This window comes from Cupriavidus sp. 05L411, from assembly GCF_056398045.1.
On record NZ_JBFTOQ010000007.1, the window covers coordinates 112609 to 323349 of the forward strand.

The 210741-nt window shown below is 65.8% G+C and carries 222 protein-coding genes and 1 tRNA gene (1 of these 223 only partly in view); 131 read left to right on the forward strand and 92 right to left on the reverse strand.

Annotation, left to right across the window (positions count from 1 at the left end):
- Positions 1–829 carry the 5' portion of an acyl-CoA dehydrogenase family protein gene (locus AC1DQR_RS10205; RefSeq protein WP_253932722.1) on the reverse strand. It extends 434 nt beyond the left edge of the window, so 829 of the gene's 1263 nt are visible here — the first part of the coding sequence; its start codon is at positions 827–829; the stop codon falls past the left edge of the window.
- A 192-nt stretch (positions 830–1021) separates the two neighbouring features.
- On the opposite strand from AC1DQR_RS10205, the gene AC1DQR_RS10210 reads away from it, so the two are divergent.
- Positions 1022–1957, forward strand: coding sequence for a LysR family transcriptional regulator (locus AC1DQR_RS10210; protein WP_174422885.1), 936 nt, complete (start codon positions 1022–1024; stop codon positions 1955–1957).
- 25 nt (positions 1958–1982) lie between these two features.
- Here AC1DQR_RS10210 and AC1DQR_RS10215 read toward each other — a convergent pair whose 3' ends face one another.
- The 8 genes from AC1DQR_RS10215 to AC1DQR_RS10250 all read right to left on the reverse strand — a co-directional run bounded on the left by AC1DQR_RS10215 (position 1983) and on the right by AC1DQR_RS10250 (position 11821).
- Positions 1983–3464, reverse strand: a complete 1482-nt coding sequence (locus AC1DQR_RS10215) for a hypothetical protein (protein ID WP_477132948.1) — start codon at positions 3462–3464, stop codon at positions 1983–1985.
- Complete coding sequence (locus AC1DQR_RS10220; RefSeq protein WP_477132949.1) at positions 3461–4081, reverse strand: RNA polymerase sigma factor; 621 nt, start codon at positions 4079–4081, stop codon at positions 3461–3463. The genes AC1DQR_RS10215 and AC1DQR_RS10220 overlap by 4 nt, the downstream gene beginning before the upstream one ends.
- Positions 4082–4179: 98 nt before the next feature.
- The gene (locus AC1DQR_RS10225; RefSeq protein WP_477132950.1) at positions 4180–5991 is read right to left on the reverse strand and encodes a vWA domain-containing protein; all 1812 of its coding nucleotides are present in this window, start codon (positions 5989–5991) and stop codon (positions 4180–4182) included.
- 128 nt (positions 5992–6119) lie between these two features.
- Entirely contained in the window at positions 6120–7127 is a 1008-nt protein-coding gene (locus AC1DQR_RS10230; protein ID WP_416048030.1) for a Bug family tripartite tricarboxylate transporter substrate binding protein, read from the reverse strand.
- Between the two features lie 273 nt (positions 7128–7400).
- Positions 7401–8477, reverse strand: a complete 1077-nt coding sequence (locus AC1DQR_RS10235) for a phosphotransferase (RefSeq protein WP_253932718.1) — start codon at positions 8475–8477, stop codon at positions 7401–7403.
- A 108-nt stretch (positions 8478–8585) separates the two neighbouring features.
- Positions 8586–9320, reverse strand: a complete 735-nt coding sequence (locus AC1DQR_RS10240; RefSeq protein WP_416048032.1) for a histidine phosphatase family protein — start codon at positions 9318–9320, stop codon at positions 8586–8588.
- A 105-nt stretch (positions 9321–9425) separates the two neighbouring features.
- Complete coding sequence (locus tag AC1DQR_RS10245; RefSeq protein WP_174422879.1) at positions 9426–10205, reverse strand: oxepin-CoA hydrolase, alternative type; 780 nt, start codon at positions 10203–10205, stop codon at positions 9426–9428.
- A gap of 92 nt (positions 10206–10297) precedes the next feature.
- Entirely contained in the window at positions 10298–11821 is a 1524-nt protein-coding gene (locus AC1DQR_RS10250; protein WP_416048033.1) for a 3-hydroxyacyl-CoA dehydrogenase, read from the reverse strand.
- A 231-nt stretch (positions 11822–12052) separates the two neighbouring features.
- On the opposite strand from AC1DQR_RS10250, the gene AC1DQR_RS10255 reads away from it, so the two are divergent.
- The gene (locus tag AC1DQR_RS10255; protein WP_416048034.1) at positions 12053–12694 is read left to right on the forward strand and encodes a glutathione S-transferase; all 642 of its coding nucleotides are present in this window, start codon (positions 12053–12055) and stop codon (positions 12692–12694) included.
- A gap of 76 nt (positions 12695–12770) precedes the next feature.
- Here AC1DQR_RS10255 and AC1DQR_RS10260 read toward each other — a convergent pair whose 3' ends face one another.
- Together AC1DQR_RS10260 and AC1DQR_RS10265 are read right to left on the reverse strand one after the other, a co-directional pair.
- Positions 12771–13958, reverse strand: coding sequence for a pyridoxal phosphate-dependent aminotransferase (locus tag AC1DQR_RS10260; RefSeq protein WP_416048035.1), 1188 nt, complete (start codon positions 13956–13958; stop codon positions 12771–12773).
- A gap of 54 nt (positions 13959–14012) precedes the next feature.
- On the reverse strand, positions 14013–14567 hold the full coding sequence (locus tag AC1DQR_RS10265; protein ID WP_416048036.1) for a putative toxin-antitoxin system toxin component, PIN family: 555 nt from the start codon (positions 14565–14567) through the stop codon (positions 14013–14015).
- Positions 14568–14606: 39 nt separating this feature from the next.
- Here AC1DQR_RS10265 and yaaA point away from each other — a divergent pair, with 39 nt between their 5' ends.
- Positions 14607–15392, forward strand: coding sequence for a peroxide stress protein YaaA (yaaA, locus tag AC1DQR_RS10270; RefSeq protein WP_416048037.1), 786 nt, complete (start codon positions 14607–14609; stop codon positions 15390–15392).
- A 72-nt stretch (positions 15393–15464) separates the two neighbouring features.
- The gene (locus tag AC1DQR_RS10275; RefSeq protein WP_416048038.1) at positions 15465–16607 is read left to right on the forward strand and encodes a M14 family metallopeptidase; all 1143 of its coding nucleotides are present in this window, start codon (positions 15465–15467) and stop codon (positions 16605–16607) included.
- Positions 16608–16690: 83 nt separating this feature from the next.
- On the opposite strand, the gene AC1DQR_RS10280 is transcribed toward AC1DQR_RS10275, so the two are convergent.
- The 3 genes from AC1DQR_RS10280 to AC1DQR_RS10290 all read right to left on the reverse strand — a co-directional run bounded on the left by AC1DQR_RS10280 (position 16691) and on the right by AC1DQR_RS10290 (position 19708).
- A complete protein-coding gene (locus tag AC1DQR_RS10280; RefSeq protein ID WP_416048039.1) occupies positions 16691–17524 on the reverse strand; it encodes a BspC domain-containing protein in 834 nt (277 codons plus the stop codon).
- 312 nt (positions 17525–17836) lie between these two features.
- Positions 17837–18709, reverse strand: coding sequence for an N-formylglutamate amidohydrolase (locus AC1DQR_RS10285; protein ID WP_477132951.1), 873 nt, complete (start codon positions 18707–18709; stop codon positions 17837–17839).
- Positions 18710–18721: 12 nt separating this feature from the next.
- Positions 18722–19708 (reverse strand): tripartite tricarboxylate transporter substrate binding protein BugE, encoded by a 987-nt coding sequence (locus tag AC1DQR_RS10290; protein WP_150983798.1) that lies wholly within the window; start codon positions 19706–19708, stop codon positions 18722–18724.
- Between the two features lie 197 nt (positions 19709–19905).
- Between AC1DQR_RS10290 and gcvA the strand changes: the two genes are divergently transcribed.
- The 7 genes from gcvA (at position 19906) to AC1DQR_RS10325 (ending at position 25577) form a co-directional block, all read left to right on the forward strand.
- Positions 19906–20808, forward strand: coding sequence for a transcriptional regulator GcvA (gcvA, locus tag AC1DQR_RS10295; protein ID WP_441633559.1), 903 nt, complete (start codon positions 19906–19908; stop codon positions 20806–20808).
- A 152-nt stretch (positions 20809–20960) separates the two neighbouring features.
- Positions 20961–21266 (forward strand): YXWGXW repeat-containing protein, encoded by a 306-nt coding sequence (locus tag AC1DQR_RS10300; protein ID WP_416048042.1) that lies wholly within the window; start codon positions 20961–20963, stop codon positions 21264–21266.
- Positions 21267–21505: 239 nt separating this feature from the next.
- Entirely contained in the window at positions 21506–22066 is a 561-nt protein-coding gene (locus tag AC1DQR_RS10305) for an RNA polymerase sigma factor (protein ID WP_477132952.1), read from the forward strand.
- Positions 22063–22461, forward strand: coding sequence for a hypothetical protein (locus tag AC1DQR_RS10310; RefSeq protein ID WP_477132953.1), 399 nt, complete (start codon positions 22063–22065; stop codon positions 22459–22461). Before AC1DQR_RS10305 ends, AC1DQR_RS10310 begins: the two co-directional genes overlap by 4 nt.
- The gene (locus AC1DQR_RS10315; protein ID WP_174422869.1) at positions 22458–22943 is read left to right on the forward strand and encodes a periplasmic heavy metal sensor; all 486 of its coding nucleotides are present in this window, start codon (positions 22458–22460) and stop codon (positions 22941–22943) included. The genes AC1DQR_RS10310 and AC1DQR_RS10315 overlap by 4 nt, the downstream gene beginning before the upstream one ends.
- 82 nt (positions 22944–23025) lie before the next feature.
- Complete coding sequence (locus AC1DQR_RS10320; protein WP_477132954.1) at positions 23026–24411, forward strand: DUF1800 domain-containing protein; 1386 nt, start codon at positions 23026–23028, stop codon at positions 24409–24411.
- Between the two features lie 5 nt (positions 24412–24416).
- On the forward strand, positions 24417–25577 hold the full coding sequence (locus tag AC1DQR_RS10325) for a DUF1501 domain-containing protein (RefSeq protein ID WP_477132955.1): 1161 nt from the start codon (positions 24417–24419) through the stop codon (positions 25575–25577).
- Between the two features lie 32 nt (positions 25578–25609).
- Here AC1DQR_RS10325 and AC1DQR_RS10330 read toward each other — a convergent pair whose 3' ends face one another.
- From AC1DQR_RS10330 to AC1DQR_RS10340, 3 genes are read right to left on the reverse strand one after another with little or no spacing between them, the layout of a single operon-like run.
- The gene (locus AC1DQR_RS10330; RefSeq protein WP_006156773.1) at positions 25610–26785 is read right to left on the reverse strand and encodes a vWA domain-containing protein; all 1176 of its coding nucleotides are present in this window, start codon (positions 26783–26785) and stop codon (positions 25610–25612) included.
- 52 nt (positions 26786–26837) lie between these two features.
- The gene (locus AC1DQR_RS10335; RefSeq protein WP_416048047.1) at positions 26838–27452 is read right to left on the reverse strand and encodes a GNAT family N-acetyltransferase; all 615 of its coding nucleotides are present in this window, start codon (positions 27450–27452) and stop codon (positions 26838–26840) included.
- A 10-nt stretch (positions 27453–27462) separates the two neighbouring features.
- Positions 27463–28341, reverse strand: a complete 879-nt coding sequence (locus AC1DQR_RS10340; protein ID WP_043344836.1) for an AAA family ATPase — start codon at positions 28339–28341, stop codon at positions 27463–27465.
- Between the two features lie 410 nt (positions 28342–28751).
- Here AC1DQR_RS10340 and AC1DQR_RS10345 point away from each other — a divergent pair, with 410 nt between their 5' ends.
- Both AC1DQR_RS10345 and AC1DQR_RS10350 read left to right on the forward strand, forming a co-directional pair.
- Complete coding sequence (locus tag AC1DQR_RS10345) at positions 28752–29099, forward strand: c-type cytochrome (RefSeq protein WP_043344837.1); 348 nt, start codon at positions 28752–28754, stop codon at positions 29097–29099.
- 12 nt (positions 29100–29111) lie between these two features.
- Positions 29112–29510 carry a c-type cytochrome gene (locus tag AC1DQR_RS10350; protein WP_150983806.1) on the forward strand — a complete coding sequence of 133 codons (399 nt, stop codon included), beginning with the start codon at positions 29112–29114 and terminating at the stop codon, positions 29508–29510.
- Positions 29511–29629: 119 nt separating this feature from the next.
- On the opposite strand, the gene aroG is transcribed toward AC1DQR_RS10350, so the two are convergent.
- Both aroG and AC1DQR_RS10360 read right to left on the reverse strand, forming a co-directional pair.
- Entirely contained in the window at positions 29630–30709 is a 1080-nt protein-coding gene (gene aroG / locus AC1DQR_RS10355; RefSeq protein WP_416048049.1) for a 3-deoxy-7-phosphoheptulonate synthase AroG, read from the reverse strand.
- Positions 30710–31035: 326 nt separating this feature from the next.
- A complete protein-coding gene (locus AC1DQR_RS10360; RefSeq protein ID WP_416048050.1) occupies positions 31036–31335 on the reverse strand; it encodes a helix-turn-helix domain-containing protein in 300 nt (99 codons plus the stop codon).
- A gap of 210 nt (positions 31336–31545) precedes the next feature.
- On the opposite strand from AC1DQR_RS10360, the gene AC1DQR_RS10365 reads away from it, so the two are divergent.
- Positions 31546–32601: a class I SAM-dependent methyltransferase gene (locus AC1DQR_RS10365; protein ID WP_477132956.1), complete on the forward strand. Its 1056-nt coding sequence runs from the start codon at positions 31546–31548 to the stop codon at positions 32599–32601.
- 45 nt (positions 32602–32646) lie between these two features.
- On the opposite strand, the gene tldD is transcribed toward AC1DQR_RS10365, so the two are convergent.
- The 3 genes from tldD to AC1DQR_RS10380 all read right to left on the reverse strand — a co-directional run bounded on the left by tldD (position 32647) and on the right by AC1DQR_RS10380 (position 39472).
- Complete coding sequence (tldD, locus tag AC1DQR_RS10370) at positions 32647–34107, reverse strand: metalloprotease TldD (RefSeq protein WP_043344843.1); 1461 nt, start codon at positions 34105–34107, stop codon at positions 32647–32649.
- 112 nt (positions 34108–34219) lie between these two features.
- Positions 34220–35077, reverse strand: a complete 858-nt coding sequence (locus tag AC1DQR_RS10375; protein ID WP_416048052.1) for a carbon-nitrogen hydrolase family protein — start codon at positions 35075–35077, stop codon at positions 34220–34222.
- 66 nt (positions 35078–35143) lie between these two features.
- Positions 35144–39472: a YhdP family protein gene (locus tag AC1DQR_RS10380; protein ID WP_477132957.1), complete on the reverse strand. Its 4329-nt coding sequence runs from the start codon at positions 39470–39472 to the stop codon at positions 35144–35146.
- Between the two features lie 228 nt (positions 39473–39700).
- On the opposite strand from AC1DQR_RS10380, the gene glnE reads away from it, so the two are divergent.
- Complete coding sequence (gene glnE / locus AC1DQR_RS10385) at positions 39701–42541, forward strand: bifunctional [glutamate--ammonia ligase]-adenylyl-L-tyrosine phosphorylase/[glutamate--ammonia-ligase] adenylyltransferase (RefSeq protein ID WP_477133046.1); 2841 nt, start codon at positions 39701–39703, stop codon at positions 42539–42541.
- Positions 42538–43173, forward strand: a complete 636-nt coding sequence (gene rrtA, locus AC1DQR_RS10390; protein WP_416048054.1) for a rhombosortase — start codon at positions 42538–42540, stop codon at positions 43171–43173. The genes glnE and rrtA overlap by 4 nt, the downstream gene beginning before the upstream one ends.
- A 73-nt stretch (positions 43174–43246) precedes the next feature.
- Here rrtA and AC1DQR_RS10395 read toward each other — a convergent pair whose 3' ends face one another.
- The 4 genes from AC1DQR_RS10395 to AC1DQR_RS10410 all read right to left on the reverse strand — a co-directional run bounded on the left by AC1DQR_RS10395 (position 43247) and on the right by AC1DQR_RS10410 (position 48238).
- On the reverse strand, positions 43247–44917 hold the full coding sequence (locus AC1DQR_RS10395; RefSeq protein ID WP_416048055.1) for a S8 family peptidase: 1671 nt from the start codon (positions 44915–44917) through the stop codon (positions 43247–43249).
- Between the two features lie 129 nt (positions 44918–45046).
- Complete coding sequence (locus tag AC1DQR_RS10400) at positions 45047–45484, reverse strand: hypothetical protein (RefSeq protein WP_174422857.1); 438 nt, start codon at positions 45482–45484, stop codon at positions 45047–45049.
- A gap of 39 nt (positions 45485–45523) precedes the next feature.
- Positions 45524–47248, reverse strand: coding sequence for a DNA repair protein RecN (gene recN, locus AC1DQR_RS10405; RefSeq protein WP_416048056.1), 1725 nt, complete (start codon positions 47246–47248; stop codon positions 45524–45526).
- 72 nt (positions 47249–47320) lie between these two features.
- Positions 47321–48238: an NAD kinase gene (locus AC1DQR_RS10410; protein ID WP_174422855.1), complete on the reverse strand. Its 918-nt coding sequence runs from the start codon at positions 48236–48238 to the stop codon at positions 47321–47323.
- Positions 48239–48352: 114 nt separating this feature from the next.
- Here AC1DQR_RS10410 and hrcA point away from each other — a divergent pair, with 114 nt between their 5' ends.
- The 3 genes from hrcA to AC1DQR_RS10425 all read left to right on the forward strand — a co-directional run bounded on the left by hrcA (position 48353) and on the right by AC1DQR_RS10425 (position 51047).
- The gene (gene hrcA, locus AC1DQR_RS10415; protein ID WP_043344856.1) at positions 48353–49390 is read left to right on the forward strand and encodes a heat-inducible transcriptional repressor HrcA; all 1038 of its coding nucleotides are present in this window, start codon (positions 48353–48355) and stop codon (positions 49388–49390) included.
- A gap of 112 nt (positions 49391–49502) precedes the next feature.
- Positions 49503–50618 (forward strand): ferrochelatase, encoded by a 1116-nt coding sequence (gene hemH, locus AC1DQR_RS10420; RefSeq protein ID WP_416048057.1) that lies wholly within the window; start codon positions 49503–49505, stop codon positions 50616–50618.
- A 33-nt stretch (positions 50619–50651) separates the two neighbouring features.
- Positions 50652–51047, forward strand: a complete 396-nt coding sequence (locus tag AC1DQR_RS10425) for an RNA-binding S4 domain-containing protein (protein WP_416048058.1) — start codon at positions 50652–50654, stop codon at positions 51045–51047.
- Positions 51048–51088: 41 nt separating this feature from the next.
- Here AC1DQR_RS10425 and AC1DQR_RS10430 read toward each other — a convergent pair whose 3' ends face one another.
- Positions 51089–51244 (reverse strand): hypothetical protein, encoded by a 156-nt coding sequence (locus AC1DQR_RS10430; protein WP_416048059.1) that lies wholly within the window; start codon positions 51242–51244, stop codon positions 51089–51091.
- 274 nt (positions 51245–51518) lie between these two features.
- On the opposite strand from AC1DQR_RS10430, the gene grpE reads away from it, so the two are divergent.
- Together grpE and AC1DQR_RS10440 are read left to right on the forward strand one after the other, a co-directional pair.
- Positions 51519–52076 (forward strand): nucleotide exchange factor GrpE, encoded by a 558-nt coding sequence (gene grpE / locus AC1DQR_RS10435; RefSeq protein ID WP_477132958.1) that lies wholly within the window; start codon positions 51519–51521, stop codon positions 52074–52076.
- An 89-nt stretch (positions 52077–52165) separates the two neighbouring features.
- Positions 52166–52606, forward strand: coding sequence for a thioredoxin family protein (locus AC1DQR_RS10440; RefSeq protein ID WP_477132959.1), 441 nt, complete (start codon positions 52166–52168; stop codon positions 52604–52606).
- Positions 52607–52627: 21 nt separating this feature from the next.
- Here the strand turns inward: AC1DQR_RS10440 and AC1DQR_RS10445 are convergent, their stop codons facing one another.
- On the reverse strand, positions 52628–53917 hold the full coding sequence (locus AC1DQR_RS10445) for a phospholipase A (protein ID WP_477132960.1): 1290 nt from the start codon (positions 53915–53917) through the stop codon (positions 52628–52630).
- Between the two features lie 145 nt (positions 53918–54062).
- Positions 54063–54494, reverse strand: coding sequence for a DUF1841 family protein (locus tag AC1DQR_RS10450; RefSeq protein WP_416050456.1), 432 nt, complete (start codon positions 54492–54494; stop codon positions 54063–54065).
- A 143-nt stretch (positions 54495–54637) separates the two neighbouring features.
- Between AC1DQR_RS10450 and AC1DQR_RS10455 the strand changes: the two genes are divergently transcribed.
- Together AC1DQR_RS10455 and AC1DQR_RS10460 are read left to right on the forward strand one after the other, a co-directional pair.
- Positions 54638–55582, forward strand: a complete 945-nt coding sequence (locus tag AC1DQR_RS10455) for a DMT family transporter (protein ID WP_477132961.1) — start codon at positions 54638–54640, stop codon at positions 55580–55582.
- Between the two features lie 84 nt (positions 55583–55666).
- Positions 55667–56254, forward strand: a complete 588-nt coding sequence (locus AC1DQR_RS10460) for a malonic semialdehyde reductase (protein WP_043344864.1) — start codon at positions 55667–55669, stop codon at positions 56252–56254.
- Positions 56255–56328: 74 nt separating this feature from the next.
- Here AC1DQR_RS10460 and nth read toward each other — a convergent pair whose 3' ends face one another.
- Both nth and rsxB read right to left on the reverse strand, forming a co-directional pair.
- Positions 56329–56973, reverse strand: a complete 645-nt coding sequence (nth, locus tag AC1DQR_RS10465) for an endonuclease III (RefSeq protein ID WP_267606086.1) — start codon at positions 56971–56973, stop codon at positions 56329–56331.
- Complete coding sequence (rsxB, locus tag AC1DQR_RS10470; protein ID WP_416048063.1) at positions 56973–57794, reverse strand: electron transport complex subunit RsxB; 822 nt, start codon at positions 57792–57794, stop codon at positions 56973–56975. The genes nth and rsxB overlap by 1 nt, the downstream gene beginning before the upstream one ends.
- A gap of 189 nt (positions 57795–57983) precedes the next feature.
- On the opposite strand from rsxB, the gene AC1DQR_RS10475 reads away from it, so the two are divergent.
- Positions 57984–58619, forward strand: coding sequence for a TetR/AcrR family transcriptional regulator (locus AC1DQR_RS10475; RefSeq protein WP_043344870.1), 636 nt, complete (start codon positions 57984–57986; stop codon positions 58617–58619).
- Positions 58620–58701: 82 nt separating this feature from the next.
- Here AC1DQR_RS10475 and AC1DQR_RS10480 read toward each other — a convergent pair whose 3' ends face one another.
- Together AC1DQR_RS10480 and AC1DQR_RS10485 are read right to left on the reverse strand one after the other, a co-directional pair.
- The gene (locus AC1DQR_RS10480; protein WP_416048064.1) at positions 58702–59943 is read right to left on the reverse strand and encodes a polyhydroxyalkanoate depolymerase; all 1242 of its coding nucleotides are present in this window, start codon (positions 59941–59943) and stop codon (positions 58702–58704) included.
- Positions 59944–60217: 274 nt separating this feature from the next.
- Positions 60218–61414: an amino acid aminotransferase gene (locus AC1DQR_RS10485; protein WP_416048065.1), complete on the reverse strand. Its 1197-nt coding sequence runs from the start codon at positions 61412–61414 to the stop codon at positions 60218–60220.
- 157 nt (positions 61415–61571) lie between these two features.
- On the opposite strand from AC1DQR_RS10485, the gene uvrB reads away from it, so the two are divergent.
- Together uvrB and AC1DQR_RS10495 are read left to right on the forward strand one after the other, a co-directional pair.
- Positions 61572–63674, forward strand: a complete 2103-nt coding sequence (gene uvrB, locus AC1DQR_RS10490) for an excinuclease ABC subunit UvrB (RefSeq protein WP_477132962.1) — start codon at positions 61572–61574, stop codon at positions 63672–63674.
- Between the two features lie 100 nt (positions 63675–63774).
- Positions 63775–64074 carry a putative quinol monooxygenase gene (locus AC1DQR_RS10495; RefSeq protein ID WP_150983831.1) on the forward strand — a complete coding sequence of 100 codons (300 nt, stop codon included), beginning with the start codon at positions 63775–63777 and terminating at the stop codon, positions 64072–64074.
- Positions 64075–64087: 13 nt separating this feature from the next.
- Here AC1DQR_RS10495 and AC1DQR_RS10500 read toward each other — a convergent pair whose 3' ends face one another.
- A complete protein-coding gene (locus AC1DQR_RS10500; protein WP_416048067.1) occupies positions 64088–64423 on the reverse strand; it encodes a hypothetical protein in 336 nt (111 codons plus the stop codon).
- 214 nt (positions 64424–64637) lie between these two features.
- Between AC1DQR_RS10500 and AC1DQR_RS10505 the strand changes: the two genes are divergently transcribed.
- The 11 genes from AC1DQR_RS10505 (at position 64638) to iscX (ending at position 73529) form a co-directional block, all read left to right on the forward strand.
- Positions 64638–65129 carry a low molecular weight protein-tyrosine-phosphatase gene (locus AC1DQR_RS10505; RefSeq protein ID WP_416048068.1) on the forward strand — a complete coding sequence of 164 codons (492 nt, stop codon included), beginning with the start codon at positions 64638–64640 and terminating at the stop codon, positions 65127–65129.
- A 48-nt stretch (positions 65130–65177) separates the two neighbouring features.
- Complete coding sequence (locus AC1DQR_RS10510; protein ID WP_477132963.1) at positions 65178–67268, forward strand: site-specific recombinase; 2091 nt, start codon at positions 65178–65180, stop codon at positions 67266–67268.
- A gap of 80 nt (positions 67269–67348) precedes the next feature.
- Positions 67349–67903, forward strand: coding sequence for a Fe-S cluster assembly transcriptional regulator IscR (gene iscR, locus AC1DQR_RS10515; protein ID WP_174422841.1), 555 nt, complete (start codon positions 67349–67351; stop codon positions 67901–67903).
- 62 nt (positions 67904–67965) lie between these two features.
- Positions 67966–69189: an IscS subfamily cysteine desulfurase gene (locus tag AC1DQR_RS10520; RefSeq protein ID WP_318230773.1), complete on the forward strand. Its 1224-nt coding sequence runs from the start codon at positions 67966–67968 to the stop codon at positions 69187–69189.
- A 62-nt stretch (positions 69190–69251) separates the two neighbouring features.
- Positions 69252–69653, forward strand: a complete 402-nt coding sequence (gene iscU / locus AC1DQR_RS10525) for a Fe-S cluster assembly scaffold IscU (protein ID WP_006160178.1) — start codon at positions 69252–69254, stop codon at positions 69651–69653.
- Positions 69654–69684: 31 nt separating this feature from the next.
- Positions 69685–70005 carry an iron-sulfur cluster assembly protein IscA gene (gene iscA, locus AC1DQR_RS10530; RefSeq protein WP_017229301.1) on the forward strand — a complete coding sequence of 107 codons (321 nt, stop codon included), beginning with the start codon at positions 69685–69687 and terminating at the stop codon, positions 70003–70005.
- 28 nt (positions 70006–70033) lie between these two features.
- Positions 70034–70267 carry a DUF3565 domain-containing protein gene (locus tag AC1DQR_RS10535; RefSeq protein WP_416048070.1) on the forward strand — a complete coding sequence of 78 codons (234 nt, stop codon included), beginning with the start codon at positions 70034–70036 and terminating at the stop codon, positions 70265–70267.
- A gap of 112 nt (positions 70268–70379) precedes the next feature.
- Positions 70380–70898 carry a Fe-S protein assembly co-chaperone HscB gene (hscB, locus tag AC1DQR_RS10540; protein WP_416048071.1) on the forward strand — a complete coding sequence of 173 codons (519 nt, stop codon included), beginning with the start codon at positions 70380–70382 and terminating at the stop codon, positions 70896–70898.
- A 126-nt stretch (positions 70899–71024) separates the two neighbouring features.
- Positions 71025–72887, forward strand: a complete 1863-nt coding sequence (hscA, locus tag AC1DQR_RS10545; RefSeq protein WP_416048072.1) for a Fe-S protein assembly chaperone HscA — start codon at positions 71025–71027, stop codon at positions 72885–72887.
- A gap of 42 nt (positions 72888–72929) precedes the next feature.
- A complete protein-coding gene (gene fdx, locus AC1DQR_RS10550) occupies positions 72930–73268 on the forward strand; it encodes an ISC system 2Fe-2S type ferredoxin (protein WP_150983839.1) in 339 nt (112 codons plus the stop codon).
- A gap of 66 nt (positions 73269–73334) precedes the next feature.
- Positions 73335–73529 (forward strand): Fe-S cluster assembly protein IscX, encoded by a 195-nt coding sequence (iscX, locus tag AC1DQR_RS10555; RefSeq protein ID WP_006160183.1) that lies wholly within the window; start codon positions 73335–73337, stop codon positions 73527–73529.
- Between the two features lie 60 nt (positions 73530–73589).
- Here the strand turns inward: iscX and AC1DQR_RS10560 are convergent, their stop codons facing one another.
- The 4 genes from AC1DQR_RS10560 to prfB form a co-directional block, all read right to left on the reverse strand.
- A complete protein-coding gene (locus AC1DQR_RS10560) occupies positions 73590–74375 on the reverse strand; it encodes a glycine zipper 2TM domain-containing protein (protein ID WP_416048073.1) in 786 nt (261 codons plus the stop codon).
- A 272-nt stretch (positions 74376–74647) separates the two neighbouring features.
- The gene (gene lysS, locus AC1DQR_RS10565; RefSeq protein ID WP_416048074.1) at positions 74648–76186 is read right to left on the reverse strand and encodes a lysine--tRNA ligase; all 1539 of its coding nucleotides are present in this window, start codon (positions 76184–76186) and stop codon (positions 74648–74650) included.
- 40 nt (positions 76187–76226) lie between these two features.
- Entirely contained in the window at positions 76227–76997 is a 771-nt protein-coding gene (locus AC1DQR_RS10570) for an SDR family oxidoreductase (RefSeq protein WP_416048075.1), read from the reverse strand.
- A 98-nt stretch (positions 76998–77095) separates the two neighbouring features.
- Positions 77096–78200 (reverse strand): peptide chain release factor 2 gene (gene prfB, locus AC1DQR_RS10575; protein WP_144409746.1). Its coding sequence is split into 2 segments (ribosomal slippage): positions 77096–78118 and positions 78120–78200, totalling 1104 coding nucleotides; the frame shifts between segments, so codons are not numbered across the junction.
- A gap of 211 nt (positions 78201–78411) precedes the next feature.
- On the opposite strand from prfB, the gene AC1DQR_RS10580 reads away from it, so the two are divergent.
- Entirely contained in the window at positions 78412–79134 is a 723-nt protein-coding gene (locus tag AC1DQR_RS10580; protein WP_477132964.1) for a peptidoglycan DD-metalloendopeptidase family protein, read from the forward strand.
- 21 nt (positions 79135–79155) lie between these two features.
- Here AC1DQR_RS10580 and recJ read toward each other — a convergent pair whose 3' ends face one another.
- A complete protein-coding gene (gene recJ / locus AC1DQR_RS10585; protein ID WP_477132965.1) occupies positions 79156–80853 on the reverse strand; it encodes a single-stranded-DNA-specific exonuclease RecJ in 1698 nt (565 codons plus the stop codon).
- Between the two features lie 27 nt (positions 80854–80880).
- Positions 80881–82005 (reverse strand): hypothetical protein, encoded by a 1125-nt coding sequence (locus AC1DQR_RS10590; RefSeq protein ID WP_416048078.1) that lies wholly within the window; start codon positions 82003–82005, stop codon positions 80881–80883.
- A gap of 160 nt (positions 82006–82165) precedes the next feature.
- On the opposite strand from AC1DQR_RS10590, the gene AC1DQR_RS10595 reads away from it, so the two are divergent.
- The 5 genes from AC1DQR_RS10595 (at position 82166) to AC1DQR_RS10615 (ending at position 88582) form a co-directional block, all read left to right on the forward strand.
- Positions 82166–83416, forward strand: coding sequence for a lipoprotein-releasing ABC transporter permease subunit (locus tag AC1DQR_RS10595; RefSeq protein WP_477132966.1), 1251 nt, complete (start codon positions 82166–82168; stop codon positions 83414–83416).
- On the forward strand, positions 83409–84158 hold the full coding sequence (lolD, locus tag AC1DQR_RS10600) for a lipoprotein-releasing ABC transporter ATP-binding protein LolD (RefSeq protein WP_416048080.1): 750 nt from the start codon (positions 83409–83411) through the stop codon (positions 84156–84158). Before AC1DQR_RS10595 ends, lolD begins: the two co-directional genes overlap by 8 nt.
- Before the next feature lie 28 nt (positions 84159–84186).
- A complete protein-coding gene (locus AC1DQR_RS10605) occupies positions 84187–85077 on the forward strand; it encodes a TatD family hydrolase (protein WP_477132967.1) in 891 nt (296 codons plus the stop codon).
- Positions 85078–85150: 73 nt separating this feature from the next.
- Positions 85151–87511, forward strand: coding sequence for a DNA internalization-related competence protein ComEC/Rec2 (locus tag AC1DQR_RS10610; protein WP_477132968.1), 2361 nt, complete (start codon positions 85151–85153; stop codon positions 87509–87511).
- A gap of 27 nt (positions 87512–87538) precedes the next feature.
- Positions 87539–88582: a site-specific integrase gene (locus tag AC1DQR_RS10615; protein WP_477132969.1), complete on the forward strand. Its 1044-nt coding sequence runs from the start codon at positions 87539–87541 to the stop codon at positions 88580–88582.
- On the opposite strand, the gene AC1DQR_RS10620 is transcribed toward AC1DQR_RS10615, so the two are convergent.
- The 7 genes from AC1DQR_RS10620 to AC1DQR_RS10650 all read right to left on the reverse strand — a co-directional run bounded on the left by AC1DQR_RS10620 (position 88579) and on the right by AC1DQR_RS10650 (position 90877).
- A complete protein-coding gene (locus AC1DQR_RS10620; protein WP_253930896.1) occupies positions 88579–88899 on the reverse strand; it encodes a hypothetical protein in 321 nt (106 codons plus the stop codon). The two genes, AC1DQR_RS10615 and AC1DQR_RS10620, sit on opposite strands and share 4 nt — an antisense overlap.
- Positions 88899–89357 (reverse strand): hypothetical protein, encoded by a 459-nt coding sequence (locus tag AC1DQR_RS10625; protein ID WP_477132970.1) that lies wholly within the window; start codon positions 89355–89357, stop codon positions 88899–88901. Before AC1DQR_RS10625 ends, AC1DQR_RS10620 begins: the two co-directional genes overlap by 1 nt.
- Entirely contained in the window at positions 89329–89589 is a 261-nt protein-coding gene (locus AC1DQR_RS10630) for a hypothetical protein (protein WP_477132971.1), read from the reverse strand. The genes AC1DQR_RS10625 and AC1DQR_RS10630 overlap by 29 nt, the downstream gene beginning before the upstream one ends.
- 1 nt (position 89590) lies before the next feature.
- The gene (locus AC1DQR_RS10635) at positions 89591–89713 is read right to left on the reverse strand and encodes a hypothetical protein (RefSeq protein ID WP_477132972.1); all 123 of its coding nucleotides are present in this window, start codon (positions 89711–89713) and stop codon (positions 89591–89593) included.
- Positions 89714–89923: 210 nt separating this feature from the next.
- On the reverse strand, positions 89924–90175 hold the full coding sequence (locus AC1DQR_RS10640) for a hypothetical protein (protein ID WP_477132973.1): 252 nt from the start codon (positions 90173–90175) through the stop codon (positions 89924–89926).
- Complete coding sequence (locus AC1DQR_RS10645) at positions 90172–90609, reverse strand: hypothetical protein (RefSeq protein ID WP_477132974.1); 438 nt, start codon at positions 90607–90609, stop codon at positions 90172–90174. Before AC1DQR_RS10645 ends, AC1DQR_RS10640 begins: the two co-directional genes overlap by 4 nt.
- A gap of 112 nt (positions 90610–90721) precedes the next feature.
- Positions 90722–90877, reverse strand: coding sequence for an Arc family DNA-binding protein (locus tag AC1DQR_RS10650; protein WP_477132975.1), 156 nt, complete (start codon positions 90875–90877; stop codon positions 90722–90724).
- Positions 90878–90990: 113 nt separating this feature from the next.
- Here AC1DQR_RS10650 and AC1DQR_RS10655 point away from each other — a divergent pair, with 113 nt between their 5' ends.
- On the forward strand, positions 90991–91461 hold the full coding sequence (locus tag AC1DQR_RS10655; protein ID WP_477132976.1) for a hypothetical protein: 471 nt from the start codon (positions 90991–90993) through the stop codon (positions 91459–91461).
- A 61-nt stretch (positions 91462–91522) separates the two neighbouring features.
- Here the strand turns inward: AC1DQR_RS10655 and AC1DQR_RS10660 are convergent, their stop codons facing one another.
- Both AC1DQR_RS10660 and AC1DQR_RS10665 read right to left on the reverse strand, forming a co-directional pair.
- Positions 91523–92380, reverse strand: coding sequence for a BRO family protein (locus tag AC1DQR_RS10660; protein WP_477132977.1), 858 nt, complete (start codon positions 92378–92380; stop codon positions 91523–91525).
- Between the two features lie 54 nt (positions 92381–92434).
- A complete protein-coding gene (locus AC1DQR_RS10665; protein WP_477132978.1) occupies positions 92435–93184 on the reverse strand; it encodes a S24/S26 family peptidase in 750 nt (249 codons plus the stop codon).
- 381 nt (positions 93185–93565) lie between these two features.
- Between AC1DQR_RS10665 and AC1DQR_RS10670 the strand changes: the two genes are divergently transcribed.
- The 7 genes from AC1DQR_RS10670 to AC1DQR_RS10700 all read left to right on the forward strand — a co-directional run bounded on the left by AC1DQR_RS10670 (position 93566) and on the right by AC1DQR_RS10700 (position 97970).
- A complete protein-coding gene (locus AC1DQR_RS10670) occupies positions 93566–93808 on the forward strand; it encodes a hypothetical protein (protein ID WP_477132979.1) in 243 nt (80 codons plus the stop codon).
- Positions 93805–93999, forward strand: a complete 195-nt coding sequence (locus AC1DQR_RS10675; RefSeq protein WP_477132980.1) for a hypothetical protein — start codon at positions 93805–93807, stop codon at positions 93997–93999. Before AC1DQR_RS10670 ends, AC1DQR_RS10675 begins: the two co-directional genes overlap by 4 nt.
- 202 nt (positions 94000–94201) lie before the next feature.
- Positions 94202–94522, forward strand: a complete 321-nt coding sequence (locus AC1DQR_RS10680) for a hypothetical protein (protein WP_477132981.1) — start codon at positions 94202–94204, stop codon at positions 94520–94522.
- A 55-nt stretch (positions 94523–94577) separates the two neighbouring features.
- Entirely contained in the window at positions 94578–95537 is a 960-nt protein-coding gene (locus AC1DQR_RS10685) for a replication protein (RefSeq protein WP_477132982.1), read from the forward strand.
- Positions 95534–96904: a replicative DNA helicase gene (gene dnaB / locus AC1DQR_RS10690; RefSeq protein ID WP_477132983.1), complete on the forward strand. Its 1371-nt coding sequence runs from the start codon at positions 95534–95536 to the stop codon at positions 96902–96904. The genes AC1DQR_RS10685 and dnaB overlap by 4 nt, the downstream gene beginning before the upstream one ends.
- 45 nt (positions 96905–96949) lie before the next feature.
- The gene (locus AC1DQR_RS10695; RefSeq protein WP_477132984.1) at positions 96950–97558 is read left to right on the forward strand and encodes a hypothetical protein; all 609 of its coding nucleotides are present in this window, start codon (positions 96950–96952) and stop codon (positions 97556–97558) included.
- Positions 97545–97970 (forward strand): hypothetical protein, encoded by a 426-nt coding sequence (locus AC1DQR_RS10700; protein ID WP_477132985.1) that lies wholly within the window; start codon positions 97545–97547, stop codon positions 97968–97970. Before AC1DQR_RS10695 ends, AC1DQR_RS10700 begins: the two co-directional genes overlap by 14 nt.
- Positions 97971–98375: 405 nt before the next feature.
- On the opposite strand, the gene AC1DQR_RS10705 is transcribed toward AC1DQR_RS10700, so the two are convergent.
- Positions 98376–98531 (reverse strand): hypothetical protein, encoded by a 156-nt coding sequence (locus AC1DQR_RS10705; RefSeq protein WP_477132986.1) that lies wholly within the window; start codon positions 98529–98531, stop codon positions 98376–98378.
- 149 nt (positions 98532–98680) lie between these two features.
- Between AC1DQR_RS10705 and AC1DQR_RS10710 the strand changes: the two genes are divergently transcribed.
- Complete coding sequence (locus AC1DQR_RS10710) at positions 98681–98923, forward strand: hypothetical protein (RefSeq protein ID WP_477132987.1); 243 nt, start codon at positions 98681–98683, stop codon at positions 98921–98923.
- Positions 98924–99408: 485 nt separating this feature from the next.
- Here AC1DQR_RS10710 and AC1DQR_RS10715 read toward each other — a convergent pair whose 3' ends face one another.
- Entirely contained in the window at positions 99409–99729 is a 321-nt protein-coding gene (locus AC1DQR_RS10715; RefSeq protein WP_477132988.1) for a hypothetical protein, read from the reverse strand.
- A gap of 233 nt (positions 99730–99962) precedes the next feature.
- Between AC1DQR_RS10715 and AC1DQR_RS10720 the strand changes: the two genes are divergently transcribed.
- From AC1DQR_RS10720 to AC1DQR_RS10860, 29 genes are all read left to right on the forward strand, one after another.
- Positions 99963–100214, forward strand: coding sequence for a hypothetical protein (locus AC1DQR_RS10720; protein WP_477132989.1), 252 nt, complete (start codon positions 99963–99965; stop codon positions 100212–100214).
- 65 nt (positions 100215–100279) lie between these two features.
- On the forward strand, positions 100280–100537 hold the full coding sequence (locus AC1DQR_RS10725; RefSeq protein ID WP_477132990.1) for an HNH endonuclease: 258 nt from the start codon (positions 100280–100282) through the stop codon (positions 100535–100537).
- A gap of 10 nt (positions 100538–100547) precedes the next feature.
- Positions 100548–100784 carry a hypothetical protein gene (locus AC1DQR_RS10730; RefSeq protein ID WP_477132991.1) on the forward strand — a complete coding sequence of 79 codons (237 nt, stop codon included), beginning with the start codon at positions 100548–100550 and terminating at the stop codon, positions 100782–100784.
- Positions 100785–100970: 186 nt separating this feature from the next.
- On the forward strand, positions 100971–101300 hold the full coding sequence (locus AC1DQR_RS10735) for a hypothetical protein (RefSeq protein ID WP_174423210.1): 330 nt from the start codon (positions 100971–100973) through the stop codon (positions 101298–101300).
- A gap of 2 nt (positions 101301–101302) precedes the next feature.
- Positions 101303–102958 (forward strand): terminase large subunit, encoded by a 1656-nt coding sequence (locus tag AC1DQR_RS10740; RefSeq protein WP_477132992.1) that lies wholly within the window; start codon positions 101303–101305, stop codon positions 102956–102958.
- Positions 102955–103188 (forward strand): hypothetical protein, encoded by a 234-nt coding sequence (locus AC1DQR_RS10745; protein WP_477132993.1) that lies wholly within the window; start codon positions 102955–102957, stop codon positions 103186–103188. The genes AC1DQR_RS10740 and AC1DQR_RS10745 overlap by 4 nt, the downstream gene beginning before the upstream one ends.
- Positions 103188–104408, forward strand: coding sequence for a phage portal protein (locus AC1DQR_RS10750; protein WP_477132994.1), 1221 nt, complete (start codon positions 103188–103190; stop codon positions 104406–104408). Before AC1DQR_RS10745 ends, AC1DQR_RS10750 begins: the two co-directional genes overlap by 1 nt.
- A complete protein-coding gene (locus AC1DQR_RS10755) occupies positions 104386–105081 on the forward strand; it encodes an HK97 family phage prohead protease (RefSeq protein WP_309405185.1) in 696 nt (231 codons plus the stop codon). The genes AC1DQR_RS10750 and AC1DQR_RS10755 overlap by 23 nt, the downstream gene beginning before the upstream one ends.
- Positions 105082–105094: 13 nt before the next feature.
- The gene (locus tag AC1DQR_RS10760) at positions 105095–106483 is read left to right on the forward strand and encodes a phage major capsid protein (RefSeq protein ID WP_477132995.1); all 1389 of its coding nucleotides are present in this window, start codon (positions 105095–105097) and stop codon (positions 106481–106483) included.
- A 58-nt stretch (positions 106484–106541) separates the two neighbouring features.
- On the forward strand, positions 106542–106952 hold the full coding sequence (locus AC1DQR_RS10765) for a hypothetical protein (RefSeq protein WP_477132996.1): 411 nt from the start codon (positions 106542–106544) through the stop codon (positions 106950–106952).
- Positions 106953–106955: 3 nt separating this feature from the next.
- Positions 106956–107510: a head-tail connector protein gene (locus AC1DQR_RS10770; RefSeq protein ID WP_477132997.1), complete on the forward strand. Its 555-nt coding sequence runs from the start codon at positions 106956–106958 to the stop codon at positions 107508–107510.
- Between the two features lie 2 nt (positions 107511–107512).
- The gene (locus AC1DQR_RS10775; RefSeq protein WP_477132998.1) at positions 107513–107839 is read left to right on the forward strand and encodes a phage head closure protein; all 327 of its coding nucleotides are present in this window, start codon (positions 107513–107515) and stop codon (positions 107837–107839) included.
- Positions 107832–108338, forward strand: coding sequence for an HK97 gp10 family phage protein (locus tag AC1DQR_RS10780; RefSeq protein WP_477132999.1), 507 nt, complete (start codon positions 107832–107834; stop codon positions 108336–108338). Before AC1DQR_RS10775 ends, AC1DQR_RS10780 begins: the two co-directional genes overlap by 8 nt.
- Positions 108335–108682 carry a DUF3168 domain-containing protein gene (locus AC1DQR_RS10785; RefSeq protein ID WP_477133000.1) on the forward strand — a complete coding sequence of 116 codons (348 nt, stop codon included), beginning with the start codon at positions 108335–108337 and terminating at the stop codon, positions 108680–108682. The genes AC1DQR_RS10780 and AC1DQR_RS10785 overlap by 4 nt, the downstream gene beginning before the upstream one ends.
- A gap of 12 nt (positions 108683–108694) precedes the next feature.
- Positions 108695–109333 (forward strand): phage tail tube protein, encoded by a 639-nt coding sequence (locus tag AC1DQR_RS10790; protein ID WP_477133001.1) that lies wholly within the window; start codon positions 108695–108697, stop codon positions 109331–109333.
- Positions 109330–109755, forward strand: a complete 426-nt coding sequence (locus tag AC1DQR_RS10795) for a hypothetical protein (protein ID WP_477133002.1) — start codon at positions 109330–109332, stop codon at positions 109753–109755. The genes AC1DQR_RS10790 and AC1DQR_RS10795 overlap by 4 nt, the downstream gene beginning before the upstream one ends.
- Complete coding sequence (locus AC1DQR_RS10800; RefSeq protein WP_477133047.1) at positions 109752–110030, forward strand: phage tail assembly protein T; 279 nt, start codon at positions 109752–109754, stop codon at positions 110028–110030. The genes AC1DQR_RS10795 and AC1DQR_RS10800 overlap by 4 nt, the downstream gene beginning before the upstream one ends.
- 28 nt (positions 110031–110058) lie before the next feature.
- Positions 110059–110556: a hypothetical protein gene (locus AC1DQR_RS10805; RefSeq protein ID WP_477133003.1), complete on the forward strand. Its 498-nt coding sequence runs from the start codon at positions 110059–110061 to the stop codon at positions 110554–110556.
- Positions 110557–110611: 55 nt separating this feature from the next.
- Positions 110612–113473: a phage tail tape measure protein gene (locus tag AC1DQR_RS10810; protein ID WP_477133004.1), complete on the forward strand. Its 2862-nt coding sequence runs from the start codon at positions 110612–110614 to the stop codon at positions 113471–113473.
- A gap of 2 nt (positions 113474–113475) precedes the next feature.
- Positions 113476–114132 (forward strand): hypothetical protein, encoded by a 657-nt coding sequence (locus AC1DQR_RS10815; RefSeq protein WP_477133005.1) that lies wholly within the window; start codon positions 113476–113478, stop codon positions 114130–114132.
- Complete coding sequence (locus tag AC1DQR_RS10820) at positions 114129–114680, forward strand: hypothetical protein (protein ID WP_477133006.1); 552 nt, start codon at positions 114129–114131, stop codon at positions 114678–114680. Before AC1DQR_RS10815 ends, AC1DQR_RS10820 begins: the two co-directional genes overlap by 4 nt.
- Complete coding sequence (locus AC1DQR_RS10825; protein WP_477133007.1) at positions 114680–115081, forward strand: DUF6950 family protein; 402 nt, start codon at positions 114680–114682, stop codon at positions 115079–115081. The genes AC1DQR_RS10820 and AC1DQR_RS10825 overlap by 1 nt, the downstream gene beginning before the upstream one ends.
- Before the next feature lie 8 nt (positions 115082–115089).
- On the forward strand, positions 115090–118245 hold the full coding sequence (locus tag AC1DQR_RS10830; protein WP_477133008.1) for a phage tail protein: 3156 nt from the start codon (positions 115090–115092) through the stop codon (positions 118243–118245).
- A gap of 33 nt (positions 118246–118278) precedes the next feature.
- The gene (locus AC1DQR_RS10835) at positions 118279–118995 is read left to right on the forward strand and encodes a tail fiber protein (protein WP_477133009.1); all 717 of its coding nucleotides are present in this window, start codon (positions 118279–118281) and stop codon (positions 118993–118995) included.
- Between the two features lie 7 nt (positions 118996–119002).
- Positions 119003–119605 (forward strand): tail fiber assembly protein, encoded by a 603-nt coding sequence (locus AC1DQR_RS10840; RefSeq protein WP_477133010.1) that lies wholly within the window; start codon positions 119003–119005, stop codon positions 119603–119605.
- A gap of 60 nt (positions 119606–119665) precedes the next feature.
- On the forward strand, positions 119666–119932 hold the full coding sequence (locus tag AC1DQR_RS10845) for a spike base protein, RCAP_Rcc01079 family (RefSeq protein WP_174423191.1): 267 nt from the start codon (positions 119666–119668) through the stop codon (positions 119930–119932).
- A complete protein-coding gene (locus AC1DQR_RS10850; protein ID WP_477133011.1) occupies positions 119929–120141 on the forward strand; it encodes a hypothetical protein in 213 nt (70 codons plus the stop codon). Before AC1DQR_RS10845 ends, AC1DQR_RS10850 begins: the two co-directional genes overlap by 4 nt.
- A gap of 8 nt (positions 120142–120149) precedes the next feature.
- A complete protein-coding gene (locus AC1DQR_RS10855) occupies positions 120150–121304 on the forward strand; it encodes a phage head spike fiber domain-containing protein (RefSeq protein WP_477133012.1) in 1155 nt (384 codons plus the stop codon).
- Between the two features lie 7 nt (positions 121305–121311).
- Positions 121312–121635: a hypothetical protein gene (locus AC1DQR_RS10860; RefSeq protein WP_477133013.1), complete on the forward strand. Its 324-nt coding sequence runs from the start codon at positions 121312–121314 to the stop codon at positions 121633–121635.
- On the opposite strand, the gene AC1DQR_RS10865 is transcribed toward AC1DQR_RS10860, so the two are convergent.
- On the reverse strand, positions 121595–122218 hold the full coding sequence (locus tag AC1DQR_RS10865) for a hypothetical protein (RefSeq protein WP_477133014.1): 624 nt from the start codon (positions 122216–122218) through the stop codon (positions 121595–121597). The two genes, AC1DQR_RS10860 and AC1DQR_RS10865, sit on opposite strands and share 41 nt — an antisense overlap.
- 128 nt (positions 122219–122346) lie before the next feature.
- Here AC1DQR_RS10865 and AC1DQR_RS10870 point away from each other — a divergent pair, with 128 nt between their 5' ends.
- The 3 genes from AC1DQR_RS10870 (at position 122347) to AC1DQR_RS10880 (ending at position 123764) form a co-directional block, all read left to right on the forward strand.
- Positions 122347–122931: a glycoside hydrolase family 19 protein gene (locus AC1DQR_RS10870; RefSeq protein ID WP_477133015.1), complete on the forward strand. Its 585-nt coding sequence runs from the start codon at positions 122347–122349 to the stop codon at positions 122929–122931.
- Between the two features lie 159 nt (positions 122932–123090).
- A complete protein-coding gene (locus AC1DQR_RS10875; protein ID WP_447435892.1) occupies positions 123091–123372 on the forward strand; it encodes a phage holin family protein in 282 nt (93 codons plus the stop codon).
- Entirely contained in the window at positions 123372–123764 is a 393-nt protein-coding gene (locus tag AC1DQR_RS10880; RefSeq protein ID WP_477133016.1) for a hypothetical protein, read from the forward strand. Before AC1DQR_RS10875 ends, AC1DQR_RS10880 begins: the two co-directional genes overlap by 1 nt.
- 445 nt (positions 123765–124209) lie before the next feature.
- On the opposite strand, the gene AC1DQR_RS10885 is transcribed toward AC1DQR_RS10880, so the two are convergent.
- From AC1DQR_RS10885 to AC1DQR_RS10900, 4 genes are all read right to left on the reverse strand, one after another.
- Entirely contained in the window at positions 124210–125484 is a 1275-nt protein-coding gene (locus tag AC1DQR_RS10885; RefSeq protein WP_477133017.1) for a hypothetical protein, read from the reverse strand.
- A 63-nt stretch (positions 125485–125547) separates the two neighbouring features.
- The gene (locus tag AC1DQR_RS10890; protein WP_477133018.1) at positions 125548–125763 is read right to left on the reverse strand and encodes a hypothetical protein; all 216 of its coding nucleotides are present in this window, start codon (positions 125761–125763) and stop codon (positions 125548–125550) included.
- 210 nt (positions 125764–125973) lie between these two features.
- Positions 125974–126651 carry a hypothetical protein gene (locus AC1DQR_RS10895; protein ID WP_477133019.1) on the reverse strand — a complete coding sequence of 226 codons (678 nt, stop codon included), beginning with the start codon at positions 126649–126651 and terminating at the stop codon, positions 125974–125976.
- 518 nt (positions 126652–127169) lie between these two features.
- Positions 127170–127415, reverse strand: a complete 246-nt coding sequence (locus AC1DQR_RS10900) for a hypothetical protein (protein WP_477133020.1) — start codon at positions 127413–127415, stop codon at positions 127170–127172.
- A gap of 162 nt (positions 127416–127577) precedes the next feature.
- On the opposite strand from AC1DQR_RS10900, the gene AC1DQR_RS10905 reads away from it, so the two are divergent.
- Complete coding sequence (locus tag AC1DQR_RS10905) at positions 127578–127862, forward strand: ComEC/Rec2 family competence protein (protein WP_477133021.1); 285 nt, start codon at positions 127578–127580, stop codon at positions 127860–127862.
- Here AC1DQR_RS10905 and AC1DQR_RS10910 read toward each other — a convergent pair.
- Positions 127774–128712 carry a MurR/RpiR family transcriptional regulator gene (locus AC1DQR_RS10910; RefSeq protein ID WP_416048083.1) on the reverse strand — a complete coding sequence of 313 codons (939 nt, stop codon included), beginning with the start codon at positions 128710–128712 and terminating at the stop codon, positions 127774–127776. The two genes, AC1DQR_RS10905 and AC1DQR_RS10910, sit on opposite strands and share 89 nt — an antisense overlap.
- 325 nt (positions 128713–129037) lie before the next feature.
- Between AC1DQR_RS10910 and edd the strand changes: the two genes are divergently transcribed.
- The 12 genes from edd to ftsB all read left to right on the forward strand — a co-directional run bounded on the left by edd (position 129038) and on the right by ftsB (position 141972).
- Positions 129038–130924, forward strand: a complete 1887-nt coding sequence (gene edd, locus AC1DQR_RS10915) for a phosphogluconate dehydratase (protein ID WP_477133022.1) — start codon at positions 129038–129040, stop codon at positions 130922–130924.
- Between the two features lie 188 nt (positions 130925–131112).
- Complete coding sequence (locus tag AC1DQR_RS10920; protein WP_416050457.1) at positions 131113–131622, forward strand: gluconokinase; 510 nt, start codon at positions 131113–131115, stop codon at positions 131620–131622.
- 263 nt (positions 131623–131885) lie between these two features.
- Positions 131886–133358 carry a circularly permuted type 2 ATP-grasp protein gene (locus AC1DQR_RS10925; RefSeq protein WP_043344922.1) on the forward strand — a complete coding sequence of 491 codons (1473 nt, stop codon included), beginning with the start codon at positions 131886–131888 and terminating at the stop codon, positions 133356–133358.
- Between the two features lie 95 nt (positions 133359–133453).
- Positions 133454–134407, forward strand: a complete 954-nt coding sequence (locus AC1DQR_RS10930; protein WP_477133023.1) for an alpha-E domain-containing protein — start codon at positions 133454–133456, stop codon at positions 134405–134407.
- Between the two features lie 40 nt (positions 134408–134447).
- Positions 134448–135272 (forward strand): transglutaminase family protein, encoded by an 825-nt coding sequence (locus AC1DQR_RS10935; RefSeq protein ID WP_477133024.1) that lies wholly within the window; start codon positions 134448–134450, stop codon positions 135270–135272.
- 142 nt (positions 135273–135414) lie between these two features.
- Positions 135415–136236 (forward strand): proteasome-type protease, encoded by an 822-nt coding sequence (locus tag AC1DQR_RS10940; protein WP_193692133.1) that lies wholly within the window; start codon positions 135415–135417, stop codon positions 136234–136236.
- A gap of 21 nt (positions 136237–136257) precedes the next feature.
- On the forward strand, positions 136258–137079 hold the full coding sequence (locus tag AC1DQR_RS10945; RefSeq protein ID WP_416048086.1) for an alpha/beta fold hydrolase: 822 nt from the start codon (positions 136258–136260) through the stop codon (positions 137077–137079).
- A gap of 149 nt (positions 137080–137228) precedes the next feature.
- Positions 137229–138881, forward strand: a complete 1653-nt coding sequence (locus AC1DQR_RS10950) for a CTP synthase (RefSeq protein ID WP_043344927.1) — start codon at positions 137229–137231, stop codon at positions 138879–138881.
- A 29-nt stretch (positions 138882–138910) separates the two neighbouring features.
- On the forward strand, positions 138911–139783 hold the full coding sequence (gene kdsA / locus AC1DQR_RS10955) for a 3-deoxy-8-phosphooctulonate synthase (RefSeq protein WP_150983856.1): 873 nt from the start codon (positions 138911–138913) through the stop codon (positions 139781–139783).
- Between the two features lie 90 nt (positions 139784–139873).
- A complete protein-coding gene (locus AC1DQR_RS10960) occupies positions 139874–140164 on the forward strand; it encodes a DUF1330 domain-containing protein (RefSeq protein WP_006160203.1) in 291 nt (96 codons plus the stop codon).
- A 97-nt stretch (positions 140165–140261) separates the two neighbouring features.
- Complete coding sequence (gene eno / locus AC1DQR_RS10965; protein ID WP_150983858.1) at positions 140262–141551, forward strand: phosphopyruvate hydratase; 1290 nt, start codon at positions 140262–140264, stop codon at positions 141549–141551.
- Positions 141552–141633: 82 nt separating this feature from the next.
- Complete coding sequence (gene ftsB / locus AC1DQR_RS10970; protein ID WP_174422818.1) at positions 141634–141972, forward strand: cell division protein FtsB; 339 nt, start codon at positions 141634–141636, stop codon at positions 141970–141972.
- A 134-nt stretch (positions 141973–142106) separates the two neighbouring features.
- Here the strand turns inward: ftsB and AC1DQR_RS10975 are convergent, their stop codons facing one another.
- From AC1DQR_RS10975 to AC1DQR_RS10985, 3 genes are all read right to left on the reverse strand, one after another.
- Positions 142107–142508 (reverse strand): hypothetical protein, encoded by a 402-nt coding sequence (locus AC1DQR_RS10975; protein WP_477133025.1) that lies wholly within the window; start codon positions 142506–142508, stop codon positions 142107–142109.
- 126 nt (positions 142509–142634) lie between these two features.
- Positions 142635–143663: an Hsp33 family molecular chaperone HslO gene (gene hslO, locus AC1DQR_RS10980; protein ID WP_477133026.1), complete on the reverse strand. Its 1029-nt coding sequence runs from the start codon at positions 143661–143663 to the stop codon at positions 142635–142637.
- 47 nt (positions 143664–143710) lie between these two features.
- On the reverse strand, positions 143711–144235 hold the full coding sequence (locus AC1DQR_RS10985) for a gamma carbonic anhydrase family protein (RefSeq protein WP_416048089.1): 525 nt from the start codon (positions 144233–144235) through the stop codon (positions 143711–143713).
- 131 nt (positions 144236–144366) lie between these two features.
- On the opposite strand from AC1DQR_RS10985, the gene AC1DQR_RS10990 reads away from it, so the two are divergent.
- Positions 144367–145293: a ferritin-like domain-containing protein gene (locus AC1DQR_RS10990; RefSeq protein WP_477133027.1), complete on the forward strand. Its 927-nt coding sequence runs from the start codon at positions 144367–144369 to the stop codon at positions 145291–145293.
- Here AC1DQR_RS10990 and AC1DQR_RS10995 read toward each other — a convergent pair.
- A complete protein-coding gene (locus AC1DQR_RS10995) occupies positions 145266–145751 on the reverse strand; it encodes a hypothetical protein (protein ID WP_477133028.1) in 486 nt (161 codons plus the stop codon). The two genes, AC1DQR_RS10990 and AC1DQR_RS10995, sit on opposite strands and share 28 nt — an antisense overlap.
- Positions 145752–146177: 426 nt before the next feature.
- Entirely contained in the window at positions 146178–147911 is a 1734-nt protein-coding gene (locus AC1DQR_RS11000) for an acetate--CoA ligase (RefSeq protein ID WP_416048092.1), read from the reverse strand.
- Between the two features lie 150 nt (positions 147912–148061).
- On the opposite strand from AC1DQR_RS11000, the gene AC1DQR_RS11005 reads away from it, so the two are divergent.
- A complete protein-coding gene (locus AC1DQR_RS11005; RefSeq protein ID WP_416048093.1) occupies positions 148062–148955 on the forward strand; it encodes an alpha/beta fold hydrolase in 894 nt (297 codons plus the stop codon).
- 27 nt (positions 148956–148982) lie between these two features.
- On the opposite strand, the gene AC1DQR_RS11010 is transcribed toward AC1DQR_RS11005, so the two are convergent.
- On the reverse strand, positions 148983–150095 hold the full coding sequence (locus AC1DQR_RS11010) for an NAD(P)/FAD-dependent oxidoreductase (protein ID WP_416048094.1): 1113 nt from the start codon (positions 150093–150095) through the stop codon (positions 148983–148985).
- Between the two features lie 214 nt (positions 150096–150309).
- Here AC1DQR_RS11010 and AC1DQR_RS11015 point away from each other — a divergent pair, with 214 nt between their 5' ends.
- The 8 genes from AC1DQR_RS11015 to AC1DQR_RS11050 all read left to right on the forward strand — a co-directional run bounded on the left by AC1DQR_RS11015 (position 150310) and on the right by AC1DQR_RS11050 (position 157675).
- On the forward strand, positions 150310–151155 hold the full coding sequence (locus AC1DQR_RS11015; RefSeq protein ID WP_416048095.1) for a 3',5'-nucleoside bisphosphate phosphatase: 846 nt from the start codon (positions 150310–150312) through the stop codon (positions 151153–151155).
- 141 nt (positions 151156–151296) lie between these two features.
- Positions 151297–151920: an L-threonylcarbamoyladenylate synthase gene (locus tag AC1DQR_RS11020; RefSeq protein ID WP_416048096.1), complete on the forward strand. Its 624-nt coding sequence runs from the start codon at positions 151297–151299 to the stop codon at positions 151918–151920.
- 48 nt (positions 151921–151968) lie between these two features.
- Positions 151969–152634: a site-2 protease family protein gene (locus AC1DQR_RS11025; RefSeq protein WP_174422809.1), complete on the forward strand. Its 666-nt coding sequence runs from the start codon at positions 151969–151971 to the stop codon at positions 152632–152634.
- 88 nt (positions 152635–152722) lie between these two features.
- Positions 152723–153925, forward strand: a complete 1203-nt coding sequence (locus tag AC1DQR_RS11030; RefSeq protein WP_416048097.1) for a tryptophan--tRNA ligase — start codon at positions 152723–152725, stop codon at positions 153923–153925.
- Positions 153922–154518, forward strand: coding sequence for a class I SAM-dependent methyltransferase (locus AC1DQR_RS11035; RefSeq protein WP_416048098.1), 597 nt, complete (start codon positions 153922–153924; stop codon positions 154516–154518). The genes AC1DQR_RS11030 and AC1DQR_RS11035 overlap by 4 nt, the downstream gene beginning before the upstream one ends.
- A 150-nt stretch (positions 154519–154668) precedes the next feature.
- Positions 154669–155553, forward strand: coding sequence for a 4-hydroxy-tetrahydrodipicolinate synthase (dapA, locus tag AC1DQR_RS11040; RefSeq protein WP_416048099.1), 885 nt, complete (start codon positions 154669–154671; stop codon positions 155551–155553).
- Between the two features lie 45 nt (positions 155554–155598).
- Positions 155599–156807 (forward strand): outer membrane protein assembly factor BamC, encoded by a 1209-nt coding sequence (bamC, locus tag AC1DQR_RS11045; protein ID WP_477133029.1) that lies wholly within the window; start codon positions 155599–155601, stop codon positions 156805–156807.
- Positions 156808–156886: 79 nt separating this feature from the next.
- Positions 156887–157675: an MBL fold metallo-hydrolase gene (locus AC1DQR_RS11050; protein ID WP_416048101.1), complete on the forward strand. Its 789-nt coding sequence runs from the start codon at positions 156887–156889 to the stop codon at positions 157673–157675.
- A gap of 98 nt (positions 157676–157773) precedes the next feature.
- Here AC1DQR_RS11050 and AC1DQR_RS11055 read toward each other — a convergent pair whose 3' ends face one another.
- Together AC1DQR_RS11055 and AC1DQR_RS11060 are read right to left on the reverse strand one after the other, a co-directional pair.
- The gene (locus AC1DQR_RS11055; protein WP_416048102.1) at positions 157774–158016 is read right to left on the reverse strand and encodes a hypothetical protein; all 243 of its coding nucleotides are present in this window, start codon (positions 158014–158016) and stop codon (positions 157774–157776) included.
- A gap of 199 nt (positions 158017–158215) precedes the next feature.
- Positions 158216–159424 carry a JmjC domain-containing protein gene (locus AC1DQR_RS11060; RefSeq protein WP_416048103.1) on the reverse strand — a complete coding sequence of 403 codons (1209 nt, stop codon included), beginning with the start codon at positions 159422–159424 and terminating at the stop codon, positions 158216–158218.
- Between the two features lie 11 nt (positions 159425–159435).
- On the opposite strand from AC1DQR_RS11060, the gene AC1DQR_RS11065 reads away from it, so the two are divergent.
- Positions 159436–159969 (forward strand): FKBP-type peptidyl-prolyl cis-trans isomerase, encoded by a 534-nt coding sequence (locus AC1DQR_RS11065; protein WP_043344946.1) that lies wholly within the window; start codon positions 159436–159438, stop codon positions 159967–159969.
- A 95-nt stretch (positions 159970–160064) separates the two neighbouring features.
- On the opposite strand, the gene AC1DQR_RS11070 is transcribed toward AC1DQR_RS11065, so the two are convergent.
- Positions 160065–161111 (reverse strand): hypothetical protein, encoded by a 1047-nt coding sequence (locus tag AC1DQR_RS11070; protein WP_416048104.1) that lies wholly within the window; start codon positions 161109–161111, stop codon positions 160065–160067.
- A complete protein-coding gene (gene mutS / locus AC1DQR_RS11075; RefSeq protein WP_477133048.1) occupies positions 161108–163735 on the reverse strand; it encodes a DNA mismatch repair protein MutS in 2628 nt (875 codons plus the stop codon). The genes AC1DQR_RS11070 and mutS overlap by 4 nt, the downstream gene beginning before the upstream one ends.
- A 507-nt stretch (positions 163736–164242) precedes the next feature.
- Here mutS and AC1DQR_RS11080 point away from each other — a divergent pair.
- Entirely contained in the window at positions 164243–164668 is a 426-nt protein-coding gene (locus AC1DQR_RS11080) for a universal stress protein (RefSeq protein ID WP_150983876.1), read from the forward strand.
- A 9-nt stretch (positions 164669–164677) separates the two neighbouring features.
- On the opposite strand, the gene AC1DQR_RS11085 is transcribed toward AC1DQR_RS11080, so the two are convergent.
- On the reverse strand, positions 164678–166645 hold the full coding sequence (locus tag AC1DQR_RS11085) for an APC family permease (RefSeq protein WP_477133030.1): 1968 nt from the start codon (positions 166643–166645) through the stop codon (positions 164678–164680).
- Between AC1DQR_RS11085 and AC1DQR_RS11090 the strand changes: the two genes are divergently transcribed.
- Complete coding sequence (locus AC1DQR_RS11090) at positions 166644–166769, forward strand: hypothetical protein (RefSeq protein ID WP_416048106.1); 126 nt, start codon at positions 166644–166646, stop codon at positions 166767–166769. The two genes, AC1DQR_RS11085 and AC1DQR_RS11090, sit on opposite strands and share 2 nt — an antisense overlap.
- Positions 166770–166811: 42 nt before the next feature.
- On the opposite strand, the gene pdxR is transcribed toward AC1DQR_RS11090, so the two are convergent.
- The gene (gene pdxR, locus AC1DQR_RS11095; RefSeq protein WP_416048107.1) at positions 166812–168287 is read right to left on the reverse strand and encodes a MocR-like pyridoxine biosynthesis transcription factor PdxR; all 1476 of its coding nucleotides are present in this window, start codon (positions 168285–168287) and stop codon (positions 166812–166814) included.
- Between the two features lie 155 nt (positions 168288–168442).
- Between pdxR and AC1DQR_RS11100 the strand changes: the two genes are divergently transcribed.
- On the forward strand, positions 168443–169159 hold the full coding sequence (locus AC1DQR_RS11100) for a pyridoxamine 5'-phosphate oxidase family protein (RefSeq protein ID WP_416048108.1): 717 nt from the start codon (positions 168443–168445) through the stop codon (positions 169157–169159).
- A gap of 14 nt (positions 169160–169173) precedes the next feature.
- Complete coding sequence (locus AC1DQR_RS11105) at positions 169174–169338, forward strand: hypothetical protein (RefSeq protein ID WP_416048109.1); 165 nt, start codon at positions 169174–169176, stop codon at positions 169336–169338.
- Positions 169339–169377: 39 nt separating this feature from the next.
- On the opposite strand, the gene AC1DQR_RS11110 is transcribed toward AC1DQR_RS11105, so the two are convergent.
- Positions 169378–170199, reverse strand: a complete 822-nt coding sequence (locus AC1DQR_RS11110; protein ID WP_416048110.1) for an inositol monophosphatase family protein — start codon at positions 170197–170199, stop codon at positions 169378–169380.
- A gap of 308 nt (positions 170200–170507) precedes the next feature.
- On the opposite strand from AC1DQR_RS11110, the gene AC1DQR_RS11115 reads away from it, so the two are divergent.
- The 3 genes from AC1DQR_RS11115 (at position 170508) to cysE (ending at position 172874) form a co-directional block, all read left to right on the forward strand.
- Complete coding sequence (locus tag AC1DQR_RS11115; protein WP_477133049.1) at positions 170508–171338, forward strand: RNA methyltransferase; 831 nt, start codon at positions 170508–170510, stop codon at positions 171336–171338.
- A gap of 4 nt (positions 171339–171342) precedes the next feature.
- Positions 171343–171918: a PrpF domain-containing protein gene (locus tag AC1DQR_RS11120; RefSeq protein ID WP_477133031.1), complete on the forward strand. Its 576-nt coding sequence runs from the start codon at positions 171343–171345 to the stop codon at positions 171916–171918.
- 212 nt (positions 171919–172130) lie between these two features.
- Positions 172131–172874 carry a serine O-acetyltransferase gene (gene cysE, locus AC1DQR_RS11125; RefSeq protein ID WP_006163142.1) on the forward strand — a complete coding sequence of 248 codons (744 nt, stop codon included), beginning with the start codon at positions 172131–172133 and terminating at the stop codon, positions 172872–172874.
- 55 nt (positions 172875–172929) lie between these two features.
- Here cysE and AC1DQR_RS11130 read toward each other — a convergent pair whose 3' ends face one another.
- The 4 genes from AC1DQR_RS11130 to AC1DQR_RS11145 form a co-directional block, all read right to left on the reverse strand.
- Complete coding sequence (locus tag AC1DQR_RS11130; protein ID WP_416048112.1) at positions 172930–173718, reverse strand: UDP-2,3-diacylglucosamine diphosphatase; 789 nt, start codon at positions 173716–173718, stop codon at positions 172930–172932.
- 83 nt (positions 173719–173801) lie between these two features.
- Positions 173802–174302 (reverse strand): peptidylprolyl isomerase, encoded by a 501-nt coding sequence (locus tag AC1DQR_RS11135; protein ID WP_006163144.1) that lies wholly within the window; start codon positions 174300–174302, stop codon positions 173802–173804.
- A gap of 32 nt (positions 174303–174334) precedes the next feature.
- Positions 174335–174919 (reverse strand): peptidylprolyl isomerase, encoded by a 585-nt coding sequence (locus AC1DQR_RS11140; RefSeq protein WP_006163145.1) that lies wholly within the window; start codon positions 174917–174919, stop codon positions 174335–174337.
- Positions 174920–174989: 70 nt separating this feature from the next.
- Positions 174990–175688 (reverse strand): tetratricopeptide repeat protein, encoded by a 699-nt coding sequence (locus AC1DQR_RS11145; RefSeq protein WP_416048113.1) that lies wholly within the window; start codon positions 175686–175688, stop codon positions 174990–174992.
- A gap of 254 nt (positions 175689–175942) precedes the next feature.
- Here AC1DQR_RS11145 and cysS point away from each other — a divergent pair, with 254 nt between their 5' ends.
- The 7 genes from cysS (at position 175943) to AC1DQR_RS11180 (ending at position 183988) form a co-directional block, all read left to right on the forward strand.
- Positions 175943–177331, forward strand: coding sequence for a cysteine--tRNA ligase (gene cysS, locus AC1DQR_RS11150; protein WP_043344964.1), 1389 nt, complete (start codon positions 175943–175945; stop codon positions 177329–177331).
- Positions 177316–178254 carry a DNA-3-methyladenine glycosylase 2 family protein gene (locus AC1DQR_RS11155; RefSeq protein WP_416048114.1) on the forward strand — a complete coding sequence of 313 codons (939 nt, stop codon included), beginning with the start codon at positions 177316–177318 and terminating at the stop codon, positions 178252–178254. Before cysS ends, AC1DQR_RS11155 begins: the two co-directional genes overlap by 16 nt.
- A gap of 114 nt (positions 178255–178368) precedes the next feature.
- On the forward strand, positions 178369–179340 hold the full coding sequence (locus AC1DQR_RS11160) for an acetyl-CoA carboxylase carboxyltransferase subunit alpha (RefSeq protein ID WP_416048115.1): 972 nt from the start codon (positions 178369–178371) through the stop codon (positions 179338–179340).
- Positions 179306–180772 carry a tRNA lysidine(34) synthetase TilS gene (gene tilS / locus AC1DQR_RS11165; RefSeq protein WP_416048116.1) on the forward strand — a complete coding sequence of 489 codons (1467 nt, stop codon included), beginning with the start codon at positions 179306–179308 and terminating at the stop codon, positions 180770–180772. The genes AC1DQR_RS11160 and tilS overlap by 35 nt, the downstream gene beginning before the upstream one ends.
- A 141-nt stretch (positions 180773–180913) precedes the next feature.
- Positions 180914–182164, forward strand: coding sequence for an aspartate kinase (locus tag AC1DQR_RS11170; RefSeq protein WP_174422792.1), 1251 nt, complete (start codon positions 180914–180916; stop codon positions 182162–182164).
- Between the two features lie 150 nt (positions 182165–182314).
- Positions 182315–182408, forward strand: a tRNA-Ser gene (locus AC1DQR_RS11175).
- 125 nt (positions 182409–182533) lie between these two features.
- Positions 182534–183988 carry a DUF6538 domain-containing protein gene (locus tag AC1DQR_RS11180; RefSeq protein WP_477133032.1) on the forward strand — a complete coding sequence of 485 codons (1455 nt, stop codon included), beginning with the start codon at positions 182534–182536 and terminating at the stop codon, positions 183986–183988.
- A 49-nt stretch (positions 183989–184037) separates the two neighbouring features.
- Here the strand turns inward: AC1DQR_RS11180 and AC1DQR_RS11185 are convergent, their stop codons facing one another.
- A complete protein-coding gene (locus AC1DQR_RS11185; protein ID WP_477133033.1) occupies positions 184038–184202 on the reverse strand; it encodes a hypothetical protein in 165 nt (54 codons plus the stop codon).
- 511 nt (positions 184203–184713) lie between these two features.
- Here AC1DQR_RS11185 and AC1DQR_RS11190 point away from each other — a divergent pair.
- The 3 genes from AC1DQR_RS11190 to AC1DQR_RS11200 all read left to right on the forward strand — a co-directional run bounded on the left by AC1DQR_RS11190 (position 184714) and on the right by AC1DQR_RS11200 (position 186806).
- Positions 184714–185301, forward strand: a complete 588-nt coding sequence (locus AC1DQR_RS11190) for a recombinase family protein (protein WP_477133034.1) — start codon at positions 184714–184716, stop codon at positions 185299–185301.
- Positions 185302–185718: 417 nt separating this feature from the next.
- Positions 185719–186051, forward strand: coding sequence for a hypothetical protein (locus AC1DQR_RS11195; RefSeq protein WP_477133035.1), 333 nt, complete (start codon positions 185719–185721; stop codon positions 186049–186051).
- An 86-nt stretch (positions 186052–186137) separates the two neighbouring features.
- Complete coding sequence (locus AC1DQR_RS11200) at positions 186138–186806, forward strand: hypothetical protein (RefSeq protein ID WP_477133036.1); 669 nt, start codon at positions 186138–186140, stop codon at positions 186804–186806.
- Positions 186807–187008: 202 nt separating this feature from the next.
- On the opposite strand, the gene AC1DQR_RS11205 is transcribed toward AC1DQR_RS11200, so the two are convergent.
- The 13 genes from AC1DQR_RS11205 to AC1DQR_RS11265 all read right to left on the reverse strand — a co-directional run bounded on the left by AC1DQR_RS11205 (position 187009) and on the right by AC1DQR_RS11265 (position 202261).
- On the reverse strand, positions 187009–188073 hold the full coding sequence (locus AC1DQR_RS11205; protein WP_477133037.1) for a tyrosine-type recombinase/integrase: 1065 nt from the start codon (positions 188071–188073) through the stop codon (positions 187009–187011).
- Between the two features lie 498 nt (positions 188074–188571).
- A complete protein-coding gene (locus AC1DQR_RS11210; RefSeq protein WP_477133050.1) occupies positions 188572–189735 on the reverse strand; it encodes an FAD binding domain-containing protein in 1164 nt (387 codons plus the stop codon).
- A 58-nt stretch (positions 189736–189793) separates the two neighbouring features.
- A complete protein-coding gene (locus tag AC1DQR_RS11215) occupies positions 189794–192058 on the reverse strand; it encodes a xanthine dehydrogenase family protein molybdopterin-binding subunit (RefSeq protein ID WP_477133038.1) in 2265 nt (754 codons plus the stop codon).
- Complete coding sequence (locus AC1DQR_RS11220; RefSeq protein WP_477133039.1) at positions 192055–192564, reverse strand: (2Fe-2S)-binding protein; 510 nt, start codon at positions 192562–192564, stop codon at positions 192055–192057. The genes AC1DQR_RS11215 and AC1DQR_RS11220 overlap by 4 nt, the downstream gene beginning before the upstream one ends.
- On the reverse strand, positions 192561–193841 hold the full coding sequence (locus tag AC1DQR_RS11225; protein WP_477133040.1) for a c-type cytochrome: 1281 nt from the start codon (positions 193839–193841) through the stop codon (positions 192561–192563). Before AC1DQR_RS11225 ends, AC1DQR_RS11220 begins: the two co-directional genes overlap by 4 nt.
- 272 nt (positions 193842–194113) lie before the next feature.
- Entirely contained in the window at positions 194114–195226 is a 1113-nt protein-coding gene (locus AC1DQR_RS11230) for an alkene reductase (protein WP_477133041.1), read from the reverse strand.
- Between the two features lie 184 nt (positions 195227–195410).
- The gene (locus AC1DQR_RS11235) at positions 195411–196334 is read right to left on the reverse strand and encodes a LysR family transcriptional regulator (RefSeq protein WP_416048121.1); all 924 of its coding nucleotides are present in this window, start codon (positions 196332–196334) and stop codon (positions 195411–195413) included.
- 45 nt (positions 196335–196379) lie between these two features.
- A complete protein-coding gene (locus tag AC1DQR_RS11240; protein WP_174422906.1) occupies positions 196380–196976 on the reverse strand; it encodes a TetR/AcrR family transcriptional regulator in 597 nt (198 codons plus the stop codon).
- Between the two features lie 208 nt (positions 196977–197184).
- Positions 197185–198825, reverse strand: coding sequence for a cation acetate symporter (locus tag AC1DQR_RS11245; protein WP_416048123.1), 1641 nt, complete (start codon positions 198823–198825; stop codon positions 197185–197187).
- Positions 198822–199184, reverse strand: coding sequence for a DUF485 domain-containing protein (locus tag AC1DQR_RS11250; protein WP_416048124.1), 363 nt, complete (start codon positions 199182–199184; stop codon positions 198822–198824). The genes AC1DQR_RS11245 and AC1DQR_RS11250 overlap by 4 nt, the downstream gene beginning before the upstream one ends.
- A gap of 51 nt (positions 199185–199235) precedes the next feature.
- The gene (locus tag AC1DQR_RS11255; RefSeq protein WP_416048125.1) at positions 199236–200459 is read right to left on the reverse strand and encodes an FAD binding domain-containing protein; all 1224 of its coding nucleotides are present in this window, start codon (positions 200457–200459) and stop codon (positions 199236–199238) included.
- A gap of 2 nt (positions 200460–200461) precedes the next feature.
- Positions 200462–200950 (reverse strand): VOC family protein, encoded by a 489-nt coding sequence (locus AC1DQR_RS11260; RefSeq protein ID WP_416048126.1) that lies wholly within the window; start codon positions 200948–200950, stop codon positions 200462–200464.
- Between the two features lie 153 nt (positions 200951–201103).
- Positions 201104–202261: an FAD binding domain-containing protein gene (locus tag AC1DQR_RS11265; protein WP_477133042.1), complete on the reverse strand. Its 1158-nt coding sequence runs from the start codon at positions 202259–202261 to the stop codon at positions 201104–201106.
- Positions 202262–202487: 226 nt separating this feature from the next.
- Here AC1DQR_RS11265 and AC1DQR_RS11270 point away from each other — a divergent pair, with 226 nt between their 5' ends.
- The 5 genes from AC1DQR_RS11270 to AC1DQR_RS11290 all read left to right on the forward strand — a co-directional run bounded on the left by AC1DQR_RS11270 (position 202488) and on the right by AC1DQR_RS11290 (position 206053).
- The gene (locus AC1DQR_RS11270) at positions 202488–203138 is read left to right on the forward strand and encodes a DsbA family oxidoreductase (protein ID WP_416048128.1); all 651 of its coding nucleotides are present in this window, start codon (positions 202488–202490) and stop codon (positions 203136–203138) included.
- A gap of 59 nt (positions 203139–203197) precedes the next feature.
- Positions 203198–203839: a DsbA family protein gene (locus AC1DQR_RS11275; RefSeq protein WP_477133043.1), complete on the forward strand. Its 642-nt coding sequence runs from the start codon at positions 203198–203200 to the stop codon at positions 203837–203839.
- 189 nt (positions 203840–204028) lie between these two features.
- Positions 204029–204571: a gamma carbonic anhydrase family protein gene (locus tag AC1DQR_RS11280; RefSeq protein WP_416048130.1), complete on the forward strand. Its 543-nt coding sequence runs from the start codon at positions 204029–204031 to the stop codon at positions 204569–204571.
- A 151-nt stretch (positions 204572–204722) separates the two neighbouring features.
- Positions 204723–205226 carry a hypothetical protein gene (locus AC1DQR_RS11285; protein WP_416048131.1) on the forward strand — a complete coding sequence of 168 codons (504 nt, stop codon included), beginning with the start codon at positions 204723–204725 and terminating at the stop codon, positions 205224–205226.
- Between the two features lie 11 nt (positions 205227–205237).
- The gene (locus tag AC1DQR_RS11290; protein WP_416048132.1) at positions 205238–206053 is read left to right on the forward strand and encodes a DUF2145 domain-containing protein; all 816 of its coding nucleotides are present in this window, start codon (positions 205238–205240) and stop codon (positions 206051–206053) included.
- A 21-nt stretch (positions 206054–206074) separates the two neighbouring features.
- Here AC1DQR_RS11290 and AC1DQR_RS11295 read toward each other — a convergent pair whose 3' ends face one another.
- From AC1DQR_RS11295 to wrbA, 3 genes are all read right to left on the reverse strand, one after another.
- A complete protein-coding gene (locus AC1DQR_RS11295) occupies positions 206075–207496 on the reverse strand; it encodes an FAD-binding oxidoreductase (RefSeq protein WP_477133044.1) in 1422 nt (473 codons plus the stop codon).
- A gap of 86 nt (positions 207497–207582) precedes the next feature.
- A complete protein-coding gene (locus tag AC1DQR_RS11300) occupies positions 207583–208032 on the reverse strand; it encodes a DUF2069 domain-containing protein (RefSeq protein WP_416048134.1) in 450 nt (149 codons plus the stop codon).
- Positions 208029–208634 (reverse strand): NAD(P)H:quinone oxidoreductase, encoded by a 606-nt coding sequence (gene wrbA / locus AC1DQR_RS11305; RefSeq protein ID WP_174422774.1) that lies wholly within the window; start codon positions 208632–208634, stop codon positions 208029–208031. The genes AC1DQR_RS11300 and wrbA overlap by 4 nt, the downstream gene beginning before the upstream one ends.
- Before the next feature lie 158 nt (positions 208635–208792).
- Between wrbA and AC1DQR_RS11310 the strand changes: the two genes are divergently transcribed.
- Positions 208793–210157 carry a YihY family inner membrane protein gene (locus AC1DQR_RS11310; RefSeq protein WP_183035984.1) on the forward strand — a complete coding sequence of 455 codons (1365 nt, stop codon included), beginning with the start codon at positions 208793–208795 and terminating at the stop codon, positions 210155–210157.
- Positions 210158–210170: 13 nt separating this feature from the next.
- Here AC1DQR_RS11310 and AC1DQR_RS11315 read toward each other — a convergent pair whose 3' ends face one another.
- Positions 210171–210488: an Mpo1-like protein gene (locus tag AC1DQR_RS11315; protein WP_416048136.1), complete on the reverse strand. Its 318-nt coding sequence runs from the start codon at positions 210486–210488 to the stop codon at positions 210171–210173.
- Positions 210489–210741 lie beyond the last annotated feature (253 nt).

Below are 210741 nucleotides of genomic sequence, written 5' to 3' on the forward strand. Positions count from 1 at the left end.
GCTCGGCCACGCCGATGCTACGCATGCAGTGGTGGATGCGGCCCGGGCCGAGGCGGCCTTGGGCGATCTCGAAGCCGCGGCCTTCGCCCAGCAGGATGTTGGCTGCCGGCACGCGCACGTCCTTCAGCTCGATCTCCATGTGGCCGTGCGGCGCGTCGTCGTAGCCGAACACCGGCAGGAAGCGCTTGATGGTGATGCCCGCGGTATCGGCCGGCACCACGATCATCGATTGTTGTTCATGACGGCCCGCTTCCGGGTCGGTCTTGCCCATCACGATATAGACCTCGCAACGGGGGTCGCCCGCGCCCGACGACCACCACTTGGTGCCGTTGATCACGTATTCGTCGCCATCGCGGCGGATGCTGCAGCAGATATTGGTGGCGTCCGACGAAGCCACGGCCGGCTCGGTCATCAGGAAGGCTGAACGGATCTCGCCGCGCAGCAGCGGCTCAAGCCACTTGTCCTTGAGTTCTTCCGACGCGTAGCGCTCCAGCGTCTCCATGTTGCCGGTATCGGGCGCCGCGCAGTTGAAGACTTCGGCCGACCAGGGCACCCGGCCCATGATCTCGCACAGCGGTGCGTATTCCAGGTTGGACAGGCCTTCCGGGGCACGCTTGGAATGGGGCAGGAACAGGTTCCACAGGCCGGCTTCGCGTGCCAGCGGCTTGAGTTCCTCGATCACCTTGGTCGGGACCCAGGCGTTGCCGGCCTGGCGGTTGGCCTGGATCTCGGCGTAGAAGCGCTTCTCGTTCGGATAGATGTGCTTGTCGAAGAAGGCCAGCAGGCGAGCCTGCATTTCCTTGACCTTGGGGGTGTACTCGAATTGCATGTTGTCTCCTCCACCTCTGAATGAGGCCGGTATCGGTTGGGCCGCCGCGGGTTGCGGTGGGCCGTTTCCGGCACCGGCGGACGCGGTTTGCGCCGACTGGAGAGGACTGTACCGCAATCCAGGTAATTAGAAAAATGAATTTTCTGGATTTGTCAGTATCAATACCATGCATTCCATGCCAGAATGCCCGTCATGCAGCTATCCCGCATCGACCTGAATCTCTTCGTGGTGTTCGACGCTATCTATAGCGAAGGCAGCATCACGGCCGCCGCCCGCCAGCTTAACCTGACCCAGCCCGCGGTCAGCCACGCGCTGGGGCGCATGCGCCTCTTGTTTGACGACCCGCTATTCGAGCGGCGGGGGCAGGGCATGGCACCCACGCCACTGGCTCGCTCGCTGGCCGCCGAGGTGCGCACCGCCCTGCAGTCCTTTGCCCGCACCTTGCAGGACACGCCGCATTTCGATCCGGCGGCCACGGTGCGCCGCTTCACCATTGGCATGCGCGATGCGCTGGAGTCCACCCTGCTGCCGCCCCTGATGGCGCGCGTGACCGCGATGGCGCCGCAGGTGGAGATCGCGGCGATCCGCTTCGACCGGCGCGAGATGGAATCGGAACTGCTGGCTGGCACGCTCGATGCGGCCATCGATATCTTGCTGCCGGTGTCGCCGGCCATCCATCACACGCCCTTCATGGCCGACCCGATGGTGGTGCTGGCCCGCCGCGACCATCCGCTGATGAAGAAGGAGCTGACGCTGGAGCGCTACCTGGCCGCCGAGCACGTGCATGTGTCGTCCCGCCGGCGCGGGGCCGGCCTGGAAGACCAGGCGCTGCACCGCATGGGCCTGACGCGCCGGGTGCGGCTGCGCTGCCAGCATTACGCCGCGGCCTGCCGGGTGGTGAGCTGCACTGACTTGCTGGCCACGCTGCCGCTGCGCTACGCGCGCATCGCCAACGAGCCATATGCCAACCGCCTGCTCTCGCTGCCCTTCAAGGTGCCTACGCTGGAACTGCACCTTTACTGGCATGCCGGTGGCGAGAATGATGGCGCCAATCGCTGGCTGCGCGAGCAGCTGCTGGCGGTGATCAACTCGCTCGGCGGTGGTGTGGGCGAGGTGGCCCAGGACTGAGCGCGCCGAGCCTCGTCCCCAGCGCCTACCAGGATGCGCTGTCGGCCTGGCGCTCGATGCGCACGGTGGCAGGCGGCAACGTGCTGTCGGCCTGCACCGCATAGGGCAGCGGCGGCCGGTATTGCGCCGGCACCGCCTGCCATAGCCGCTCGACCCACGCCCGTACCTCGGGGCTGGCCGGCGCCGACGCCGTGACACGCAGCGCCAGCTGCGCCCCGGCGGCGGGCTCTGCCCCCGACGGGGCGGACAGCAAGCGCTCCACCGCTAGCTGAGGTTCTTCCCGCAAGCTCATCGTCAACGTTCCCGCTCTTTGCCCGCGTGCGGCAGGCGCGGGTGCGCGTGCCGCATCGGCCTGCTGCGACGGGCTGGCACGCAGTGCCAACCTGGGTGCATCGATGGTTGGCGCTGGCGCCGGTGGGGCGATGGGGGCGATCGGGGCTGGCGGCGCAATGGCCGCCATCGGCGCGATCGGCGCCATGGATGCCATGGGTGCCGGGGCACGTACCGCCGGCGCTGCTGCTGCGGCGGGAGGCGCTCCGGCAGAGAGCGAGCCTGCCATGCCTGCTGCGCTTTCCCTGGGTTCAGGTGCACGCTGTTCCGCTAGCCGGTCCGGCTCGCGCGGCGCGGCCTTGGCCTGTGCCTCGGCGGGCGGCGGGCGCAGGGGCTGCGCGTTCGGCGTGGCGGGCGGGCTGGCCGGTGCAGGCGCAGGCTGTGCGGCTTGAGTGGCTTGAGTGGCTTGAGCGGCCGGCGGAGGCACTGGCGCATCCGCTCGCGGCGATGCCGGCTGTCCCGCGGATTCCGCTTGCGGAGCCGGGGCCGGAGCCGCCGGCTGCACCGCCGCTTGTGCCACCGGCTTGGCGGGCTCCGCCTGCTTTGCCGCCTTGTTTGCCGCCGTGTCCGCCACGGGGGCCGGGGCTTGGGCGGGTAACGTGATTTCGCCGTTGCGCAGGTCAAGCTGGCGCATGACGATCTGCAGCGACAAGACGCCCACGCCGAGGGTGGCGGCGAGCGCGCCCAGCGCGGGCCACCAGCGCCGTGCGGGGCTGGCGCGGGGCGGCTTGCCAGTTGGCTCTGCGCCGGCGGCCGGTTGCGCGGGCAGCGCCTGCTCACGCAGCCACGCCTGCGCAGCCTCGCTGACAGGCGCGCCGAGCACGCTTTGCGGCACGTCGCCGCGCCGGATTTCCTCCAGCACGGCATGGCGGCGCGTGGCCTGCGCCGCTTGCATCCGAGCGGCTTGCGCCATGACCGATGCCTGCAATCCCGCCGGCGGCGTGAAATCCAGTTCGTCATCGTCGGCGGGCGCCTCGGCTTGTTCGGCGTAGGCCCGGACCTTGGCCGGCAGCGAGGCTGGCGGCAGCGGCGCTGGCGCGTTGCGCGCCGCCTGCTCCGCACGCGCCGCAGCCATCACCGAGGCCTCCAGCGAGGCGGGCGGTACAAAGGCGGGTAACTCGCGCAGCAATGCCGCGAGCCGGTCCTCGCCGGCGATGAAGCGTTCGTCCGCGCTCATGGCAGCCGCTCCTGCGACGGCGTGGCCACCAGGTTCTCGCGCAGCCGCGCAAAGGCGTAGCGCAGCCGGCTCTTGATGGTCTCGAACTTCTCGCCCAGCGTCAGGGCGATGTCCTCCACGCTCATCTCGCTGAAGAAGCGCAGCACGATCACCTCGCGCTGCGCCGCCGGCAGCGCCAGCAGCGCTTGCCGCACGCCCTGCAGGTTCTGGCGCAACTGCGCCTCGGCCTCGGGGCTGAGGTCGTCGGCAGGCACGGCGAGGTGCGTCTCGTCGAGCGTGTCGCGCTGGCGCTCGTAGGCGCCGCGCAACTGGTCCAGCCAGGTATTGCGCGCGATCTGGAACAGGAAGGTGCGCAGGGCCGCGCTGGGCTGGTAGTCCGCGCAGCGGGTCATCAGCTTGACCCAGGTCTTCTGGGTCACGTCCTCGGCCTCGCCGGTGTTGCCCTGGCAAAGCCAGGCCACGTAGTTGTACAGCGCCGCGTTGTGGCGGCGGAACAGCTCGGCCACCGGCTGCTCGATCAGGCCGTTGGCGACCAGCAGCATCAGGTCGGTATCCGGCAGCGCGGACAGCCCGGCAGAGGATGGGGAGGGCGGGGCGCCAGGTGAGGAGGCATGCATGCGCGGGAGTATATGACAGCCCCGCGCGCCGCTGCGAGGCGCTGTCCGTGCCGGGTGCCTGCGCGCGGGCAATCCGGCGGATGGCGGGCGAGGCGGCCTCAGCGTGGCGGCTCCCTGGCAGGCTCGCCGCCTTGTGCCAGCGGTGCGCGCGTCGACAGGGCCTGCGCCAGGTCGACCAGCTTGATGAATTCGCCGCGGTAGCCAAAGCGGTCGGTGCCGCGCGCGCCGAGCGCCAGGGTGCGCGCGTCGGCGTAGGTCCAGCCGTTGACATGATTGCCGCCACGCAGTACCTGGCCGAAGCCGGCTACCGCCGCGGCGAAGCGCATGGCGTCGTCGGCCTGCGCCAGCGGCCGCACCGCGCTGTCCTGCACGGCCAGGTCGATCAGCTCGCTGGCTTGCGCCTGCGGCAGCTTGTAGCGCAGCTTGATGTGGGCCAACTCGCCAGCGGTGCCCTTGCCCGGCTGGGCGGCGGGGCTGGCCGGCTGGTAGCGCAGCGGGTCGATCAGGCCGGGCTGGCCCGCCAGCGTCAGCTCATAAAGGGCTGTCACGGTGTGGCCGGCGCCGATGTCGCCAGCGTCGACCTGGTCGTTGTTGAAATCCTCGCGCTTGAGCGCGCGGTTTTCATAGCCGATCAGGCGGTATTCCTTGACCGTGGCAGGGTTGAACTCGACCTGGATCTTGACGTCGCGCGCCACCGTCGCCAGCGTAGAGCTGAACTCTTCGGCCAGCACCTTCTGGCCTTCCATCAGGTTGTCGATGTACGAGTAGGCGCCATCGCCCGCGTCGGCCAGTTGCTCCATCAACTGGTCGTTGTAGTTGCCGGTGCCAAAGCCCAGCGTGGACAGCGAAACGCCGGACTTGCGCTTCTCCGCGACCAGGGCCTTGAGCTGGCGGAAGTCGGTGATGCCCACGTTGAAGTCGCCATCGGTGGCTAGCAGCACGCGGTTGATGCCGCCCGCGATAAAGCTCTGCTGCGCAGCCTGGTAGGCCAGCGCGATGCCGCTCGCGCCGGCGGTCGAGCCGCCCGCTACCAGCGAATCGATGGCCGACGAGATGGTTGCCTTGTCGCTGCCCGACGTCGGCGGCAGCACCACGCGCGTGCCGCTGGCGTAGGTCACCAGCGTGATGCGGTCCTGCGCGCGCAGCGCGTTGGTCAGCAGCTTGAGCGAGGACTTCAGCAGCGGCAGCTTGTCGGGCGAATACATCGATCCCGACACATCGACCAGGAAGACCAGGTTGGCTGGCGGCAGGCTGTCGCGTGCCGCGTCGGCCGCCTTGATGCCGATGCGCAGCAGCACGTTGCGCGCTTGCCATGGCGCGGGCGCGGCGTCAGCGTGTACGGCAAAGGGGCGGCCGTCGCGCGGCTGCGCGTAGTCGTAGGGGAAGTAGTTGATCATTTCCTCCACGCGCACCGCGTCGGCCGGTGGCAGCCGGCCGGCATTGAGCAGGCGGCGCACATTGCTGTAGCTGCCAGTGTCGACGTCGATGCTGAAGGTGGAGACAGGCGCTTGCGCTACCTGCTGCACGCCGTTCTCGTCGATGGCGCCATAGCGCTCGCGGTCTGGCCCGGGTTGCGGCTGCGGGTAGGGCACGGGCCGTGCCATCAGGGTCATGGGCGCCGCAGGCATGGCGCGCATGGCAGGCGCGTATGCATTGGCCACGGCGCCGGCGACCGGCTCCTTGGCGGCAGACGCGGTGTCGCGGGTTTCTGCCATGGGCACGGTGGGCACGGACTGCACGGACTGCACGGGAGCGGCCGTGGCAACCGGGGGAGGTGCCGCCGGCTGCGTGGCCGGTGCCGCGTTGTCGGCGCGCGCGGGCAAATCCGGCGGGGTGGAGGCAGTGGTGGAATGACCACCGCAAGCGGCCACCGCAAAGGTAATGGCCAAGGCTCCCAAGCGCTTAAGCATGTTCTTTTCTCCTGAAGGGCCGCGCCGGCGATGCCGGCGGCAGGGCGCTGTCAGTGAAACGAGGCAGCCTGGCGCAAGGGGTTAAGCGCGATCAAAAAAAGTCAGAACTCGCCGAGACCCGGCGCGGGTCAGTCGAGCCGGATGTCGGCCTGCTTCACCACGGTTGCCCAGCGCGCACGCTCGGCGATGAAGAACTTGTTTGTCTCCGGCGGCGTCATGGTCACCACTTCCGCACCCTGGCCGGCGAGCTGCGCGCGCACGTCCGGCAAGCGGATGATGCGGATCAGTTCGCTGCTGATGCGTGCCACCAGCGCATCGGGCATGCCCGCCGGCGCCATCACGCCTTGCCAGGTGCCCGACTCGAAGCCTGGCACCCCTTGCTCGGCAATGGTCGGCACTTGCCCCACCAGCGGCATGCGGGTCTTCTTGGACACCGCGATCACCTTCAGCTTGCCGGCCTGCACCTGGGGCAGCGTCGCCAGCATGCCGTTCATCAGCACCTGGGCGGTGCCGCCCACGGTATCGGCCACCGCCTGCGCACCGCCTTTGTAAGGCACGTATTGCCACTTCGCGCCGGTAGCCTGCGCCACCGCCACGCCCGCCAGGTGCGGCGCGCTGCCGATGGCGGTCACGGCAAAGTTGAGCTGGGTGCGCTTGGACAGGTCCACCAGTTCCTTGAGGTTGCTGACCTGCACCGAAGGATGGACCACCAGCAAATGCGGCGAGTACGCCAGCATGGAAACGCCCTTCAGGTCCTTGCCCGGATCGAACGTGAGTTTGGTGTAGACCGACGGGCTGATGGCCAGCGCGCCGACATCGCACAGCAGCAACGTGTGATTGTCGGTGCCGGCCTGCGCGACCATGGCGGCGCCGATATTGCCGTTGGCGCCCGGGCGGTTATCCACCACGATGGGTTGGCCGAGGGCCTCGCCGAGCTGGCGGCTGATCAGGCGGGCAATGATGTCGGAGGAGCCGCCGGCGGGATAGGGCACAACCAGCCGGATCGGGCGGGTAGGCCAGTCGGCGGCTTTCGCCGGGGACGACAGCAGCGTGCCGGCCGCGCCGAGGCTGCCCAGCGTGGCGGTTGCGCCCAGGGTCGAGAGTTGGGTCAGGAAGGTGCGGCGGCTGCTTGGCATGGACGTTGTCTCCGGCTTTGTTTTCTTTGTAAGTGTTGTATGTTGTCGTATGTGTTGGATCATAGCCGGAAGTCCTGGGCGGGTCCAGGGCATTTTCTGGCAGGATTTCAGGGTGACGGATGGCGAACCTGGCGAGAATCGCAGTGAAGTTGTTGCCGAAAACAGGCCTACACATCATCTGATACGATAACTTGCCCCATAAAAAAACCTCTTCCCCGCGCTGGGGGAAGAGGTTTTCCGATGATCCCGGCGAAGCGCCAGATTGCCAGATTGTTATTGCTTTGCCTTCTTTGCGTACTCCCAGCCCATTTCCGCCATCGGCCGGGCACGCTTTCCTGCATCCGCGGCCTGCGCGGAGGAAGCCGTCCCGTCCACCACGCGCTTCATGATCCCCTGCAGGATGCCGGCAATCCGGAACATGCTGAACGCCAGGTAGAAATTCCAGTCGCCGGTGATCGGCCGGCCGGTGCGTTGCTCGTAGGTGCGGCGGTAAGTGGCCTCGTCAGGGATGCCAAGCCCGGCATGGTCCAGGCCGGCGATGCCGCGGAACTGTCCCGGAGCGATATGCCAGCTCATGCAGTGGTAGCCGAAGTCGGCCATCGGGTGCCCCAGCGTGGACAGTTCCCAGTCGAGCACGGCCAGCACGCGCGGCTCGGTGGGGTGGAACATGAGGTTATCCAGCCGGTAGTCGCCATGCACGATGGACGTGAGATCGGCGTCTTCCTGCGGGATATGCTCGGGCAGCCAGGCCATCAGCGAGTCCATGGCCGGGATGCTCTCGGTCTCGGACAGCTTGTACTGCTTGGTCCAGCGCTCGATCTGGCGCGAGAAGTAGTTGCCAGGCTTGCCGTAGTCGCCCAGGCCGATGGCCTTGTAGTCGACGGTGTGCAGCGCGGAGATGACGCGGTTCATCTCGTCGTAGATGGCGGCGCGTTCGGCCGGCGTCATGTCGGGCAGCGACTGGTCCCACAGCACGCGGCCGGCAACGAATTCCATGATGTAGAAGGCGCGGCCGATCACGGCTTCGTCTTCGCACAGCGCGTACATCCTGGCCACCGGCACATCGGTGCCGGCCAGCGCGGCCATCACGCGGTATTCGCGCTCGATGGCGTGGGCCGAAGGCAGCAGCTTGGACTTGGGGCCCGGCTTGGCGCGCATCACGTAGGTCTGGCTAGGTGTGATCAGCTTGAAGGTGGGGTTGGACTGGCCGCCCTTGAACTGCTCGATGGAGAGCGGGCCGGCAAAGCCGGCAACATGCTCGCGCATCCAGGCTTCCAGCGCGGCCAGGTCAAAGCGTTGCTGCTCGGCTACCTCGCGGGTGCCTTCGAAATTCGAAACGTTGGTGCTCATGCTGTCTCCGTGTTTTCGGTATGTTCCGGGTTTTCCGAGATTCGATTACGTCTGTCTTGTCCGTCTTGTCCGTCTTGTCTGTTTTATCTTTGTCTCTGTGCGGCGTGGCTAGCTGGCCGGCCCGCGCAGGTCGCGAAAGCGCAGGTATTGATGCAGCAACACTTCCATGGTGGTGTGGCGCGAACCGCTGTGCACGGGCGTGGGCGGCGAGTAATTCATCATGCGCACCACCCAGTCCAGCGGATCGTCGCCCACGTCGAGCACATTGATGCAGCCGGCGGTTTGCATCAGGCTGCCGTAGAACACGCGGCGCCCGCAGGTGATGGCGTGGGAGAGGATGGCGCGGTTAGTGCCGCCATGCAGGACCAGCAGGGCGGTGTCCCAGTTCGGGTCGTCGCGCAGGCGGCGCAGCGCGGGCAGCACGCGGTCGAGGAATTCGCCCACGCTTTCGCCATCGAGGAAGCGCTTGTCTTCGGGCACTTCGCCTTCAAAGGCACCGATAAAGGCGTCGCGCAGCTTGTCGTCGCTGATGCCTTGCAGCTTGCCACCGCGGATTTCCTGCAGCTCGGGCCAGGTTTCCATCGCGGCATCGGCCATGCCGGGCAACTCCGCCAGCACGCGCTCGGCGGTTTCCACCGTGCGCGGCAGCCCGCTGACGATGATGCGGTCGAAGCGGATGTTCTCGGCGGCAAAGGCACGGCCAGCCGCGCTGGCCTGTTCGCGCCCGGTCTCGTTGAGCGGCACCAGTTCGGGCAGCGCAGGGCGCCCGGTCTCGTCGAAGTAGGTCACCGCGCCATGGCGCATCAGGTAGACGCGGCGGCGGGGCGAGGGCGGCAATTCCATGCAAGTCTCCGGTGCTTTTGCTGCTGTGCCCGTCTGCGCGGGCATCGTTGGCGTGGCATTGCGAGGCCGGATACGCGCATTGGCGAACCCGGCGGCCAGGGCGGTTCAGCGGTAGTTCGGCTTGCGCTTTTCCAGGAAGGCGCCGATGCCTTCGCCGCCATCCTTGTGATGCAGCGCGGCCACGAAGTTGTCGCGTTCTTCCGCCAGGTGCTCGGTCAGGCTGGCGGTGGCGGCGTGGTTGATCAGGCCCTTGATGCGGCCCATGGCGTGCGGCGAGCGCGTGGCCAGCGATTCGCCCAGGCGCAGCGCTTCGGTCAGCGCCTGGCCGGGCGGCACCACGCGGTTGACCAGCCCGAAATGGGCCAGGCGCGCGGCATCCACGGGCTTGCCTTCCATGATCAGTTCGGAGGCGAGCTGCCGGGGCAGGGCGCGGGCCAGCTCGTACGAGCCGCCGCCGTCAGGCGTCAGGCCAACGTTGACGTAGGCCATCACGAACTTGGCGTCGCTGGCGGCCACCACGAAATCGCAGGCGAGCACCAGCGAGAAGCCGGCGCCCGCGGCGGGGCCTTCCACGGCGGCGATGATCGGCTTGGGGAAGGCGTGCAGCGTTTCGATCCAGTGGTTCAGGACTTCGATGCTCTCGGCTTGCACCTCGCGCGGCTTGGCGCGGTTGCCGAGCAGGCGGTTGAGGTTGCCGCCGGCGCAGAACACGCCATCGGCGCCGGTGATCACCACCGCGCGGATTTCGTCGTCGCGCGAGGCCAGCTCAAGCGCTTCCTGCGAGGCCGCGTAGATGTCCGGATGCAGCGCGTTGCGTGCCTCGGGGTTCGAGATGGTCAGCACCAGGGTGGTGTCGACGCGTTCGGATAACAGCTGTGCGGTCATGGCGGCCTGTGCGGATGCGCGAATGCAATGATGCAACGCGGTGTCGGATACGAAACGACCGCAGGCCAAAAACAAGCCTGCGGTCGCGGTTCTTACTGCTCTTCGGCCAGCAGCGACAGGCCGAGGCCGGCGCGGCGCCACAGCCACGGGCTGGGGCGGTAGCGCATGTCGCCGGTCAGGCGTTCCAGGTTGCGCAGCACGGTCAGCACCAGGTGCGGGCCGATCACGTCGCCCAGCGCTAGCGGGCCCTTGGGGTAGCCCAGGCCGAGGTTGACGGCGAGGTCGATGTCCACCGGCGTGGCAATGCGTTGTTGCGCGATGTCGCTGGCGATGTTCACGATGCAGCTGATGATGCGCTGGGCCACGAAGCCGGCCGAGTCGCGGATCACGGTCACAGGCACGCCGTCGCTGCCAAACACGCCGTGCGCGGCCTCGCGCATGGCGGCGGACGTGGCCGGCGTGGTCATCAGCGTGCGGCGCTTGGTGGCTTCGAACGGCAGCAGCGTGTCGATGGCAACCACGCGGGTGGGGTCCAGGCCCTCATGCAGGGCGCAGGTGGTGGCGTCCAGCCCGAGTGGCGTGACCACGATCAGGGCGTCGTCCGAGGGCCGGTTGCCGGCTTCGGGCGTGATGCCCAGCGAGAGCAGCAGCTTGACGGCCATGCCGTGGCCGCGTTCGTCGTTAAGGCTGACCCAGACGCTGGCCGGGCGCGCGGTGGGCACGGCGGCGGTGGCGGGCAGCTGCTTCTGGCCGTCGACATAGCGGTAGAAGCCGGCGCCGGCCTTGCGGCCGATCAGGCCGCCCACCGAGCGGATCGCCGTGATGGGCGACGGCCGGTAGCGCGGTTCCTGGTAGAACTGGTTGTAGATGGATTCCATCACCGGGTGCGACACGTCCAGCCCGGTCAGGTCCATCAGCTCGAAGGGGCCCATGCGAAAGCCAGCCTGCTCGCGCATGATGGCGTCGATGTCGGCGAACCCGGCCACGCCTTCCTGCGCCACCTTCAGGCCTTCGATGTTCATGCCGCGCCCGGCATGGTTGACGATAAAGCCGGGCATGTCCTTGCAGCGCACCGGGGTATGGCCCAGGCGGCGCGACAGCGCCATCAGCGCGTCACCCACGGCGGGGTCGCCGGACAGGCCGTCGATCACCTCGACCACCTTCATCAGCGGCACCGGATTGAAGAAGTGGTAGCCGGCGATGCGGCCAGGTTGCTTGGCGCCCACCGCGATCGCGGTGATCGACAGCGACGACGTGTTGGAGGCAATCACGGCATCCGCACGCAGGATGGCTTCGAGCTTGGCCACCAGGTCACGCTTGACTTCGAGCTTCTCGACGATGGCCTCGAGCACCATGTCGCAGCCGGCCAGGTCTTCCAGCGCATTGCAGGGCAGTACGCGGGCCAGCGCGGCGGCGCCGTCCTCGGCGCTCATCTTGCCTTTTTCGGCCAGCTTGGCGAACGTATCCTGCAGGTATTGCCGGGCGGCGGCCACGGCTTGCGGGTTGGTGTCGTACAGGCTGACGGTCAGCCCGGCCTGCGCGGCGATCTGGGCAATGCCCCTGCCCATGGCACCGGTGCCGACGATGCCCAGCGAGTCAATGGTGAAAGTGCTCATAGTGCGTCCAGAAAAGTGTGGTTAAATTAGCACGATCGTACGTTTTTTGCATCATCCGCGACAGTGGGGCGATGCAGACGGCGTGCGCTGATCGGCCAACGCGGACCGCCAGAGTCTGTCATGGCACACAATGCCTGTTTGCCTGTGTGTGGGCAGGTTACCTTAGCCCCTGATTTCATCGCGATCCACCCGGTGGGTTGCCAATCACGCCATAACGAGGAGAGAGACGACATGCTGAAACTCTGTGGTTTTGCCGCCAGCAACTACTACAACAAGGTCAAGCTGGCCTTGCTGGAAAAGAACCTGCCGTTCGAGGAGGAGCTGGCCTGGATCGGCAAGACCGATCTCGAAGCCTCGCCCCTGGGCAAGGTGCCCTACATGATCACCGATCACGGCCCGCTATGCGAGTCCGAAGTACTGGACGCCTACATCGAGGCGACCTACCCGCAAACGCCGCTGCTGCCCGCCAGCCCCTACGAGGCGGCCAAGGTGCGTGAACTGGTGACCTTCCTGGAGCTGTACCTGGAGCTGACCGCGCGCGAGCTTTACGCTGAAGCGTTTTTCGGCGGCAAGGTCAGCGACGGCGTCAAGGAGCGCCAGAAAAAGCTGCTGGAGCGCTATATCCCCGCCTTCGCCAAGCTGGCGAAGTTCTCGCCCTACCTGGCGGGCGACACCTTTACGCTGGCGGACTGCGCCGCGGTGGTGCACTTTCCGCTGATCTCGTCTTGCACCAAGATCATCTACGGTACGGACATGCTGGCCGACCTGCCGGTCAAGGAGTACCTCAAGCGCATGTCGGAGCGCCCGACGGTGCAGAAGGTGAATGAGGATCGCAAGGCGAATACCGAGCTGATGCTGAGCGGCCGGAAGTAAGCGAAGGGTTTGCACAAAGCAAAGAAAAGCGCCCGCGGCATGCCGCGGGCGCTTTTTTCGCTGGCCAAAGCGGTGCCTACAGCGCCTTCAACCGCGCCAGCGCCAGCGCCAGCGTCTCTTCCTTCTTGGCAAAGCAGAAGCGCACCACACCGGACTCGCGTGGCTGGGAGTAGAAGGCCGAGACGGGGATCGCCGCCACGCCGATCTCGCGCGTGAGCCACATCGAGAAATCCGCCTCGCTCATGTCCGAGATAGCGGAGTAGTCCACGCACTGGAAGTAGGTGCCGTCCGACGGCAGCAGCTTGAAGCGCGTGCCGGCCAGCCCGGCGCGGAAGAAGTCACGCTTGGCCTGGTAGAAGGCCGCCAAGTCCAGGTAGGGCGCCGGGTCCGCCATGTAGTCGGCCAGGCCATGCTGCACCGGGGTGTTCACCGTGAACACATTGAACTGGTGCACCTTGCGGAACTCGGCCGAGAGCGCGGCCGGCGCGGCCACATAGCCCACTTTCCAGCCAGTCACGTGGTAGGTCTTGCCGAAGCTCGACACCACGAAACTGCGGCGTGCCAGCTCGGGGTGACGCGATACCGACTGGTGCGGCTGGCCGTCGAATACCATGTGCTCGTACACCTCGTCTGACAGCAGCAGGATGTCGGTGCCGGCCAGCAGTCCGGCCAGGCGATCCATGTCGCCGGCGCGCCAGATGGTGCCGGTGGGGTTGTGCGGCGTGTTGATCAGCAGCATCCGCGTACGCGGCGTGATAGCGGCGGCGAGGCGGTCAAAGGGGATGTGGAAGTGCGGCGCGTCAAGGGCCACCGACACGACCTTGCCACCGGCCATTTCGATCGCGGGGATGTAGCTGTCATAGCAGGGTTCCAGCACGATCACTTCATCGCCCGGATGCACTGCGCACAGGATGGTGGTCAGGATGCCCTGGGTGGCACCCGCGGTGACCGTGATCTCGCTGTCCCAGTCGTAGGCGTGGCCGTACAGCTTGCCGATCTTGCTGGCGATGGCCTGGCGCAGCTTGGGCACGCCCGCCATCGGCGGGTACTGGTTCAGGCCAGCGCGCATGGCGTGCGCGACGGCATCGACGATCTTCGGGTCGCAGTCGAAATCCGGGAAGCCCTGGCCGAGGTTGACGGCATTGCGCTCGGCGGCCAGCGCCGACATCACGGTAAAGATGGTGGTGCCGACCTTGGGCAGGCGCGAAGCCGGCGGCGTGAGGGGAGCAAGGGCGCCGGGCAGGGCGGAAAGGTTCGTGGGCATGGGAAGCTGCGTCAGGCTGGGCGGTCGGGATGGGCGGAAAACGATGCTGGCATTCTAGCGGGGATCGGCCGGCGCCTGTGCCGCGGCCTCCTCGCGCGCCGTCAGCCAGTTGGCGAAGGCCTGGGGCAGCAGGATATCCACGCCGCTCTGGCGGCGCAGGCGGCCTTTGAGCTTGAGCACGGCCTTGTCCTTGGAGACCAGGCAGGCGGCGTGGGCAAAGTGCGCCAGCTCGATGAACTTCTGGTCGTCGGTATCGCGGCAGCGCGGCAGCCGGGCCGCCGCGATGTCGGCTTCTTCCGGGATGGCGATGAGGGCGGTCAGCCGGTCGACCGTGGCCATGGCGGCGGGAATATCGACACCAAAATGGGCAAATTGCGGATAAGCCAGCACTCGGCGCAACTCCTCGCGGCAATCGGCGCGGATCACCGCGGCAATGGCGCCGGTGTCCAGCGCGGCCCGGATCGGTTCGACGTGCGGATCCGCAAAGACCAGCAGGTCGACCCAGATGTTGGAGTCGAGCACGACCCGCGGTGCGAGCGGGCCGGGGACGGGGTTGGCCTGTGGGGACGGCGGGGAATTGAGGGGTACTGCGGTAGAGTCGGGGTGCATTCGTTACAATCTGGCCTTTGTATTTGCCGCGATTTTGCCATGCTCATCGTCTTGTCCCCTGCCAAGTCGCTCGACTACGAGACGCCCCCGCGTCTGAAGACCCATACGCTGCCCCGTTTTATCGACCGTTCGGCGGTGTTGATCGAGCGTCTGCGCAAGCTCGCGCCGCAGGATATCGGGGCGCTGATGGACATCTCCGACAAGCTCGCGGTGCTCAACGCCACCCGCTACGGCGACTGGTCGCCGGAATTTACCGCGGCCAACAGCAAGCAGGCCGTGCTCGCCTTCAACGGCGACGTGTACGAGGGGTTCGACGCGTCCAGCCTGTCGGACGATGACCTTGGCTTCGCGCAGAAGCATGTGCGCATCCTGTCCGGCCTGTACGGCGTGCTGCGCCCGCTCGACTGGATGCAGCCCTACCGGCTGGAGATGGGCACGCGCCTGGACAACGTGGCGGGCAAGGATCTCTATGCGTTCTGGGGCGATGACGTCACGCAGTTGCTCAACGATGACTTCAAGGCACAGAAGGCAGAAGGCAGCCCGGCCCTGGTCAACCTGGCCTCCGAGGAATACTTCAAGGTGGTGCGTCCCAAGGTGCTTGGCGCCAGGATCATCACGCCGGTGTTCGAGGACTGGAAGGGCGGCCGCTACAAGATCATTTCCTTTCACGCCAAGCGGGCGCGCGGCTTCATGGCCCGCTACGCGGTGACGCATCGCATCACCGAGCCGGCCAAGCTCAAGCGTTTCGCCGAGCATGGCTACGCCTTTGATGCCGCGGCATCCGACGACGCCCGCTGGGTCTTCCGCCGCCGCCTGGAAGACTGACGCACGCCCCCGAACCCAGTGCCAGGGATGGCCCACAGGCATCCCGGCCCGAACCCTCCGAGACGCCACATCATGAGTTCAGCCCTGCATATCTCCGCCAGCTTCGATTCGGGCGCGATTGAAGTCGAATCGATTGCGCAGGCGAGCGACATCCGCCTGCGCATCCGGGCCGACTCGCATGCAGAGTTCCGCCAGTGGTTCCATTTCCGGCTGCAGGGCGCGGGTGGCCAGGCATGCCGCCTGCAGTTCCTCAATGCCGGCGACTGCACCTACCCCGACGGCTGGCGCGGCTACCAGGCCGTGGCCTCCTATGACCGCGCGCACTGGTTCCGCGTGCCGACCAGCTTCGATGGCAGCACCATGACGGTGGCCTTCACGCCCGAGCATGACAGCGTGTGGCTGGCCTACTTCGAGCCGTACTCCGAGGACCGCCACCTGTCCCTGCTGGCCACTTGCCAGCGTTCGCCGCTGGCGCGGCTGTCACACCTGGGCAGCACGGTGGACGGCCGCGACATGACCGCGGTCACGGTCGGCACGCCCGGCGACGGCAAGAAGGCCATCTGGATGATCGCGCGCCAGCATCCCGGCGAATCCATGGCGGAATGGTTCTGCGAGGGCGTGCTGCAGCGCCTGACGGGCACTGGCATGTGGGCCGGCGACCCGGTGGCGCGCCGCCTGCTGGAGCGCGCCGTGTTCCATATCGTGCCGAACATGAACCCCGACGGCTCGGTGCGTGGCAACCTGCGCACCAATGCGGCTGGCGCCAACCTCAACCGCGAATGGATGGCCCCCAGCGAGCAGACCAGCCCGGAGGTGTATCACGTGCGCCGTGCCATCGAGGCCACCGGCTGCGACATGTTCTTCGACATCCATGGCGACGAGGGCCTGCCCTATAACTTCGTCGCGGGCAGCGAGATGCTGCCCGGCTTTACCGAGGTGCAGAAGGCTGAGCAACTGCGTTTCATCGACGCGTTCAAGCGCGCCACGCCGGACTTCCAGGACGTGCACGGCTACGCCGCCAGCAAGTACAACCAGGACGCGCTCAAACTGGCCTCGAAGTACATCGGCCATACCTTTGGCTGCCTGTCGCTGACGCTGGAGATGCCGTTCAAGGACAATGCCGACCAGCCCGATCCGGCGGTGGGCTGGAATGGCGCGCGCAGCGCCCTGCTGGGCGCTGCGATGCTGCAGGCGGTGCTGGCGCAACTGGGCTGAGGATGTGACCAGGCACCTGGCCGCCGTCTGGACGGGTCAGGTGCAGGGCGGCCCCATGCGGGGCCGAAGCGCCTGGGCAGGCCTCAGTGCGGCTTCTTGGTGGTCGACTTGCTGGTGATGGCCTTGCTGGTCTTGGCGCTGCTGCTCTTGGCCGTCGATTTGCCGCTGCTCGACTTGGACGAGGAGGTCGACTTGGTGGCCTTGCCGGAGCCGGACTTGCTTGCCTTGCTGCCCTTGTGGCCCTTGCTGCTGGTGGCCTGGCGCGTATTGCTGCCGCCGCTGCTGCGCACCGCGGGCGCTGCCGCCGGCTCGCTGATGACGGTGCCGCTGCCATCGAGCAATTCATAGGCCAGCATCATGCCGTCGGCATAGCCGCAGCGCACCTTGACCGGTTCCCACTGGGCTTCGGCGCGGCGCTTGTGGGCGGTCGCGGAAAATGTCACCACCGAGCTGACCGGCACCGCTTGCTTGCCTTGCGAGAAGCGGCCGTCCCATGGCTCGACGGTAGCCTGGCCGGCGCCGAGCGCGCCGGTGGGGATCTTCAAGGCGTCGTAGGTGGCCGAGCGGGGCACGACCCAGCTGGCGTGCGCGGCGCAATCGGCCACATCCGCGCTGGCGTTCTCGGTCTGCATCAGTTGCTCGCGCATCTGCGCACGGTACTCGGCCAGGCTCACGCGGCCTTGCGCGGGCAGGGTCACGGTCTTGGTGGGCGGTGCGGGGGTGGCGGGCGGGGTCGGCGCGGGGCGGGTGGATGCGGAGTTGGCAGCGGCTGCCGGGGTGGCGATGCCGGGGGACATCACGGCGTCGCGATCATTGAGCGGGGTATCGGCGCAGCCCACCAGGGCGATCGCACCTGCCACTGCAGCAGCGAACGCACACAGCCGGCTGCTGAGGAGGTCAGAGATTCGTCGGATCACGGGATCGTCTTGCTTTGGAGCGTAAGGGGTTGGCAAAGGTCTGCCATGATAGAGGAAACCCATGCGGCAAAGTTCCGAAATCTCCCGACTTAAGGGTTCTACCCGAAGGGAATGCATGCGGGATGTGCAGCAGAGTGCAGCACAGGGCAGTGTTTTGCCCGGCTGCACGGGCCGCCCGGGGATGGCGGCGCGAGGCGTGATGCACGAGTGAGATACGTGTGAGGCAAGAGCGGGTGCCGGTGGGCCCGCCACGCAATGCGCGGCGGGCCTCACTGTGTTCAACGCCCTCAAATGCGAAAACGCTGAACCCGCTCAGATCGTCTTGACGAAGGCCTTGAGGCCGTCCAGCAGCGCGTTGAGGTCTGCCTTCAGCTTGCCGAAGCCCGCGTTGTGCACCAGGCCGACTTCGTCCATGTACAGCTTGCGGTTGATCTCAAGCTGCAGGCTGTGGCGCTTTTGCGCCGGCTGGCCCACCACGCGCACGATTTCCACGCCCTTGTAGGGGTGGTTGCGCCAGACGTCGTAGCCCATCTCCTTGAGCACGCCTTCCACGCGGTCCGTGAAGCGCGTGTCACAGGTGGTGCCGTCGCGGTCGCCCACCACGAAGTCCGGATGCTGCAGCCCGGGATGCTCGGTGGCGTACTGCGCCGCCTGACTGGGCATCGAGTGGCAGTTGATGTGCCAGGCGCTGCCGTGCGTGGCGATGGCCTGGTCGGCCAGCTTTTGCAGTTGCGCGTAGTAGGGCAGGTAGTACTGCGTAATGCGCGCCTGCACCTCGGCCACACTCAGCTTGCGGTCGTAGATGGCCTCGCCGGTATCCAGCACGCGCCACACCAGGCCCTTGCCAAGACGGGTCTTGGAGGTTTCCTGGCGCGGGCCGGGCCAGGGCGCGTCGAGCACGGCTTCGTCGATTTCCTCGATGCCGCGGTTGGCATCGAGGTAGCTGCGCGGGAAGCCCGCGCACAGCAGCGCAATGCCGCGTGCGGGAGCGTCGGCGTACAGCTCGTCGACGAAGGTGTCTTCGGCCTGGCGCAGCAGCGGCAGGGGCAAGCCGGCCGCCGGCCGGAAATCGGCCGGGTAGCTGGTAGCGCTATGCGGCGAATCGAGAAAGAGCGGGCTGCTCTCGCCTTGCGGCAGTTGCAGGAGGTAAGGGCTGAGCCCGGTCTTTCGGTCTGCTTCCGTCATGATGTGCGTCGTTTAATCCAGGGTGATCTTGGCTGCGGCGGCGATGCGCTTGTTCTTCGCCACTTCGGACTTGATCTGCGCGGCGAATTGCGCCGGTGTGTTGCCAACCGGCACCGCGCCCAGCTTCTCCAGCTTAGCCTTAACTTCGGGCAGCGCCAGCACCTTGACGGTGGCGTCGTGCAGCTTGGCTTGCACGTCGGCGGGCAGGTTGGCCGGTGCGATCAGGCCAAACCAGGCGGCGTCGTTGACTTCAGGCAGGCCGAGTTCGGCAAACGTCGGCACGTTGGGCAGGGCCGGCACGCGCTTGGGCGAGGCCACGGCCAGGGCGCGCAGCTTGCCGCCTTCGATGAACGGCAGCGAGGACGGCAGGTTGTCGAACAGCACCTGCACCTGGTTGGCCAGTGCATCGTTGAGCGCCGGGCCCACGCCCTTGTACGGCACGTGCAGCAGCTCGGTCTTGCTGCTCATCTTGAACAGCTCGCCCATCATGTGCGAGACGCTGCCGTTGCCGGCCGAGCCGTAGGCCATCTTGTTCGGCTGTGCCTTGGCCAGCGCGATGAAGGCCTTCATGTCGTTGGCCTTCACCGCCGGGTTGATGCTCATCACGTTGGGCACCGAAGCCAGGTTGGTGATGGTGGTGAAGTCCTTGGTGGCGTCGTACGACAGGCGCGGGTACACGGCCGGGTTGATGCCGTGCGTGGAAGCGGTGGCGATGCCCAGGGTGTAGCCGTCCGGCGCGGCCTTGGCCAGGTAACCGGTACCAATGCTGCCGCCGGCGCCGCCGCGGTTGTCCACCACCACGGTCTGGCCCAGTTGCTGGCCGAGCTTGTCGGCCACGATGCGCGCCACGATGTCGGTGGTGCCACCTGCCGGGAACGGCACAACCAGCGAGATCGGCTTGGTCGGGTACGTGCCCTGGGCAGCGGCCGACAGCGACAGGCCGGCGGCGGCGGCGCCAGTGGCGGCGGCAAGGAGGCGGAGCATGTTACGGCGTTGCATGGTTCGGTTCCTGAATGGAGGGAGGAGAGAAGGAGAGCGATGAAAGCGGTGAAAGCGGTGAAAGCGGTGAAAGCGGTGAAAGCGGTGAAAGCGCGGAAAAGAAAGGCTTCCCTGATTCTGCTTGTTCGTGCAGGCACACCGCAAACGAAATAAAATCGTGCGATCATTCCGTTTGGTAGTGAAGTAAGGGGTTATCTATGCGACGCTTATGTCCGTCGCTGACTGAATTGCAAGCCTTCGAGGCCGCCGCACGCTACAACAGCTTCACCACCGCGGCGCGGGAGCTTCACGTCACCCAGGGTGCCGTGAGCAAGCAGGTGCGCAGCCTGGAGGCCTTCCTTGGCGTGGAATTGTTCGAGCGCGTGCGCCAGCGCCTGATGCTGACCGATGCCGGCCAGCGCTACCTGGACCGCATCCGCCCGAGCCTGACCGAGATCGAGGCTGCCACGGTGGAACTGATCGCCAAGCAGGGCCGCGGCGGCACCCTGCATATCGCCAGCATGCCCACGCTGGGCGCCAAGTGGCTGATTCCGCGCTTGCCGCAGTTCTTCGAGAAGCATCCCGACGTCAGCCTTGAATTCGTCCCGCACGCGCAGGGCTACGATTTTTCCCAGCCCGACCTCGATGCCGCTATCCGCTTCGGCGACGGTATGTGGCCTGGCAGCCTTGCCGACTACATGACTGGCCGCGAAGTGCTGCCCGTGTGCCGCCCGGCCCTGCTGGCCGGCGAGCCGGAAGGCATGGCGCGCGTGCCCTCGGCGCTGCTGCGTTTTCCCCTGCTGCATCACACCACCGTACCCGAAGCCTGGCCCGACTGGTTCGCCGAGCTTGGCGTGGCGACCCGCAAGGCGTGGAGCGGCGCGCGCTTCGACCAGTTCTCGCTGCTGACGCAGGCGGCGATGTCGGGGCTCGGCATCGCGCTGATCCCGCGCTGCCTGATCGAGGAGGAGCTCGCCACCGGCGTGCTGGTGGTGGCGCATCCGGCGCGGGTGCTGAGCAAGAAGGGCTACTACCTTTGCTATCCCGAGCAGAAACAGCATCTGCCGGCACTGCAAACCTTTCGCCAGTGGGTGATGGAAGGCGTCGACGTGGTGGCGTGAGCCGCGCGCCGCCGCTGTAATCAAAACTTACGCTTTTCCGCGACGGTTTTTTCCGCCCGCCTGCGTTTAAGAGACATGACAGACATGACAAGCCTGCGCGCAAACCGCGCCAGGCTGTGGATTGTGGACTGGAGCTTCTCATGCGCAGATCAATGCCCCTCTCATTTAGCCTTGCCCGCCTGGGCGTCGCCGTGACGGCGGCGTTCGCGTTGGCGCCGGCATTCGCTCAAACCATCGTGATCGCACCCACGGCGCCCCCGCCGATGCGCCAGGAGGTCCTGCCGCCCGCGCGTGGCGGCTATGTCTGGGATCCGGGCCACTGGCAATGGCGCAATGGCGCCTACGTCTGGGTGGGCGGCCATTGGCGCCCGGCCAGGGCGGGCTACCGCTGGGTGCCGGGGCACTGGGTGGCGCGTGGCCCGCAATGGCGCTGGGTCGAAGGGCATTGGGCGCCGTGAGCGGCATGGCATTCGTCAAGCGCGATGGCAGTCACCACAGCAAGGGGTAACCGATGAAAAGCCTTCTGATCGCGGCGCTTGTCGCCGTCACGTTGTCTGGCTGCGTGATCGTGCCGGCCCGGCCCGCTTACTACCACTATCGCGCGCCGGTTTTTGTTTACTGACGAGGCAAGCCGCGCCCGCCCCAGGGGGCGCGCGGCTTGTGAGAAGGACGAACCGGCAACGCGGAACCACACCCATTGAGCGACACAGATCCGGACGATGCGCTGCTGGCGCGGGTCGGCAGGCATGATGCAGCCGCGGTGCGCGAGATGGTTTCGCGCAAGCTGCCGCGCGTGCTGGCGCTGGCTACGCGCATGCTGGGCGACCGCGGCGAAGCGGAAGACGTGGCGCAGGAAGTCTTTGTGCGGTTGTGGAAGCAGGCCGCGCGCTGGCAACCCGGGCGGGCGCGCTTTGACACCTGGCTGCATCGTGTGGCGCTGAACCTTTGCTACGACCGCTTGCGCGGCGCGCGCGAGCAGGCCATGGAGCCGGTGCCCGAGCAGGCGGCGCCCGGGGCCGGGCCCGAGGAAGCGCTGGATGCGGCGGCGCAGGGCGCGCGCGTAGGCGCGGCGCTGGCGAAGCTGCCCGCGCGCCAGCGCGAGGCGCTGGTGCTGCAGTATTACCAGGAGTTGCCTAATGGCGAGGCCGCCGCGCTGATGGGCATCAGTATCGAGGCGCTGGAAAGCTTGCTCGCTCGCGCACGCCGCAACCTGCGCGATTTGCTCATGCAAGACGGCCATCATGAGGATTTGCGATGACACCCGAGAGATTTCGCGCACTGATCGAGAGCTATGGTGCCGATCCGGCACGCTGGCCCGAAGGGGAGCGCGCCGCGGGCCAGGCCATGGCCGCCGCGCCCGGGCATCTTGGCGCGCTGGCCGAAGCCGCTGCGCTCGACCGCTTGCTGGCCGCGCATCAGGTGGCCGCGCCGGAGGTGGCGTTGCAGCGCCGCATTGCGGCGAGCGCGCCCGCGCCGCGCGCGCCGTGGTGGTGGTCCGGGCTAGGGCTGGCCGGCGTCGGCCTGGCCGGCACCTTGGCAGGCGCGTTGCTGGTCTCGGCCGTGCTGGCCACGGTGCCGGCGCCGGCCGCCATCGATCTGCCCTACGCCCCGACCGGCTTTGGTGGCATGGCGCATAACGGGAGCGAGGAATGAACGAGCGTACGCCGAAGCGGCTCAAGGTAGCGCTGGCGGTCTCCGTGCTGGTCAACGTGTTCCTGCTGGGCGCGATTGGTGGTGGCGGCTATCGCTGGTACGCCGTGGAGCGCCAGGCGGCCGCGCAGCCGCGCGGCCTGCGTTTTGCCGCCGACGGACTGGAGGCCGAGCAGCGCAGGCAATTCCTGCAAGGCTTGCGGGCGGCCCGCCGTGCCGCGGCGTCGGACGTGGACGCCGCGCGCGACGGACGCCACCAGGTGGAGCAATTGCTGCGGCAGCCGCAGTTCGAGCGCGACGCGCTGGCGGCGGCATTGGCCCGCACGCGCGAGGCCGATGCCGCGGTGCGTGCCCGCCTGGAAAGCAGCGTGGTGGATTTCGCCGCCACGCTGTCGCCCGAGGAGCGGCAGACGCTGGCCGATGCACTGGTCCAGCGCGGCCCGCTGCGCACCGGCCAGGCGCGGCCCGCGAAGGCGGCGCCATGATGCGGCGATCGACCACGATGGCAATGGCGATAGCGATAGTGATAGCGACAAAGCCAACAGGCACTTCCCAGGGGAGCAACGCATGACAAACACCGCCATGACGGCCGCGGCCGTCGCGGTCAACCGGTTCGGGCTGGGCGCGCGCCCGGACGAGCCGCTGCCAGCCGATCCGCGTGGCTGGCTGCTGGGCCAGTTCGAGCACTACGAGGCCAGGCCCGCGGCCTGGAGCGTACAGCCGGACACGGCCGCGCTGGCCGGTGAGTTCGGCGCCCAGCAGCGCGAGGTGCGCCAGGCGCAGGCCGATGCGAAGACCGCGGCGCGCCAGCAATTGCAGCGCGAGACGCGCGAGGCCTATCGCGATGCCGTCGACGCGCGCGTGACCAGTGCGCTGGTGACGCAAGCGCCGTTTGTCGAGCGGCTGGTGCATTTCTGGTCCAATCACTTCGCGGTCTCGGCGGAGAAGCCGGCCGTCGCCGCGCTGGCCGGCGCGTTCGAGGCCGAGGCGATCCGCCCGCATGTGCTCGGACGCTTCGAGGACATGCTGGTCGCGGTGGAGCGCCATCCCGCCATGCAGGTCTTCCTGGACCAGGTCCGCTCGATCGGCCCCGACAGCATGGCGGCGCGGGTGGCCGCGCAGCGCGCACCCGAGCGCCAGCTCGGATTGAACGAAAACCTTGCGCGCGAAATCATGGAACTGCATACGCTGGGCGTGCGCAGCGGCTACCAGCAGGCCGACGTGACCGAGTTCGCGCGCGCGCTGACCGGCTGGAGCATCGGCGGCCTGGGTGCGCGTGACGACGGCGAGCCCGGGCGCTTCCAGTTCCGTGCGCGTGTGCATGAACCTGGCACCCGCACTATCCTCGGCCGCAGCTACCCGCAGCAGGGCGAGGCGCAGGCGCTGGCCGTGCTGCATGATCTTGCGCAGAGCGAGGCCACGGCCAATCACCTGGCCACCAAGCTGGTGCGCCACTTCGTTGCCGATGCGCCGCCGCCCGCGCTGGTGGCGCGCTTGTCGCAGGCGTACCTGCGTAGCGGTGGCGCGCTGCCCGAGATGTACCGCGCGCTGGTGCAGTCGCCCGAGGCCTGGGCCAGCGAGCCGGCAAAATTCAAGACGCCGTGGGAGTGGACCCTTTCCTCCCTGCGCGGGTTGGGATTGCGCGAGGCGGGCGCACAGCACTTCGCGCCCATGCTGACCCAGCTCGGACAGCCGGTCTGGCGGCCGGGCTCGCCAGCGGGCTACGACGACATTGCCGCAAGCTGGGCCGCGCCCGATGCGCTGGTGCGCCGGGTTGAGCTGGTGCAGCGGCTGGTGGCGCGCGTCGGCGACCGGATCGACGCGCGCGAGCTCGGCCCCAAGCTGCTTGCGGGCACGTTGTCGGCACCAACCGCTGCCGCCATCGCGCGTGCCGAAAGCGCGCAGACCGCACTGGCCTTGCTGCTGGTGTCGCCCGATTTTCAACGGAGGTGATTGCCATGTTTTCCCGCCGAGATTTCCTCCGCGCGACGGGCGGTGCCACCGCCATGCTTGCATTGCCGCGCCTCACGCTTGCCAGCGTCGATTCCGATCGCCGCTTCGTCTTCGTCATCCAGCGCGGCGCCGCCGATGGCCTGAACACGGTTATTCCCTACGCCGATCCTGGTTACGCCCGCCTGCGTGGCGCGCTGGCCATCGACGCGGCGCAAGCCACCAAGCTCGATGGCACGTTCGCGCTGCATCCCGCGCTGACGGAAACGGCACGGATGTACGCCGCCGGGCAGGCGCTGTTCGTGCAGGCAGTGGCATCGCCATATCGCGAGCGTTCGCACTTCGATGGCCAGAACGTGCTGGAGACCGGCGGCGCCGCGCCTTACCAGGTGAAAGATGGCTGGATGAACCGGCTGGTGAGCCTGCTGCCCAAGCGGCCCGAGAATGCCATCGCCTTCGCGCCCACGGTGCCGGCGGCGCTGCGCGGGCCGGTGGAGGTCGGCTCCTATGCGCCATCGGCACTGCCGTCAGCGCCTGATGACCTGCTCGCGCGCGTCGGGCAGCTCTACGAGATGGATCCGCAGTTGCATCCGCTCTGGAACGCGGCCATGCAGGCACGCGGGCTGGCAGGCGACGCCGGTGCGCGCCAGGATCCGGCCAGCCTTGGCCGTCTCGCCGCCGGCTTCCTGGCGCGCGCGGACGGGCCGCGCATTGCCATGATCGAGACCGGCGGCTGGGATACGCACAGTGCGCAAGCGCCACGCCTTGCGGCTCGCCTCAAGGCCCTGGACACCATGCTGGCAGCACTGCGCGACGGGCTGGGCCCGTCATGGGAGCGCACCACCGTGCTGGTGGCCACGGAGTTCGGGCGCACCGCCGCCGCCAACGGCACCGGCGGCACCGATCACGGCACCGGCGCGGCGGCGATGTTGCTGGGCGGCGGGGTCAAAGGCGGGCGCGTGCTGGCCGACTGGCCGGGGCTGGCGCAGGGATCGCTTTACCAGGGGCGCGACCTGGCGCCGACCACGGAACTGGATGGGTTGATCGCCGCGGCAGCGGCACAGAGCTTCGGGCTGGATAGCGAGCGCGTGGCGCGCACGCTGTTCGGGCGCGGGCGGGGGGACGGGGGCGAGCAGGGGGGAATGCTGGGCGGACTGCTGCGCGCCTGAAACACAGGGGCAGCAGTCCAGACCCGGTGGCGTTACTTGGAGAGCAGGCGCATCGCCTGCTCCAGTCCGCCGAGCGTGACCGGATACATGCGCGACTTCATGATCTGGTTGATCACCGTGACCGACTGCCGGTATTGCCACAGGCCTTCGGGTTCGGGGTTGAGCCAGACGAAGCGCGGGAACTGCTCGATCAGGCGGTTGAGCCATACCGCCCCGGCTTCGGGGTTGTTGTACTCCACCGAGCCCCCGGGCTGCAGAATCTCGTACGGGCTCATGGTGGCATCGCCGACAAAGATCACCTTGTAGTCCGGCGTGTACTTGTGGATCAGGTCCCACGTGGCGATCTTCTCCGCATGGCGGCGGCGATTGTTCTTCCAGACGTAGTCGTACACGCAGTTATGGAAGTAGTAGTACTCCAGGTGCTTGAACTCGGTCTTGGTGGCCGAGAACAATTCCTCCACGCGCTTGATGTGGTCGTCCATCGAGCCGCCGACGTCCATCAGCATCAGCACCTTGACCTTGTTGTGGCGCTCCGGGCGCAGCTTGATGTCGAGCAGGCCGGCATTGGCGGCGGTGGAGTGGATGGTGTCGTCCAGGTCCAGCTCGGTTTCCGCGCCTTCGCGCGCGAAACGGCGCAGGCGGCGCAGCGCCACCTTGATATTGCGCGTGCCGAGTTCGACCTGGTCGTCGTAGTCCTTGTAGGCGCGGGTTTCCCACACCTTGATGGCGGTGCGGTTGCCCTTGGACGGGCCGCCGATGCGGATGCCTTCCGGGTTATAGCCGCCGTGCCCGAACGGCGAGGTGCCGCCGGTGCCGATCCACTTGTTGCCGCCCTCGTGTTTTTCCTTTTGCTCGTCGAGCAGCTGCTTGAGCCGCTCCATCAGCTTGTCGAGGCCCCCCATGGCTTCGATCTTGGCCTTCTCCTCGGCCGAGAGCTCGCGCTCCAGCGTCTTTTGCAGCCAGTCCAGGGGGATGTCGGATTTCCAGTCGACCAGGCTTTCGATGCCCTTGAAGTAGGCGGCAAAGGTCTGGTCGAACTTGTCGAAGTGCTTCTCGTCCTTGACCAGCGTCATGCGCGACAAGTAGTAGAACTCGTCGATCGACGGCGTGATCACCTCGGCCTTGAGCGCTTCCAGCATGGTCAGGTATTCCTTGACCGAGACGGGCAGCTTGGCGTGGCGCAGCGAGAAGAAAAAATCGATCAGCATGGTGGGCTCGCTTAGAGTTTCCCGGAGCGGGTGCGGCGGTTTGCGTGCCGGTTCACGAGGCGCGCCCCGGCAGGTCCAGGCGGTATTGCAGGTGGCGCTTCACCGTCGGCCATTCGCTGGCGATGATGGAGAACACCACGGTATCGCGCAGCGAACCGTCGGGCATGCGCTGGTGGTTGCGCAGCACGCCGTCCTGCTTGGCGCCAAGCCGGGCGATGGCGGTGCGGCTCTGGTGGTTCATCCAGTGCGTGCGGAACTCCACGGCGATGCATGCCAGCTGCTCGAACGCGTGCGTGAGCAGCATCAGCTTGCATTCGGTGTTCACGGCGCTGCGCTGCACGCGCTGCGCATGCCAGGTATGGCCGATCTCCAGGCGCCGGTTGACGCCGTCGACATTGAAGCAACGCGTCGCGCCCACCACCGCGCCCGGCACGCCATCGCGGACTTCGCGGATCACGAACGGCATCGCGCCCTGCTGCTCGCGCATCTGCAGCGCGGTGTCGGTCCACGCGCGCACCTGGTCCGGCGCCGGCACCGAGGTGTACCAGAGCTTCCACAGCTCACCGTCGGCGACGGCGGCCTGTACCTCGGCCTCATGCTCCGGGCGCAGCGGCTCCAACAGGGCGTGCTGGCCGCGCAGGGTGACGGGTTCGATAAAGCGTGCCATGGCGCGGCGCTCAGCGGTTGGCGCGGTTCATGAAGACGAGGCGCTCGAACAGGTGCACGTCCTGCTCGTTCTTCAGCAGCGCGCCGTGCAGCGGCGGGATTGCGGCCTTCTTGTCCGGGCTCTTGAGCGCTTCGGGCGGGATGTCCTCGGCCATCAGCAGCTTGAGCCAGTCGATCAGTTCCGACGTGGAGGGCTTCTTCTTCAGGCCCGGCAGGTTGCGCATTTCATAGAAGGACTCGAGCGCGGCGGCCACCAGCTCGCGCTTGATGCCGGGATAGTGCACGTCGACGATGCGCTGCATGGTCTCCGCGTCGGGGAACTTGATGTAGTGGAAGAAGCAGCGGCGCAGGAAGGCGTCGGGCAGCTCCTTCTCGTTGTTCGAGGTGATGATCACCAGCGGGCGATGGCGCGCCTTGACGAGCTCGCGCGTCTCGTACACATAGAATTCCATGCGGTCGATTTCACGCAGCAGGTCGTTCGGGAATTCGATGTCGGCCTTGTCGATCTCGTCGATCAGCAGCACCACTTGCTGGTCGGCCTCGAAGGCCTGCCAAAGCACGCCCTTGATGATGTAGTTGCGGATGTCGTGGACGCGGTCGTCGCCGAGCTGCGAATCGCGCAGGCGCGACACCGCGTCGTATTCATACAGGCCCTGCTGCGCTTTGGTGGTGGACTTGATGTGCCACTGCAGCAGGGGCATGCCGAGCGCCGCGGCCACCTCCTCGGCCAGCATGGTCTTGCCGGTGCCGGGCTCGCCCTTGATCAGGAGCGGGCGCTGCAGGGCGCGGGCGGCATTGACGGCCAGCTTGAGGTCATCGGTGGCGACGTATTGCTGCGTGCCTTCGAAACGGTTTTGCTGGTTCTGGCTGGCGTTGGTGGTGTTGGACATGGGGCAACCTGAAGGGGTTTGTGCGTGTCGGAATTGGCCAGTATAAAAGAGCTTTTCGGTTCGCGTGTGGCTCGCCGTGCCATGCTGGACTGCCACGTGCAGCGTGCTGTACAATGCGGCGGTTTGACGCGCCCCCCACGTCCAAGACTCCACCCCCCTCGCTTTGTCCGCCTTGTCACTCCCGCGGTCCTTGCCAGGAGGCGGCGATGACAAGAGATGGTTACAGAATGAGGCGGAGACAACGCCGAGATGCACCGGCAGCGCTTACCACGGCGCGCGGGTATCCGGCCCACGCTGGCAGCACCGCATCTACCCGCGGGCAGATACGGTCCGGCCGGACGCATTCTGAAGCCATTTCCGACCGGTTGGGCAGGTCACGCAGGGTTTAACACTTCCAATCAGCTACGACAATGAAAAAGCTCCTCACGATGGTGGTGCTGGGCGCGGCCGCAACGGCTGCGCAAGCCCAGGAAGTCAAGGGCAATGTGGACGCCGCCAAAAACAAGGTCGCGATGTGTATTGGTTGCCATGGGATTCCCGGCTATCGCGCCTCCTTCCCCGAGGTGTACCAGGTGCCCCTGCTCGGCGGCCAGAACGCCAAGTACATCGAGAATGCGCTCAAGGAATACCAGAAGGGCGACCGCAAGCACCCGACCATGCGTGGCATTGCCGCGACCCTGACCGACCAGGACATCGCCGACGTGGCTGCCTACTACGCGCAGCAGTCTTCCAGCACGCAAAACAACACCCAGAAGTAAGAGGACCCACCCATGAATACGCTTAAGACGCTTTCGCTCGCGATCGGCGCACTCGTGCTGGGCGCCTCGGCCATCACCGCCTCGGCTGCCGACCTCGCGCGCGGCAAGGCGCTGGTGGAGAAGGGCAACTGCGCGGCCTGCCACGGCGCCGGCATGAATGCCCCGATCACCCCGGATTACCCGAAGCTGGCCGGCCAGCATGCCGACTACCTGTACCACGCGCTGGCTGCCTACCAGATCACCACCAACCCGCAGGTGGGCCGCTCCAATGCCATCATGGCTGGCCAGGTCAATGCCAACCCCGGCGTGACGGGCAAGGATGGCAAGCCGCGTCCCTTCACCCGGGATGAGCTGAAGGATATCGCCGCCTACATCGAATCGCTGCCGGGCGGCCTGGTCCTGAAGAAGTAAGCCAGACGGCGCCGGCCCAGGCCGCGCGCGGGTCCGGAACAAGAAAAAGCCGCTGGTCCCAGCGGCTTTTTCTTTGCCCGCGGCCCGGTGCGCAAGCGCCCCGGGCGGCGTCAGGCGGCTCAGTTGCCGGTGCCCTTGGCCAGGCGGCGTGCCTTGACGGCGCTGGCCAGGGTTTCGAGCACCTTTACCGAATCGTCCCATCCGATGCAGGCATCGGTGACCGACTGGCCGTAGGTGAGGTCTTCCACTGGCGTGCCCTGGGCGTGGTCTTGGCGGCCGCCCACCAGGTGGGATTCCACCATCACGCCGACGATGCGCTCGTCGCCCGCGGCCATCTGGCGGCCGATGTCCTCGCAGACCGGGATCTGGTTCTCGTGCTTCTTGCTGCTGTTGGCGTGGGAGGCATCGATCATCAGGCGCGCGGCCAGGCCGGCCTTGGAAATCGCTTCGCAGGCTTCCTGCACGCTGGCGGCATCGTAGTTAGGCGCCTTGCCGCCGCGCAGGATGATGTGGCAATCCTCATTGCCCGAGGTCGACACGATGGCGGAGTGCCCGCCCTTGGTCACCGACAGGAAATGGTGGGGCTGCGAGGCGGCCTTGATCGCATCGACAGCGATCTTGACGTTGCCATCGGTGCCGTTCTTGAATCCGACCGGGCACGACAGTCCGGAGGCGAGCTCCCGGTGCACCTGGCTTTCCGTGGTGCGCGCGCCGATGGCGCCCCAGCTGACCAGGTCGGCGATGTATTGCGGGCTGATCATGTCGAGGTATTCGGTACCGGTCGGCACGCCCAGCTCGCTGATGTTCAGCAGCAGTTCGCGCGCGGTGCGCAAGCCATCGTTGATCTTGAAGCTGCCGTCCATATGCGGGTCGTTGATCAACCCCTTCCAGCCCACGGTGGTGCGCGGCTTTTCGAAATACACCCGCATCACGACTTCCAGCTCCCCGGCAAAACGGTCGCGCTGGACCTTGAGCAGCTTGGCGTACTCGAGCGCGGCACGGGTGTCGTGGATGGAGCAGGGGCCGATGATCACGATCAGGCGGTCATCCATGCCGTGCAGGATCCGGTGCATGGACTGGCGCGCGCCGTAGATCACGTCGGACGCCTTTTCGGAGCAGCCGAACTCGCGGATCAGGTGCGCCGGGGGCAACAATTCCTTGAGTTCGCGAATACGCAGGTCGTCGGTGTTCTTCAGCATGATGGCTCCGGATTTTGTAGGGTCGTGTGTTTGGGGTGTCTGGGCTAGAGCTGGGTGCGGGCCGGTATAAAAAAAGCCGCCAGGTTCGCTGGCGGCTTTTTTTGAATTCTGGAGGCACTTACGATCGTCCCTCTCCATCCGCCAGCGGTGCGAGATCGCTAAAAAAGTAAAAATAAAACTTAGCGGACATGGATGGGATGCGGCTCAAATGGCGTCGATTATTTGCGGCAATGCGTCACGAGATGGCAGAAAATTGCGCAGACCCTGCCGGTTTTGCCGGCGAAGACCGTTGACCATCGGGTAACGAAGCATCTTTATAGCGCGTTTTAAGGGGCTTGGCAAGCGTCTGGCATTGGCCCAGCCACAATTTCCGTCCGTCCGATGGCGGGTCCCGGATCCAGTTCCAGCCCGCGCATCACGGCGGCGGTGCGGTTCTCCACGCCCAGCTTCACGTACACATGCTGGAGGTGTTTTTGCACCGTGCGGGCGCTGATGCCGAGCATGCCCGCGATTTCACGGTCCGTCTTGCCGTGCGCCAGCCAGCGCAGCACCTGCTGCTCGCGCGCGGTCAGCCTGGCGAGCATGGAGAGCGCCTGGCCATCCTGGCAGCGGCTGGATGTGAGCATTGCGGCGGCTTTGGGCTGCGCGCCGGTACGCAATGCTGCGTATTGGCGCCTTCCCGTGCGTGAACCAACATGAATGAGGCCAGTATAGGCGTCGCCAGCGCGCACCGCAGTGCGGCGGCGGCGCCTGCACCGGTTTGCCCGGGGGGAAGACAGGCGAACGCGGCGTGCCGGGCAGCTCAGGCACGCGGGGCTGAGGGGGAGGGAAACATCATGGCGATCGATGAGGGGAGGCTAAACGCCTTCATGGGGCAGTTCGTCCAGGATCTGGGCGCGGTGATGCATGCAGCCACCATCGTGGTCGGCGATACGCTTGGCCTGTACAAAGCCTTGGCCGAGAAACCGATGACAGTGCAGGTGCTGGCCGAGAAAACCCATACCGATGAGCGCTATCTGCTCGAGTGGCTGTCCGCGCAGGCGGCCAGCGGTTATGTCGCGTACGACCCGGCCACCGATCTGTTCAGCCTGACCGAGGAGCAGGCCTTCGCGCTGGCCCAGGAGGGCAGCCCCGCCTTTATTCCCGGCGCCTTCCAGATCGCCGTCGCGCAATTCAAGGCGATTCCCAAGATCGTTGACGCCTTTCGCAATGGGCGCGGGCTGGGCTGGCATGAACACGATCCGTCACTGTTTCACGGCACCGAGCGGTTTTTCCGTCCGGGCTATGCGGCGCACCTGACGGCGGAATGGATTCCCGTGCTGGACGGTGTGCAGGCCAAGCTGCAGGCTGGTGCTCGCGTCGCCGACGTGGGCTGCGGGCATGGCGCCTCCACCATCATCATGGCGCAGGCGTATCCGGCATCGGAGTTCTACGGCTTTGACTACCACGAGCCGTCGATCCGCTTCGCCACCGAGGCGGCAGCGCGCGCCGGCGTGCAGGACCGCGTGCATTTCGAGGTGGCAAAAGCCAAGGAGTATGGCGGCAAGGATTACGACCTGGTGGCCGTGTTCGACTGCCTGCACGATATGGGCGATCCGGTCGGCGCCGCCGCGCATGTGCGCGAGACCTTGCGCCCGGACGGCACCTGGATGATCGTCGAGCCTTTCGCCAACGACCGGCTCGAAGACAACCTGAACCCGGTCGGGCGGGTGTTTTACTCGGCCTCGACCTTCATCTGCACGCCAGCGTCGCGCTCGCAGGAGGTGGGGCTGTGCCTGGGCGCCCAGTCGGGCGAGGCACGCATGCGCTCAGTGGTGCAGCAGGGCGGGTTTTCGCGTTTTCGCCGGGCGGCACAAACGCCGTTCAACCTGATCTACGAGGCGCGGCCCTGAACGGCTAGGGACCGCGCCCGACCTGCCCAGCCTGCGGGACGGCAATCAGGCCGTGCCGCCCACCGTCATGTTCTCGATGCGCAGGGTCGGCTGGCCCACGCCTACCGGCACGCTCTGGCCTTCCTTGCCGCACACGCCCACGCCCGAGTCCAGGCGCATGTCGTTGCCGATCATGGTGACGTCCTTGAGCGATTCCGGGCCGTTGCCGACCAGCGTGGCGCCCTTGACCGGGGCGGTGATCTTGCCGTCCTCGATCAGGTAGGCCTCGCTGGCGGAGAACACGAACTTGCCGTTGGTGATGTCAACCTGACCGCCGCCGAAGTTGACCGCGTAGAGGCCGCGCTTGACGCTGGCGATGATCTCCTGCGGGTCGCGGTTGCCGTTGAGCATGTAGGTGTTGGTCATGCGCGGCATCGGCAGCGCGGCGTAGCTCTCGCGGCGCGCGTTGCCGGTTACCGGCATCTTCATCAGGCGCGCGTTGAGCGTGTCCTGGATATAGCCCTTGAGGATGCCATCCTCGATCAGCGTGGTGCACTGGGTCGGGTTGCCCTCGTCGTCGAGGTTGAGCGAGCCGCGGCGGTTGGCCAGTGTGCCGTCGTCCACCACCGTCACGCCCTTGGCCGCCACGCGCTCGCCCATGCGGCCGGCGAAGGCCGACGAGCCCTTGCGGTTGAAATCGCCTTCCAGGCCATGGCCGATGGCCTCGTGCAGCAGCACGCCGGGCCAGCCCGGGCCGAGCACGACGGTCATCGCACCGGCGGGAGCCGGACGCGCCTCGAGGTTGACGAGCGCCGAGGCCACGGCCTCGTCCACGTACTGGCGCAGCAGCTCATCGGTGAAATAGCCGTAGGCATAGCGCCCGCCGCCGCCGGAGGAGCCGATCTCGCGGCGCCCGTTCTGCTCGGCGATCACCGTGACGGAGACCCGCACCAGCGGGCGCACGTCGGCGGCGATGACGCCGTCGCTGCGCGCCACCAGCACCACATCGTATTCACCGGCCAGGCCAGCCATCACCTGCACCACGCGCGGGTCCTTGGCACGGGCCATGCGTTCCACGCGCTCGAGCAGCGCCACCTTTTCGGCGGCGTCCATCGAGTCCAGCGGGTCATTGGGCGAGTACAGGTTGCGCCCGCCCTGGGAGGCCATCTTGCTCGCCACCTTGACGCGGCCGCTGCCAGCGCGGCCGATGGTGCGGGTTGCGGCGCCGGCCTTGAGCAAGGCGTCCAGGCTGATGTCGTCGGAGTAGGCAAAGGCGGTCTTGTCGCCGGACACGGCGCGCACGCCAACGCCCTGGTCGATGCTGAAGCTGCCCGACTTGACGATGCCTTCTTCCAGGCTCCACGCTTCGTTGCGGGTGTACTGGAAGTAGAGGTCGGCGTAATCGACCTTATGCGTGAAGATGTCCGCCAGCACGCGCTGCAGGTTGGTTTCGTCCAGGCCGTAGGGCGCCAGCAGCAATTGCTGGGCGGTGGCGAGGTTGCGGATTCCGAGGTCGCCGGCGTTCATGGTTGTCCTTTATCGTCGTGCCGCGGTGGCGAAATGACGCCGCCGCGTAAAAATCTGGGATGCTGGCGATTCCGGGGAATTGGGGAATCGGCCAGGTCATTGCTTGTACATGCTACAGCACCCGATGGCGCAGCGCAGGCAGGTTCTGACGCACCTCGTCCAGGCGCGCGGGGTCGATCAGCCCGCTTACCACGCCTTCGCCTTCCGGCAGCACCGCCATCACCTCGCCCCAGGGGTCGATCAGCATCGAGTGGCCCCAGGTGCGCCGTCCGTTCTCGTGCTTCCCACCCTGTGCGGCGGCCAGCACATAGCACTGGTTTTCGATGGCGCGGGCGCGCAGCAGGATCTCCCAGTGCGCCTGGCCGGTGGTGTAGGTGAAGGCGGCCGGCATCAAAATCAAGCTGGTACCGCCGCCCGCCGCGAGCTGTCGGTAGAGTTCCGGAAAGCGCAGGTCATAGCAGACCGACATGGCGACCCGCCCACAGGGCGCCTCGAAGCTGACCGGAGTCTGGCCGGCCAGGATGGTACGCGATTCGTCGTAGCTTTCGCTGCCGCGGGTGAAGCCAAACAGGTGGATCTTGTCGTAGCGCGCCACGCGTTCGCCGCGCGGGTCGTAGACGAGCGACGTGTTGTAGACGCGGGCCTCGTCCTCGCACCACAAGGGCAGGGTGCCGCCGACCAGCCAGATCCGGTGGCGCCGCGCGGCGTCGGCCAGGAATGACTGGATCGGCCCGTCGCCGTCGCGCTCGCGGATGGCTACCTTGTCGCCTTCGCGCAGGCCCATCATGCAGAAGTACTCCGGCAGCAGCACCAGCTCGGCGCCGCCCTTGGCGGCCTGCGCGATCAGCGCGTCGGCGCGGGCCAGGTTGGCCTCGGGCGAAACCCCGCTGACGGTCTGGATGGCAGCGACGCGAAAAGGGGTCGCGCCGTGGGCCGCGCTGGGTGCTGATGCGGAGGCGTTTGCAGTCATGAAGCGGTTTCCTTGGCTTGCGGCGGCTGCGCGGCGGGGCTCGGACGGCAGGGCCAGTCGCTACGGTTATGGCGCCGGGTAGACACGATTGAACAAACCCTGCACGGGCGGCGAATCGGTCTTATTCTCCCCCACTTTGATGATCTGCGGGTTCGCCCAGCCACCGCTGATATGGAAGCGGCGGCTGAAGGCCTTGGAGAATTCGTCTGCGAACAGCAACTGCGCCGCCAGTGTGCCGATGCCGAGCGCGGGATTGATGAACGCCGCCGCCACCGAGGCGGAGGTGGCGTTGATGCGCGGCACGACCGTCACGTTCAGGTCCTGCGTTTCGCGCGGGATGTTCGCGCTGCCGGTCATCGAGGCGCGCAGTTGTCCGCCCTTGAGCGCGAAGTCCTTGGTGCTGGCCACGCCGTTCTCGATCGTGCCGGTGCCGGTGATCTCGTCGAACACCATGCCCTGGCCCGCCACGCCGCGAAAGTCGAAGGTGGCCAGCCGCATCAGGCCTTGCAGGCTGAGCACGCCCAGCAGCTTGGCCGCGCCAGGGTCCACGCTGAGGATCTGGCCATTCTCCAGCTGCAGCTTCATCCGGCCCGACAAGGTAGGGTAGTCGATCGACAGCGGCGAGCCGCGCCATCCGACCCGGCCTTCGAAGGTGCCGTGGCCATCAGCCAGCATGTGGGGCAGGCCCATGCGTTCGAGTACCTGGCCGCCGTTGCGCACGTCGAGCTTGAAGTCGAGCAGCGTGCGGCGCTCGGCGGCAGCGCCTTCGCGCACCCGGCGCGGCAAGCGCCAGCTGCCGCTGCCGGTAAATGTCGCGCCCGGTTGCTCGATGACCAGACGGTCCAGTGTCCATACGGGCTCGCCGCCGTCTTCGCTGGAGCGCGCCTTGACCTCCAGCTTGCCGAAGTCGCGGCCGTGCAGTTCGAACCGCTCGGCAACCAGGTCCAGCGCGGGCAGGTCGCTGGTGCCGCCGTCGAGCGGGTCGCCGGCGCTGGCGGCGTCGCCCGTGTCCGGAATGCTCAGATGCGACAGGCGCAGCGTGAGCGCGCCTGCGGGGGTGGCCGCATCGCTGCGCCAGCGCAGGTTCCCCGCCACCTGGCGGGACTCGATCTGCATGCCCCAGCCAGCGCTTTCGCGGGTGGCCTCGAGCACGACATCGTCAAACTCGCGGCCAAAGGCGTGCAGCGCGCGCGCGCGCGCGGAAATGCGTTCCGGCAGGTAGGCGGACACCGGTGCGGCATTGCCTGCACTGGCCTTGCCGGCTTCCGCCAGCAACGCGCGCCACGCGTCCAGGTCGAAGCGGCTGGCCGTGAGCGCCGCGGTGACGCCGCTGGCGGGCTGCGGTGCCGGCTGCTCGATGCCGATCCCGCCGGCTTGCACTTCCACTGCGTCGCCATTGCGGCGCAGCAGGTAGCGTGCATTGAGCACGTTGCCGTATTGCGCCAGCATCTCCTCGCTGCCGGCGCGGGCGGATGCCGGGCGCAGCTCAAAGCGCATTGGCACGGCCTGCGCCGCGCTCTTGGCCATGGGTGCGGGCAGGTTCACCGCCAGCCCGGCCAGCTCCGATGCGACCGTGATCTGGGGCTGGTGATCGCGCACGCCGATCACGGCGCTGTAGTTGGTGCTGCCTTCCAGTTTTTGTACCAGCCCGGCCGCCGGCGAGGCGCCAAACGCCTCGCGGATGCCCTGGGCGGTGAGGTTGCCACCGGCATTGACCCGGATCGTGCCGTCGGGCTGGCTGCCCCCGCCGGCGCGAATCTCGCCGCCCAGGAAGCGGGCGCGCAGGTCGTTGAGCTGGAAGCCGTGCTCGTTGAAAGCGACGACGCCGGTGGTGCCGGCCAGCACGGGCAATTGCGGGATCAGCACCACCTCGTTGCCGGGCAGCCGGAACTGGCCGTCGACCTTGGTCGCATGCGCCTCGGTCAGGGGCAGGTCAAGCTTGAGGCGAAGCTCGCCGTTGCCCTGGGCGCGCATATCCGTCAGCACCTGGCCGGTCCAGTCGCGCACCGGGCTGGCGGCGACAAAGCGCAGGAAGCCTGCCATCGACCCGCTGGCGCTGCCATCCAGCACCAGGCGGCCATGCTCGCCGAGGTCTGCGATGCGGCCATTGACGTCCTGCAGCGTGACGCCGGTGGCGCCTTGCACGCCGGCGCGCTGCGCGACGAACGACAGGCCGCCGCGCTCGAACAGCAAGTGGCCACTGATGTCGGTGAAGTTCGGCCAGGCCTTGCCGCCATTGCTGGCGCTGGCGACGCTGCCCGCCGGCGCGCTCACATGGGGCGCGATCTGGTAGCTGACATGCTGGATCGGCACCTCGACCCGGAAGTCCCCGGCGCCCTCGAACGGGCTGTGGAAGGGGAAGTGCTCCAGGTCGCCCTTGAGCAGGAACTTGACGTCGCTGGCTTCGCCGCCGACCAGGGCGCCAGCCAGGTACTGGCGCGTGGAGGCGGGTATGCCCATGGGCAGGTAGCGCGGCACACGGCTGACCTGGGCGCGGGTCAGCTCGCCGGTCAGGTCGGCAATGCCGCCGTGCCCGTCGCCACCGGCGTGCCATGTGCCGCGTACGCTGCCGGCGGTATCCGCATTGGCGAATTGCACGCCGTCGGTGCGCACCGCCAGCTTGCCATTGTCATTGGTCCAGCGCACTTCGCCGTTGATCTGGTCAAACGACAGGCGCGGATCCTCGAACATGCCCGGCAGCATCAGCGCGGCATTGTTGCCTTCAAAACGGGCGCTGCCCTGGCGCTCGTCGAAACTGAAGCTGCCGGAGATCCGCGAAAAGCCCGGCACGCCCAGGTGCGGCTTGCCGTTCGGGCCGACGGGCGGGTTGGCGGGCTGGCCAAGCACCGAGACGCTGCGCAGCGTGCCCTGCACGTTGAAGTGGCGCTGGCCATCGCGGCGGCTCAGCATGCCCTGGCGATCCCGGGTCCAGTTCACGTCCAGGTTGTCGACATGGCCGGAGGGCTGGAGCGCGCGCAGCTGGCGCGACAAAGCGGTGTCGAGCGGCAGCGAGGTGGCCAGCGCGCGCACGGTGTTCAGGTCGAAGGTGGGTGCTTTGAGCGTGAACTTGCGCAACGCGCCCTTGTTGTCGGTGGCCCAGCCGACCACTACCTTGCGCATGCCTTCGCGCCAGGCGCCTTCGCCGCTGGCCAGGCCGGCGGCCGCGCTGGCGGCGCCGGGGGAGGCCGCGGCTGCGGAAGCCGCCTGCGCTTGCTGCGCCGGTGGCACGGCCGGCCCTTCCGCCGGCTCGGGCTGCCACAGCAGGGTGTCGATGGTGACGATGTTGTCGCGGTCGCGCCCCGCGCGGTGCAGGACAAAGGCCTGGGCGCTGGCGAGCTTGAGCGCTTCGGGCGCGCCGGAGAGCTTCAGGTCCACGCTGCTGGCGCGCAGCCGGGCCTGGCTGCGGGTGATCTGGCCGCCGCGAAACTCGATGGTGCCGTCGGTACTGAAGGTGCCCCGCGTGACTCGGTCGAAGACCGCGAGATAGCGCTGCAGCACCGGGAGCTCCAGCCGGCCAAGGTCCCAGCTGGCCTGCCCGTACCAGTTGTGCCAGTCGCCGGTGCGGTGCAGGTACTCATGGCGGAAGTCCGCCTGCACCACCAGCGGGCGTGGCGCAAGCGTGGCCGATTGCGCTTCGAGCTTGAACGTGTGGCGCGAGCCGTGGCGCTGCACGCTGAGTTGGATATCGCCCACGTCCAGTTGTGGCAGTTTGTTCTTGTCGTCGAGCCAGCGCAGCTTGCCGTCGGTGAGCTCGACCTTGCCCTGGGCCAGCAGCCAGTCGAACAGCCGGTTGTCCTGCGGCTGGGCGCCGGTGGTATCCACGGCCATGCCGGCCACCTTGAGCTTGCCGTCGGCGGAGCGGCGGATCAGCAGGTCGGTCCGGCTGGCGGAGATCCGCTGGAACAGCACGTCCATGCTGAACAGAGACCGCCATGACAGCTTGCCGTCAAGCTCGCCCGCCGCCAGCAGCACGCGCTGCTCGGCATCGATGGCCTTGACGTCGCGGGCATGGAAAGCGGGGTGCCAGCCATCCCAGTAGGTATCCAGCTGGCCGATGCTCAAATGGGCCGCGAGCGCCACCGAGCCGCGCTGCTCGAGCCAGGTGCGGGCGGCCGAGGCCTGCGGCCAGAGCACGAAGCGGATCAGGAGCCCGGCGAGCAGCGCCAGCAGCACCAGCGCCAGTGCCAGGCGCACCAGCACGCGTCCCAGGCCGCGCCAGACGGGATGGCGCAAGCCTGCGAGCAGGGCGCGGCCGCAAGCACGCACAAACGCAAGCGCGCGCAGGTTGCCTTGCTGCGATGGGGGTGAGCCTGCACCGGCGGCCCCTTCGCGTGCCGGCGTGCCGCCGGCGGTGGCGGCGGAGGGATCGGCAGGTGGGGTGGCGCGGCTGGACATGCGCAGATTATCCGACAATACTAGGCGCTCTCCAATTCGGTGCCTGACCGGCCGTGCATAACGCGCGCGCCGGCCAAGGGCCGGCTCACGCGCTACCAAGTAACAGGAATGACTTCCACTGATCCGACGAGTTCCGCAGCCGCGCCCGAGACCGCTGCAACCGATGGCGCTGCCGGCGAACATGCGCCCGGCAACACTTCCAGCGCTGCCAGGCAGGCCGTGGCCGACATGGCCACCGGCCCGTTCGCGGTGGTGGCCGCCGTTGAACTCGTGCCGGTCGATTGCGCCGGCATGGCATTGTACTCGCCCGCCTATTCCCATTACACCCGCCGCATGGTGCAGGCCCGTCCAGAGCTGGCCGAAATCGTCGCGCTCGCGCGCGACCAGCCGCTCACGCGCGCCTGGATGGAGGCACGGCTCAAGGTCCTGCATGAGCCGTCGGCCGATGTGGACGACGCCATCAAGCGCGCGCTGCGCCGCTTGCGCGCGGAAGTGATGTGCGTGGTGATCGAGCGCGATCTGCGCGGGCAGTCGACGCTGGGCGAAGTCACCGGCGCGATGACGGATCTGGCCGAGCTCGGCATCCAGTACGGCCTGGCCATGCTGGAAGCGGACCTCGCCCCGACCTACGGCCGTCCAGTCGGGCAGAGCAGTGGGGAAGTCCAGGAGCTGGTGGTGGTCGGCATGGGCAAGCTGGGTGGCCGCGAGCTCAACGTGTCGTCCGATATCGACCTGATCTTCCTGTACGACGAAGACGGCGACACGCGTGGCGGGCAACGCAGCCTGTCCAATCACGAATACTTCATCCGCCTGGGACGGCGCCTGATCAACCTGCTAGCCGACGTGACCGGAGACGGCTACGTGTTTCGCGTCGACATGCGCCTGCGCCCCAACGGCGACGCCGGGCCACTGGCCTGCAGCTTCGGCATGCTGGAGCAATACCTGATGGTGCAGGGCCGCGAGTGGGAGCGCTACGCCTGGATCAAGGGCAGGGTGGTGTCGGCGCTGGATACCCCGCATGCGCAACGTACCGCCGCGCAACTGGCCAGCCTGACCACGCCCTTCGTCTTCCGCCGCTACCTCGACTACGGCGTGATTGCGGCGATCCGCTCGCTGCATGCGCAGATCCGCGCCGAGGCGGCCAAGCGCAGCGGCGGGCTGGCGGCGCCAGGCGGCGGCCAGCGCGTCAACCAGCGTGCCTTTAATATCAAGCTCGGCCGCGGCGGTATCCGCGAGATCGAGTTCATGGCCCAGGTCTTCCAGCTGATCCGCGGCGGCCAGGACCCGGCGCTGCGCATCCGGCCCACCCTGGAGGTGTTGACGGTGGCGGTGGAGCATGGGCTGTTGCCTGCAGGCCAGGCCGAGCAACTGGCGCACGCCTACCGCTTCCTGCGCCAGCTCGAGCACCGCCTGCAGTATCGCGACGATGCCCAGACGCACCACCTGCCAACCTCGGAAGAGGAGCAGCTGGCGGTGGCGAAGATGATGGGCTGCGCCGACTGGCCGGCCTTGCTCGAGCGGCTGGCGTCGCTGCAGGATCCGGTGGCGCAACAGTTCGAGGCCACCTTCTCGGACCCCGATGAAGCGCACGCGCCGTGCGAGGCGTTGTGGCCGGCGTTGATCCAGGAAGAACAGGATGAACCGCCGTGCGAACGCCTGGCCTCAGCCGGCTTCAGTGATTGCACCGGGCTGCTCGACCGTCTGCGCGCCATTGGCGGCTCGCTGCGTTACCGCGCGCTGTCCGAGCCCAGCCGGGTGCGCTTTGACCTGCTGGTCAACCGCGCGCTTGACCTGGCCTCGCGCCAGGAAGACGCCGACCGCACCATCGCCCGCTTTGTCGATTTCCTGGATGCCATCAGCCGCCGCGCGTCCTACCTGTCGCTGCTTTCCGAGTACCCGCAGGCGATGGCGCGCGTGGCCGACACGCTGCACGCATCAAGCTGGGCCGCCGCCTACCTGACCCGCCACCCGCAACTACTCGACGAACTGCTCGATAGCGATGCCCTGGCGGGCGCGCCCGACTGGGCCGGCTTTCGCGGCCGCCTGGCCACGCGCCTCGACGCAGCCGACGGGCAGATCGAAGCGCAGATGGACATCCTGCGCCGCGAGCACCACGCCGAGACCTTCCGCATCCTGTTGCAGGACCTGCAAGGCATGCTGACCGTCGAGCAGATCGCCGACCGGCTGTCGGACCTGGCCGATGCCATGCTCGAGGTGACCCTGCAGGCCGTCTGGCGCCAGCTGGCGACCCGCCATGCCGAGCAGCCGCGCTTTGCCGTGATCGCTTACGGCAAGCTGGGCGGCAAGGAGCTGGGCTATGCCTCCGACCTCGACATCATCTTCCTCTACGAGGACGAGCACGAGCGCGCGCCTGACGTCTATGCCGCCTACGCGCGCCGCCTGATCACCTGGCTGACCAGCCATACCGCCGCCGGCACGCTGTTCGATGTCGACACGCGCCTGCGCCCAAACGGCGAGGCCGGGCTGCTGGTGACCAGCTTCGAGGGCTTTCGCCGCTACCAGCAGCGCGAGGGCGACAACACCGCGTGGGTGTGGGAGCACCAGGCCCTTACCCGCGCGCGTTTTTGCGCGGGCGACCCCGAGATCGGCGCGCATTTCGAAAGGCTGCGCGACGAGATCCTGCGCCAGCCGCGCGACGCCGCCACGCTGCGCGGCGAGATCGTCGCCATGCGCCACAAGGTGGCCGATGGCCATCCCAACCCAAGCGGATTGTTCGACCTCAAGCATGATCGCGGCGGCATGGTCGACATCGAGTTCACGGTGCAGTACCTCGTGCTGCTGCACAGCCACGATCATCCCGCGCTCACGCGCAATGCCGGCAATATCGCGCTGCTGCGCACGGCCGGCGAAATCGGCCTGATCGATGCCACGCTGGCGCGCGAAGTGGGCGATGCCTATCGCCTGTTCCGTGCCCGTCAGCACCAGCTGCGCCTGGACGGGCAGGTTCACGCACGTGTTCCGCCGGCCTTGGTGGCGCAGCAGGCGGAACACGTGCGCACCCTCTGGCAAGCGGTGTTCGGCGAGCCGCTTGCCGCCGGCGGCAAATGAACGTGCCGGCGGCTGGCGCGGCGCGCCGGCCGGGATGGCCGGGCGTGCTGGCCGTACTGGCGCTCACGGCCGCCCTGGGTGCCGCTTTTACCTTCATGCCGTGGCTGCACGCGCACGGGCTCTATCTGCGCGATGCGGTCATGGGCCACGGCGTGGCGGGCCAGTGGTGGCGCCTGCTGACGGCAATGTGGGTTCACCTTGGCTGGCAGCACTGGCTGGCGGACCTGCTGGCCGCCGCGGGCCTGTTCCTGCTGATTGGCCGCGAGACGCGCGCCGGCGCCATGTTGGCGGTCCTGTTCGCCTGCGGCGTTGCGGTGCAACTGGCGTTGTGCCGGGTGCCGTCGGTAGGCTGGTATGGCGGATTGTCCGGCGCGTTGCACGGGTTGGCGCTGTGGGGCGGGCTGCGGCTGCTCTATGGCAGCGGCGTGTCGCGCGTGCTCGGCGTGGCGCTCTGCCTCGGCGTGCTGGTCAAGACCTGGCTTGAGCAGTCATGGCTCGCGCCCGTGGTGTTCGACCCGCAGTGGGGGTTCGGGGTCGTGCGCATCTCGCACGCGGCCGGCGCGCTGGCCGGCCTGGGGCTATGGCTGGTGCAGGAGTGGTGGCAGCGCCGCCGGGGCGAGCCACCGGCATAGGCGCGCGGACAAGGGGCGCGGCCGGCGCAGGCCGGACGGTGCGCCGTGAATTCGCCGCGAATTCAGCGCGGTTTCAGCACGACCGCGCGGGGCGCCGGCGGCGTCCGGCCCAGTTCAACAGCAAGCCAAGCGCGCCCAGCCCGAGCGCGAGCGGCCACGAAATCGCGCCGCCGCCGCCACCACCCGAGGAGGTGGTTGGCGCAGCGGGCGCCGGCTGGACCACCTGCGTGCCGGCCGCCACGGCAGCATTGGCATCGAGCAGGCCCGCGCCGCAGATGCCGGCGTTGGCGGCGGCCGTGCAATAGGTGCCGGCCGGATGGGGCCGTGCCGAACTCTTCAAGGTGGCAAGCACCTGGGCGGGCGTGAGGGCCGGGTTGGCGGCGAGCATCAGCGACACCACGCCCGATACCAGCGGCGCGGCAAAGCTGGTGCCTTGCGAGTTGATGACGTTGTAGTTGCCAAGCGAGGTGGTGCCGTCATTGGACAGGGTCCGGATGAACGACTCCGCCACCGAGCATTTGCCGCCCGACACCTTGGAGTTGCCGCAGCCGCCGCCCGGCGCGCTCAGCGCAACCTGCGGCCCCACATTGGCATAGCTGGCGTTTTCGCCGTCATTGGCATGTGCCGTTACGGCGACCACGCCGGTGCAGTCGGCGGGCGCCTCGACCGCGCCGGCGCTGTTGCCGGTGGCGGCGACGACTACCACGCCATTCGCGGCGAGGTCGGTCACGGCTTGCTGCTCGATGCTGGAGCAGGTCCCGCCGCCCAGGCTCACGTTGATCACGCGCGCCGGGGTGGGGTTCGCCGGCACATTGGGTACGGAGAGGCCGCCGGCCCAGCGCATGCCATCCACGGTGTCCGAGAGCAGCGCGCCGCAGCGGCCGGAGACGCGCACCGGCTGGATGCGGGCGTTCCAGTCCACACCGGCGATGTTTACCCCGTTATTGGTGAGTGCGCCAAGCGTGCCTGCCACGCGGGTGCCGTGCCAGCTATTGTTGGTTGCGGTCGTGGTCGGCGTGGTGGTGCCTGGGCAGGTGAAGCCCGCCGGCACGCCGTCGCCGGCGTCGGTGGCATTCGCGTCCCGTCCATCGCCGTCGTTGGCGATGGACGGATCGGTAATGAAGTCATAGCCGGGCACAATGCGACCGGCGAGATCGGGGTGTGGCAGGTAGCCGGTATCTAGCACGGCGATCACCAGGCTGCTGCTGCCGCGCGTGCGGTCCCATGCGGGCGGCAGGTTCACGCCGCCCACCACCTGGGCGGGGGTGCCGAGGTAGGGCTGGTTGAGCGCGAACTCGGGATCGTTGGGGACGGTGTCGTGCAGCCGCAGCCAGCGGTCCGGCACCACTTCCGCGATGCGCGGATCCTGGCGCAGCCGGGCGGCGGTACCTTCAGGGTCGGCGGCATCGCTGCCGGAGACGCTCAGCAGTTGCAGGCTGCCGCCCATTTGGCGCTTGACCGAGAGCGCCACGCCGGTGCTCTGGCGCACGCTCAGCATGCGCTCGGACAAGCCGCTGGCAGCAGCGCTTTCGCTCGCGCCGGTGGTCGTGCTTGTGCTGCCGTCACGCCAGCGCACGATGAAGCTGCCGGTGTAGTGCGGCGCGGGGCGCGCGGCGGGGTCGGGGGCCGCGCCGGCTGCGGCCGGCATACCCAGCCAGAGGGCGGCGCCCAGCGCCAGCAGCAGGGCGGCATGGGGCGCCACGCGCCGCGTTTCGCCAGATTGGAATTGACGCTGTTCCTGCATGTCTACGTTCTCCCGTTGAGCCCGCTTCGGACTGACCGCGGTTACAGCATTCAACCTTCAACCTTTGACCTTCAGCCTTCAACGTCCAAGCCATGCATTCCGACGACAGGAGTCGGGCCGCCTCCGGATTCAGCTCGCCGGCATGTCGCGGCCGACGGGTTGGGTGCGGTTCGGCTTGAGCACGCGGTCAGGTTCGGCCAGCTCGATGCGAGGGGTGCCGCGCAGCGTGGCAAGCGCCTGGTCGATCGTGGCATCGGCCGACGCGGAGATCGCGGTGACCAGCCACACGCCGCCTGACATGGGCCGCTTGACGACGAAGCGGATCGGCCCGGCAATCGACGCCAGCAAGCGATCGGCGTCTTCGGACACGGTGACGGGGGGCGCGGAGAACCGCACCATGATATCGCCTACGGCGCGATCGGCGCTGATGCTGTTGAGCGGTGGCGCGGACGGGCGCTGTTGCGCCTGGCAGGCGGTCAGGGCCAGCAAGGCCAGCAGGCCGCAGGCGGCGGTGATCCGCAGCGGGCGAGCCAGTGAGCGGGAGTGCGGCTGTTTGCCGAGTGACATGGGAAACTCCTGAATGGTTACGGGCCAGGGCGCAGGCTGTCAGCCTGCGCTGCGCCGCGAGCGGCGCGCCTCCCGGGCCGTGCCGGTGGTGCCGCGCAGGCCTTGCGCGAGCATCTCCTCGGCATGTTGCACTGTGGTGGGCGTCACCGTGGTCCCACCCAGCATGCGTGCGGTTTCGACCACGCGGCCGGCGGGGTCGAGGGCGCGGATGCGCGAGCGGGTGACCGAGCCCGTGCCGTCGCGCTGGCTGGTCTCCTTGCTGACCAGCAGGTGGGCGCCGGCCTGGGCGGCCACCTGCGGCAGGTGGGTCACGCACAACACCTGGCGGGCGCGGCCGAGTTCCTGCAGGCGGCGGCCCACCACCTCGGCCACCGCGCCCCCGATCCCGGTGTCGACTTCGTCGAAGATCAGGGTGGGGGTGGGCGCGGCCTCGCTGGTAATGACAGAAATCGCCAGGCTGATCCGGGCCAGCTCGCCGCCCGACGCCACTTTGGCCAAGGGGCGCGCGCTGACGCCGGCATGGCCTGCCACCAGGAATTCGACTTGTTCCAGACCGTGGCTCTGCCCTTCGTCGAGCGGGTGCAGCGCCACCGCGAAACTGCCGCCCGCCATGGACAGGCCCTGCATGGCATCCGTCACGGCGGCCGACAGGCTTTCGGCCGCCACCTTGCGGGCAGCGCCGAGGTGCTGGGCGATGGTGAGGTAGGCGGCGCGGGCCGCGGCTTCGCGCGCCATCGCCTTGTTCAGGTCCTGGGCGGACTGGAGATCGTCCAGTTGCTGGCGGCGCGCCATCAGTTCGTCTGGCAGTTGCTCGGGCGGCATGCGGTACTTGCGCGCGGTGGTGTGCAGCGCCTGCATGCGCGCCTCCACCACCTGCAAGCGTTCGGGGTCCAGGTCGATCCGGTCGACGTAGCGGTTGAGTGAGTGCGCGGCCTCCTCGACCTGGACCAGTGCCGGGTCCAGCGCCGCCAGCACGTCGCCCAGCGCGGGGTCGACGTCAGCCATCTGCCGCAGGCGCTGCACCACGCTGTTCAGCCCGGACAGCACCGAGCCATCGGCCTCGGACAACGCCTCGAGCGCAGCGCGGCTGCCTTCGATCAGTCCAGCGGCGTGCGACAGCCGGTTGTACTCGGCCTGGATGTCTTCCCATTCGCCCGGTTGCGGCGCCAGCTTCTCGAGCTCGCCGACCTGCCATTCGAGCCGCTCGCGTTCCAGCTGCATCTCGCGCGAGCGGTGCTCGACGGTTTCGCGCTGGCGCACGCACGCGCGCCACGAGCGCCAGGCTTCGGCTACCGCGCCGGCCTGCGCGGTGAGCCCGGCATGGGCATCGAGCAGCAGGCGCTGGGCGTCCGGGCGCAGCAGCAGCTGATGGGCATGCTGGCCGTGGATATCGACCAGGCGGTCGCCGATGTCGCGCAGCTGGCCCAGCGTGGCGGCGGCGCCATTGATAAAGGCCTTGCCGCGCCCGCTGGCGTCGACCGTGCGGCGCAGCAGCACCGTGCCTTCGTCGCCGGTGAGATCGTGTTCGGCCAGCCAGGCGTCGAGCCCGGCCGGGGTGGAAAAGGTGGCGCTGATGCTGGCCCGGGCGGCGCCTTCGCGGACCACGCCGGCGTCGGCGCGCTCACCCAGCACCAGCGCCAGCGCATCGATCAGGATCGACTTGCCGGCGCCGGTCTCGCCGGTGAAGACGGTGAAGCCCGGGGAGAAGTCGAGGTCGAGGGTATCGACAATGACGAAATCGCGGATGGACAGGCTGCGCAGCATCGTGGTCGACGGGTCGGGGCTGGGTGATGTCAGGGGATGGATCTGGGCCGGATCGGTGCGGGCCGGGGCGGATCAGAGCCGGTTGTCTTCGCTCGGGTACTCATGCCAGTGCAGCTTCTTGCGCAGCGTGGCGTAATAGTTGTAGCCGATCGGGTGCAGCAGGTTGACGGTCTTGGCCGAGCGCCGCACCACGATGCGGTCGCCGGGCAAGAGCGAGGTCAGCGACTGCATGTCGAAGTTCACGCTGGCGTCACGCGCCGTGGCGACCTCGATCGACACTTCGGCGTCGTGCGGCAGCACGATCGGGCGGTTGGACAGCGCATGCGGGGCAATTGGCACCAGCACCAGGCCCGACAATGTCGGGTGCAGGATCGGGCCGCCCGCCGACAGCGCATAGGCGGTCGAGCCGGTCGGCGTGGAGACGATCAGGCCATCGGAGCGCTGGTTGTACATGAAGTGGCCGTCCACCGACACCGCCAGTTCGACCATGCCTGAAATGCCGGAACGGTTGACCACGACGTCGTTGAAGGCCAGCGCGGAGAAGATCACGCCATCGTCGCGCACCACCTGGGACTCCAGCAGCATGCGGGTCTCGGACTCGTAGCGGCCCGCCAGCATGTCGGGCAGCACCGAATGCACGTCCTGCAACGGGATGTCGGTCATGAAGCCAAGGCGCCCGTGGTTCACGCCGATCAGCGGCACCGGGTAGCCTGCCAGCTGGCGCGCCAGGCCCAGCAGGGTGCCGTCGCCGCCGAGCACCACCGCCACATCGGCATGCTTGCCGATCTCGTCGGGCGCCAGCGCCGGATAGTCGGTCAGCCCGGTGGCCAGGGCCGTGTCTCGCTCGAACACCACATCCTGGCCGTTCCTGAGGATACAGGCGGCCAGCTCTTCCAGCGGGCCCTCGATGCCGGCTGTGGCGTACCTGCCGATCAGGGCGACGGTGCGAAATGGGGCGCGCGCGGCGCCGGGCTTGGGGAGCGAAGACATGCCGGGATTAGACCATACCGCCGTGACCATTGTCAGCAGGAGGGCGCTCGGCGCCGGGCCGGATCGCCGATGAGCCGCCCGAATGGTGAAAACTTGCGTAAAATCAGGAGCATCATGGATGAACGTGCGAAAACGCTTCTCAAAACCCTCATCGAGCGCTACATCGCCGAGGGGCAGCCCGTGGGCTCACGGACCTTGTCGAAGTACTCGGGGCTCGACCTGTCTCCGGCCACCATCCGCAATGTGATGTCCGACCTGGAGGAAATGGGGTTCATTGCCAGCCCGCATACCTCGGCCGGGCGTATCCCCACGCCGCGCGGCTACCGGCTGTTCGTGGACACCATGCTGACCGCCCAGCCGCTGGATGGCGCGCTCAACCTGGCCGAGCTGACCGGCAAGATCCGGGGCCAGCTGCACGGCCAGCAGCTCGGGCCGCAGCGGATGATCACGTCGGCGGCGCACACCTTGTCCAACCTGTCGCAGTTCGCCGGCGTGGTGATGACCCCCAGGCGCGCCCAGGCGTTCCGGCAGGTCGAGTTCATGCGGCTTTCGGACAAGCGCATCCTGCTGATCATCGTCACCCCCGAGGGCGACGTGCAGAACCGCATCATCCAGACCGAGCTGCCGTATTCCCCGTCGCAACTGGTCGAAGCCGCCAATTTCATCAACTCGCACTTTGCCGGCATGAGCTTCGACAATGTGCGCGACCACCTGCGCGGCGAGCTGCAGGCGCTGCGCATGGATATGTCGCAACTGATGCAGGCCGCGGTGGAGGCGGGCAGCAATGCCATGGCCGAGGGGGAGGACGACCACGTCTTCATCTCGGGCGAGCGCAAGCTGCTGGAGGTGGAAGACCTGTCCTCCAGCATGGAAAAGCTGCGCCGCCTGTTCGACGTGTTCGAGCACAAGACCGGCCTGCTCAAGCTGCTCGATGTCTCCAGCCACGCCCAGGGCGTGCAGATCTTCATCGGCGGCGAGAGCAAGCTGGTGCCGCTCGAAGACATGGCGGTCATTACCGCGCCCTACGAAGTCGACGGCCAGATCGTCGGCACGCTCGGGGTGATCGGGCCGACCCGCATGGCCTACGAGCGGGTGATCCCGATCGTTGACATCACCGCGCGCTTGTTGTCCAGCGCGCTCAGCCAGAACTAGTGTTGGCCCGGCCCGGTCTCACAAACTGCCTGTTCCCCTCATCCTGTAAGCTCGGCGAGACCTGGCGGCCGCGCGCCCTGTGCCCGCGCCGCCCCGCCACACCGGAAATTACATGACGTTCACCCCTGAACCGGCCTACCAGCATGGCCAGGCGCCGCGCACGGCCATCCTGCTGATCAACCTTGGCACGCCGGATGCGCCAACGCCGAAGGCGGTCGGCAGCTACCTCAAGCAGTTCCTGTCCGACCCGCGCGTCGTGGAGATCCCACGCGCGGCGTGGCTGCCGCTGCTGTACGGCATCATCGTGCCGCTGCGCTCGCGCGCCTCGGCGATGAAGTATGAGTCGATCTGGCTGCGGGAGGCGCATATGACGGGTTCCCCGCTGCTGGTGCACACCGAGCGCCAGGCTCACGCATTGCAACTGCTCCTGAACCAGCAAGGCCATGAGGTGACGGTGGCGTGCGCCATGCGGTACGGCAATCCTTCGATCGGCTCGGTGCTGGAAGCGCTGCGCCGCCAGGGGACCGAGCGCATCCTGCTGCTGCCGCTGTATCCGCAATACTCCGGCACTACCACGGCGACGGGCTTCGACGAGGTGTTCCGGGTACTCAAGCAGTGGCGAAACCAGCCAGAGCTGCGGCTGGTCAAGCATTTCCACGACCATCCGGCCTATATTGCCGCCTTGCACCAGCAGGTGGGGGCATATTGGGCGCAGCATGGCACGCCGGATTTCGCGCGCGGCGACAAGCTGATTCTGTCGTTTCATGGCGTGCCGCGCCGCACGCTGGAGCTCGGCGATCCCTACCATTGCGAGTGCCTCAAGACCGGGCGTCTGCTGGGCGAGGCGCTGGGCTTGCAGCCGGGGCAGTATCAGGTCACCTTTCAGTCGCGCTTTGGCAAGGCGGAATGGCTGCAGCCCTATACCGCGCCCACCCTGCAGGAGCTCGGCAAGGTCGGCACGGGCCGGGTAGACGTGTTTTGCCCGGGCTTTCCGGCTGATTGCCTGGAGACGCTGGAAGAGATCGCCATGGAAGGGCGCTCCGAGTTCCACGTGGCAGGCGGCAAGGTGTTCCACTACATTCCTTGCCTCAACGATTCGGAAAGCTGGATTGCGGGGCTGGCGGAGATCGGCTTGCAGCACTTGCAGGGCTGGCCGCTGCGGCTACCGCATCCGCATGAGCTGGAGGCCCGCCGCACGCATGCGCACACGCGTGGCGCCGCAGCTTGAGCGCGGCGCTGCCCAACGGATGGAGGTGACGAGATGAGCGTATCTTTCGAGGCCGATGCCCGCCTGCGCATCGACAAATGGCTGTGGTGCGCGCGCTTCTTCAAGACTCGCTCGCTGGCCGCCGAGGCGGTGGACCGTGGCAAGGTGCAGGTCAACGGCCAGGCGTGCAAGAATTCGCGCGAGGTCAAGCCGGGCGACACCGTCGTCCTGGAGGCGCACCAGCAACGCTGGGAAGTCGTGGTGAAAGGGATTGCGGGATTACGCGGCCCGGCCGCGGTAGCCCAGACGCTTTATGCGGAAACCGAGGCCAGCGAGGCGCGTCGGCGGCAGGATGCCGAGAACCGGCGGCTTAACGTCGAACCTGCATCGAAGCTGCAGGGGCGCCCGACCAAGCGCGATCGCCGCCAGATCGACGGCGTCAGGGGGTGAGGCGCACGGCGATTCAAGCTGTACGGACTCACCCGGCTGGGTCAGCGAACGTAGGGAACGATGTAGTGTTTGAATACCGCCTTGCCACTGCCGTATTCGGTGTCTCGCGGCGTGAAGGCGCCGGAGAGGCAGATGAAGACTGTCATCACCGATAATGCGGCGAGAAGGAAGACCGTCAGAACAGGCAGCTTATGCATGGCTAACCTTTCGAGAGTGGCCCCACTTGAGTTGCATCTTCGACCCCGTTATTTTTGTCATTTTTATACGGTTTCATCTTAGGGGGTGCGCTGCAGCAAAGCAATATGACCCCTATTTCCGTAGACCCCGCTTTGTAACCTTGTGTTTCAGTGCACTGTCGCGGTGCGCTCTTGAAAATCCGGGGGCCTGCCACCAACTGCAGGCTACATTTGCCGATTGACCACCCGGCGGCCTGCGTTAGGCAGGCCGCGCCTTTGTTTTATACGGATCGACATGGAAGAACAGAAGCAGACGCCATCCACCACGCCGCCGCTCACGCCAGCCAGCGAGGAGCTGAACACCGCCCCGGCCGACCAGGCCGATAACGCCGCCGCCGTGGACGTGGCGGCCCAGTTGGCCGCGCTTGAAGCCAAGGCCAAGGAGAACTACGACATGTTCCTGCGGGCTACCGCGGAAGGCGAGAACATTCGCCGCCGCGCCCAGGAGGACGTCGCCAAGGCTCATAAATTCGCCATCGAGACCTTTGCCGACTATCTGCTGCCCGTGATGGACAGCCTGCAGGCGGCACTGGCCGACGGGTCGGGCGATATCGCCAAGCTGCGCGAAGGGGTCGAATTGACCGCCCGCCAGCTCGTCAGCGCCTTCGAGAAGGGCAAGATCGTCGAGCTGAACCCGGTTGGCGAGAAGTTCGACCCGCACCGCCACCAGGCCATTTCGATGGTGCCGGCCCCGCAGGAGCCGAACACCGTGGTCACGGTGCTGCAGCGCGGCTACACGATCGCCGATCGCGTGCTGCGCCCGGCGCTGGTCACGGTGTCCGCACCCAAGTAAGCGCTACCTCTTTGCGGTCCGCCCGGCGGGCTGGCAAAAGCAACGCCCGGTGCCGCTGGCCCGGGCGTTTTTTATTGCCGGAGACATCTATGTGCACAAAGCCAGACAATGCCGTCACGCCCGACATCACTGTGGATCCGGCGGCGCACCTAAACCATCGCGCCTTCGAAGTGTTCGGCATGCGCGAGGTGGACGGCGCCGGCATTGATGGCGCTATCGCCGCCGCCGGCGATGCACTGGTCTGCGTGTTTTTCTGGGGCGTAGACTGCTTCAATTGCGAGATGGCCAAGAAAGCCATGCTGGCCAATCCAGACCCGGTGCGGGCGCTGGAGCTGCACTGGCTGCACGCTAACGTCTATGCGCACCCGGATATGGGCAAGCGATTCGGCCTGCACGGCATTCCGGTCTTCATGTTCTTCCACAAGGGCAAGAAGCTGGGGCGGGCCACCGGCTGGCATGGGCAGGGCCAGTTTGCCGCAGCGGTGGCCAACGCACGGCTGAAGGCTAGCGGCAAGCCGCTGGCCGGTTAGGCGTGTCCGCGTGTCCGCGCGTCAGCGTGACAGCGCGTATCCCAGCCGGAATTGCCAAGGCAGCTTGCGGTTGTAGTCCAGCAAGCTCTCGCCATAGCCGATGAAATAGCCTGCCATCAGGTAACCCGCCGTGCCGGGGATCAGCCTGGCCAGCGGATATGTCACCGATGCGTCGACGCTACCGTAATGCTTCTGCGTGCCTTTGCGCAGGGTGGTGGCGAACTCCCATGAGTCCGGCTTGCCGTAGGCCAGTTTCAGGTCCATGTAGCCGCGATAGCTGGCAATGTCCGAGTTGTCGTTCTTCTCGACGTAGTAGTACAGCTTGGGCGACACACTCCAGTGCCAGTTGCTCATGTCCCCCAGGTAAAACGTGGGTTTGACGAACACCGTATTGATGCTGCGCGACTGGGCGCCATCGCGGCCATTCGACTCATGTTCCAGGCCAGCTGCGAGCGAGAGCCGGCTGATCACGCGGTTCTGCACGCCGGTATCCGACAGGTAATAGAACAGGCTTGGGCGGTAGTTGGTGTCGCGGAACGGCCGTGAGTCGCTCGACAGATCCCACAGGGAGAACTGCGTGTAGCCGAAGTACAGGTTCTCAAGCAAGCCGTGCGAAGCCGGATTCTCGCCTTGGTAGATGCGGAACTTGAAGCTGAACTGGAACTTGGCGTTGGCCCCGCCATGCGCCCCGACCAGGAAGTACATCGGGTCGTTGAAGGTCAGCCGGCCCTGGTCGCGCAGGTCTGCCGGGACGGGCGACGCCTGGCTGGTGGCTGCTACGGGAATGACGGGCACAACCGGCGCTGCAGGGGTGCTTCCTTCGGCGCTTGTGGTGGGTGCCGGGGTCGCCGCGACCTGGGCCGATGGCGGATCGTCGGCGCGCGGGGCGCGGTTGAGCGTGACCAGCACAGGCGCGGCGTCGATGTCCACGGGATCGAGTCGGACCACGCCGCGCAGGTTGGGCGGCAACGGCGCACTGTACTCGACGGTGCGGTGCTCGCCTTTGCGCAGCTTGATCGTCGAGGGGCCCGCAGTGGCGCGCCGCATGCTGAGCCTGACAGGGGCCTGCAGATCGGCCGAAGCCGTGACGTCGATCGCCTGGGGGACCAGGAAGCTGCGGCTCGCGCCGTCAGCGCTCAGCAACAAGGTCAGGGTCAGGGGCTTGGTGCCGTCGACCACCTTCGGCGGTTGCCGCAGCGCAACGGCAGCATGGCTCGATAGCGGCCCGGCCGCCACGAGGGCGAGGGCGAGCAGGAGAGCGGGAGGCTTGGCCGTGGCGCGGCGGATCTCGGGCTTGAGCGTGCTGAGCATGGGAGGCGGCAGCGCATCCTCGTGAAGAGGTGATGCGCACGCGGCTGGATATTGTTACGCGGCACAGCCTATCACGTGCCTATCACGCCATGCGCCAGAATTTTGTGATGATTTGTACCCAGCCAACTCGGGGCTGGGATGTCACCTAGCGGGTCGCGCGGCGCTGGATCGAGGCAATGTATTGCTCGCCATCCGGCGGCAAACCGGTGCGTTGCGCCTGCCAGAGCATTTCGCCGAGGCATTCCATGACCTGATGCTGCGCTTCGTGCTGTGAGTCCAGGCGCTGCGCCAGGGATTCGTAGGCGCGGCGTATGCCGGGGGGCTGGTCAATGGAAACCTGCTCGGAAATCGACAGATGCATGGCGAGGTGCAGGAAGGGATTGGTCTGGCCGCCTTCAGGCGTGTAGTCCTGGGTGAGCGCGCCCTCCGTGTCGGTGAGCAGGCTGTGATACTCGGGATGCTCGCCGATCCAGTCGACGGCAATGACTTCGAGGGGGGTGAGGACGCTGCCTGCGCGTTGCTTCTGCCAGGCTTCACAGAAAAAACGGCGGACTTCTTCGCGGGAGGGATTGAACATGATGGCGCTATTGTAAACGAGCTCTTCCACTGCTGCAGCGCAGCGCAAACCGGCCTCCCTCACGCTGACCGAATTGGCTTGCCAGCCACTAGAATGCGGCGTTGCCCGGCGTCGCCGGGTCCATTTCCTGCCAGCACGCCGCCATGTCCGCTCCCCGTTCCTCCGCCTCCCGTGTCCGGCAGCCCCTGCGCCATGCCCGCGAGCAGCTCGCGGGCGTGTTGCTGATCGCCTTGTCGGCCAGCGCCTTTGGCGCCATGGCGATCTTCGCGCGCTTTGCTTACGACGCGGGCACCGATGTATACGGCCTGCTGGCGGTGCGTTTCGTGCTGGCCGCGGGCGCGCTGGCGCTGGCGATGCGCCTGCGCGGCGTCAGCCTGCCGGGCTGGCGCAAGGTGCTGGCGCTGGCTGCCATGGGCGGTATCGGCTATGTTGGCCAGTCCTTCTGCTTTTTCACCGCGCTCAATCATGCCCAGGCCAGCCTGGTGGCCTTGCTGCTTTACCTGTATCCGCTCTTTGTCGCCATCCTCGCCGCCGTTTTCCTCAAGGAACGGCTCGGCACCGCATCCGTGATCGCGCTCGTGCTGTGCTCGGTGGGGGCGGGGCTAACGGTGGGGGGTGGCCAGGGCTCGGCGCTGGGCATCGGGCTTGGCCTGGCCTCGGCCGCGATCTACTCGGTCTACATCATCGTGGGCGCGCGCGTGACGGCGGGCGTCAATCCTCTGGCCACTACCACCGTGGTGTGCAGTGCGGCCGCAGTGGTCTATGTCGTGGCGGGGGTGTTGCGCGCGGGCGCTGGCGTGCCGCCGCAATTCCCGCAGAGCGCCGCAGGCTGGCTGGCGCTGCTGGCGATCGCGCTGCTGTCCACGGTACTGGCGATCCTGGCCTTTTTTGCCGGCTTGCAACGGCTCGGCGCGGCGCGGGCTTCGATGTTGTCCACCCTGGAACCGGTGGTGACTGTGGTGTTGGCGGCGCTTTTGCTCGGGGAGCATGTCGGGATGACGCAGGCGCTGGGCGGCGGCTTGATCCTGGCGGGCGTGCTTTGGCTCACCAGCAAGGGTTCCGGCGCGCAGGATGTGCAACAGAATTGAACCCCTTGCTCAAATCGCTTGCGTGGCGAGGGGCGGCGTCTTAGATACAATCCGGTTCTCACTTTTTGTTCAGGAACCGACCGCATGAAACCGATCGACCAGGTTGCAATCGCCCAGCTGTTCACCGAAGCGCGTACGCACAACGTGTGGCAAGACCGCCAAGTGGACGATGCCGTGCTTCACCAGATCTATGACGCGATGAAGTTTGGCCCGACGGCTGCCAACGGTTCGCCGGCCCGCATCGTGTTCGTCAAGAGCGCGGCGGAAAAGGCTCGCCTGGTCGAGTGCGTGTCCGCAGGCAACGTCGAGAAGACCCGTTCGGCACCGGTTACCGCCATCGTCGCATTCGACAACGCCTTCCACGATCAGCTGCCCAAGCTGTTCCCGCACGCCGATGCGCGTTCGTGGTACGCCGGCCAGCCGGAAAAGATCGCCCGCGACGCGCTGATGAACAGCTCGCTGCAAGGTGGCTATTTCATCCTGGCCGCGCGCGCCCTCGGCCTGGATTGCGGCCCGATGGCCGGTTTCGATGCTGGCAAGGTGAATGCCGCCTTCTTCGCCGATGGCAAGTGGTCGGTCAATTTCCTCGTGAACCTGGGCTATGGCGAGGCCGACAAACTGTTCCCGCGCAGCCCGCGCCTGTCGTTCGACGAAGCCTGCCGCATCGTCTGAGCGCAAGCGCTGCCAGATAGGTAAAGACCCGCCTCGCGCGGGTCTTTTTTTTTGCCTGTCCGTTGCGCCTGCGCTCAGATGCGTGGCGCCTCGGTCTTCTCGCGGTATTCGCACAGCGGCTCGATCGCGCAGTGCCAGCACTCGGGCTTGCGCGCCTTGCAGACATAGCGCCCATGCAGGATCAGCCAGTGGTGCGCATCGTGCATGAATTCTTGCGGCACGGTCTTGAGCAGCTTCTGCTCCACCACTTGCACGTTCTTGCCGGGCGCCAGGCCGGTGCGGTTGGCTACCCGGAAGATGTGCGTGTCGACGGCAATGGTGGCCTCGCCGAACGCGGTATTCAGTACCACGTTGGCCGTCTTGCGGCCCACGCCCGGCAGAGCCTCCAGCGCGGCCCGGTCGCGCGGCACCTGGCCGCCGTGCTGCTCGACCAGGATGCGACAGGTTGCTATGACATGCTTGGCCTTGGTCTTGTACAGGCCGATGGTCTTGATGTACTCAATCAGCCCGTCCTCGCCCAGCGCCAGCATCTGCTCCGGGCTGTGCGCCACGGGGTAGAGCTTGCGCGTGGCCTTGTTCACGCCCACGTCAGTGGCCTGCGCGGACAGCAGCACGGCAATCAGCAGCTCGAACGGCGAGCTGTATTCCAGCTCGGTGACCGGGGTCGGGTTGACTTCGCGCAGTGTCTCGAACAAGGCGCGGCACTTGGCAGCGTTCATTAGTCCTTGGGGGCTGGGTTGGAGCCGGGCACGGCATCCGGATCGGCCTGGCCCGGTGTGGCGGTGAGGCCGGCCCTGGCGCGGCGGGCCTCGGCGGCGTCGATCTGTGCCTGCACGGCAGGGGAGACGTTCTCGGTATTGCGCGGCGGCACCGCTTGTTGCTTCAGGCGCGCCCGCTCGATGGCGGCCTGGATGATGGCCTGCTTGCGTGCCCGCGCCGCCTGTTCCTCTTCACTTTGCGGGGCTTCGGCTTGCAGCGCCTGCAGTTTGGCGGCGGCCTTGGCCGCCAAGCGCGCATCGTTCTCCTCGCGCTCGCGCACGAGCCGCGAGCGGCGGGCGAGGTAGCGCGCGTGGGCCTCGTCCGCTTGCGCCTGCGACCAGGCGGCCCAGCCGGTGCGCTGCGCGGTGACGGGAACCATGGCAATGCAGTCGACGGGGCAGGGTGCCACGCAGAGGTCGCAACCGGTGCACCAGTCCGCCAGCACGGTATGCATCTGCTTGGGCGCGCCAACGATGGCGTCGACCGGGCAAGCCTGGATGCACAGCGTGCAGCCGATGCACAGCGCTTCGTCGATCACTGCCACCGCGCGGGCCTGCTCCACGCCCCGCTCCGGGTCCAGCGGCTGCGGCGGCGTGCCGAGCAGCGCCGACAGGCGGCGGATGCCCTCTTCCCCGCCCGGCGGGCAGCGATTGCCGGCTGCTTCGCCCGTTGCCATGGCTTCGGCATAGGGACGGCAGCCGTCGAAGCCGCACTTGGTGCATTGGGTCTGCGGCAGCAGGGCTTCGAGGCGATCGGCGAGGGTCTGGGAAATGGCGGTCACGACAGCTTTTGGGGTTTGCGGGTACGGCGCGGATGCCGTTCTCTTTTTTCCTGGCCGGAACGGGCACGCGGCAGGGATTATCCCCGATTTCGCCGCAGTGCAGAAACGCGCGATGATGCGCCCTTTGCCGGGCCACTGCGCGCAAGTTGCCCTGTGCCATAATCCGCGCAACGATTCACCAGCCGTCGCATGCGAAACGAAACCAGAACCAAGCGGGACCCCGAGGGAACACGCCGCCGCATCCTTGATGCGGCCACCGAAGAATTTGCCAAGGGCGGCCTGGCAGGGGCACGCGTCGACCAGATCGCGCGCCGCGCCGAGACCAACGAGCGCATGCTGTATTACTACTATGGCAGCAAGGAAGGCCTGTTCCTGGCCGTCCTTGAAAAACAATATGCGGAGTTTCGCGCTGCCGAGGAGCAGTTGCACATCGTCGAGGAGGATCCCGTTGCGGCGGTCCGCACGCTGGCTCGCTTTGTCTGGGACTGGTACTACCGCAATCCCGAGTTCATCCGGCTGGTCAACAGCGAGAACCTGCACGAGGCGCGCCACCTGAAGAAGTCCACCCAGCTGCACCAGTTGATCAACCCGGTGGTTAACGTGCTCGCGGATATCGTCAAGCGGGGCCAGCGGCAGGGGGTGTTCCGCGACAACGTCGATGTCTCGCAGCTATATCTTACGATCTCCGCGCTTGGCTACTACGTGCTGTCCAACCGTTACACCATCAGCGCGGTGATCGGGCGCGACGTGGCGGCGCAGGATGAGCACGAGCGTTTTGCCGAGTTGCACACCGATATGCTGCTGGCTTACCTGGAGCGCCGCTAAGGCAGCTTGCAGCCCCATAAAAAAACGCCCGCAGCTTGCGGGCGTTTTTTATGGGTGCGGCGTGCAGCTTAAGCGCCGTGGCTCAACGATGCTTGAGCACGAAATCGCGCAGCTCCGGGTAAATCTCCTGGCGCCAGCGGCGGCCGGAGAAGATCCCGTAGTGGCCGCACTTGGCTGCCGTGATGTGTTGCTTGCGCGCTTTGGGAATGCCCGCGCAGAGCTCATGCGCGGCGGCGGTCTGGCCGGCGCCCGAGATGTCGTCCAACTCGCCCTCGATCGTCAGTAGCGCGGTGCCCTTGATGTCCTGCGGGCGCACCGGCTGGCCATCGATCTCCCAGGTGCCGTTGGCAAGCCGGAATTCCTGAAACACTTCGCGGATGGTGTCGAGGTAGTACTCGGCGTCCATGTCGAGCACGGCGTTGTACTCGTCGTAGAAGCGCACGTGGGCTTCCGCGTCGTCGGCATCGCCCTCGACCAGGTTCAGGTAGTAATCGTAGTGCGAGGACAGGTGGCGGTCGGGGTTCATCGCTACGAACCCGGCGTGCTGCAGGAAGCCCGGATACACCTTGCGGCCATGGCCCGGGTAGTTCGCCGGCACCGTATAGATCACATTGTTCTCGAACCACTCGAACGACTTGTTGGTCGCGAGCGAATTCACGGCCGTCGGGCTGCGCCGTGCGTCGATCGGGCCGCCCATCATGGTCATGGTCTTTGGCGTCTTCTCGCCGGCCGATGCCAGCAGGGAGATGGCCGCGAGCACCGGGACCGTAGGCTGGCACACGGAGATCACGTGCAGGTTCTCAGCGCCGATATGGCGGATGAAGTCCTGGATGTAGTGGATGTAGTCCGCCAGGCGGAAACGGCCGTTCTCGATTGGGACCATGCGGGCATCGATCCAGTCGGTCACATAGACCTTGTGGTCCTGCAGCAAGGTCTTCACGGTATCGCGCAGCAGCGTGGCATGGTGGCCCGACAGGGGGGCGCACACCAGCACCACCGGCTCATCCTTGAGCAGCTTGATGGTCTCCGGATCGTCGGCATAGCGCTTGAAGCGCACCAGCTTGCAGAAGGGCTTTTCGATGATCGTCTGTTCGACGATCGGGATGTCCCGGCCGTTGGAGCGCACCGATTTGATATCGAATTCGGGTTTTTCGTATTCCTTGCCGAGTCGGTACAGCAACTCGTAGCCGGCAGCCAGTCGCGTGGCGCCGGGCACCAGGGACATCGGGCTCAGGGGATTGGTAAAGGTCTTGGCCGTAGCCTGCGCCCATGCGGTAAGCGGGTGCAGCATCGAGCGCTGGAATTCATGCAGCTGGTAAAGCATGACGTGGTCCCTATCAGGCTGGGGGCGAAGCTGGAATTCAACGCCTGGACAATACAAATACAACAAACACAGTTGCTAATGTGTTACCGATTATGCGCGTAATCGAACGATCGTGCGATGCAGCATATACCCTAAGGTACGCTCGCATCGGAAAAAGACAATAGGACAAACACTGTACTTCTCGATGACAAATGCAAAAGAACGTGAAAAATTGTCATGAGATACTAAAAAGGCGACCGAAGTCGCCTTTTTGTGCACTTTTACGTATTTTGCGTTACAGCACGGCGGCGATGGCGTTGACCACCGCGTCAATGTTGCGGCTGTTCAGCGCGGCCACGCAGATGCGGCCGGTGCCCACGGCGTAGATGCCGTGCTCGTTGCGCAGCACGTCGACCTGGGCCGAGTTCAGGCCCGAGTACGAGAACATGCCGCGCTGGGACTTGACGAAGGAGAAGTCGCCCGGCACGCCCTTGGCGGCCAGCTTGTCCACCAGCGCATGGCGCATCAGCTTGATACGGTCGCGCATCTCGCCCAGTTCCTGCTCCCACATGGCGCGCAGCTCCGGGCTGTTCAGCACGGTGGCGACCACGGTGCCGCCGTGGGTCGGCGGGTTGGAGTAGTTGGTGCGGATGACGCGTTTGACCTGCGACATCACGCGCTGGGCTTCTTCCTTGCCCGTGGTGACGATCGACAGCGCGCCCACGCGCTCGCCGTACAGCGAGAAGCTCTTCGAGAACGAGCTCGACACGAAGAACGGCAGGCCGGATTCGGCGAACAGGCGCACGGCGGCGCCGTCCGGCTCGATGCCTTCCGCGAAGCCCTGGTAGGCCATGTCGAGGAACGGGATCAGGTTGCGTTCCTTGATCAGTTCCACGACTTGCTCCCACTGCTCGGCCGACAGGTCAACGCCGGTCGGGTTGTGGCAGCAAGCGTGCAGCACCACGATGGTGTTGGCGGCGTACGACTTGAGCGACTCCACCATGCCGGCGAAATTCAGGCCGTGGCTGGCAGCATCGTAGTAGGCGTAGTTGATCACGGGGAAACCGGCTGCCTCGAACAGGGCACGGTGGTTTTCCCAGCTCGGGTCGCTGATGGCGACCTTGGCGTCCGGGTACAGGCGCTTGAGGAAGTCGGCGCCGATCTTCAGCGCGCCGGTGCCGCCGAGTGCCTGGGCGGTCACAACACGGCCTTCGGTGATCAGCGGCGATTCCTTGCCGAACAGCAGGGTCTGCACGGCCTGGTCATAGGCGGCGATGCCTTCGATCGGCAGGTAGCCACGCGGGGTGGCGGTGGTCAGGCGGGCCTTCTCGGCTTCCTGCACGGCGCGCAGCAGAGGGATTTTCCCTTCGTCGGTGAAGTACACGCCAACACCCAGATTGACCTTGGTGGCACGGGTATCGGCATTGAAGGCTTCATTCAGGCCCAGGATCGGGTCGCGCGGGGCCATCTCGACGGCAGAAAACAAACTCATTTGGGATCTCGTGGTCAGCTATGTAACAAAACGGGAAGGCGTAGAATGCTCCGGACTGCGCTCGGGAGTGCGGGCGACCCCCATCTTGATACCTGGCCGCCAACCCCAAGATTCTAGCGTATCTGCCCGTTTTCCTGAGGTTTTCCCCTACCAGCTTATGTCGAATCTCGTTGAAGTCGCGCCCGCGCTGGATGAAGAGAAGTTCGCGACCTTTCCCGGCTCGCCGTTCCAGCTTTACCAGCCCTATCTGCCGGCGGGCGATCAGCCCGAGGCGATCCGCCAGCTGGTCGAGGGTGTGGAGGACGGCCTGTCCTACCAGACCCTGCTGGGGGTGACCGGTTCGGGCAAGACCTTCACCATGGCCAACGTGATTGCCCGCATGGGCCGTCCGGCCATCGTGTTCGCGCCCAACAAGACGCTGGCCGCGCAGCTGTATTCCGAGTTCCGTGAGTTCTTCCCGCGCAATGCCGTGGAGTACTTCGTCAGCTATTACGACTACTACCAGCCCGAAGCCTACGTGCCGCAGCGCGACCTGTTCATCGAGAAGGATTCCTCGATCAACGAGCATATCGAGCAGATGCGGCTGTCGGCCACCAAGAGCCTGCTGGAGCGGCGCGACACCATCATCGTGGCCAGCGTCTCGGCCATCTACGGTATCGGCAACCCGTCCGAGTATCACAAGATGATCCTGACACTGCGCACTGGCGACAAGATCGGCCAGCGCGACGTGATCGCGCGCCTGATCGCCATGCAGTACACCCGCAACGAGACCGATTTCCAGCGCGGCACCTTCCGCGTGCGCGGCGATACACTGGATATCTTCCCCGCCGAGCATGCCGAGCTGGCGGTGCGCGTCGACATGTTCGACGACGAGATCGATTCGCTGCAGTTCTTCGACCCGCTCACCGGGCGGGTGCGGCAGAAGATCCCGCGCTTCACGGTCTATCCGTCGAGCCACTACGTGACCCCGCGCGAGACCGTGCTGCGGGCGATCGAGGACATCAAGGTAGAGCTGCGCGAGCGCCTGGACTTCTTCTATAAGGAGAACAAGCTGGTGGAGGCGCAGCGGCTGGAGCAGCGCTCCCGCTTCGACCTGGAAATGCTCTCCGAGCTCGGGTTCTGCAAGGGCATCGAGAATTACTCACGCCACCTGTCGGGCGCCAAGCCGGGCGATCCGCCGCCAACGCTGGTCGACTACCTGCCGCAGGACGCGTTGATGTTCCTGGACGAGTCGCACGTGCTGATGGGTCAGTTCAACGGCATGTACAACGGCGACAAGGCGCGCAAGACGACCTTGGTCGACTATGGCTTCCGGCTGCCGTCCGCTCTGGACAACCGCCCCCTCAAGTTCTCGGAGTTCGAGGGCAAGATGCGGCAGGTGATGTTTGTCTCCGCCACGCCGTCCAATTACGAGAACGAGCATGCGGGCCAGGTGGTGGAGCAGGTGGTGCGGCCCACCGGCCTGGTCGATCCGATCATCCACGTGCGTCCCGCGACCACGCAGGTCGACGACTTGCTGTCAGAGATCCACCAGAAGGTCTCCGTCGGTGAGCGCGTGCTGGTGACCACGCTGACCAAGCGCATGTCCGAGCAGCTCACGGAGTTCCTGACAGAGAACGGCGTCAAGGTGCGTTACCTGCACTCGGACATCGATACGGTGGAGCGCGTGGAGATCATTCGCGACCTCCGCCTGGGTACCTTCGACGTGCTGGTCGGCATCAACCTGCTGCGCGAGGGCCTGGATATTCCGGAAGTCTCGCTGGTGGCGATTCTCGACGCTGACAAGGAAGGCTTCCTGCGCGCCGAGCGTTCGCTGATCCAGACCATCGGCCGCGCGGCCCGTAACGTCAACGGCACCGCCATCCTGTACGCGGACCGGATGACCGATTCGATGAAGCGGGCGATCGGTGAGACGGAGCGCCGCCGCGCCAAGCAGATCGCGTTCAATGAAGCCAATGGCATCGTGCCGCGCGGCGTGGTCAAGCGCATCAAGGACATCATCGACGGGGTCTACGACCCGGGCGAGGTCAAGGCCGAGCTGCTGGCCGCGGAAGAGCGCGCCAAGTACGAGGACATGAGCGAGAAGCAGGTTGCGAAGGAGATCAAGCGGCTGGAGAAGCAGATGTTCGAGCACGCCAAGAATCTCGAGTTCGAGAAGGCCGGGCAGGTGCGCGATCAGTTGGCCAAGCTCAAGCGCCAGATCTTTGGCGCCAGCGGCGATGGGGAGCACCTGCCGCCGGCTGCCGCTGCCGCGTCCTGAGGGTGTGGGCCCTGCCTCGCCCACACGCCTGCGGGATGCGGGCGCGCGGCTTGGCTACCGCCTATAGTTGGAATCCCGGACAGTGGTGAGGAGATGGTCCATGGTCAAGTTCGCTCTGTGGGTTCCGCTGCATGCGAAGCCCGGCAAGGAAAAGGAAGTCGAGGAATTCCTGCTCGCCGGCTTGCCGCTGGTGCAGGCCGAAGCCGGCACCACGGCATGGTTTGCGCTGCGGCTCGGGCCATCCATGTTCGGCATTTTCGATGCGTTTCCCGATGAGGCGGGGCGCAACGCCCATCTCTCCGGCAAGGTGGCCGAGGCCCTGATGGCCAAGGCGCCCGACCTGTTCGCCAAGCCGCCTTCTATCGAAAAGCTGGATGTGCTGGCGGCCAAGCTGCCCTGAGCCGATTTGCCTGCTAGCCCTTCGGGGGCAGCGAGCGCAAACGCTTGTTGACTTCCAGCAGGGTGCCGCACTGGTCGGCGCTGGCGGCCTCGCGCTCGCTGATGAAGTCCACGATGGCGCGCAGCGGTTCGCGCTGCGCGGCGCATGCGTTGGCCGGCGCCGGTGTCGCGGCAGGGGCTGAGGCAGGGCAGGTGGCACCGATTTCTTTCTCCAGGCTATGCCGGACCACTGTGAGCAGGCTTTCGCAGCCTGCGCCGGAGGCGGCGTCCGCGGACGGTTCGGCGGCGTCGGCCAGGTTTGCGCAAAGCAGAAGAGGTGCCAGGAGGAGTGGGCTGAGGCGGAGGTTCACCGCGCGATTATGCGGTGGGCGGCACCTTTGCGGCATTTTTTTTGCCAGGCGGCTTCAACCGGCGTGCTGGCCGCTCGCGTGAGCGCCGACCTGCGGGCAGGGCTGTAGAATCCGGCTTCGTTGTGGCAGCCGCGCCCGGTGCGCTGGCTGCAAGGCCATCGCGCGTGCCGCGTTTTGTCGTCTTGCTTTCGGCGCTGGATAGCGCCACACCCCTATGAAGAAATACGCCATTCTGATGTGTTGCATGGGCAATATTTGCCGTTCTCCGACCGCGGAGGGCGTGCTGCGCGCCAAGCTGGATGCGGTCGGCCTGGCAGATCTGGTCGAGCTGGATTCCGCCGGCACGCATGGCTATCACATTGGGCGCGCGCCAGATGCGCGCTCCCAGCGTCATGCGCTGGCTCGTGGCTATGACCTCTCCGCGCAACGCGCGCGCCAGGCCGTGGTGCAGGATTTCGCCCGTTTTGACCTGCTGCTGGCCATGGACCAGGACAACCTCGCGGCGCTGCGCGCCATCTGCCCGCCTGGCAGCCAGGACAAGCTGCACCTGCTGATGCATTTCGCCAGCCGGCACGCCGCGGACGAAGTGCCGGATCCCTATTACGGCGAGGGTGATGGCTTCGAGCGCGTGCTTGACTATGTCGAGGACGCCTGCGATGGCGTGATCGCCATGCTGCGAGCCAAGGGGCTTGGCGGCGCCACCTGATCGCGCTCGCCCGCCCTTGCAGCCTTTCCATTACTTTCACGAGAATTCATGTTTCGTTCCCTGTTCCGCAAATGGCGCGAGTCGCGCAATGCCAGCCTGCAACTCGACGCAATCCTGGCGGCAGCGGACCCGGAGGCGCCGCTGGCGGACCGTAACGGCTGGCTGATCGAGCTGGGCTACTGGATCCGGCGCGACGGGCTGCCAGGCGCCGAAGGCGTGGCGGCCGACAAGAGCCGCCGGGAGCACGTGCGGCTGCGCTACCTGCTGCAGGTGCTTGGCCGCAATCCGGAAGTGGCGGGGCGCTTTGCCCGCATGGCGCGTTCCATCGTGCGCGATAACGATCCGGTCACTTTGCTGTGCGACACCGGCGTGGCTTCCCACCCGGGCTTCTGGAGCGAGGTGCTGAACCGGCTGCAGGCGCGGTTCCTGCCCCCTCCGCCCAACCGCAGCGATATGGCAGGCCTGTTCGCGCTGCTGTTTATCGATGACAACGATGCCGACTGGGTCGAGGCGCTCGATGGCGACCTGCTCGAGCGGCTGGCCGCCGTGCTGCGCACCGATGACCCGCAAGTGCCGGGCGATGCTGCCGCGCCGCCCGAATGGGATCGTTTCGACGGCACGCTGGCCACCAGCATCCAGGTGCTGGTCAGCCAGGTGCGTGCTACCGGCCTGAGCCAGGCGATTCGCTCGCGCCTCAAGGGCAAGGTGCAGGACACGCCGTTTTTCCGGCTGGACAGCGCCGTGCAAGCCTTGTGCGAAGAGGAGGAGGCGCCGCGTGGCGGCGAGGCTTTTGCGCACCGGCTCAACTATTTCCGCGCGTTGCTCGATGGCTGCCACCAGGCGGCTCAGCGTGTGTACGACGACCTGGAGGAGAACGGCGTCTCGGTGGAGGTGGTGTTCCAGATCGAGCGCATGAAGGTCCGGCTCGCGCGCATCGAGCTGTTGCTGGCTACCTGGGTCGAGCCACAGCGGCGCGGCCGGCACGCCCACCTGATCGCGGCACTGATCCGCTCCACCCAGGCGCGGCGTAGCATCGGGCACCTGGCGGGCACCTCGTTTTCGCAATTGGCGCGCAAGGTGGTTGAGCGCTCGGCCGAGACCGGCGAGCACTACATTACGCGCGATCGCCGCGAGTATCGCGAGCTGATGCAGGCCGCTGCCGGTGGTGGCTTGATCACCGTCGGCACGGTCTATCTCAAGTTCCTGATCTATGGGCTGCACCTGGACAAGTTCATCGAGGGCCTGCTGGCCTCGCTCAACTATGCGGGCAGCTTCCTGGTGATCCACTTCGCGCATTTCACGCTGGCCACCAAGCAGCCAGCGATGACCGGCCCGGCGCTGGCGCACCGGCTCGATGCGGTCGGCAGGCCGGAGGGGCGGGAGATCTTCGTTGACGACACCATCGCCATGATCCGTTCAAACGCCGCAGCGATTTTCGGCAACCTGGCGGTGGTGTTCCCGGTGGCGATGGGCATCCAGTGGCTCGCCAACCGCATCCTGGGTGCCAACCTGATCACACCCGCCAAGGCGATCGCCACCATCGAGTCGTTTTCCATTCTTGGCCCCACGCCGATCTACGCGATCTTCACGGGGGTACTCTTGTGGCTGTCCAGCCTCGTGGCGGGCTGGGCCGACAACTGGTTCGCGCTGCACAAGGTGCATGACGTGATGGCGTACAACCGCCGCCTGCGCTATGTGCTGGGCGCGCAGGGCGCCACGCGGATGGCGGACTTCTGGAAACGCAATATGTCGGGGATCGCTGCCAATGTGTCGCTGGGGCTGCTGCTCGGGCTGGGGCCGGAGATCCTCAGCTTCTTCGGCCCCCACATGGAAGTGCGGCACGTCACATTGTCGACCGGCTCGGTGGGCACCGCGATCGGCGTGCTGGGCTTTGCCGTGCTGAAGATGCCGTCGTTCTGGCTGGCGGTGGCGGGCATTGCGCTGATGGGGCTGCTGAACGTCGCGGTGAGCTTCGCGCTGGCTTTCAATATGGCGTTGCGCTCGCGCAGCCTGCGCCGGGTGGATCGCCGGGCGCTGAGTTCAGCCGTGCGGCGGCGCATTCTGAAACACCCCTGGTCACTGATTGTGCCGCCGCGCGCGCCCGTTGGCGCGGCCTCGGCGGAGCAGGGGCAGGTTTGATGCGATGCGGCAGGGGTACTTGACTGAATTAGTCGACTTCTTTTATACTTGACCAAAATGATCAAGTACTCCCCAGCATCATGAGACTGACGACCAAAGGCCGCTTCGCGGTAACCGCCATGATTGACTTGGCCATGCGCCAGGATCAGGGCCCCGTTACGCTAGCGGGCATCAGCCAGCGCCAGAAAATATCCCTCTCTTACCTCGAGCAGCTGTTCGGTAAGCTGCGCCGCCACGAGATCGTGGAAAGCGTGCGCGGCCCGGGCGGCGGCTACAGTCTTGCCCGCAAGGCGGAAGACGTGACGGTGGCCGACATCATCATCGCGGTCGATGAGCCGCTCGACGCCACGCAATGCGGCGGAAAGGGCAATTGTAACGGAGATGAGGGAACCGGTCGCTGCATGACCCACGAACTGTGGGCCACGCTGAACCAGAAAATGGTCGAGTATCTCGATTCCGTCTCCCTGAAGAACCTGGTCGATCAGCAGCGCGCCAAGTGTCCCGCGGTGTTGCACGACATGCGTGAGGAGTCGGCTGCGCAAACCGTGGCCGCGCCGATCGGCAAGGCGGACAAGCAGGAAAAGCCCGCGCGTCCGCGGGTGGTGAATTCGGTTTTCAGCCTGGCTCAGTCGTAAGACGGGCAGCCGGCAAGAGAACAGAGAGCAACGTCAAGCATAGCGGTCCCTAAAAGGCAGTCATAACGATGAGCACCCCACATTTCCCCATCTACATGGATTACTCAGCCACCACGCCGGTAGACCCGCGCGTGGCGGACAAGATGATTCCGTACTTGCGTGAACAGTTCGGCAATCCGGCTTCGCGCAGCCACGCCTACGGCTGGGATGCCGAGCGCGCGGTGGAAGAAGCGCGTGAGCAGGTGGCGGCACTGGTGGGCGCCGATCCGCGCGAGATTGTGTGGACATCGGGCGCAACCGAGTCCAACAACCTCGCCATCAAGGGCGCGGCCAATTTCTATTCGGGCAAGGGCAAGCACCTGATCACGGTGAAGACCGAGCACAAGGCTGTGCTCGACACCACCCGTGAGCTGGAGCGCCAGGGCTTCGAGGTGACCTACCTCGACGTGCAGGACAATGGCCTGGTCGACATCGAAGTGCTCAAGGCGGCGATCCGCCCTGACACGATCCTGGTGTCGGTGATGCTGGTCAACAACGAGATCGGGGTGATCCAGGACGTGGCGCAGATCGGCGAGATCTGCCGCGCCAAGGGCATCATCTTCCATTGCGACGCGGCCCAGGCCACCGGCAAGGTAGCGATCGACCTGAACACGCTGAAGTGCGACCTGATGTCGTTCTCGGCACACAAGACCTACGGCCCGAAGGGCGTGGGCGCGCTGTACGTACGCCGCAAGCCGCGCGTGCGCCTGGAAGCGCAGATGCACGGCGGCGGTCACGAGCGCGGCATGCGTTCGGGCACGCTGGCCACGCATCAGATCGTGGGCATGGGCGAAGCCTTCCGCATCGCCCGTGAGGAAATGGCTACGGAAAACGAACGTATCCGCATGCTGCGTGATCGCTTGTGGCGTGGCCTGTCGGGCATGGAAGAGGTCTACCTGAACGGCGACCTGGAACAACGCGTGCCGCATAACCTCAATGTCAGCTTCAACTTCGTCGAAGGCGAATCGCTGATTATGGCGATCAAGGACGTGGCGGTGTCGTCGGGCTCGGCTTGCACCTCGGCGTCGCTGGAGCCTTCGTACGTGCTGCGCGCCCTGGGCCGCAATGACGAACTCGCGCACAGTTCTATCCGTTTCACGGTGGGCCGTTTCACCACCGAGGAAGAAGTCGATTACACCGTGGAATTGCTCAAGAGCAAGATCGCCAAGCTGCGCGATTTGTCGCCGCTGTGGGAAATGTTCAAGGACGGTGTGGACCTGAATTCCATCCAGTGGGCCGCGCACTAAGCACCAAGCGCCAAGACCCACGCAAGACCCCATAAATACCGATACGCCAAGAGGTAGCCAAAATGTCATACAGCACCAAGGTTCTCGACCACTATGAAAACCCCCGCAACGTTGGCTCGTTCGACAAGAACGACGACGCGGTGGGCACCGGCATGGTTGGCGCGCCCGCTTGCGGCGACGTCATGAAGCTGCAGATCAAGGTCAACGAAGCTGGCGTGATCGAAGACGCCAAGTTCAAGACCTATGGCTGCGGCTCGGCCATCGCGTCCTCCTCGCTCGTGACCGAATGGGTCAAGGGCAAGACCGTGGATCAGGCACTGGAAATCAAGAACACGCACATCGCCGAAGAACTGGCGTTGCCGCCGGTGAAGATCCACTGCTCCATCCTGGCCGAAGATGCCATCAAGGCAGCGGTCGAGGACTACAAGAAGAAGCACGAAGGCGCCGAGCAGAAGGCCGCCTGAGTTCCGCGTTCAATCAAGGGATGAAGCAGCGATGATCACGCTTACCGAGAAGGCCGCCAAGCATGTGGCGCGCTACCTGGACCGCCGCGGCAAGGGCGTTGGACTGCGCCTCGGCGTCAAGACCACCGGCTGCTCGGGCCTGGCCTACAAGCTGGAGTACGTCGACGACCTGTTGCCGGAAGACAGCGTGTTCGAGTCGCACGGCATCAAGGTGATCGTCGATCCCAAGAGCTTGCCGTATATCGATGGCACCGAGCTCGATTTCGCGCGTGAAGGCCTGAACGAGGGGTTCCGCTTCAACAACCCCAACGTCAAGGATGAGTGCGGTTGCGGAGAGTCGTTCCGGGTTTGAGCGTGCTGGCATCAGCACGCGGGATACGATGAAACGCAGCATTGTCGGCTTTCACCAGGACGAGGAAAGCCACTGGGTGGCGGAACTCGATTGCGGGCATGGCCAGCATATGCGCCATGACCCGCCCTGGCAGATGCGTCCGTGGACGCTGACGCTGCAGGGGCGTGCGGCCAGGATGGGCGAGCTGGTGAACTGCCTGAAATGCGATCGGGCGGAGCCGCCGGCGGATTGGGCGGGCAGCGGCGCAAAGCGCGCTGCCTGACCGGATCAGCCGCCACATTGCTGCGGCCTGTGCCGCGCGGTCAGCGTGCCGCTTTCACGCTGAAGGAAGTTCAAAGGGGCGGCGCAGCCGCTCCTTTTTGTTGGGGAAGGTGTTGAAAGACGATTATTTCGCGCTGTTCGGCCTGCCGGTCGGATATGCAGTCGACGAGGCGGCGCTGGACGCCGCCTACCTGACCGTGCAATCGCGGGCGCACCCGGACCGCTTTGCCAATGCCGGCGATGCCGAGCGGCGCGTGGCCATGCAATGGGCCGCGCATGCCAACGAGGCGTACCGCACGCTGCGCCAGCCGCTCAAGCGCGCGATCTACCTGCTGACGCTGCGTGGCGTGGACATCCAGGCCGAGAGCAATACTGCCATGGCGCCCGCCTTCCTGATGCAGCAGATGGAATGGCGCGAGGCCCTGCAGGAAGCGGTTGAAGAGAATGATGTTGCGCGCCTCGATGCGCTTCTGCGTGAGTTGCGTGGCGAGAAGCGCGAGCGCCACGCGGCGCTGGGTGCGCTGCTCGATGCCGGCGATAACGCGGGTGCTGGCAGCGCGGCCAGGCAATTGATGTTCATCGAGAAAATCGAGCACGACACCAGCGAGGCGATCGACCGCCTGGAAGGCTAGGGTTCCCTGAGGGACTCCAGCGCCGCCAGGCAAGTTCGCCCCAGCCATGCCACAATGGCGCCCCGGCGCAAAGTCGGCCTGTGCGACGGGCCGTTTTTGCCACCGCACGAATAAAGAAGATTCATCATGGCACTGCTCCAGATCTCCGAACCCGGCATGTCGCCGGCACCCCACCAGAAGCGGCTCGCGGTCGGCATCGACCTTGGCACCACCAATTCGCTGGTGGCAGCGGTTCGCAACAGCATTCCCGAAGTCCTGACCGACGAAAGCGGCCGCGCGCTGCTGCCTTCGGTCGTGCGCTACCTGCCCAAGGGTACGCAGATCGGCTACCGCGCGCAGGAAGAGGCGGTGCACGACCCCAAGAACACCATCGTCTCGGTCAAGCGCTTCATGGGGCGCGGCCTGCGCGACGTCGCGCATATCGAGCACAGCCCCTACGATTTCGTCGACGCGCCCGGGATGGTGCAGATCAAGACCGTGGCTGGCGTGAAGAGTCCGGTGGAAGTCTCGGCGGAAATCCTGGCCACGCTGCGCCAGCGCGCCGAGGATTCGCTCGGCGACGAACTCGTCGGCGCGGTGATTACGGTGCCCGCCTATTTCGACGACGCCCAGCGCCAGGCTACCAAGGATGCCGCGCAGCTCGCCGGCCTTGAAGTGTTGCGCCTGCTCAACGAGCCGACCGCGGCAGCCATCGCCTATGGCCTGGACAACGCTTCCGAGGGCATCTACGCGGTGTACGACCTCGGCGGCGGCACCTTCGATATCTCCATCCTCAAGCTCAGCCGGGGCGTGTTCGAAGTGCTGGCCACCGGCGGCGATTCCGCCCTGGGCGGCGACGATTTCGACCAGCGCCTGATGTGCTGGATCGTCGAGCAGGCTGGCCTGCAACCGCTGTCTGCCGAGGATATGCGCCTGCTGATGGTGCGCTCCCGCGCGGCCAAGGAAGCGTTGTCGTCGGCTGATTCGACCGTGATCGATGCCGTGCTGAACAGCGGCGAGATCGTGCACCTGACGCTGCCGGCCTCGACCTTTGTCGAGTTGACCGCGCCGCTGGTGCAAAAGACCCTGTCGCCTGTGCGCAAGGCGCTGCGCGATGCCGGCGTCGCGGCGGACGAGGTCAAGGGCGTCGTGCTGGTTGGCGGCGCGACCCGCATCCCTTCCATCCGCAAGGCGGTGGGAGACTTCTTCGGCCAGCCGCCGCTGACCAACCTCGACCCGGACAAGGTCGTGGCCCTGGGCGCGGCCATGCAGGCCAACCTGCTGGCCGGCAACGGCGCGCCCGGCGAGGAGTGGCTGCTGCTGGACGTGATTCCGCTGTCACTGGGCGTGGAAACCATGGGTGGCCTGGTCGAGAAGATCATTCCGCGCAACAGCACCATCCCGGTCGCCCGCGCGCAGGAATTCACCACGTTCAAGGACGGCCAGACGGCCATCGCCATCCACGTGCTGCAAGGCGAGCGCGAACTGGCGAGCGATTGCCGCTCGCTGGCGCGTTTCGAGTTGCGTGGCATCCCGCCGATGGTGGCCGGCGCGGCGCGCATTCGCGTGACGTACCAGGTTGACGCCGATGGGCTGCTGTCGGTCTTCGCACGCGAGACGCAATCCGGTGTGGAGGCGACCATCACCGTCAAGCCGTCCTACGGCCTGGCCGACGACGAGATCGCCCGCATGCTGCAGGACAGCTTCCGTGAAGCCGAGCACGACATGAAGAGCCGTGCGCTGGCGGAGGAACGCGTGGACGCCGCGCGCCTCATCGAAGCCACGCGCCGCGCGCTGGAACTCGATGGCGACCTGCTCTCTGCCGAGGAGCGTGCCGACGTGGAGCGCCTGATCACGGCCGCTAGCGACATTGCCGCAGGCGAAGATCACCACGCCATCAAGACAGCGGTGGAAGCGCTGTCCCACGGCACCGACGAATTCGCTGCCCGCCGGATGGACCGCTCGATCAAGAGCGCGCTGGCCGGCCGCAAGGTGCAGGACCTGGGCTGATCCCCGAGGCCAATCGCACCCTATCTATATCCAGGACATTCCATGCCACAGATCATCGTATTGCCCCACGTCGAACTCTGCCCCGAAGGGGCCGTGTTCGAAGCCAAAGCCGGTACCAGCATTTGCGACGCGTTGCTCAGCAACGGCATCGAGATCGAGCACGCCTGCGAGAAGTCCTGCGCGTGCACCACCTGCCACGTGGTGGTGCGCGAGGGCTTCAACTCGCTGGAAGAGGCCGAAGAGAAAGAGGAAGACCTGCTCGACAAGGCCTGGGGCCTGGAGCCCAACTCGCGCCTGTCCTGCCAGGCCCTGGTGGCCGACAGCGACCTCACCGTGCAGATCCCCAAGTACACGATCAACCATGCCAAGGAAGAGCATTGAGCGCGGCGCGCTCGCCGACTTGCTCGCCTGACCAGAGCTGACCAGAACTGACCGGAGAGAATTCCCATGAAGTGGACCGACACCTACGACATCGCCGCCGCCCTGTACGACAAGTACCCGGACGTGGATCCCACCACCATCCGCTTCACCGACCTGCACCGCTGGGTCATGGAGCTGGACGGCTTTGCCGATGTGGCCGATCGCTCGGGCGAGAAGATACTGGAAGCGATTCAATCCGCCTGGATTGAAGAGGCGGAATAAGGGCTGGAACGAAAAAAAACCGCGGAAACGCGGTTTTTTTTCGCTCTTGCGGATGCCGGTTCAGCCGGCGACCAGCTGGCCATCCTGCATGTGCACACGTTCCCCGATCTGCACGCCCGGATCGGCTTGATACGTGAAGGTGCGGTGGCTGCCGTTGTCCATCTGCACGCGGACCTGGTAGCTGGTGTCCTTGCGCACGGTCTTCTCGATCTGGTTGCCGGCAAAGCCGCCGCCCACGGCACCGGCCACGGTGCCCAGGATACGGCCATTGCCCTTGCCGATCTGGTTGCCGAGCAGGCCGCCGATGACGGCGCCGCCCACCGCGCCCAGGCCAGTGGCCGGCTTGGGTGCTTCGATCGGGGTGATGGCGACGACGCGGCCGGCATACGCGCTGCCTTGCGCCGGCTGGCGTTCCGCATAGGCGCCGTTGTCATTGCGGCTGGCCGCGGGGCCATAGCCTGCATCGCGGCTGGCGCTGCTGCGCTCCTGGGCGCGGCGTGCAGCGGGTGCCGGTGCCGGTGCGGCCGGGGCGACGGGCGCCTGCGCCAGGTTCGCGGCCTCGGGCGGCCGCGTGGTGCTGCCCGGCGCCGGCAGTTGCGCGGTGTCGGCGCCATTGATGGTGCCGTTGACGGTGCCATTGGCGGCGACAGGCGCGGTCAGGGACTGCTGCGATCCCTGCATGGCCTTGCTGGTAGGCAGCACGCCGGTCATGGCGGCGACCGCTGTCAGGCTGGCGATCACGACGGCTACCGCGGCGGCGCCGACCAGCGGATGCAGGCGGCGTTGGGTGGGCAGGGAAGCGGGCATGGCAGGCTCGTTGGATTGGTGCAAGGTCGGATTCGACATATTATTTTCCTCGCAAAACGCAGCCGGTCAGCGGTACTGATGGCTAGCGATTCGATGGACTTAGTTTGGCCCAACTCACCGCCATTTTCCGTTTGATTTTGTAAGTTTCTGTAGGTTGAAATCTTCTTTTAAATCATAGGTTTGGCTGCAAAGATGCATGGCCTTCGCGGCCTGTGTTTGTAACAAGCTCGCAGCTACAAGCAAAAAGCCCCACCAGATATTGGCAGGGCTTTTTGCTGTGCGAGGCAGCCCGGCGAGGCTGCCGCGCCGCGTCAGTCCTCGCGGCGCAGATGCGGGAACAAGATGACGTCGCGGATGTTCGGGCTGTCGGTCAGCAACATCACCAGCCGGTCGATGCCGATGCCGCAGCCGCCCGTCGGGGGCATGCCGTATTCCAGCGCACGGATGTAGTCGGCGTCGAAGTACATCGCTTCTTCGTCGCCCGCATCCTTCTGGTCGACCTGCTTGCGGAAGCGCTCGGCCTGGTCTTCGGCGTCATTCAGCTCGGAGAAACCGTTGGCGATCTCGCGGCCGGTGATGAACAGCTCGAAGCGCTCGGTGATGCCCGGCTGGGTATCCGAGGCGCGCGCCAGCGGCGAGACTTCCACCGGGTAGTCGATGATGAACGTCGGCTCCCACAGCTGGCTTTCGGCGGTTTCCTCGAACAGCACCAGTTGCAGCGTGCCCAGGCCCGCGTTGAGGAATTGCGGGGCGCCGGTGTTGATGCCGAACTTCTTCAGCTCGGCGCGCAGGAATTCCGTATCGGCCAGTTGCGCGTCGGTATATTGCGGCGCGAACTTCTGGATGGCCTGCGTGATGGTGAGGCGATGGAACGGCTTGGACAGGTCCAGCTCGCGGTCCTGGTAGGTCAGCACGGCGCTGCCGCGCGCGTCGATCGCGGCCTGGCGGATCAGGTCCTCGGTGAAGTCCATCAGCCAGCGGTAGTCCGTGTAGGCCGCGTAGAACTCCATCATGGTGAACTCAGGGTTGTGGCGCGGGCTCACCCCCTCGTTGCGGAAGTTGCGGTTGATCTCGAACACGCGCTCGAAACCGCCCACCACCAGGCGCTTCAGGTACAGCTCGGGCGCGATGCGCAGGAACATCTGCATGTCCAGCGCGTTGTGGTGGGTGATGAACGGCTTGGCCGTGGCGCCGCCCGGGATCGGGTGCAGCATCGGCGTTTCGACTTCCATGAAGTCGTTGCTGGCCATGTGCCGGCGCAGCGAGCTGATAGCGTTGGTGCGGGCGCGGAAGGTGGCGCGCGTTTCCGGCGACACGATCAGGTCCACATAGCGCTGGCGGTATTTCTGTTCCTGGTCGGCCAGGCCGTAGTAATCGCCGGGCAGGGGGCGCAGGCTCTTGGACAGCAGGCGCAGCTCGGTCACCGCCACCGACAGCTCGCCGGTCTTGGTCTTCATCAGCGTGCCGCGGGCGGCCACGATATCGCCCAGGTCCCACTTCTTGAAGGCGGCGTACACGTCTTCACCAATCGCATCGCGGCTGATGTAGAACTGGATGCGGCCCGAGCCGTCCTGCACGGTGGCAAAGCTGGCCTTGCCCATCACGCGCTTGAGCATCATGCGCCCGGCGATGGCGACTTCCACCGGGGTGGCTTCAAGCACGGCCTGCTCGGTCTCGCTGTACTGCGCGTGCAGCGCGGCGGCCTGGTGGGTCGGGCGGAAGTCGTTGGGGAAGGCCGGGCCTTGCTGACGCAGGGCCTGGAGCTTCTCGCGCCGTTCCGCGATGATCTTGTTTTCGTCGGCTGCGGCCGGGACGTTGGTCTCGGCGGGAGCGCGGTTGGATTCGGTCATGATGTCTTGGTGAGTCGCTCGGGCCAGGCCCGCGCGAGGTTCATGTATTGCGGATGTCGTCGAGCTCGGTGCTGCCGAAGTCAGGCCGCTCCAGGTACGCAGCGATACGCTGCGCGGTGTCGTCGGCCGAGGCCAGCTGATCGTTGTCCTTGAGGTCGCGGAAGCGCTGCACCTGGGCAAAGTCGGCGTTGCGGATGGTGGCCTGCATGCCGGTATCGACCACGCCCGGCGCCAGCGCTACCGCGCGCACGGCGCGTTCCGCCGGCGCCTGCGCGTATTCCGCGTTGATGGAGCGCACGAACATGTCCAGGCCCGCCTTGCCGGCGCAATATGCGCTCCAGCCTTCGACCGGGCGGCGCGCCGCGCCGGAGGATATCGCCAGGATCTTGCGCGGGCAGCCAAAGCGCTCGGTGTGCGAGAGGAAGGCCGCGGTCATGGTCATCGGCGTGGCCAGGTTGGTCAGCAGATGCTGCACCAGCGCCGGCTCGCGCAGGTTGGCGATGGGGCCGATCGGATCGATCATGCCCGCGTTCAGGATCAGCGTGACGCTGGCAAGCGTTTCCTCGACAACATCGAGGACGCTGCCGAGCCAGGTTGCCGACGGGCCGGCTTGGGAGAGGTCTTGCAAGTGCCAGGCTACCTTGACGCCGCTGGCGGACGCCGCCCGTTCCAGCTCGGGATTGCGGCTGCGGGACACGCATACCAGGCGGTTGCCCGGTTTGAGCAATGCCTGCGTCAGCGAGGCACCGAGCCCGCGCGAGGTGCCCGTGATGATGATCAGATGCGTTGCTGCGGTCGATGCTGCGGTCATGGTCAAGATTGTCCCGGCAGGTGAGTGGCCGCACCTGCCGCCGCCACACGCCGATCCTTGCCGGGGGCGCGTGGCGGCGGCGTGGCGCCGCTGCGTGGTTACAGCCCTTGCTTCAGGCTGGCTACGATGAAGGGATCCAGGTCGCCGTCCAGCACCTTCTGCGTGTTGGACATTTCCACGTTGGTGCGCAGATCCTTGATGCGGCTCTGGTCCAGTACGTACGAGCGGATCTGGTGGCCCCAGCCCACATCGGTCTTGGACGACTCCAGCTTGTCGGCTTCGGCCTGGCGCTTGCGCATTTCGTGCTCATACAGGCGCGACTTCAGCATCGACATGGCTTCGGCGCGGTTGCGGTGCTGCGAGCGGTCGTTCTGGCACTGCACCACAATGCCGGTCGGGATGTGCGTGATCCGCACGGCCGAATCGGTCTTGTTGATGTGCTGGCCGCCCGCGCCGGAGGCACGGTAGGTATCCACGCGCAGGTCCGCCGGATTGACGTCGACCTCGAACGATTCGTCGACCTCGGGGTAGACGAAGACGGACGAGAACGACGTGTGGCGGCCGCCCGACGAATCGAACGGCGACTTGCGCACCAGGCGGTGCACGCCGGTTTCCGTGCGCAGGTAGCCGAACGCGTATTCGCCCTCGACCTTGATCGTGGCGCTCTTGATGCCCGCCACGTCGCCTTCCGACTCTTCCAGCACTTCGGCCTTGAAGCCCTTGCGCTCGCAATACTTCAGGTACTGGCGCAGCAGCATCGACGCCCAGTCGCAGGCTTCGGTACCACCGGCGCCGGCCTGGATGTCGATAAAGGCGTTGGCTTGGTCCATTTCGCCGGAGAACATGCGGCGGAATTCCATGTCGGCGACGATGGCCTCGAAGCCGGAAACGTCGGTTTCGATGGCTTCCAGCGTGTCGTCGTCGCCTTCTTCGCGGGCGAGCTCGAACAGCTCGTCGGCGCCGCTAAGGTCGTCCGTGAGCTTGCTGAGCACGCCGACCACGCCCTCCAGCATTTTCTTTTCCTTGCCGAGATCCTGGGCCCGCTTGGGGTTGTTCCAGACCTCGGGGTCCTCGAGTTCGCCGTTGACTTCGTCGAGTCGTCCTACTTTGACATCGTAGTCAAAGATACCCCCGTAGATCTTCCGTTCGCGAACGGAGATCAGAGATGGCACCGGAGATGGCGTTGAGGCGTTCTGCTTCCATGATGTTCCTGCGCTTTCAAAACCTTGAATTATAGCGGATCGGGGGCTTTTGCCCCGGCCCTGATCGCGTCTGTTGCGCGAATTCGAACGGTTTGCTCCCTGGAGGGTCTACAGTTGCGGGTGCGTCATGGCAGACTCGAACGCGCCGGCGGCCCAGGGCCGGCCACCAGGCAGGCTTCAAGTTAAGGACAGGGAGGGACGATAAGTACGTGATGAAGCAAAGCAACCACGACAAGACGAGCGCGCGGCGCCGCGCGCTTGGCCTGCTGGCCGCCGCCGCTGCGGCGTGCCTGGCCGCCGGCTGCGGCACCCTGGCCAGCGAACCCGCGCCCGATGGCTACTACCGGGTGCAGAGCGGCGACACCTTGTACACCGTGGCCCGGCGGCACAAGCGCGCCGTGCGCGACCTGGTGCGCTGGAACCAGCTGCCCAGCGCGGACCGGATCGAAGTCGGGCAACTGCTGCGGGTCCGCCCGCCGGCTGGCGCCAGCGCTGGCACGGCTGCTGGCAACGGCCCGGTGGCGGTCGGGGACACCCCGCGGGTGGACAACAGCGCGCCGTCGCGCGCCCCCGCCACCAGCATCCGCCTGCAATGGCCGGCCGACGGCCGCGTGACCGCCGGCTACGGGCCGCCTGCCAGCAAGGGCCTGCGTATCAACACCGCGCCCGGCAGCGTGGTGCGCGCGGCCGCCGCCGGCAAGGCCATCCACGTCGGCGACCTGCGCGGCTACGGCATGCTGGTGATCGTCAAGCACGACGACAACTGGCTGACGGTGTATGGCAACCTGGACAAGCCCTCGGTCAGCGAGGGCGCGCAGGTATCCAGCGGGCAGGAGGTCGGGCGCATGGGCACGGCCGACAGCGAACTGCATTTCGAGGTACGCAACAACGGCAAGCCGGTGGATCCGGCGGGGCTGCTGCCGCCGCGCGGCTAAGCCACCCGCTGGCCAGGCGCGCTACTGCGCGTGCTCGATCACCATCTGCACCCGTGTGATGCCGTTGAAGGTGTTGTTGTCGAGCCGGTAGGCCACCAGCGCGCTGGCGCCCAGCGACTCCGCATGGTTGAACCAGATCGCGTCGAAGCGCTGGCTGCCGCGCCCTAGCTGCAGCTTCAGGTGCTTGCCCTTGAGCACGCTCTGGCGCAGCACGTCGAACTCGCCGCAGAAGGTGGGCGCCGGGAAGCCCTGGCCCCAGACCTGCTGCTCCAGCAGCGAGACGAATTCCGGGCTGAAGCAGGCATCCTCGATGTCGCCATCGGTCTCGATCACCCGCGCCAACTGCTCGTCGCTCAGCCATTCGCGCCCCACCGCCTCGAACGCTTCCATGAACTGCCCGAAGCTGTCGGCGCCGAGGGTCAGGCCGGCCGCCATGGCGTGGCCGCCAAACTTCTTCAGCAGGCCGGGATGGCGCTTGGACACCAGGTCCAGCGCATCGCGCAGGTGAAAGCCCGGGATGGAGCGGCCCGATCCCTTGATCGTGTCTTCGTCGCCCGGGGCGAATGTGATGGTGGGGCGATGGTATTTTTCCTTGAGCCGCGAGGCCACGATGCCAATCACGCCCTGGTGCCAGGTGTCGTTGAACACGCTGACGGTAAAGCGCGCGGCTGGGTCCAGCGCGCCCAGCGGGCCTTCCAGGATCTGCAAGGCTTCTTGCTGCATGCCAGCTTCGATATCGCGCCGCTCGCGGTTCATGCCGTCGAGTTCCTGGGCGATCTCCCAGGCGCGGTTGGCGTCGTCGGTCAGCAGGCATTCGATGCCGAGCGACATGTCGGCCAGCCGCCCTGCGGCGTTCAGGCGCGGGCCCACGCCAAAGCCCAGGTCGAAGGTGTTGGCGCGCGTGGCCTCGCGCCCGGCGGCGCGGAAGAGGGCTGCCACGCCGGCGTGCATGCGGCCGGCGCGCATGCGCTTCAGGCCCTGTGCCACCAGGATGCGGTTGTTGCTGTCGAGCTTGACCACGTCGGCGACCGTGCCTAGCGCAACCAGGTCCAGCAGGGCGTCCAGGCGCGGCTGGGTCTGCGCGTCGAACACGCCGCGGCGGCGCAGTTCGGCACGCAAGGCCAGCAGCACGTAGAACATTACGCCCACGCCCGCCAGATTCTTGCTGGGGAATTCGCAGCCGGGCTGGTTGGGGTTGACGATCACTGCCGCGTCGGGCAACTGGTCGCCGGGCAAGTGGTGGTCGGTCACCACCACGTCGATGCCGAGTGCATTGGCCGCCGCCACGCCGTCGACGCTGGCGATGCCGTTGTCCACCGTCACGATCACATCCGGCTGCTGCTTGGCGGCCAGCGCCACGATCTCCGGGGTCAGGCCGTAGCCGTACTCGAAGCGGTTGGGCACGATGTAGTCGATGCGCGCCCCCAGCATGCGCAAACCGCGCACGCCCACCGCGCAGGCGGTGGCGCCGTCGCAGTCATAGTCCGCCACGATCAGCAGGCGCCGGCCCGCGGCGATGGCGTCGGCAAGGTAGGTGGCCGCGTGGTCGATGCCTTTCATGGCCGCCGGCGGCACCAGGCCGGGCAGCTCGGTGGCGAGCTCGGCCGGCTCGCGCACGCCGCGTGCCGAGAGGATGCGCGCCAGCGTGGGATGCAGGCCGAACCCGGCCAGCTTGCCAGCGTGCTCGGTGGAAAAAGAGCGAACAGCGATTTTTGTCATTGCGGGGTCTTGCGGATAACCAGGGGATCAGGCGGCATAGGCGAGGTCGGACAGCAGCGCGCGCCAATCGCCGCGCTGGCCCAGGCCGCGCCAGAACTTGCGCAGGTCGGCGCGGCGCACGGTGAACTCGGCGTAGTGGTTGTCGCCGGACAGCATGAGCGTGACCGCCTGCAACTCCCCGGCTTCGAGGGCGGCCAGGGCGGGCACGAACCATTCGGCGTCGAGCGTGTGCATGCGCTCGATCCACAGGCCCCAGTCCTGGGCGATATGGGACTCGATGGCGTCGTCCAGCAGTACCATGGCGCTGCCCTGCATCGCCTGGATTGCCTTGAAGCGCGGCGGCTGGGGCTGGCATGCCGCGCCGCCGGCCAGCGCCACGCCGCGCAGGAAGGCGTCGCCGGTCAGTACCGTGTCTGCCAGGCGCGGCACCGGCTGCAGGGTGCCGCCGCCGTGGAGCCAGACCGAATTGACGGAGAACTCTCCCGCAGCTTCCCTGGCCTGGTTCACCGGATGGTCGTACCAGGTCATCTGGATTTCGTTCTGGATCCGGCGCCAGTCGCGGGCGCGCTCGCCGGCCTGCATCCACACATCGATATTGCGGCCGGTGGCCCGCAGCGGGCTGGCGGCCACAAGTGGCCCGAACACGGCTTGCGGGATGTACCAGCGCGCCGGGTGCGGTGTTTCAAGCACAATGCCGGATTCCTGCAGCAGCGCCGCCACCGCGGCGTGCAGGGCGGCGGACTCCTCGGCCCGGATATGCAGCTGAGCCGGGTCCATCAGCACCAGGTGGTCGCGCGCGGCATGGATATGCACCGGCTGCAGGCAGGCCCAGGCCTGGCCATCGTCCGCCGTGGCACCGTTGCCGGCGGCGGTCGTGTCGGCCAGGCGCATGTACGGGGCACTGGGCACATGGGCAGTGTCCAGCCCGGCGCGCCCGGCCAGCCAGCGCTCATGCGGCAGCGCGCGCAGGAAGGGGTCGTCGTGCCGCTCGCGCGGGCCGGGGCTGGCGCGCGTGAGCAACTTTCCCAGCGCCGGCAACTCCAACTGCCGCAGCAGGGCTTCGAGCATGGCGTCGTTGCCCCCACCGTCGGCGTCGATCGCGGCGCCGGGCGGGACAGAAAAGGGCACAATCAGGGTCAGGTGCGTCATCATGGTGCCGAGATTGTAAACTTGCGGCTGGCTGACGGCGGAAATATCGTCCCCGGCCCGGTTGCGACAGTGGCGCGAGCGGCGCCCCGGGTATGCGGCCAGCAAGTCATCAGCGGCGTCGGCGGTGTGGCGCCGGCGTTTCTCCTTAACAACAGGAACCCTCTTGAACTTTCCTTACGAGTGGCAGATCGGTTGGCGATACACCCGCGCAAGCAAGCGCGCCAGCCGCAACACCTTTATTTCCTTTATCTCGATGATTTCCATGCTCGGCATTGCGCTGGGCGTGGCGGCGCTGATCGTGGTGCTGTCGGTAATGAACGGTTTCCAGAAAGAAGTGCGGGATCGCATGCTCTCCGTGCTGTCGCACATCGAGGTGGTCGGCCCCGAGGCGCTGCCCGACTGGCAGAAGACCGCCGCCGAGGCGATGCGCAACAAGGAAGTGATCGGTGCAGCGCCCTATGTGGCCGCGCAGGCCATGCTCACCCGCGAGGATGCCGTGCGCGGCGTGCTGCTGCGTGGGGTCGAGCCTTCGGAAGAACCCAAGGTTTCCGATATCGGCAAGCAGTTCCGGGGTGGCAGCATGGAGCGCCTGCTTCCGGGCGAGTTCGGCATCGCCCTGGGCAATGAGCTGGCCAACGCGATGGGCGTGCAGGTGGGCGACAAGGTCACGCTGGTGGTGCCGCAGGGCACCATCACACCGGCCGGCGTGCTGCCGAGGCTCAAGCAGTTCACGGTGGTGGGCGTGTTCTCGTCCGGCCATTTCGAGTTCGACAACGCGCTGGCGCTGATTAATATCCGCGACGCCGAAGCCATGTTCCGCCTCGCCGGGCCCACCGGCGTGCGTTTGAAGCTGACGGACATGCAGCGCGCCCCCCAGGTGGCCGACGAACTGGCCGGTACGCTCTCGGGCGAGCTTTACCTGCGGGACTGGTCCAAGCAGAACCGTAACTGGTTTGCCGCGGTGCAGACCGAGAAGCGCATGATGTTCATCATCCTGACGCTGATCATCGCGGTGGCGGCCTTCAACCTGGTGTCCACGCTGGTCATGACCGTGACGGACAAGCAGGCTGACATCGCCATCCTGCGCACCATGGGCGCCCAGCCGAGCTCGATCACCAAGATCTTTATCGTGCAGGGCGTTGCCATCGGCTTTATCGGCACGCTGGCGGGGGTTGCCGGTGGCGCCTTGATCGCGTTCAACATCGATGTGATCGTGCCCTTTATCGAACGGCTGCTGCATGTGCAGTTCCTGCCGCGCGACATCTATTTCATCAGCGAACTGCCCTCGGATCCCCGCGTGAACGACATTGCGACCATCGGTATCGTCTCCTTTGTGCTGTCCATCCTGGCCACGCTCTACCCAAGCTGGCGTGCTGCCCGCGTCAACCCGGCGGAGGCGCTGCGCTATGAGTGAAACCCTGATGCACGCCGCACCGGCCGGCAATGCCGCAGACGCCGCCGGCAAGGCCGGCTCGGATATGCCGGTGCTGCTGGCCGAAGGCCTGACCAAGCGCTTCCGCCAGGGCGGCCTGGACGTGACCGTGCTCAAGGGCGTGGATGTCCGGGTGGATGCGGGCGAGAAAGTCGCCATCGTGGGCGCTTCCGGTTCCGGCAAGAGCACGCTGCTGCATGTGCTGGGCGGGCTCGACAACCCGGACAGCGGGCGGGTCGCCTTGAAGGGCCGGCCTTTCACCGCGCTGCGCGAGAGCGAGCGCAACATCGTGCGCAACCGCGAGCTGGGCTTCATCTACCAGTTCCACCATCTGCTGCCCGAGTTCACCGCGCTGGATAACGTGGCCATGCCGATGCGCATCCGCGGGCTGCGCCAGCCCGAGGCGCGCGCGGCGGCGATGACGGTGCTTGAGCGCGTGGGCCTGGGCGACCGGGCGCAGCACCGGCCTGGCGAGCTGTCCGGCGGCGAGCGCCAGCGGGTGGCGATCGCCCGCGCGCTGGTGGGCGGCCCGGCCTGCGTGCTGGCCGACGAGCCCACTGGCAACCTGGACGACCATACCGCGGGCGGCGTCTACGACCTGATGCTGGAGCTGTCGCGCACGCTGGGCACCAGTTTTGTCATCGTGACCCACGACCTCGACCTGGCCAGCCGCTGCGATCGCGTGCTGCGGCTGCGCGACGGGCATATCCACCGCGAGCGCTGAGCGCGCCCAGGCGCTAGCGGAACCCGCCATGTGGATAGATACGCATTGCCACCTCGACGCCGGCGAATTCGATGCCGACCGTGACACCGTTGCCGCCGCCGCTGCCACGGCGGGGGTGACGGGCATCGTGCTGCCGGCGGTGGCCGTGTCGAATTTTGCCGCGGTGCGGGCGCTGGCGCATCGCCACGCTAGCTGCGTCTACGCGTTGGGGATCCATCCGCTGTGCACGCCGGGCGCAGGGCAGGCCGACCTCGATGCTTTACGCAGCGAGGCGCAAGCCTCGCTGGCCGATCCGCGCTTTGTCGGCATCGGCGAGATCGGGCTCGATTTCTTCGTGCCCGGCCTCGATGCCGCGCACCAGGCCTGGATCTATGCCGAGCAACTCAAGATTGCGCGCGAGTTGGACTTGCCGGTGCTGCTGCATGTGCGCAAGTCGCAGGACCAGGTGGCGGCCCAGTTGCGCCGCATCGGCGTGCGCCAGGGCATTGCCCATGCTTTCAACGGCAGCGTGCAGCAGGCGCGGGGATTTATCGACCAGGGCCTCAAGCTGGGCTTCGGCGGCAACCTGACCTTCAGCCGCGCCAACCAGATCCGGCGCCTGGCGACGGAGTTGCCGCTCGACGCCATCGTGCTGGAAACCGACGCACCCGACATCGCGCCCGCCTGGCTGTCCGACGACCAGTTCGGCGAGCAGCACAAGGCGCGCAACACGCCCGCCGAAGTGGCCGGCGTGGCGCGCGTGCTGGGCGAGTTGCGCGGGCTGGATGCCGCGCCGCTGGCGCAGGCGATGTGGCGCAACTCCGTTGCGGCCTTGCCGCGGCTGGGCGCGTTCGCGTCAACCATGTTCCCCCCGGCATTGTCTGCATTGGCTGCATTGGCCCCGGCCGAAACAATCGGCAACCAACCCGTTTCATCCTGACAAGTCTGGCGGCCAGTGACGGCCGTATAAGCAGACGCATCCGATATCCCATCTACCCGTTGGGGGAGTCCGCATGCGTCTGTTTTTGCTCGCCTTCGTGGCGGGCTGCTGGTGGCTGCAGCAACAAGGCTCGCTGCCGCGTGGCGGCGCGGTGTGGGTGTTGGCGGCTGCCGGGCTCCTGGCGGCCGCGCTCGCACTGTGCCTGCGCACGCGCCGGCCTGGCTGGGCGCGGGTGGCCTGGATCGTGTTGTCGCTGCTGGCTGGTTTCGGCTGTTCGGCGTGGCGCGCCGAGGCTCGTTTGGCAGAGCGGCTGGCGCCAGGGCTGGAAGGGGTCGACCTGCAGGTGAGTGGCGTGGTGGCCGGGCTGCCGGCGCAGGCCGCGCGCGGCCTGCGCTTCGTGTTCGCGCTTGACGATGCGGCGGGCATGCCGCCCCGCGTCTTGCTGGGCTGGGAGGATGCCCCGGCCGGCTTGCGGCCGGGCGAGCGCTACGTCTTCACCGTGCGCTTGCGGCAGCCCCATGGCCTGGCCAATCCGCATGGCTTCGATTACGAATTCTGGCTGATGGCGGCCGGGCTTGGCGCGACTGGCTACGTGCGCGATGCCATCGGCGAGCCGCAGGACGCTGTCGGCGAACGGCTCGCGTGGCGGATCGCGCGATGGCGGGCGCAGGTGCGCGATCACGTCTTGCAAAGCCTGCCACCCGATGCCCGCTTCGCCCCGGTGCTGGCGGCCCTGGTGGTTGGCGATCAGCACGGCATCCAGCAGCGCGACTGGACCTTGTTCACACGCACCGGCATCGGTCACCTGATCAGCATTTCCGGCCTGCATATCACCATGATTTCCGGCCTGTTCTCCAGCTTCGTCTATTGGCTGTGGCGGCATTCGTTCGGGCTCGGGCGATGGCTGCCGCGGCCCTTGCCGCTGTGGTGGCCGGCGCGGCGCGCCGCGCTGGTGGGCGCGGTGATCGCGGCCCTCGTCTACGGCCTGCTGGCGGGCATGCAGGTGCCGGCGCTGCGCACCGTGTCGATGCTGGTGGTGGCGGCGCTGGCACTCTGGAGCGGGCGCACGCCGCCGGCCTCGCTGGTGCTGGCCTGGGCGGCGTTCGTGGCGATCGGGCTCGACCCCTGGGCGGTGCTGTCGCCCGGGTTCTGGCTTTCGTTCGGCGCGGTGGGCGTGATCTTCCTGGCCGCGGCGCAACCGGCCAACCAGTCCGCGCCGACGCGTTGGCAGCGTGTTCGCGCCAGCCTTGCGCAGGCGGCGCGCACGCAATGGTCCGTCACGATCGGGCTGGTGCCGCTGACCTTGCTGCTGTTCCAGCAGGTCTCGGTGATTTCGCCGCTGGCCAATGCGGCGGCGATCCCGCTGATCAGCCTGCTGGTGACGCCCATGGCCCTGCTGGCGGCGGCGGTGCCCGCGCCGCTGGCGGGCTGGCTGCTTGGCCCCGCGCATCTGCTGCTGCACTGGCTGGTGCTGGGCCTGGAGTGGCTGTCGGCGCCGCCGTGGGCAGTGTGGCAGGCCGCGCGCGCCGGGCCGGTAGCGCTGGCGCTGGCGGTGCTCGGCTCGCTGCTGTTGCTGGCCCCCCTGCCCTGTGGCTTGCGCGCGCGCTTGCATGGCGTGGTACTGCTGTTGCCGATGGTGCTGGCGGGGCGGCAGCCAGTGGCGCACGGGGAGTTTCGCGCCACCGCGATCGATATCGGGCAGGGCACGGCGGTACTGGTGGAAACGCGCTCGCGCGTGCTGCTCTACGATGCCGGGCCGGCTTACGGCTGGGGTGCCGCGCGTGGCGAATTGGGCAACAGCGCCGGCGCGCGGGACATCGTGCCGTTCCTGCGCGGCGCGGGGGTGCGCAGGCTGGACACGCTGGTGATCAGCCATGAAGACGCGGACCATGCGGGCGGTGCGCGCGACATCATGGCGGCGCTGCCGGTGGACAGCCTGCTATCGGGCGCGCCGGCGGGACATCGGCTGCTGGTGCCGCCGGCGAGCGCTGCGCACCTGGAGGCGCAGCCCTGCGAGGCGGGGCGGCAGTGGGAGTGGGATGGCGTGCGCTTTGCCATGCTGCACCCCTTGCCGGGCGTCGCGCAGAATGCCGCCATCGACAGCAATGCGCGCAGTTGCGTGCTCAAGGTGGCCGGCAGCGCACGCAGCCTGCTGCTGACCGGCGATATCGGCCGGCGCGACGAGGCGGCGCTGCTGGCACGCCTGTCCACGCAAGACTTGCGCGCGGACTTCCTGCAGGTGCCGCATCACGGCACCTGCAGGGGTTTGTGGAAAGACCGTGAAACCATGCGAAATCGACCGGAAACCGTTGTGTATAAAGGGTTTCTGGAACTGCTAGTTCTGTGCATCTCGCGGTGCCTTCCGTTGTTTTGGCGTAAAAAATGGACAATCATTACGCCAAAATTACGCCAACGCCTGAGGCTGCCGGGCTAGAATTTCATCCTCGATATGGAGGGTGAAATGGCGGCGTACAGGAAGCGCGGGACGACATGGAGGGCGGAGGTCAACAAGGCCGGCATGCGCATATCGGGTAGCTTCGACACGAAAGCGGAAGCTGTGGAGTGGGCGACGAAGCGCGAGGCAGAGATCGCCAGTGGCACGTATCGCGCGCAGGATGGCGTGCAGCGGACTTTAGACGATGCGATCGTGCGCTATATGGAGGAGGTGTCGCCTGGCAAGCGCGGCGGCGACCTAGAGCTTATTCGGCTCGGTGCGTTCCGCCGCGACTATCCTCACCTGGTGGGAAAGCGCATCGCGGCCGTGTCTTCAGATGACATGGGGCGATGGCGTGACGGCCGAGTGGCCGGCGTAATGAAGAAGAGCCGGCGCGTGCGGATTCAGGCTGGCACGATCAATCGCGAATTGAACCTGCTCTCGTCGATCTTCGAACGCGCGCGCATCGAGTGGAAATGGGTACATGCGAATCCGGTGCGCGACGTGCGCCGGATGCCGAATCCAAAGGCGCGTGATCGGCGGATCGGTGACGACGAAGTCGGTGGCATGCTGGCGGGATTGGGCTATGCGCGAGGCCAGCGCCCGGAGAATAAGCAGCACGAGCTTGCCATCGCCTTCCTGTTCGCGCTAGAGACGGGAATGCGGCTTGGTGAGATTCTTGGGCTGGAGTGGGAGAGGGTGATGCTGGAGAAGCGGTATTTGCATCTGCCGCTGACCAAGAACGGTGGCGGGCGCGCCGTGCCCCTGTCAAGCGCGGCTATCGCATTGCTGGAGTTGCTCGCACCTGCGTCTGATGATGTGGGGCTGGAGCCGAAAGGGCCTTGCTTCACTGTCTCTACGTCCTCGGCCGACGCCCATTGGCGGCGCGCGCGCAACAGGGCCAAGATCGTTGATCTGCATTTTCACGATGCCCGCCACGAGGCCGTCACGCGGCTCGCAAAGAAGCTCGACGTGATGGACCTCGCGCGGATGATCGGCCACAGGGATCTGAAATCCCTGATGGTCTACTACAACGCCACTCCGACCGAGCTTGCCGCGCGTCTGGGCTAGGAGCCAGATCGCGGGCGACCGCGCCCTTTCGGCAGATTGCTGCCGCGGTTGCGCCGCGCCCACTCGATCACTTCGCCGGCGAACCAGCGTTTCTGTGCCTGCGGGCTGTTGGTGGGTTTGATCGGCGTAGGGAACGCAGCCCTTGTGATGACATTGCGGCCCACGGTGTCTACCGATAAGCCCATCCATGCGGCGACAGCCTCCAGGTCCCACAGCTGCACATCAATGGGAACAGTAGATGGTTTGAGGGCGCGCGAAAGCGCCTCAGCCAGTTTCTCGGCCAGGATCTCAGCGCTGGATTGCTCCGCTACGTTCATCACTTCGCTCCCATGGCGCGGATCAGTGCCGCGCAGTGTGCTGCATAGTTTTTGTCGCTGACCACCGCATCGGAATCCCATTCGGCAGCCTGCTCGTCGCAAAGGCGCGCGGCCGCCTCGATTGCCTCGGTCGTTGTGGGGGCATCGTCGAGGGCCAATGGCATACCCGCGGCCTGCACGTGGACGGGGCCGCCGTCTTTGTCTGCCGTGCCGGTGATCACGTCGAAGACGCTTGGACCCTGAGCAGTCTTGATCGCGGCAGGCCGTCGATGGGTTTGGCCTACACTTTCTTGAATCACCCCATCGGCTACCGGCATTGATACCTCAAATGCCAGGATTGCGAGCCCGAGCTGCTGTAGCGCGTCGTCCAGCCCGCCCGGGCTCGCGTCGACGGCCGGCGTGGCCACGGCCTTCGCGGCGATGAGTAGGTCAACGGCATATTTTGGTAGCGGCGTCATGCTGTCCTCCGGCGCGCGAGATGAACGATGGTGCCGGCCGTGCTACGGGCTCGATGCGTCCGACGACCAGGCCGAGCGCTTCCAGGGCTATGCGCGGATCCTCCGCGTACACGCCGACGAGGCGCGCGCTATGCGTGCCGTCAGCATTCAGGGTAATCGTGATGCGGTCGGGCTCCGTGCTGCCGGCTTCTGTCGCCGGCCGGGGCAGGGCGATGATCTTTGCTGTCTTCATGTCATGCCCCAAGGAAACGCCAGAAGGCGGCCGCCAGCCGGCGCATGGCGGCGCAGCGGCGGTTGTAGTAGCGCGAGGCGACGAAGCCGCCCAGGGCGCTGCGGCGGATGTGCGGGCGGATCATTGCTTGCCACCCTTCCTTGCGTCGGATTCGAGGGCCATTAGTTCGAGCGCTAGCGGTTCCGTCAGGCTCAGAACGTGCGAGAGAAGGCAGCGAGTCGGTACATCGGAGCCAATTGGGTCGTCAGGGATAGCGACGTGGAGCGTCTGGATGATGTTGTGGATTGCCCAAGCCTGCTCAGCAAGGTCGATGGGGACGACTGCGGGTTTGCGCTCAGCCATGGCAGCGCTCCCCGTCCAGTTCGAAGAGGCCGGTGCAGATCTCGCCCAGGTCCTGTACTGCGAGCTCGAGCGATACGCCCATGCGGGGGGTAAGCTCGAGCGCCAGCGAGTGGAACTGTTCGAAGTCGTGTGCGTCTTCGCATTTCTCTGCAACCCAGAGCAGGACGCCGAGGCTGTTGGAGACGGTGTTGACGCGATTGGCTGCCTCAGAAACGAGCGGTTGCTTAGTGGTGGCGCTTTTCATTGGGCACCGCCTTTCGCCATGTCGCGAGTGATGTCGTGAGCGAGCGCGTAGGTGTCGCGGCTCAGGCATTCGGCCAGAATGGCAATGGCGTCCAGCAGGCCATTCGTGGTCCGCGCTGTGAGCACTGAATAGCATTGCTCTTGCCCCGGGTCTGCATACTCCAGGCCGCGTCGCTCGGTCTCGAAGGCATTCAAGACGCGAGCAATGGCACGAATGCCGTCGAAGCCGTTCGCGATCTTGCGGAAGTCTCGCGCGGTGGTCAGGTGAAGGCCGCTATGGACCATCTCACCGAAATCGTCACCGTCTTCGCCGTTGTTGTCGAAGTGCGCTGGCAGCGATTCACCCCCAAACTTCTTGGGGATAGTGCAGGTGTCTGCTAAAGTGCTACGCGTGGGGATCCCCACCTGCCCCAGCGGGGTAGTGTCTTTTTGCATGGTTAGAGTCCAATGCTGAAGATTGAAGTTGGGAAGCGGTGGTGCAAACACCGTTTCCCGGGAGGGCCGCACCAGGTGCAAACTGGTGCGGCTCTTTTGTTTTCGGGGTCTCCTAGTTCCTCGGTGTCGATTTCTCCTCGCTCATTCTCTGTCTCAGGATGGCGACCACTTGGCCGTTCAGCGAGCGATCGTTTTCAATTGCAAACGCCGCCAGCCATTCGTGAATTTCCTTCGGCAAGCGCACTTGAAGCTTCACCGGATCATCCATCTGCAGCCTCCAGTGTTTGTGCACCTACCGTAGGTGCATTTATAGCATGCACCTACGGTAGGTGCAATACTAAAATAGGTGCACGCGTTTGGCTTGGTGCGTACAATGGCAACATGGCTACCGAACCCGTCAAACTTCAACTCCGGCTCCCATCCGAACTCCACGCGAAGCTCATTTCTGCGCGCGGCGATTCCGCGCGCTCCTTGAACGCGGAGCTCGTCGAGCGCATTGAGGCGTCGTTTGCGGCTGACGAGAAGATCGAACAGCTTGAGGCGGTAATCAATAGCCTCACCGCGGCAAGCAAGAGCCACGAGAAGGTTCTGTCTTATCAAGGCCAACTCCTGCGTGACGCAGGGGCGTTCATCCAAATGCAGGTCAAGTTCGATCGAACTAGATCGCCGGAAGGCGCGGTTAGTCCCCTTGATGCTCTCGTCATGCGGTTCGGGGAGGCTCTGCACAAGGCTGACTTCGCAGAGGCCATCCGCGTACTTGCGGACCTTTCGCACTGGGCAAAAGAAAAGGGCCTGGAGGGTGGCGACGGACTGCTCGGTCCGTATAAAGAAATCCGTGCGAAGAAGTCGTAGGGGCGCCATCCGGCCGATTTGCTTTGTCGGCGCGTAGCTGAGGCGATCCCGTTCGCTGATCTCACGCATTGTCGACTCTCGAAAACAGATCAACGGGGCGAGGCACTGATTCCCGCGCTCTCTCGGACGCAATGATTTCGCGTGCCAGCGAGATCATCCCGCGGGGTGTGAACAGCAACTGCGATACCGCCTCATGCTCGCCGCAGCTGCGCTCGATCGTCTTGACGCGATGGCGAACTAGACCGGCCTTTTCCTTCTCCGCGTAGCCGGTTAGGCGCTTACCGCCACCATGCCGATGCGCCCATCCATGCTCAACGATCCAGCTCGTAAATTTGCGCTCCGGCAGCTTGAGGCATTTCGCTGCTGCACGAATGCAGAGGTCGCCTTCGGCTGCGGCAAGGCGGTCGTGCGCCTCAACCTTCGGCGCGTCGACGGCAACCTTATGCTCGAGCGCCGCGCGTTGCTCGAACTGGGTTGCCCAAGCGCGGGCAGCCTCAGCGGGGTTTGTAAAGTCAGGGAGGGCGGGTTGCTTGGCGGGCATCGTGTAGGTGCCTGTACGGCGGATCGATGGCAGTACTTCGCTCGTGACCCAGCGCTTGAACCGCTTCGCTGCAACCTTGGTGCTACCAAGGATCAGGGCGTACAGCCCCGATTCGTTGACGTGGTTCTGGCGCTGACGGCCACCCAGCGTAAGGGAGTCCAATTTTTGGACATCCTCTGCATCCACGTGCGATTCAACTGCCTGGCGCGGATTGCCGAACTCGAGCACGGTGCACACATCATTGGCGTTGAACCAGGGCTGGCCCGCATCATCAACGCAGACACGGACTTCGTGCTTCTCAAAGAGGTGGATGCTGATGGCACCGCCTTGCGACGGCGACATCGGTGCTGCCTGCTGCAACTGCTGATTGGGTGCCATGCTGGCCTCAACTCGATGACGTTGAGGCCATGGTAGATTGTTAGAATTTTGTCGTCAAGAAGTTTCTAACTTTTCTTCCGGTTGACGATCATCTAACGGTGCCACAGTGCCGATCACAACCCACATCGCAATGATGTCGGATTCGATAACGCCGGTGATCGAACGTCCCTCTACGATCTCGGTAAAGGTGAGATAGTCTCCGCGGCGGAAGAGGAAGCGCTGGATGCTGTATTCACCCGCGGCGTCTTTGATGAGGACATCATCGCCGGGGAGGGCCGGCCTGGATGGCGCAACAATGATGCACTCCCCATTGCGAATCCTAGGGCGAAGATCGTTACCCTTAATGAGCACTGCGTAGCCCTCGCCGTCGCTCAATGCCACTGGCAGTGCTTGGGATGCCACGGATGGCGGCGCTGGTTCTATCTTCAGGCCGCCGTCCGGGCCAGTGGTCGCTACCGCCTTGATGTGTAGGGTCTTGGCGCCTAGGGAGGGTTGGTCGCTTCCGCTGCCGAGATCCTTGACCAACTGCCCAGCATTTTCCATTGACCAGGCTTTAGTGGGCTCGGGAACTACCATGTCCACCGAAGGGCGATCTAACCAATATGCTGGGTATCCAATCTTGCTTTCAATATTTCGTGCGGCTCTTTCGCCAATGGATCGGCCTGCGTTGTAGTTCGGGGAGATGAATTGATGCACTTGGGCGCGCGAGAAATCAAAGTTCTGCGCGAAGGCCGCAACGTTCCCCCCAAAAAGCTCTTCGATGATCTTGCGCAGTCGTTGGCGGCGCACTTCAAAGATGTCCATATAGGTTTCCATAGAGATTTCTATACGATAGAGAAGAAAACTCTTGACGGCAAGTGTTAGATGTTTCTATCCTTCTGGCATGGATCTCTATACATACCTCCGTGACTTACCAACCGAGCAGCGGACCCAGTTCGCGGGGTCTTGCGGGACAACGTTCGCCCGACTGAGACAAATTGCGTATGGCAATGAGCCCGCCAGCCCGCAGCTTTGCGTTGCGATCGACCGCGAGTCGGAAGGCTCAGTCCCGTATGAGCGAGTCAACGATCGATGGACGGAGCGTAGAGGCTCAAACGATGGGCGAAAGCGTATCCCGATGGATTGGGGATACGTTGAGCGCAGGGCTGTAAGCGCAGCGCTCTCGGAATCGGACTCGGGGGAGAGATGAGCGCGCTTTGCCTTGCATCCGCACTCGGCGTCGGTCCCGAAACGCCCACCTGGCTGGCCGTGATCGCTGTGGGCGGGTTTGTGCTCATCCTGCTGGCGTTCCTGTTGGGTCTCATCTGGATGCACCGGCAGCCGGCGCGCACGAACGTGTTGCTGTTGCGGCGACGCCTAGAACCCACGGAGCGGGCGGGCGCGCCAGATCCCCGCGACGACGCGCGCATTTTCCGGAGCAAGCGATGACTGTCTTCTTCAAGGGCATGAGCATCGCTGATCGGCTGCGCGAGCGTCGCATCCTGCGGCACGCCAAGCGCGCACTCGCCGCGGCCACGGTGGCTGCGGCCAAGCCGCATTTCGATGCGATGTTCGCAGAGGTGCGTAAGCGGAGCGTCGAGCAGGTGATGCGTATGGAAGAGGCAAGGGGCCTGCTGTGACGGCGCCCCAGAAGCGCCTCGTGCTCTATTGCCGCTACTTCCTGTCCTGGTCCCGCCCCACACGCACGTTCCGCGAGATCGATCTTCTCGATCACTAGACAGCTACCGCACACGGCTAGCGCGACGGCGCGAAGAGGGCGGAATCCTCCACCTGCCTCTGCCGAGTGCTCCTATTCCGAGTGGAGTGATGGAGGTATGCGCAATGGCGCTTTCGCTTGAATCCATGCTGGCCGATCTCCGGGCCACATTCCCGACTCTTCGCACTAGGCCCCTCTCCGAATTCGGTGAGCAGTGGGCGCACGCGGGCGGGATTTGGACGGGGCAGGACGCAGCCTGCATGCCGGATGGTTTGCCAATCTTTTCCAATCTGGCCTACGGCGAGGATGGGTATGACGGTCCGCTGCACACCGGTTTCCTTGCCTGGCTGGAGGCGCGCGGATGGGGGCATGAGCAGTACGACGGTGGGACGTTCTTTCTGGTGCCGCTGAGCTATTTCGAGGGGGCGGTGCGTGAAGATGCATGACCTTGCTCGCTTGCTTTGGCACGCACAGAGAATTGCTGTGGAGGATGTCTGAGTCGTGGAGCAAGCAACGTCGCCGCAATTGGAGGATGGCTATGTGCGTGTCGCGAATGAGCTATACGACGCCATCCTTGCTTTCCCATTCACAGGCCGAGAGCAGAAGGTGGTTTGGACCATTCTGCGCAAGACCTATGGCTACGGGAAGAAGCTGGACGACATATCCGCCTCGCAGATCGGGGCTCTATGCGGCCTGGAGCGCCCCCACGTGACAACGACGCTCAACAAGCTCGCATCGATGAATGTCATCGTGAAGCGTGCCGGCCAGTTCGGCTGCCTCATCGGCATCAACAAGAACTACCGCGCTTGGAAGGAGGCGGGGAAAAGTGACGTCAGCCCTAGTACCAAATCGGTACAGGTGTACCAGATCGGTACTGGTGGCGCGGAGCGCGCGGGGTTGCCCGGTGAATCGGCGCAATCCCTTTCGGAGCCTAGCTTTGCAGGCAACGGTAGTACCGATTCGGTACTAGTACCAAAAGAGTACGCCCCCCGTACCGAATCGGTACAGGTCGATAGTACCGATTCGGTACACACAAAAGACAACCTTCCAAAAGACATAGGTAAACAACCCCCCCAACCCCCCGTGCCGGGGGGCGAGGTGTTGGAAACTGAAAAGCCAAAGCGGGAACGTAAGCCGCGCATCGCTCTGAAAACCTTCCTCGACTGCTGCAAGGCAGACGGGGTCAAGCCGATCACCAGCTATGCGTCGCTCATGGAGTACGTGGACGGCATCCAGCTTCCGGGGGACTTTCTGGCCCTGGCCTGGGACGTGTTCTGCAGGGCTCACCTGCCGGGTGGGGCCAATGCAGCGCGCCGGCAAGCGGATTGGCGCCAGCACTTCGCCAATTACGTCGAGAAGGGCTACTACCGGCTTTGGGTCTGCAAGCCTGATGGCTCGTTTGAGCTCACAGCAACGGGCCAACAAGCCATGCAATTTCACAACCGGAGAAGAGTGGCATGACAGCGCGTGACGCGGGCTTTGAGGTGCCCTACAGCCTTGAATCGGAACAGGCCGTGCTGGGTGGCCTGCTTTTGGATAACGACGCTATCGACCGCGTGGAGGGGCTGCAGCGCGAACATTTCTACCGAGCCGACCATGGGGTGATCTACGCTCAGATCGTCGAGCTGGTGACCGCCGGCGCCGGCGCTGACTCGGTGACGGTCTACGAGCGGTTGGCCGCGAAGGGCCACGCTGAGAATGTCGGCGGGTTGCCCTACCTGAACGCGCTGGCCACTCAGACGCCGAGCGCGGCCAACATCGGTCGCTACGCGGCGGTCGTGCGCGACCGCGCCGTAAAGCGCCAATTGCTTGCGCTTTCTTCCGATGTGCCATCCATGGTGATGGGGGCAGAGGACGCGCGGGTTCTCGTTGATCGCGTACAGAGCCGGTTGGAGAGTTTGGCGCAGGAGCGCGTGAAGTCCGAGCCGGTCCGCGCCGCGGATGACCTGGGCACGTACTTCGACCAATTGCAGGCCGAAGTGGAGGGAGCGGTGAATGCCATCCCCACCGGCTTCATCGATCTGGACGACAAGCTTGGCGGAGGCATGCGTGGTGGTGAACTGATCATCGTTGCCGGCCGCCCAGCCATGGGCAAGACCGCCTTCGCGCTGAACATCGCCAACGCTGTGGCGCGTGACCGCTCCGCGTTGGTGCTGTCCATGGAAATGCCAAAGGCGCAGCTGCATCAACGGAACGTGGCAATGCTGGGCAAGATTCCGCTGAGCCACCTACGTCAGCCGGATCGCATGACGAACGACGACTGGCCGCGGGTGACGGCTGCCACTGGCCGCATTGCCGACCTGAACGTGTACCTGGACGATCAGCCGGCGCTGACCTTGCTGGATGTCCGCGCCAAGGCGCGCATCGTAAAGCGACGCCACGGGCTGAATCTGCTGGTGGTTGACTACCTCGGTCTGATGACCGGTGGCCCCAGCGAGAACCGCAATCAAGAGGTCGGAAGCTACTCGCGCGGCCTGAAGGCGCTAGCCAAGGAACTGGACATCCCAATCATCGCGCTGGCGCAGTTGAACCGCGGGCTGGAGAGTCGGACCAACAAGCGCCCGACTATGGGCGATTTGCGGGACTCAGGCGAAATCGAGCAGGACGCCGACATCATCATGTTCCTCTATCGGGACGAGGTCTATGACCCGAACTCTATGGCGAAGGGCGTCTGTGAGGTCCTTATCGAGAAGCAACGCCAGGGCGAGACCGGCATGGTGCCGCTGGCCTATCAGGGCGAATACACGTTGTTCAACGACATGGCGCGCGGCTACTCAGTGCCGGAGCCGAGGCAGGCGCCGCGCCGTTCCTTTCGCGATGATATGTGAGCAAGCGCCGGTCCTAAACCGAAACAAAGCAGGGGAGGGTAAGCAGTGACGCAGCACCACATCGAGGCCGAGCAGGCCATGTTCATGGATGCCGGCCAGGCCATCCAGTTCGCCTTCCTGATGGAGGAGTATGAGAGCTCCCCCGAGTGCATGACCTGGCAGGCGATCCGCAAGGTGCTGCAGATGCTCGGCTTGCGCCGGCGCCTGGAGGAGATGATCGGCCGCACCGGCACGGTCAACTTCAAGGGCCTGCAGCCGCTGGAGATCCGTGGGCAGTGCCAGATGATCCGCTCGAGCGTCGCGCATCGCCTCCATCCCGCCGAGGCCGCTGTGCTCATCGCCCGGCATACGCACAACCCACTGGCGAAGGCCAAGGCCATCACCTATCTCAGCGAATACGTGTTTCCCGCAGCTGCGGGCACAAACGGTGGCCAGCGGCTGGCGTTCGACTACTTCGTGCTGCGCTGCTTTCCCACTCGCAACATGGAAGCCGGCGAGCGCGCCGACATCGCCGAGCGCCTGGGGCTGAAGCCGAAATCTTCCGCGGCCTATGTGCGCACGGCGCGCCGCCGCATCAAGGAGCTGGGCGAGCGTGCCGACCAGCGTATGCAGGCTGTCTTCGTCGAGGAGGGACTGATCGATGCGCAAGCCTAAGATCGCCGCCGGCGGTTTGTTGTGGCGCGTGGATCCGACCCGGCAGGATACTGGCCCGGCCGCCACAGCCAACGAGCCGGATGCGGCATTCCTTGTGAGCCGGATGGTGGAGAAGGGCGTCGCCAAGCGGGCGCCGCTGAAGCGCAGGCGCGTTGCGCAGTACGCCAGCAAGCGGGCCGAGCGTGACCGGCAGGAAGCCGAAGAGGCGGCGCGCAACGTCATTCGGCACCGCGTTGCCGCCAACGAGAAGCGCTACCCCGAGATCATGGCCCAGGTGCGCACCACCGAGTTCCTGATCTGGTACGAACGCGCGGCCGGCGAGCCGTGGGACCAAGGCTTCGAAGCAGACGTCGAGGAGATCCGTTATCGCATCCTGCTGGCCCAACAAAGAGATTCATCCCCGCGGGTTTGACACAGCGAAGAAATTTGTGCAATATTGATTCTGTCCGAAAGTCCGTTAAGCGACTTCCGCCGAAAGCCCGCTTCGAGCGGGCTTTTTGCTTTCTGAGTTAGTATTTTCTCTCCCACAACCCAAGGAGAGATGGCGATGACACGGAATTTCGTTGTGACGGTAAAGGAGCCCGCGGATAGCCGTACCGAGACCGGTTACGGCGTGGCACTTCAATTTGAGTTCCACAACACCGTGCCCCATATGAGCGGTCATTCCTTGTGGTTGACTATGGCGCCATCCACGACCCTGGAGCAGGCTACGGCGTTGGCCAGTGAGTTGAATTCAGCTGGTGAAACCGCGTCGCTTCGCTGACCCGGTGACACGAGAAAAACCCGCCCGGTTCGCGCCGCGCGGTTTTTTCATTTTCTACTTGCCGCGCTTGGCAGGCGTCTTGGGCTTGTCCGGTGCTTGCGTCAGGACGGAGCCGGCAAGTTTCTTTGCCGCCTGAGTAGAGCTCTTCTGCTGCAGGACTTTGCCCGCAAGCGACGACAGCTGCTTCGACGATTTCTCGTTCTTCGACATAGCATCTCCCTCCAGTTTGATAGGAACTTTCAATCCTAGTAACTGAGTCTTCATGTGCAATCCCCCTATAAGTGGGAGGGGTGGGTAAACCACTTCAATGTCACCGTCTCCCAACGACATAATCGAGCGCTACTCAGTGGGAGCTAATCGTGGGCGCAAACTTCTTCTTTGACAAACTGCTGCCGGCACATGATGAAGAATCGCGTGACGAGCCAGGCAGCACAAGACAGGTTGAGATCTTCACGCACGGTGGTGGCATGTACCTCCGCGTCGGTCGCCTTGGCGAGGAGCACGAAGGCCGGGGGTTCACCGTAAAGTTGTCCGAGACTGATGCGAGAGAGTTGGCAGAAGGGCTTGATCGAGCAATGTTCTACTTTGGCTATAAGAAGTAGCTACTTTTCGCGAAAAATCCCGATTGCTGCTGTTGGAGGGAGCTTCCTCCAGAGAAAGGCCCGCAAGGTGAATGCCAGCGGGCCTTTTCGTTTGCGCAGTCTTTTTGTAGTGGGGCCGCCATGCAACCCGGAGCCTTGCCGGGGCACCCAGGCGGCAAATTGGGTGCGCGTCCTTTGAGCGGAGCTGACCCGCTATGAGGCAGTCAGCGAACCGCAACACGCAGCGCCGGCCCTTGGCCGGTGTAGTCGGATGTGTGAACAGCGCCTGGGCGGACACTCGGGCGTGGCGCCGGTGAGAGCCCGGCGAACCAGATTCTTGCCGCCAGCCATGAAGAACCAATATGTTCGATTCATGCTGTGGCGTATCCGGCCGGCGATCGAGAGCCAGGCCAAAGCCGATGCAGAGGCGGCAGCGGCCCGCGCTACTGCGCGGCGGTAGTTCATGAAGCAGCGGTGGGCCGCCTTGCTCGCGCTAAGTAGCAAGGTCAGCCGTTGTCTGGCCCGGCCGGGTCGTGCTGGTCGCGAATGGACTTGAACATCCCCGATGCCATTGAAAAGGCCCCGAAAATGGCGTCTTCGAAGTGAACGTCAAATTCCGCTTGGAGTGCTTTCGCTTCTGCCGATGTGCTGCGCTCTTCGTGGACCCCCTTGGCGGTGTCTTGCCATTGGATGATGCATGCATCGCGAAGCTCGTTGAGGGCATCCGAGGTTCCACCGGCGCTGTGGTGCGCAATTGCAAGCGCTATTGCGGCGACTTGTTCGAGAGCGGTCAGTTTCGCTGCGAGCTTCAGTTGTTCGTTTTCCATGCGTACCTACTGTGTGGTTGATTGAGAAGGTCAAGGTTCTCGATTGTTTCACGGCCAAGGGGTATGCGGCCTAGTACGTTTGTATGGTATCGCGGGCTTGGCCACATTGTCGGGCCGCAGTCTTCCAAGCTGTCCACGCCGGATCGATTCCGGCAGCCAGCTCCAGTTGTCTCCTCGGCCGGACGGCCGAGTCGCCCGCCGTGTGCGGGCCCTTTCTATTCAGGGATCCCACCATGCCGAGCGTCAATGTGATGACAGCGCCGGGCCCGTTTGCGCTCGCTTTGATGAAGGCGCTGGGGCTGCCGAAGCGCACGCGTTGGTTCGAAGTGCGCTGCGCTGTCGGCGAAGCGGTGACGGTCAAGTGCGAGTACCACCCGGATGAAAGCACTGCGACCGGGTTTGATGCTCAGCCGCTTCTGCAGGAATGGGTGCTGGTGCCCAAGGGGACTCAGCCGGGCTCCATTCAGACATGGCCGTTGCCATGACTCGAACTCGCAAGATTCCGATGCTTGGTTCCGTGCGCGCTATGGCACAGGGCAGACAACGTCTGATGGCGCCCACCCTCAGCGAGGCGCGCATGGCTGGACGTGCGCTGCAGGCGCGCCGGCTACGCATCTGGACCCAGAGCCCCACCTGCGCGGCATGCGGCCGACTGACCAGCTATCCCGCTGGCTTCGAGCTGGACCACCGAGTCCCGTTGCACCAGGGCGGGCCGGACACGGACCAGAACTGCCAGGTGCTGTGCAACGGGGATGACGGCTGCCACGGGAAGAAGACGGCGCAGGACCTGGGCCACCGGCCGAAGTGAGGAGCGTGATATGCCGAGACCGAGCAGCGCAGCGGCCAGCCTCGTGACATACGAGGTGGCCCTGAACATCTGGGGCGATTCGGGTGTGAACCTTGCCGATGACGTCACACGGTGTTGCTTCTTCACGGTGTGGGCCATGGCAATGGCCGAGATGGACGAGGCGCTGGACCACGAGAGCGCAATCCGGGCCAAGGACCGGCGGGCCAGCTTGGTGCGTCGCGTGCTCAGCTGGCTGCGTGGTGACTAGAAGCGATAGGAGGGCCGTGGCTGCGCCGGACTTGCAGGGGTCGGTAGTGGGCCCAGCGCGGCCTGATCGTGGCGTGGCGGCGCGCTGGGACCCGGGGGGAGGGTAAATCTCTGGCGGGCGACCGGCCGGAAACCACACGTTCTCCCACGCGCAGAATATTTCCCCCTTTTCAATGGAATTCAGCAAATGGCTGGTGTGAAAGGACGCAGCGGCGGCCCGCGTGCGAACGCTGGCGGCGCTCGCCCCGGCGCTGGCCGGCCTAAAAAAGAGAAGCCCGCCCCGGTGCCGCTGGAAGAGCGCGACATGCTCCAGCTGCTGCAAGACATCGCGCTCGGCCGGGTCGAGGCATCGACCACGCAGGTGCGCGCAGCAATCGCTGCGGTGCAGTACACCCACACGAAGAAGGGCGACGGCGGCAAGAAGGAGGAGAAAGAGGCAGCCGCCAAGAAGGTGGCCAGCCGGTTCTCCCCGGCCGCGCCGCCTAAGCTGGTCGCCGCCGGCGGCAAGAAGGTCTGACGATGGAATGGACTACAGCATGCCTCGATTGGGAGGACCGGCTGGTAGGCGGGCGGTCGATCATCCCGCCGCCGATCTTCCCCGACCAGGCCGAGCAGGCCCTGGCCATCTTCAAGGAGCTGCGCGTCGTCGACCTGCCGGGCAAGCCGACCTTCGGCGAGTGCAGCGAGCAGTGGGTCTTTGACTTTGTGGCGGCGATCTTTGGCGCCTATGACGCGGAGACCGGCAAGCAGCTCATCCGCGAGTACTTCCTGCTGATCAGCAAGAAGAACACGAAGTCGACCATCGCCGCCGGCATCATGCTGACCGCGGTGATTCTGTGTTGGCGCGACGAGGAAGAGCACCTGATCCTGGCCCCCACAAAGGAGGTCGCGGACAACAGCTTCAAGCCTGCCGCCGGGATGATCCGCGCGGATGATGAGCTGTCGGCCCTGTTCCACATCCAGGACCATGTCCGCACAATCACGCATCGCGTGACCCGGGCCTCGCTCAAGGTTGTCGCGGCCGATACGGACACCGTGTCCGGGAAAAAGTCGGGCCGCATCCTCGTGGACGAGCACTGGCTATTCGGTAGCCGGGCCAATGCCGAAGGCATGTTCATGGAAGCCACCGGCGGTCAGGTGTCGCGCGACGAAGGCTGGGTGATCTACCTGACCACGCAGAGCGACGACCCGCCGGCCGGGGTTTTCAAGGAGAAGCTCGGCTACTACCGCGATGTTCGCGACGGCAAGATTGATGATCGGAAGTCGCTCGGGGTGATCTACGAATTCCCGCCGGCCATGATCGAGTCCAAGGCCTACTTGGACCCGGCGAACTTCTACATTACGAACCCCAACATCGGCCGCTCTGTAAGCGCTGAATGGCTAGAGGACCAGCTGAAGAAGAACCGGTCAAAGACGGATGGCGCCTTCCAGCAATTCCTGGCGAAGCACCTGAACGTCGAGATCGGCCTAAACCTCCGTTCTGATCGCTGGGCCGGTGCCGACTTCTGGTTGGCGCGGGGAAATCGTTGCCTGACGCTGGAAAATCTCCTGGCTCGGTCCGAGGTGGTCGATCTCGGCATCGACGGCGGCGGGCTGGACGACTGGCTTGGCTTTGGGGCCGTGGGGCGTGAGCGCGGCACCAGCCGCTGGCTGCACTGGGGGCGGGCGTGGGCCCATCCGTCGGTGCTGGCGCGCCGCAAGTCCGAGGCGCCGCGGTTTCTCGACTTCGCAAAGGATGGTGACCTGGTCATCGTCGAGAACATCGGCGACGACGTGGACCAACTGACGGCAATCGTGGTGCAGGTCTATGCCTCCGGCCTGCTGGACAAGATCGGCGTGGACCCAAGCGGGGTCAATTTTGACGATGACCTGGTCACGGCCGGCATTCCCGAGGAAATGATCCTGGGCGTCTCGCAGGGCTGGAAGCTGGGCGGCACCATCAAGACGGTGGAGCGCAAGCTGGCGGAAGGTGCCTTCGAGCACGGTGACCGGCCGATGATGGCCTGGTGCATCGGCAATGCCAAGGTGGAGCAGCGTGCGAACAGCATCCTGATCACAAAGCAGGCCAGCGGCACAGCCAAGATCGATCCCCTGATGGCCTTGCTCAATGCGGCCCACCTGATGAGCCTGAACCCTGGCCCGAAGGGGCGCTCCTTCTGGGATGAACCCGAATGAACCGACTCACTGACATGTTGAAGTCCGCCGCCGCCATGGCGCACGCGCGGATCCCCACGCTGCGCGCGGCGGCAGCTGGGGCCGCCGGGTGGATTCCGGACGCGCTAATGGCCTCCGGCGCCGGTGCGGTTGCATACGGCGCGTGGCTGGTCTATCCGCCGGCCGGGCACATCGTTGGCGGCGTCCTGGCGATTGCCGGCGGCGTGCTGCTGGCGCGAGGTGCTAAGTAATGGGGTTCCTCGCAAGAGCGGTTGCCGAGCGCAAGGCGACGCAGCTCACCTACGACCAGGTGGCCGACTTCATCGACGGCGTGGGCGGCGGCAAGGTCGCCGGCGTGGCCGTGAACGAGAAGACCGCGCTGCAGGTGGCGACTGTCCTGGGATGCGTTAAGGCGATCGCGGACGGCTGTGCCACGCCGAATCTGCACGTCTATCGGGAGACAGAAGACGGCGGCCGGAAGAAGGCCACCAACATCCCGGAGTACCGCCTGCTGGCGCGTCGCCCCAACGAATGGCAGACCTCGTTCGAGTGGCGTCGTCAGATGACCATTCACGCCGCGCTTACCGGCGCGGCATTGTCCATCAAGGTGCGCGGCAACAACCGCCGCGTGCAGGAACTGATCCCAATCCAACCGGGCCAGTGGGACGTCCGTCGGGTGTCGCGCTACGAGGTTCGATACCGCTGCTGGGACGAGTTCGGGATGATCGGCGAATTCGGGCCTGATGACGTCTTCGTCCTGAACGGCCTCCAGTGGGACTGGGTAAAGAGCATGAACGCCGTAATGCTGGCGCGCTCGGCGATTGGCCTTGCCATCGCCACCGAGAAGAGCCAGGCGGCCATGCACGCGAATGGACTGCGCCCGAGCGGCACGTACACGGTAGAGGGTACCTTGGACCCGGAGCAGCACACGCGACTGACCGCCTGGATCAAGAAGCAGGGTGGCCCGGAGAACGCGGGCAATCCGATGATCCTCGATCGCGATGCCAAGTGGTACAGCACGGCCATCTCTGGTGTGGACGCGCAGCACGTCGAGACGCGCCGACTGCAGGTGGAAGAGATCTGCCGCGGCTATGGTGTCTTCCCGATCATCGTCGGGCATGCGGACAAGACCGCGACGTTCGCCAGTTCCGAGGCGTTCTTCGCTGCGCACGTCAAGCACACCCTGGCGCCTTGGCACCGCGCGTGGACGCAGCGGATGGACGAGATGCTGCTCGACGGCTCTGGCCCCCTGTATGCCGAGTTCGATACGCGCTACCTGATGGCCGGATCGATGAAAGATCGCGCTGTGTGGGCGCGGACCATGGCCGAGATGGGTATCTACACACGCAACGAGATCCGCGACGAGGATGGCAAAGAACCGCTGCCAGGCCTCGACGAGCCTCTGACGCCGATGAACATGAGTAACGGCACCCAGCAAGGAAAACAGAATGATCAAACGGGCAATGCTTGAGCGCCGCAGCGCGGCCGGCGGGCGCCAGGTTCGGTCCTATGCGTTCGAGATCAAGGCTGTCAGCGACGACGGCACGATCGAAGGCTATGGCTCGGTCTTTGGCGTGCGCGACAACTATGACGATGTCGTCGCGGCCGGCGCATTTGCAGCGTCGCTCAAGGCGCACAAGGCCGACGGCACCATGCCGGCCATGTTGTGGCAACACGATGCCAACGAGCCAATCGGCGTATGGACCGAGATGGTCGAGGATGCGAAGGGCTTGCGCATCAAGGGCCAACTGGCTCTCGACACCACTCGCGGCAAAGAGGCGCATGCCCTGCTGAAGCTGCGCGCCCTGAACGGCCTCTCCATCGGCTTCATCTCCAAGCAGTGGGCGTATGACCGGGAAACCGACGTTCGCACTCTGACCGAAATCGACCTGTGGGAAGTCTCCCTGGTCACCTTCCCCGCCAACGAGAAGGCGCGGGTAACCGATGTCAAGGCCGCCGCCGACGAGCTGGTGGCCCCCAAAGATGCTGAGCGAATCCTGCGCGATGCCGGATTCAGCAAAGCCGACGCAACGGCATTCGTGTCGCGCGTCATGCGGATGGGAGAAGAGCGGAGTGATTCCGCGGATTCGACCGCGCAGGCAATGAAGGCAGCCGACCGGCTGCTGTCCTCCCTGAACTCCTGACCACAGGTAAAACATGAACCAAATGCACCGCGATTTCGGCGCTTTCCGCGCCAAGCTGCTCGCCATGGCCGCCATCGGCCTGGTTGGCGCCCTCGAACTCCGCGAGGATCCGTCGATCAAATCCGTGGCCGAGGCGATCGACAAGATTGCCACGGCCTTCGACGAGTACAAGAAGACCAACGACCAGCGCATCGATGCCATCAAGAAGGGCCAGTCGACCGAGGCTCTGGACGCCAAGCTCGCCAAGATGGACCAGCACATGGATGGCCTCTCGGAGCAGAAGAGCCGTCTGGAGAAGATCGAGCTGAAACTGGCGCGCCCCGGCGCCATGGGCGGCGGCCGCCAGGATCAAGACGAGACGGCCGAAGTGGCCGAGTATCGCCAGGCGCTGGGGGACTGGATTCGCAAGTCGAACGACTTCGATCGTGAGGCAAAGCTGAAGGATGCGGCTGGCTCGATCGTCGCCAAGTCGAATGCCGGTCCGCGTGAGCGCCGCGCAGCCCAGGTCATCACCTCCACCGGCTCCGCCGGCGGCTTTGCGCTGCCGGAGATCATCGAGCGCCAGATCACGCGCCTGACGATCGACATCTCGCCGATCCGCCAACTCGCCACCGTTCGCACGGTGGGTAGCCCCGACTACAAGGAGCTGATCGACATCGGCGGCGCGGCGTTTGAATGGCTGGGCGAGGGTGACACCCGCAACCAGACCAACACGCCCGACCTCTACGAGGTGGCGCCGACCTTCGGTATGGCATCGGCCAAGCCGCAGGCCTCCGAGGAATCCCTCGATGACCTGTTCTTCGACGTCGAGGGCTGGCTTGTCGATTCTGCCGGCGAAGCGATCGGGGGTGGCGAGGGCGCGGCCTTCATCACCGGAAACGGCGTGAAGAAGCCCACGGGCATCCTGGCCGGGCCGGCGCCGGTGGCCACTGCCGACGCGGCACGCGCGTTCGGCACGCTGCAGTACGTGGCTTCGGGGCAGGCAGCCGCCATGCCGACCAGCGCCGACCTGTTTTACGACCTGGTGTACTCGCTGCGGGCCCGCTACCGCTCCAACGCGAACTGGCTGACCAGCAAACTCGTGCTGGCCGGGATGCGCAAGTACAAGGACTCGACCGGCCAGTACCTGTGGCAACCGTCGATCGCAGCCGGTCAGCCGTCGCTCTTCATGGGCTACGGCGTGACCGAGGCGGAAGACATGCCGGCCGTGGCCGCGAACGCCTTCCCGTGCGCCTTCGGCGACTTCAAGGAGGGCTATCTGATCGTCGATCGCGTGGGCATGCGCATCACCCGGGACGAAATCACTCAGCCCGGCTTCGTGAAGTTCTATGTGCGCAAGCGCGTGGGGGGCAAGCTGCGCAACACCCAGGCGATCAAGCTGCTGAAGATCGCGGCATCCTGATTCAGCACAACCCGACCGACGGCGGCTCTCTGGGCCGCCGTCCTGCTTTGGAGAGGACATGGAACTGATCGTATTGATTGCGTTTTCCTGGGCGCACCGCGGCTGCATCGTCGAGGCGTTCGAGGTGGGCCAGGTGATCAACACCGAGGACGAGGACCTGATTCGCGTTTCGCTCGGCGAGGGCTGGACCGAAGACCACGGCGCCAAGACGCGCGCGGGAGTGGAGGCCCGGGAGCGCGCCGAAGCCGAGGAGCGGGCACGGCAAGAGGCAAGCGCGCGCGCCGCGGCGGGAGAGCTGGCCCGGAATAATGCCGAGGCAGCCGCTGCAGTCGAGGCGCAGGCCAAGGCCGACGCTGAAGCACGGGCGTCGGCAGAGGCGGCCGCCGACGCGGCCGCGAAGACCGAAGAGCAAAAGGCCACCAAGCCTGCCGAAAACAAGGCCCGCAAGGCCGCGCCGGAAAGCAAGTAAGCCATGGGCCTGCGACGCACCACACAGCCAACCAGCGAACCGGTCTCGCTGGAAGAAGCCAAACTGCACCTGCGCGTGGATCACGATGACGAAGACGCTCGCATCAAGTCCCTGATCCTGACAGCGCGCATGACGGCGGAACGGCGTCTACAGCGCACGCTATTGCTTTCGGGCTGGACGCTCACCTGCGACGACTTTGGCACGCTGTACGAGCTCCCCATGGCCCCCTTGGTCGCCGTTACCAGCATCGGGTATGTGGATGCCGGTGGCGCGGCCCAAGTGCTGGCGCCCACGGCATACCGCGTCGATCTGACGAGCGAGCCGGGGCGCGTGGTGCGCGTCAACCAATGGCCGTCCACGGCGCGCCAGCCAGCGGCGGTCACAGTCGTCTACACGGCGGGCTACGCGACGGCAGCGGACGTGCCGGAGCCGATTCGGCAATGGATCCTGCTGGCGGTGGGGGACCTGTACGCCAACCGTGAGGCATCAGCCGAGCGGCCCCAGGTGCCGCAGAATTTCGCGGACCGGCTGCTAGATGCGGACAAGATCTGGGGTTAGCAATGGAAGCGGGAAAGCTCAATAGGCGTGTGCAGATCCTGCGCGCGCAGAAGCAGCGCGCCGCCGGCGGGCAGGAGGTCAAGACCTGGGTGCTGCTGGCAAAGGTCTGGGCGTCGATCCGGCACAAGGGCGGTCTCGAAACCATCCGGGCGGAAGCCGAGGCCTCGATCGTTCAGGCCAGCATCCGCATTCGCCGGCGCACGGACATCGACGCCACCATGCGAGTGCAGCACGGCGCGGATGTCTATGAGATCCGCGCACTGCTGCCGGATGAGGTCCACCGTGATTACGTTGACCTGGTGTGTGAGCTGGGGGCTAGCCGTGGCTAAGATCCAGATCAGAGGCATCCGTGCCGCACAGGAGCGCCTGCTGACGCTGCCGGACGAGGTCGCGGAACACGCCTTGCGCTCATCCGCATACGCTGGCGCGGACTTGCTGAAGGATGAGGTGGTTGCGCGCGCGCCGCGCAAATCCGGCCGACTGAAGCGTGCAATCTACACGAAGCACCTGGATGAACACTCCAGCCGCGACAAGCAGGCCTACCGTGTTGGTGTACGTCGCGGGCGCAAGCGAAAGTCCGACAAGGACGACGGCCCCGACGATACGGCCTTCTATGCGGCGTGGATCGAGTACGGACACTGGCACGTGCCGCCCAAGGCGGACGGCACGCCGTGGAAGACCCACCGCGCGGCGCATGCAGGCAAGAAGTGGGTGCCGGCGAAGGCGTTCATCCGGCCATCATTTGAGGCCAAGCGCGCGGAAGCTGTGCGGGCCATGAAGGAGCGGCTGAAGCAGCGGCTAAACGAAATCCTCGCGGGGAAGAAATGATCAACGTCGACATCGACAACGCGCTGGCGCCGCTGGTAGCCGGCCGCCTTTTCCCCGATGCCGCAGACCTGGGCACGCCGGCCCCCTACATCACCTATCAGCGGGTCGGCGGTCGGGATGCCAACACGGTGGATGGTCCCGCCGATCTGAAGAACGGCCGCTTCCAGATCAACGTATGGGCCGGCACGCGCAACGAAGCCGATAGCCTGATGGATCGGGTTATCGATGCACTCGCAGCGGAGCCGCTGCTCGGTGTGCCGATTGGCGCGCCGGTCAGCGATTACGAATCCAGCCTGGACCTACGCGGGTCCATGCTCGACTTTTCCATCTGGCACAAGCCATAACAGGAGCACCCTATGTCATCTGCAATCAGCGCCCAGGGCTCGAAGCTGGAGATCTCCAGCACGGCTGGCGTGGCAAAGACCATCACGGCCATCGCACTTGGCTTTCCTACCCTGCTCACGATGGCGGCGCATGGCATGTCCAATGGCGATGTCGTGACGCTGGCCGGCCTGACGGGTGCCGACATGGCACTGCTGAACGGCCAAACGGCAGTCGTCAAGAATCGGACTGCCAATACCATCGCCGTGGACATCGACACTACCGGCAAGACCATCACGGCCTCTGGCAATGCGACGCCGCTGACCTGGGTCAAGATCAAGAACCTGATCAGTTTCAGCGGCTTCGACGGCCAGGCCGGCGAGCTGGACGTGACCGACATGGACAGCACGGCGAAGGAATTCCTGCTCGGGCTGCAGGACTTCGGCACGTTCAGCTTCGACGTGAACAAGGACTTCACCGATGCCGGCCAGGTCGCCCTCGACGCAGCGAAGCAGGCGAGCAGCGTCAAGTCGTTCAGGCTGACGCTGCCCAACGGGCGCACCGCAACCTTCAGTGCTTACCCGAAGAATAGCCCGCTGTCCGGTGGTGTCGACGCGGTCCTGAAATCCAGCGGCATCCAGCTGCGCATCACCGGCAACGTGACCTTCGCATGAGCCTCCTTAGCAAAGACGCGATCCTCGGCGCGTCGGACATCATCTCCGAGGACGTTCCTGTGCCGGAGTGGGGCGGCTCAGTGCGCATCTGCGTCATGTCGGGCCTGGCGCGCGACGTATTTGTCAGCGGCGAGGGCAAGCCCGATGCGGGGTTCAGCGATTTCCAGGCGCGCTTGCTGGTGGCCACCGCGGTGGACGGTGCCGGAGAGCGCATCTTCGAGCCAGCTGACGTCGAACGGCTGCAGGCCAAGTCGCGCACGGTGCTGGACCGCCTGACGACCGTTGCCATGCGCTTGAACGGGATCGGCCACCAGGCGCAGGAGGACATCGCAAAAAACTCCGGCGCCGCCCAGAGCGGCGGCACTGGCTCCGACTCTCTCTCGACATCGGCATCCCCGTCCGACGCCTCCAGCAAGAGCTGACCAGCTACGAGTTCGCCGAGTATGTGGCGCTCTACGAGCTGGACCGCCGCGGAGGGCACTACGATGACCTTCGCGCCGGCGCGATCGTGTCGATGATCGGCAATGTGCACCGCGACGCCAAGGCGCATCCCGAGCCGTTCGGCCCGCTCGACTTCATCCCGTGGAACGAGCACCACGGCGCCGCCGCGGAGCCGGTCTTCCTCGAGAATGTGGAGGAGCAGTCGGCTCTGATCCTGCGCACCATGTTTCCCGGCATGGAAGGCGCAGAGTGCTAATATGGCTCTTTGGGCACATGGAGGGGCCATGAAGCGAGTTCTGTGGGGTGCGGCGATGGCGGCGGTCCTAGCTGGGTGTGCGGTACCGGTTCAGCAGAAAACCTATGACCCGCTGCCGTTCAATGCGGCCGAGTACGAGGCGCTGCCGACGACCGGTACCGGTGTGGTGCGTGGGCAGGTGTTTCTGAAGACGCGCGGCGGGGATGTGAAGAAGGGGGCCGGCTCGCCTGTGGTCCTCACTCCGGCAACGTCCATATCCGAGCAGACCTATCGCGAAGGCTACCTCGGGGGCAAGCGGCCTTCGTCAAAAGGTGGCGGAGAGACTGAAAAGTACTGGCGACGATCAACAGCCGATGCCGAGGGGCGATTCGAGTTCCGTGATGTCCCGCCTGGTAAGTTTTTTGTCCTTTCCGAAGTTGTCTGGGAAGCACCAACGCAATTCGGCCTTGCAAAGCAGGGCGGCTTGATAGTGATGCCAGTTCAAATTGAAAACGACAAAGCGGTAGAAGTGATCGTGACAAAATAGCCACGGTTTCCAGTATCAAGCCACCTTCGGGTGGCTTTTTTAATGGGCGGAAGAAATGAGTGAAGTGCTGAACGCCGATCGCATCTCGCTGGTTGTCGAGGCCGATCAAGAGAAGTTCCGCGCGGATATGGGTAAGGCGGCGCAGACCGTGCAGAACTTCGGCACTCAGGCTGGCGCCGCGGCCGGAAAAGCGGAGAAAGCTCTGACGTCCATGGGCGACACGGCATCTCGCACATCTGCCGCTAATGAAGCCGCTGCGGCGAGATTCCTGGCGTCGCTCGAGCGCCAGGCGGCCACCATCGGCCGCTCGAAGTCGGAGATCGCAGCGTGGCGCGCGGAGCAGCTCAACGTGACCCAGGCGGCTGCGCCGTGGATCGATCGCATGAAGCAGGCCGAGTCCGCCCTGAGTGGCGTGGGAATGTCCGCCAGGGCGACGACCGCGGCCATGCGCCAGGTGCCGGCGCAGATGACGGACATTGTCACGCAGCTGGCTGGCGGGCAGAGCCCGTTGCTGATCCTGACGCAGCAAGGCGGGCAGCTCAAAGATATGTTCGGCGGCATTGGCCCGGCCACAAAGGCCGTGGGCACGTACGTGATGGGTTTGGTCAATCCATTCACTGTCGCGGCCGCAGCTGCCGGTGTGCTGGCGCTGGCGTTCTACAAGGGCTCGGAGGAGGCCTCGGGGTTCAACAAGTCCTTGGTGCTGACCGGCAACTATGCCGGTATGACCGCCAATCTGTTCGACAACACCGCGCGCGCCATTGCAGATGCGACCGGACGCGGTATCGGCCCTGCGCGCGAGGCGCTGCAGGCGCTGGTCGCTTCGGGCCGGTTGAGCGGCGAGGCATTGACCGTGCTCGGCGAGGATATGCTGAAGATGGCGGCGCTGTCTGGGAAGTCGCTCGACGAGATTGCATCCGACTACGCCAAGATGCCCGACGGCGTTGCCAAATGGGCAGAAGAGCACAACAAGAGCATGCACTACATGACTCTTGCGCAATACGAGAACATCAAGGCGCTGGAGGACGCCGGCAAGACCCAGGAGGCAGTACTCGAGAACGCGAAGCTGCTGCACGCGCATCTGCAGACGAAGGGCGTGGAAAGCCTGGGCTACCTCGAGCGTGCGTGGCGCGGCGTCAAGAACTCGATCAGCGAGGCTTGGGACGCCATGAAGGCGTTCGGCCGCGAGTCAACTGCTGGCGGCCAGGCCGCCGAGCTGAACAAGAACATGGCGTTCGTTCAGCAGCAGATCGACAGCCGGAAATCCAAGGGCCTCAATACGGACCGACTCGATGCGGCGATGACTCGCATGCGCGGCGAGGCGGAATCGCTGCAGCGCATGCAGGTTGAGCAGAATCGGCTCGCTGAGGCCGGGGCGCGGTTCCAACGCGAGCAGAGCGCCGCGATCGAGGCATCCGGTAAGCTCGACAAGATCGACGAGCAGACGGACAAGCGGAAGGCACTAAACAAGGCGCTGGAGGAGAACAAGCGTCTGGAAGCTGACATCCGGAAGGCAAATCCAAACGATGATCGCGTTAGCGCCGAGGCGATTGCAGCGCGGGAGGCAGCCACCCGCAAGAAGCACCAGGAGAAAAGCGCAGGCAATCCCCTTCAGAACGCGCTGGGCGGCGATCTGGAGATGTTGCGCGGGCTCGCCAGAGAGCGCGAGCTCATGCAGAAGCAGGAACAGTCGACGCTGGAGAAGCTGCGCGCGATGGATTTCTTCTCGCAGGAGGAGTACATCCACCGCAGCTATGAGGCGAAGCGGGCGGGTCTGCAGGATCAGATCAAGTTGGCCGAGCAGGAAGCCGGCATTGCCGGTGGACGTAAATCGTTGGCGGAGCGGCAGCGCTACGCCAATCAGGTCAAGGAGCTTCAGCAGCAGATCAGCAACACCTTTGCCGAGGAAGCGGCTGACGTTGAAAAGTACCAAGAGAAGATTCGCGGTGCCGTCTCGTCCACTGAGCTGAAGATCAAGAACTACAGCGCGTCCCGGGAGCTGCAGACGCAGCGGCAGTTCAGCGTGGTTGGCATGGGCGACAACGCTCGGCAGCTGGTCGACCAGCTCAACCAGGTGCAGGATCAGTTCCGGCGCATGCAGGATGAATTCACGGAGAGCGTGAAGAAGGCGGGCGGCGCGAACGCGCTCGACTCCGAGGCGTATAAGGCCGAGATCGAGCGCATCAACGGCCTGATGAACAAGCAAATGGAGCAGGAGCGCGCTTGGCAAGCGGAGCGGCTGACCATGCAGGGCGACTGGACCAATGGTGCGAACCGCGCCTTGCAGAACTATCGCGACAGCGCGGCCAACGTGGCGGATCAGACGGCGGGCATGTTCTCCAGTGCCTTCAAGGGCATGGAGGACGGATTGGTCAACTTCGCGATGACCGGCAAGCTCAACTTCGGCGACTTCGCGAAGTCGGTGATTGCTGACCTGATTCGCGTCCAGGTGCGCGCGCAGATGTCCGGGCTGTTCCAGATGGGGCTGACTGCGCTTGCGGGTGCGGCGTCAGGTGGGGCTGGGGTGGCTGACGCCGCAGGCGGCGCCTGGGCCGGCTTCAGTGCCGGCGGCACGGGCTACACGCCGACGGTGGACACATCAGGTGCTACGGGAGCATTCAGCGGGCTACGCTTTGCTAATGGTGGGCGACCACCTGTCGGCGTGCCATCCATTGTGGGTGAGCGTGGCCCGGAGGTGTTTGTTCCTGACCAGGCCGGCTCTATCGTTCCAAATCATGCGCTTAAGTCTGCGGCAAGCACTGGCGACGTGACCATCACCCAGCACATCACGGTCGACAGCCGCTCAGACCAAGCGTCGATCATGCAGGCCATGGCGGCAGCAAAGGATGAGGCTGTGCGCGAGATCCAGCAGGACTTCCGCCGCGGCGGCCCAACGTCACGCCTCGCAGGGAGATAGCAATGGCAGTTCTTGATTGGCCGGCCAGCCTAGTGCCCGCGCGGGCCACGTGGGGGTTGCAGTCCAATACCGAGACCTTCACCTCTCCGCTTAACCGTAGCATCCAGACCACCGAGCGACCTGGCGCGCGCTGGAAGGTGACGTTGGAATTGCCGAGCATGACTGCGGACAAGCGCGGGCGCCTGGAAGCGTTTCTCGCGTCTCTGGGCGGTATGGCCGGGCGCTTCCGGTTGTGGCCACATGCCCGGCCAGTATCAGCGGTCGGCGTCGGCGCGTCCGATGCCAGCTTGGTGCTGGATTTCCTGAGCCAGGCCTATCAGGCGCAGGGAACGCCGGCCGTCAGCGGGGCGCTCAGTGACTTCAGGGTGCTCCCATCCAAGTTTTGGCCGGCGAGCACGCTGGTATTGCGGGCGGGGGAATACCTCGAGGTTGGCGGCGAACTGAAGATCGTGACGGCAGACGTCGTCAGCGATGCCAGCGGCGCCGCTGCTATCCCCATTGCACCACCGTTCCGAAAGGCGCCGCAGATCAATGCGGAGCTCGTCTTGGATCGTCCGCGCGCGACCATGATGCTCGTCAACGACGAGTACTCGGTCTCGGTGGGGCAGGCCCGCATCTCCGACACCGTGGTCATTGCTGCGGTGGAGGCTTGGGTATGAATCGCCAAGTGGATGCGAATACCGTGGCGGCGGTGACAGCCGGCCACGTACCGTTCCTGTTCCTTGTTCAGCTAGATTTCTCGCTCCCACTCCGCGTGTGCTCTGCGCCGTATGACGTCGAATGGAACGGGTACACCTGGACGGGCATCGGCATGCTCGGCAACATCGAGCCGATTCAGGAGCAGGGGAGCCTGGAAGCAACAGGCGTGAGCCTGACGCTCTCCGGCGTGCCGTCGGAACTGGTTGCAGTCTCGCTGGCCGAGCATTACCAAGGACGCGGATGCCAGATCTGGTTTGCGCCCCTACGGGCCGATCTGCAGCTTGCGGTACAGCCGATTCGACTCTTCTTCGGACGCATGGACACCATGTCGACCGAGGTGGGCGAAACGGCGGTCATCACTGTCGCGGCTGAGTCTCGCATGGTCGACTGGCAGCGCGCGAGGGCGCGCCGCTACAACCACGAGGACCAGTACGCCAGATACCCGGGCGATCGAGGCTTCGAGTACGTGCCGCAGATGGTGGAGAAGCAACTCATGTGGGGGCGCTGATGCAGCGTTTGGAAGACTGGCCGACTCGGCTCGCCGAGTTCATTGAAGCCCGCCAAGAGCGGGCTTTTTCATGGGGTGGCAGCGACTGCTGTCTCTTCGTCTGCGATGCGATCGAGGCAATGACCGGCACTGACCCCGGTGCGCGTTGGCGCGGGATCTACAGCAGCGAGAAGGGCGCACGCCGCGTGCTACGCGATAACGATGGCGTAGCGGGGATCGCGGCGCTTGTGCTGGGGCAACCGGTGCCGCCAGCACTGGCCAGCCGGGGTGACGTGGTGCTGGTCAACACACTGCAGGGGGAGGCGTTGGGCATATGCCTTGGCTCCCAGATAGCGGCTCAGGGGCCTGACGGCATCGTCTGTCTCCCAATAGGGCGAGGAACGCGCGCATGGCACGTATGAGGTGAAAAATGCCACAGGTTATTCCGCTGGTGATCGTAGCGGTTGGGACGGTACTTGGCACGTCGACTCTTGTCATGACCGTAGTGTCGCTGGCGGCGTCGCTTCTGTTTGCCGCCCTCTCGAAGAAGTCGGGAGGCTCGCTAAACGGGTTCGCTGCGGAAGCACAAGGGCGCACGCAGATCGTGCGTTCCAACGTCCAGCCGCGCAACATTATCTATGGCCGCGCGATGACGTCGGGCCCACTGGTCTTTGCCGCCAGTACCAATGGCAATGGCAGGGCCAACCAATTCATGCACCTGGTGATCGCGCTAGCCGATCACGAGTGCGAAGACATCGAGGAGGTCTATCTTGGCGAGGACCCGGTTGGCGACCTAAGCGCAGGCTACCCCACCGGAGGTAAATTTCTTAAGACCTGGGGCGAGTCGCTTACGGAGTCCTTTGGGGTGCCACCCGGCGTGGCTACGTTCACGCTATCGGTGAACAACGGGATTCGTAGTGTCACTTCCGTCGCAGTCACACTTCCGAGCACCAGCGAGATGTTCGGTGATAGCGACGTGCCCGTAACGGACTTCTCATGGGATAAGTACTCTACGAGGGTCACCGTGCGCGGCGTTCCGCCTGGCGCTGCCAAGGTCACTGTCGTCTATGAAGCGGAGCGGTCGAAAAACATCGTCCGCATCAAGAAGCACCTTGGCTCGCCCAATCAAGCTGCCGATGGCGACTTGATTGGCGAGCTTCCGGACTATTGGACAACCGCGCACCGCCTATGCGGTGTCTGCTATCTGTACGTTCGGCTGGAGTACGACGCAGACCTGTTTCCAAATGGGTTGCCTAACATTAAGGCGGTGGTAAGGGGGAAACGCGTCTACGACCCCCGCAGCGGTAGGACCGCATGGTCCGACAACTGGGCGCTCTGTGTCTATGACTACCTTCGCGACGAGCGAGGCTTCGGCTGCACGGATGCCGACATTGACGTGTCGTCAGTGATTGCTGCCGCAAATGTCAGCGACGAAAGCGTGCCGCTGGCAGATGGGACGAACCAGGCGCGCTACCGCTGCAATGGTGTCGTGATGAGCGACAAGTCCGCGCGGGACAACTTGACGGAAATGAGCACGGCTGGGGCCGGGGCGGTGGTCATCTCGGGTGGTGTCTTCCGGCTCTTCGCGGGGGCGTATGACATTCCCACGGTCACGCTGACGGAGTCCGACTTGCGCGGGCCTATTAAAGTGCAGCCGCGCATGTCGCGGAAGGACCTGTTCAACGTGGTCAAGGGCACGTTCGTCGACCCGTCGAAATTCTGGCAACCAGGCGACTTTCCGCCCGTCGGGAATTCGAACTATGCCGCTCAGGATGGCGAGGTAATCGAACGCGACATTGAGCTTCCGTTCACCACCAACGGCATCATGGCGCAACGGCTCGCCAAGATCAGCCTGGAGCGCTCGCGCCAAGGGATCGTGGTGGAGTTTCCTGCGAAGCTGACAGCGTTCCAGTTGACCGCGTACAGCACGGTGAAGCTGAGCCTGACGAAGTTCGGCTGGGTGAACAAGCCCTTCCGGGTGATGTCGTGGAAGATGAGCGCGGACGGCGGCATCGACCTAGTGCTGAACGAGGAGGCGGCGGCGGTCTACGACTGGAATTATGGCAATGCCACCACGACCGACCCGGCGCCTGACACCAATCTGCCGAACCCGTTCAAGGTGGAGCTCGTTGGTCAGATCGGAATGGATTCCGGCGAAGAGCAACTGTTCCTCAGCCAGTCGGGCAATGTGGTCTCGCGTGTTCTGGTGACATGGCCACCGCCGCTCGATGTCGTGCTGCTGCAGTCCGGCAAGATCGAGGTGCAGTACAAGCGGCTGCAGGATGCGGACTGGACAAGCCTGTCGCCGATGTCGGCAGACACCACCAGCACCTACCTGGCGCCGGTGGAGGACGGTGCGTATTACTACGTGCGCGCGCGCTTCTTATCAAGCCTCGGCGTGCGTAGCCCCGATTGGACCTACACCTACGGGCACCGGGTGATCGGCAAGATGGCACCGCCGCACAACCTCACCGGCCTGTCGCTGACCGTGCTGAATGGCTTCGCGAACCTGACGTGGGATGCGGCCGTCGACCTTGATGTGCGCAACGGCGGCCAGGCGCGCATCCGGCATACCTCGGACATGCTGCAGCCGACCTGGGGTAGCGCGGTGGACTTCGGCGGCTTCATCTCCGGCGCGGCCAACAGCGCGCAGATGCCACTGCTGGAGGGTGTCTATCTCGCCAAATGGATCGACTCCAGCGGCAACGAGTCGCCGTTGGCTTCGCAGGTTGTGACCACGGCGCCGTCGCTGATCGACCTGAACGTGGTGGCCACGCTCACCGAGCAGCCGGCGTTTGCTGGAGCAAAGGCAGGCGTGGTCAGGGATGCCGCGCTCAATGGCATCAAGCTGATCGGGCGGGGGCTAATCGACGACCAAGGGATGATCGATGCAACCGGGCAGTGGGACGACCAGCCGGCCGTCGACGGTCTTGGATCGATCGATGCGGTGGTGGGCAGTGGTGGATGGGGGCTGATCGATTCGCTCGGCGGTATCGTGAGCAGCGGCACCTATAGCTTCGCGGGTGCGCTGGATCTCGGCACGGTGGAGAAGTCGCGGCTCACGGCCTCGATCGATACCGTTTCGTTCGACACCGGCGACATGGTTGACTCGCGCATCGACCTGGTCGACACGTGGCAATCGGTAGACGGTGATCGCATCAATGACACGGCAGTGACGCTCTACGCGCGCACCACGCCGGACGACCCTGCCGGAACGCCAACCTGGTCGGCGTGGCAGCGATTCTCGGTTGGCGACTACGAGGCGCGGGCCTTCCAGTTTCAGGTGGTGATGGAGTCGGGGTCCGCCACGCACAACGTGGTGGTGACGGGCCTCGCCGTGACGGTGGACATGCCGGACCGGCGGGAGTCGGGTCGCGACGTCGTGTCGGTGGCGGGGGCGCACACGATCATCTTCAGCAAGCCATTCCGAGTCGTGCCGGTGCTGGGCATCACGGCGCAAAACATGGTCCAAGGCGACTTCTTCACCGTGACCGGAAAGGGCACGGGCGGGTTCTCCGTCAATTTCTTCAGCAGTGCAGGCACAGCTATCTCCCGTCGGTTCGACTGGGATGCAGTCGGCTACTAACACCACGAGGTCTACATGTCTCAAAACGATCTGGTGATCGACAACCAGGCGGGCGCGCCTTTCCGCGCCGACATTAACGGCGCGCTGCAGGCGCTGGCGTCACAGCAGTCAGGCTCTACCGCGCCAGCGACAACCTACCCCTATCAGTTCTGGGCGGATACAGGCGCGGGGCTGCTGCGCCAGCGCAATGGCGCGAACAATGCTTGGGTGACCATCGGGCTGCTCGGCGCGCCTGCATTCGGGCACATTTCGCCCGGTGCAGTGCTGTTCCACTCAAAATCCGCGCCGCCAAATGGCTATTTGAAGGCCAACGGGGCCGCGGTCTCCCGGGCGACCTTTCAGGACCTGTTCGCGGAGATCGGCACGACCTTCGGCGCGGGTGACGGCTCGACGACCTTCAACCTGCCGGAGCTGCGTGGCGAGTTCCTTCGTGGCTGGGACGATGGGCGAGGCGCGGACGTGGGGCGCGCGTTCGGTAGTTGGCAGGACATGCAGTTGAGGGATCACAACCACCTGTTGCCGCTGGCAATGGACGGAAGTGGCATCTATTCGGTGTACTCAAGCAGCGCCGGCATTTCTCCCTTCTATGGCTCGGCCAATCTGAGCGCCACCTTCCGCACGGCGGCGGTCGGCGGCACGTCGTCAGGCACGGTAGGCACGGCGCTCTCTGGTGGCGTGCAGGGATTCGTCGGCGCCGGCAGTGAGGTCCGCCCCCGCAACGTGGGCCTGCTGGCCTGCATCAAATACTGAGGAACCCATGGAAATCTTCAACTATCACCCGCTCACCGGCGAGTTCCTGGGCAACGGCGTTGCCGACGATAACCCACTTGACGCTGAGAACCCGATCGTGCCCGGCTTCGCCACCACAACGCCGCCGCCGGCGCGCACCGCGCGCGCCATCCCTGTCTATCGAAACGCCGCCGGCCGCGCGCCTCAGAACTGGTCGGAGGGCAGTTGGACGCTGGCGCCCGACTATCGCGCAGAGCCGCTGTTTCGTACCGCTGACGGCTCACCGTTCGCGCTCAGCTTCGAGTACACGGGGCTGGGCGACCTGCCGGCGTTCCTCACCGACGAGCCGCGCCCTTCGCCGGCGCACAAGTGGGTCAACGAGGAATGGACCCTGGATGCGGCGCTCGAAACCGAGCAGCTGGCCGCCGCCGCGCGCGCCCGGCGCGATGCTCTGCTTGTCGAGGCCGATCAACTGATCGCCCCACTGATGGATGGCATGGTGTTGGGCGAGTTGACGGCGGCCGAAGACATCAGGCTGAAGGCAATGAGCCAGTACCGCAAAGCCCTGCGCGCGCTCACGGCGCAGACCGGCTTCCCCCGCACCATCGACTGGCCGGCCAAGCCGGCGTAGCGCCGCACAGGCGCCGCATCTGGCCGCCTCCGGGCGGCTCTGTTGCTTCAGGAGAGAGAGATGCCACCTAACGATAGGTTTGCCACCTACGCGAAGACGCTGACCGGGCCGTCCGAAACGTATTTCGCGATCACGCCGCACGACACCAACGATTTCGCTGAAGTCGCCAACAGCATCCGGGTTGGTACCGGTGGCGACGTCGCCGCGGTGCGCCTGGACGGTACCGCGGTCACGTTCAAGAATGTTGCCGCTGGCGAAATGCTGCCGATCCGTGCACGGCGCGTGAATCTGACCGGCACGACTGCGACCGATCTGGTGGGGCTATGAGACTCGGGCTTGGCCTATCGCTCACCGGCCCCAGGCGCGCCGGCCGGTTCGACGCCGAAGATCTGGCGAAGGGAACGCTGCTGCTGGGTTTCGTCGCCGTCAATGAGCCGACCTTGCAGCTCGACTTCGTGGCGCAAGACTATCGCGCATGGGTCGATGACCCCAGCTGGCCATACGGAGTGGTTGGTGTATTCAAAAGGAAGGCATAGCGATGCTAGTGAGCAAGAATTTCGGTGACATCGTCACCTTCGCCCGCGCCTCCGCCCGCTGGCGCTACAGCAACGGCGGGGTGCTGGTGCAGGATGCGGCCAATGTGCCGAGCATGGACTATGAGCCGGTGACGCTGGCGGCACGCGGCATGCTGGTGGAAGAGGCGCGGACGAACTTGGTGCTGAACTCAGGCGCTTTCACTGGTTGGAACGTGCAGGGGTCGACGCTCGCACCGCCTTCCGCGGCCGCGCCGGATGGGGGCCTCGCCAGAAAGCTGGTTTCCTCCGTCACTTCGTCTACGGTTTGCCAGGCCTATTTCCCTTCGGTGCCCACAACGGCGGGTAGCTCCTATTCCTTTTCCAGCTATTTCAAAGCCGGGGAATATACCGCTGCCTATCTGAACTCTAACCTGACGGGCGGCTATCTCTCGGCGGTGTTCGATCTGCTGACGGGAGCCACCAAGTCAGGCGCGGGATTGACCGCAAGCATGGTGCCGGCGGGCAATGGTTGGTGGCGTTGCACGGTCACCGGAGCTGCCGCGTCGACTGCAGCGCAAATTGCGGTAGGCGGAGCTTCCAACTATGCCGGGGCCAATACCGGCACCGGGCCGGCGACCGGCTCCGTATTTGATGGCGTCTCTGGCCTTTACATCTGGGGTGCCCAATTCGAGGCTGGCACATTTGCCTCCGGCTATATCCCAACTACGTCCGCGCAAGCGACTCGCGCCGCCGACAGCGCAATCATCACCGACCTTAGCAAGATCGGGTTCAACCCGAGCGAGGGCACGCTGTATGCCGAAGTAGAGTTTGGTACGGGATCAAACCGCGCGCTAACGTTCAGTGACGGCACCATCAACAATCAAATCTGGATCGCGCAAGCGACTTGTCAGGTCTACCTTGGCGGTGCGTCGCAAGCTACCTGGACCATCAATGCACCCAACGGGAAAAACAAAATCGCGTTGGCGTATAAGGTTGGCGACTCCGCAGTGTCTGTGAATGGTGGCGCTGCGACGGTGCAAGCGCCTACGGCGATTCCGGTGCTGTCTCGCTTGATCTTGGGCCAGAACGCTTCCGGGGCTGGCTCCCTCAACGGCTGGCTTCGAAACGCGCGTTACATCCCTCGGCGCATGTCCAATGTCGAGCTCCAAGCCCTGACCACGTGAGGTGACCATGTTCCACGACTACTACCTGCGCGGCACTGACCGCGACACCACGCGCGCCGTACTGCTGGCTGCCGGCCTGATGGTCGAATATACCGAGAGCGGCGAGCTGGTGCGCGTGCCCGCCGCCGGCGTCAACCTCTCGACCATCGGCACGATCTACGAGGGCGGCGAGTGGGATGCCGCTGGCAACGTGATCACGCCGCCGGTGGCCGTGCCCGGCTGGCACGTGAACCTGCGGCTGGTGCGCCCGTTGACCGCCGGCGAGACGGCGGCGTTGAACGGCATCGTTGTCACACCGGAGCCGGGGGCGCCGTATCGGGTTTGGGCCTAGCGTCTTCGCTTACCTGTGACCAAGCAGCCCTGGCTAGCTCGAACATTTCCAATTTCGACGGCATGCCGTCTTTCGTTAGCTCCTCGATTGGCCCTTCTGCTTCTTCGAAGATCGGGTGTCGCTTCTTGAAGACCTTCTTGTAGACGACGGCAAGCCAGACCATTACAGCGTTGGATTCAGGTGGATAGCGCCCATTCAATGACTTGAGTGACTGGCAGCACTCGGCGAGGAGAAAGAACGTCATATCCGGGTTGTAGTCAAGCAAGTCGTCCGCGTCGCGATCAGCATGCTTGAGGTAGTTCGCTGCATGATTCAGCACATCAGCTATCTCGACTTGCTCCGCTCTCGACTGGCCTAGTGCGACGAGGGCGTCGCGTGCCCCCACATACCCCGTTTGCCGATGTTTGTGCAGCTTGCGAAGGATCTGGTAAGAGGCCGAAGCGAGGGTGTGGACGGCCAAGATGTCCCGGTCATGAAACCACAGGTCGATTGCCATGACGAGCTGTCGCTCTGCTGCCTCAGCTTTGTTCACCTTGACCCTGCCGGGGTGCAGATTTGGTGTGGACAGATTGCGTTCGTTCAATTCATGTCTCCCTAAGATTCATCCTATGTCGGCTGAGCTGCCAACACCTCGATACCGACGATTCTAACTAGCCTTCACCGCTTCGTTCATGCCCGCCGCGTGCGGGCTTCGTTTTTTCTGGAGTCCGTATGGACCAACAAGTCTTCCAGGCTGCCGCTGGCCTGTCGCCGGCGCTCGCCGCGCGCTGGTGGCCGCACGTCGAGCCGGCGCTGTTCGAGTTCGGGATCCTGTCGCCCGCCCGCATGGCTGCGTGGATCGCGCAGACCGGCCACGAGTCGTTAGGTTTCTCGCTGACCCGCGAGCTGTGGGGGCCAACGCCGGCGCAGATGCGCTACGAGCGCGACCTGTCAGCTCCGTGGCCGCCCGCAGACAGGACCGGTCGCAACCAGAAGCCCTACGAGCTCGGCAACAGCCAGCCCGGGGACGGCAAGCGCTTCATGGGTCGGGGGCTCATCCAGATCACCGGGCGAGCGAACTACCGCGCATGCGGCGCCGCGCTCGGCTTCGACCCGGAGGCCACGCCGGCCATGCTCGAGGGCGACGCGCTGGCCGCCCGGTCGGCGTGCTGGTTCTGGGCAAGCCGCAACCTGAACGCGCTGGCGGATGCCGGCGACTTCGATGCGCTGACACGCAAGATCAACGGCGGCACCAATGGGCTGGCGGACCGCCAGGAGCGGTGGGCGCGCGCTAAGCGCGCATTGGGGGCCGAGTGAGTGCGAGCGGCAGAGTCCTATGCGACGGGGCGAAACCAACTCGCATTTTGCTAAATGTTTTGCATGACGCTAATTGTTTAGCAAGTCATTGATTTAAAAGAGAAAATTGTTGACATGGCTCACGGGCTGGGCAAAATGTCGGCACCTGTTGGAGGACATATGCAAGAGCACGAAAAGAGCCTGGCAATGCTGGTCGTAATGGGCGCGATGATCGCCTTGGGGAAGCTGCTCGTGAGCGATGAACACCTGACATTCCGGCTGATTATCGGTCGGGCGCTGCTGGGCGCGGCCACGTCGATGATTGCGGGCGTGGGCCTGATCCAGTTTCCGGAGCTGCCGCCGCTGGCGCTCTATGGCATCGGCAGTGGCCTGGGCATTGTCGGCTCGCAGTACATCGAGGTGTGGCTGAAGCGCAAGCTGCGCCAGGGAGCGGGGAAGTGATGGCCGCCCCGATCGCTGCGGCACTCAAAGCGGTGCCGTGGCGGGCGCTGGCGATGGGGGCACTGGCCGCTGCCATCTTCGCCGCCGGCTGGGCGGTGAACGGCTGGCGCAAGGATGCCGAGTTGGCCAAGCTCACCGCGGCACGGGCCCAGGCTGACGTCGAGACTGCCAACCAGGCGTTGGCCGACCTGCGCACGGCCGGCGCTGGCATCCGCGCGCGGGCCGACGAGTACCGCGCCATCCAGTCGACGCTGGGCAACCGGCTCGACGCTATCCAGAAGGAACTGAAGAATGGGAAGCCTTTGCCTGTGGATTGCCGCCCTGATGATTTCCGGGTGCGCAAGTTATCCGACGCCGTCGACGCTGCCAAGCAAGCCGCCGCCGCTCGATAGCGCACTAGCCGCACCTTGCACTGTGCCGGATCCGCCGGCGGCAGCCGACTATGACGAGTGGCAGGAGTGGGTTATGCGGGATCTGCTGGGGGCGCTGGGGGATTGCGCGGCCCGGCACCGGGTGACGGTGGAGGTCTGGCCGAAGTAGCCATATGTCGTCAGGCTCAGGAGAAAGAAGGGTGTAGGCAGCGGTGGCCTGCGCCTACACCCCCAGTGAATAGCGACCGGGGTCAATCAATCGCCGTACCAGAGTATGTCGGATTGTAGTAATTTCAGTAGCCCTGCTGATGAGGGGGGCGCTTGAAAGCTGGCGGGACGAACACTGGCTGCGATGTCTTCACAAAGGGGCGGGCGGCGCTCGTGGAGGTGGGCCAGCGCGCGGCGTATGAGGTCAGGCTGGGGGCGGATATTGGGGCTTGTCAGCGAAATCGAAGAGGGATGTCTGCTAAGGCCGTATGACGCTGGTCGAGGTGCCGTGGAGCGTATCAACTGGTTCTTTCGGAGGTGGCGGTGGCGAGCGGTATATCTGCTTCAGCTCTCGCCAAATGACGCCATAAAGCATACTGCGCACCTTTACTAGAGCCGCTTGCCCTTCTGAGCCCAAGCGTGCCTTCTTCGCGTGCACTAATGTGCCGCGAAGCCTCAGAATTTTCTCGTACTCTCTGCGTTTGTTCTCTCGGTCAGTTCGACCATTTCCCATTAAGTAGCCATATCGTTCTGCGAGCCTTTTCGTTAGGCTATCGATATTCTCGTCGCTACCCAGGATTGCCTCCATACCAATACATGCGTTTAAGTATGATGTGGTCTGATTTTCCGAGAAAATAGAGTCCTGGTACCACTCCATTGCTGCGGCGACGCTTGAAAAATCTGGGTGGTCTTTGTAACGATAAAATTGGCGTATCGGGAATAAATTCTGCGTTAGTGCCGATATTCTTTCCTGTGGAGTGGCGGCAATGCGTTGGGCCGCTCCGGTGAGTAGGGTTGTGGGGGCGCTGTAATCGCTAAGAAGCAGCTTTTGATGGTCGGGATAAAGGCTGCCATAACACCGAGCAAGGGAGTCGGGTAATGAAAAGCTAATGCTTTCATTGGTCGATGCAGTGTGGAGGTTGGCCAATGCGCGTTTTTCGGAGTAGGAGTAGTCAAAGCTTCCGTAAGAAGTTAGCAAGAATGCAATGTGCTTTGCGGTTGCTAATACCTCCTCGATGGAGAAGGTCTCTCGCGTGTGGTCTGCGTATCCCTCGAACTCGAGAGTCAGAGCGCCAATAGTTTTTGCCTTGGTTAGCGCGGCAAGTAGAGAGTTGTGATTCGACTCATATTGATATAATTCGAATGGCCCGGTTGTGAATTTGATGTTAGGCGCTACTTCGTGAGTGACGTCATCAAAATTCACTATGCCGGGGAGGCCTATTTGAAAAGAGTACTTTCGAGGAAGGGATTCAAAGAAATTTATTAGTCCCGTTATTAGCAGCTCGCGAATGTCGGAGTTGCGCGAGTCTGATAAATAGCCTGTTCGTCCAATAAATGAAGTATTGGTTCGGTAAAGCTGATCGAATATTATCGTCGGTAGGTTTGAGTCGCTCAAATACTCGTGGTGTGTTTTGCAAAATTCCTCGGAGAATGTAATGAAGCGCGGATCATCGAAGTCGCGGAGATTTTCTAGTGAAATCGAGTCGATGAAGTCTATTAGAATGGTTAGGTATTTTCCTTTTACTTTTTTCATGTTTTTAATTAAAATTAAATAGCTGAGGCGTTGGCAAGGTCGGCTATCGAGTTCTCTTGCATATCAGTTTCCCATAGTCCGAGCTTGGCGCGGCGCTGACGCCGCGCCCATCAGTTCGGCCGGATAGAGCTGCATGAAGCCGCGGGCCGGCTCCGGATCCCTGCAGGTCAGCCAATCGTGCCACTCCGCCTGTGGCGCGATGACGATCATTCGTTTTTCCTTGCCCGGGGCATGGAAGCGGTTCATCAGCGGGTGCTTGTCCGAGTTGATCGTCAGCATGGTTTCTCAATAGCGGTAACTGTTACCAGGAGCCGCCCAACCGAAGCACAATATAGGGCGATCGGCCTGCGAACCAGCATACGCACCCATCGCAAGCTGCCGTTGTCGCACAGTCCTGATCGGCACTTCACGACCCATTGCTGTCCTTCGACGCCGCTAGTTTCGGTGGTCTGCTTCAAGTCCGAACGACCATCGTCTAATACGCGAGTCCTAACGAGGTGCCACCACCACACGGAGTGTGCCAGGCGTCGGATGGTTCGGGCCATTGATATGCGTTGCAACCCTGCCAATGCCGCGCTCAATCGCATACGTCAGGGTCGTAAACGGTGTGTGCACCCAAGCTTGGCCATTTGCACGAAGTTGCTCTGCGTCCGCTTCCGCCGGCGACTGAGTCGAGGCTACGACCGTCAGCCCAGCTGGCTGGCCATCGACGTTCATTGCGGCAGGTTGGTTGTTCCTACCGTCGAAGATTGGGGAAGGTGGCGTGGCTTGCCAGCCCGCATCCTCCAAAAGGTGCCAAACTTGCTGTGCGACGTCGAAACATTCGGGGTCGTTTCGTAGATAGACAATCTGAACGTTGCCAGCGGTTTCGCCCCGGAGCGCCTCTAGAAATGCGGCACGATTGAACTGCCGCGGCCCGACCTGTGCACGGAGCTGCTCCAACTTGAGCACCGCAATTGCCGTCGCCTCATTTGACTTTGCCGCCAATGCGTTCGCTGCTGCAATGCGCTCATCCGATTCCCGCTGAGTGGCGGCGGCCACTTCTCTGCTAACGATTGCCCCGAGAAGCCCCGAGATTGCAGCCACGGCGCCACAAACTGCGGCGATCCAAATCAACCAAACAGATGCTGCATCCCAGAATTCCAGCGGCTTTCCCCATACCTGCATATGGCTAGTCTCTTCGCGTTTGACATTAGTTAGAGATCGCCTTCGTCAAGCTGAGCGACGAAGGGGGTGGCAACATCGACGGGTCCCTTCGGATCGTAGTTCCGCCGACGATGTCCAACTATCTCGCAGACCCGGGCCTCAATTCTCGCCTTCTCTTCACCATTGCTTGAGTCGTACCGGTCGATCGCTTCCGGATCTATGACGATGACGAAAGGAGCATTGCGTCGCGGCGCATCGTCAGCGAGAATCGTAGCATGGCAGCCAAGCTACTCAGGCAGCGTCTAGTGTTGCATCGACCCGTTGAATCCACGGCCGAGAGCGGACCTCCGCTGGCAATTGCAAATTGTCCGTGCTGCCCACATGGGCCTCTCTCGGCGGCCTTCGCGCGTGGCGCTGGCGTGGCGTACATCAGCTTTGACGGCGGGGCTGCATGAAGCTGCGTGCTCAGGATCTCGGTCGGCAGTCTTCCGTCGGCCCGCTGGATGCGAGACAGTAAGCACCGGACGGCTCGCTTTTCGTCACTCGCCGAGAGCGGGAACGCTCCCTTCCTGCGCCAGGACTCGGGGCGAACCCATTTCGCCGGTTTCCTCGTCCACCAGCACCTCATAGGCCGCGACGCCAACGAAACTCGAGGCCATGCCGCTTGCGATGCGGATAGCGCCGACTTCGCTGGATGCCTGGCGGATCTCGCCAGGCAGGAGCGCTTCGCCCTTGCCTTTACGGTAGGGCACGACTATGTACTTGATGGCGCGAGTATCAGGCATGGCGGCAACCCCGGGCGTTGGTGGGTGCTGCGGAATGCAGCACGTGAACTGTATGGATATACAGTATAGCCGCGACGTGCTAGTGCATCACAATTTTTCTTGGCGTCATTACGCCAAATTCACGCCAATATCGGTTAAATCTATTTGTAAACAAAGGGTTAGGTGATCTTTCTGCTGCCGCATCACGGCAGCAACACCTCATCGAGCGGGGCGTTCCTGGCCGTGGTGGCACCGGAGGTCGCGCTGTTCCAGGTGGGCTACCGCAATCGCCACCGGCATCCCCGGCCCGAGATCTGGGAGCGCTACGGTTCGCACGAGATCGCCCGCTATCGCAGCGACGAGACCGGCGCGGTCCAGCTTACGACGCGCGGCGAGTCTTACGCGCTGCAGGCCTACCGCCAGCACGCGCGGCGCTACTGGCGCGCGGCGCCGCCTGCGCCTCGCTGAGATGCGCGGGCTCGGCCTGCGCGATGCGGCGCTCGCGCAGGTGCGCCTTGGCCCGCTGCAGGCCGGCGGAGACGGTGTCGGCGCGCTCCAGGGCAACGCCCGCAGCCAGCACGTCGCCCAGCACCAGGTGGCAGATGCGGGAGGTCATCGGCGTGTAGACCTCGCTGTCTTCCTCGACGTCCGAGAACACGCAGACGTCCGCCAGCGCGGCCAGCGGCGAGCCGCTGTGGGTCAGCGCCAGCACGCTGGCACCGCTGGCGCGGGCGAGCGTGGCGGCGGCCAGCATGTCCCACGTGCGCCCGCTGTTGGAGACCAGCACGGCCACATCGCCGGGTCCGAGCAGCGCCGCCGACATGCTGAAGACGTGCGAGTCCGAGTAGGCAACGGTGGGCATGCCGAGGCGGAAGAACTTGTGCTGGATATCCAGGGCGACGATGCCCGAGTTGCCGCAGCCATAGAACTCGATGCGCCTGGCCGCGGCGAGCAGCTGGATGCCATGTTCGATCTGGTCAGCCGACAGTGCGTTGCGCACGGTCATCAGGGTGGCGATGGTGCGGTCGAACACCTTGCCGGCGATATCGGCGGGGCGGTCCTCGGCTTTGACGTCCTGGTGCACGAAGGGCGTGCCGCCGCCCACGTTCTGGGCGAACTGGAGCTTGAACTCGCGAAAGCCGTCGTAGCCCAGCGCCGCGCAAAAGCGCGCAATAGTGGGCTGGGACACGCCCGCGCGCTCGGCCAGCTCGGGCATCGACAAGCGGATCACGCTGGCGCCGTGGCGGGCGACATAGTCGGCAAGGCGGCGTTCGGAAGGGCGAAGCGTGTCGTAGACGGCAAGAATTCGGTCGCGCATGGTAGGGCAGGGGTGGCTGTCTGTGCCGGGGAATTGTTCTGGCTCTGGCCCCGGAATCCGTGGCTCGACGGATCGAGCGGCATGTAGATATTCTACATAATCCGAGGCGAGATCATCGCGGCTTCAGCGTGGCGGCTGGGTAGGGATTTCACCTATGTGCGCTGAATATGCCATGAATAAAGCGCTTTGTGATGCGTGCGCATGGTGTTTTCAAATTGGCTTTCGATATAATGTAGAAAATCTACAAACAATGGCGCCAGCCGGCGCCCGCTAGTCCCCCAGTCCTCCCGGATACGATCAGGCATCACGACCAGGAACTCCCCCAATGTCAAAAGCCCTCCACGCCGAAGTCCACGCCGTCACCGAGCGCGTGATCGCGCGCAGCCAGCGCAGCCGCGCCGCCTATCTCGCGCGTTGCGAACGCGCCCAGCAGGAGCTGGGCCCCTTGCGCGGGCTGTCCTGCGCCAACCTTGCCCACGGCCTGGCCGCGCTGCCCACGCACGACAAGCTCAAGCTGCGGGTCGAGCATGCCGCCAACCTCGGCATCGTTACCGCGTACAACGACATGCTGTCGGCCCACCAGCCGTACGAACGTTATCCCGGCGTGATCCGGGAGGCGGCGCGTGCCGTTGGCGCAGTGGCGCAGGTGGCGGGCGGTGTGCCGGCGATGTGCGATGGCATCACGCAGGGCAATGCCGGCATGGAACTGTCGCTGTTTTCGCGCGATGCCATTGCGATGGCCACGGCGGTCTCGCTGTCGCACAACACCTTCGATGCCGCGGTCATGCTGGGCGTGTGCGACAAGATCGTGCCGGGCCTGCTGATGGGCGCGCTGCAGTTTGGCCACCTGCCGGTGGTGTTCGTGCCGGCGGGGCCGATGTCGACGGGCTTGTCCAACAAGGAAAAGGCGCGCGTGCGCCAGCTATACGCAACCGGCCAGGTCGGCCGCGAAGCCTTGCTGGAGGCCGAGTGCGAGGCCTATCACGGCGCTGGCACGTGCACCTTCTACGGCACCGCCAACAGCAACCAGTTCCTGATGGAAATCATGGGCCTGCATATGCCGGGCGCGGCCTTCGTGCATCCGGACAGCGGCCTGCGTGACGCGCTCACCGCCGCCGCGGCCCAACGCGCGCTGGCCCTGACGGCGCGGGGCGGCGACTACCTGCCGCTGGCGCGCATCGTGGACGAGCGCGCGGTGATCAATGCCGTGGTCGGCCTGCTGGCCACGGGTGGCTCGACCAACCACACCATTCACCTGGTGGCGATGGCGCGCGCGGCGGGCATCCTGATCGACTGGGATGATTTCGACCGTCTTTCGCGCATCACGCCGCTGCTGGCACGGGTCTACCCCAACGGCTCGGCCGACGTGAATCACTTCCACGCCGCGGGCGGCGTGGCCTACGTGATTCGCCAGCTGCTCAGCGCCGGGTTGCTGCACGAGGACGTGGAAACCGTGGCCGGACGTGGCCTGGCCCGTTACACGCAAGAGCCCGTGATGATCGACGGCGTGCTGCAGTGGCGCGACGGTGCCGCAGTCAGCGGTGATGCCACGGTGCTGGCCACCGCGGCTGAGCCGTTCTCCGCAGAAGGCGGCTTGCGCCTGCTGCAAGGCAATCTTGGTCGCGGCATGATCAAGGTGTCGGCGGTGGCGGACGAGCATCGGGTGATCGAAGCACCGGCACGCGTCTTCGACTCGCAAGAGCAATTGCAAGCCGCGTTCGAAGCCGGCGAGTTCACGGGCGACATGATCGCGGTCGTGCGTTTCCAGGGACCCAACGCCAACGGCATGCCAGAACTGCACCGTCTCACCCCGGTGCTGGGCTCGCTGCAGGACGCCGGCCACAAGGTTGCGCTGGTGACCGATGGCCGCATGTCCGGCGCTTCTGGCAAGGTGCCGGCGGTCATTCATGTGGGGCCTGAGGCACTTGCCGGCGGCCCGCTGGCGCGCGTGCGTGACGGCGACCGGATCCGCGTGGACGCCGTGGCCGGCACGCTGGAATGGCTCGGCGCCGCTAATGGCGACGGCGACCTGGCGACGCGCGCTTCTGCCGTACTGCCGGACGACGCCTTCACGAACTTCAGCGTCGGCCGGGGCCTGTTCGGGCTGTTCCGCCGCAACGCGCGGATCGCGGAGGAGGGCGGCAGCGCGCTGGACCTCTCCGAGGCCGACGCGCCCGGCGCTGTCCAAACGGGCGCGGCCGTCGCACAATAGGCAGCGCCCCTTAAATTTGTGTCATTTGTGTCCCCGGCAGCCGATGGCTGGCGGAGACGACCCCGAGCCGGCCCATGCGGGTCCTATCATGGCTTCATGGCTGAGCGCTTGCGGAGCCGACCGGCGGCCGGCGCGGGGACTACCGACAAGGATGGGAAAACCATCCGAACATGATCATTGGAGCAGACATGATCTACATCCTGATGGGCGTTTCCGGCAGCGGAAAGACCACGGTCGGCCAGTTGCTGGCCAAGACCTTGCAATGCGGCTTCCACGATGCCGACGAATTCCACAGCGCCGCCAACAAGGCGAAGATGCACAACGGCATCGCGCTGACCGACGACGACCGCTGGCCCTGGCTGGCCGCGATGCGCGCGGCGATCGATGCGGCCCGCGCCGAGGGGCGCACCCACGTCTTTACCTGTTCCGCGCTGCGGCAAATCTACCGCGACCGCCTGACGCCCGCCGATGGCGGCGTGACCTTTGTCTACATGAAGGGCGATGCTGCGGTCATTGGCGGCCGCCTGGCCGAGCGCAGCGACCACTTCTTCAATCCCGCCCTGTTGCAGAGCCAGTTCGAGACCCTGGAAGAGCCGAGTGACGCCCTGGTGCTCGATATCCGCCAGACGCCGGAGGCGCTGGTGCAGCGCATCCTGGCCGGAGTGCAGGCACAAAAAAGCGCGGCGATCGCCCGCTGAACCGATGCCAAGGCTGGCCCGAAGCGAAGGCTGGCAGACATCTTGCTTATCCATGTTTGATGGCGCGAATGCCTGCCGCTTGCGGCTTTCGTGGTCATAGGTATCCTATAGGGACAGCACTTCGAAGCATGACGAGACGGTCCGCGGCCAAGCCGCCGGGCCTCGGGTGGTGATCTCAAGGTGCTGTGCCGGGAACAACAAGCCAATCAAAACGGGATAGCCGGCAGTTTGGGCGGCACCCAAATCATGGGGGAACGGCCATCATGGCGGCGCGGTTTTTCGACGAGATGCTCGATTGGCAAGATGGCGTGGCAGCAGCAATCCACGCGGGCGAGTCCCTGCCGGCAGGTGCCGTGCGGGGGCATTACAAGCAGTTCGCGGATTGGTTGGCGCGCCAGTCCGAAGGCACCATGGGCAACAAGCGCGCCGAGGCTGACCTGATCTTCCGGCGCGTGGGCATCACGTTCGCCGTTTACGGCGAAAAAGACGAGTCGAACAGCGGTACCGAGCGGACCATCCCGTTCGACGTCATTCCCCGCATCTTCCCCGCCAGCGAGTGGGCAACGCTCGAGCGCGGCCTGCGCCAGCGGGTGTCGGCGCTGAACCGCTTTATCCATGATATCTATCACGGGCAGGACATCATCCGCGCCGGTGTGATCCCGCCAGACCAGATCTACAACAACGCGCAGTACCGCCCCGAGATGCTCGGCATCGACGTGCCTCGTGATATCTACGCCCACGTGGCGGGCATCGACGTAGTACGCGCTGGCGAGGGCGAGTTCTACGTGCTGGAAGACAACTTGCGCGTGCCCTCCGGCGTGTCGTACATGCTGGAGAACCGCAAGATGATGATGCGGCTGTTCCCGGACCTGTTCGCGCGTAATCGCGTGGCGCCGGTGGCGCACTATCCCGACCTGCTGCTCGACATGCTGCGTGGCGTCTCGCCGCAGAACATCGCCGATCCCACGGTGGTGGTGCTCACGCCCGGCATGTACAACTCCGCCTACTTCGAGCATGCCTTCCTGGCGCAGCAAATGGGCGTGGAACTGGTCGAGGGCAGCGACCTGTTCGTGCAGGACGAGCACCTCTACATGCGTACCACCCAGGGGCCGCAGCGCATCGACGTGATCTACCGCCGGGTCGACGATGACTTCCTCGACCCGCTGGTGTTCCGCTCGGACTCCACACTGGGCGCGGCGGGCCTGCTCTCGGTCTACCGCGCGGGCAATGTCACCATCTGCAACGCCATTGGCACGGGCGTGGCCGACGACAAGTCGATCTATCCCTACGTGCCCGACATGATCCGCTTCTACCTTGGTGAGGAAGCGATCCTCAACAATGTGCCGACGTACATGTGCCGCCGCCCGGACGACCTGCAGTACGTGCTGGACCACATGAGCGAACTGGTGGTCAAGGAAACCCACGGGGCTGGCGGCTACGGCATGCTGGTGGGGCCTGCCGCCACGCGCGCGGAAATCGACACGTTCCGCGAGGTCGTGCGCGCGCGTCCCGAGCAGTACATCGCGCAGCCCACGCTGGCACTGTCCACCTGCCCGACGTATGTCGAGTCGGGGATCGCGCCGCGCCACATCGATCTGCGTCCGTTCGTGCTGTCCGGCAAGGATGTGCGCATGGTGCCGGGCGGGCTGACCCGCGTGGCGCTGCGCGAAGGCTCGCTGGTGGTCAACTCCTCGCAGGGCGGGGGCACCAAGGACACCTGGGTGCTGGAGCGCTGACGCGCGGCGCACGCAAGGATAGTTTGTGATTCCCGCGCTGGCCGACGCTTTGCCGGCGGCGCGCGGGCGAACAGCGCTGTACGAGGGGACTGACCATGCTTAGCCGCACCGCCGACCATCTGTTCTGGATGGCGCGCTATACCGAACGCGCGGAGAACACCGCGCGCATGCTGGACGTGAACTACCAGACTTCGCTGCTGCCGCAGTCCGCGGAAGTGGCGGAGCAAGGCTGGTGGGCCATGCTCGATATCTCCGAGCTGACCACGGTGTTCGACGAGAAGTACGGCCTGCTCACGCGCGACGACGTGATCGACTTCATGGTGCGCGACATGACCAATGTCTCGTCCATCATGAGCTGCCTGCGCGCGGCCCGCGAGAACGCCCGCGCGGTGCGCGGCTCGCTGACCACCGAGGTCTGGGAGACCATCAACACCACCTGGCTCGACGTGCAGCGCATGATTGCCGACGGCGTGCTGCGCGAGGATCCTTCGCAGTTCTTCGAGTGGGTGAAGTTCCGCTCCCACTTGGCCCGAGGCGTGCAGTTTGGCACCATGCTCAAGGACGATGCCTTCCACTTCATGCGGCTGGGCACGTTCCTGGAACGCGCCGACAATACCGCGCGGATTCTGGACGTGAAGTTCCAGGCGAGCACGGCCGACGATAGCGATCCCAATCGCGACGCCAACGATTTCTATCACTGGGCGGCTGTCTTGCGCTCGGTGTCGGGCTTCGAGGTGTACCGCAAGGTGTATCGCACCGTGATCACGCCCGAGCGCGTGGCCGAACTGCTGGTGCTGCGCCCCGACATGCCGCGCTCGCTGGTGTCCAGCATGGACGAGGTGGTGTCGATCCTGGCGCTGGTGGGCAACCACCTTTCTTCGGAGACCGAGCGCCAGGCTGGTAAACTCCACGCCGATTTGAAATATGCGCGCATCGACGACATCTTCGCCGTCGGGCTGCATGCTTACCTGACCAGTTTCCTGGAGCGCATCGGCGACCTCGGCAACGGCATCAGCCGGGATTTCCTCGTGCCGCTGCTTGCTGCCTGACCTATAAGAAGTGGGGAGGTTGTGCCGGCCTCGCCACATCATGAAATACAAGATTCACCACAAGACGATCTACCGCTACGCCGAGCCGGTCCTGCGCAGCGTGCACGAACTGCGGCTCGCGCCGCGCTCGGGCCCGCTGCAGGACGTGCAGGAATGGCAGTTGTCCGTTCCCGGCAACCTGTCCGAGGCGCGTGACGGCTTCGGCAATATCGTGCACAGCTTCACTGTGGCCGGGCCAGCAGATACGCTGGTGATCGAGGCCAGCGGCGTGGTCGATGTGACGCCGCCAATGGATGCGGACGGGCCGTTCTTTTGCGATGCGCCGCCGGCTGGCGAGGCGCGTGTGTCGCCGCTTTATTACCTGGGCGGCACGCCGCTGACCTCCGCCAAGCCGGAGATGGTGCGTTTTGCCGCGCCCTACCTGGCGGCGGGGGCGACGGTGCCCGCGCTGCTGGCGCTTGCCAATGGCATCGCCGGGCGGGTGCGCTACCAGTCAGATAGCACCAATGTGGACACCTCGGCCAGCGACGCGTTCGCACTGGGCAGCGGGGTTTGCCAGGACCAGGCGCAAGTGATGGTGGCATGTTGCCGGGCCCTGGGCGTGCCGGCGCGCTACGTCAGCGGCTATTTCTATGATCCGGCAGCGTCGGAACTGGCCAGCCATGCCTGGGCCGATGTCTGCGTGGATGCCGGCAAGGCGTTGTGGTGCAGCATCGACGTGACCCACGGCTGCCTGAGCGACGCGCGCCATATCCGGCTGGCGGTAGGGCGCGACTATCGCATGGCCGCACCGGTGCGCGGGATTCGCGAAGGTGGCAGCGGCGAGCGGCTGGCGGTCGAGATCGCCATTGCGCCATTGCAGTGAATGAAGTGGTGCGCCGCGCACCAGAAACGGGCGCGCCGCAGGTTTCCGGGCGCACCGGCGCGGCGCTAGAATGCGGCCTTGGCCCGGGCGACAGGCTTGGCGATGCGCCAGGCGTGAATGTGCACCATTACAAGACAAGATCATGACGTACTGTGTAGCCATGCGGCTGGATGCCGGGCTGGTGTTCCTTTCCGATTCGCGCACCAATGCCGGTGTCGATGCGATCTCTACCGCTCGCAAGATGACCGTGTTCGAGGAGCCGGGCGACCGCGTGATGGTCTTGCTGACCGCGGGCAACCTGGCGATCAGCCAGGCGGTGCGCCAGATACTGGCGGAGGGCCGCGACGAGAAGCGCTCGCTGTGGACGGCGCGCGATATGTTCGAGGCGGCCGCCATCGTTGGCGACGCGGTGCGCCAGGTGCATAAGCATGACGCCCACGCGCTGCGCGAGGCCGGCATCGAGTTCAATGTGAGCCTGATCTTCGGCGGCCAGATCCGCGGCGAACGCGTGCGCCTGTTCCATGTGTACGCTGCCGGGAATTTCGTCGAGGCCACCCCCGAGAACTGCTATTTTCAGATCGGCGAGGCCAAGTACGGCAAGCCCATCATCGATCGTGTGGTCGAGCCGACGCTGCCGCTGGGCGAGGCAGCCAAGTGTGCGCTGATCTCGATGGACTCCACGTTGAAGTCGAATATCTCGGTAGGCTTGCCGCTGGACCTGCTGGTCTACGAAGGCGATTCGCTGCGCGTGACCCGCTTTGTCAATATCGACGAGAAGAACGCCTACTTCCGCATGATCCGCGATACCTGGGGGCAACGCTTGCGCCAGGTCTTCGGCGAGATCAACGATCCGGAGTGGGATGCCAATGCGCCGGCCGAGTTTCCGCTGGCGCGCCAGGGCGCGGGCGACCGCTGGGGCCAGCCTGTGCGCGCCACGCGCGAACGTGCCGGCACGCAGGACTAAGGGCGCACTGCGAATACCCCGATGCGCGACATTCTGCATTTTTCGCACGCCAATGGCTTTCCGGTCAGCACCTACCGCAAGCTGTTCGGAACGCTGGAAGACGATTTCGAGATCCGCGCCGTGGACCGTTATGGCCACGACCCGAAATTCCCGGTCACGCGCGAGTGGCCGCACCTGGTCGATGAGCTGCTGGCTTCGATCGAGCAGAAGTACCGCGAGCCGGTGTGGCTGGTGGGGCATTCGCTGGGTGGTTTCCTGTCGCTGATGGCCGCGCTGCGCCGCCCGCAGTGGGTGCGCGGCGTGGTGATGCTGGATTCGCCCGTGATTGCCGGGTGGCGCGCCGCCTTGCTCAAGGCCGGTCAGCGCTTCGGCCTGGATGAGCGGCCCAGCCCGGCTGCCGCGACCCGGCGGCGGCGCACGCACTGGCCGGATGCCGATGCGGTGTGGGAGCATTTCCGCTCCAAGCCGGTGTTCGCGTCGTGGGACGAGGAAGTACTGCGCGACTATGCGACGCATGGCACGGAGCCGACTGGCAATGACGCCGAGCGCCGCCTGCGCTTCGAGCGCGAGATCGAGTACCAGATCTACCGCACGCTGCCTACCAGCCTGGGCGCGCGCGTGGCGCGCGGCGCGCCGGTGCCGGTCAGCTTTGTCGCCGGCACGCGCTCGCGCGAAGTACGCCAATGCGGGCTCGGCGCCACGCGCAAGCTGGTGGGCGAGCGCCTGCGCTTTATCGAGGGCGGGCACCTGTATCCGATGGAGCGTCCGGGGCAGACCGCCGGGCTGATCCGCGATCTGGTCGGGCAAATGCGGGGCGACGCCGCCGCCTGCGCGCGTCCGTAGGCGGGGCAGGATAGGGCGGGGGCGGGGACGCGAGTGCGAAGCGGCGAAAGCGTCTCAGCAGCTGCCGGGCAAGGCGACTTGTCGCAAATGCGGCGCTGCAGCAGGCGGCCTCTCATGTATAATCCCGATTTCCCCGGCAAGCTCGGTTTATGACCAAATTCGTCTTCGTCACCGGTGGTGTCGTCTCTTCTCTCGGCAAGGGCATCGCTGCTGCTTCGCTCGCGGCCATTCTCGAGTCGCGCGGCCTCAAAGTCACCCTCCTCAAGCTAGATCCCTACATCAACGTCGATCCCGGCACGATGAGCCCCTTCCAGCATGGCGAAGTGTTCGTCACGGAAGACGGTGCGGAAACCGACCTCGATCTTGGCCACTATGAGCGCTTCGTCTCGGCCAAGATGCGCAAGTCGAACAACTTCACCACGGGCCAGATCTACGAATCGGTGATCCGCAAGGAACGCCGCGGCGAGTACCTCGGCAAGACGGTGCAGGTGATCCCGCACATCACCAACGAAATCCAGGCCTTCATCGAGCGCGGCGCGGCTGCGTCGCACGGTGGCAAGGCGGACGTCGCGCTGGTGGAGATCGGTGGTACGGTGGGTGACATCGAATCGCTGCCCTTCCTGGAAGCCGCGCGTCAGATGAGCCTGCGCATGGGCCGCAACCACGCCGCCTTCGTGCACCTGACGCTGGTGCCGTTCATTGCCAGCGCCGGCGAGCTCAAGACCAAGCCGACCCAGCACTCGGTGCAGAAGCTGCGTGAAATCGGCATCTCGCCGACCGCGCTGCTGTGCCGCGCCGACCGCCCGATTCCGGACGAAGAGCGCGCCAAGATTTCGCTGTTCTCCAATATCCCGCAAGAAGCCGTGATCTCGGTGTGGGACGTGGACAGCATCTACAAGATCCCGCAGATGCTCAACGAGCAAGGCCTCGACCGCCTGATCTGCGAGGAACTGCGTATCGATCCGAAGCCGGCCGATCTCTCCATGTGGCAGCGCCTGGTCAATGCCCAGGAAAACCCGCAGCACGAGGTCACCATCGGCATGGTGGGCAAGTATGTCGACCTGACCGAATCCTACAAGTCGCTGATCGAAGCGCTGCGCCACGCCGGCATGCACACCGCCACCCGCGTGAACATCGAGTACATTGATTCGGAAGAGCTCGAATCGGGCCACCTCGAAGTGCTCAAGCCGCTGGACGCCATCCTGGTCCCGGGCGGCTTCGGCAAGCGCGGCACGGAAGGCAAGATCCGCGCGATCCAGTACGCTCGCGAGAACAAGGTGCCGTACCTGGGCATCTGCCTGGGCATGCAGCTGGCCGTGATCGAGTTCGCGCGCCACGTGGCGGCGATGGCCGATGCCAACTCGACCGAGTTCAACCTGGAAACCGAACATCCGGTGGTCGCGCTGATCACCGAGTGGGTGGATCGCGAAGGCAAGGTCGAGCAGCGCTCCGCCGAGTCCGACCTGGGCGGCACCATGCGCCTTGGCGCGCAGCGCGTGCCGGTCAAGGCTGGGACCAAGGCCAGCCAGATCTATGGCCCGGAAGTCAACGAGCGCCATCGCCATCGCTACGAGGTCAACAATCACTACGTGCCGACGCTGGAAAAGGCGGGCATGGTGATCTCGGCGCGTACGCCGACCGAAGACCTGCCCGAGATGATGGAACTGCCGGAAAGCCTGCACCCGTGGTTCGTTGGCGTGCAGTTCCACCCGGAATTCACCTCCACCCCGCGCGATGGCCATCCGCTGTTCAAGGCCTACGTGGAAGCGGCGCTGGCCAGCCAGCAGAAGAAGGCGGGCTAAGCCCCGGCACCGCAAGCAGGAGATTAGCGATGAAACTCTGTGGATTTGACGTCGGTCTGGACCGGCCCTTCTTCCTGATCGCCGGCCCGTGCGTGATCGAGTCCGAGCAGATGGCGCTGGATACGGCCGGTGAGCTCAAGGCGATCACCAGCGAGCTCGGCATTCCCTTTATCTACAAGTCCTCGTTCGACAAGGCCAACCGCTCGTCGGGCCGGACCTTCCGTGGCCTGGGCATGGAGAAGGGTCTCGAGATCCTCGCCACCGTCAAGCGCGAGATCGGCGTGCCGGTGCTGACCGACATCCACGAGATCGACGAGGTCAAGCCGGTGGCGGCCGTGGTCGACGTGCTGCAGACGCCGGCCTTCCTGTGCCGGCAGACCGACTTCATCCGTGCCTGCGCGCAGAGCGGCCGCCCCGTCAATATCAAGAAGGGGCAGTTCCTCGCGCCGCACGACATGAAGAATGTCATCGACAAGGCGCGCGATGCCGCGCGCGAGGCCGGGCTGCCGGAAGACAGCTTCATGGCCTGCGAACGCGGCGTTTCCTTCGGCTACAACAACCTGGTCTCGGACATGCGCTCGCTGGCGATCATGCGCGAGACCGGCGCGCCGGTGGTGTTCGATGCCACCCACTCGGTGCAGCTGCCGGGCGGCCAGGGCACCAGCTCGGGCGGCCAGCGCGAGTTCGTGCCGGTGCTGGCCCGCGCCGCCGTGGCGGTTGGTGTGGCGGGCCTGTTCATGGAAACCCATCCGGATCCGAGCAAGGCCATGTCGGACGGCCCCAACGCCGTGCCGCTGTCGCGCATGAAGGAACTGCTGTCGGTGCTCAAGGACCTGGACACCCTGGTCAAGCGCACCGGCTTCCTGGAAGACAATTTCGGCTGGCCGGCGGCTTGCGCCTGAGCTTGCCGTGCCACCGCGGTCATGGCCGTCATCAGGCGGCCATGATCAGCCAAGTAGAATCAACATCATAAGAACACACGGAGATACGCCATGGCCAGCGGCTATATCATTGCCCACGTCGATGTCACCGATCCCCAGCAGTATGAAGAGTACAAAGTGCTCTCCAGCCATGCCATGAAGGTGCATGGTGCCGAGGTACTGGTGCGCGGCGGCAAGACCGAGAAGCTCGAGGGCGACTGGGCCCCGACGCGCGTGGTCGTGCTGAAGTTTCCCAGCTATGACGCGGCAAAGTCGTTCCACGACAGCGAGGAGTACCGCGCCGCGCGCAAGTCGCGCGAGCATGCCGCGCGCATGAACATGATCGTGGTGGAAGGCGCTTGAGCGTTAGTCGGCTCAGTCAGCTGTAGCCAGCGGTAGTCCAGGGCATGGCGCCCGTGTAGTAAGAAGTCATCAAGCATCAACAGTCCAAGAGGAATCCATGAGTGCAATCGTAGATATCATCGGTCGCGAAGTTCTCGACTCGCGCGGTAACCCGACGGTCGAGTGCGACGTCCTGCTCGAATCCGGCGTGATGGGCCGCGCGGCAGTGCCGTCGGGCGCATCCACCGGCTCGCGCGAAGCCATCGAGCTGCGTGACGGCGACAAGTCGCGCTACCTCGGCAAGGGCGTGCTGAAGGCGGTCGAGCATATCAATACCGAAATCTCCGAAGCCATCATGGGCCTGGACGCTTCCGAGCAAGCCTTCCTGGACCGCACCCTGATCGACCTCGACGGCACCGACAACAAGGCCCGCCTTGGCGCCAACGCCACGCTGGCCGTGTCGATGGCCGTGGCGCGCGCCGCTGCCGAAGAAGCCGGCCTGCCGCTGTACCGCTACTTCGGTGGGTCGGGCGCGATGCAGATGCCGGTGCCGATGATGAACATCGTCAACGGTGGCGCGCACGCCAACAACAGCCTGGACATCCAGGAATTCATGATCATGCCGGTGTCGCAAACGAGCTTCCGTGAAGCCCTGCGTTGCGGCGCTGAGGTGTTCCACGCACTGAAGAAGATCCTGTCCGACAAGGGCATGTCCACGGCGGTTGGCGACGAGGGCGGCTTTGCCCCCAACTTCGCTTCCAACGAAGAGTGCCTGAACACCATCCTGCTGGCCATCGAGAAGGCTGGCTACCGTGCCGGCGAAGACGTGCTGCTGGCGCTGGACTGCGCGGCGACCGAGTTCTATCACGAAGCCGAAGGCCAGTACCACCTGGATGGCGAAGGCCTGAAGCTGACCTCGACCCAGTTCGCCGACTACCTGGCCAACCTGTGCGACAAGTTCCCGATCGTGTCGATCGAGGACGGCATGGGCGAAGGCGACTGGGAGGGCTGGAAGGTGCTGACCGACAAGCTGGGCAAGCGCGTGCAGCTGGTCGGCGACGACCTGTTCGTCACCAACACCAAGATCCTGAAGGAAGGCATTGAAAAGGGCATCGGCAACTCGATCCTGATCAAGATCAACCAGATCGGCACCCTGACCGAAACCTTCGCCGCCATCGAAATGGCCAAGCGCGCTGGCTACACGGCCGTGATCTCGCACCGTTCGGGCGAGACCGAAGACAGCACCATCGCCGATATCGCGGTGGGCACCAACGCCGGCCAGATCAAGACCGGCTCGCTGTCGCGTTCGGACCGTATCTCGAAGTACAACCAGCTGCTGCGCATCGAGGAAGATCTCGGTGATATCGCCAGCTACCCGGGCAAGAGCGCGTTCTACAATCTGCGCTAAGCTCGTGCCATGCGCCGGCCGCGCACAATGCCGCGGCCGGCGCATGACGCAATTTCCTTCTTTTGCTTAAGCGCCAGAATCCATGCGCCTGATCTCGTTGCTGTTGTTTGTGCTGTTGCTCGCCATCCAGTATCCACTATGGCTGGGCAAGGGCGGCTGGCTGCGTGTGTGGGATATGGACAAGCAGGTGCAGGAACAGAGCGCGCACAACCAGGCGCTCAAGCTGCGCAATGCCAAGCTGGAAGGGGAAGTGAAGGACCTGCAGGATGGCACCGGCGCTATTGAGGAGCGTGCCCGCTATGAGCTGGGCATGGTCAAGGATGGCGAGGTGTTCGTGCAGTTCGTGGCACCGGCTCCCAAGGTCAGCGCCACGCCGCCGCTGCCGCCTCCGGCGAACTCCCCGGCATTCAATCGCCACTGAGCTGGCGTCTTTCCCGTTTTTTGTCTCGTAGCATCTGCCGCCGTTGCTCCGCAACGGCATGGATGAAGCATGCTCGCGTCTTTGGTTGCTTGCTGCACCAGTTTCGTCGGCTGCTTACCGCTGCTTACCGCTGCTCACCACCAGTACGGATAGCCACCGTAGCCCCAGCCCCGGTATCCCGGGCTGCTGAATCCGACTCCGCCGCCCCAGTGCCCGCCGCCCCAGCCGCCGTAGTACAGGTTCCAGCTAGGCGTGGGATACGCATAGTAGGTTGCCGCCCGCGCCATGGCTTGCGCCTGTTGCTGGCGGGCAATCGCAGCATCCTGCTCGCGCAGTACCTGGCGGTTCAGCTCGCCGATCTTCTGGATGTCTTCCGCGGTGACGGGCGGCGGCGGCACGCCGTTGGGCGCCAGGCGGGCAGTCGGCGGCGAGCCGTTGAGGTCGCGCGGCAACTGGGCGCAGCCGCCGCAGGCCAGCACGGCGCCAAGCAGCATGGCGCTGATCGTGGCGGACGGGTGAGAGGACAAAGCGGACATGATGACTCCCTGACTCTGGTGGGGCGCTGACGCTTGGACCCTGGCGCAGGGCAGAAAGATTCCTGCCGTTGCGCTTCGCATCATGGCTTGCGCCGTCGCTCGCATCGCCGTCCCGCGCGCTGCCGCTCAGTGCTGCTGGCCCGCACCGTCGCCGGCGCCGGTAGCCACAGGCACCGGCGTGAACAGTTGCGCGCAATCGACCGGGTCGAAATGGTACTGCTGGCCGCAGAAATCGCATTGGATTTCCACTTCGCCGCGTTCTACCAGGATGTCTTCAATCTCCACGCGGCCCAGGTTCTGCAGCATGCCCGCCACCTTGGCGCGCGAGCACGAGCATTGGAAGTGCGGGGTCAGCGGCTCAAACACACGCAGGCCGGTGGCTTCCAGGTCTTCCCAGAACAGGCGGCGCAGCAAGGTGTCCGGCGTCTCGGCCAGCAGTTCGGCGTCCTTCAGCGTGGCGCCGAGCTGGCAGGCACGGTCCCAGGTGTCGAGGTCCTGCGCGCGGGCGGTGTCCGCCAGCGGCGCGCCGGTTTCGCCCACTTGCGCGGGCTCACGCTCGGCGTGGCCTTCCAGCGTGCCGCCGTAGGAGGGCAGCTTTTGCAGCAGCATGCCGGCGGCGACCTTGTCGTCGGCGGCCAGCCATAGCCGCGTGTCGAGCTGCTCGGACGTCTGCATATAGTGCTCGAGCACGGCGGTCATGGACGTCATCGGGCCATGCTTGTCGGCCAGCGGCACGATGCTCTGGTACGGCTGCTGCCCGGGCAGCTTGTCCTGCGGGTCCAGCGTGATGGCGAAGCGGCCGTGGCCGCTAACGTTGACGAGATCCGCCAACGTGGCGTCATCGGCCAGCGTGACGCCTTCGGCCAGCTTGGCCGTTGCTCGCATCGACAGGTCGGACAAGCACTCCACCACCAGCATGCGCACCGGGCCATCGCCGTGCACTTGCATCACCAGCGCGCCGTTGAACTTCAGGTTGGCCGAAAGCAGGGCGGCGGCCGACATCATTTCGCCCAGCAGCCGGCGCACCGGCGTGGGGTAATGGTTGCGGCGCAGCACTTCTTGCCAGGTGGCCTGCATGCGTACCAGCTCGCCGCGCACGGGGGCCGCGTCGAACAGGAATTTCTGCAGGGTGTCAGGGGTGGTGGTGTCAGTCACGATGATCCGTCGGTAAATCGGAGCCGCTGGCGCGGCGCCTTGGTCGCTTAGTCGATGCGTTTGAGTTGTGTCTTGTACATGGCCTGGCGGGTGGCGTAGGTCTCGGCATTGCGATACAGGTTGGCCACGTCCTGTTCGGTGAGCTCTCGCACCACCTTGGCTGGCGCGCCGAGGATCAGCGAGCGGTCCGGGAACACCTTGCCTTCGGTGACCACGGCGCCGGCGCCGACAAGGCACTCCTTGCCGATCACCGCACGGTTCAGGATCACCGCCTGGATGCCGATCAGCGAGCCTTCGCCCACGGTGCAGCCGTGCAGCATGGCCTGGTGGCCGATCGAGACCTTGTCGCCGATGGTCAGCGGGCAGCCGGGGTCGGTGTGCAGCACGGTGCCTTCCTGCACATTGCTGGACTCGCCAACCACGATCGGCTCGTTGTCGCCTCGGATCACCACGCCTGGCCATACGCTGGCACGTGCCTTGAGCATCACGTTACCGATGATGGTGGCCTCCGGCGCCACGTAGGCATCCGGATCGATGGTGGGGGCAACGTCGCCGAGCTGGTAAAGCGCCATGGGGTCTCCTGCACAAGTTCGTATGGGTATATGGGGTTTGCCGCCGGGCTTTAAAGGGTCGTGGGCGGGCCTGCTGGCATAGGGCGCCACCTGCCGGACCCTACAATGGCGGCAAACCGGATTTTACGCTTATGCCAGCAAACCTACCCGATGCCGCGTCTCCTGGCGCCCCTGACCCCGATCGCGCCGCCGCACCTGGCGCTTTATCCGGCGTGGCGGCGCCGTCCTTGCGCCGCCAGGCGCTTGCCATCCTGTGCCTCAGCGACGCGCACGAGAAGGCCGCGGCCACGCGCCGGATGCGGCTGGCGGCCGAGGCCATGGCGCAGGAGGCGGAGGCCCTGGGCATCGGCGAGGCGATCGCGGCCGAACTGCCGCTGCCCGGCCGGCCGCCGCTGCCCGAACTGGTGGCGCCGCAGCGGGTGGAGCGGAGGCGGTCCATCCATACGCCCGCTGGCCGCGCGGCGCTGATCCACGCGCTCGCGCATATCGAGTTCAACGCGATCAACCTGGCGCTGGATGCCATCTGGCGATTCGACGCGATGCCGGTAGCCTTCTACCTGGATTGGCTGCGCGTGGCCGACGAGGAGGCGCTGCATTTCAGCCTGCTCGCGCAGCACCTGGCCACGCTGGATGCGCGCTACGGCGATTTTCCGGCGCACAACAGTCTGTGGGAGATGGCGGACAAGACTGCCGGCGATGTGCTGGCGCGCATGGCGCTGGTGCCGCGCACGCTGGAGGCGCGCGGGCTGGATGCCTCGCCGCCGGTGCGCGCCAAGCTCGCAGCCGCGGGCGATCATGAGGCCGCCGCCATCATCGACATCATCCTGCGCGACGAGGTGGGTCACGTCGCCATCGGCAACCGCTGGTACCGCTGGCTATGCGCCTGCCGTGGCCTGGACCCCGTCGCCACCTACGCCGAGCTGGCCGCGCGCTACCAGGCACCGCGCCTGCGGCCGCCCTTCAACCTGGCAGCGCGCCGCGCGGCGGGTTTCGACGAGGATGAGCTGGCGTGGCTCGAGGGACAGGCCGCTCAGTTGTATTCTGTCACCACGACATAGCCCTGCTTGTTGCCGCCACCAGGGCCTGCCGAGAATTGCACGGGCACGACAAAGGCGCGCGCGGCCGCCAGCTGGACGGCCCGGCCAGGCAGCAGCGGCAGGGAGGCAGACTCCGCGGAATGGGTGCCGTTTGCCGGGCAATTGACCGAGGCGGTCCCGCTCGTGCTGATTTCCGTATTGCAGGGGGGCGCGACGATGGCCCCCCGGAAGTAGATCACGCCATCCGCGGCCCACGCGGATACCGAAAGCAAAGCACTCGCCAGGGCCAACGGCAGCCGGAGCGCGAAGCGGTGGGAGGCGGCGCGGCCGGTGCTTGCAAACGTGCTCATCGTGATCTCCTGTTCGTCATTAACTTGAAGCACATTGGGAAATTTCTGCGTGCTCTTTGGGAACTTTATTTCCCAAGATTGGGAAAAACAATCAAGATAATCCGAGTTTTCCCAACCCTTTTTTTGCACTAATCTGTTAGGTCAGGTTGCGGAATTCGCCGCTATCGACCGTACTGATGCTACTGAGGGGTATAGGAATTACCCTTATTAAAAGGGCGAAAATGGAATGGTTCCGATTGGCATTTATACGAATAATCTTATAAATTTCTCGGAAAAAATGAGCTGGCATGGATGCCCCTTCCTGCGACTGGAACGTGTGGTCTGATCTGCCGAATGGGATGCGCCATGGCGATGCGCTCCGCATGTCCTTGCTAACGTCAGATTCGGCGAAAACTTGACTGCCGGGAGGGCGACGCATATTGATGCGCGCGATCGGTTGTCCGTAGCGCGGCAGGTTGTGCCGGCCGGACGCTGGGAGGCGGGGCTTGGGGGGCGGGTTTGAGTGCCAGGGGCAGGGGCGGGTGCGAGCCTTGCGGCCGCGCCCGCCCGCCAGTGCTACGGGTGCGCTGGCGTGGCGCGCCGGGCTTCGATCTCGCGCAGCACGCGCCGCTGGATCTTGCCGGTGGTGGTCATCGGCAACTGCGCGATGAACTCGATGGCCTTGGGATACTCGTACGGCGCAAGCTGGCCGCGCACATGCTGCTGCAGCTCGGCGACCAGCGCGGCGTCGGCCTGCGCCGAACGCTCGATCGATGGCACCAGCACGATGAACGCCTTGACCACTGCGCCGCGCTCCGGGTCCGGCGAGGGCACCACCGCGCAGTTCGACACGGCGGGATGCTTGAGCAGGCAGTTCTCGATCTCGCTCGGGCCAATGCGGTAGCCGGAGGATTTGAAGACATCGTCGGCGCGCCCCTGGTACCACAGGTAGCCGTCTTCGTCGATGCGCGCCAGGTCGCCCGTGCGGCACCAGCGCAGGCCGTCGTGCTCCAGGTACTTGCCGGCGGTGGCGTCCTCGTTGCGCCAGTAGCCGAGGAAGAACACGGGGTCGGGATGGCCGTGGACGTCGGTGCTGCACACGGCCACCTCGCCGTCCTCGCCCACCGCGCAGGGCCTGCCTTCGTCGTCGACCACGGCGATGCGGTGGCCAGGATAGGGCCTGCCCATCGAGCCCGGGCGCGCCGGCCAACCTGGCTGGCCATCGTTGTTCTGCGCGGTGCAGTTGCCCACGATGTAGTTGATCTCGGTCTGGCCGAACATTTCGTTGACGACCACGCCGAGCGCTTCGCGGCACCAGGCGAACACGGTTTCCCCCACGGCTTCGCCCGCGCTCATCAGCGCGCGCAGGTGCAACTGGTAGTGCTCGCTCGGCGCGGGGCAGGTTTTCATCATCTGCTTGAGCGCGGTGGGAAACAGGAAGGTATTGGTGACGCGATAGCGCGCCATCAGTTCGAAGGCGGTTTGCGCGGAGAACCTGCCCTGGTAGCCCACGATGGTCTTGCCGAAATACAGCGTGGGCATCAGCGCATCCCACAGCCCGCCGGTCCACGCCCAGTCCGCCGGGCTCCAGAACACGTCGTCGGCTTGGGGAAACCAGTTTTGCGAACAGACGAAGCCGGGGAGGTTGCCTATCAGCGCGCGGTGCGGGATCAGGGCGCCCTTGGGCGGGCCGGTGGTGCCACTGGTGTAGATCAGCACCGCCGCCTCGTCGGCCTTGGTCACCACCGCGGTGAACGCCGGCAGCTCGGCGGCCAGCAGCGCATCCCAGTCGTGCTCCGCGCGGCCCACGGCGGCACCGACGCCGATCACCGTGGTCAGTGCCGGGCACTCCGCGCGCGCGGCCAGCACGTTGTCGATTGAGGATTCGTCGGCAATCGCCAGGCACGCCTCGCTGTGCTGGAGGCGGTACGCCAGGGCTTCCGGGCCGAACAGCATCGACAACGGCATGGCGATGGCGCCGAGCTGGTAGATCGCCATATGCGCAATCACCGTCTCGATGCGCTGCGGCATGACGATGCCCACGCGGTCGCCCCGCGCCACACCCAGCGTGCGCAGCGCCCGGGAGAGGCGATCGGCCTCGGCCTGGATGAAGGCGTAGCTGTAGCTGGCGCGGCGCCCGTCTTCGTGCTCGGTGTGGACCGCGATGCGATCCATCGTGGCTGGGTCGCGCGCCCAGCGCCCGCAGCACGCGTCGGCCAGGTTGAAAAACTCGGGCACATGCCAGTGGAATTGCGAATGTAGCGCGGGATAGTCATCGCGCCGGCTGGCTGGCAGGGCGGGTGCGGCCATGCTGGGTCTCCTGGGTTGCGTTCGGGATGCGGGCCGGGCCGGCTTGCCGCTATAATCCGCAAACGAACGATCGTTCTATTTTTAGGCTTCCCCGTTGCCGCGGGTGAAAGCGTCCGCCACGATCAGGGAAAAGGCACCCGGGGAGACACCATGACAATAAGAGAAACCTCGCGCTCGGAATTTATCACGTTGCGCGGCCTCAATATGCACGTGCGCCACTGGGGCGAGCCCGGTGCGCCCATCTTGTTCCTGCTGCATGGCTGGATGGACGTTGCCGCCTCGTTCCAGTTCATGGTGGACGCACTGGAACGCGATTGGCACGTGATCGCCCCCGACTGGCGCGGCTTTGGCCAGACCGACTGGCCTACGCGCTATCCCGGCACCGAGTCCTACTGGTTTCCCGACTATGTCGCCGATCTCGAGGCCGTGCTCGACCACTACCAGCCGGATGCGCCGGTGAACCTGGTGGGGCACAGCATGGGCGCCAACGTGGCCTGCTTCTATGCCGGCATCCGCCCCGAGCGGGTGCGCCGCGTGGTTGACCTGGAGGGGTTTGGCATGACCGGCACGCGCGCCGAGCAAGCACCCGGGCGCTATGCGCGCTGGCTCGACGAGTTGCGCGAGCGCCAGCCGTTGCGCTCCTATGACAGCGTGGGGGCGGTGGCGGCACGGCTGCAGAAGACCAATCCGCGCCTGCCCGATGACCGCGCCGCCTTCCTGGCCGAGCACTGGTCAGCGCGCAATGCGCAAGGCCGCTGGGAGATCCTGGGCGATGCCGCGCACAAGATGGTCAATCCGGTGCTGTACCGGCTCGACGAGGTGATGGCGATCTGGGCGCAGGCCACCGCGCCGGTGCTGCACGTGGAAGCGCGCAATTCGCAAACGCTCAGCCACATTGCAAAGGACCAGCCGCTGGCGGAGTTCAAGCAGCGCTTCAAGGCGTTTCGCGATTTTCGCGAGGCCATTGTCGATGACGCCGGCCATATGCTGCATCACGACCAGCCGCGGGTGGTGGCCGGGCTGGTCGAGTCTTTCTGCGTCTGACGCTGTGGGCCGTGCAGGCTGTTGCGCTCAGGCGTGCGTCAGCTTTTCCTTGAGCGTGGCGTTGTTGCTGGTGTGCACATGGACCAGTGCCTTCTCCGGGAAGGCATAGTGATAGGCGCGCCGCAGGGCCAGGGCTGCCTCGTGGAAGCCCGAGAGGATGAGCTTTTGCTTGTTGGGGTAGAAGGCGATGTCGCCCGCGGCGAAAATGCCGCGGCGGGACGTTTCGTAGGTGGTGGTATCCACCATGATGCGCCCGGCGCGCATGTCGAGGTCCCACTGGGCGATCGGGCCGGGCTCGGAGACGAGGCCGTACAGCGCGACGAGTTCGTCGGCAGGCAGGCTGATCGTGTCTTCCCGGGTACGAATGTCGACCCCGGCCAGGGAGCCACCCTCGGTCTTGAGCGCGCCCAGCATGCCCACCACGAAGTCCATCTCGCCGGCGGCCACGGCCGCGCGCATTTCGGCCACCGTACCGTCGGCCGCGCGAAAGCCTTCCCGGCGGTGCAGCAACGTAACGCGCGCCGCGGTCTTGCGCAGCGCCAGCGCCCAGTCCAGGGCGGAATCTCCGCCGCCGGCCACCACCACGCGCTTGCCGGCGAAGCGCGCGGTGTCGCGCACAGCGTAGTGCAGGTGGTGGTCTTCCAGCGCGGCGGCCTCGGGGAGCGCCACGCGTTGCGGGGCGAAAGCGCCGGCGCCGGCGCAGATCAGCACCGCGGCCACGTCGAAGCGCTTGCCGGTGTCGGTTGTGACCAGCAGGCGGTGCGGGTGCTCATGGCCGGCTGTGCCGTGAGGTTCGGGCGGGACCTCGGCCAGGCCGTTGGCGCGCTCGTTGAAATGCATGGGAAAAGCGAACGGCGCGCATTGCTCGAGCAGGCGGTCGACCAGGTCCTGCGCCAGGCAGCCCGGCACTGCGGGGATGTCGTAGATCGGCTTTTCCGGGTAGAGCTCGGTGCACTGTCCGCCGGCGCGGTCCAGCACGTCGATGAGCTCGCACTTCAGCCCCAGCACACCCGCCTGGAAGGCGGCAAACAGGCCGACCGGGCCGGCGCCGACGATCAGCACATCGGTGCGGATCACGTCGGCCGGGACGGTTGGGGTGCGGGAATCAGGCGTGGCGCAAGCAGGGGTTTGAGTCGGCATGGCTTGGCGTGCGGCGCGCGTGGCGGCGCCCGGCAGGAGGGTCGTCAGGCCCCAACTATACCGCGCGGGGCCGGCCCTGCCGCCTACGCCAGCGTTGGCGGCAGGGCTATCGGCGCGGATGTGTGGGCCAGCCCACGCGGCGCGCATTGGCGCGGGATTAAAGTCGGATTGAAGTTGGATTAACGCGGAATTATCGCGAGAGTAGAATAGACGCATGCAAAATTCACACGCAATCAACGCAGATCTGCATTGCCATTCCACGGTGTCCGACGGCATGTTGTCCCCCGAGGATGTGGCCGCGCGCGCGCATGCTGGCGGCGTGGCGTTCTGGGCGCTGACGGACCATGACGAGGTCAAGGGCCAGGCCAGGGCGCGGGCCGCGGCCGAGGCGCTTGGCATGCGCTACGTGCCCGGGGTGGAGATCTCGGTGACGTGGGCCGGGCAGACCGTGCATATCGTTGGCTTGCAGATCGACCCCGGCAGCCAGGTGCTGGTCAATGGCCTGGCAGCCACGCGCTCCGGGCGGGCCGCCAGGGCGCAGGACATTGGCGAAGCGCTGGCCGCGATCGGCATCGAGGGCGCCTATGAGGGCGCGCTGCGCCATGTCGGCAATCCCGACCTGATCTCCCGCACCCATTTCGCGCGCTGGCTGGTGGAAGAAGGGCGGTGCAAGACCATCAGCGAAGTGTTTGACGACTATCTCGGCGAAGGCTGCCCGGGCTATGTCGGGCACCGCTGGGCCAAACTGGCCGATGCCGTGGGCTGGATCCAGGCGGCCGGCGGCATTCCTGTGATGGCGCACCCGGGCCGCTACAACTACACGCAACTCCAGCACGATGCGCTGTTCGACGAGTTCAAGCAGCTCGGTGGGGCCGCGGTCGAGGTGGTCACCGGCAGCCATACGCCGGAACAGTACCGCCAATATGCCAATGTCGCGCATCACTATGGCCTGCTGGGCTCGCGCGGCTCGGACTTCCATGGGCCGGGCGAGGGACGGATCGAGCTGGGCTCGCTGCCGCCGCTGCCGTCGTCGGTCACCCCGGTCTGGCATGACTGGTAAGCCGCGCCGGCCAACGGCCGCCCCGCGCCCAGCCCTCCCGAACCTGCCATGCGCTCCCTTCGCTTCTCCCCATCGCAGAACTGGCCTGGAATGCGCGCGGCGTTTGCGCCCATCCCGCGGCCGGTCGCCCCAGGCCCGCACATGTCCCAATACTTCGATATCCATCCGCTCAACCCGCAATCCCGCCTGATCAAGCAGGCCGCGCAGATCATCGGGCAGGGCGGGCTGATTGCCTTGCCCACCGACTCCAGCTATGCGCTGGCCTGCCGGCTCGACGACAAAGCCGCGGTAGAGCGGCTGCGCCGCTTGCGCGAGATCGACGACAAGCACCATCTGACCCTGATGTGCAGCGATTTGTCGGAGCTTGGCAACTTCGCGCGGGTGGATAACCGGCAGTACCGCTGGCTCAAGGGCGCCACGCCCGGGCCCTACGTCTTCATCCTCGAGGCCACCAAGGAAGTGCCGCGCCGGCTTTCGCATCCCGCCCGCAAGACCATTGGCGTGCGGGTGCCCGACCATCCCATTCCGCTGGCGCTGCTGGCCGAAGTGGGCGAGCCGCTGATTTCGGCTACTTTGCAGTTGCCGGGCGACGAAGCTCCGCTCAACGAGCCGGAGGTGATCCGCGCCCGGCTGGAAAAACTGCTGGAACTGGTGATCTGCGGCGGCGCCGCGCCCGCGCAGCCGACCACGGTGATCGACCTGACCGCCGGCGAGCCCGAGCTGGTGCGGCAAGGACGCGGCGATATCGAGCGTTTTGGACTGTGATTGCCACCGAACAGTCGCTTTGCCGCAGCCCCGGTACAATAGTGACCCATGGATTCTTCTCTGATTCAGACCCTAGCGGTCTACGCCCTGCCGGTCCTGTTCGCCATCACGCTGCATGAGGCCGCGCACGGCTACGTGGCCAAGCTGTTTGGCGACAACACCGCCTACTCGATGGGCCGCGTCAGCCTTAACCCGGCGCGCCATATCGATCCCATCGGCACCATCGCGGTGCCGCTGCTGCTCTATTTCATGACCAGCGGGCAGTTTGTCTTCGGCTACGCCAAGCCGGTGCCGGTCGCCTTCGACCACCTGCGCAATCCGCGCTGGCATGGCATGTGGGTGGCGCTGGCGGGCCCGGGCAGCAATGTGCTGCAGGCCTTCCTGTGGGCGCTGGTGGCGGTAGGCCTGGTGGTGGCCAGGGTGCAGGAGCCGTTCTTCACCCAGATGGCGCAGGCCGGCGTGCTGGTCAACCTGGTGATGGCTGCGTTCAACCTGTTCCCCGTGCCGCCGCTCGACGGCGGCCGCGTCCTGACCGCGTTGTTGCCGCAGCGGATCGCGCATGCGGTGTCGCGCATCGAGCCCTATGGCATCTTCGTGGTGCTGGCGCTGGTGGCGGCTGGCGTGATCACCAAAGTGTGGATGCAGCCGGTGATGGGGGCGCTCAGGAGCCTGGTGTTGCTGATGCTGCAACCCATCCTGGCGCTGGTGCAGTAAGCCGCGCCGCGGCGCCGGCGCCCATGCCGGCGCAGACCCCGACCACGCGTACCCGTACCTGCACCGATTCCCACAAATACAGATAGACATGTTTCCCGATCGCGTTCTTTCCGGCATGCGGCCTACCGGCGCGCTGCACCTGGGCCACTATCACGGCGTACTCAAGAACTGGGTCCAGCTCCAGGCCGAATATCCCTGTTTCTTCTTCGTGGCAGACTGGCACGCGCTCACCACGCACTATGAATCGCCGGAGGTGATCGGCGAATCCGTGTGGGAGATGCTGATCGACTGGCTCGCCGCCGGCGTCGATCCCGAGCGCGCCACGCTGTTCATCCAGAGTCGCGTGCCCGAGCATGCCGAGCTGTTCCTGCTGCTGTCGATGGGCACGCCGCTGGGCTGGCTGGAGCGGGTGCCGACCTACAAGGACCAGATCGAGAAGCTCAAGGACAAGGATCTCTCCACCTACGGCTTTCTCGGCTATCCGCTGCTGCAGGCCGCCGACATCCTGATCTACCGCGCTGGCCGTGTGCCGGTGGGCGAGGACCAGGTGCCGCATGTGGAGATCACGCGCGAGATAGCGCGCCGCTTCAACTATCTGTACGGGCGCCAGCCGGACTTCGAGGCGCAGGCGCAGGAAGCCGCCAAAAAGCTGGGCGGCAAACGCACCAAGGCTTATCTGGAGCTGCGCCGCGCCTATCAGGAGCAGGGCAAGGCAGAGGCGCTCGAGGAGGGCGGCGCGCTGGTGGCGCAGTCGCAGAGCCTGGCCGCCGAAGACCGCGAATTGCTGCTGGGCTACCTGGGCGGCGCGCGCAAGACCATCCTGGTCGAGCCGCAGGCGCTGCTGACCGCGGCATCGCGCATGCCCGGGCTGGACGGCCAGAAGATGTCGAAGTCCTATGGCAACACCATCCGCATGCGCGAGGACAAGGCGTCGGTGGAGAAGAAGGTACGTACCATGCCGACCGATCCGGCACGCGTGCGCCGCACCGATGCCGGCGACCCGGCGCGTTGCCCGGTGTGGCAACTGCACCAGGTCTATACGGACACGCCCACCCGCGAGTGGGTCGAGAAGGGCTGCCGCAGCGCTGGCATCGGCTGCATCGAATGCAAACAGCCGGTGATCGAGGGCATCCTGCGCGAACAGCAGCCCATGCTGGAGCGGGCGCAAAAATACATGGACGATCCCGCGCTGCTGCGTGCCATTGTCGACCACGGCTGCGACCAGGCCAGCCAGGTGGCGCGCGAGACGATGCGCGATGTGCGCGCCGCCATGGGCCTGGGGTACCGGTGAGCACGGCGGCGGGCATCCCCCACGCGCCGCTGGGCGCACCGTCGCCGTGGGTGGCGCGCTGGGCGCATCTGGTGCGCCCGGGCGGCCGCGTGCTCGACCTGGCCTGCGGTAATGGCCGGCACGCCACCTGGTTCGCGCGCCGCGGCCATGCGGTGCTGGGCGTCGATCGCGATGCGGCGGCATTGGCCGCGCTGGCGGCTTTGCCCGAAGGCGTCGCCACGCGCGCGGCCGACCTGGAGCAGGGCACGTGGCCGCTGGCGGATGAGCCGGGCTTCGACGCGATCGTGGTCACCAACTACCTGCACAGGCCGCTTTGGGCGCATTTGTTCGCTGCGCTGGCGCCGGGTGGCGTGTTTCTTTACGAAACCTTCGCGGCTGGTAACGAGACCGTGGGCAAGCCTTCGAACCCGGATTTCCTGTTGCAGCCGGGCGAGTTGCTGGATGCCGTGCACGGCATCTTGCGGGTGATTGCTTACGAAGATGGTGTGTTGGAAGTGCCTAAAACTGCCTTTGTGCAGCGTATTTGCGCGATTCGCGAAGATATAGGCAAAACGGGCGGCGGAGCGCCGCCGCGGTATCCTTTGCCGGGCTGAAGTGCGGCCCCGGTTATTTGCGGGCCCGGTCGGCGAGACCTGGGCTTCACGCGTTGAACTGCCTTGGGTTTCCCCCGGTCGAAGGTGCGGTCGGAAGGCCTTGGGTATCCGGTACAATCGCGGTATTCGTTTCTCGAATTCTCAAACGTTATGACACAGATTAACGGCAGCATCGTCGCAATCGTGACGCCGATGCAGGAAGATGGCAGCCTGGATTTCCCCGCGCTGCGCGCCCTGGTCGACTGGCACGTGGCCGAGGGCACCGATGGCATCGTGATCGTCGGCACCACCGGCGAGTCGCCCACGGTGAACGTGGATGAGCATTGCGAGCTGATCCGCGTCGCCGTGGAGCAGGCCGACAAGCGCATCCCGATCATCGCCGGCACCGGCGGCAACTCGACCAAGGAAGCGATCGAGCTGACCGCGTTTGCCAAGCAGGTCGGCGCCGATGCGTCGCTGCAGGTGGTGCCCTACTACAACAAGCCCACCCAGGAAGGCATGTATCGCCATTTCCGCACGATCGCGGAAGCGGTGGAACTGCCTGTCGTGCTGTACAACGTGCCGGGCCGTACTGTGGCCGACATGCAGCACGACACCATCCTGCGTCTGGCGCAGGTGCCGGGCATCATCGGCGTCAAGGAAGCGACCGGCAATATCGACCGTGCCGCGCAACTGATCAAGGATGCGCCGCAGGGCTTCTCCATCTACAGCGGCGACGATCCCACGGCGATTGCCCTGATGCTGCTGGGCGGCCATGGCAATATCTCCGTCACGGCCAACGTGGCGCCGCGCAAGATGCACGAATTGTGCGTGGCTGCCCTGAAGGGCGACGCGATTACCGCGCGTCGCATCCATATGGAACTGGTTGCGCTAAACAAGGCGATGTTCGTCGAGGCCAACCCGATTCCCGTCAAGTGGGCGCTCCAGCAATTGGGCAGAATGCAGGGTGGCATCCGCCTCCCGCTTACTCCGCTGTCACCGGAATACCACGATGTGGTGCGCAAGGCGCTGTCGGCGGCCGGCCTGCTCGGCTGATCGCACGGTGTTTTGCCGTCATCCCTCAACTAGGATTGCGTGTCAATGAAACTCAAGCTTAACCGCCACGGTGCAACGCAAGTTGGCCGTGCCGCCCTGGTCTTGCCCGTGCTAGTGGCAAGCGCGATGTCCGGTTGCAGCAGCATCAACGACGCGATGGCGCCCGACAAGATCGACTACAAGTCCGCCGCCAAGCGCACCTCCACGCTGGACGTGCCGCCGGACCTGACCAAGATCGAAGGCGACCGCCGCTACTCCGTGCCGGATCAGAACGGCACGTCCACCTTGTCGACCTACAACCAGTCGAACAAGGTCGTGCAGCAGCAGGTGGGCACCGAGAACGTGCTGCCCTCCACGCAAGGCATCCGCATGGAGCGCGACGGCAACCAGCGCTGGCTGGTGATCAGCAACGGCATGCCGGCGGACAAGCTGTGGCAGTCGATGCGTGAATTCTGGCAGGAGAGCGGTTTCCTGCTGGTGCAGGACTCGCCAGAGACCGGCATCATGGAAACCGACTGGGCCGAGAACCGCGCCAAGATCCCGCAGGATTTCATCCGCAACACGATCGGCAAGGTCTTCGACGGGCTGTACTCGACATCCGAGCGCGACAAGTTCCGCACGCGCGTGGAGCGCTCGCAGAACGGCAACCTGGAAGTCTTCATCAGCCACCGTGGCGCGCAGGAGCAACTGACCGGCATCGACAAGTCGACCACGACCTGGACGCCGCGCCCCTCCGATCCTGAGCTGGAGGCTGAATTCCTTTCGCGCTTCGCGCAGCGCCTGGGCGTGCAGAAGGAGCAGGCCGACCGCATGGCCAAGAATCCCGCTTCGCCGGCAGCCGCCGCTGCGGGTGCCACTGCCGCAAAGGGTGCAGCGCCTAGCGCCAACGCCAGCCTGACCCAGGTCAATGGCAGCCAGGCACTGCAGTTGTCCGAGCCGTTCGACCGTGCCTGGCGCTCGGTCGGCTTGGCGCTGGACCGCGTGAACTTCACGGTGGAAGACCGGGACCGCGCGCAAGGCCTGTACTACGTGCGCTATGTCGACCCGCGCGACACCGTGGACAATCGCGGTTTCTTCTCCAAGTTGTTCACCAAGACCGGCACCGAGGACAGCAAGAAGGCGAAGAAGTATCGCGTCGCACTGAAGGGTGATGGCACCGGCACGACCGTGACGGTGCAGAACGATGCGGGCCAGCCGGAAGGCACCGAAGTCGGCAAACGCATTCTTTCGCTGCTCGACGAGCAACTGCGCTGACCGGCATGCGGGTCACGCAAACCACCCCGCGGCGCCCGGCCGCGAGGTGGCTCGCCGGGCTGCAAGGGGAGGCGGGCGCATGATGCGCTTTGCCTTTCTCGGTAGCGGCAGCGAGGGCAATTCCCTGTTGATCGAGTCGCAAGAGGGCACCACCACGACCAGGGTGTTGCTCGATTGCGGCTTTGGCATTCGCGAAACCGCGCGGCGGCTGGAGCGGCTCGGCATCACGCCGGATCAGCTCGATGCCGTGCTGGTTACCCACGAGCACGGCGATCATGTCGGCTCGGCCTACGCCTTTGCTTCCCGTCACGACCTGCCGGTACATACCAGCCACGGCACCTGGCTTGCCACCTCGCACATGCGCGGGGCGGACAAGGCCGACGTGCGCGTGTGTGGTGCCGACCATCCGTTGGTGATCGGCAATCTCCACATCCTCCCATACACCGTGCCGCACGATGCGCGTGAGCCGTTGCAGTTCGTGCTAAGTGACGGCGACGCCCGCCTGGGCGTGCTGACCGATGCCGGCATGGAGACGCCTTACGTCACCGCGCGGCTGGCGGGGGTGCATGCCCTGGTGCTGGAATGTAACCACGATCGGGAGATGCTGCGCAATTCCGCCTACCCGTATTCGTTGAAGCAGCGTATTGGCGGCGATTTTGGCCACCTTGCCAATGAAGTGGCGGCCGGCATCCTGGAGCGAGTGGCGCATGCGGGGCTGCAGCGCGTGGTGGCCGCGCACCTGAGCCAACAGAACAATACCCGGGAGCTGGCCACCCAGGCACTGGCCACGGTGCTGGGCGTGTCGTCTGACGAAATCCTGGTGGCGGACCAGCACGAAGGACTGGGGTGGCAGCCCGTCAGGGCCTGAGGCGGGGCGGGCAATATGCCGGCGAAGCCTGCAGGCGCAAAAGCGACAGACGTAAAAAAGCCGACCCGAAGGTCGGCTTTTTTATCGGTCGAGACCGATTACTGCTTAGCAGCAGCAGCGGATGCGTCAGCAGCCGCGCCGGAAGCTTCAGCAGCCGAGGTCGCTGCGCTCGATGCAGCAGCCGTTGCTTCAGCAGCAGCAGCCGATGCTTCGGCAGCAGCCGGAGCAGCAGCAGCCGGAGCCGAAGCTTCCGGTGCCGGAGCAGCGGCTTCTTCTTTCTTGCCGCAAGCGGCGAGAGCAACGGCGGCGAGCAGCGATGCGATCAGGAGAGACTTCTTCATTGTTCGTCCTTTAACTTTAATAACAGAAAAACAGGCGATGAATAATTACCGGTAATTATCGCTCTTGAACTGCAAAATAGAGGCTCTCCCGGGTGCCGACAAATGCAGTGGTACACAGTACTAGCCAGCCGGTGATTATATCCGCGTTTTCCCGGCTTGTGTAGCGCTGTCTTTTCCTGTTTTTCGTTGTTACGGATTATTACAGCGAAGCGGGTCCGAATTGCAGCCAGCCCTCAAGCGCCCAGTGATGGAAAGTTTCCATCAGATCCGGCAGATCCGCGCAGGCAGCCACTTCCGCGGCGCTCAGGCAGCGCTGGTCCGCCAGCAGGCGCAGCCAGCGCGCCAGCGCCGAGGGCGGCTCGTAGGCTTCGCCATTGATAAAGAAATGGGTGCGGTCATACAACGCAATCGATCCCGGCGCAAGCACGACGCCGTGCGACAGGGCGAGTTTGTTGTATTTCTTCAGCGTGATTTCGGATATTTCCGCAAACTCCACGCTTGGCTTGGGCTCGGAGAGATGTGCGCCCAGAAACTCCGAGACCATGCTACCCGACCAACGGAGGGCGCTCAGTTTCTCGGTCACCGCGCGCACCATCTGGGCCGGCAGTTGGGCCGGGTGTGCCGTTGCCGGCTCACCGGCATCCGCGTAGCGCCCGCTCAAATCCTCGTTGTCCTCGACCGTTTCCGAGAGCCAGGCCAGGAAGTGGCCCGCCAGCTCACGGTAGGCCGGTGCCCGAAAGCCGATCGAATATGTCATGCACTCGCCGTCGGCCACGCCGTCATGGGCGTACTGAGGTGGCAGGTAGAGCATATCGCCCGGCTCCAGCACCCATTCTTCTTCGGACGTGAAGTCCGCCAGGATCTTGAGCGGCAGGTCAGGGACCAGGTCGAGCTTGGTCTGGGACGAGATGCGCCAGCGGCGCCGGCCCGATACTTGCAACAGAAAAACGTCGTAGGAATCGAAGTGCGGGCCCACGCCGCCGCCGTCGGTGGCGTAGCTGACCATCAGGTCGTCCAGGCGCGCATCCGGGACGAAACGGAATTGCCCCAGCAAGTCCGCGGCTGCACTATCGTGGAGGTTAACGCCTTGCACCAGCAGCGACCATTGACGGGCTTTCAGCGAGGGCAGGTTATCGGCGGCGAAGGGACCTTGTTCGAGCTTCCAGCGGTTGCGAAAGTGCGACACCAGGCGCGACTCGACGTCGTCACGGTCGGCCAGTTGGAAAAGCGACTCGCGCGATACCGGCGGCACGATTCCCGGTACGGCTTGTCGAACCAGCAGGGGTTTGCGGTGCCAGATATCGCGCATGAAAGCAGCTGGCGTCATGCCACCCAGGAGGGTGAGCGGCGCGTCAGGATCGACGGGGCCGGGGGGCAAGGCCTGCGCGTATAATGCGGAATCGTTCATGGAGTCAAGAATTGAAAATCGCTAAGAACACGGTGGTATCCGTGGTGTACAAGCTGTCGGATGCGCAGGGCAATCTGATCGAGGAGTCGGATGAGCCGATGGTTTACTTGCACGGCGGATATGATGGCACGTTCCCCAAGATCGAGGAAGCGCTCGAAGGCCATGAAGCCGGCTTTGAGACCCAGTTGCAGCTTGAGCCCGAGGAAGCCTTCGGCGATTACGACGCCGATATGGTCAAGGTAGAGCCGCGCGACCGTTTCCCCGAGCCGCTGGAAGTCGGCATGCAGTTCGAAGGCGTGCCCGAAGACGGCGACGACGAAGACTCGATCATCTACACCGTGACCGATGTGGCCGAAGACAAGGTGGTGCTGGATGGCAACCACCCGCTGGCCGGCATGGCGCTGCGTTTCTGGCTGCAGGTAGCGGAAGTTCGCGAAGCCACGGGCGACGAAGTACAGCACGGCCACGCGCATGGCGCCTCGGGCATCGAAGTCGTGGACGAAGATGAGGACGACGAAGGCGACAGCAGCCGCACGCTGCACTGAGTGCGCCACGCGCGCGCGCCCTCGCGGAAGGTCCCACGAATAAAGCCGGCATCGCCGGCTTTTTCTTTGTGCTTGCGGGGTTGGACCGGAGCCATTTATTCCGCCTCGGGGGCATCCTTGAGTGTGACCTCAAACAGCGATGGCGACCCCTGCGTGATCACCAGTTCGGTGTACTGGCCGGGCGCACCGCTTGGCAACACCACGCGGGAGACGTTGCGCAGCGTCTTGCCGCTGGCATCTTTCAGTGGCGTGTCGATGCCGAAGCCGCCCAGGCCGGTATGCACCAGCAGGACCTGGCCCCGATAGCGCCCGGCCAGCTCGCGCAACTGGCGCTTGAACTCCAGGAAGCCATCGCGCGTGCGCCGGCGCAGGAAACCGTCGAACAGGGAGGGCTTGCCACGCTGCTCCCAGCCGTTGCCGAACTGCGGGTCGGCATGCATGAGCAGCACGATGCCGGGCAGGTTCTGCTGCTGCGCCAGCGAGAACGCGCGCGCCAGCCATTGGCGGTTGGCTTCGCGGCGATCCTCGAACTCGCCGTTGCGCCCGCCTTCCGAGCGATAGTGATTGTTGTCGCCCGGCAGGTTCAACCCTACCAGCATGACGCGCCCGGCGTGCCAGCGCACGTTTTCCCGATAGCTGCGAAAGGTAGCCTGTTCGGATTGCCGCATCAGCGGCAGCACCCGTTGGCCCAGCGTGGTATCGGCCGGATAGAACAGCTCGCGCAGGCGGTTCAGCCGCTCCACCGCATCGAAGCGCCCGTTGGCGGCGCGAGCGCATTCCGCCCAGTCGGTTTCGCCGGGCAGGTAGACGAGCGGCAGCGGCGACTGGTCGAGTAGCCGCTGGCGAGCGGAAAGCAGGGTGTCGCCGCAGGATTCGGTATCGCCCTTGATGCCGCCCAGATGGACGACAAACTCCAGCCGGCGCGCGGCCAGGAAATCGAGCAGGCGGGCGGTGCCCGCTTCGGCGGCCGGCCACTGCGGCTGGTCGGCGATCAGGGCCACGCGTATCGTTTCGGCGGCCGGAACCGGAACCGGAGCCCGGGAGCGGTTCGCCGCCTGACCCGGCAGCGCCAGCAACATGCCAAGCATGGCCAGTCCGGCCCGGCGCAGCCAGCGCTGGCGCACGATTCCGGTTGGCGTCATGCGGTGGCTACGGCATCCTTGGCGAGCGCGCGCAGCCGATAGAGCGCGTCGAGCGCATCGCGCGGCGTCAGGCTGTCCGGGTCGAGCTCGGCCACCGCGTCTAGCAAGGCGGCTTGCTGCACGGAAATCGCGTTGACGGGCTGGCCATTGCCTTCGCTTTGTTCCAGGTAGTCGTCGTCATCGTCCGGGGGCGAAGGCGGCGCGGCGAACAGGTCCAGCTGCGGCGTGGGCGTGGCGTCTGCCGACTGTTGCTCCAGCCACGCCAGGTGCTTGCGCGCGGCGCGGATCACCGGCTGCGGCACGCCCGCCAGCTGCGCCACCTGCAGGCCGTAGCTCTGGCTGGCGGGGCCGTCCTGCACCGCATGCAGGAAGACGATGCCGTCGCCATGCTCGACCGCGGACAGGTGGACATTGGCCGCCTGCGTGAACTCCTGCGGCAGTTGCGTCAGCTCGAAGTAATGGGTGGCAAACAGCGTATGGCTGCGGTTATGCGCCAGCAGGTGCCGCGCGATCGCCCACGCCAGCGCGAGGCCGTCGAAGGTCGACGTGCCACGGCCGATCTCGTCCATCAGCACCAGGCTGGCAGGCGTGGCGTTGTGCAGGATGCTGGCGGCCTCGGTCATTTCCACCATGAAGGTGGAGCGCCCGCCCGCGAGGTCGTCGGCCGCGCCGATGCGGGTGAAGATGCGATCGATCGGGCCGATCACCGCGCGCCGAGCCGGTACATAGGCGCCCACGCAAGCCAGCAGCACGATCAGCGCGGTCTGGCGCATGAAGGTCGATTTACCGCCCATGTTCGGGCCGGTGATCAGCAGCAGCTTGCGCGCTTCCGTCAACTGGCAATCATTGGCGATGAACGGCACGGATTCCGCGGCGAGCTGGCCCTCCACGACCGGATGGCGGCCCTGGGTCAGGTCGATCACGTTCTCCGCGACGCGCTCGGGCTGGGTCCAGTCCAGCGTCTGCGCGCGCTCGGCCAGCGCCGCGAGGACGTCCAGGCGCGCCAACGCGCCGGCGACCCGCTGCAACTCGCCGATATGCGGCAGCAACTGCTGGAGCAATGCCTCGTACAGTTGCTTCTCGCGCACCAGCGCGCGGTCTTGCGCGGACAGGGCCTTGTCCTCGAAGACCTTGAGCTCGGGCGTGATGTAGCGCTCGGCGTTCTTCAGCGTCTGGCGGCGGCGGTAGTCGTCGGGGACCTTGTCGGCCTGGCCGTTGGTCACCTCGATATAGAAGCCATGCACGCGGTTATATTCCACGCGCAGGTTGGCGATGCCGGTGCGGGTGCGCTCGCGGGCTTCCAGGTCGACCAAAAACTGGCCGCAGTTCTCCGAGATATCGCGCAGCTCATCGAGCGTGGCATCGTAGCCACGGGCGATCACGCCGCCGTCGCGGATCACGGTGGCCGGCTCCGGCGCCACCGCGCTTGCCAGCAGGGCATGGCATTCCCAGGGGACCGCCAGTTCCGTCAGCGTCTGGTTGAGCAACGGCGCGGCATCGTCAGCGCGCAGGCAGGCCTGCACGTCGGGCAGGGCGGTCAGCGTGTCGCGCAGCGAGGACAGGTCGCGTGGGCGCGCATTCATCAGGGCCAGGCGTGCGGTAATGCGTTCCACGTCGGACAGCCGGCGCAGCGCCGCGCGCAGCGCATCGGTGCCCTGGCCGATCAGCGCGCCGATGGCCTGCTGGCGCGCCTGCGGGATGGCGCTGTCGCGCAGCGGATGGTGCAGCCAGTGGCGCAGCAGGCGGCTGCCCATGGCGGTGGCGCAGGTGTCCAGCAGCGAGAACAGCGTCGGCGACTCGCCGCCGCGCAGGGTCTCGGTCAGTTCCAGGTTGCGCCGCGTGGCGGTGTCCAGGCCAACGAATTCGGATTCGCGCTCGACCGTCACGCCCTTCACATGGCGCAGCGACTGCCCCTGGGTGGAAGCCGCGTAGTTCAGCAGCGCGCCGGCTGCGCCAAGCGCCGCGCCCAGCCCGGCACAGCCGAACGGATCGAGGCTGGCCACGCCGAGCTGCTCGCGCAGGCGGCGGGTGCCGGCTTCCTGGTCGAAATGCCATTCCGGCAGCCGGGTGCGTGCGCACTCCAGCGCAGGCAGCTCGATGCCGTCGGCATACAGCAGCTCCGCCGGGCGGATCCGCTCCAGTTCGCGGCCGAGCTGCACCACCTCGCACTCCATCAGGCGCAGCTCGCCGCTAGCCAGGTTGAGCCATGCCAGCCCGGTCTTGCTCACGCCGCGGCGCGTGGTTTGCTGGTGCACCGCCATCAGGTAGGTATCGACCTTGTCCGGCAGCAGTGCCGCGTCGGTCAGCGTGCCCGGCGTGACGATGCGTACCACCTTGCGCTCCACCGGCCCCTTGCTGGTGGCCGGGTCGCCGATCTGCTCGCAGATCGCCACCGATTCACCCAGCTTGACCAGCCGCGCGAGGTATTGGTCCACCGAATGGAAGGGGATCCCGGCCATGCGGATTGGCACGCCGTTGGAGCTGCCACGCGACGTGAGGGTGATGTCGAGCAGGCGCGAAGCCTTTTCGGCATCGTCGTGGAACAGCTCGTAGAAGTCGCCCATCCGGTAGAACAGCAAGGTGTCCGGATGGTCGGCTTTCAGGCCGAGGTACTGCGCCATCATGGGCGTGTGCTTTTCCGCGCTGCCGGCCTTGGGCTCGGTCTTGGCGGACTGTCGGGGTTCTACGGACATGCAATCCTCTCGGGCGGCTCTGGCGAAGCCGCCTGTTTTCGGGTACTCCGGCGGCCCGCGGGCCTGGCGCGGCGTGCGCGGCAGGCGCCGTGGATGGGCTGGCGCGGATAAAACCGGCATTTTACTGCGAGCCGGGCACCGAAGGGGGCAGAAGGGTGCAGGAAGGGTGGATGGCGGGGGAAGGGCCGGGCAGGCCGCCAAGGCAGTTTTTCGGCTTTTGCCCCGTTGCGGGCCGTGCTGTGCTCCGGTGTCGACATTGCCGCCATGCGCCGCGCAGCAGCCCGTTCGACCGTGACGGACGTTTACAAAAAGAATGCGCGGCCATCCATCTCTTTACAGCATCTTTGCGGGATTCGAACTTATATGGAATCGTGATGACCGGCAGATACACGCCGGCGGCGAAACGATCGAGGATCGAGACAACGCAAAGGGTTCGACATGCTGAGAGTTCTGGTACCCGTCAACGGCTCCGCGCACGCGCTGGATGCGGTGCGTCATGCCGCCTTCATGTTCCGGGACCGCTGTGTGTCCGAGGTGGTTCTGCTCAATGTCCAGCCGCCGCTGGAATTCGGCCGCGCCTCGGCCTTTCATTCGCTGGCCGCGTTGCGCAAGCTGGAGGAGGCGAGCGGCGAGGCTGCGCTGCGCGATGCACGCAGCATCCTGGACGACGCCGGGGCCAGCTATGTCGCGCAGATCAAGGTGGGCGATGTGGCACAGACCATCGCGCAGGCCGCGGCGGCGAACGACTGCGATGCCATCGTGATGGGCACGGCCGGGCGCACGGCCGTGGGCGCGCTGCTGGCGGGCAGGCTGACCAACAAGCTGATACGCATGTCGCGCGTGCCAGTGACGCTGGTCAAGTAGGCCGCGCCATCACGCTACTTTCATTGGCAGCAGCACCATCTGCTTGCCTTGCAGGTGTAGCCGCTCCTGCAGCTCGCCGGGTGTCTGGTTATGCAGCCAGGCCGTGAGGAAATTGACGTGCTGGAAGATCAGCTTGCTGGCAAAGCAGACGCTGTTCGGGTACTCGGCCGTCACCGCATCGACCAGCGTCATGAACTCGCGCACCGGGTTCGTGCCGAATGCCGCGCGCGAATCGGCCGCCAGGCCGTGGCGCTGGCAATTGGCTACGTAATAACGTAGTGACTCGCCAATCGTCTGTTGAAGGCGGTGCAGCGTTTCCTGGCCCTCGTAGCTCTGCGCGTCGACCTCTCCCACGGCCAGGAAGATCATATTCTTGAAGTGTCCGGGAAATAAGCGCTCGACCCAGAGCAGCGCATGCATGCTGGCGCCGCGGTGTTTGCCCACCAGGACGATCGCGGTGGGCAGGCTGCGGTCGAGCGGCCGCACGTGGCTCGCATCGACCAGCGGCGGGCTGCCGGCGAAGAGGGCATCCGCCTGGGCCAGTTCGGCACGGGTCGTCGTGTAGTGCCGCTTGATGAAGACGCACAGCGCAACCACCAGGCCCGTTACCAGTACGGTCAGCCAGCCGCCAGCGGTGAATTTCTCCACCAGCGTGATCACCAGGACCGTGGCGGTGACCGACAAGCCCAGCAGTGACAGGCCGAAGCGCACGATCCAGCGCGGCTCGCCGCGATGGCGCCACCAGTAGATGCAAAGGCCAAGCAAGGAAAGGCTGAAGGTCAGGAAGACATTGATGCTGTACAGCACCACCAGCACCGCGACCTGGCCGTGCGTCCACAACAGGATCAGCAAGCTGGCCAGGCCCATGACGATGACGCCGTTCTGCCGCACCAGCCGGGCGGAGAGATCGCGGAAATGCCGCGGCACCCAGTAGTCCGCCGCCATGTTCGACAGCACCGCCGGGCCGTCCAGGAAGCCGGTCTGCGCGCCCACCAGCAGCAGCCCGGCCTCGGAGGCCAGCAGCGCCGCGAGCAGCGCATGGCGGGACCATGCCGAGCCGAAGCCAAGATGGTCGATGATGCGGTCGAAGACCACGGCGTTCAGCGTCTTGCCTTCCACCGGCGCCGCGTTCCACAGCATATACAGCAGGATGATGCCGCCCGCCGTGAAGGCCAGCGAGGTCGCCATGTAGAACATCGTCCACTTGCCGTTCGATACCCGCGGCTCGGCCAGCATGTTCACGTTGTTCGAGACCGCCTCCAGCCCGGTGTAGGTACCGCCACCCAGCGAGAACGCGCGCATCAGCAGCGCCGCCACCACGATCGGACCCATCGCCTGCGACATGCCGGAGGCCTCGCCGATGGCGTTGGGCACGACCGCGCCGAGATGGTCGCCGTGCGCGGCAACGCCATAGACGATCAGCCCGAGATGCAAAACCACGAAAGCCAGGAAGATGGGCATCAGCACCAGGATCGACTCCTTCATGCCGCGGAAATTGAGCCCGGTCATCATGATCACGATCACCAGTTCGGTGGCCAGCTTGAAGGCTTGGGCTTCTACCGGCAGCAAGCTGAAGAACGCGTCGACGCCACTGGCCAGCGACGTCGCGACGGTCAGCACGTAATCGACCAGCAACGCCGCGCCCGACACCAGTCCGGGGCGCGGCCCCAGCAAGGCCGTGGCCACGCGGTAGCCGCCGCCACCGGTGGGGAACAGTTCGATGACCTGGTTGTAGCCGACTGCGATGATGAATACCGTGCTGGCGGTCGCCAGGGCAAGAAAGAGCGCCAGCGGCGTATGGGTGCCAAGCGCCAGGAATGCCTCCTCGGGCCCATAGCACGAAGAGGACAGTCCGTCGGCGCCTAATCCCACCCAGGCCAGCACCGGCACTACGGCGATCGCGTGGCGGGTTTCCGGGGCGAGCGGATCGAGCGGTTTGCCGGCCAGTTGCCTCCACCACTTCGACCATGCCGCCATGTTCGCCACCCTGGACGCGATTGCGGCGCAGCGCACGAAAGCGCAGCGCCGGAAATTGCAGCTTGCGGCGCCGCTGCCCGCGCGCCAGCACCGAGAGCTCGGCACTCCCATGGAAGTAATGTAGGCGGCAAGTGGGCAGATTCGCAAGAACGGGCTTAACGCCGCGCTACGACACCGGCTCGCGCAGCAGCGCGTCAATTACCTGTGCCAGCCGCGCGATCAGCCCGTCGATGGCGCCGGCCGGCACGCCGGCGTAGCCGAACACGAAGCCGTTGTACTGCGCCAGCGGCGTGCCGGCCAAGCGGTAGGTGCTCAGCGGCTGCACGATCAGTCCCTGCGCGCGCGCCGCGCGGGTGACCACGGTGTCGGCAAGCGGCAGTTCCAGGCGCGCGGACAGGTGCATGCCGCCAGCGCTGGCCGATACCGTCACGCTGTCATGCAGGTGCCGCGCCAGTGCCGCCTCCAGGGCCTCGCGGCGCTGCCCGTAGCGCTGGCGCATGCGGCGCAGGTGGCGGGCGAACTGGCCGCTGTCGATGAAGTCGGCCAGCGCGATTTGCTCGGCCACGTGGCCGCGCCGGGAGATTTCGCCAAGCGTGCCGGCGATGGTCGCGGCCAGGTAGCGCGGCACCACCATGAAGCCCAGGCGCAGCGCCGGGAACATGGTTTTGCTGAACGTGCCCAGGTAGATCACCGGCGCATCCTCGCTCAGCCCCTGCACGGCCGAGAGCGGCACGCCGCCACGGCGGAACTCGCTGTCGTAGTCGTCCTCGACAACCCAGGCACCGGCGGCGCGGGCATCTTCGATGAGCTTGAGGCGCCGTTCCAGGCTGAGAATGGAGCCTAGTGGATACTGATGGGATGGCGTGATGTAGATCAGCCGGGGCGGGGCGTCGCGCCACTGCTCCGGGCGGGGCGCCAGGCCGTCCGCATCCACTGCCACGGGCTCGAGCACGAGGCCGGCCGACTGGAAGGCGGCCCGTGCACCGCCGTAGCCGGGATTCTCGATCCAGGCCGTGTCGCCGGTATCGGCCAGGATGCGCGCGCACAAGTCCAGGCTGGTCTGCGTGCCGTCGGTGATGAAGACTTGGTCCATGTCGCAGCGCACCCCGCGCGAGACCCTCAGGTACTCGGCGATGGCGTGGCGCAGCGCGGGCTGCCCCTCGACCTTGCCGTAGCCAAGATGGCGCGGGCCGAGCTGGCGCCAGGCGCGTTCGATGCAGCGCCGCCACGCGGCCAGCGGAAAGCCATCCAGGTCGGGCACGCCGGGCACGAACGGCAACAGGTCGTGCATGCCATCGGCATCGCGCTGCAGCCCGCGCACGCGGCGCGACAACTCGGCGACGCGCTTGACCGCCCCCGCGCTGTGGCCAGCCTGCGCCAGGCCCACGCGGGCCACCGTGGTGCCGTGCCGCGTCGGCACCACGAAGCCTTCCGCCGCCAGGCTCTCGTAGGCGTAGATCACTGAGTTGCGTGCCATGCCGAGCTCCGCCGCCAGCGTGCGCGTGGCGATCAGCTGGCTGCCCTGGGCGATTCGCCCGTCGAGGATGGCGCCGCGCAGGCACTCGTACAAGAGCCGCTGCTGGGTGAGCTTGCGGCCATCGAGCTGGCGCGTGAAGGTCGAGACCAGCAGGCCGTAGTCCATGTCGTCGCTTCCGTGGTTTCTGTGGTTTCCGTGGTTCTAAAAACTGTGCCAACTCTGGGTCTAGCCATGGTGCCACGAAATCCCTATCTTGGCGGCATCGCCGTAACGCAACGAGATTGCCGCCGGTACCCACAACCCCAGGACAAGGAGCCACCATGAGCCAGAAACCCATGCCGCCGAGCGAACGTACCCGCGTGCGGCGCGTTGCCGATCGCGGCCACTACGATCGCGCGACACTGCATGCGATCCTCGACGATGCCTACCTGTGCCACCTGGCCTTCACCGACGATCACGGCACCCACTGCATTCCCACCGCGTGCTGGCGTGAGGGCGAGCACCTCTACATCCATGGCTCCAATGGCAGCCGCATGCTGAAGCTGGCCGCGACAGGCAGCCAGGTCTGCGTAACCGTGACGCACCTCGACGGCCTGGTGATGGCGCGCTCCGCGTTTCATCATTCGATGAACTACCGCTCGGCGGTGATCTACGGCAGTTTTGAAGTGGTGGCTGGCGCCGCGAAGGCGGCGGCGATGGATGCCTTCCTGGAGCGCATTGCGGTGGGGCGTTCGGGCGAAGCAAGGCCGGGGGATGCCAATGAGCTGGCGGCGACCACGGTGTTGCGTATCGGGCTGGAGGAAGCCGCCACCAAGATCCGCAGCGGCGGGCCCAAGGATGACGAGGCCGATATGGCGCTGCCGGTATGGGCGGGCGTGCTGCCGCTGCGCCTCCAGGGGCAGCGGCCGGTGCCGGATGGCGTGCAGCCCGGCGTGCCGGATTATGTGCGAAGCTGGGGGCAGGGTGTTTGTACTGAGGCGATGGCAGAGGCCGTCGGCGAGACGATACCGGGCGGGGCGGTCGCGGTGGATGCTTGAGGCGGCAGCACGCCATGGTCATCCCAGCGCATTCACGCCGCGACGCCATTGCGCTGCTGGCCGCGGTGCTGGGTGAACCGCCTGGGCGGCCGCTGCCGGGCGCGATGGCGATGATCGTGGGCGGCGTGGCGCTCGGCATATGGCATCCTGCCGGGGCGCCGCCGCGCCCGTCACGCTGAGCGCGGCCAGGCGGCCGCGCTGCGTTGTTGCCGGGATACTTAGCGGGCCGGCTTGGCGTTGTCCAGCGAGAACGGCGACAGCAGGCGCACCATCTGCGCGAACGCCTTGGGGTTGCCGGCCAGCACTTCGCCTTGTTCGAGCTGGCGCGCTTCGCCGGCGTAGTTGCCCACCAGGCCACCGGCCTCGGTCACCAGCAGCATGCCGGCGGCCATGTCCCACGGGTGCAGGCCTTGCTCGAAGAAACCATCGGTGCGGCCGCAGGCCACGTAGGCCAGATCGAGCGCCGCGGCGCCCGGGCGGCGCAGGCCGGCGCAGCTTTGCGTCATCAGCGCGAACAGTTCCATGTACTGGTCCAGGCCTTCCATGTCGCGGTAGGGGAAGCCGGTGCCGATCAGGCAGTCGGCCAGCTTGTCGCGGCGCGACACGCGGATGCGGCGGTTGTTCAGGAACGCGCCGGCGCCCTTGCTGGCTGTGAAGAGTTCGTCACGCGACGGGTCGTAGACGACGGCTTGTGCCGGCACGCCCTTGTGCAACTGGGCGATCGAGACCGCGTACTGGGGAAAGCCGTGGATGAAGTTGGTGGTGCCGTCGAGCGGGTCGATGACCCAGACGTATTCGCTGGTGGGTTCTTCGCCCTCGGCCCAGGACTGGCCGGACTCTTCCGCTAGAATGGCGTGATCCGGATAGGCCGTGCGAATGATCTCGACGATCGCGGCCTCGGCGGCGCGGTCGACTTCGGTGACGAAATCGTTGTGCTGCTTGCGCGATACCTGAACCCGGTCGATGTCCATCGACGCGCGGTTGATGACGGAACCTGCCTTGCGGGCTGCCTTGACGGCAATATTTAGCATCGGATGCATGAATCTCTCCAGGCCGGCCAAGGGTGCGCGGCCTGGCGCAAAAGGCCGGCGCGCTGCCCTTTGGGGCGGCTGACAACACAACGGATTGTAGAAGAACGGGCGCGTCGCTACCGCATAAAACGGGCGGCGCACCGAAGATGAAGCCTGAATTGTATATGAACCCGCAGAACCAGACGAGCGCCGACGCCAACGGCGCCCCCGCCGCAGCCTCCGCCACCCAGGCCGGCCCGGACCTTGATCCCCCATCTGGCGCGCCTTGCCAGGGCGTTTCCGCTGCCGCTCCGGAGGCCGCAGCCGATGCGGCCCTGATGGCCCCCGCCGCGTTCGCCGCGGTGCGTTTCGTGCTGGTCGAGACCAGCCATCCCGGCAACGTCGGCGCCGTCGCGCGGGCCATGAAGACCATGGGCTTCGGCACCGTGCCGGGCAGCCTGGTGCTGGTTTCGCCACGTGAGCCGGCGGTGCGCGAGCATCCGGATGCTATCGCCATGGCTAGCGGCGCCGACGACGTACTGGCAGGCGCGGTGATCGTCGACAACATCGAGGCCGCGCTGGCCGGTACCGCCTATGCAGTGGCGCTCACGGCACGCCAGCGCGAGTTCGGGCCGCCCCGTTTGCTGCCGCGCGACGCGGTGGCGCAGGCCGGCGCCCGCATTGCCGCCCTGCAAGCCACCCCGCAAGGCGCGCAAGCCACCGGCGCCCACATTGCCTTCGTGTTCGGCAATGAGCGTTTCGGCCTGCCCAACGAGGTGGTCGACCGCTGCTCGGCAGTCACCCACATTCCCGCCAATCCCGCCTACACCTCACTCAATCTTGCCCAGGCCGTGCAACTGGTGGCCTACGAGATGCGCCTGGCACTGCTGGAGGTGAGGGCGACGCCGCTCGCCGAGATCGGCTATGCTGGCGAACCGGCCACAGCCGAGCAGATCGAGGCCATGTTCGGCCACCTGCAGTCGGGGCTGGAAGCCATCGGCTTCCTTGATCCGGCCAGCCCGAAGAAGCTGATGCCGCGCTTGCGCCGGCTGCTCGCGCGCAGCGGGCTGGAGCGCGAGGAAGTCAATATCCTGCGGGGCATTGCCAAGCACATGCTGGCAGCCACGCAAGGCCAAGGCGCACGGGTGCCAACCAAACAGGAGAAGTGAGCAGGTGGAGATTCCGGCCTACTACATGCGTGGCGGCACCAGCAAAGGGGTCTTCTTCCTGGCTGACGACTTGCCCACCGATCCGGGCGACCGCGATGCCGTGCTGCTGCGCGTGATCGGCTCGCCCGATCCGCATGGCCGGCAGAGCGATGGCATGGGCGGCGCCACCGCCAGCACCAGCCATGTCGTGCTGGTGCGCCCCTCGCAGCGTCCCGATTGCGACGTGGACTGCCTGTTCGGCGCGGTGGCCATCGGCGAGCCGCGGATCGACTGGGCCGGCAATGGCGGCGAGCTGCTGGCGGCGGCAGCGCCGTTCGCGATCTGGCGCGGCTTCGTGCCGGCGCGCGATAGCGTCACCACGGTGCGCATCTGGCTGCTGAACGTGAGCCAGGCCGTCGTTGCCCGCGTGCCTTGCCGCAATGGCCATCCGCTCGAGGATGGCGATTTTGCCGAGGACGGCCTGCCGTTCGCGGCGGCCAGGATCGTGCTTGACTACCTCGCGCCGGCCAGTGGGTTGTTGCCCCCCACCAGCGCGCGCCGCCTGATGACCGGCCTGGTGCACGTGCCCGAGCGATGTTGATGACAGGCGCTGCCCGTCCCGCAGATCCGACATGTCCAACATGTTCCGCGGGTCGGCCGGCGTCGTTGCAGCCAATGTCCATGGCGGCAGCAGGGCAGCAAATCTCTTACACTCCCTGATCCCGTTTTCACCGGCCAATGACCATGCCGGCGATCGCGCCAGTCCTGGCCCAGGGCGCGCGGCGCACGGCGTGGCAACACGACACGACCAAGATGTTCACTCGCCTGAAGGAAGATATCGACGCCATCATGCGGCGCGACCCCGCCGCACGCAGCCGTCTGGAGGTACTGACCTGCTATCCCGGCTTTCACGCCGTGGTGTTCCATCGCTTCGCGCACGCCTGCTGGAATGCAGGGTTTCACTGGCTGGGCCGCTGGATCTCGCACTGGGCCCGCTTTTTCACCGGTATCGAGATCCACCCTGGCGCCAAGGTGGGGCGGCGCGTGTTCATTGACCACGGCATGGGCGTGGTGGTGGGCGAGACCGCGGAGATCGGCGACGACTGCACCATCTACCAGGGCGTGACCCTGGGCGGGACCTCGCTCTACAAGGGGGTGAAGCGCCATCCCACGCTAGGTGCGAACGTGGTGGTGAGCGCCGGGGCCAAGGTGCTCGGCGGCTACACCATCGGCGACGGCGCGCGCATCGGCTCCAACGCCGTGGTGCTCAAGCCGGTGCCGCCGGGCGCCACCGCGGTCGGCATCCCGGCGCGCATCATCCTGCCGGACGCGCCCAGCGGGCAGCAGGGCGCCAAGCAGGAGTTCTCGGCCTATGGCATCACGCCGAACGCGGACGACCCGGTCTCGCTGGCGCTCAAGAGCCTGATCGACAACGCGGCGCAGCAGCACGAGCGGCTGGAGACCGTGATGGCCGCGCTGGATCGGCTCGGCGAGCATCTCGAGAACACGCCGAACGACCGCTTCGATGCGAGCGAGCTGCGCAAGCTGATGAAGTAGTTTGATGAAGTAGGTCGATGAAGTAGGTCGATGAAGCGCAGAGGGGGATTCGGCGTCAGCTCACTTGCGGCAGCACGCTGAATCCGCCTGCGTCGAGTTGCAGCACGGCGGCGCGCGGCCGTTTGCCGTCGAGGTCCCAGTCGGTCAGCACCCAGCGCACGCCTTCCGGGCTCTCGTGCCGGGCGGGGCGGTGCGTATGGCCATGCACCAGAGCCGGCGCCTGGCTGGCGCGCAATAGCGCGGCCACGGCTTGGGGCGTGGTGTCGCCATAGTCTGGCGGTGCGTCGCGGCGGGCCTGCGTGCGGCCCGCTTCGCTATCGGCGCGCAGGCGGCGCGCCACGCGCAGCCGCAGCGTCAACGGCAGCGACAGGAATACCCGCTGCACCCAGCGCTTGCGGGTCCAGTGGCGAAACCGCATATAGCGCTCGTCGTCGGTGCACAGCATGTCACCGTGGCTGAGCACCACGCGCTGGCCGGCGCAGTCGATCACGGTGGGGTCGGGCAGCAAGGTGGCGCCCGCGGCGCGCGCAAAGCGCTGGCCCAGCAGGAAGTCGCGGTTGCCGTGCATCAGGTAGACCTGGACGCCGCGTCCGGCAAGCTGGCGCAGCCTGGCGGCCACCTGCGCCGCGAAGGGGCTGTCGGTTTCTTCGTCGCCAACCCAGAATTCGAAAAAATCACCCAGGATGAACAGGGCGCGCGCCTCTTGCGCCGCGCGTTCGAGCACGTGCTCGAACGCGGCCAGCGTGCGCGGCATGCCGGGGGTGAGATGCAGGTCGGAAATGAGCCACGCCGGCGCTGGCACCGCGAGGGCGCCGGCGGCCGGCGTGGATGGGGTCACAGTCATGCGGTTGGAAAGAGATGCTGGCCTGACGGCATGGTGCGACCCCGCGGGGCTCGGTGGAACGTGTCCCGGTGATGGCCCGTGGCTTATTCGACCACCACGGCCTTTTCGATGACCACGTCCTCGAGCGGCACGTCCTGGTGGAAGCCAGCGCTGCCGGTACGCACGCCCTTGATCTTCTCGACCACGTCGGAGCCGTCGGTCACCTTGCCGAACACGGCGTAGCCGAAGCCTTGCGGGGTCGGCGAGGTGAAGTTCAGGAAGTCATTGTCGACCGCGTTGATGAAGAACTGCGCGGTGGCCGAGTGCGGTGCGTTGGTACGCGCCATGGCAACCGTGTAGCGATCGTTCTTCAGGCCGTTGCCGGCTTCGTTCTCGATCGGGGCATCGGTGCCCTTTTGCTTCATGCCGGGTTCGAAGCCGCCGCCCTGGATCATGAAATTCTTGATCACGCGGTGAAAAATGGTGTTGTCGTAGTGACCCTTGCGCACATACGACAGGAAGTTCTCAACCGACTTCGGTGCCTTTTCGGCGTCGAGTTCGATGGTGATGACACCCTGGTTGGTGTGGAGTTCTACCTTGGACATTTGCGTTCCTTTGTTCGGTGTTTGTTCGGCGGTTATTTGACGACAGTAGCCGACTCGATCACGATCGGCGTGGCCGGCACATTACGCATCGGGCCATACGAGGTGGTGGGCGCGTTCTTCATCTTGTCGACGGTATCCATGCCTTCCACCACCTTGCCGAACACGGCATAGCCGTTACCGTCCGGCGACGGATAGTCGAGACTGGAATTATCCACCACATTGATGAAGAACTGGGCGGTGGCGGAGTTCGGATCGCTGGTGCGCGCCATGGCCACCGTGCCGGCCTTGTTCTTCAGCCCGTTCTGGGCTTCCAGCGGGATCGCCGCGCGCGTGGGCTTTTGCTTCATGTCGCGGTCGAAGCCGCCGCCTTGCACCATGAAGCCATTGATCACGCGGTGGAAGATGGTACCGCTATAGAAGCCGCTCTTCACGTACTCCATGAAGTTCGCGACAGTCTTGGGCGCGGCATCCGGATAGACCTCGAGCGTGAACTTGCCGGCGCTGGTGACGAACTGCACCCGTTCGGTTTTCGTCTGCTGTGCCTGTGCGGCCAGCGGCGAGAGCGCCATGGCGGCGGCGGCGATGCCGGCAAGGACTAGGCGACGCGAAAAGATCATGCTTGACTCCGTGGATCGGGGGAACGATAGGGCCGGGCAGGGTAGCGGCCCGGCCCGTTGGGCAAGGTAACTAAGGCTTGGGCGCCGTGGCCGGCTCGCTGGCGGCCGCGCCCGGCTTTCGGGTGCTGTCGGCCGGCGGCTGGATGGCCGCGACAGGCTGCAATTGCTTCAGGCCCGCAGCGGCGCCCGCATCCTTGGGGTTGCGCCGCAGTGCGTTGCGGTAGGCATTCTCGGCCAGGCGGCGGTAGACGTCGCCAAGGTTGGCATAGCCCACGGCGAAATCAGGTTTGACATCGATCGCGATCAGCAATTCCGCTTCGGCGCGCTTCAAGTCCCCCCGCTTGGCGTACAGCAGCGCCAGGTTGTTGTGCGGCTCGGGCAACTCAGGGAAGTCCTGGGCCATGGATTGAAGCGCCGCGATGGCCTCGTCCTCGCGCCCGGCCTGGGCCAGGGCCCATGCCCGCTCGAAGCGGGCCTGGGCATTGCGCGGGTTGGTGGCCAGCACGCGGTCGAAGCGGTCGATGGCCTCGCCATATTTCTTCTGCGCCGCCGCCTTCTCGGCGTCCGCCATGCCAGGGTCGGCCGAGCGCACGCCGCCTGGCGTCGTGGCCGGCACCGCGAGCGATAGCGGACCGTTCTGCGCGCGCGCAGGCCCCGCTACGGCAAGGAGGCCTGCCAGGATCGCCGCCAGGGCGAATGAGGCGGCCGCAATGCGTTGGCGCGCGGGCTGGGATGACACGGTTGCTATGGTGGGCAGGAACAGGCTCATGTATGGGCGGTCCGTTATACTCCGCGGCATTCTAGCAAAGCGCGGCCATGCCGGCCCGGGTATCGGCGCGCCGGCCTGCGCTGGCCCGGCCCGAGCCGGCTTGTCCGTGGTGCGGTGCAAGGCGGGCGACGACCTGCCGCGCTCGGGCGCTTCCGGTAAGATATGGGTCGCGCCAGGCTTTGCGTTGGCGCAAGTTGCCGGTCTCGCGAATGGCGCGACAATGGCGCCAATCCCTCATCCATTCACCTCGTTTCATGCATCCTCTGAATATCTACAACACGCTCGCGCGTGAAAAGCAGCCTTTCGTGCCAATCGAACCCGGCCGTGTACGCATGTATGTCTGCGGCATGACGGTGTACGACTATTGCCACGTCGGCCACGCGCGCGTGATGGTGGTATTCGACATGGTGCAGCGCTGGCTGCGCACCGCCGGCTACGACGTGACGTATGTACAGAACATCACCGACATCGATGACAAGATCATTCGCCGCGCCGCGGAGAATGGCGAGACCATCGGCGCGCTGACCGACCGCTTCATCCGCTACATGCACGAAGACGCCGACGCACTCGGCATCCAGCGCCCGGACCATGAGCCGCGCGCCACCGACTACGTGCCGCAGATGCTCGACATCATCAGCAAGCTCGAAGCCCGCGGCCTGGCCTACCACGCCAGCGATGGCGACGTGAACTACGCCGTGCGCAAGTTTCCCAACTACGGCCGCCTGTCGGGCAAGTCGCTGGAGGACCTGCGCGCCGGCGAGCGCGTGGCCACCAACGAAGCCAAGCACGATCCGCTCGACTTCGTCCTGTGGAAGTCCGCCAAGGAAAGCGAACCCGCCGAAAGCAAGTGGGATTCGAAGTGGGGCTCGGGCCGCCCGGGCTGGCATATCGAGTGCTCGGCAATGAGCTGCGCCTTGCTGGGCGAGCATTTCGACATCCACGGCGGTGGCGCCGACCTGCAGTTCCCGCACCACGAGAACGAGATCGCGCAGTCCGAGGGCGCGAGCGGCAAGACGTTTGTCAACCTGTGGATGCACAACGGCTTCGTGCGCATCAATGACGAGAAGATGTCGAAGTCGCTCGGCAACTTTTTCACCATCCGCGATGTGCTCAAGGAGTACGACGCCGAGGTGGTGCGCTTCTTCATCCTGCGCGCGCACTACCGCAGCCCGCTGCACTACAGCAATGTCCACCTGGAAGACGCTCGTCATTCGCTGACGCGGCTGTACACGGCGCTCAAGGACGTGCAGCCCGATGTCCTGCCGCTGGATTGGGAAGAGGCGCATGCGCGGCGCTTTGTCGATGCAATGGGTGATGACTTCAATACGCCGATCGCGATGGCCGTGCTGTTCGACCTGGCGGGCGAAGTCAATCGCACCGGCTCCGGCGCGATGGCGCGCCAGCTCAAGGGCCTGGCCGCCACGCTGGGCCTGCTGGGGCGCGACGCCCATGCCTTCCTGCAAGGCGGCAAGCCGGCCGATGGCCTGGAGCCGGAGCAGATCGAGGGGCTGATCGCGGCGCGCAAGCAGGCCAAGGCCGAGCGCAATTTTGCCGAAGCCGACCGCATCCGTGCCGAGCTGCTGGCGGGCGGCGTGGTTCTCGAGGACAAGCCCGGCGGTGCTACCGAGTGGAGGCGCGCTTGAACGCTGCCGTGCGCAAGACGGCGACGCCCGCGGCGCCGTCCAAGACTGCTGCGACCACCAAGGCCAAGCCCGCGGCCAAGCCGCTGGCGCCCGCGAAGCTGCCGGCAAAGCCGCTCAAGGCAAGCCCGGCGACGAAAGTTGCCAGGCCTGTGAAAGCGGCCACCAAGGCTGCCGGCAAGTCATCTGGCCCGGTGCTCAAGGCGGACGGCAAGCCTGCCGCCAAGACCGGCGCGCGCGCGGCCAAGGCGCCCGTGCTGCCGGAAGCCGAGGCGTTGCCCCTGCCGGTCGAAACGGTGGTGGATGCCGTGCGTCCGGCTTATTGGGACGAGGCCTGCGCCGACCTGATGAAGCGCGATCGCATCCTGCGCAAGATGATCCCCACCTACGGCCCCGCGCACCTGATCTCGCGCGGCGACCCGTTCATCACGCTGGCCCGCTCCGTGGTGGGCCAGCAGATCTCGGTGAAGGCCGCGCAGACGGTGTGGGAGCGGCTGGTGGCGGTTTGTCCCAAGCTCACGCCGGCGCAGATGCTCAAGGCGGGGCACGACAACCTGGCCGCCTGCGGCCTGTCGCGCCGCAAGGCGGAATACATCGTCGACCTTGCCGAGCATTTCAAGGCAGGGCGCGTGCATGTGAATAGCTGGACCGAGATGGATGACGAAGCCGTCATCGCGGAGCTGACGCAGATCCGCGGCATTGGCCGCTGGACCGCCGAAATGTTCCTGATGTTCAACCTGATGCGGCCCAATGTGCTGCCGCTCGATGACGTCGGCCTGATCAACGCCATCTCGGCAAATTATTTCAGTGGCGAGCCCGTCACGCGCAGCGAGGCGCGCGAGGTGGCGGCCAACTGGGAGCCCTGGCGCACCGTCGCCACCTGGTACATGTGGCGCAGTCTTGATCCCCTGCCTGTGACGTATTAGGCTGGAAGGCAGCAAAATTTGCATGGAAGTGCGCGAGACTGCATCCGCAGACTTGCGGTTTAGTGGGCGAATTCCGGTAGAATGCGCTCCTTCACAGACAGGTACGCGAGTCTCATGAAAACCACCTTCCTAGATTTTGAGCAGCCGATTGCCGAACTCGAGGCAAAGATCGAAGAACTGCGATTTGTGCAGGACGATTCGGCTGTCGATATCTCCGAAGAGATTTCGCGGCTGGCCGGCAAGAGCCAGCAGCTTACCAAGGACATCTACGCCAACCTGACCCCATGGCAGGTGGCACAGATCGCCCGGCATCCGCAACGTCCGTACACGCTGGACTATGTGCGGGAGATCTTCACCGACTTCCACGAACTGCACGGCGACCGTAGCTTTGCCGACGATCTCTCCATCGTGGGCGGCCTGGCCCGCTTCAACGGGCAGGCGTGCATGGTGATCGGTCACCAGAAGGGACGCGACACCAAAGAGCGCGCGATGCGCAACTTTGGCATGCCCAAGCCCGAGGGCTACCGCAAGGCCAAGCGCCTGATGGAGTTGGCCGACAAGTTCGGCCTGCCGATCTTCACCTTCGTTGACACGCCGGGTGCATTCCCCGGCATCGACGCGGAAGAGCGCGGCCAGTCCGAAGCCATCGGTCACAATCTCTACGTGATGGCCGGCCTCAAGGTGCCACTGATCGCCACCATCATCGGCGAAGGCGGCTCCGGCGGCGCACTGGCGATTGCCGTGGGCGACGTGGTGCAGATGCTGCAGTTCGCCACCTACGCCGTGATCTCGCCGGAAGGCTGCGCGTCGATCCTGTGGAAGACCGCCGAGAAGGCGCCGGAAGCTGCCGAAGCCCTCGGCCTGACCGCGCACCGCCTCAAGGCGCTCAGCCTGATCGACAAGATCGTCAGCGAGCCGCTGGGCGGCGCGCACCGCGACGTCAAGGGCATGGCCGTCATGCTCAAGCGTTCGCTGGCGGATTCGCTGCGCCAGTTCCAGGGCATGAGCGTGAAGGAGCTGCAAGCGCGTCGCAACGAGCGTCTGCTGGCCTATGGCAAGTTCAAGGAAACCGGCGCACCGGGCTGACCCGTCCGCCGGCTTGACCGACAAGGTCGCACAGGCGCTTCAGGCCGGTGCGGCCTTTGTTGTTTCTGGCGACGGCGCACGGGCAGGCACGGTGGCGGTGGCACTCTCCGGCGGACGCGATTCGGTCGCGCTGCTGCACGCGCTGCGTGCGGCGGTGGTGGCGTCGTCGCTGCCGCTGCGCGTGGTGGCGCTGCATGTGCATCATGGCCTGCAGGCCGAGGCGGACCAGTGGGACGTGTTCTGCGCGACGCTGTGCGCCGACTGGCAACTGCCGTTCTACAGCCAGCGTGTCTCGGTCAGCCAGGGGCAGGGCGAAGGGCTGGAGGCGGCGGCGCGCCGCGCGCGCTACGCTGCGCTCGAAGCCATGTGCGACGAGGCGGGGGCGGAGTTGCTGCTGTTTGCCCATCACCTGGACGACCAGGTCGAGACGGTGCTGCTGCGCCTGTTCCGTGGCGCCGGGCTGGCCGGGCTTGGCGGCATGCCGCGCCTGCGCCGGCTCGGGGCAAGGCAGCAGATCGTCTTGCTGCGCCCGTGGCTCGAGGTTGGCCGCGACGATATCGATGCGTACTGCGCCGCGAATGCGCTGCCCTGGATCGATGATCCTTCCAATGACGATTCCCGATTCGCCCGCAACGCGCTGAGGCAGCACATGCCGGCGCTGGCCGCGGCGTTTCCCGCGTTGCGCGCCAACGTGGCGCAAGCCGCTGCTCACCTGGCGCAGGCCGGCGAATTGCTTGATGCGCTCGCTACGCAATGGATGGCGGGGCTGGTGCGCACGCCGCGCGATGTCAGCACGCTGTCTGAACTCGATCTTGCCGGGCTGCGCGCGCTGCCGCCGGCCGAGGCCGACGCCGTGCTGCGGCTGTGGCTGCGCGAGCTTGGCACGCAGGCCCCGTCCACCGCGAGGCTGTCCGCCATGCGCGCGCAACTGATCGAGCATGAAGGCGGCGAGCCTGCCATCCAGCACGAGACCCTGATGTTGCATCGCTTCAGGGGGCGTGTGCTGGCCCGCCGCGCGGGGCCAGCCATCGAGTCTGAAGACCTGACGCTGCACTGGCAGGGCGAGGCACGTCTGGCCGTGCCTGCCTGGCAGGGTGAGCTGCGCTTTACGCGCGACGATACCTTCGGCCTGCCGGAAGCAGCGCTGCGCCGGCCCCTGCGCCTCGCCGCGCGCCAAGGCGGCGAGCGCATCGTGCTGCGCCCGGGTGGGCCAGCGCGCGCGCTCAAGCAGGCCTACCAGGAGGCAGGCGTGCCGATGGCGCGGCGCGCGCGGTTGCCGCTGCTGTGGTCGGGCGATCAGCTCGTGTTCGCGGCGGGCCTGGGCATGCACCGGCGCTGGCCGGATGCACCGGCCGCGCCGCGCTGGCGTGTCGAATGGGTCGAGTGGGTCGAGCCGGTTGCATCGCCCGGGCAGGGCGCAGCCATCGAGTAAGCCTCGGCAGGCTGCTTTCCGCCCGCGATATTCCTCGCGCGCCACTTGCCGTGGCCGTCGTCCGAGCCGCCCACACCTTGCCTTGGGGCTCCCCTTCGTGTATTTTCAAGGGTTTGCACAATCGCTGGTGTCGACAAACAGATGGCTCTCATCGTTCACAAATACGGTGGCACTTCGATGGGTTCTCCGGAACGCATCAAGAATGTCGCCAAGCGCGTTGCCAAATGGCATCGTGCAGGTCACCGCGTAGTCGTGGTGCCTTCGGCCATGTCAGGCGAGACCAATCGCTTGCTTGGCCTTGCCAAGGAAATTTCGGCGCAGCCGAGTCCGCGCGAGCTGGATATGCTGGCCGCCACCGGCGAGCAAGCCAGTTCCGCGTTGCTCGCGATTGCGCTGCAAAGCGAGGGCGTCGACGCGATCAGCTACACCGGCTGGCAAGTGCCGGTGAAGACCGACTCGTCCCATACCAAGGCCCGCATCGAGTCCATCGATGACGAGCGCATCCTGGCCGATCTCGACGCCGGGCGCGTGGTGGTGGTCACGGGCTTCCAGGGCATCGACGACAACGGCAACATCACCACGCTTGGCCGCGGTGGTTCCGACACCTCGGCCGTGGCGATCGCCGCCGCCATCGAGGCTGAGGAATGCCTGATCTACACCGACGTGGACGGGGTCTACACCACCGATCCGCGCGTGGTCGAAGACGCTCGCCGCCTGGATCAGATCACCTTCGAGGAAATGCTGGAAATGGCCAGCCTGGGCTCCAAGGTGCTGCAGATCCGTTCGGTGGAATTCGCCGGCAAGTACCGCGTGAAGACCCGCGTGCTGTCGTCGCTCACCGACCCCCTGATGCCCCTCGAGCAAGAAATGCACTCGGGCACGCTGATCACTTTTGAGGAAAATTCTGAAATGGAAGCAGCCGTCATCTCCGGCATCGCCTTTGCCCGTGACGAGGCGAAGATCACCGTCCTGGGCGTGCCCGACAAGCCCGGCATCGCATACCAGATCCTGGGCCCGGTAGCCGACGCCAACATCGACGTCGACATGATCATCCAGAACCAGTCCGTCGACGGCAAGACCGACTTCACCTTCACCGTGCCGCGCGGCGAATACCAGCGCGCGCTTGCCATCCTCAACGACGGCGTGAAGGCACATATCGGCGCCGCCAGCGTATCGGGCGACCCGAAGGTATCGAAGGTCTCGGTAGTCGGCGTGGGCATGCGCTCGCACGTCGGTATCGCCAGCAAGATGTTCCGCACGCTGTCCGAAGAAGGCATCAACATCCAGATGATCTCCACGTCGGAAATCAAGATCTCGGTGCTGATCGATGAGAAGTACATGGAGCTCGCCGTGCGCGCGCTGCATAAGGTGTTCGAGCTGGATCAGGCGTGATCCATGCAAGGCAGGCCGCGTGCGGCCTGCGCTTCTAACGGGCTGTGCAAGTTTTTTCAATTAGTCATCGAATCACCGTTGACCAATTGAAATCTGACCGATAGAATACGCGCTTCGTTGTGTGGCCTCCCTCACACAACGGCAGATTTGGGAGACGTGGCCGAGAGGTCGAAGGCACTCCCCTGCTAAGGGAGCATCCGGGCCAAAACCTGGATCGAGGGTTCGAATCCCTCCGTCTCCGCCACTACACATCGTATTGGCGGCGGAACCCCGGAAGATTGCGGTCTTCCGGGGTTTTGTTTTTTGTGGGGTGGTTCCAGCGGTACACTATGCCGCGCAGGTGTTACACCCGTACCTGTAGAGAACCCGATGGCAACCAACATCCAGAAGCGCGGAAGCGTCTACTACTTCCGTCGCAAAATCCCCCTAGACCTCATTGAGCAGCACAACGGCAAGCGCGAGATTATCCGCAGCTTGGGCACGAAGGATCGTCCCGAGGCCGAACGTCTGGCACGCAAGGTATCTGTTGAGCTTGATGACGAATGGCAGGCCATGAGGGCTGAGCCATCCGGCCCGGCAGCATGGCCTGACGATACCGACTTCGTAGACGTTGCCGGCAAGCTGATCCCCGTTTCGACTGGCCCGGCCCCTGCGCTTCAGCAAGTCACGCAGGCAGAGATTGATGCGGCTGAACTGGCCGACCAAGAAGCAGCCGGGCTGTACATCGCGGACGAGTACGCCGAAGAAGCCGCAGAGGAAGAAGCGGACAAGCTGATGCGCGTTATTGGTATCGTAGAGCGTCGCAGAGCAGAGGCTGGTATTGGACCGCTACCTCCCGCCGTAAAGGCCACCATAGCGCCTAAGGGAGCGATGGCGGACCAATCCAGCAAGGCCGCTGCCTCGGGCCAGAATCTTGAAGCCCTTATCCCGACATGGGAGCTAGAGCGAAAGCCGACGAGCAAGACCGTGGACGCTGTGCGCCGAGCGGTCCGCGAAGCAGGCGACCCGGACATTCACGCAGTAACGCGAGCAAGCATCGTTGCCACCCGGGACAAGTGGCTGATCTCCGGGGCCAGCGTGGCGACCGTCAATAAGAAGATTGGGTTCCTCCGTCTGCTGCTTGGTGTTGCCAAGGGGCGGGGCCTGATCGACGTGAACCCGGCAGAGGGCGCGGAGTTGCCGCTACCCAAGCGGGCCGTAGAACTGCGGAAGCCTTACAGCCCCGAGCAGGTCAAGGCCGTTATGGCTGCAACCGATGGCGCGAAGGAATCCGACCCGGCGATGTACTGGCTTCCCCGGTTGGCCCGCTGGACTGGTGCCCGGCTGAACGAGTTGCATCAGCTACGGCGCGAGGATGTTCAAGAGCGGGAAGGCGTGCCGGGCCTGATGATTACCGACGAGGGCGAGCATGGCGAGGGCGCGGCTATGCGCCTCAAGAGCGAGGGTTCCCGCCGATGGGTGCCGCTGGCCGTGCCGGTGTTGGTGTTCGCAGAATGGGCCAGTACGCGCCTCGATGGTCCGCTGTTCCCCGCCAAGCCGGGTGTGCATGGCATCGTGTCTGCCGCATTCTCGAAGCGATACGGGCGGCTGCTGCGCAAGACCCTCAAGATCACTGACACGCGCATCACCTTCCATTCCTGGCGGCACGGGTTTGCCGACATGTGTCGGGCCGCTGGTGTCGCGGCTGATGTGCGCATGGCCCTCATGGGGCATGCAGAACCGGGTGTATCAGGGACGTATGGGGCAGGGGACGGGCTACCAGCCAAGCGGCTTATAGAGGCCGTGGCCCGGCTGGCTGTGCGGGCGGAAAATGCGCCTGGCTAGTCCGGCTTCGCTTTCGAGAAGACACTGCCCCGGAATTCATCGTAGGAAGTCATGACTTGCTCCATCCCAGCGTCATACACCTGGCTTCAACCTCCGCCTTGAAGCCCAACTTCTCCAGCCGATCGTTGTCGATCTCCTTTTGATCTTCGTCCCAAGTAAGGTACTCCTTGAGGCTTTTTGCGCTCGCGTAAAGCAGGCCGAGGTATTCAATCATCACGCTCTCCATAACTAACCATTAGTCAGTGCCTAAAACGACATGTAACGCCCCATTGTATTAGGGTAAACCCTATGTTACTCCTTTCGCAGGAGTTTTCGGAAGCCCGCTTCCTTCCGACCCAAATTTTGATCTGGATTTCTGCGGGGCCTCTGCGCCTCCCGCGCACGCCACGCGCCCCCATGCGCCCCGCGCTACGCACGCGCCAATCAGACGCACACGCCCACATGAAACGCATAGCGCGCCTAGCCGTAGTGAGTAGCGTCACGGAAGCGACCAGAAGCCCTCTGCTGCGATCTGGCGGGCCGGATGGGGCGTGGACTGCCACCGCTGTGTGGCGCGGTGGGCCTGTAGCGCACCCTGATGGCGTCTCTCGTGTCAGGTCAGGGTATAAACCAGCCTGACGTCAGGGTGCGCGGGCGAATGCTGTCAGATCAGGATTGTTTTCCGTCAACTTGACACATTGCCTGTTAGGGTCTAGAGTCCAATCTGACGCCTCCGGGAGGGAACGATGACCAGCATCAGCAGCAGCGCCAAAGGCCACCGCGTGGCGTACCGCCGCGTATCCACACTGGAGCAGAGCACGGCACGCCAGCTTGACGGCATGGAGTTCGATGCCGAGTTCGAGGACAAGGCCAGCGGCAAGGACACCAAGCGCCCCCAGCTTGACGCGATGCTGAAGCACATCCGGGCGGGGGATCAGGTGTATGTCCACAGCATTGATCGGCTGGCCCGGAACACTGCGGACCTGCTGCGCCTCGTTGAGTTAATTACGGGCGAGAAAAAGGCGGACTTGCACTTCGCCAAAGAGAATCTCACATTCAGTGGGAACAAGGCGGACCCGATGCAAACCCTGATGGCGACCATGCTGGGGGCGTTCGCGCAGTTCGAGCGCGCCATGATTCGGGAGCGACAACGGGAGGGAATCGAGATTGCCAAGGCGGAGGGGCGGTACAAGGGCGGGAAGGCGAAGCTCAGTGGTGAGCAGGTGCAGTCCCTCTTGGCGAGGGTAGCGGCTGGGGAGGCCAAGGCCACCATTGCACGGGATTTCGGTATCAGCCGGGAAACCCTCTACCAGTACATCAAGGCTACGGCCTGAGCCACCCACATACACTGGCGGGACATCCGCCGAGGGATCGCAATGAGCAGCAACGAAATGGGCACGAAGGACGCGTCGCACGCAGCCCCGCGCCGGGGGCGACCGCACGGCAGCCTAGGACTCCCGCCGCGCTTGCGGCATTACCTGAAGTTTGGGCTGCACATTGGGGCGGGGCGACTTACGCGGGAGCTATGGGAGGCCGTCCACAACGACCCCGCCGCCATGCGGTACATCGCAAGCAAGTGCAAGGACGCGGAGCGGCTCGCCGCATGGGAACGGGGACAGCGGCGGTATACAGTGGGGCGGCAGTGCTCGAAGGCAGTCGCCGACCCGGTATGGGGGCAGCAGCAATGCGGCAGCCAGAGCCGCCTTGTCCGGGACGGTAGCTGCGCGGCGTGTGCCGACAGGCGAAGCCCTGTGAAGTGGACAGCGGATGGCCGGCTGGACAAGCTGACGATGATGCACGACCGGGAGGCGGCGGGATTGCCCCAGCACCGCAGCCGGGACTATTGGCTAGGCCAGCAGGGCGCCGAGCGGGCCGAGCGCGCTGGCGAGTTCCGCGAGGTGCTGCACGGCAAGTACATGGCGAGGATTCACCCTACAGGGCGGGTCGAGGTGTGGGATGCCACCGGCTGGCGCACAGATGACCTCGCCAAGCTGGCCCGCGAGCAGGGGGATGCGTTCTTCCGCTTTGCACAGCGCGAGCCTGACCTAGTGGCAGTCATGGCGGAGGCCGGATGGTCGGTATGAGTAAGCGGGCCGCCAGTCAGACGCCTTTGCGCACGGGTGCGCCCCTCCCACACGGCAGATTAAATACCCACTTGCAGCGGCAAGTGATGGATGCGCTACGCCATTTGGATGCCGCGAAGGTGGGCCGGCTTGTCCCTGCGCTGGTGATGCTGGCGGAGATGCGCAGGGTTGACGATCCCCGCCAGCGGACCGCCCGCCGGCTTGACAGTGCGGAAGCGTTGGCATTTGTGGATGCAAAAGGCAAGCGGGCACTCCCACAGATCAGGGCAGCAGCCCGCCCGTGGTTACGGAATGGGAACCCGGTCCCGCTGCATCTGCCGAAGCGCGGGCGTGCCTTGCGGGAGGCGAACGAATGGCTGGAGCGCGGTGGCTACGGCATACGCACGGGGCATCCTTGGGAACACCAGCCAACCGTCCGCGGTGCCTTCGGGGCGCTGCGGGAGGGGGATAAGCGCGAGGACATCAGCGCATGGCGGAGATGGGTGCACCGCTGGTACGGCTGGATGCCCGAGTACATGCAGCCGGAGAGCCGGGGCGGGGTCAAGGCGAGGCGGCCTCGCGAGGATAAGACGCTGGTGGCAGACGACCCCGCGCACGAGATTGGTCAGCGGCACGACATGCGGCAACTGTTCGAGGCGATGACTCGCAGGCAGCAGGCGGCGGTGCAGCGGCTTACGCGGGCTGCCACGGGGTCCATACCCGCATGGCTGGTACTGGCCCCGGAGAAGCCTAGGGGGCGACCCCGGAAGGCGTAGCTGGGGCGGCTATGTCCGGGCGCTGCCTCTGGCAAATAAATGTGGGACATGGTATTGCGTGGCACGCACGGAGGGGAAAGCCGCCAGCCCTTGCCCGACAAGGCAAGGCGGCTGATTCGGACTCCCGACAAATGGCAAGCCGCGTCACCCCCGGGCGTGGCCGGCTGGCGAGTTCGCAATCGGTGTCCCGCCGCCGCGCCAACTAGCCCAGCTTCGCTGCCAAGTCCTTGACTTGCAGGTGCGTGTACCGAGCCAGCATTCGTATGTCCTTGTGTCCCGTGATTGTCGCCACCTCCATTTGTGACAGACCCTTCTCGAACAGGCGGCTGGTAGCCTCGTGGCGCAGATCGTGGAACCGGAAGTTCTCCAGCCCGGCGCGCTTCACCATGCGTGTGAAAGCGAGTTTGAATGCGTTGACCGTGAGGCCGGGGAAGACGGGGCCGGAGTCGAGATCTCCAGCGCCGCCGAGTTCGTGGGCGGCGACTCGCCTCAGAGCGATGAGCACCTCCATTGCGCGCCTGGACAGAGGGACGCCGCGCGGCGTGCCGTTCTTCGTCGCGATGAGTTGGATTGACCGATGGGCGAGGCTGACGCGATTCCACTGGAGGTCGAGTATCTCGCTACGGCGCATGGCAGTCTCTAGCGCCAAGTCTAAGATCGAAACGATGTAGGGGTTCCGCGTCTCCTCGCCTGCCCGCCGCAGGGCTGTCTCCTCGGGCGGAGATAGTCGGCGCACGCGCCCCGGTGGGTTCTTGGGGCGGCGAACGGAAGTCAGGACGCTCTTGCAGAGGGCTACATCCCACTCATAGACGGCCAGCTTGAACACCGCGTTGAGGATGTTCAGTTCCCGGTTGACAGTGCTCGGGGCAACATCTTTCAGTCGCTGGTCGCGCCAATCGTTGATGTCATGGCGGGTCAGGTTCTCTACTTGGACACGTGCAAGGGGATACCTCATGATACTGCGGATGTGATTGACTTCAGCTTCCGCGCTCTTCTTATTGATCGTCTCCTCGGTCAGATGGCGGTGGAGGATGTCGGCCACGATTCGCGGCTGCACCCTGAATCCCGCCATGAGCTTCGCTTGGGCCTGTTCCCACGCTGCTTCCCGCGAGCGGGCCTTTAGTTCAGGTTCCGTGGCGCGAAGCCACGCTTCCGCTTCCTCGCGGCTAGGAAAATTGCGGGCGACAATTGGAATGCCCGTGAAACGAATCTTTGCTTGGAAACGTACTGCATCGCGCTTGGTTCGACGCTCAATGATTGTGCCCATACCGTTCTCCTGAGGTGCAGGTGTGTGGTACTGGGCGCTTACGTGCTGTTCCTCGGGAGTTGATAGTATGCCACTTGCTACCGACTGTGGGCAGGGTGGTACACTCGGGGCTGGCGCGCGACATGTGTACCTGCCCCAAACCCCGCATAAACACTAGGGTAGACCGAATCCCTCCGTCTCCGCCACTACATCGTATTGGCGGCGGAACCCCGGAAGATTGCGGTCTTCCGGGGTTTTGTTTTTTGTGCTCCCCGTTTCACTGCTCACCTTTTCACTGCTGCCCCAGCGTGTGTACCTGACACAGACTGACCGGGAGCCAGCATGTACCTCACCCGCCGAGACGGCATCTACTACCTGTGCAAGCGCGCGCTGATTGACCGCATGGCGTCTATGGCAAGCGAGAGATCGTGCGCAGCGTTAGCGTCAAGGACCGGGCCATCGACCGCGCACGAATCGATCGCACTGGTCCCGGCACGCTGAGCCGCGCTGCCGTGCCGGTCAGTCAGGCTGCATCACGCCCATGATGCGCCGGCCGAGCGAGATGCCCCACTGGGCCAGGCGCTTGTCCTCGGCCCACTGGCTTCGATCCCACACCACGAGTGCGTCGTCGATGCGCTCCCCGCCGGCCTGTAGCGCGCGCGCCAGGGCCACGGCATTGGCGGCCGCCTTGCCCGCGCCCGCGCCGGTATGCGGACGCGCCACGAAGGCGGCATCGCCTAGCAGCACCGCGCGGCCAAAGCGCATGCGCGGCGCTGCGTAATCCTGGATCAGCTGCAGGAAGGGATCGGGGGTCGATGCGACCAGTGCCGCGAACACGGGCGCGAGGCTGTCCGCCGCGGCAAGCCGCAGCGCCTGGGCATCGGCATCCTTGAGCGCGCCCGGGGGCAGCGAATGCGTGTGCTGGCGGCCATGGCGGTCCAGCAGCACGGCCGCCAGCGGTTCTCCCGCGGGCAGCGCGCGGTACCAGACCCAGTTCAGGCGCCGTTCATTGCGCCGGGCTGATCCGTCCTCGCCGGGGATGAGGTAGGTCAGCATCTGGTGTCCCGGCTCGTCCTGGAAGGCGAAGGCATCGACCAGCAGCGACCTGGCCTGCTCGCCCAGCGCTGCCTCGGGCAGCACGCCGCGCCAGGCGACATAGCCGGCATAGGCGGGCGCATCGCCGGGCAGGAGTTGCTGCCGCACCGTGGACAGCGGTCCGTCGGCGCCGACCAGCAGATCCGCGTGCTCGGTGCGGCCCGAGGCAAAGCGGGCCGTCACATGATCGGCCTCGCGGTCCAGCGTGACCAGTTCCTGGCCCGCATGGATCATGCGCGGATCAAGCGCGTCTTTCATCAGGGCATAGAGTCCGTTCCAGGCGATTTGCGTCTGCGGCATGTCGATGCGGCGAACCACACCCTCGCGGTCCAGGAAGATGCGGTCCTTCGACGGCACGCCGAACTCTGGCGGGTGCGCGACCCCGGCGAAGGCCAGCGCGTCGAGCACGCCGGGCTGCAGCACGAGCCCGCCGCCGCGGCTGTCGAGCTGCTGCGGCGAGCGCTCGAAGACATCGACATCCCAGCCGATGGCGCGCAGGCAGATGGCGGTAAAGAGCCCGCCGAGCGAGCCGCCGATCACGATGGCGCGGTAAGGTCTAGACGTGGGCATGGTGGGCATGATGATCATGGCGTTGAGGTTCAGGGGCCGGGTGCCGGTCAGCGTCCGGGTCATGGCATGCTGCGCGCTACGGCGCGATTTCCCTGCGCAGCCGCTCGCCGCCCAGCGGCATGTCGCGCAGGCGCTTGCCGGTGGCATCGAACAGGGCGTTGCCGATGGCGCCCGCAGTGGGCCCCATCGCGGCTTCGGCCACGCCGAGGAACGGCGTGCCGGGGCGGTCGATCAGGTGCACGTTGACGGTGGTGGGCACGGCGGAGAAGCGCATGATCGGATAGGCGCTCCAATCGAAGCTGCCGATGCCGCTGGTGTCAAAGCGCAACTGCTCGTACAGCGTCCAGCTCGCGGCCTGCAGGACGCCGCCCTCGATCTGGTTGCGCACGCCATCCGGATTGACGATCTGCCCGCAATCGACGGCCACCTCCGCATGCTCCAGGCGCACCAGTCCCGTGTCGCGCACCACCGAGATCTCCAGCGCGATCGCCATATAGCCCATCAGGTTCTTGTACCTGGCGAACGCGAAGCCGACGCCGTGGCCGGGCTTGCGGCCGCGCCGGGGCCAGCCGAACCTGGCGGCGGCAAGCTGGATCACGTCGCGCGCGCGCGGGTCTTCCAGATGCCGCAGCCGGAACGCCACGGGGTCGGTGTTGGCCGCGGCGGCCAGTTCGTCCATGAAGCTCTCGATCGAGAAGACGTTCATGTGCGCGCCCAGCGAGCGCATCGCCGAGGTGCGCAGCGGCATGGTCGGCGAGAAGTGGTTGACGATGTGCGAGGCCGGGAGCTTGTAGAGCGGAATCGCGTTGCGGTCGCCGCCGCCTTCGGGCTGCAGCATCGGGGCCGAGGGCGCGGGGACGAAGGGCCTGGCCAGCTGGGTGGCGGGCAGCAGCCGGCCCGCGTTGACCACGCGCTCGTTATGCGAGCTGCTCCACAGCGCGTAGTCCCAGTCGACGATATGGCCACCGGCATCGAGCGAGGCCTTGACCTCGGTGACCATGGCCGGCGTGAAGTGGTCCCACAGGTTCTCCTGGTCACGCATCCATTGCACGCGCACCGGCTTTCCCGGCAGCGCGCGGGCCAGATAGGCGGCATGCGCGGCGGCGTCGTCGGCGCCGTTGTGCCCGTAGCAGCCCGAGCCTTCCACGTGGATGCAGCGCAGTTTGTCCTTGGGCATCGACAGCATCTCGGCCAGGCCGTCGCGCAGCGGGTAGACGCCCTGGGAGTGGGTCCATACGGTCAGCACGCCGTCCTGCATCTGCGCGACGGCGCACGAGGGGCCGATCGATCCGTGCATCAGGTAGTGCTTGGAATAGCTGGCGGCCAGCGTCCTGGCGCCTGCCGGCACAGCGCCCCGCGTGTTGGCGATCTCGATGTGCTGCGTGGCGAGCTGCTTGAGCTGCGCGATCACGTCGGCGGGGCGGGGCAGCGCGCGCCCCTTGCTCCAGCGGCAGGCGGCGCCGAGCGCGCGCTGAGCCAGTACCGCCTGCCATTCCCCCGTGGCCACCACGGCGAGCAGGTTGCCGTCGCGCACGACGGCGATCACGCCGGGCATGGACTTGATCGCGGTCTCATCGACCGACAGCAGGGCAGCGTCATAGGCCGGCGGCAGCACCACGCGCGCATGCACCATGCCCGGCATGTCCAGGTCCTGGACATAGCTCGGCTTGCCGGTGACCTTGCCGGGAATGTCCAGCCGAGGCATCGGCGTGCCGATCACGGAGAACGACTTGGGGTCGCGCAGCGGCGAGGCGGGCGTTGCCGCGCGGTGCAGGTTCACCGTGGGCAGCAGTTCGCCGAACGACAGCGAGCGCCCGTCGGGGGCCGTGATGCGCGCATTGCCGACCGACAGCGACGCGGCATCGACACGCAGTTGCCGCGCGGCGGCGTCGGTCAGCAGCCCGCGCACCTGGGCCGCCGCGTTGAGCAGGGCGCTGCCGCTGTCGGCCATGGTGTGGCTGCCGGCGGTCAGCCCTTCGTCCGGCGAGCGGCCGGTATCGGCGCTCAGGAAGGTGATCAGCGCGGGCGCCATCTGCAGCTCTTCCGCCGCCACCTGCAGCAGCGCGGTGCGCACACCAGTGCCCAGCTCGACCTTGCCGGTGTACACCGTGACCTGGTTGTCGGGGGCGATCCTGATCCAGGCGTCGAGATAGGGATTGGTCTTCAGGCTGCCCGCCAATGCGCCGTACTGCCGTGCGACCTGCACGGCGGCACCCTCGTCGGCCAGCACCAACTGCGCCATGGCCTTGCGGCCCGGCAGCAGCGTGAAGCCCACCACCAGCGAGCCCGAGACCAGGATGGCGCGGCGGCCCAGGTCGATGTGGTCGTCATGGCCGCTCATCGCGCCCCCTCCTTGCTGCCCTCGGTCTTGACCCCGCCCGGGCGCACGGCGCCGGGCATGGCGGCCACGGCGCGGATGGCCGCCAGGATGCGCATATGGGTGCCGCACCGGCACAGGTTGGGTTCCATGTTCGCGCGCAGCTCGGCCTCGGTGGGATGCGCGTTGACCTCCAGCAGGGCCTGCGCGCGCATGATCATGCCGGCGATGCAGTAGCCGCATTGCGCCGCCTGGTGGTCGATGAAGGCCTTCTGCAAGGGCCCTGGCCTGTCGGCGGTGCCCAGGCTCTCGATGGTGCGCACCGGCCGGGCGCCGACCGATGCCACCGGCATCAGGCACGAAAACACCGCGCGGTCGCCGACGATGACGGTGCAGGCGCCGCACTGGCCCAGGCCGCAGCCGAATTTGGCGCCGTGCAGGTGCAGCTCGCCGCGCAGGGCATAGAGCAGCGGCGTGGACGGATCGATGTCCAGCGCGTGGCTGGCGCCGTTGACGGTGAGCTTGATCATCTCGATTCGTCCCCTTTCCTGAGGTTGGCGATGGTGTCCTGTACGCCGGTCCACGGCGGCTGCCGGGTGTAGGTGGCGCGCAGGTAGTCCGCCAGGTCGGCAAGCTGCTGGTCGTCGAAGGCCTGTGCGAACGCAGGCATGTAGTGCGTCGCGTCCTCGCCGTTCCACGCCACGCCTTGCAGCATCATCTGGATGGCGTTGCGCGGCGTGCTCGCGTTGACCGCGGAACTGGTGGCGAGGCTGGGGCGGGCCCCCACGCTCTGCATTGGCGAACCGGGGCCATGGCAGGCGGCGCACGCTCCGGTGAAGAGCGTCGCGCCGCGTGCGATGGCGGACTGGTCGGTCACGGCCGCCGAGACCGGCACCACGGCGGGCGCGGGTGCTGGTTTTTGCAGCGACATCAGATAGCTCGCAATGGCATCGACGTCCGCCTCTGGCACGGTGGCCAGTTCGAGCGTGACTGGCAGCATCGGCCCGGCTGCCGCGCCATGCGCCGCGGAGATGCCGGTGCGCAGGTATGTGCTTAGCTGCGCCTTGGTCCAGGGCACGGGACCGCTCGCCAAGCGATTCAGCGGCGGCGCTTCCCAGTTGTCCACCACGCTGCCGTCGAAGGCGCGGCCCGGTTTTTCCCCGCCGATCGCATTGAGCGGCGAGTGGCAGGCGGCGCAGTGGCCAAGTCCGTCCACCAGCAGGCGGCCGCGGTTCCAGGCTTCGTCCTGCGCGGGATCGCGTTGCGCTTCGCCGGGTCGCAGGAACAGCACGTTCCAGAAGGCGACCAGAGGCCGGAAGTTGAGCGGGAAGATCAGTGCATTGGCGGGCGGCCTGGCAGTTACGGGCTCGCGCCGCATCAGGTAGGCATAGGCCGCTTCGATCTCGCGGTCCGACATCCTGGTGAAGTGGATGTACGGAAACGCTGGATAGAGCTGGTGGCCGTCGCGCGCGATGCCGCGCCGCATGGCGCGCGTGAAGGCGTCCAGCGACCAGTTGCCGATGCCGGTTTGCGCATCGGGCGTGATGTTGGTCGAGTAGATGGTGCCGAACGGCGTGACCAGTGGCAGGCCGCCGGCGAAGGGCTGGCCGCCCTTGGCCGTATGGCATACCGCGCAGTCGCCGAGCGCGACCACGCGGGCGCCCTCCAGCGTCAGCGCCCGGTCGAAGGAAGCCGGCGCGGGCGTGGGGATTGGCGCGATGGCCGGCTCCCACATGATGCCGGCGGCAGCCACCAGGGCAACAACCGCCGCCCCTGCTGCCGCGAGAAGGATGGGCCGGCGTTTCATGCCTGGCCTGCGGGGAGTCGATGCCGGTTCATTGCGGGAATCCTTGTATCGATAAAGGCCCGCGGCGCGCATTCCATGCATCGGGACCTTTGGCAGCGGCGGGAAGGCGCGGCTCAACTCGCATGGTAGGAGCCGTGCTGACCGGCAACAATCAGACGAGTGGTCTGTGACGCTCAAACCAAAGTATGAGAGGGTGATGTGCCGGCGCGATGGCGCAGGCGGGAGGTGCCCGACCCGGCCGAGCACGCCGATCGCCTGCCGGCCACCCGCATTCAAGCCGCAGCTGGATAATCGGTGTAGCCTCCGGCACCGCCGCCGAAGAATGACGTGGCATCTGGCGCGTTCAACGGCAGGCCACCGCGCAGCCGGACGGGCAGGTCGGGATTGGCGATGAACGGGCGGCCAAAGGCGATGATGTCGGCGCGGCCGCTGGCGAGCGCGTGCTCGGCGCTATCGCGCCCGTAGCCGCCCGCCAGCATCAGCACACCGTGGTAGGCCCCGCGCAACTGCTGGATGATCGCGTCCCAGCGGGGATCGGCGTGCTCCTCCTTGACGGTGCCGACCATGGCCGGCTCGACCAGGTGCAGGTAGGCCAGGCCCCGGGTGTCGAGCTGGCGCACGATATAGCCGAAGGTCTCTTCAGGCGATGCATCGCCCATGCCCATGAAGCGCCCCATGGGCGTCAGCCGCACGGCAACGCGCGCGGGTCCAACCTCCGCCGCGATCGCGTCCACCACCTCCAGCAGCAGCCGTGCCCTGTTCTCGATGCTGCCACCGTAGGCGTCGTCGCGCTGGTTGCTGTTGGAGTTGATGAACTGGTCGAGCAGGTAGCCGTTGCCGGCGTGGATCTCCACGCCGTCCATGCCGGCAGCCATGGCGTTGCGCGCGGCGTGCCGGTAGTCGGACACGATATCGTGGATGCCGTCCAGGGTCAGCGCCTGCGGCACGGGCACGTCGCCCCAGGCGCCGTTGCCATGCGCGTCGATAATGAAGGTCTTGCCGGGGACGGGCAGGGCGCTGGGCGCCACTGGCAGCGCGCCGCCGGGCTGGAATACCGGGTGCGAGACGCGGCCGACGTGCCACAGTTGCATGAAGATGATGCCGCCTTGCCCATGCACGGCGTCGCTGACCGCTTGCCATCCCTGGATTTGCGCCTCGCTATGGATGCCCGGTGTCCAGGCGTAGCCCTGCCCCTGTTGCGAGATCTGCGTGGCTTCGGTGACGATCAGCGCCGCGCCGGCACGCTGCCGGTAGTACTCGACATTCATGTCGGTGGGCACGTTGCCGGGCTGGCCGGCGCGCGAGCGCGTCAGCGGCGCCATGGCAACGCGATGTGGCAGGGTATGGTTGCCGAGGCGAACGGGGGTGAAGAGATGGTGGGTCACGGTGGTTCTCCGTCAGGTGCGATGGGTCGGTCGGCGGCAGCAGGCTTGCCTTCGCGCCGCGCTGGCTGTCTCGGAAAGAGATGACCTGAAGGTTAGGTGCTAACCCGTCGCCGGAGAATCGGGCCACCGCGCAACGTTGCGTTGCGCTGGTGGCAAGGCGGCAAGGCGAAAGCGGTAGGGGGCGTCAGGCGCCCGCTTCGTTCCGGCCGGTCGGCCCGGGAATCCGCGAGAGAAAGTCGAGGAAGGCGGCGATGCGCCGCGAGCCGCGCTGGTTGGGCAGGTAGAGCGCGGTGATGGCCGAACTGGCGCGGTTGGGGTTGACGGTCCAGTCTTCCAGAAGCGCGGTCAGGCGCCCGCTCTGGATATCGTCGTCGACCAGCCAGTCGGGCAGCAGGGCGATGCCGCCGTCGGCCAGCGCTAGTTCGCGCAGCACTTCGGCGTTGTTGCTCTTGAAGGTGCCCGGAACGGGCACCTGGATTTCCTCGGTGCCGCGCAGCAAGGTCCACATCTGCTGGCCCGCGCCGTACGTGAAGCGCAGGCACGCATGCCCGGCGAGCTCCGCCGGCGCGGTGGGGATGCCGTGCTGCTGCAGATAGCCAGGACTTGCCACCACCCTGCGCCGGAACGTGCCGATCTGACGCGCCACCACTTCATCGAGCGACGCGGCGCTGCCCAGGCGGATGGATAGATCGATGCGTTCGCCGAGCAGGTCGACAATCTCGTCGGTCAGCGTGACTTCCAGTTCCAGCTTTGGATACTGCGCGATCAGGCTGCCGAGGAACGGCGCGATGCAGCGGCGCCCGAACGCCACCGGCAGCGACACGCGAAGCTGGCCCACCGGCGTATCGCCACGGTCGGCGATCAGCGCGTCGGCTTCCGCCACCGCGTCGAGGATCTTGCGCGCCCGCTGGTAATAGGCCGCGCCGGCCTCGGACACCGTTACCTGCCGTGTCGACCGGTTCAGCAGCACGGTGCCCAGCTCTTCCTCCAGGCCGTCCATCATGCGGGTCACCGATGATGTGGCCAGGTTGACCCGCCGCGCGGCGGAGGAGAACCCCTTGGCGTCGACCGTCTCGACGAACAGCTTCAATGCCAGCAGCTTGTCCATAGGTAAGACTCCAGCGGTAAGGGTGTCGTCTATCCCTGCAGGGGCTCAGTTGCCGGGTTTGTCAGGCGCGCGCAGGGAACGCATGACGGCAGGCGCGCCGTGGAGAAACATGTCCACCTTGCGGCGGATCACGGCGCCGATGTCCGCGGGCACCTTGAGGCCATAGACCCATTTGCGCACGCCGAGATAGAAGATGGCCGCGTGCAGGCCCCAGATCATCTCGACCTCGGCCTCCAGCTCGGCCGCATTGCGCGGCTCCGGGATGCCGTACGCGGCGCGCACCTCGGCCAGCACGGGCAGGAAGACCTTGCTGCGCAGCTTGTTGAGGTACTTGTTGTTGATGCCTTCGCGCGTGAGGCCGGCAAAGATGAAGACCCGGATCCATTCCTCGCGCAGGATCACGGACGCATAGTCGAGGTAGAACGCATACAGCCGTTCGGTCAGCGGCGTGGCGCGATCGGCGATCTGGCGTTCCCAGTCGGGCCGCCATTGGAACACTTCGCTGTAGACCCGGTCGATCAGTGCCTCCTTGCTGGAGAAGTAGCGGTACAGCAAGGGCTGGGTGACGCCAATCTGCTTGGCGAGATCGCGCGTGCTGCCGGAGAATCCGTTGCGCGTGAAGTGCTCGATGGCCTTCTGCACGATCTGCTGCTCCCGCTCTTCGGGGAGCAGCCGTTTTGCGGTCTTGGCCGGGGCAGGGGTCTGCGGCGGCGTTGCGTCTCGTTTCATTCGTTCACCTGTGACAGGCACGTCCCGTGCGGAGCGTTTGCGGCATTGTACCAATCGGGTGATAAATTGTGAGGCGCGGCCGGGCTGCCGGCAGTGGGGCCGGCAGCACAGGACACGGGACCTACTGCGGCTTGACCAGCCCAAGCTCGCAATCGACCAGCTGATTGTTGAAGGCGCCGCGTTCGCGCGCACCGCGCGCGGACCGGTCGGTGACCGAGAACACGTAGATGCCGGCAAAGGCCACCAGCATGGAGAACAGCGCCGGATATTCGTAGGGGTAGATGGCGCTCGCATGGCCAAGCACCTGCACCCACACGGTCGGGCTCAGCACCGTCAGCACCACCGCGCTCAGCAAGCCAAGAGAGCCGCCCACCACAGCGCCCCGCGTGGTCAGTCCGCGCCAGTAGATCGACAGCAGCAGCACCGGGAAATTCGAGCTGGCGGCGATCGAAAAGGTCAGGCTGACGATAAAGGCAATGGTCTGCTTCTCGAACAGGATGCCCAGCAGGATGGACAGTACGCCCAGCACGAGCGTGGTCATCCGGGAGACGCGCATCTCTTCCTTGTCGGTGGCCTTGCCCTGGCGCAGAACCTTGGCATAGAGGTCGTGCGAGATGGCGGAAGAGCCGGCCAGCGTCAGCCCCGCCACCACGGCCAGGATGGTCGAGAACGCTACCGCGCAGATGAAGCCGAGGAAGAGGTTGCCGCCTACGGCATGGGCCAGGTGCACGGCCACCATGTTGACGCCGCCGATCACCGCGCCAGCGGGCGTGTGGTAGGCCGGATCGCTCGCCACCAGCGCGATGGTGCCGAAGCCGATGATGATGATCAGCGCGTAGCCGATGCCGACGATGCCGGTGGCGTACAGGATGCTCTTGCGTGCCGCCTTGACGTCGCCGACGGTGAAGAAGCGCATCAGGATATGTGGCAGGCCGGCGGTGCCGAAGATCAGTGCCAGGCCGAGCGATACCGCCGAGACAGGATCGGAGACCAGGCCGCCCGGGCGCATGATGGCCGCATGCTTGCCGTGGGCCTCGATGGCCTGCGCGAACAGCGCATTCAGGCTGAAGCCGAAGCGGCTCATGACCATGAATGCCATGAAAGCGGCGCCCGCCAGCAGCAGCACTGCCTTGATGATCTGGATCCAGGTGGTGGCCAGCATGCCGCCGAAGAACACATAGATCACCATCAGCACGCCGACCAGCACCACCGCCGCCGTGTAGCTGAAGCCGAACAGCAGCTCCACCAGCTTGCCGGCCCCCACCATCTGCGACACCAGGTACAGCAGCACGATGACGATGGAACTGGACGCGGAGAACGCGCGGATGGGGCGCTGCTGCAGGCGGTATGAGACCACGTCCGCCAGCGTGAAGCGGCCCAGGTTGCGCAGTGGCTCGGCGATCAGGAACAAGATGATCGGCCAGCTGGCGAGAAAGCCGATGGAGTAGATCAGGCCGTCGTAGCCGCTGGTGAAGACGAGCGCGGAGATGCCCAGCAGGGAGGCCGCCGACATGTAGTCGCCGGCAATGGCCCAGCCGTTCTGCAGGGCGGTGATCTTGCCGCCGGCTGCATAGTGGTCGGCCACGCTGTGGTTGCTCTTGGCCGCCCAGCGTGTGACCACGAGCGTGGCGGCGACGAACATCAGGAACATGGCGATGGCGATGACGTTCATGCCCTGGCCCACCGAGCTCGACGCCGCAAAGGCTGGCAAGGCGGTGAGCAACAGGGCCGCGCCGATGGCGCAGAGGTTGGCTTGCTTCATTTTGCTGCCCCTTGCTTGATTTCGCTGATCCGCTGGTCGTATACGGTGTTGGTGCGATGCACGTACACCGCAACCAGCAGGAAGGTCAGCGCGAACATGCCGAAGCCCACTGGAATGCCCACGCTCATGGGCTGGCCCAGGGTCAGCTGGCGGCCCAGCAGCGCGGGCCGGAAGGCGAGCGTGAGGATGTAGCCGAAGTACACCGCCAGCATGATGGCGGTCAGCGCCCACGCGAACCTGCGCCGCGCGCGCACCAGGGACTGGAATGCCGGATCGGCGAGCAGGGGATTCGGTGGGGGCGCAGCGAGCGCGGCGCTTTCGCGGGCGGCTGCGGCAAAGGTGGGGGCGGTGTGTTCCAAGGTTGTCTCCGTTGGGGGGGCGGTTGGTCTGGCGGGAGTGCGGCGGCGCGCTCAGAAGCGCGTCGATACCGCCGTCTCGCGCATCACGGCTTCCGGCGTGCGATAGCGCTCGGCCATCTGGCGGTCGGTCTCGTTCTTGAGCTGCGCCTGCATATAGGCGCCGAGGTGGCGCGCGTGCTGGACGATGGCCGCGCCCACCTGCACGCGCTCGGCGCTGTAGCTTTCCAGTGCGGCACTAATGCTGTCATGCGCTTGCAGGGCCTTGACCAGCGAGATGGCGTCGCCCGCGGCCTTGGTCACACCCATGCCGCAGTGCGGGCGCGCCACGAAGGCGGCGTCGCCGAGCAGCGCCACGCGGTCGAAGGCCATGCGCGGCACCTCAAGGTCGAAGATGGGCTGGAACAGCGGCTGCGCGGCCTTGGTCACGACCTCGCCGAACTGGGGCGCCAGGTTGGCCAGCGCGGCTTCCTCCATGCTGGCAAGCACGTCCGGGCGGATCAGCCCCGGCGGGATGCCGCCGGACCAGCGCTTGCCGCTGGCGTCGGTCAGCAGGTCGGGCAGGTCCAAGTCTTCGCTGGTGGCGCGGTACCACACGAAGTTGTAGCGGCGCTCGCCAACCCGGGTGCTGTTGCCCTGGCCCGCCACCGGGTAGCCGAGGATCTGCTCGCGCGGCGGTAGGCAGAAGGCGAACTTCTCGAACAGCATGTCGCGCGTGGCTTCGCTCAGGCTCGTTTCGTCCACCAGGCCGCGCCAGGCGATGTAGCCTGCGTACTGGAGCCGGGACTCGGGCAACAGGCACTCGCGCAGCGCGGAGCGCAAGCCGTCCGCGGCGATGACAAGATCGGCGTGATGGATCGAGCCGTCGTCCAGCATCACCACGGCGCGGCCGGGCTCGCTGCGCACCGACACCACATTGGCGCCCGTGCGGTAGGTGCCCCCGGTGAAGGCGGACCGCAGCACGTGGTACATCTTGCCCCATGCCGTCAGCGTTTGCGGCAGCTCACGCTGCGACAGCACGCTGCCGTCCTGGCCCAGCGTCAGCCGGGACTTCACCTGCACGCCGATGGAGTCGTCCACCTCGACCCCGGCGGCGGCCAGGGCCTCGAACAATTCCGGATGCGTGACGATGCCCGCGCCGCGCCCGGCAAGGGCTTCGGGAACGCGCTCGCATACCTCCACTTCCCACCCGGCGCGGGCGAGCAGGTTGGCCGCGAACAGTCCGCCCAGCGAGCCGCCCACGATGATGGCCTTCGGCCGTGTCGATAGGGTTGTCATGATCAGTCTCCTGCCACTTCGGGGTGGGGCGCGCGCGCGCCGTTGCCCGGGATTTCAAGGCCCGCCACCTCGGCGGCGGGGTAGTTCAGTTCGATGGTGACGCCGGAAGGGTCCTCGATGAACACCTGGTGCAGGCCCAGGCTGGGGACAGTGCGGTCGCGCCACGGAATGCCCTCGGCTTCCAGCTTCGCCCACATCTGCGCCACGCCGGTGGCCAGGAACGCAATGTGGTCGAGGGCGCCGGTACCCGCCGCCGAGGGGGCGCGGTCGCCGAGGTAGGCGGACAGGCCGCCGGGGTTGCCGGGGTCGGTACCGATGATGTGGACTGTGCCGAAGTCACCTTCGTCCCCGCCCATGTACAGCCAGGCGCCGGGGAAATCGAAGGGCGGACGATAGCCTTGCCTGAAGCCAAGAATGCGTTCGTAGAAGGCGCAGGATTGCTCGATGTCCGTGGTGCGGATCGAGAAGTGCGCGAGCTTGCGGATGGTCATGGGTGCCTCTGCTATTGATCGATCGATTAGTGATCGTGTGATAAATTGTAGGGCAGCTGAACGGAACGGCCAAGAGCGGAAAAGGGGAGGACTTACCCTGATCGGCAGAGTGCATGCCGGCTGCGCCACTTCTTCGCGGCGCAGCCCTGTGGCTTAGTGCAGTGCGATCCCCATGATGCGGTTACCCATGCGGATGCCCCACTGGGTCATCTGCTCGCCTTGCGCCTGTTCGCCCTGCTGCCAGCGCTGCAGCGCCTGGTCCGGGTCGGCCGTGGCGTCGAGCGCCTTGGCCAGCGCCACGGCATTGGCCGCGGCCTTGGCGGTGCTGCCGGCGGTATGGGGGCGGGGAATGAAGGCGGCATCGCCGGTCAGCAGCACGCGGCCGAACACCATGCGTGGCACCTGCAGGTCCTGGATGGCCTGGACAAAGATCTGATCGGTGTTATCGATCAGCGCGCGGAACGCCGGGTTGGCGCGCGCGGCCGCGGTCTGGCGAAACCAGCGCTCCTGCTCAGCCGACAACATGCCCGGTGGGATCGAATGGCCGCGGCGTTTTCCGTCGCGATCGGTGAGCACGGCATCGAGCGCCGCGCCGGGCTCGGCCTTCAGGTACCAGAGCCAGTTGAAGCGGCGCCGTCCGGGCGCCGTGGCGCCGTCGGCGCCGGGCACCATGTACTGCAGCATCATCGAGTCGCGGTCTTGCTGGAACACGAAGTTCTCGTGCAGCAGCGGCCTGGCAGATTCGGGCAGAAGGCCCTCGTCGACCAGGCCACGCCAGACGACATAGCCAGCATAGCTGGGGGCGACGCCGGGCAGCACGATCCCGCGCACGGTAGAGCCGGCGCCGTCGGCACCGACCAGCAGTTCGCCGCACGCCTTGCGTCCATCGGCAAACGTGGCGCAAACGCCGTGCTCGTCCTGCGCGATAGCGGTGAGCGCGGCACCGCGATGATAGTGCGCTGCCGGGAAATGATCGAGCAGGGCGGCATACAGCGCGTTCCACGAGGTCTGTGTCTGCGGCATGCGCTGGCGGTGGAGCACGTGGCCGCCGTGGTCCAGGAACAGCCGGTCGTGCGAGCGCACACCCAGGGCTGCGTGCGTGGCGATGCCGGCGAACGAGAACGCCCGCAGCACCTCCGGCTGCAGCACAATGCCGCCGCCACGGCTGTCGAGGTCCGATGCCGAACGCTCGAACACGTCAACCTGCCAACCCACGGCACGCAGCGCGGTGGCCGTGAACAGGCCGCCCAGCGAGCCGCCTATGACCAGGGCCTTGCGCGGGCCGACGGAGGATGCGTCGTTGGTGTTCATGTGTGGCTCCAGGGTGCGAGTGGATGCGTTGCATCGTAGAAGCGTCCGGGCCCGCAGAGAATGCATGGCGGGGGCAAAGCAGCGTTGCGTGGGCGGCAACGGGGAGGGCACCGTCGCCCTGCAGACCTGCGTTGCGCTGCCGGCAACGCAGGTTTGCGCTGGCATGCCATTGCGCCGGTACGGCCCGCCATCTACGCTGGCTCCATCACTTACGCAAGGAGCCGTCATGAAACCCGTCGACACCCAGATTACCTATGACTTCATTTGCCCGTGGTGCTGGATCGGCCATCGCAACCTGAAGGCCGCCATCGGGCGCATGTCGGCCGAGGCCGCCCCCGCGATTTCCTATGTGCCCTACGAACTCAACCCGGACATGCCGGTGGAAGGCGCCGACCGCAAGGCCTACCGTACCGCGAAATTTGGCAGCTGGGCCCGTTCGCAGGCCATGGATGAGGAGGTGGCGATGATGGGCCGGCGCGCCGGACTGGATTTCAACCATGACCTGATCACGGTCACGCCCAATACCCGGCTTGCGCACCGGCTGATGGCATTCGCCCAACAGACCGGCGACGCAGCCATGGCGGAGGCGTTGTTCGATGCCATCTTCGCTGCGTACTTTTCCCGCGGTGAGCACATCGGCCTGATCGATGTACTCGTGCCGCTGGCCGTATCGGCCGGTTTCGAGGCGCAAGCCGTGCGCAATCACCTGTCTGGCACCGACGGCGAAGCGCAGATCGTGGCGGCGCTGGCGAAGGCGCTGCGCGAGGGGGTCCGCTCCGTGCCCACGATCCGCATCGGCAATGCCGTCATCGCTGGGGCGCAGCCGCCTTCGATCATGGAGAAGGCGTTGCAGGCGGGCGTGGCCGAGGCCATTTGATAGTGAACATGCAGCACGTGCACCGGGCGGCTGCCGCAGAGAATCTGGAGAGCACAGACATGAACAAGCAAGCGACGCTTCATTACGTCTACGACCCGTTTTGCGGATGGTGCTATGGTCTTGCGCCGCTCGTGTCGGCGGCCGACGAAGCCGGCCTGAGGGTGGTGCCGCACAGCGGCGGCATGCTGGCGGGAGAACGGGCGCAGAACATGTCCGCCGAATGGCGCGATTTCGTTCGCCCTCACGAGGAGCGCATCACCGCGCTCAGCGGGCAGCCTTTCAGCGAGACGTACCAGCAGGGCACGCAGTTCGACTACGATGTCAGGCTGGATTCCGGGCCGCCCACCGCGGCGATGCTGGCCGCCGAAGCCGTCGCCGGCGCTGGGCTGAAGATGCTCGAACGCCTTCAGATTGCGTATTACCGCGAAGGACGCCCGATTGCCGAGCGCAAGGAACTGATCCAGATTGCCGACGAACTGGGGCTCGATGCTGCGTCGTTCGCAAACGCCTACGACCAGGCGAGCGCGACGCTGCCGGACCATTTCGAGCAGACCCAGGCGCTGCTCGAGGAGATCGGCGGCCGTGGCTACCCGGCGCTGGGCATCGAGCAGGACGGCAAGATATCGAGACTGCGCCTGGGGCGGTATTTCGGGAAGCCGGAATTGTTCAAGAAGGCAATGGGGGAGGCTTTGGCGCAATGAGCGCGTGCTTTGGCGCAATTCGGGCTGTTTGATTGGCACCTTGCCCACGCGAATCACGCGGCGCGGCGCTGCAGGGCAGGCAGCCGGCGGATTAGAATGCTCGCACCGGCGCGCTCCACGCTGACCCGGCGCCATCCGGGCGCCGCAGCGCGCGCTTGATTGGCGACATTCCGTATCCAGGCTTTCATCGTGACCATTCGCAGCTTCCAGGGCAAGGCCCCCCAACTCGGCGACCGCGCGTTCGTCGACCCCAGTGCCGTCGTGATCGGCGACGTAGAGATCGGCGCGGACAGCTCCGTCTGGCCGCTGGTGACCATTCGTGGCGACATGCACCGCATTCGCATCGGCGCGCGCACCAGCGTGCAGGACGGCAGCGTGCTGCACATCACGCATGCCGGGCCGTTCAACCCCAATGGCTTTGCGCTCACCATCGGCGACGACGTGACGATCGGCCATAAGGCGCTGCTGCATGGCTGCACGGTAGGCAGCCGCATCCTGATCGGCATGGGCACCATCGTGATGGACGGCGCGGTGATCGAGGATGAAGTGATCCTCGGCGCCGGCAGCCTGGTGCCTCCTGGCAAGGTGCTCAAGAGCGGGCATCTCTATGTCGGCAGCCCGGCGAAAGAGGCGAGGGCGCTGACGGAGAAGGAGCTTGGCTTCTTCCGCTATACGGCGGCCAATTACGTCAAGCTGAAGGACCAGCACGTGGCGGAGTTGAAGGGCGGCTGACAGGTTGCCCGCCTGGTTCGGGGGATATCCCGGCCGCGATTGCCCGGGACCGCAGCGAACTCCAGTTCGTCGCCCTGCGCCAGGCAGGCGCCACTGCCTGCGAAGGCTTTGCCTTTACAATAGAAGATCACATTTCCGAGAAAAAAGAACAATGAACTTCTACGAAGGCAAGGTTTCGGTGCGAACGATCTCTGCATGGCTGGTCATCGTTGGCGCGTCGCTCTGTGTAGCGCCGGCCAGTGCGCAGTCCACGGGAAATATGGGCGGGTCGGAGCAGGTCTCCGTTGGCACGCTGTCGATCCTGGCCGCGCCTGTCGTCAGCGTGGCCGGCAGCACCGGTGGCGCGGGCCCGGTGCAGGGTTCCGTGCTGGCGGGCATGGGCAGCGCCTTTGTCGTTTCCGGCATTGCGCAGGGCGGGAAGGATACCGTCGAGGTGATCCTCGACTCGGTCAGCACCGCGGGCAAGGCCTCGGTCAAGGTCGCCAAAAGCGGGTTCGAGAAACTGGGCGTCTCGGTGGGCGCCACCGTGAATGCCGTGGCCGATTCGACCGGCACCGTGCTGGTGGTGTCAGGCAAGGTGCTCGCCTTCATTCCCAATTCGATCGGTGAGGCGTTGCTTTATCGCGAGCGGGTTCCCACGGCCGCGAAGCCGTGAAGGGGCACGCCATGATCTCGAACTGGATGAGCCGCACGGGCCGCACCGGCGCCTTGCTCGCCTTGCTGCTGGTTCCGCTGCTGGCGTCGGCGGGGCAGAGCTGCGAAGACACGCCGCTGAGCACGCAGACGCTGCGCCAGGCCATGGCCACGGCGCAAAAGGTGACGGCGGAGATGGAACGGCGCCAGGACAACGTGGCGCTGGTGGGGCGGGTGGGGCAGGACCTGTCCAGCTATGGGCTGAAATACAGCCACGTCGGCATCATCTACCGCAACCCGGCGGACGCGCGCTGGCGCATTGCCCATTTGCTCAATAGCTGTGGCACCGCGCAGTCGGATCTGTGGTACGAGGGCGTCGGCAATTTCTTCCTGGACGATATGTTTTCGTACGATGCCGTCCTGATCGTCCCTCCCAAGCCGATCGCCGATCGCCTGCTGCCGCGCCTGCAGGATGGCGCAGCCCTGCGCTCGGTTCACGACGTCAACTACAGCCTGGTATCGTACCCATTCTCCACGCAGTACCAGAACTCCAACACCTGGGTGCTGGAAACGCTGGCAGCCGTGGAAGCCAGGGATGCCAAGATCGCCAACCGCGAGCAGGCGCAGGCCTGGCTCAAGCTGGCCGGCTACCAGCCGTCAGAGATGAAGATCGGTACGTTCAAGCGCCTGGGTGGCCGCGTGTTCAAGGCCAACGTGGCCTTTGACGATCATCCCACTGAACTGCGCTTCTCCGACCGCATCAGGACCGTCACCGTCGATTCCGTGATGCGATTCCTGGCGGACCGCAACGAGGGCTGGCAGGTCGTGGAAATTCCGGCGGCGCGCTAAGCTGCCAGCGGGCGTTTCCTGTCAGATCACCTTGCCCGGATTCATCAACCCCTGGGGATCGAGCGCCTGCTTGATCGCCCGCATCATCGCCAGCTCCACGCCGCTCTTGTAGCGGCGGTTCTCCTCGCGCTTGAGCTGGCCCAGCCCATGCTCGGCGGAGATCGAGCCGCGGTGGGCGTGCACGCTGTCATGCACGATCAGGTTGATGGCTTCCGAGTTGCCGAGGAAGGCATCGTGGCTTTCGCCCACTGGCGGCGACACGTTGTAGTGCAGGTTGCCGTCGCCGAGATGGCCGAAGGTGACCATGCGCGCGCCAGGGAAGGCTTGCTGGATCAGGGCATCGGTGGTGTCGATGAAGTCGGCGATGCGCGAGATCGGCACGGCGATGTCGTGCTTGATGTTCTTGCCATCGTCGACCTGGGCGAGCGGGATATGCTCGCGCAGATTCCAGAAGTCGCGTGACTGCTGCACCGATTCGGCGACTACCGCGTCTTGCACCACGCCGGCTTCGAAGGCAGTTTCCATCAGCGCTTCGAAGATGGCGCGCGCATGGTCTTCGCTTTCATTGTCGGACAGTTCCAGCAGCACGACTTGGGGGTGCGGGCGGTCAAACGGATAGCGCAGTTGCGGGTAATGCGTGGTGACCAGCGACAGGCAGCGCTCGGACATCAGCTCGAAGCCGGTCAGCATGGCGCCCGCGCGCTGCTGGGCGATGGCCAGCAGGGCCAGCGCAGCGCGCGGGTTGGCCACGGCTGCCAGCGCGGTGACGCGAGCGCGCGGCAGCGGGTAGAGCTTCATCACGGCGGCGGTGATGATGCCGAGCGTGCCTTCCGCCCCGATGAACAGGTCGCGCAGGTCATAGCCGGTGTTGTCCTTGCGCAGGCCGCGCAGGCCGTCCCAGATCTCGCCGGCAGGCGTTACCACCTCCAGCCCCAGGCAAAGCTCGCGCGTATTGCCATAGCGCAGCACGGCGGTGCCGCCCGCGTTGGTGGAAAGGTTGCCGCCGATGGTGCAACTGCCTTCCGCGGCCAGGCTCAGCGGGAACAGCCGCCCGTGCTCGCGCGCGGTGTCCTGCAACTGCTGCAGGATCACGCCGGCTTCCACGGTGATGGTGTTGTTGAGCGGGTCCACCTGCCGCACGCGGTTCAGGCGTTGCAGCGAGATCACCACCGATGCTTGGCCCGCCTGCGGCGTGGCGCCGCCGCATAGCCCCGTATTGCCGCCTTGCGGCACCACGGCGAGCTTGTGCGCGTGGCAGGCGTGCACGGCGGCGGCGACTTCTTCCGCCGAGCCCGGCCGCAGCACCGCCACTGCCTCGCCCGTGTAGCGCTTGCGCCAGTCGGTCAGGTAGGGGGCCTGATCAGCGGCGTCGGTCAGCACGTGCTGCTCGCCGAGCGCGGCGCGGCACAGGGCAAGGAAGGAATCGAGGTGCGAGGCGTTCATGTCGGTGGGTCCGGAAGGGCGGCCGCTGTGGGGGCGGCCGCGCTGAGATGGATCGGTGCGGGCTGATGGCGAGCTCGCCGGCGTGGTCATTTGCCGGGCTTGGCCGGCTGCATGGCCTTGGCGCGGCGCTTGTAAGGACGCAGGTAGAGGATGGTGCCGAAGAAGAACAGCAGCGTCAGCGCCACCTCGGTCCACGCCAGTGTGGAAGATGGCGCGCGGTCGCTGGTGGCGCGCACGATGCCTTCGGTGAAGAACAGCAGGATCAGCATCGACGACCACTGCATGGTGTAGCGGTTGCGGGTCAGCACGCCGCGCAGCGGCAGCAGCAGAGGCAGGAACTTGAGGATCAGCCAGGAGCCACCCGGACGCAGCGGCGCCAGGAACCATTCCCAGGCGATGCACAGCACGATCAGCGCAATCAGGCTGCCGGCGCTCAGGCGCCACAGGGCGGCATTGTGCAGCGCGCCGTCGCTGGCGTTGGCGGCGGACGGGGCCGTGGCGTGCGGCGCGCCCGGGACTTTCGGGGCGGCGCTCATGCGCGGCTCCCGCCGGCCAGGCGCAGCGCGGTCTCGGCCAGGCGCCTGCCCATGGCGCGCGCGAGCGCGGCTTCCTCCTCGGACACCGGCGCGCTGTTGTCCACGCGCGCGTGGTGGCTTGGGCCGTAGGGCGTGCCGCCACCGGTGGTGGTCATCAGCGCGCTTTCCGAATAGGGCAGCCCCATGACCAGCATGCCGTGATGCAGCAGAGGCAGCATCATGGACAGCAAGGTGGTTTCCTGGCCCCCGTGCAGGCTGCCGGTGGCGGTGAACACGCAGGCGGGCTTGCCGGTGAGGGCGCCGGACAGCCACTGGGCCACCGTGCCATCGAGGAAGTACTTCATCGGCGCGGCCATGTTGCCGAAGCGCGTGGGGCTACCCAAGGCCAGGCCCGCGCATTCCTCGAGGTCGCGCAGTTCGGCGTACGGCGGGCCTTGCGGGGGGATATCCGGAGCGGTGGCTTCGCTCACCGTCGAGACCGGTGGCACCGTGCGCAGGCGCGCCTGGGCGCCGGGCACGCTGTCGATGCCGGTGGCGATGAGTTCGGCCAGCTTGCGGGTGCTGCCGTGGCGGCTGTAGTAGAGGACTAGGAGTTCGGTCATGGACGGGGCTACGGCGCCTGACGGTGTAACCGTGGAGGCGCCAGGATGGAGCGGTCCCGGGAGGCAGGCCGGGTTTGTGCCTTGCGCGGCGCGCGAGGGCAATGCGCGTATTATAGTTGCGGCCTCGCCACGGAATCCGGTAAGGAGTTTGCCCCCGCATGTTTGCCGCCCGCATCGTTCGCCTGCGCAGGGAATGGAATCTGCAAAAACTACGCGCGCTCACGCGCTACGCGCTGCGCCGCGCCGGCGAAGGCCGTTTGCCGCAGGTCGCGGCCAGCCTGACATTCACCACGGTACTGGCGGTGGTGCCGGTGCTGACGGTGGCCTTCGCCTTGCTGGCAGCCTTCCCGGTGTTCCGCGAGTTTCGCAGCGCGACCGAATCCTTCCTGTTCCAGAACCTGATTCCTGGCAACGTCAGTAATTCCATCACCAGCTACCTTGGCCAGTTCGCCAAGAATGCCAAGGGCCTGACGGCGGTGGGCCTGGGTGGCTTGATGGTGACTTCGGTGCTCACCATGCTGACGGTGGAGGACGCGCTCAACGCGATCTGGCGGGTCAAGCAGCGCCGCCCGCTGGCGCAGCGCGTGCTGGTCTTCTGGGCCGTGCTGACGCTGGGCCCCGTGCTGATCGGTGCCAGCCTGTCGATCAGCTCCTACCTGATCTCGGTCTCGGCTGGTTATGTCGGCACCATGCCGTTTGGGCTGGGGCTGGTGGTCGGCCTGACGCCGGTGCTGCTCTCGGCGGTCGCCTTTGCCTTCCTCTACACGGCCGTGCCCAACGCCAACGTGGAGTGGCGCGACGCGATTGCCGCCGGGCTGGTGGCAGCGCTGGCCTTCGAGCTGGCCAAACGCGGCTTTGGCTACTTCGTCACCCATATCCCGACCTACACCGCGGTCTACGGCACCTTTGCCGCGCTGCCGATCTTCCTGCTGTGGATCTACCTGAGCTGGCTGGTGACGCTGCTGGGTGCCACCATCGCCGCCAACCTGCCGGTGATCCGGCAGGGCTACTGGCGCCGCCGCACCTTTGCCGGCAGCGAGTTCTTCGACGCGCTGGGCGTGCTCTACCTGCTCTATCGGGCGCGGGACGAAGTGCCGCGCAGCGTCGGCGAGCTCGACCTGGGGCGCAAGCTGCGGGTGGAGGCGGACTACCTGGCTGGCCTGCTCGGCAAGCTCAAGGGCATGCATCTGGTCGGCAGGCTGGCGCAGGATCGCGGCCAGGCGCACTGGGCGCTGCTATGCGATCCGGGCCAGGTGACGCTGCGCACGCTGCACGACCGGCTGGTGCTGAACCTGCCGCGCCTGCCGCGCACGGCGCTGGCGCAGCAACTCCAGGGCGCCGATGCGCTCAAGCAGGTGCTGGACAACCCGCGCCTGGACCAGCCGCTGGAGGCCGTGTTCCGGCGCCAGCAACAGGACCAGCAGGCGCAAGCGCAGACCGGGACGGCCGCCCAGGAACGCCCCGCCGATCCCGCGCGGCGCACCCTGGAGGTGGTGCCGCCCGGCTGGCACGGCCAGGTCTGATGGCAGCGCGGGCCTAGAAGGGAATCCTGCCGCGCCAGATATCGCCGTACATCACCCAGTCGCCCATCAGGCTGTAGAGCGGATGGCGGAAGGTGGCGGGCCGGTTTTTCTCGAAGACGAAATGGCCGACCCAGGCGAAGGCATAGCCGGACACTACGGCCGCTGCCAGCCACCACCAGCTGCCGCTGAGCAGGAGTGCAAGCAGGCACAGCAATGCCACGGTGGAGCCGGCGAAATGCAGGCGGCGGCAGGTGGGGTTGCGGTGTTCGTTCAGGTAGAAGGGGTAGAAGGCGGCGAAATTCTCGAACTCACGGGGGTGGGCCTGGGGCATGGCGGGGGCCTGTGGGGTGTTCGGGGGTTTTTAGTTTAGGTGGGGGGGGACTGTAACTGCAACTGCTTAACGTCAAAGGCAACTGCTTACCGTCAAAGGCAACAGCAGTTTCACCACCCCTGCGGGGCGGCGACCTACTTTTTTGTCTTGCCAAAAAAGTAGGCAAAAAAGGCGCGCCGGGGTACGACTCACTCACATAGGTAACACTTGAGTTCAAGCACATAGGTAACAGTTTTCTACGCTGCATGGGCGA

Excerpts from the sequence above, each read along its gene's own strand:
- AC1DQR_RS10210 (WP_174422885.1), top strand. The coding sequence starts at position 1,022 with ATGCAGCTATCCCGCATCGACCTGAATCTCTTCGTGGTGTTCGACGCT.
- AC1DQR_RS10215 (WP_477132948.1), bottom strand. The coding sequence starts at position 3,464 with ATGAGCGCGGACGAACGCTTCATCGCCGGCGAGGACCGGCTCGCGGCA.
- AC1DQR_RS10220 (WP_477132949.1), bottom strand. The coding sequence starts at position 4,081 with ATGCATGCCTCCTCACCTGGCGCCCCGCCCTCCCCATCCTCTGCCGGG.
- AC1DQR_RS10225 (WP_477132950.1), bottom strand. The coding sequence starts at position 5,991 with ATGCTTAAGCGCTTGGGAGCCTTGGCCATTACCTTTGCGGTGGCCGCT.
- AC1DQR_RS10230 (WP_416048030.1), bottom strand. The coding sequence starts at position 7,127 with ATGCCAAGCAGCCGCCGCACCTTCCTGACCCAACTCTCGACCCTGGGC.
- AC1DQR_RS10235 (WP_253932718.1), bottom strand. The coding sequence starts at position 8,477 with ATGAGCACCAACGTTTCGAATTTCGAAGGCACCCGCGAGGTAGCCGAG.
- AC1DQR_RS10240 (WP_416048032.1), bottom strand. The coding sequence starts at position 9,320 with ATGGAATTGCCGCCCTCGCCCCGCCGCCGCGTCTACCTGATGCGCCAT.
- AC1DQR_RS10245 (WP_174422879.1), bottom strand. The coding sequence starts at position 10,205 with ATGACCGCACAGCTGTTATCCGAACGCGTCGACACCACCCTGGTGCTG.
- AC1DQR_RS10250 (WP_416048033.1), bottom strand. The coding sequence starts at position 11,821 with ATGAGCACTTTCACCATTGACTCGCTGGGCATCGTCGGCACCGGTGCC.
- AC1DQR_RS10255 (WP_416048034.1), top strand. The coding sequence starts at position 12,053 with ATGCTGAAACTCTGTGGTTTTGCCGCCAGCAACTACTACAACAAGGTC.
- AC1DQR_RS10260 (WP_416048035.1), bottom strand. The coding sequence starts at position 13,958 with ATGCCCACGAACCTTTCCGCCCTGCCCGGCGCCCTTGCTCCCCTCACG.
- AC1DQR_RS10265 (WP_416048036.1), bottom strand. The coding sequence starts at position 14,567 with ATGCACCCCGACTCTACCGCAGTACCCCTCAATTCCCCGCCGTCCCCA.
- yaaA (WP_416048037.1), top strand. The coding sequence starts at position 14,607 with ATGCTCATCGTCTTGTCCCCTGCCAAGTCGCTCGACTACGAGACGCCC.
- AC1DQR_RS10275 (WP_416048038.1), top strand. The coding sequence starts at position 15,465 with ATGAGTTCAGCCCTGCATATCTCCGCCAGCTTCGATTCGGGCGCGATT.
- AC1DQR_RS10285 (WP_477132951.1), bottom strand. The coding sequence starts at position 18,709 with ATGACGGAAGCAGACCGAAAGACCGGGCTCAGCCCTTACCTCCTGCAA.
- AC1DQR_RS10290 (WP_150983798.1), bottom strand. The coding sequence starts at position 19,708 with ATGCAACGCCGTAACATGCTCCGCCTCCTTGCCGCCGCCACTGGCGCC.
- gcvA (WP_441633559.1), top strand. The coding sequence starts at position 19,906 with ATGCGACGCTTATGTCCGTCGCTGACTGAATTGCAAGCCTTCGAGGCC.
- AC1DQR_RS10300 (WP_416048042.1), top strand. The coding sequence starts at position 20,961 with ATGCCCCTCTCATTTAGCCTTGCCCGCCTGGGCGTCGCCGTGACGGCG.
- AC1DQR_RS10310 (WP_477132953.1), top strand. The coding sequence starts at position 22,063 with ATGACACCCGAGAGATTTCGCGCACTGATCGAGAGCTATGGTGCCGAT.
- AC1DQR_RS10315 (WP_174422869.1), top strand. The coding sequence starts at position 22,458 with ATGAACGAGCGTACGCCGAAGCGGCTCAAGGTAGCGCTGGCGGTCTCC.
- AC1DQR_RS10320 (WP_477132954.1), top strand. The coding sequence starts at position 23,026 with ATGACAAACACCGCCATGACGGCCGCGGCCGTCGCGGTCAACCGGTTC.
- AC1DQR_RS10325 (WP_477132955.1), top strand. The coding sequence starts at position 24,417 with ATGTTTTCCCGCCGAGATTTCCTCCGCGCGACGGGCGGTGCCACCGCC.
- AC1DQR_RS10330 (WP_006156773.1), bottom strand. The coding sequence starts at position 26,785 with ATGCTGATCGATTTTTTCTTCTCGCTGCGCCACGCCAAGCTGCCCGTC.
- AC1DQR_RS10335 (WP_416048047.1), bottom strand. The coding sequence starts at position 27,452 with ATGGCACGCTTTATCGAACCCGTCACCCTGCGCGGCCAGCACGCCCTG.
- AC1DQR_RS10340 (WP_043344836.1), bottom strand. The coding sequence starts at position 28,341 with ATGTCCAACACCACCAACGCCAGCCAGAACCAGCAAAACCGTTTCGAA.
- AC1DQR_RS10345 (WP_043344837.1), top strand. The coding sequence starts at position 28,752 with ATGAAAAAGCTCCTCACGATGGTGGTGCTGGGCGCGGCCGCAACGGCT.
- AC1DQR_RS10350 (WP_150983806.1), top strand. The coding sequence starts at position 29,112 with ATGAATACGCTTAAGACGCTTTCGCTCGCGATCGGCGCACTCGTGCTG.
- aroG (WP_416048049.1), bottom strand. The coding sequence starts at position 30,709 with ATGCTGAAGAACACCGACGACCTGCGTATTCGCGAACTCAAGGAATTG.
- AC1DQR_RS10360 (WP_416048050.1), bottom strand. The coding sequence starts at position 31,335 with ATGCTCACATCCAGCCGCTGCCAGGATGGCCAGGCGCTCTCCATGCTC.
- AC1DQR_RS10365 (WP_477132956.1), top strand. The coding sequence starts at position 31,546 with ATGGCGATCGATGAGGGGAGGCTAAACGCCTTCATGGGGCAGTTCGTC.
- tldD (WP_043344843.1), bottom strand. The coding sequence starts at position 34,107 with ATGAACGCCGGCGACCTCGGAATCCGCAACCTCGCCACCGCCCAGCAA.
- AC1DQR_RS10375 (WP_416048052.1), bottom strand. The coding sequence starts at position 35,077 with ATGACTGCAAACGCCTCCGCATCAGCACCCAGCGCGGCCCACGGCGCG.
- AC1DQR_RS10380 (WP_477132957.1), bottom strand. The coding sequence starts at position 39,472 with ATGTCCAGCCGCGCCACCCCACCTGCCGATCCCTCCGCCGCCACCGCC.
- glnE (WP_477133046.1), top strand. The coding sequence starts at position 39,701 with ATGGCCACCGGCCCGTTCGCGGTGGTGGCCGCCGTTGAACTCGTGCCG.
- rrtA (WP_416048054.1), top strand. The coding sequence starts at position 42,538 with ATGAACGTGCCGGCGGCTGGCGCGGCGCGCCGGCCGGGATGGCCGGGC.
- AC1DQR_RS10395 (WP_416048055.1), bottom strand. The coding sequence starts at position 44,917 with ATGCAGGAACAGCGTCAATTCCAATCTGGCGAAACGCGGCGCGTGGCG.
- AC1DQR_RS10400 (WP_174422857.1), bottom strand. The coding sequence starts at position 45,484 with ATGTCACTCGGCAAACAGCCGCACTCCCGCTCACTGGCTCGCCCGCTG.
- recN (WP_416048056.1), bottom strand. The coding sequence starts at position 47,248 with ATGCTGCGCAGCCTGTCCATCCGCGATTTCGTCATTGTCGATACCCTC.
- AC1DQR_RS10410 (WP_174422855.1), bottom strand. The coding sequence starts at position 48,238 with ATGTCTTCGCTCCCCAAGCCCGGCGCCGCGCGCGCCCCATTTCGCACC.
- hrcA (WP_043344856.1), top strand. The coding sequence starts at position 48,353 with ATGGATGAACGTGCGAAAACGCTTCTCAAAACCCTCATCGAGCGCTAC.
- hemH (WP_416048057.1), top strand. The coding sequence starts at position 49,503 with ATGACGTTCACCCCTGAACCGGCCTACCAGCATGGCCAGGCGCCGCGC.
- AC1DQR_RS10425 (WP_416048058.1), top strand. The coding sequence starts at position 50,652 with ATGAGCGTATCTTTCGAGGCCGATGCCCGCCTGCGCATCGACAAATGG.
- AC1DQR_RS10430 (WP_416048059.1), bottom strand. The coding sequence starts at position 51,244 with ATGCATAAGCTGCCTGTTCTGACGGTCTTCCTTCTCGCCGCATTATCG.
- grpE (WP_477132958.1), top strand. The coding sequence starts at position 51,519 with ATGGAAGAACAGAAGCAGACGCCATCCACCACGCCGCCGCTCACGCCA.
- AC1DQR_RS10440 (WP_477132959.1), top strand. The coding sequence starts at position 52,166 with ATGTGCACAAAGCCAGACAATGCCGTCACGCCCGACATCACTGTGGAT.
- AC1DQR_RS10445 (WP_477132960.1), bottom strand. The coding sequence starts at position 53,917 with ATGCTCAGCACGCTCAAGCCCGAGATCCGCCGCGCCACGGCCAAGCCT.
- AC1DQR_RS10450 (WP_416050456.1), bottom strand. The coding sequence starts at position 54,494 with ATGTTCAATCCCTCCCGCGAAGAAGTCCGCCGTTTTTTCTGTGAAGCC.
- AC1DQR_RS10455 (WP_477132961.1), top strand. The coding sequence starts at position 54,638 with ATGTCCGCTCCCCGTTCCTCCGCCTCCCGTGTCCGGCAGCCCCTGCGC.
- AC1DQR_RS10460 (WP_043344864.1), top strand. The coding sequence starts at position 55,667 with ATGAAACCGATCGACCAGGTTGCAATCGCCCAGCTGTTCACCGAAGCG.
- nth (WP_267606086.1), bottom strand. The coding sequence starts at position 56,973 with ATGAACGCTGCCAAGTGCCGCGCCTTGTTCGAGACACTGCGCGAAGTC.
- AC1DQR_RS10475 (WP_043344870.1), top strand. The coding sequence starts at position 57,984 with ATGCGAAACGAAACCAGAACCAAGCGGGACCCCGAGGGAACACGCCGC.
- AC1DQR_RS10480 (WP_416048064.1), bottom strand. The coding sequence starts at position 59,943 with ATGCTTTACCAGCTGCATGAATTCCAGCGCTCGATGCTGCACCCGCTT.
- AC1DQR_RS10485 (WP_416048065.1), bottom strand. The coding sequence starts at position 61,414 with ATGAGTTTGTTTTCTGCCGTCGAGATGGCCCCGCGCGACCCGATCCTG.
- uvrB (WP_477132962.1), top strand. The coding sequence starts at position 61,572 with ATGTCGAATCTCGTTGAAGTCGCGCCCGCGCTGGATGAAGAGAAGTTC.
- AC1DQR_RS10495 (WP_150983831.1), top strand. The coding sequence starts at position 63,775 with ATGGTCAAGTTCGCTCTGTGGGTTCCGCTGCATGCGAAGCCCGGCAAG.
- AC1DQR_RS10505 (WP_416048068.1), top strand. The coding sequence starts at position 64,638 with ATGAAGAAATACGCCATTCTGATGTGTTGCATGGGCAATATTTGCCGT.
- AC1DQR_RS10510 (WP_477132963.1), top strand. The coding sequence starts at position 65,178 with ATGTTTCGTTCCCTGTTCCGCAAATGGCGCGAGTCGCGCAATGCCAGC.
- iscR (WP_174422841.1), top strand. The coding sequence starts at position 67,349 with ATGAGACTGACGACCAAAGGCCGCTTCGCGGTAACCGCCATGATTGAC.
- iscU (WP_006160178.1), top strand. The coding sequence starts at position 69,252 with ATGTCATACAGCACCAAGGTTCTCGACCACTATGAAAACCCCCGCAAC.
- iscA (WP_017229301.1), top strand. The coding sequence starts at position 69,685 with ATGATCACGCTTACCGAGAAGGCCGCCAAGCATGTGGCGCGCTACCTG.
- AC1DQR_RS10535 (WP_416048070.1), top strand. The coding sequence starts at position 70,034 with ATGAAACGCAGCATTGTCGGCTTTCACCAGGACGAGGAAAGCCACTGG.
- hscA (WP_416048072.1), top strand. The coding sequence starts at position 71,025 with ATGGCACTGCTCCAGATCTCCGAACCCGGCATGTCGCCGGCACCCCAC.
- fdx (WP_150983839.1), top strand. The coding sequence starts at position 72,930 with ATGCCACAGATCATCGTATTGCCCCACGTCGAACTCTGCCCCGAAGGG.
- iscX (WP_006160183.1), top strand. The coding sequence starts at position 73,335 with ATGAAGTGGACCGACACCTACGACATCGCCGCCGCCCTGTACGACAAG.
- AC1DQR_RS10560 (WP_416048073.1), bottom strand. The coding sequence starts at position 74,375 with ATGTCGAATCCGACCTTGCACCAATCCAACGAGCCTGCCATGCCCGCT.
- lysS (WP_416048074.1), bottom strand. The coding sequence starts at position 76,186 with ATGACCGAATCCAACCGCGCTCCCGCCGAGACCAACGTCCCGGCCGCA.
- AC1DQR_RS10570 (WP_416048075.1), bottom strand. The coding sequence starts at position 76,997 with ATGACCGCAGCATCGACCGCAGCAACGCATCTGATCATCATCACGGGC.
- AC1DQR_RS10580 (WP_477132964.1), top strand. The coding sequence starts at position 78,412 with ATGAAGCAAAGCAACCACGACAAGACGAGCGCGCGGCGCCGCGCGCTT.
- recJ (WP_477132965.1), bottom strand. The coding sequence starts at position 80,853 with ATGACAAAAATCGCTGTTCGCTCTTTTTCCACCGAGCACGCTGGCAAG.
- AC1DQR_RS10590 (WP_416048078.1), bottom strand. The coding sequence starts at position 82,005 with ATGATGACGCACCTGACCCTGATTGTGCCCTTTTCTGTCCCGCCCGGC.
- lolD (WP_416048080.1), top strand. The coding sequence starts at position 83,409 with ATGAGTGAAACCCTGATGCACGCCGCACCGGCCGGCAATGCCGCAGAC.
- AC1DQR_RS10605 (WP_477132967.1), top strand. The coding sequence starts at position 84,187 with ATGTGGATAGATACGCATTGCCACCTCGACGCCGGCGAATTCGATGCC.
- AC1DQR_RS10610 (WP_477132968.1), top strand. The coding sequence starts at position 85,151 with ATGCGTCTGTTTTTGCTCGCCTTCGTGGCGGGCTGCTGGTGGCTGCAG.
- AC1DQR_RS10615 (WP_477132969.1), top strand. The coding sequence starts at position 87,539 with ATGGCGGCGTACAGGAAGCGCGGGACGACATGGAGGGCGGAGGTCAAC.
- AC1DQR_RS10620 (WP_253930896.1), bottom strand. The coding sequence starts at position 88,899 with ATGAACGTAGCGGAGCAATCCAGCGCTGAGATCCTGGCCGAGAAACTG.
- AC1DQR_RS10625 (WP_477132970.1), bottom strand. The coding sequence starts at position 89,357 with ATGACGCCGCTACCAAAATATGCCGTTGACCTACTCATCGCCGCGAAG.
- AC1DQR_RS10630 (WP_477132971.1), bottom strand. The coding sequence starts at position 89,589 with ATGAAGACAGCAAAGATCATCGCCCTGCCCCGGCCGGCGACAGAAGCC.
- AC1DQR_RS10635 (WP_477132972.1), bottom strand. The coding sequence starts at position 89,713 with ATGATCCGCCCGCACATCCGCCGCAGCGCCCTGGGCGGCTTCGTCGCC.
- AC1DQR_RS10640 (WP_477132973.1), bottom strand. The coding sequence starts at position 90,175 with ATGAAAAGCGCCACCACTAAGCAACCGCTCGTTTCTGAGGCAGCCAAT.
- AC1DQR_RS10645 (WP_477132974.1), bottom strand. The coding sequence starts at position 90,609 with ATGCAAAAAGACACTACCCCGCTGGGGCAGGTGGGGATCCCCACGCGT.
- AC1DQR_RS10650 (WP_477132975.1), bottom strand. The coding sequence starts at position 90,877 with ATGGATGATCCGGTGAAGCTTCAAGTGCGCTTGCCGAAGGAAATTCAC.
- AC1DQR_RS10655 (WP_477132976.1), top strand. The coding sequence starts at position 90,991 with ATGGCTACCGAACCCGTCAAACTTCAACTCCGGCTCCCATCCGAACTC.
- AC1DQR_RS10660 (WP_477132977.1), bottom strand. The coding sequence starts at position 92,380 with ATGGCACCCAATCAGCAGTTGCAGCAGGCAGCACCGATGTCGCCGTCG.
- AC1DQR_RS10665 (WP_477132978.1), bottom strand. The coding sequence starts at position 93,184 with ATGGACATCTTTGAAGTGCGCCGCCAACGACTGCGCAAGATCATCGAA.
- AC1DQR_RS10670 (WP_477132979.1), top strand. The coding sequence starts at position 93,566 with ATGAGCGCGCTTTGCCTTGCATCCGCACTCGGCGTCGGTCCCGAAACG.
- AC1DQR_RS10675 (WP_477132980.1), top strand. The coding sequence starts at position 93,805 with ATGACTGTCTTCTTCAAGGGCATGAGCATCGCTGATCGGCTGCGCGAG.
- AC1DQR_RS10680 (WP_477132981.1), top strand. The coding sequence starts at position 94,202 with ATGGCGCTTTCGCTTGAATCCATGCTGGCCGATCTCCGGGCCACATTC.
- dnaB (WP_477132983.1), top strand. The coding sequence starts at position 95,534 with ATGACAGCGCGTGACGCGGGCTTTGAGGTGCCCTACAGCCTTGAATCG.
- AC1DQR_RS10700 (WP_477132985.1), top strand. The coding sequence starts at position 97,545 with ATGCGCAAGCCTAAGATCGCCGCCGGCGGTTTGTTGTGGCGCGTGGAT.
- AC1DQR_RS10705 (WP_477132986.1), bottom strand. The coding sequence starts at position 98,531 with ATGTCGAAGAACGAGAAATCGTCGAAGCAGCTGTCGTCGCTTGCGGGC.
- AC1DQR_RS10715 (WP_477132988.1), bottom strand. The coding sequence starts at position 99,729 with ATGGAAAACGAACAACTGAAGCTCGCAGCGAAACTGACCGCTCTCGAA.
- AC1DQR_RS10720 (WP_477132989.1), top strand. The coding sequence starts at position 99,963 with ATGCCGAGCGTCAATGTGATGACAGCGCCGGGCCCGTTTGCGCTCGCT.
- AC1DQR_RS10725 (WP_477132990.1), top strand. The coding sequence starts at position 100,280 with ATGGCGCCCACCCTCAGCGAGGCGCGCATGGCTGGACGTGCGCTGCAG.
- AC1DQR_RS10730 (WP_477132991.1), top strand. The coding sequence starts at position 100,548 with ATGCCGAGACCGAGCAGCGCAGCGGCCAGCCTCGTGACATACGAGGTG.
- AC1DQR_RS10735 (WP_174423210.1), top strand. The coding sequence starts at position 100,971 with ATGGCTGGTGTGAAAGGACGCAGCGGCGGCCCGCGTGCGAACGCTGGC.
- AC1DQR_RS10740 (WP_477132992.1), top strand. The coding sequence starts at position 101,303 with ATGGAATGGACTACAGCATGCCTCGATTGGGAGGACCGGCTGGTAGGC.
- AC1DQR_RS10745 (WP_477132993.1), top strand. The coding sequence starts at position 102,955 with ATGAACCGACTCACTGACATGTTGAAGTCCGCCGCCGCCATGGCGCAC.
- AC1DQR_RS10750 (WP_477132994.1), top strand. The coding sequence starts at position 103,188 with ATGGGGTTCCTCGCAAGAGCGGTTGCCGAGCGCAAGGCGACGCAGCTC.
- AC1DQR_RS10755 (WP_309405185.1), top strand. The coding sequence starts at position 104,386 with ATGATCAAACGGGCAATGCTTGAGCGCCGCAGCGCGGCCGGCGGGCGC.
- AC1DQR_RS10760 (WP_477132995.1), top strand. The coding sequence starts at position 105,095 with ATGAACCAAATGCACCGCGATTTCGGCGCTTTCCGCGCCAAGCTGCTC.
- AC1DQR_RS10765 (WP_477132996.1), top strand. The coding sequence starts at position 106,542 with ATGGAACTGATCGTATTGATTGCGTTTTCCTGGGCGCACCGCGGCTGC.
- AC1DQR_RS10770 (WP_477132997.1), top strand. The coding sequence starts at position 106,956 with ATGGGCCTGCGACGCACCACACAGCCAACCAGCGAACCGGTCTCGCTG.
- AC1DQR_RS10775 (WP_477132998.1), top strand. The coding sequence starts at position 107,513 with ATGGAAGCGGGAAAGCTCAATAGGCGTGTGCAGATCCTGCGCGCGCAG.
- AC1DQR_RS10785 (WP_477133000.1), top strand. The coding sequence starts at position 108,335 with ATGATCAACGTCGACATCGACAACGCGCTGGCGCCGCTGGTAGCCGGC.
- AC1DQR_RS10790 (WP_477133001.1), top strand. The coding sequence starts at position 108,695 with ATGTCATCTGCAATCAGCGCCCAGGGCTCGAAGCTGGAGATCTCCAGC.
- AC1DQR_RS10795 (WP_477133002.1), top strand. The coding sequence starts at position 109,330 with ATGAGCCTCCTTAGCAAAGACGCGATCCTCGGCGCGTCGGACATCATC.
- AC1DQR_RS10805 (WP_477133003.1), top strand. The coding sequence starts at position 110,059 with ATGAAGCGAGTTCTGTGGGGTGCGGCGATGGCGGCGGTCCTAGCTGGG.
- AC1DQR_RS10810 (WP_477133004.1), top strand. The coding sequence starts at position 110,612 with ATGAGTGAAGTGCTGAACGCCGATCGCATCTCGCTGGTTGTCGAGGCC.
- AC1DQR_RS10815 (WP_477133005.1), top strand. The coding sequence starts at position 113,476 with ATGGCAGTTCTTGATTGGCCGGCCAGCCTAGTGCCCGCGCGGGCCACG.
- AC1DQR_RS10820 (WP_477133006.1), top strand. The coding sequence starts at position 114,129 with ATGAATCGCCAAGTGGATGCGAATACCGTGGCGGCGGTGACAGCCGGC.
- AC1DQR_RS10825 (WP_477133007.1), top strand. The coding sequence starts at position 114,680 with ATGCAGCGTTTGGAAGACTGGCCGACTCGGCTCGCCGAGTTCATTGAA.
- AC1DQR_RS10830 (WP_477133008.1), top strand. The coding sequence starts at position 115,090 with ATGCCACAGGTTATTCCGCTGGTGATCGTAGCGGTTGGGACGGTACTT.
- AC1DQR_RS10840 (WP_477133010.1), top strand. The coding sequence starts at position 119,003 with ATGGAAATCTTCAACTATCACCCGCTCACCGGCGAGTTCCTGGGCAAC.
- AC1DQR_RS10845 (WP_174423191.1), top strand. The coding sequence starts at position 119,666 with ATGCCACCTAACGATAGGTTTGCCACCTACGCGAAGACGCTGACCGGG.
- AC1DQR_RS10850 (WP_477133011.1), top strand. The coding sequence starts at position 119,929 with ATGAGACTCGGGCTTGGCCTATCGCTCACCGGCCCCAGGCGCGCCGGC.
- AC1DQR_RS10860 (WP_477133013.1), top strand. The coding sequence starts at position 121,312 with ATGTTCCACGACTACTACCTGCGCGGCACTGACCGCGACACCACGCGC.
- AC1DQR_RS10870 (WP_477133015.1), top strand. The coding sequence starts at position 122,347 with ATGGACCAACAAGTCTTCCAGGCTGCCGCTGGCCTGTCGCCGGCGCTC.
- AC1DQR_RS10875 (WP_447435892.1), top strand. The coding sequence starts at position 123,091 with ATGCAAGAGCACGAAAAGAGCCTGGCAATGCTGGTCGTAATGGGCGCG.
- AC1DQR_RS10880 (WP_477133016.1), top strand. The coding sequence starts at position 123,372 with ATGGCCGCCCCGATCGCTGCGGCACTCAAAGCGGTGCCGTGGCGGGCG.
- AC1DQR_RS10885 (WP_477133017.1), bottom strand. The coding sequence starts at position 125,484 with ATGAAAAAAGTAAAAGGAAAATACCTAACCATTCTAATAGACTTCATC.
- AC1DQR_RS10890 (WP_477133018.1), bottom strand. The coding sequence starts at position 125,763 with ATGCTGACGATCAACTCGGACAAGCACCCGCTGATGAACCGCTTCCAT.
- AC1DQR_RS10895 (WP_477133019.1), bottom strand. The coding sequence starts at position 126,651 with ATGCAGGTATGGGGAAAGCCGCTGGAATTCTGGGATGCAGCATCTGTT.
- AC1DQR_RS10900 (WP_477133020.1), bottom strand. The coding sequence starts at position 127,415 with ATGCCTGATACTCGCGCCATCAAGTACATAGTCGTGCCCTACCGTAAA.
- AC1DQR_RS10910 (WP_416048083.1), bottom strand. The coding sequence starts at position 128,712 with ATGCGCGACCGAATTCTTGCCGTCTACGACACGCTTCGCCCTTCCGAA.
- edd (WP_477133022.1), top strand. The coding sequence starts at position 129,038 with ATGTCAAAAGCCCTCCACGCCGAAGTCCACGCCGTCACCGAGCGCGTG.
- AC1DQR_RS10920 (WP_416050457.1), top strand. The coding sequence starts at position 131,113 with ATGATCTACATCCTGATGGGCGTTTCCGGCAGCGGAAAGACCACGGTC.
- AC1DQR_RS10925 (WP_043344922.1), top strand. The coding sequence starts at position 131,886 with ATGGCGGCGCGGTTTTTCGACGAGATGCTCGATTGGCAAGATGGCGTG.
- AC1DQR_RS10930 (WP_477133023.1), top strand. The coding sequence starts at position 133,454 with ATGCTTAGCCGCACCGCCGACCATCTGTTCTGGATGGCGCGCTATACC.
- AC1DQR_RS10935 (WP_477133024.1), top strand. The coding sequence starts at position 134,448 with ATGAAATACAAGATTCACCACAAGACGATCTACCGCTACGCCGAGCCG.
- AC1DQR_RS10940 (WP_193692133.1), top strand. The coding sequence starts at position 135,415 with ATGACGTACTGTGTAGCCATGCGGCTGGATGCCGGGCTGGTGTTCCTT.
- AC1DQR_RS10945 (WP_416048086.1), top strand. The coding sequence starts at position 136,258 with ATGCGCGACATTCTGCATTTTTCGCACGCCAATGGCTTTCCGGTCAGC.
- AC1DQR_RS10950 (WP_043344927.1), top strand. The coding sequence starts at position 137,229 with ATGACCAAATTCGTCTTCGTCACCGGTGGTGTCGTCTCTTCTCTCGGC.
- kdsA (WP_150983856.1), top strand. The coding sequence starts at position 138,911 with ATGAAACTCTGTGGATTTGACGTCGGTCTGGACCGGCCCTTCTTCCTG.
- AC1DQR_RS10960 (WP_006160203.1), top strand. The coding sequence starts at position 139,874 with ATGGCCAGCGGCTATATCATTGCCCACGTCGATGTCACCGATCCCCAG.
- eno (WP_150983858.1), top strand. The coding sequence starts at position 140,262 with ATGAGTGCAATCGTAGATATCATCGGTCGCGAAGTTCTCGACTCGCGC.
- ftsB (WP_174422818.1), top strand. The coding sequence starts at position 141,634 with ATGCGCCTGATCTCGTTGCTGTTGTTTGTGCTGTTGCTCGCCATCCAG.
- AC1DQR_RS10975 (WP_477133025.1), bottom strand. The coding sequence starts at position 142,508 with ATGTCCGCTTTGTCCTCTCACCCGTCCGCCACGATCAGCGCCATGCTG.
- AC1DQR_RS10985 (WP_416048089.1), bottom strand. The coding sequence starts at position 144,235 with ATGGCGCTTTACCAGCTCGGCGACGTTGCCCCCACCATCGATCCGGAT.
- AC1DQR_RS10990 (WP_477133027.1), top strand. The coding sequence starts at position 144,367 with ATGCCAGCAAACCTACCCGATGCCGCGTCTCCTGGCGCCCCTGACCCC.
- AC1DQR_RS11000 (WP_416048092.1), bottom strand. The coding sequence starts at position 147,911 with ATGGCCGCACCCGCCCTGCCAGCCAGCCGGCGCGATGACTATCCCGCG.
- AC1DQR_RS11005 (WP_416048093.1), top strand. The coding sequence starts at position 148,062 with ATGACAATAAGAGAAACCTCGCGCTCGGAATTTATCACGTTGCGCGGC.
- AC1DQR_RS11010 (WP_416048094.1), bottom strand. The coding sequence starts at position 150,095 with ATGCCGACTCAAACCCCTGCTTGCGCCACGCCTGATTCCCGCACCCCA.
- AC1DQR_RS11015 (WP_416048095.1), top strand. The coding sequence starts at position 150,310 with ATGCAAAATTCACACGCAATCAACGCAGATCTGCATTGCCATTCCACG.
- AC1DQR_RS11020 (WP_416048096.1), top strand. The coding sequence starts at position 151,297 with ATGTCCCAATACTTCGATATCCATCCGCTCAACCCGCAATCCCGCCTG.
- AC1DQR_RS11025 (WP_174422809.1), top strand. The coding sequence starts at position 151,969 with ATGGATTCTTCTCTGATTCAGACCCTAGCGGTCTACGCCCTGCCGGTC.
- AC1DQR_RS11030 (WP_416048097.1), top strand. The coding sequence starts at position 152,723 with ATGTTTCCCGATCGCGTTCTTTCCGGCATGCGGCCTACCGGCGCGCTG.
- dapA (WP_416048099.1), top strand. The coding sequence starts at position 154,669 with ATGACACAGATTAACGGCAGCATCGTCGCAATCGTGACGCCGATGCAG.
- bamC (WP_477133029.1), top strand. The coding sequence starts at position 155,599 with ATGAAACTCAAGCTTAACCGCCACGGTGCAACGCAAGTTGGCCGTGCC.
- AC1DQR_RS11050 (WP_416048101.1), top strand. The coding sequence starts at position 156,887 with ATGATGCGCTTTGCCTTTCTCGGTAGCGGCAGCGAGGGCAATTCCCTG.
- AC1DQR_RS11055 (WP_416048102.1), bottom strand. The coding sequence starts at position 158,016 with ATGAAGAAGTCTCTCCTGATCGCATCGCTGCTCGCCGCCGTTGCTCTC.
- AC1DQR_RS11060 (WP_416048103.1), bottom strand. The coding sequence starts at position 159,424 with ATGAACGATTCCGCATTATACGCGCAGGCCTTGCCCCCCGGCCCCGTC.
- AC1DQR_RS11070 (WP_416048104.1), bottom strand. The coding sequence starts at position 161,111 with ATGACGCCAACCGGAATCGTGCGCCAGCGCTGGCTGCGCCGGGCCGGA.
- mutS (WP_477133048.1), bottom strand. The coding sequence starts at position 163,735 with ATGATGGCGCAGTACCTCGGCCTGAAAGCCGACCATCCGGACACCTTG.
- AC1DQR_RS11080 (WP_150983876.1), top strand. The coding sequence starts at position 164,243 with ATGCTGAGAGTTCTGGTACCCGTCAACGGCTCCGCGCACGCGCTGGAT.
- AC1DQR_RS11090 (WP_416048106.1), top strand. The coding sequence starts at position 166,644 with ATGTTCGCCACCCTGGACGCGATTGCGGCGCAGCGCACGAAAGCGCAG.
- AC1DQR_RS11085 (WP_477133030.1), bottom strand. The coding sequence starts at position 166,645 with ATGGCGGCATGGTCGAAGTGGTGGAGGCAACTGGCCGGCAAACCGCTC.
- pdxR (WP_416048107.1), bottom strand. The coding sequence starts at position 168,287 with ATGGACTACGGCCTGCTGGTCTCGACCTTCACGCGCCAGCTCGATGGC.
- AC1DQR_RS11100 (WP_416048108.1), top strand. The coding sequence starts at position 168,443 with ATGAGCCAGAAACCCATGCCGCCGAGCGAACGTACCCGCGTGCGGCGC.
- AC1DQR_RS11105 (WP_416048109.1), top strand. The coding sequence starts at position 169,174 with ATGGTCATCCCAGCGCATTCACGCCGCGACGCCATTGCGCTGCTGGCC.
- AC1DQR_RS11110 (WP_416048110.1), bottom strand. The coding sequence starts at position 170,199 with ATGCATCCGATGCTAAATATTGCCGTCAAGGCAGCCCGCAAGGCAGGT.
- AC1DQR_RS11115 (WP_477133049.1), top strand. The coding sequence starts at position 170,508 with ATGGCCCCCGCCGCGTTCGCCGCGGTGCGTTTCGTGCTGGTCGAGACC.
- cysE (WP_006163142.1), top strand. The coding sequence starts at position 172,131 with ATGTTCACTCGCCTGAAGGAAGATATCGACGCCATCATGCGGCGCGAC.
- AC1DQR_RS11130 (WP_416048112.1), bottom strand. The coding sequence starts at position 173,718 with ATGACTGTGACCCCATCCACGCCGGCCGCCGGCGCCCTCGCGGTGCCA.
- AC1DQR_RS11135 (WP_006163144.1), bottom strand. The coding sequence starts at position 174,302 with ATGTCCAAGGTAGAACTCCACACCAACCAGGGTGTCATCACCATCGAA.
- AC1DQR_RS11140 (WP_006163145.1), bottom strand. The coding sequence starts at position 174,919 with ATGATCTTTTCGCGTCGCCTAGTCCTTGCCGGCATCGCCGCCGCCGCC.
- AC1DQR_RS11145 (WP_416048113.1), bottom strand. The coding sequence starts at position 175,688 with ATGAGCCTGTTCCTGCCCACCATAGCAACCGTGTCATCCCAGCCCGCG.
- cysS (WP_043344964.1), top strand. The coding sequence starts at position 175,943 with ATGCATCCTCTGAATATCTACAACACGCTCGCGCGTGAAAAGCAGCCT.
- AC1DQR_RS11160 (WP_416048115.1), top strand. The coding sequence starts at position 178,369 with ATGAAAACCACCTTCCTAGATTTTGAGCAGCCGATTGCCGAACTCGAG.
- tilS (WP_416048116.1), top strand. The coding sequence starts at position 179,306 with ATGGCAAGTTCAAGGAAACCGGCGCACCGGGCTGACCCGTCCGCCGGC.
- AC1DQR_RS11170 (WP_174422792.1), top strand. The coding sequence starts at position 180,914 with ATGGCTCTCATCGTTCACAAATACGGTGGCACTTCGATGGGTTCTCCG.
- AC1DQR_RS11180 (WP_477133032.1), top strand. The coding sequence starts at position 182,534 with ATGGCAACCAACATCCAGAAGCGCGGAAGCGTCTACTACTTCCGTCGC.
- AC1DQR_RS11185 (WP_477133033.1), bottom strand. The coding sequence starts at position 184,202 with ATGATTGAATACCTCGGCCTGCTTTACGCGAGCGCAAAAAGCCTCAAG.
- AC1DQR_RS11190 (WP_477133034.1), top strand. The coding sequence starts at position 184,714 with ATGACCAGCATCAGCAGCAGCGCCAAAGGCCACCGCGTGGCGTACCGC.
- AC1DQR_RS11200 (WP_477133036.1), top strand. The coding sequence starts at position 186,138 with ATGGATGCGCTACGCCATTTGGATGCCGCGAAGGTGGGCCGGCTTGTC.
- AC1DQR_RS11205 (WP_477133037.1), bottom strand. The coding sequence starts at position 188,073 with ATGGGCACAATCATTGAGCGTCGAACCAAGCGCGATGCAGTACGTTTC.
- AC1DQR_RS11210 (WP_477133050.1), bottom strand. The coding sequence starts at position 189,735 with ATGATCATCATGCCCACCATGCCCACGTCTAGACCTTACCGCGCCATC.
- AC1DQR_RS11215 (WP_477133038.1), bottom strand. The coding sequence starts at position 192,058 with ATGAGCGGCCATGACGACCACATCGACCTGGGCCGCCGCGCCATCCTG.
- AC1DQR_RS11220 (WP_477133039.1), bottom strand. The coding sequence starts at position 192,564 with ATGATCAAGCTCACCGTCAACGGCGCCAGCCACGCGCTGGACATCGAT.
- AC1DQR_RS11225 (WP_477133040.1), bottom strand. The coding sequence starts at position 193,841 with ATGAAACGCCGGCCCATCCTTCTCGCGGCAGCAGGGGCGGCGGTTGTT.
- AC1DQR_RS11235 (WP_416048121.1), bottom strand. The coding sequence starts at position 196,334 with ATGGACAAGCTGCTGGCATTGAAGCTGTTCGTCGAGACGGTCGACGCC.
- AC1DQR_RS11245 (WP_416048123.1), bottom strand. The coding sequence starts at position 198,825 with ATGAAGCAAGCCAACCTCTGCGCCATCGGCGCGGCCCTGTTGCTCACC.
- AC1DQR_RS11255 (WP_416048125.1), bottom strand. The coding sequence starts at position 200,459 with ATGACAACCCTATCGACACGGCCGAAGGCCATCATCGTGGGCGGCTCG.
- AC1DQR_RS11260 (WP_416048126.1), bottom strand. The coding sequence starts at position 200,950 with ATGACCATCCGCAAGCTCGCGCACTTCTCGATCCGCACCACGGACATC.
- AC1DQR_RS11265 (WP_477133042.1), bottom strand. The coding sequence starts at position 202,261 with ATGAACACCAACGACGCATCCTCCGTCGGCCCGCGCAAGGCCCTGGTC.
- AC1DQR_RS11270 (WP_416048128.1), top strand. The coding sequence starts at position 202,488 with ATGAAACCCGTCGACACCCAGATTACCTATGACTTCATTTGCCCGTGG.
- AC1DQR_RS11275 (WP_477133043.1), top strand. The coding sequence starts at position 203,198 with ATGAACAAGCAAGCGACGCTTCATTACGTCTACGACCCGTTTTGCGGA.
- AC1DQR_RS11285 (WP_416048131.1), top strand. The coding sequence starts at position 204,723 with ATGAACTTCTACGAAGGCAAGGTTTCGGTGCGAACGATCTCTGCATGG.
- AC1DQR_RS11290 (WP_416048132.1), top strand. The coding sequence starts at position 205,238 with ATGATCTCGAACTGGATGAGCCGCACGGGCCGCACCGGCGCCTTGCTC.
- AC1DQR_RS11295 (WP_477133044.1), bottom strand. The coding sequence starts at position 207,496 with ATGAACGCCTCGCACCTCGATTCCTTCCTTGCCCTGTGCCGCGCCGCG.
- AC1DQR_RS11300 (WP_416048134.1), bottom strand. The coding sequence starts at position 208,032 with ATGAGCGCCGCCCCGAAAGTCCCGGGCGCGCCGCACGCCACGGCCCCG.
- wrbA (WP_174422774.1), bottom strand. The coding sequence starts at position 208,634 with ATGACCGAACTCCTAGTCCTCTACTACAGCCGCCACGGCAGCACCCGC.
- AC1DQR_RS11310 (WP_183035984.1), top strand. The coding sequence starts at position 208,793 with ATGTTTGCCGCCCGCATCGTTCGCCTGCGCAGGGAATGGAATCTGCAA.
- AC1DQR_RS11315 (WP_416048136.1), bottom strand. The coding sequence starts at position 210,488 with ATGCCCCAGGCCCACCCCCGTGAGTTCGAGAATTTCGCCGCCTTCTAC.